Here is a 226,247-nt window from a genome sequence, read left to right on the forward strand (position 1 = left end):
GACCTTGTAGTCGATGATGTTGCCGGGATGCGCCACCCACTGCCCGCCGCACAGGAACTGGTAGTCCACGGAATCGCGGAACGCATCGCACATGCCGCCATGGTGACCGGCAAGCCCGACGCCGCCACGCACCGCCGCACAGAGATTGAGCGCGTCCGCCTTCTCGATCTTCGACATCGTGTAGATCGGGATGATCAGCGACAGATCATGGATCCCGGGATCGCCGAATGCCTCTGTCGTGGTCTCGATCCGGACCTCGAAACCTTCCGCCTTCAGCCAGCCGCGGATCATCGAGGCGCACAAATCGGGATCGTGTCCCGGCCAGCCGCCCCATACAATCAATGCCTTGCGCATGGTCATTCCCTCAGTCGATCTGTCCGGTTTCACGTCCGGCCGGCAGCATCGCCGGCCGCTCGACGCGGCTCTCGATCTTGACACGCCGCCCTTCGTCAGCGGAGGTCTGGAACGCCTCCATCACCTCCAGCACGTGGAAAGCCAGCGCACCGCTGGCGCGATGCGGGCGGTTGTTCAGGATCGCGGCGGCCATGTCGGCGACACCGATAGAGCGGAACTCGCCTTCGACATGGCCGTGCGTCAGCGGCACCGTCTCGAATTCGCCGCCGGTCTTCGCAACCTGCACCTCGCCGCCGAAGCGGTTCGGGTCCGGCACCAGCATGCTGCCCTTGTCGCCATAGATCTCGATCGGCGCGTGCCGGTGCTTCGGCACGTCGAAGCTCATGGTGATCGAGACCACCGCCCCGCTCTCGAATTCGAGCGTGCCCGCGACGTGGGTCGACACCTCGACCGGGATCAAGCTGCCGTTCATCGGCTGGCTCGTGACCAGACGCTCCGATCGCGGGCGCGCGGTCGAGCCCATCACGCTCGCGACCGGCCCCAGGAGCTGCACGAGATCGGTGATGTAATACGGGCCCATGTCGAGCATCGGCCCGCCGCCGCGCAAGTAGTAGAAGCCGGGCGCCGGATGCCAGCGCTCATGGCCGGGACAGCCGAAGAAGGCGCTGCCGGCGACGGGGGTGCCGATCGCGCCGTCGTCGATCAGCTTGCGCGCGGTCTGGTGCCCGCCGCCGAGGAACGTGTCGGGCGCGCAGCCGACGCGAAGGCTTTTCTGCGCGGCGAGATCCATCACCTTGCGGGCCTCCGCGACGTTGATGCCGAGCGGCTTCTCGGAATGAACGTGCTTGCCGGCGTTCAGCACCGCGAGGCTGACATCGGTGTGGGCGAGCGGCACGGTGAGATTGACGACGATCTCGACGTCGTCGCGCTTGAGCAGCTGATCGACCCGCATCGCCGGCAGCCCGAAGGCCGCGCCCTGCCGCTCCGCCACATCGCTGCGCATGTCGGCGAGCGCCCTCACCTCCATGACCGGGAAGCACTGCGCTGCCTTGAGGTAGGCGGTGCTGATCACACCGCAGCCGATGATTCCGACGCCGACTTTTCTCATTGTGCTCTCCGTGAAGTCCCGCTCATCCCTTGACGGCGCCTGCGGTGAGGCCGGCGACGATGTGCTTCTGTGCCAGCAGGAACAGAATGATCGTCGGCAGGATGGTGAGCGTGATGAAGGCCAGGATCAGGTGCCATTCGGACGAATACTCGCCCTGGTAAATCATGATGCCGAGCGGCCAGGGATAGAGCGCGTCGGTGTTGAGCATCACCAGCGGCAGCAGATAGGCGTTCCAGCTGTTGACGAAGGTGATGGTGCCGACGGTCGCCAAGATCGGCCGCGACAACGGCAATGTCACGTAGCGGAAGAATTTGATGTAGCTGCAGCCGTCGACCAGCGCGGCCTCGAGCAGCTCATAGGGAATATCCCTGAAGAAGCGCCGCAGCAGCAGCACGCTCATGGCAAGGCTGAAGGCGACCTGCGGCAGCGCGACGCCGAAATAGGTATCGAGCAATCCGAGATCGCGTACCTTGATGAACAGCGGCAGCACGGCCGTTGCGGCCGGAAACAGCAGGCCGAGCGTCAAATAGCTCAGCAGCATCGAGCTGCCGAAGAATCTGACGTGGGCGAAGGTGAACGCTGCCATCGAGGCGACGATCAAGGTCAAGGTCACCGTGAGGGTCGAGATGATCAGCGAGTTGCGCAGCAGCTGCCAGTAGCGGGCCGAGAACAGGATGTCGGCATAGTTCTGCCATTCCCAGTGCGTGGGCCAGCCGAACGGATTGACGCGCAACTCGCCGAGCGATTTGAAGCCGCCGAGCAGGGTCGCGAGCAGCGGCACCAGCACGAAGACGGCAACAACGGCGAGGAACGCCGCCTTGAACAGCACGGCCGGATCGAACGGCGCGCGGGTGGTCACGGCCCTACTCATCGCGCATGAACCATCGCTTGTAGGTGAAGGCAAAGGTCACGCAAATCACGAACAGGATGACGCCTATGGCGCTGCCGTAGCCGACGCGCATCCGCGAAATGCCGTTGTTGTAGAGGAAGCTGACCATCGTGTTGGAGGAATCCGCCGGTCCTCCGCGCGTCAGCGGCATCACGAGATCGAACAGCTGCAATGAGCCGACGATCGCGAAGAACACGGAGAGCCGGATCGTCGGATAAAGCAGGGGGATGACGACATGGCGCAGCGCCTGCGTTCGCGTTGCGCCGTCGATCCGGGCCGCCTCGACCAGGCTCTTGTCGAGGCCCTGGAGTGCCGCGATGAACAACATCATGTGGAAGCCGAAATATTTCCACACGATCACGATCAGCACCGCCAGCATCGCGGTGTCGGTCGAGGCGAGCAGATGCGGCGGCTCGGCGCCGAAGCTGCGCCAGATCGAGGCGACGAGGCCGTAGTCGCCGTCATAGACGAAGGAGAAGATCAGCCCGGTCGCGATCTCGGCGAGGATATAGGGCATGAAGAACAGCATGCGCAGCGCCACGGCTCCGCGAAAGCGTTCCGCGAGCATCAGGGCCAGCGTCAGCGCGAGCGGCAGCTGGATCGCGAGCGAGACCGCGATGATCAGTCCATTGTTGCGCAGCGCGAGCCAGAAGGCGCGCGTCTCCAGCACAAAACGGTAATTGTCCAGGCCGATCCAGTTGGTGGGTTTGCCGAACCCGTTCCAGTTGAACGCCGAGTACCAGGCGGCCTCGCCGATCGGCAAGACCACGAATAGCGTGAACAGCAGCAGCGCCGGCGGCAGGAACAGGATGAGGACAGTGAAGCGGCCGTCCCAGCTTGGGCCGCGGACCGCAAGCGGCGAGAACGACGGCTTCGCAACGCCCATCGCCGGCACGCTTGCGATGCGTCGTTCCACCGTCAGTTACCCTGCTTCCACGCCGCTTCGATCGCTTTCGCGGCGTCCTGCGGGCTCATGCTGCCACCGGCGATCTCCGCGGTGACGTCGTTGACGACGCGGCCGACCGAGGGGCCGAGACTCTGGTCATAGAAGTTCTGGTGGTAGTTCGACTTCGCGAGATTGGCCGCGATCAGCTTCATGAATGAATTGTTGAGGCCGGCGTCCGCGCCCTGCACGACCGGGATGATGAAGTTGCCCGCCGCAAGCCGCGTCTGCACGTCCTTCGAGACGAAGTATTTCAGGAAATCGACGGCTTCTTTCGGCGAGCCCTTGGTGATCAGCCAGCCGGTGATGCCGCCAAGCGTATCCGTCGGCGCGCCCTTGCCGCCCGATACGACCGGGAAATCGAACCAGCAGATCTTGTCTTCGGACAGACCCGTCTTGTCGGCGGCGAGCGCGCGCTGCAGATGATAGACGGTGGAAATCGCCAAGGTCATCGCCGCCTTGCCGTCGCCGAAATAGCCGACGGCCTGCGGGTTCTTGAAGCCGAGGAAGCCGTTCTGGAACGGCTGGAGATCGACTAGCTGCTTGAACAGCTCGCCTGATTTCTGGAAGGTCTCGCCGGCGAAGCCGCCGTTCTCGCCCTTCAACGCCGCATCGAAGGCCGGCTTGCCGCCGATGCGCACCGCAAGATGGGTCCAGTAGAAATGCAGCGGCCATTTGTCCGCGCCGCCGACCACGATCGGCGTAACGCCGGCCGCCTTGAGTGTCTTCACCGCGGCGAGCAGATCGTTCCAGCTCTTGATTCCGGCGGGATCGACCTTGGCCTTGGCCATCAGTTCCTTGTTGCAGAGGAAGCCGACCTGCGACAACGCGGTGGGCAGGCCATAGACGCGGCCATTGCTCGTGAACGCAGCGAGCGCGGCCGGGGTGAGGCTGTCGCTATAGCCCTTCACCTGGTCGGTGATGTCATCGAGCACGCCGGCCTCGATCTGCGTCTTCAGCACACCGCCGGCCCAGCTGTAGATGATGTTCGGCCGGTCCTTGGATTGCAGGATGGTCGGCAGCTTGGCCTTGTAGGCCTCGTTCTCGAGGAACTGCATCTCGACCTTCACGCCGGGGTGCGACGCCTCATAGGCGCGCGCAACTTCCTCCCAGAGCTTCACCTGGACGGGGTTGGCTTCGATGTGGAGCCATTTGACGGTCGTATCGGCTGCAGCGATTTGGGCGCCAAGCAGGCATGCGGCAGCGGCGAGTCCCAGCTTCCCGAGCAGTCTCATCACATCCTCCCAGCCGATCTTATTCCTTGACTGCAATCCTGCCTTCAATTTTTGAGGTACGCAACTAAAATTCTGACCTATGCACCTCATGGACGGACTGGCTAAGGTCTGGTCAAGAGTCGGGACGGCCCACCGCGCCACCCGCAAATGACTGGGAGGTGCCCATGGCCGCCATCTATTCCGACCTCGCCGGCAAGGTCGTGCTCGTCACCGGAGGTGCGGCGGGCATTGGCGCTGCGATCGTGCGGCGCTTCGCGGAGCAGAAATCCAAGGTCGTGTTCTTCGACATCAAGATCGACGAGGGCCAGCGCTTGGCGCGCGAGCTGTCCGATCAGGGACTGTCGGCGCATTTCCAACACGTAGACCTCACCGACATCCCCGCGCTGCGCGCCGGCGTCGTGGAGGCACGCAAGGCGCACGGCGCGATCAACATCCTGATCAACAACGCCGCGCATGACGAACGGCACAAGACCGAGGAGATGACGCCCGAATATTGGGACGACCGCATCGCGGTGAACCTGAAGCACCAGTTCTTCGCGTCGCAAGCCGTGCTGCCGGACATGAAGGCTGCCAATGCCGGCGCCATCGTCAATTTCGGCTCGGTGTCGTGGATTGCAGGCCAGGGCGGCATGGCCGCCTACACCGCCAGTAAATCAGGCGTGATCGGATTGACGCGCTCGCTGGCCCGCGATTACGGCCCCTACAATATCCGCGTCAACGCGATCGCGCCGGGCTGGATCATGACCGAGCGGCAGCTCGAGAAATGGATGACGCCGGCCGGCGAGATCGAGCTGCAGCAGCGGCAGTGCCTGAAGCGCCGGCTGGTGCCGGACGAGGTCGCGAAGGTCACCGTCTTCCTCGCCTCGGACGAAGCTTCCGCCTGCACTGCCCAGCACTACATCGTCGATGGCGGCTGGGTGTGAGATGCTTTGAGAATGGTGGGCGCACAAAAGCTGTCGACTTTCAGCGAAACCGCCAACTCTCGTGCCGGCGGCGCCGATGCTATTCCTTGTTCTCGTCAAGCAGCCTGGCCACACGACGCAATCCGAGCAGATAACCCTGGGTGCCGAAGCCTGCGATGACCCCATCAGCCCGTTTGGAGACGAACGAATGATGGCGGAATTCCTCGCGCTTGTGCACGTTGAAGCTCGATCAAAGCCAACCGACCATTCGATCGGGCTGGTTGCGTGACGTCTGCGGCGAGCTGTTTCAACAGCAGGAGGTGCGGGGTCTCCATCGTTCCGGCCGGCCCAAGAAACGAAGGCCACGCGATTTGACGTCGTAGTCCCGAATGGAGCGGAAGGAAGAAAGCCTCCCGCCTCGGATCGTGGAATTCCGCGTTTTCCGCCCGGATATTCCGCATGTCATGAGTCCAGCAGAAAATTCGGGCGCATGCCACTTGCGCGATCGCGCCTCTCCATCTCTGGAGCGAGCGTGTGCTGTGGAGTGCGACCCTGGGCGGTCCAATGCATGTCCTTGTAGTTGAAGCCGCGCGCGAGCGTAGGCTTCACCACCATGAAGTAAGGCGAAATATCGAAGTCACGCGGCGCGTAGAGTGATGAGTGACGAGGCTCGGCGATTTCGCGCCGCGCAGTCTGGCTATCGATGTGCGTGATGGTGGGGAGGATTGGATAACGCACGGCATCGAATGCTTGCGCAATCAGCGAAGAACAGATGATGCGGCTCGCATCGCCCGAGCCAAGCGCGATCGTTCGGCGGCGACAACGCTGCGCCATTGGCCATGGGAATAGATGCCGCATCAGATCGATGACGTTCTTGAAATCGTAGCCGAGGCCAATGCGTTCGGAAGCGTAGCGGCAGACCTTCTCGCAGTCCGCTCCGCTGAGGCTCACCGGCCGGCAGATACGGGTTTGGCAATGCAGATATTTCGACAGCGGCGCCGACACGACACCTTCGTCTATATTGGCTTCGATCAGGACATGAGGCTCGCCGTCCGTTGCGGAACCCGCCATCGGCCCGACGTATAGCGCCGAGTGCGACCAGGCCGATTGAGTGAGATACTTGATGCCGCTGGAAATACGACCTTTGCCCTCGACCAGCAAAACGTCACCTGGTCGAAGAGTGTCGCGCAAGGCCGTCGAATCGTTCTGCGGCAACGGCTCACCGCGGTTGGCCTGCTTCTGAAGCCGCGCAATCAATCGTCCGACGCTGTCGATCATCCAGCCCATCGCTCGTCTCCTCTTTTTGGAGTGGGCACTTTGATGGTCTAGCGAATCGAATCCGGAGCTGCGCCAGAGCGATTGTCGTATCCATAGAGCGATTGCTCTTACCGAACGCGCGGGCGCCAATCGGCTGGGGGTCCGTCGGTCAGCTTACCAAGCGCCGCAGCGAAGGCTGTTTGGGAAGCATATGGTCTGCGGCAGGCCGCGAGCGTTTTCGGCCGCCCTTGATCTGGCAAAAGCACGGCTAGGTCGATCGCGGCGCCATGACATTCGCCTGTCCGGCCGCAGGCCATCGCGACACCGCACAACTGCCCGCAATCGCTCTGCAATTGGATCAATCGCTCTGGGGCAGTGCTGCGCCAGCTCCCTACCATCACCGTATCGACGTCAACGGTAGATGGAAGGACTCGCGATGATCTGGAAGAATCTCGTCAACCAATCTGCGACCCTCGCATCGCGGCCGAAAGTCCTCTCCACCACCTTCATGTGCGCCCTTTCAGCGACGGTGCGCTTGGCTTCGACCGGAGATGAAGGAGCGAGGATTGCGGCGCAATCGGTTCACACACGAGATCCCATGGTCTCGATCATGACCAGAGACAGCGTTCCGATCTTCTGCCTGGGCTGGAGGCCAAAGCCCGCCCAGCCGCTTGTGTTTCAAAGCCCGAATGCCTGCCGCGCCTGGCCGCTTTAGCAAGACGCCGGAGGTATCGTCATGATCCGGGTCCCAACCGGCGCTGCCACGCCCGCGTCGATCGTCGACACGCTGAAAGCGTCGGCCGGTGTCTCGCCAAAGACACGCGCCAGCTTCGCCAGAGGCCGCTGTGTCCGCGGCACCTTTATCCCGTCAGACAGAGCGGAAGAAATTACGAAGTCGCAGAGTTTCACGGCCGCATCACGCGTGCTGGCGCGCTTCTCGCTGGACGGCGGCAATCCCCGCTTGCCGAACACTGATAATTTCGTGCTGCGCGGGTTCAGCTTCAGGCTCGGAGATACGGAGCATCGTTCCGACATTCTCACACAGAGCGCGCCCGTTCACTATGCGAGGACCCCGGCGCAGATGTTGGCGTATCTGAAGGCGCGCGTTCCCGGGTCCGGCCAACGACCCGATCCGGAAAAAGTCGAGGCGTTCTCCGCCGGCAATCCTGAGACTTCGCATCAGGCAAGCTATGTGGCTGCCCATCCGCTTCCCGCAAGCGTTGCCGATACCACCTACTGGGCCGTCCACGCCTTTCCCGCGACAAATCGGTATGGCGAGACTCAATTCATCAAATTCAAGGTCGTCCCGGTCGGCAGCCAAGGTGCTGCGCCGACCGAAGGCGCGGCCAGGACCGAGCCTGAAGAGTTCCTGCACGACGATTTGGAACGCCGGATCGCGGCACGCGATATCCGGTTCAGCCTGATGGCGGTGCTCGGCCGCCTCGGAGACCCCATATTGGATGTCACGATCCGATGGCCGGACGAGGACCGCCGGGAGACGGTGCGCCTCGGAACAATCGTGATCACTGCAATCGAAAAGCGCGATGCATACGTCTTCGATCCGGCAGTCCTCGCCGAAGGCATCGGGCATCCGCCCGACGAGATCTTTGCGGCCCGCCGCGCCGCCTACACGATCTCACGGGCCAGGCGCCGCTGATCGAAGGATCAGCTTCCGCTTTCCCTGGTGCCCTGCGTTTCGCGGCGCCATGCCGCGGGGCTGGTGCCGACTTGCGCCGAAAACACCCGCGTAAAGTGGCTTTGATTGGCAAACCCGGCCGAGATCGCAATTTCGGACAGTGACAGGTCTCGCGCGGTCATCAACTGCTTGGCCGCGTTCACACGCTGCCGAAGCAGCCATTGGTGCGGCGGCACGCCGGTCGAGACGCGAAACGCGCGAGAAAAATGGCTGACCGAAAGGCCAAACTCGGCCGCGATCTGTTGCAACGAAAGCGTCCCGCCGAGGTCGGAGTCCAGTCGTTCGCAGGCGCGCTTCACCTGCCAGGGCGCGAGACCGCCGCGAGCCGGCGCGCGGATGGTTCGCAGCCCGCCATAAGTTTGCGCCGCATGCGCGGTAAATGCGAGCATCATGTAGTCGATGAAGAGCTGGTTGGTCTCATCTGGCCGGCGCAAAGCTTGCAATAACCCCCCACCAATATGACGGATGACCGGGTCGTCATGGCCGACGCCGAGTTGAGCGGAAAGTTCCCCCACGCGCGGTGCGTTGGACTGCTCGGCGATAGAGTCCAGCGCGAAGCGCGGAAGATAGAAATGGAGCGAGTGGAACGGCTTGTTGATGACGAAGCGTACGTCGTTCTTCATGTCGTATAGATAGGTTGCACTCGCACGGATATCGGTCTTGATCGCACGCCTGCCGCGCTCCCAGGTCTCGCAATTCGGGTAATCGTTAAGCATCAGGCTGATAACATTGGCATCTTGCAGACCCATCTCGCCGGAGACGCCTTCCACGGGCGCATCATCCCGCGTCTCAGTGACGGCGATCTCGGCGTTACGCAGCGAACGCGTGATCAACGAGGGCGGTTCTTGTTCCAGATGCAAGAACCGCTTGACAGTCTGACCGTAGAAGCCCGTGGACTTCATATGCACCGCTCCCTTGAGTGGAGTCGCGCGAAACCAAGGTCACGACCAGTATGAAGATCACGAAGCAGCCGCCCGGAACGGCCCGTGATCACACATCACTTCGGAGCCGCCAAGCGCCTCGCGGCGCCATGCCGCCGGACTGATGCCGATCTGTGCCGAAAACACCTTTGTAAAGTGGCTTTGATTGGCGAATCCTGCCGATACCGCAACTTCCGACAATGGCAGGTCCCGTACGATAGTCATCAACTGCTTGGCCGCCTCCACGCGCTGGCGCAGCAGCCATTGGTGCGGCGGCAGGCCGGTCGAGATTCGAAACGCGCGCGAAAAATGACCGACCGAGAGGCCAAACTCGGCCGCGATCTGTTGCAGTGAAAGTGTCCCGCCGAGGTCGGAGTCGAGCTTTTCGCAGGCACGCTTCACTTGCCACGGGGCAAGGCCGCCGCGAGCGGGCCCGGTCGTGCTCTGCAACCCGCCATAGGCCTGGGCGATGTGCGCGATGAACGCCAGCATCATGTGATCGATGAAAAGCTGGTTGACCTCGGCCGGTCGGCTGAGCCCTTGCAGCAGCAATGTGCCGATATGACGCATGACCTCGTCGTCATGGCCGAATCCGAACTGGCAGGCGAGGTCGCCAACAGGCGGTGTGCCGGATTCCCTCGCGATGCGGTCGAGCGCTGAACGCGGAAGATAAAAGTGGAGGGAATGAAATGGTTTGTCGATGATGAAACCCGGATCGCGCCTGAGATCGTACAGATATGTCGTACCGGCCCTGACATCCGCCTTCCCGACGGACTTGCCGTTTTCCCAGAGCTCGCAGTCCGGGTAATCGTGAAGCTTCAGACTGACGAAATAGGCTTCATCGGCCACGGAGCCGGAACGACCCGGTACCGGGTTGTCAACCTGGGTTTCGGTGACCGCGAGTTCGATGCCGCGCAGTGAACGCGTGATCAGCGAGGGCGGTGCATCCCTCAGGTGCAACTGCTGCCTGACCCTCTGTCCGAAGGTGCTCGCATGCGTCATGTGTTTGAACCATTCGTGGAGGTCGATCGGGCCGTTCGACGCACCGCCGGCACTCCGTTCCGGCGCGCAGTATCCGGTATCCGGGTGCGGAGGTCTAGGTTCACGGCGGCGGTAAACGCAATTGTGAGGACTGGCCACCATGATGGTCACAAAGCGATTTTTCGAAGTGATTTCAATGCCCACCGCGCCTGGTTGCGATACTCGCCCCCTCGTCAATCCGACCACGGCAGCCGATCAAAAATGGCCGCCAGCGCGCTTTGAGCAGAATCAGACAAGACGCGGTTGCTTTGGGAAAGACCACGTAGTTCTACGCGCCTAGAACGCACCCCGACAACTCGCGGCGCCTAGCGGCACGATACCGCGGAAGGAAGCAGAGGCTTCACGCAGGCAGGCCACTCCGGCGCGGGTGCAATTCCCTCAAGCAAGCGCATCGCCATGAGCAAGCCGATCGATCCCTCTACAAGTCTGTCCGATGCAACCACAGCACATCGGGACAAGTCGCCAAACGCCGACCGGCATGCCGCTGATGTGGAGATGGCGCGCGTCCTCAACACCGAACCGATCCGCATGGCATTGGATCCCTCCGGTGCCGCGATCGCCCATTGGAAACATGACCCATTGCACGACGTCGTCGAGCCCATGAGCGACCACGTCATCATGGCTTACAATGGCACGGTGCAGCACGTGGAGCGCCGATCGGGAAGATCGGTCGCGAAGGGAACGTTCCGTCCCGGGGCTGTGATCGTCATTCCGGAAGGATCGAGCTCCCGGTGGGATATCCCAAAACCCGTGGATGTGGTTCAGCTCTATCTTCCGACCGCGACGCTCGAGCGGGTTGCCCGTGAAACCAACACTGCCGCAGCGGTCGATCTCCTCGAACGAACGGGGCATCCCGATCCTGTTACATCCCGATTGCTGTTGAGCGCGGCCGATGGGCTGGAGGGCAACAGCGCACTCGACACGCTATTCAGACATCAACTCATAGACCTCCTCGCCACGCGTCTGCTGGCTGTGCACACCGCCTCGCCAACCACCTTCGAGCCGGCCACGGGCGGGCTTTCGCCAAAGGTCCTGCTTCGCGCCATCGAACGCCTGCGCTCCGACAGCGATTCCGACGTCTCGCTTGCGGCTCTCGCTTCGGACGCCGGCCTGTCGCGCTCGCACTTCTGCCGCGCGTTCAAGGAAAGTACCGGGCTCTCCCCTCATGCCTGGCTGCGGCAATACCGCCTTGAGCAGGCCATGAACATGCTGCGCGACACCGACACATCGATCGTGTCGGTCGCGGCCGAGCTTGGCTATGCCTCGCAGACCGCATTCGCGGCCGCCTTCAGGCGCTTGACCGGCAGAACCCCGAGCGATTGGCGACGAGGCGTGCAGTAGCGGCGACTGCTTGCGGATGACGAGTAGCATTCTAAACGCGAGAACGGCTCGATGAAGAGACCGGTCGACAACGATCCCCTGGAGGCCCTGCTGGCCGCACCCGGCCGCGAGGCTCCACCGGACACCCAGCAGCGCGCTGCCGAAGCGGAGATGGCGCGCGTCTTGAAGACTGCACCGCTGCAGGTGGCGTCAGACCCCTCCAATGGAGCCATCGCCCATTGGAAGCATGGGGCCCTGCACGACGTGGTCGAGCCTATGCGTGACCACGTCATCATGACCTACCCCACCGGCGTTCAGCGTCTGGAACGGCGCACCGGGAGATCGGCTGTGACCGGGACGGCGCGTTCGGGAGTTGTGACGATCATTCCGGCTGGTTCAAGCGCCAGATGGGATATTCCCGGCGCTGTCGATGTCATCCAGCTCTATCTTCCACACATGACGCTCGAACGCGTGGCTCGCGAAGCCGGCGCTTCCGCTCCCGGCGATCTTCTGGAACGGACGGGACATCCCGATTCCATCACATCCGGATTGCTGATGAGTGCCGCGGATGTGCTGGAGGGCAACGCGACCCTGGATGCCCTGTTCAGACACCAGCTGACAGATCTCCTGACCACACGTCTGTTGGCTGCGCATACTGGCGAGTTGGTCATGTTCGAACCGATTATGGGTGGGCTGTCCCCACATGCTCTGCGTCGCGCGATCGAACGCCTGCGCTCGGGCAGCGATGCCGACGTTTCGCTCGCTGCGCTGGCATCTGACGCCGGCCTGTCGCGCTTCCATTTCTGCCGCGCCTTCAAGGAAAGCACCGGGCTCTCGCCGCACGCCTGGCTGCGCCAGCAGCGGCTCGAGCGAGCCATGAACATGCTGTGCGATACCGATACGTCGATCGAGGTGGTGGCCGCAGAACTCGGTTACGCATCGCAGACCGCATTTACGGCGGCGTTCAAGAAGCTGACCGGCGACACGCCGAGCCAATGGCGCCGTCGCATGCGTTAACAGCAATCTCTCTGCAACCGCGTCAATCGCGCTGGCGCGGCCGCAGCTCCGATCCCGTAGATTTGCGGTATCGAACATCGACAACGGACGGAGACGAGCAATGGCCTGGAAGCACTGTGTCGCCCTCCTTGCAATTGTGCCGCGACGCCGGGTCATCGCGACCGCGCTGGTGTACGGACTGTCACTCAGCGTCCGCTTTACCTCGGCAACGGGGGAGGAAGTCGAAATTCCGATCCCGTCGACAACGTCGATCATGAGCAGAGCCGGGGTCTCCATCTTCCACGATGACTGGCCCTTGAGGCCCAGCGAGGCGATCGCCTTTCAATTTCGCCGGGCGGCGGTTTCCCGTGGCTGTCACGCAGGGTGCGAGCGTCCCTCCATGATGACGCCGGGCTGCACCGCGCCTTAGGCGCTCGACCAATCCATTTCACGCCTTCGCGTCATCGCCGATCGCGACAAGCCATTCCGGATGCGGGAGCGGCAACGGTGACGCGCGAGTCCGAGAAGTCAAACCAGAGGAGTAGACACATGCGATTAGTCATCATCGGCGCCGGCTTCGCCGGCATGTACGCCGCACTTTCCGCCGCCCGCCTGCGCGACATCCAGGGCGTCTCACCCGAAGAGCTCGAGATCGCGCTGGTCGCACCCGAGCCGACACTCGTGGTTCGCCCGCGACTCTATGAACCGAAGCCCGAGACCCTGACGGCGCCCCTCACGGATGTCCTCAAGGCTGTCGACGTTGTCTATGTGCAAGGCAGCGCGGAGACGATCGACACCAGGTCTCGCACCGTGGAAATTGTCGGCGCCAAAGGTGCGAAGAGGAGCCTTTCCTACGATCGGCTTGTCGTGGCCACCGGCAGCCGGCTGTTCCGTCCGGACATTCCGGGCCTCGCCGAACATGGCTTCAGCGTCGACAATCTCAATGATGCTATGACCCTCGACCGGCACCTGCACAGCCTGGCCGATCGGCCGGCGGTAAACGGGCGCGACACCGTCGTCGTTGCCGGCGGCGGATTCACCGGAATCGAGGCGGCGACGGAATTGCCGGCGCGACTTCGCGCGATCTTCGGCAAGGACATCAAGCCGCGCGTCATCATCGTCGACCGCAACAGCGCGATCGCTTCCGCCATGGGCGAAGGTCCCCGCCCCGTTATCGAGGACGCCCTGCACAAGCGCGGCGTGGAGACCAGGCTCGGCGCCGGCGTCGCCTCGCTCGACCAATCGGGCGTCACGTTGACGTCAGGCGAACACATTGAGGCCGAGACCGTGATTTGGGCGGGCGGCATTCGCGCAGCTCCGTTGACTGCACAGGTCCCCGCCGAGCGCGACAATTCCGGCCGGCTGCTCGTCGACCGTGATTTGCGCGTGCCGTCGGTACCCGGCGTGTTCGCCACAGGCGACGCCGCCCGCGCCGCCTGCGATGATGAGGGCAATTACGCATTGATGTCGTGCCAGCATGCCACGCGAATGGGCGCCTTTGCCGGCCATAACGCCGCCGCCGAGCTGCTCGGCGTTCCGACCAAGCGCTACCACCAGGAGAAATACGTCACCTGTCTCGACCTCGGCGAAGCCGACGCGGTGTTCACCCGCGGCTGGGAGCGCGAGGTAACGATGGTCGGCGACACCGCCAAGAAGACCAAGCGGGAGATCAACACCGTCTGGATCTATCCGCCGAAGGCCGAGCGCGCTGCCGCTCTTGCCTCGGCCGATCCGGAGCGTGTCGGCGATGTCAGCGGCTTCTTCTAGACCGTCACGCGAACCGGCCGCGCTCCGCGCTGGCTGCACGGCCTACCCGAACAAGACCAGCCAGCACCAACCATGTAACAGGAGAGAAATATGAACCTGCACGACCCCTCGTACACCGGCAACAAGGTGCCCGATGAATTGGTCCCGTCGCGTTACGCGCTGCGGATCGGCGAGATCGACGTGATGGTGGTCAGCGACGGCGTGCTGACGCTGCCGGGCGCGATGTTGGCTCACAACGCGGCACCCGCCATCCGCGCGGCCTGGCTGAAAGACAATTTCCTGCCACCGGACGCCTTCGATTGGGCGCTCAACGTGGTCGTGGTGCGCAGCGGCGGCCGGACCATCCTGATCGACGCCGGGATGGGTGCGGAGTTTCCCCTTCCTCGGGCCGGACAATTGATCCATCGGCTGGAGGCCGCCGGCATCGATCTCGCCTCCGTGACCGACGTGGTGCTTACCCACATGCACATGGACCACGTTGGCGGACTGCTCGTCGAAGGCGTGAAGGAGCAACTGCGCCCGGACCTGCAGATCCACGTGGCGGCCGCCGAGGTCAAGTTCTGGGAATCGCCCGATTTCTCCCAGGTTTCGATGCCGGACGGTTTCCCGGATGCGCTTCGCGCGACGGCCAAACGGTTCGCGAAGGAGTACCGCAGCCAGCTTCGGCTCTTCGAGGATGAGCACGAAGTGGCGCCGGGCGTGGTCATTCACCGCACCGGCGGTCACACCCCCGGGCACAGCATCGTCCGCCTGGCGTCCGGCGGCGACCGGCTGACGTTCGCCGGCGACCTCGTGTTTGCCGTCGGGTTCGAACACCCCGACTGGCACAACGGCTTCGAACACTACCCCGAGGAAGCGGCCCGCGCCCGCACCAGCCTTTTGCGCGAGCTGGCGGAAACCGGCGGGTTGCTGGTGGCCACGCATATGCCGTTCCCATCCGTCGGCCATGTGGCCGTGGCCGGCGACGCCTTTCGTTGGGTGCCTGCGTTCTGGGACTACTGATCGCTTGTCGGGTTAGTGCCGGCAGGCGCGCCCGGTCAGCGCTTCGTCCGATACGGGCCGCGTTTCCCGCGCCGAAGCGCGGCCCGCGCAACCACACCCCTCCTGGAGCTCGACCTCGATGAAACACGAGACCCTGCGCGCGAGCGCGTTTGCGATGCCGCTGACGAACCCGGCCTTTCCGCCTGGCCCGTATCGCTTCGTCAATCGCGAGTACTTCATCATTCAGTACCGAACCGATCCCGAGGCGTTGCGCCAGATCGTGCCGGAACCGCTCGAACTGACCGAGCCGGTGGTGAATTACGAATTCATCCGCATGCCCGACTCCACCGGCTTCGGCGACTACACCGAAAGCGGCCAGGTGATTCCGGTATCCTTCCGGGGCGAGACCGGCAGCTTCACGCACCAGATGTTTCTCAACGATCATCCGCCGATTGCCGGCGGGCGCGAACTCTGGGGCTTTCCGAAGAAGCTTGCGCAGCCGAAACTCGCCGTCGAGACCGATACGTTGGTCGGGACCTTGAACTACGGTTCGGTCCGGGTTGCCACCGGCACCATGGGCTACAAGCACCGCACGCTCGACACAGCGCTCGAAGCCCGAAAGCTCGCAGGCCCCAACTTCCTGCTCAAGATCATCCCTCACGTCGACGGCACGGCGCGCATCTGCGAACTGGTGCGCTACCACCTCGAAGACATCAACGTGAAGGGCGCGTGGACCGGGCCCGCCGCGCTGGACCTCTATTCGCATGCGCTGGCTCCCGTCGCCGAGCTGCCGGTTCTCCAGGTGTTGTCCGCCAAGCACATCGTTGCCGACCTGACGCTTGGGCTCGGCAACGTGGTCCACGACTACCTCGCCCCTGGCGCTGCCGTGCGTGGACCAAGGGTTCTGATCGAAGCGAATGCCGGCTGATCGGATCGACCATCATGCAAGGAGTTCTGGCAATGCTGAACGTGATACGCGAACGGACCAACCCAACGCCACAACAGCAAGGCAACGCGCTTCCCTACGACGTCGTCGCCCTCGTGCTGCAAGGCGGCGGTGCGCTCGGCGCCTATCAGGCAGGAGTCTATGAGGGCCTGCACGAGGCCGGCATCCGGCCGAACTGGCTGGCCGGCATTTCGATCGGTGCGCTCAACGCTGCGATCATCGCGGGCTCGCCTGAAGGCGAGCGGGTACAGCGGCTGCGTGAATTCTGGGAGACCATCTGCGCCTTTTCGATCGAGTGGCCCGCCGGCGAAGGGCTCGCCAATGCACTGCCGTTTGCGTTCGACATCAGCTCGGTGCGCAACGCGCTGGCGGCGACCCGGGCCCTGGTGCAGGGCCAGCCCGGCTTCTTCAAGCCGCGTTTCCCGCCGCCCCTCTGGTCCCCGTTCACGGGCGATGCAGCGACAAGCTTTTACGACACGGCGCCGTTGCAACAGACGCTGGAGCGACTGGTCGACTTTGACCGCCTGAACTCGGGCGAAATGCGCGTCAGCGTCGGCGCGGTCAATGTCCGCACCGGCAACCTGACCTATTTCGACACCGCTGAGCGCCGGCTCGGAGCCAAGCATTTCATGGCTTCCGGCGCCCTGCCGCCCGGATTCCCCGCCGTCGAAATCGACGGCGAGCACTATTGGGACGGCGGCGTCGTGTCCAACACGCCCCTCTCCCGCGTGCTGTCCGGCGAGCCGCGCGACACGCTGACGTTCCAGATCGATCTCTGGTCGGCCAGGGGCCGTGTTCCCCATGACATGATGGAAGTGTCGAGCCGCCAAAAGGACATTCAATATTCCAGCCGCACGCGCGCCATCACCGACCACATGACGCGGATGCAGACAATGCGTCAGGCGCTGCAGCGGACGATGGAGAAATTGCCGGCAAGCGCAAAGGACGATCCGGAAATCCGCGCCATTGCCGACCTGGCCCGCCATCGCTCCTACAACATCATCCACCTGATCTACCAGTCCAAGCTCTACGAAGGCCACTCCAGGGACTACGAGTTCGGGTTGAGCGCGATGCGCACGCATTGGCAGAGCGGGCTGGATGACATCCGCCGCACGCTGGCAGAGCCACGACGCCTCGACCGACCGCCCCCCGAACTAGGCATGGTCACCCACGACGTCCATCGCCGCGACTGAGCTTCAACGCATCCTGCAGATTTGGGAGAACGCCGTGTCCACACTTGCTTATGCCGATGAGCAAAAAGCCAAAACCAGCCTTCGTCCCTCACGGCAGGCGATTAAGCGTGCGGCCCTGGTGCTGGCGGCGGCGCTTGGCGTCGCTGCGGCCGCCACGTTCGGCCACTACTACTTCACCACCGGCCGCTATCTGGAAACGACCGACGATGCCTATGTCAAAGCCGACTCCACGATCGTCGCGCCGAAGGTTTCGGGCTATATCGGCGAAGTCCTCGTTGCCGACAACGAGCCGGTCAAGGCCGGGCAGTTGCTGGCGCGAATCGACGATCGCGACTTCAGGGCCGCACTCGATCAGGCTCGCGCCGATGTCGCCGCGGCAAGTGCCGCGGTGCGCAACCTCAATGCGCAGATCGAATTGCAGGAGCCGGTCATCCAGCAACAGGCTGCCCTGGTCGAAGCCAGCGAGGCCGCGCTGAAGTTCGCGCGGGAAGAACAGGCCCGCTACGACGGCCTGATGAAGTCCGGTTCCGGCACCATTCAACGCGCGCAGCAGACCGACGCGGCGCTGCGCGAAAAGTCCGCCCAGTTGGCCGGCGAAAGATCGGCATTGATCGCCGCCAACAAGCGGATCGAGGTGCTCGCCACCGAACGCGCCAAGGCGGCGGCCCAGCTCGACCGCGCCCGCGCCGTCGAGCAACAGGCGGCGCTCAACCTGTCCTATACGCAGATCACCGCGCCCGTAGCAGGTACGGTCGGTGCGCGCTCGCTACGCGTGGGCCAGTTCGTGCAGGCCGGCACGCAGTTGATGGCGGTGGTTCCGCTCGATGCCGTGTACGTCATCGCCAATTTCAAGGAGACCCAGCTCACCCATGTGCGAAACGGTCAGCCGGTCGAACTGACCATCGACGGTTTCCACGACATCAGGCTGCGGGGCCGTGTCGACAGCCTCTCGCCGGCCAGCGGCCTCGAATTCGCGTTGCTGCCGCCCGACAACGCCACCGGCAACTTCACCAAGATCGTGCAGCGCGTGCCGGTCAAGATCGTGCTCAACGATCACGATCTGAAAGGCCTGCTGCGTCCGGGCATGTCGGCTGAACCCACGATCAACACCAAGTCGGCGGCCGTTGCCGCGCGTGAAGCGAAAAAGCGCCTCGCCTCGCGCGGCACGAGCGCCACGGCTGAATGAATCCGGGTCCTGGAGAGTGTCATGAGCACGCTGCAAACCGCTGCCGATGCAAACGCCGCCGGTGAAGGCCGGACAACGGCGGCGCCGGCGGATCCCGCCGTAACCGCAAAGACCTGGATCGCGGTGGGCGGCGCGACACTCGGCGCCTTCATGGCGGTGCTCAACATCCAGATCGTCAATGCCTCACTCGCCGACATCCAGGGCGCGATCGGCGCCGGAACCGACGACGGCGGCTGGATTTCGACCTCGTATCTGATCGCCGAGATCGTGGTAATCCCGCTCTCCGGCTGGCTGGCCCAGGTGTTCTCGATCCGGGTGTATCTTCTCACCAATGCGATCCTGTTCCTGCTGTTCTCGGCGGCCTGCGCACTGGCGCAAAACCTGCCGCAGATGATCGTATTGCGCGCGGTGCAGGGCTTTACCGGCGGCGTGCTGATCCCGATGGCATTCACGCTCATCATCACACTGTTGCCGAAGGCGAAGCAGCCGATCGGGCTCGCGCTGTTTGCGATCTCCGCGACGTTCGCTCCCGCAATCGGGCCAACGATCGGCGGCTATCTCACCGAGAACTGGGGCTGGGAGTATATTTTCTACGTCAACCTGGTGCCCGGCACCGTGATGATTGCGATGCTGTGGTTCTCACTCGAGCCCGCCTCGATGAATCTGTCGCTGCTTGGCAAAGGCGACTGGCCGGGCATCGTTACGATGGCAATCGGCCTGTCCGCGCTGCAGACGGTGCTGGAGGAAGGCAACAAGGACGACTGGTTCGGTTCACCCTTCATCGTCAAAATGTCAGTTATCGCCGCGGTCGCGCTGTCCGCCTTCCTGTGGATCGAATTGACGGCGAAGAAGCCGTTGCTAAATCTGCGGCTGCTGGCTCGCCGCAATTTCGGCTTCGGCATCCTTGCCAACTTCCTGCTCGGCATCGCGTTGTACGGCTCGGTGTTCATCCTGCCGGTCTATCTGTCGCGTATCCAGGGCTACAACGCCGAACAGATCGGCATGGTGCTGGCGTGGACCGGACTGCCGCAATTGCTGTTCATCCCGCTGGTGCCGCAACTGATGCGGCGTTTCGATGCCCGGATCATCATCGGCATCGGCTTCGCGCTGTTCGCCGCCTCCAATTTCATGAACGTCCGCATGACCAATGATTACGCTACCGACCAGTTGTTCTGGCCCAATGTCGTTCGTGCGGTCGGTCAGGCGTTCGTGTTTGCACCGCTGTCGGCCGTCGCTACGGCAGGCATCGAGGCCGAGAACGCCGGCTCGGCCTCCGGCCTGTTCAACATGATGCGCAACCTCGGCGGCGCCGTCGGCATCGCACTGTTGCAGACGTTGCTGACCAAGCGCGAACACTACCACTCCAACGTGCTGATGCAGTCTGTCTCGATGTTGGAACAGGCGACGCAGGCGAGGGTCGAGAAGCTGACGCAATATTTCATCAGCCACGGCGTGATCGACCGCAGCGATGCTGCGCACCGGGCCTATGTCGCGATCGGCAGGATCGTGCAGAAGCAGGCGTTCATCCTCGCCTTCAGCGACATGTTCTTCCTGCTCGGCGCCGCGCTGATCGTGGCACTCGCGGCCTCCATGTTGCTGAAAAAGCCCGGCCAGCTCGATGCCGGCGGCGCCCACTGACCATCCGTTCAACCCGCACCCCAGGAGTACGACCATGAACCCGCGCATGAATCTCGACCAGGCGTCGAAAGCAATTCCGATGTTGAAGGGCAAGGTGGCAATCGTCACCGGCTCGACCAGCGGCATTGGACTCGGAATTGCGCGCGAACTCGCGCGGCTCGGCGCCGACCTTGTCTTGAACGGCTTCGGCGAGTCAGGCGAGATCGAGGCGATCCGCAACGGAATCGAGAAAGACCACGGCGTGCGCGCCGTCTACGACGGTGCCGACATGTCGAAAGCGGACGCCGTGCGCAGACTCATTTCCGCGACGATCGAGAAATTCGGTCGTCTCGACATCCTGGTGAGCAATGCCGGCATCCAGTTCACTGCCCCGGTCGATGAGTTCCCGGCTGCCAAGTGGGATGCAATCCTCGACATCAATCTGTCGGCCGCGTTCCACGGCATTGCGGCAGCGGTGCCTCAGATGAAAAAGCAGGGCTGGGGACGGATTATCAACATTGCCTCGACCCACGGACTCGTCGCTTCAACACACAAGGCTGCCTATGTCGCGGCCAAGCACGGACTGGTCGGCCTGACCAAAGTCGTCGGCCTGGAGACGGCAGGAAGCGGCGTCACCTGCAATGCGGTCTGCCCCGGCTGGGTGCGCACGCCTCTGGTCGAGAAGCAGATCAGCGACATGGCCACGCAACGCGGCATCAGTCAGACGCAAGCCGTCGAGGAACTGCTGTCCGAGAAACAACCGTCGCTCGACTTTGCCTCGCCGGAGCAACTTGGAGGCACCGTGGCCTTCCTGTGCTCGCCGGTAGCAGACCAGATTACGGGAACAACGATCGCCGTCGATGGCGGCTGGACCGCGCAATAGCCGGGAGTCGAGCCATCCGGCAGACAGTCGAAATCGGAGCAGCCCAAGATGTATTTGCCCGCGAGAGGCTCCCGCGCATTCCCGAGCGCACCGGATTCGGCGGGTGATGCAGCACAGCTGTCGCGTCTGGAGACGCGGCTGCCGCTGTTGCTCAGCATGATCGCCGGAACGGTCGGCTCCACCGATCTCCCTTGCCGGGACACTTGAACGGCCGCGTTCAATTATCTAGCCGCGGTCGCGCAATGCCAGCCGTGCCGAGCTCAGGGACTGAAGCCCCTCACACGAGTTGTCGCCAGATTTTTTTGATCTCCGGTGCACACGTCGTGCAACGCCACTCCCGCTCCAGTCCATCATTGGAGAAATCCGGGACCAGCCCAACCACCAAACATCCCGGCTGCTTAGCTATGCAAAGAGCAGCCCATCGCGCGCTGGCTGGTCTTTCAAAACAAACATCGTTTGAGAAATCAGTTACTCAAACGGTCTTTCTCGCCAAGACCTTGATATGGTGGGCGCACCAGGGCTCGAACCTGGGACCCGCTGATTAAGAGTCTCATGTTTTATAAGAAGCTACAAAACCTTAGCTGTAAAAGATCGCTTCGACAGGGCTATATGGATCAATAGGTTACAGCCGAATTGTAAATCGTAGCTGGCGTTTGCCGACCTCCGCCCCTTGCGTCCCGAACGTAAGTAGCAAACGAAAAGATCAATCGAATCAACGAAGTTTGCTCGTGATCGACCACCTTTTTGGCTGCTTGTTCACGGGGTTTCGGTGGTCAAATGGTGGTCAGGTTTGCGATCGTCTCAGCGAGGCTGTGGCCCCCTCAGGTAGCAGTGGAATTGATCCAATTTCAGACCTTCCATTTTCTGAGGAAAGTTTTCCAGGCAACGACCTCCCCTCTCTTCCGGCTAACTCATCCTGACCAAGGATGGACGTACATGACGGCGTCACTAGATGAAGCAGCGAGTTGCACGGGCCCGAGACTACTCAGCAAGTCTCAAGCTGCTGGCTACTGTAATATTTCGCTGAGCACCTTCTCAAGTTGGGTTCATCCGGGAAGTTGCCACCACCACTCCCAGGAACAAGGCGTTGGGACGTGAAGGCCATTGACCTCGCATGGACAAGATGAGCGGGCTGCAACCAAAATCCGAAACGTCCGCTTAGACAAATGGAGAGCAAGACGTGGACGTCTCGACGAAGTGGATGGTGATATCCTTTACGTATACGCGCAAAATGAGAGCGCAGCGGCTGAGATGGAAGACGAGTTCGCACTGCACATTTCAATCATTGCCTCGAAGATCCTCGAACGAGAGATCAATGTAGTGCTCGTGCTCCCGCGGCAGCTCATGAAATCTGATCGGTAGTGGCCCACAGACCTTCCGGACCAGGTCAACAAGATCGCCCCTGTATCTACTCTGTGCACGCGAGAACATAAGTTGGGCTAAGGATCGCGTCGACCCTCGCCCATGGGCGGGCGCGGAGTGAAAATCGGGCGCAGACGTTGATGCAAACGGATTGGATCGGCAGAACTTGGGATACGCACGCTGTATCACGACCAGAATGAGCCTGGGTCGGATACGAATCAAAAACGCCTTTAGCGGATGTCGAGGTGACGTCCTCTTCGGGCCACGAGCATAAGTTGCACTCCGGTACGATCGGGTTGAAAGACACGGCCGGTCGAACTTGAGCGTGGCCAATCTCTAAGCGATTCTTTCATTCTGGAAATCCTGCCTTCCGGAGCCCTTCCGCGAACCGTTCGTTGTAGGTCACCCAACCCGCACTGTTTGCCAATGCCAGTTGCTGGGTTTGGAACTGGGCGATGGTTTTGCTCCTGGCCCGGCCATCGGCGAGATAGGCCTTGAGCACCTCGCCTGCCTGGGTTTGCTGCCCATTCAGGGCCGATGCCGAGATCAATATCAAACTTACATAGGGGTCATGGTACGGGGCCAGCGCCAGCGATCGGCGCGCCGATTCGATCGCATTACCGTCCTGACGCAGGATAAAGAAGGCCTCGCTCTTTATCGCATAAAACCCCGACAGGAATGGGTCGCGCGGGCTCAACCGGATTGCCTTTTCAACCGTCTCAATTGATCGGTCCGCCCTGGTCAAAAAGTTGTTCGCGACGCCAATCACAATATAGCCGTCCATCGCACTGGGATTGAGGGCGAGGGATTTTTCTGCTTCGACGATCGCCTCCTCCTGGCGGCCTACGGCCGTCAGGACCCAGGCCTTTGCCGTGTGACCGCTGGCGACGTTGGGATCGGCGGCGAGCGCCCGCGACGCGAGTTCGTCTGCCTGCTTGATGGCCTCTTTCGGGTTGTCGCTCTGCGAACTGACTACCGGGTAAATCGTGGCAAAGGCCAATAGACTAAGCGCAAGCGCATTTCCGCTGTCGAGCTGTAACGCGCGCCGACAAGGGCCGATGGCCTCGAAATCCGGCGATTTAATCAAGTTGGAAACGCATTGCAGGGCGAGATCCTGTGCCTCCAGATTTCCAGGGCGCGTCCGCATCGCGCGCGCAAGTTCAACATCGACGAACTGAAGGGACAGCGCGCGTAAGAGGCGAATGACAATCTCATCCTGCATCTCCAGCAAATCGGAACGATCCGCATCGAACTGGTCTGCCCAGATGTGTGCGCCCGTTCCAGTGTCGATGAGCTGGGCGTTCACCCGCATCTTGCCGCCGCTATACTGCGCGCTCCCTTCCAGCGCATGACGCACACCAAGCTCCTTGCCGACCTGCTTTACGTCCACCGGCTTGCCCTTGTAGGTGAACGCCGTGCTGCGCGCGATCACGAAGGCTCCTTTGACGCGCGACAAAGCCGCCGTCAGCTCCTCCGTAATGGCGTCGGCAAAATAGTCCTGGGCGGGGTTGCCACTCAGGTTCACAAACGGCAGAACCACCATCGAAAAGCGCGACGAGTCGGCAGCGGATTGCGGCGCTCTTGCCGATTTGATGCCAAACCAGAGCCCACCCGCGACCAGTATGATCCCCGAAACGCACGCGGCGAGCAAGGCGCGGTTCATTCGGTATCGGGACGATCGCGGTGCTTCCAACGTAGAAGGAAGCTCCGGCAAGGAGGCCACGGCGTCGACGCCAAGGGCATAGACGCGGATGGGGCGGGAAATATTCTTGACCGTCTGTTCGCCCTTATCGACAAACAGGTACGGAACCTTGTCGCGCACCTGGTCATAAGCGGTGCCGGAAATGCTCAGCCCGCCCGGATCAGCCAGTCCCTCCAGCCGCGCGGCCACGTTGACGCCGTCGCCGTAAATATCATCGGGCTCCACGATCACGTCGCCCAGATTGACGCCGATGCGAAATTCGATCTGCCGATCGTTCGTGACGTCGGCGTTACGCTCGCGCATGCGGCGCTGGATCTGCACGGCGCAGCGGACGGCATCAACGACGCTCGCGAACTCGACGAGTGCGCCGTCACCGGTGTTCTTGATGATCTTGCCGTGGTGTTGGCCGATCTGCGCGCGGATCACCTCGCGCTGCAACACGCTCAACCGCCGGTGGGTCTCCTCCTCATCCAACCCCATCAGGCGTGAATAGCCCGCTACGTCAGCGACCAAAACCGCAGCTAACTTGCGCTCGACACGCTGCCGGACCATGAAGCCGCCCTCTACGCCGTCACAGCTTGAATTGTATCAGGCCGAAGCCCGTTTTCCAGAGCTCGCGACTTCCCAAATGGGTCATTCGCGTCGATCTCGCTGCGTTCTCCGCACGTCCGATGCCGCCTCAATTGCCGCCATGCTGAGCTCGACAGTCCTCCTTCCTGAGGACCAAAAGCAATCACTACAGCTTCTTACATCGTGGCATCGGCTTTGCATTTTGACGGCTTTGCATGCGACGCTCCGCCTCCGGATATTTCTCTTGCAGTCTGGCAGGCCTACTTCCCTAACCACATCATTCGCTACTATTGACACCTGTCACAAATAGGCAAATCCTTCCGACACATAATTTCAGCACGATGAACTTGGGCGCTCGGTTTGCGCCTTCGGAATCCATTCTTTCTGACTAGGAACGGAGGGGCCCATGCGCGCGCTCGCTTTAAAAAGCGTCTCTCTTCTCGTCCTCGCCATCCTTGGTTCGATTTCCACCACGTCTAGCGCACGCTCGCAGGATGCGACCGACGAACAGTTTGGCAAGGTTCACTTCCAAACCTCCTGCAACGAGGTGGCACAGCGCCGCTTCGACCGCGGGATGCGCTATCAGCACTCGTTCTGGTATCGGCCTGCGAAAGAGATTTTCGAGGAGACGTTGCAGGCCGATTCGGAATGCGCCATCGCCTATTGGGGCATTGCACTGAGCCTGCTCTACAATCCTCATTTTCCCGCACCGAAGGAAAACCTCGCCGAGGGCCTCGCCGCGCTGCAGAAGGCTACGGCGCTGGGCGCCAAGAGCGACCGCGAACGCGACTATATCGACGCTCTCCTGGCCTTCTATTCGGCAGACGAGAAGACGACGTTTGCCCAGCGCGCCCAGGCCTATCTTAAGGCAACCGAGACCGTCGCCGGGCGCTACCCTGATGACGACGAGGCGCAGATCGCCTACGCTATTACTCTGAATGTCACAGCCTCACCGAACGACAAGACTTATGCTAACCAGCTCAAGGGCGCCGCCATTCTGGAGCCTATCTTCAAGCGGCAGCCGCGACACCCCGGCGTCGCGCATTACCTGATCCACCTCTACGACTATCCGGCGATCGCAGAGCAAGGCCTGGACGCAGCCAAGCGCTATTCCGAGATCGCGCCGGCGGCGCCGCACGCCCTGCACATGCCGTCGCACATCTTCACGCGCGTCGGCTACTGGAACGAATCCATTGAGGCCAATAGTCGCTCCGCCAAGGCTGCCAAGGAGGGGAAGGATCCCAGCGAGCAGCTGCATGCGGACGACTACATGGTCTACGCCCTGCTCCAGCTTGCACAGGACAGCCGAGCCCGCGACGTCATCGCCGACATGGCCTCAACCACGGGCTATGCGCCGGCCGTCCGAGCCGGCCCCTACGCGATCGCGGCCAGCCAGGCGCGCTACATGGTTGAGCGAGGCGATTGGCAGGGCGCTGCCGCGCTGAAGGTCGAGCCGAGCCGGTTTGCCTATGTCGATGCGATCACCTATTTCGCGCGCGCTCTTGGAGCTGCGCGCTCCGGCAATGCAGACGCAGCAACGGCGGACATCGCCAAGCTGGCGCAGCTGCGGGACAAGCTTCAGCAGGACAAGGACGCCTATTGGTCAGAGATCGTCGACATTCAGCGGCAGGTCGCCACTGCTTGGCAGCTCAATGCCCAAGGAAAACAGCTCGAAGCGTTGGAGGCGATGCGGCTTGCTGCCGAAGCCGAAGACAAAACCGAGAAATCCATCGTGACGCCGGGTCCGCTTGCCCCGGCACGCGAACTCTACGGAACAATGCTGCTCGAACGCGGGATGGCGACGGAGGCATTGGCCGCGTTTGAAAGCACCATGCGTAAAGAACCGAACCGCTTTGGCGCCACGATTGGCGCCGCTCACGCCGCCGAGAAAGCCGGTGACGCCGTGAAGGCACGCCAGTATTACGGGAAAGTCGTCGACATGGCGCGTAATGGCGACTCCTCGCGGGAGAATCTCGCAGCTGCACGAAAGTTCATGGCTCAAAATTAGTGAAAGTTCTGCTGCAGGTACCATGCGTCTGACACGAAACTTCCTCGCGATGGGCGCGGCCGTCGCACTGTTCTGTGCAGTCGCTGCGGTATGGATGCTGCGATCCGGCGATCCGGCACGCGCAACAGCGGCAGCCGGTGAGATCCGCCCGGTTTGGGCGGAAACCGACTGGCCTTTCGGCGCGGATCCCTGGGGCAAAGGAAAGGCGTACCGCTGTAAGGCTGAGGATTGCGGCGGGGAGGTGCAGCTCTACGTCCGGGCCAAGCTTGGCTTCTGCAATTGCGCCACGGGCGTCGCCGACGACAACGACCTTGAGCAAATGGGTGACCTAGCGCTGATTGGCAACGCAACGCCCATCGGCGCCGGCCGAGAGATTATCGTCGGTCCGATGCGCGGTCGCAGTCGAGCCTATCGCTTCGCGGACAATCGCAAGGCCGCGCTATCCCTGGCCTTCAATCAGCGCTGCGATATGGTGACCGCAACGGCTTTGGTCGGACCGGGTGCGCCCGCCTCACTGGAGCCAGAGGTGCTGGCGTTCCTCAACAGCGATCTCATGTTGAAGTGGGCCGAGATCGCGCTAGGTTTATAATTTAGACCGAACCCTGTAATTCGCATCTCGGCACGCCGGCACTGCTCCCTGCACACCCAGCGCACTTTTTCGCTCGACACTACCCCCGCTGCGGTGCGGATGTCGGTAGGCACGAAATCGTCCAAGTCCGCTATCGGACTCAGGTTGAGCAGATCTGGTCCGCTTTGGCTCAACAAGCGGGCTTCCGACCGCCAAGGCGCAACTTCGCAGATGGGCCAAAAGCCGAACGAAGTCGGCCACGGTCGCGCACGTTCGGTCCGTCTTGGGGAGCCAGGATGGCTCAAGGCCTTAAGGTCTCGGACTATCGCCTTTCAGCCTGCAATGCCACCCGGACAATCCAGGAACGGGCACGTGCCTTTCGCCGCAATCGGGCTGGGCTGCGAAAAGGAGAATTTCTGCAACGATCAGTGCAATCAAAGCCAAACCCCACAGAACACGCACATCCAAAATCCCGCTCATTCTTGGATGCGCTCAACCTATACGCGACCCCCCGATCTCGTAAAGGCTACGCGCCCACATTCAAATGTGTCGATCTACTGACGCAGGCATGTCCAAGCGGGTGGCATCGAGTCGGCAGCTCCGAAGGGTCGGCTTCGGGTCAAGAGCGTCGGTCTGTCACTAGGCTGCAAACTTCCGGTCTACCCCTCTGAACCGACATACAGGGGACCGCGTCAACGGAAGCGATGGGCCAATAGGGGAAATCAAGATTGGCTTCGAGGCGGCTCTTGATTGTGGTCATCGGCCGATCGGCGTCGACGACGATAGGCGCGGATGAATTCGAAGCCGATATAGCTGAGCATCGTGAGAACGATGAAGAAAGGCACGAATTTGCCGGGATCACGCACAAGTTCGTGGATGAACACAAGGAAAGTGAAATAGAGCGCAAACCAAGGGTCGTCATGGATCATCATGTCGTATTCGCCCGAGCGACCCTAGCCAATTATCCCTTATGGTTGCGTGATCCCGGAGCGTCAATCAGCCGTTCGCCAGATGCTCAATATTGAATGAACACGGATAGTCTGCAACGGGTCACAAGCGGTCCTCGGGCGGATGGACACGGCAGGTCGGCTGTGAGGCTGACAGCGGATGTCGCAGCGGGCTGCTGCACCCAAGGCTTGACTTGTAACGCCGCTTTAGAAAATGTCGTCTGCTGGCTGAAGCCAGCTTCAAGAAAGGGGCAGAGCATGTCCGCTCTGCCCCATAACTTCAGACGTCCACTCGCTCTGAACGGACCGTGGACGATCACCATTATGGGCAGATGTTAAACCCACCGCAGGCGTGGCAAACGGCCCGCCCATGGGCAGGCCGTTCGCACGATATCGCTCGATCAAAACAGACCGGGGAGCAGCATTGCGACCCGCTCGCGATACTTGCGGTACTCGTCGCCGAAGAAAGCGACCAAATCCCTTTCTTCGAGCCAAATTCCCACAAAGATGTAGCTTGTCGTGACAGACGCGAAGAGCAGATGGCCGACCGTCATCGACGGGGTGGACCAAAAGGCGATGATAAAGCCCAGGTAGATCGGATGCCGAACCAATCGGTAGAGTCCAGGCGTCTTGAATGCGATAGGTTGGGCAATCCGTCCCATGAACTGCGTGATCACCTGGGTCAATCCGAACAGCTCGAAATGGCTGATCAGGAATGTGCTGTACAACACGATGATCCAGCCGATGGCGCCACCTGCGGCGACGGCGCCGGCGAAGACTGGGCCATCGATGCTCCACACGACGGTGGGTAGAGGTTGCCACTGCCAGAACAGCAAGCTCAAGCTAAGGCTCGCGAGCAAGACGAAGGTGCTGCGCTCGACGGCCGGAGAAAAGAAACGCGCAAAGAAAGACTTGAAAGCGCGTCGTGCCATCCCGCTATGCTGCACAGCGAAGATCGACATCAGCGCGAGGTCGATCATCAAGGCCGTGCTCCACGACACGTTCGTGCCGTCGTCGACCGTCTTCGGGACGAGCACCCCCGAAACGAAGCCAATCGCGTAGAGAAATGTACCCAGAAAAACGGCGTACGAGATGAGGCCGTACACGAGGCCGAGCAATCGGATTGCGCGAGATGGCGCAGACTGAAAAGCAGAATTCTGATTGGGATGCAAAGTCATAGTCATTTCAATCTTCATCACTTCTAAATTCAGGGAAGGCGTGCTTCATAGTCATCGGCCGCTGCCTAGCCGTGCCGCGGCCCAAGCGATCAGCTGGTCGAGGGGACTGTAGGGAGCTAATCTCTTGACGAGGCGCGAACTCTCGGCTCGCCACTGCTCCTGCGTCACCGCGTGCTCGGCCTGTTCAGCTAGTGTGGCCGCGATTGCTTCGTTCGTAGCCCTTCTAAGACGAGCAGCTACCGCGAGAACGCGCCGGGAAAACGAAGGTTTTGGCTCGAACGGAAAGGTAAGGAGCGACGATCCGAGCCGGGCGGGTCGCTTCACGTCGCAGATTTTGCGGGAAGCACGAGTGTAGTTTTGAGGTAGGCCTGTCATATGGCTTCTCCTGTTGAACGCCATTTGACCGGTCTGTAGATTGTTGCTGTCCGAACTGCTTGGCGGACTCCTTGAGGAAACTCTCATTTTTCCTTTGCTTGAGGATTGTTCGTCCGCCAGCTGAGGAACGGTGGTAATGAAATACCGGTTTGCGGAATTCGAGATCGATCTCGGGCAGCATGAATTGCGCCGGCGCGGCTCGCCCGTTCACGCGGAACCGCAGGTTTTCGACCTCATCGTCCATCTCGTGCGCAACCATGACCGGGTCGTCAGCAAGGACGAGCTGATCGACAACATCTGGAATGGCCGCATCATCTCTGAAGCCGCGTTCTCGAGCCGCATCAACGGCGCCCGGCGCGTGCTCGGCGACAGCGGCACCGAACAACAGTTCATCAAGACCTTGCATCGACGCGGCTTCCGCTTTGTGGGAGACGTCGAAGAAGTGTCGAGTTCGGACGCGGATGCGGTCAAGCTCGTTCCTGGCGAGGCGGGCGGCCCGGAACGTGGTCCGCCGAGTACTTCCGTTCACCCAGAGATTTCGCAGCTAGACGACGTCGTTTCGGAGGCCATCAAAGCCGAGGCGATCACCAGGCCGTCCATCGCCGTGCTCCCGTTCCAAAACATATCGAATGATCCCGACAACGAATACTTCAGCTATGGGCTCACTGAAGACATCATCCGGCTGCTCGCCCGAAATCGATGGCTTTCAGTGATCTCCCGCCATTCCACGATTGGCTTCCTGGGCGGCGCGGTCGACGCTCGCGAAGTGGGCGCCCAGCTTGGTGCGACCTACGTCATGTCGGGAAGTGTGCGAAAGAGCGACGGCTCGGTGCGAATCGCCGCGGAGCTCGCGAGAGCCGCGGACGGACAGCAGCTCTGGTCCGAAAAGTACGAATTTCAGCTCCTGAACATCTTCGACATTCAAGACGAGATGGCGCGACAGATCGCCGCCACGATCGAGCCTGAACTGTCGAAAGTGGAACAGCAGCTGGCGGCCCGAAAGCCGCCGGAGAGCCTGGATGCTTGGGATTGCTACCAGCGCGGACTCTGGAATCTGTGGCGTTTCACGACGCCTGGTTTCGACAGCGCGGAAGAATACTTTCAGAGGTCAATTGCGGCCGATCCGACTTTCGCGAGAGGACACGGGGCGCTCAGCTATGTGAACATTCAACGATCACTCTACGATACGCCAGAAGCCCGGGAGACTCGGCTAAAAACCGCTTTGCATCAAGCTCGAACCGCCGTGTCTCTCGACGAACTCGACTGCTTCTGCCATTGCGCGCTCGGACGCGCGCTATGCCTCACGCGGCAGAACGAGGAAGCGTCCGCGGCGATCAGCCTGTCCTTGGAACTTAATCCGAGCTTCGCACAAGCCTATTTCGCGCAAGGCTTCAATCTCCTGTGGTGCGGGCGCGAGATCGAAGCAGAAACGCTGCTCGACCGGGCCACAATATTGAGTCCACGCGACAGCCACCTGTGGAGCTTCCACCACACGCGTTCATGGGCACACTTCTCGCTCGGCGAGTACGACATTGCTGCGGAATTCGCCCGCAGAGCGACACGTCAAGCGAACGCTACGTACCGAGCCTATGCGACCTTGGCCGCTTCGCTCGGACGCCTTGGTGACCACGCACAGGCAAGCGCCGCTGCGGCAGAGTTGATGACGCGCAAGAGCGATTACACGACAGGAACCGCCGGACGAGAGCTCTTCTTCTGTAAGGATGCCCGGTTCTTAAGCGAATACACCGAAGGATTGCGTTCGGCCGGCGTTCGCGACGACTAATTGTTTCGCAGCGCGTCGCTGCCAGAGGACGCGCCCCACGCCAAGGCGCGCTCGAGTTTTCCGATTGCACGTTTGCTTCGGGTCAATCGCGACGGCTTGGCCCGGTTCAAGTTAGGTCCGCTCTATCCTTACCAGCCGACTGGGGCAAATCGCCGTCGGCGATGATACCCGGGACTTCGTTAGCTGCACATCTCGCAATCCGGGCCCGACGAGGTTCTGGTCTCGCGGGTCGTGACCGATCTCGTATCAGGCGCGGGACTGCGATTCAACTAACGCGGCTCGTATGAGCTCAAAGGGCTGCCGGGCAAGTGGGATCTGTTCGCTGCCGCCGGCCAGGTCTGGGCTGGTATCGAAGGATTCACCGACCGCTTCCGGCAGCAAAAAATCTCGCCGCGCCCCCTTGAAATTTCCCCTTGTCTCATAGATTTTTTCCCCGTCGCCGGGATGCCTTATGGGGTCCCGCGGCTGAGTCGGGCGCCCGGACGGTGGCCGGAGCCTGCTCGTACCCATCTTGCTCCAAGGAGGATTTGGATATGAGGTATGATTGGACTCCGCTCTGGAGGTCGAGCATCGGCTTCGACCACCTTTTCGACGCCCTCGACGAGGTCCAGCGGACAGCGGAAGAGGCCTATCCCCCCTACAACATCGAGCGTTTGGATGAGAACCGCTTCAGGATATCGGTGGCGCTGGCCGGCTTCACGCCGGACGAGGTTGCACTGACGTCCGAGCAGAACGTGCTCACGCTGGAGGGACGGAAGGCCGAGAAGGACAACAAGAACTTCCTCCATCGCGGAATTTCCGCCCGCAACTTCAAACGCCAGTTCACGCTCGCGGACCACGTCGATGTCAAGGGCGCCTACTTCGAGAACGGCCTTCTCATCATCGACCTGCAGCGGGAGATTCCCGAGGCGATGAAGCCGCGCCGGATCGAGATCAACGGCACTGCCCCGAGCAATGTGACCCAGATCGAATCCAAGGCCGCCTAACCGGACAGGGCAGCTGGGTTTTGATCGAAGCCGCGCGGCCTGCTCGCGCGGCCACCCCTACAGCTCGTCTTAGAAACGGAGGTAGTCATGCGGCCGACGACCGCTCTCGACGACAACGTCATCGATCTGAACGCCATCCTTCATCCCGGTACCGTCTTCAAGTACCCACGGGACGTGGTGTTGGATCCTGGTCTAACTCCTTCCGAGAAGCGCGCCATCCTGGCTTGGTGGGCAGCGGACGCTTCCGCGATCGCCTCGTGCCCGTCGCTGCGGCCGCCCAATGGCGTGAGTGTCACGATCGGTGAGATTTTGGCGGCGCTTTGCGCGCTGGACGAAGACCCCCCACCCGCCGGCAAGCCGATGCGGTTGCGGCCGATTGAGCGGTCCGCAGCCTAGGAGACAGCGAGGAGCGACGAAGATGCTCGATGAGAACCTTGCCCGCATTCGCACCCACCGCAACAATATCCACCGCTATCGCAGTTTGCTAGCGACGCGGCTGTCCGACATCGAGCGCGAGTTCGTCGAGCGGCGCCTGTCGGAGGAGAACTCGACACTGCAGGCGTTGACGTCGCAGACGTTTCCGATCGCGCTCACCCGGCCCCCGACACCGTTCTCACCAGCAACAGCGGGAGCCACGCCATGATCGGCAGGCGAAAACGCTATCTGAGCCCTAAGCGAGGGGCTTGCGAAGAGCTTGAAGAACGATGTGCCGAGGCGGATCGCAGCATGAGCTTCGAGGCCGATGAGGATCGCTTCGAGGGGTACGATATCGTATTGAAGCCGCGCGGACGCGGCCGGTGGAAGTGGGCCGTCTGCGAGACAGGTGGAGAGGCCTTGATGTCAGGGTCGGAATGCAGCCGCCCGGCCGCAAGGTACAAGGCCGAGCGAGCGTTGTTTCTGTTGCTGAGCGCGAGTGCATCGCGCGCGGCGTCAGTTGGCAGAAGGCCGCCAGATTGGCTTTAGGAACTCTCGACGCCTTCAGTCGGTTGTCCGCCTCTCGATCCCGGCGCGGAGAACAACCTTGGAAAACACGATCATCGGAGAATTCGCTACGCGGCGCGAAGCTGAGTTGGCTGTGGAACATGTCGTCCAGGAATATGGTGTCGCGAGAGGAGACGTTTTCGTTCAGCCTGCGGGAGCCGCGAATTCGTCGGGTACGCGGCCAGCCGGTGCCGACGCCAAAACAGCGCCCGCACCTGAAACTCAGCAGAAATTGGAAGGCGGGATTGAGGTGTCTGTTGATTTCCACGGTACCGAGCCGGAGAAGATCGCCAAGGCGTTGAAGACCGCCGGCGCGAAGACAGTTCGCACCAAGTAAATTCGAATGGCAGGTCTCAAGCATCGCGCGCCGAAGTCTGAGGGGCAAGCTACCACCCTGAGGGTCCTGGCCCGATTCCGGTCAGCATGGAAAGCTCGAGCCCGGGCGACTATCGCCTTATCAAGACGCTGCGGCCGCAACGCTTCGGAGGTGAACGCTGGGTTCTGATATTAGGCACGATGGCCGCTCAATAGGTGGATACATTGATGCAATGACGCTCGTCACCAACTCGAATTCTTCTCGCGACGCGCGCCGCAGCCAACGGCACCAAGAGACCGGCAATGCCAAATCCTAGCCCGCAAATATCGTCAAAGCGCTATTGTTTCCTCGACAACATGTTTCATCGGCGTCCCCTCAGCAACAAGGGTCATCCTGAGTTTGAGTTCGCCGCCAGTCACTGCCCCACTACGCACTAGGTTCTCGATTTCGCGTTGCGAGCTAACACCGACATGCTTCAGAAACTTACGGATCGCCATATTCAAGCGATCTTCATCGAACTCGGCGGCCATAAGTGCTCTCCCTGGCTGGACAGCATATTCTAGCACCAGCCGAGCGAAGACCAAACACCTGAGTTTATTTTGGCGCCGGCTTCATCCACTGATTGGCCGGTGAAGATTAAATCTAAAGCTGCAATTGGAGCCGTTTAAGATTGACCGGAGACGAGCGCTCGACGCCAAAAGGCAGCGGGCTATTGGCGCGTGGACAGACAAGGAGGGATGTACCCAGCATCCAGTTTCGACACTCAGCTGAATAAGGCTGGGCAACTCAGATTTACGCCGTCAACGTAGTGTGGCCACACGGTCTGCCTTTTGGTGCGGACAGGTTAAGCTCGCAGCTTGCGACCGTCGCATCAGCGCGCACGCCGAGCGCGGCTACCTGATGCACAGACGCTTGCATCGAGGTACGTGAATCCGCTTCTAGCTTCTCATTGGTCGCGCTTCCCCGCAATCTCTGATCGCTGCCGTCTTGGGAAGACATCACATCAAAGGCATCCTGAAGAAGCGCCACGCTCACACACATCCTGCAGACTCTTCATTTGCGATTTCCTAAGGAGCGGGACAAGAACTCAGCCTATCAACCCGGACGCAGAGGCCATCATGACGGCACGAACTTTTCTAATAACTGGCGCCAGCAAAGGAATAGGGCGAGCCCTTTCGAGCCGGCTAGCTGCCGCCGGTCATAACGTCGTCGGCATCGCGCGCGGCCAAGATAAAGGCTTTCCCGGTACGCTAGTGCCAATCGATCTTAGTGATAGCAGGGCATCCGCCGACGCCTTTGCAAAGCTCGCGCGAACCTATTCGTTCGACGGTGTCGTGAATAATGTCGGGCTGGCCAGGGTGCATCCCGTCGGCGGAATCGAACTCACTGATTTGGACAAGATGGTGCGTGTAAACGTACATCCCACAATTCAGACAGTACAGGCCCTTCTGCCAGAATTGAAGGCGAAACGCTGGGGCCGGATTATGAACATCAGCAGTCTCGTGACGACTGGGACTCCTCTTCGCAGCGCGTATGCGGCAGCGAAGGCCGCCGTTAACAGCCTCACGAGACTTGGGCTGTGGAGCTTGCCGAAACGGGAATCACCGTGAACGCCGTCGCCCCATGCCCCGTCGAAACGGAGTTGTTTCGCCGCAACACACCGGCAGGGAGTGAGGCCGAGGAACGGTTCTTGTCAATGATCCCTATGCGCCGACTGGGCAAGCCCGAAGAGATCGCTGCCGCCATCGCATTCCTGCTTTCGGAGGACGCCGGTTTCATCACTGGACAGATCCTATTCGTGGACGGCGGTCCGGGGCGCTCGATCAGTGCCGTCAGCATGTACGGTGCCAGCGTGTTGATCGCGAGAACCCCGGCGTGCTCCCCTCAAGTGTCGAACCGCGACTTTTCTGCGCGTAGACGCCTGCGTTGTAGATGATCGCATCCATGCGGCCATGGCGTTGACCTAGTCCGCGATGCTCCTCGTTTCAGCCGCGCTGCGGAGGTCGCCGACCGCCACTCCTGCAGCCCGCGAAGTGATCTCGTTGAGGGAAGCTGCGCGCTGCGCAGATCTGGCGTGCAGCACCACGCGATGGCCCTTGCCGAGAAGCGTCTCGGCCGCGGCGCGACCGAGACCATCGGTGCTGCCAGTGATGAAGACCAGCGCCATCAGGCCGACTTCCGCCGCGCCCCGGCCGCGGCCTTTTTGCTGCGGACTCCTTTGCCGGCTTCTTGCCGGCGGTCGGCATCAGCATCTCCTTCTGGCCGGCCGCCGCCTTCTTGGCTTTCTTGGCGGGCCTGTTCGGAGCCCTGCTCTCCGCCGCCGCGCCCCCAATGATGGGGCGGTCGGCAAATTCGAGCAGCCGGCGAGGCGATCGGCTGCGCCGCAGGAGCTTCATCTCTGATCAGCATGCCCGCTTCTTCAAAGGGGCATGGCGGCGCACTAGTCGATAAAGTGCATATCACTTCACGGGAGTGGTTTGACCTTTGCCGCCATATCCGGTGCGCGCGTAATTTGATAGGTCGCATTGCTACACTTAAGCACCCAAACGCCGCGATCTGGACGGGAGCGTTTGACATTGCTCACGGCGGTTAGCGGCCTGTCGCAGGAAAAGCCTTGCATACGGATTTGCGCCGCGAGCATGGATTGCAGAGTTTCCGCTGCAACCGGCGCTGCTGTTACTCGTTGCGCCCAAGCCGAGAGGCTGGAACAAAGAGTGAGAGCCATTACCAACATTGATCCAGCGGCTTTGTACATGGGACTTAATCCTTGGCGCGATCAGATCCACTTGGGGCGAGAGCGGACACTCGTCAGTTGGCTCTGCATGCAAACGCCGGACTGCGAAGGCCGGACAAGGCCATCGCAGTCCGAGCGACGACCAACTTTAGCGCCGAACGACAGTGGCTAACTTCTTCACCGCCGGCGGCTTCCACGTGCCGTTGATAATGGAAGGACTATTCTCGTTCGGCCAGTACAAGCGCATCATAAGCTGAAATTTGCCGGATGGAGCCGGTAGCCAGTTCGATTCCTTGTCCGCGCCAGGCGATTCCTTTTGGATATATAGTTCGACGGAGCCGTCCGGGTTCGATTTCAAGTTCTGTCTGGCGCTGATCGAATAGCGGTTGATCGGGTTAGCGACAAAGAAGTAACTGCTGTCATACATCGTGACTGACCAGAAGCCGCGAGCAGGCGGCATCTGGCCCTTCGCAAAATGTAGAACGTACTTGTTGGCGCCGTCGTACGCTTTGCCCTCACTATCCTTTTGCGAACTCGGATAGACAGCATCCTGCGGCCGATTCGCGCCGAGTCCGATCGCTGTGACAAACGCCCGCATGAAATAGTCCGTTCCGTACAAGCCGGTCTTGGTCGTGTAACCCCAGCCGTTGATGTCCTTGACCTCTTTGTTGACCTTGAACTGAAGCATGATCCGGTCGAACGCCACTTGCGGGACTCGTTTTGCGAAGTCCGCATTGCGCAATTTGTCCGAATCGAAATCCTTTCCGGCGACGAGGCCAATCCGCGCGAATTTGGCGAGTTCGGGAGCATCCGCAGCGGCAGGCGGGTTCGTTTTCATCAGCTGCGCCAGGAGTGTGAAGTACGCGATCGCATCCAGGCCGTTGACCTGCTCGCGCACGGCCGTCTTCATGTCAATGGAGGGGTCGACCTTGCCTGCCGGCGGGGTGTAAGATTTGCCGTAGCTACTCAACGGCACCAGCTTGCACTGATCCTGCGCGGCGTGGACCGCGGCGTAATCTTCCGGCGTTCCCGTGCAGTAGATTCGTCCGAGTAGCCACACAAGACTCGTCGGTGACTTGTATTCCTTGACGCCCGGGGGGAGCGCACCGGTCCAACTCGGCCCGGTGATTGCGTAGGTCTGTGCACCGGTCCCCGTGGTCCGCTTCCCCGGCGTCTGAAACACGTCGGTCCAGCCGTCCAGCATGGGAAACAGGAAATAGCGGTCCTTCATATCGGGAATGCTGAGCACCCACGGCTCTTGTCCGACGTCGATAAATGCCGTCGTATACAGAGTATCAGCATTCGGTGCCGTTACATCGCGGAACGAGTCATCCGGGTACTGGCGCGACTTGATGAATTGTCCCATCGGCGCGCGGTTGCCAACCGGGCTCGCCACATTCGTGATGACCCTTCGCGTGTATTCCATGGTGACCAGGGGATAGCCGTAGATATAGGCGTCCTGAGCCACAGCAAAATCATCAATTCCTTCACCGAAATCCCGCAGGATGTCGCCGAATTCAGCGCGAGCTATTGAGCTTAAAGAGGAGCCTGCAACGAGGCTCAATGCACCGATAGTTGCTTGGCGACGGGACATCCGCATGTTTTGGCTCCCTCTGTGCAATACTTGAGATTGCAAGCTATTTGCCATTGATCGGGTAATGCTTGATCTGGATCAATCCATCGCTGCGGGCTGATCTTGCACGCCTGATCACAGCCGGATCGCGGTCTGCGAGCGCCGGCGAAAAAGGGACGAAAAACACGCTGGGCCCTGGCGGCCGTGGATTTTAGAGCGTGCAACAGGCCGAAGAAAAGCCTCGCATCAACTCCCCTATCGTCGACGAAGATGGTCGGCTGACATTTCTGCTGCACCTCGTCGAGGACGTGACGGATCAGGCCGCGTCCTGAGCACCGATCAACGAGGCGCTCTCTCTTGGTCGCCGAGCCTCCTGCCCGTCGTGCTGTTGACGAAATGGAGCGACGTGCAAGCCGGGCAAGGAATCGAGACGTAGGTATCTTCGGGCTTCAAGGACTCGATCGCCTCCTCGTCCAGGGAAAGCTGGACGTTCATTCCCGTGCGCCGACACTTGAACAGGATCTGGCGCTGCATGGCTCGAGGATGCAGCTCGTCGTGGCTCCGCCGAAATTGCGGATGACTACCTAGGGCCCTCTCCGGACGTTGAGATGGGTCAAAGCGCACCGCAGCGTCGGCCCTAAGATTCGAGCCGCATCGGGCGCTCCGGCGCCGATGACCAACCTTGAACCATGCAACAACCCGAGCGGACTCGGATTTCAGGTGTATCGTCGCGCCCGAAGCGGGCGTCGCCGGCGTGCTGCGGCGCGAACGCACGAAGGTCTACTTCACTGAGAATGTGCTGTGGCACACCCTGTTCGGCCTGCTCTTCTGGGACGAGCTCTTCGAGAGCACCCGGATGCCCAGCGGGTTCGATTGGCTACCTCACTGCCTGAAGGACCGCAGCTTCCGTCGGCTGTTCGCCGCGACGATCGACGAGAAAATAGCGGCCATCGCGTCCCGATCCGCGCTCCCGCTGATCCTCCGCACCGTCGCAGCGAGATGGGGCCGCCCGAACGGGATCTTCAGCTGGGATCACGTGCAAGTGGAGGCGCTGCGCGCGCTGCTCGAGGGATCCGATCCGGCCGGTATCGCCATTATCGTCCGCAGCATGTGCGACGATTTCCCCGGGATGCGAGACGGCTTTCCCGACCTCATGTTGGTTCAGGACGGCAAGGCGTCCTTCATGGAGGTCAAGGCCGAAGGGGACGTGATCCGCCGCAACCAGCTGACTCGCCTCCGCCAACTCGGCGACGCCGGCATTGTGGCCGAGATCGGTCGGGTCGACTACCGCTTCGACCCCGAGCAGGATTACGTGGTGGTCGACATCGAGACCACCGGCTCATGGTCGAACGGCGACCGCATCACCGAGATCGGCGCGGTGAAGGTCCGCAACCACAGGGTCGTGGACGAGTGGCACTCTCTCCTCAACCCGCAGCGTTCCATTCCCGCCAAGATCGTCCAGCTGACCGGCATCACAAACGAGATGGTTCGTGACGCGCCTTTGTTCGCCGAAGTCGCGGATTCCTTCATGCAGTTCATGGCCGACGGCATCTTCGTCGCCCATAACGTCACCTTCGACTACGGTTTCCTCTCCTACGAATTCGAGCGGATCGGGCGTCGCTTCAGATTTCCGAAGCTCTGCACATGTGCCGGGATGCGGCGGCGCTATCCGGGACACAAGTCCTACGGACTTGGGAAGCTCTGCGAGATTTACGGCATATCGCTCGACAACCATCATCGCGCCCTATGCGACGCGCGGGCCTCGGCGCAGCTGTTGAACCTCATCAATCAAAAGCGGAGCGAGGAGCAACACCGCGCTGAAGCTGCCTAGGCACTTCCGCCGCGAATAGTTTGGGCGAGCCCTCTTGCTGAGACGAGGGTATTTAGTCGACCCGGACCGACGTACGTTGATCGGCCGACCTGTAGATCGCTTCCATCAGCCTCATGTCGCGCAAACCTTCTTCGCCCGGCGTCTTGGGTTGCTTGTCGTCGAGCACACACTCCGCCATGTGGTCCAATTCCAGGGCGAAGTGGTCTTTCGCGGACACCTCGATCAATGTCTCAGTCTCTCGGCTATCAATGGCACGGCGCAATGTCAGGCGCTGCCCTTTGTAGGGATAGGCGTTGTCTAGGAGGAGATTGCCGCCATCGAGGTGGACCGCTAAACGCGAGGCCCTGTGGATGCCGTAGCTGGTCGAGAGGTTAGCCAGCGCTCCGGAAGGGAAGCGCATGGTCCAAGCCACGCTCTCTTCCACTTCCCGAAAGCGTGGATCACCCTTTGTCGAGTGGATGCGAGCCTCGACCTCGATCGGCTCTTCGCCGGTTACGGCGCGTGCGGCGTTCAAACAATAGATGCCGACGTCGGACAGGGATCCGCCGCCAGCCAATGCCTTGCGGAGCCGCCACTGCTCCGGATCCCCTTGATTCTGGCCGTTGATCGATTCGATCAGCTTGATTGGTCCGAGGTCTCCGCTCTGCGCACGACGAATGACCTCCAAGTGATGGGGCTGGTAGCGGCAGCGATAGGCGATCATGAGCTTGACGCCTGCCGAGGAGCACGCCTCGATCATCGATCGAGCATCCTCCGAACTCGTCGCCATCGGCTTTTCGCACAGCACGTGCTTCCGGATCGCTGACGATCGCAGGACGTATTCCTTGTGCATCGAGTTCGGCAGAACGATGTAGACGGCCTTGACGTCTTCCATCTCGCGCAAGCGCTCGAGGTCCTCATAGCCGAGCAGAGCTTCTCGGGGAATGCCGTACTGGCGTCCGAGCACAGCCAGCTTGTCTGGCGATCCCGAGACCAGAGCGGCCAATCGGCTCTTCTTCGCTTGCCCGAAGGCGGGCAGTATCTGCTCGACGGAGAGACGGCCTAGAGCGACGACGGCGAAGCCGATGCGGTCGCTCGCCGGGAGTGGTCCCTTCGTATTCTCCTCGCTCGCTTCACTGGATCTGACAATGGACGGGAAGCTTATCTCGTCTGCCTTCGTCGTCCCGGTATCTACCGGGGCTGCCTGAGCCCATCCGGCTCGCGATGCGTTCACGGCCAACAGCGTTCCTGCCGAGAGTCGAAGTGCACCGCGGCGGGTGAGGGAGGAATGCGAAGAGCCTATGCAGAGCTTTGTCATCGCACTCAAACCTGCCAAATCAGCGCCGGTTCCTCCACTCTTGGCGACGACGGTCGATTAAACATTCGAGAGCTAGTGATCCAAGGAGGCTGCGCCATCGTAACGCGCTCCGCAAGACGCTGGCGCCCATGCATTTGGACCAGTCCGCGTCTATTTCTGAATAAAAGAAATAATCGCTTGCCCCGTCGGGCAAAACAGTGGTTCATACGGCGCTGGTCCTAGCGAGACGAAGGAGCCAGCCCGATGGCAAATGACGTCGACACCTCCTCGGAACTGTCCAAGATTGCGAAACTGAACGGTGACTTCCGAAGGAACTACGGCACTCTCATCGGCGCGATTTTGTATCTCCGCACAGTGAGCGCCGCCCGCCGAAGCCCTTGGCTTTGGGCTGGCCTCATTTCGATCGCTTTTTCGGCGGTGCTGAGCTGGTTGGGGCGGCACGGGTGGTTTTTGCCAGCGTTGCTTTGATGGCCGCGAAGAGTGCCCCCCTTTCCCGGTAAAGCGCCCCGCGATGGCGTCGAAGGGAGCCTGATGCGAGCCAGACGTAGCGTCCCGGCCTCAACGAGGCAGGCAGTAGCACGTAATCCTCGATCTCGCGATTTGTCGCATCCAACCGCATCACGGCAAGCAGGCCCGATGAAATCTGCCTTCGATAGGCCTTCCATTGCGCAGCGTGATCCTCTCCCCGTCGCGCCAGCCGTCTCGCGACGAGAAACGAAACTACCCGCCTGCCTTCGACATCGACGCCGATCCCGTCCGGAGCGAGCTCCGACCGAAGACCAAGGTCGTTTCGCAACACCTCCGCGAGCTTGGTTGCGAGCTTCGCCTGTTCTGCAGCCCAAAACTCCCGGGTGTCGATCCAGTCGCAGTCGCGCGGCGACTCGTATCCGATCAGCGCATACGCCTTCCGCAGCGATCCGAAATGCTTCACGTACGCCGAGACGTGATTGAGACCGAGCGTCGTATTGATGATGCGCGAGTTGAGTTTTCCGCGCCGGCGTAACGTAAGTCGCAGGCGCAACAACATCTCATTTTCGGGGATCTCCACGCGCCGTTCGGCCAGCAGCTTCTGTGCGCGTGCGAAGATGCCGGGGTCCACGATAGGCTCAATCTGCGCAGCGCCGCGGACCCAGGCATGATCCGGATTCTTGACCAGCTTCTGTCCCAAGCGTCGCGAGGTGCGATTGTAGATGGTCTTGCCGATGTAGTTCTCGTTCGCGAGGATGGTCGGGATCATGCCGTCGGTCCACGGCCGACCGTTGTGATTGGCGATGCCGGCGTCGTTCAGTTGACGCCGGATGTCGCTGTACGATTTCCGGCCGTTGACGAACTGATCGAAGATGATCCGGATCACGGCCGCCTCCTCGGCGGAGCCGGGCTGCAGTCGAACGCGGTCCGATTGCAAAGCCTTGAACTGGCCCTTTTCGAGGAAGCCCTTCGGATGCTCGCTTTCGTCCACCATCAAGCGTCGAAGGCCGTAACCCACAGGAGCGCCGACCCGGTAACCGAGGCTCGCGACCCGGCAGTGTCCCGCATGCACCTTGACCGAGAGTTCCCTGCTCCACTCTGCGGCCATGCCGCGCTTCAGGCTCTTCGCGATCCCTGAAACGAATGTGCCGTCGTTCGTGAAGAGCTCCGCGCAGTATTCGACCTGAACGCCGCTCCGCTTGCACAAAAACTCGTAGTAGGCGCTCTCGTCGACGTCCTGGAAGCGGCCCCAACGACTGACGTCGTAAACGAGGATATGGTCGAAATCAGCCTGCCCCGACTGTACGTCCTCGATCAGTTCGATGAGACCGGGCCGTCCCCTGATCCGGAGGCCGCTGCGGCCCTCGTCCGAATAGGTGCGGACGATTGTAAGAGCGTTCGCCTCGGCATAGGTGGCGATTGCTGCCATCTGGTTCTTGATGGAGTAGCGTTGGAGCTCCCTCGACATCCGGACGTATTGCGCGGCGCGACGCGCTCGGGTCCGCCTCGCCAGGCCTGTCCCCTTCGGAACGACGAGCCAGTTACCCATTACCCCTCCTGCTACTTCAGAGGTAAAGCCTAGCAAATACACCTTGCGCGTTCGGGCTGGCAACGCCGATCAAACTTGAGACGGCCCGGTCCATCCGGCGAGCGCTTCTGGTTTATGCACAGCGACGCGGAACAGGGGGACAAGCCTCAGCCCTACCGTTTGCGAATCCCTGACCCGTGCTAACCGCCCGGAACGAGGAGGCGGGGGCAGGATTCGTCTTGGCAGGAGCGATGTCGATGCTGATGACGAAGGAAAGACGACCGACGATCCGGACGCTGCGCGGCTGGGCGATCCACGTGCTGCAGGAGGCGGGCGCTATCAGAGAATGCGAGGAGCACGGCTGGGCTAGGGATCGGGTCGACCCTCATGCGCGCGAGCACGCGTTGAACATCGCCAGGCAGGAGCCGCCGGAGGGCTTGTCTCCGGATCAGGCCGTCGAGGAAGTCCGCGAGGTTTTGGGTTCTATCGGCGATGCGTGCCCGGAGTGCCCCCCAGGCAAAGATTAGTTCGGCTGCGCTGTCGCACCGCTCGGATGGCAGCGGATGCGGGCGAGTTCGAGCCAAGCCTGCGCGAGTTGGAGCCAGCGCTGCCGCTCGGAGCCATCGGACAAGAGGGCCTCCTTCACGGCTTCTTCCGCACGGTCCTTGGGCTCGAAGTCGTTATCCATGATCCGGAACGTCGTAGCCTACTAAGGTAAACGGCCGGTGGCCCTAAAAGTCCGTATTAACCCGGTGGGCCCGCCCGCCGTCCATGGCAGGCCCTTCAAGGAAGCAAGTCGAGTGCGTTCTGGAGCGCGGCGCCGGCGGCGGTGTTGTCGAAGATGCACCAGGCCTCGCCTGACGACGGTGCAGCACCGAGCCGTGACTTCAGCGCGCCAAGGTATGCCCCGTCGTAGGCGGAGTAGTAGATGCGCGGCGCTCCATGCAGCCGAAAATAATGCAGTCCCGGCCACCCGCCCGGCAGGTCGGCATCGGGCACACGCGCCGGGTCCGCCGCCACGCGGCTGATCCGACGCTCCCTGAGCCAAGCACCGACCTCGGGCGTGAACCAGCTGACGTGACGTGGTTCGCAAGCGAGAGCGGCTGAGGTTCCTTCCCGCAGTGCGCCGAACAAGAATTCCGCATCTGACTCAACGAACATCTTGCGAGGCGCAAACTGAACGAGCAGAACCCCGAGCTTCGCACCTAGGCCGGCGCTTTCTTCGATGAACCGATCGAGTTCAGCCCGCGCAAGCTGGTTCGAATGAGTGACGGACTTGGGGACTTTGACCGAAAATCGGAAGTCATCCGGCGTCGCGCTCGCCCACTTCTCGTACGTCGAGCGCCGGTGCGGCCTGTGAAAGGATGAGTTGATCTCGGTGGCGTTCAACACCGCAGCGTAACGCTCAAGGTGGCTACCTGCGCCGCCAACCCTTTCCTTGCAGCTTTGAGGAACATTCCACCCCGCTGTTCCGATCCGAAGCACAGCCTTGACATGGGCATCCTCTCCCCGTGTCAGTCCGCAATTGTCATCGGGAGTCACCGGATTCCGGACCTCAAGCCGACTTCCGCCGCGCTCCTGCTGCAGGCTTCTTCGCCGCATCTTTCGCAGGCTTCTTGCCGGCTATCGGCATCAGCATCTCCTTCTGACCCGCGGCCGTTTTTTTCGTCTTCTTGGCAGGTTTCTTTGCAGCCTCGGTCTCGGCCGCTGCGCCCCCGACACTCTTGCGCAGTGCGTCCATGAGATCGACGACGTTCTCGCCCTTCGGCCTATCTTTCGGTACGATCGGCTTGCCTGCGCGTTTCTGGTTGATGAGATCGATCAGCGCGGTCTCATAATGGTCCTCGAACTTGTCCGGTTCGAACCGGACCGCCTTCTGGTTCACGATATGCCTGGCGAGATCCAGCATGTCCTTGGTGACCTTCACGTCCTGGATGTCGTCGAAATATTCCTGCTCGCCGCGCACCTCGTAGGGATAGCGCAGCAGCGTGCCGACGAGGCCCTTGTCCATCGGCTCCAGCGCGATGATGTGCTCGCGATTTGTCAGCACGACGCGCCCGATAGCGACCTTGTCCATCTCGCGGATGGTCTCCCGGATCACGGCGAAGGCGTCGTGCCCGACCTTGCCGTCGGGCCGGATGTAGTAGGGGCGGATCAGGTAGCGCGGATCGATATCGGACTTGTCGACGAACTCGTCGATCTCAATGGTGCGCGTGGATTCCAGCGCGATCTCCTCGAGCTCCTCCTTCGTGACCTCGATGAACTGATTCTTTTCGAGCTGGTAGCCCTTGACGATGTCCTCGTTGAGCACCTCGTCGCCGGTGTCGGCGTCGACCTTCAGGTACTTGATGCGATGGCCGGTCTGTCGGTTCAGCTGGTTGAATGAGATTTTCTCGCTCTCGGACGTCGCCGGATAGAGCGCCACCGGGCAGGTGACCAGGGACAGACGCAGGAAGCCTTTCCAGTTGGCGCGCGGGGCCATGTACGCAGAACTCCGGTTCGATAGACCTTGATTCAAGACGAATGGGCAGGACCGGTTCCGACATGCCGGACCGCCATCCCCGAGATTCATCTCCTGGGCCCCGCCCCGTGATGAGCATCAGACAACCCGCTTGACTCCTGCGAACGAAACGGGAACATAATCGCATGAACACGATCTCCGAGCAGACTGGTCCCGCCAAGGACGATCTCGAGACCGCTGCCGACCAGGCCATCTCGGCCTGCGGGGGCGACGCCCGGAAGGCCGTGAAGGCCCTGATCGTCGCCAACGACTTCCTCGAGACCCAGCTCGATGGGCTCTGGAGGAAGGTCTCGACCGGTTACACCCGGGGACGGCCGCCAGGGGCGCGCGAGCGCAAGGATGAAGCAGATGTCTGAGGTGACCTACTACGTCGCTCTGCCGTTCGTTTTCTCCGACGACGGGGTGGCTGCCGGCGAGCCGGCAGAATGCCTGAGCGCCAACGCCGCGGTGATGCGGGCCGAAGTCCTTGCCCGAAAGCCGGGACACGCCGGCGCCATCGCCTTCTCACGGACGGGCGACCCGTCCAGCGGCGACTTCAGCGACGCCAGGCTGATCCGCAAGTTCGGCGACGTTCCTGACGATTTGAGCGCGCTGTGAAACTGGACTGGATTCGCAGCGAGATCACCCGCATGCGGGGACAGATACGCGCGCAGGAGCGCGAGATCCGGATGCTGCAGCGGGCCGGAGTAGCGACCGCGTCGGCCGAGCTCCTGCTCACGCGCATGCGGGCGAAGGTCGATGACCTCGGTCGCGAGCGGGACGCCTTCCGGACCGAAGCGCCGCAGCCACGGGAAGTTGAGCTGGCTCAATGCGAACCTCCTCCACAGGTGTAGAGTTGAAATCGTACCGAGCGGCATGAGCGCTCGCTCCGGTGCTGTTACGGTTGCGGAGACCCGGACTCCGAGGCACTCCGGGCTCCGCCTTCTATTTGCGACCGCAGATGCGACGTCGGCTCCGAGAGCGACGGGCGGGCAGGTTTGACGGAACGAAGTCCGGGACTGCGGGTTGGACGGCGAAGCATTGAACAGTTTCGAGAACGCGATCGGCCTCGGCAGCAATACGGCTGCCGAGGCCGATCTTCTTTTGCAGGGGCCGTCCAGTGCCGCGGAACCCGCGAAATTCGATCGGCGTTGTCCCCGAAGATGAACTCGGGAGACTTTGCATGTCAGTGAGACTTCAGATCGCGGCGATGGTCTTCATGATGGTCCAGGCCGTGCTCTTTGGAGCGGGAATGGTCGCGATTCTGCTGACCTCCGCGCAATCAGATGCAATGACCGCAATCCCGGCGATGATCGCAGTCAGCTTCCTTGCGTCGGCCGCCATCGCTTGGCTGATCGCGCCGCGGCTTCGCCAGCGCTACTGGCGCGCAAAAGGCAGCGACGGGGACCTGATCTCCCGATGAAAGTTCTCGGACCCGACAACATCATTCCTCGCCAGGAGGAGCGGCATCTTCGGGCTCGAGCAGGCTGAGCGCTGTGTCGATCTGCGCCAGCAGCCGCTCGATTTCGTCGCGCTCATTCGATCCTGGATTGCTTTCCAACTGCTCCAGGAGCACTCGCTTACGCCCAAGCAACTTAGCCACGGTTGACATCGCACCTCTCCTGCGTGGAACACTGCAAACCACTTGGGGTGCGGCGGACAAGTTTGCCAGTCTTGGCTTCGCGGTGGGATACTGATCAGGCGGAGCGCTTGCCGCGCTCGGACTGGCCGACCTTTCCTTCGCCGAGCAGCTTGCCGGTCGTGATGTTCACGAAGTGCAGCGCCATGCAGGCCGGACACCGCGCCGACACGAAGGCGTTTCCCGGCGCCGCCGGCTCACCATCGTCCAGCCGATGCTGGACGTTCATGCCGGTGCGGGGACATCTGAAAATGATCTCGCGCTGCATGTCGAGATCATGCGCCCGGCCAGCACCCAGCGAAATTGCGGTTGATTACTTAAGTGCGCTCCTAGGGGGCCTGAAGTGGACTTGGGTGGGACGAGCGATCGGCCGGAGGCCTGAGGGAGCCTTCGATCCAGCCGCGGATCCTGGCGGAACGCAGCGGATCGCTTTCGCAGGCGGCGCAGACGTAGCGCGGCCGATTCCCGATCGCGTCGTCCGGAACAGCCGCCATCGGCTTGCCGCACGTCGGGCACAGCTTCCGGCTCGAGTAGAGCACAGCCATCGGATTTCCCCTGCCGCCTGCAGCTTAGGTCTGCAAATGCCCCCGACGCAACAGTGACGCGGAAAGTTTGCCGCGATTTACTCGGCTCTTGACCTGTGCGCCGCTCGGTATTGAAATCCCGGCTTTCAGTGATGTTGCGGGGGGGGGCGTCGTCGAAGAGTTCTACAATGGCTTCGCGCAGCGGGCGCGCGATCTGGCAGAGAAGGCGGACCCGATCACCAGACGGAGGCTGCTCGATCTCGCCAAAAGGTACGATCTGAAAGGTAAGGGATCGAGCTACGGGCGGACGCCGGCGACGCGTGCGACGCCGCCGACCATGCTGTTCTCCGGGTCCAGCGAGGCTGGGGACCTCAGTCTTCTCCGTCGGTCGGCCCCGGCCGAGCATCGGCTCGACGCTCGTACTCTTCCGCGAGCGCCGTGAGCCGCTCGACCGTCTCCGGATCACTGATGGAGGCTGCCAACCGTCGGCACCTCTGAGCCTCAGCGAGCAATCGGGTCTTCTCGTCTTCCATGCTGCTTCCAACCCGCTTGCTCCGCGCAGGTTGCGGCGTCGGCAATGGCGACGCCTCAGCCGTCCTTCAGCGCGTCCTTGACCTCCCTCGCGGGCCAGCTCTCGCCGTCCGGCCTCGCGCGCACTTTCACGCCGCCACCGACCAGTTCGTGGGTGGCGACGACATTTCCGGTTTCGACGACGGTCAGCTCGGTCTCGGGCTTCCAGTCGAGCGTCAGATCGAGATCGCCCGGAAAGATCTGCCAGCGCGAGCCGTCCTCGAGTTCGACGATGTGGCTCTCGGAATGGAGCGGATCCTCATCAGACGCTTCCCTGACGCCTCGTCGGATTACTTCCGGCCCGACGGCGCCTGCGCGTTCGAGTCGTTCGGATTCTTCTGCTTGTTGGCCTCATGGTGCCCGATGACGCATCCTGCGGCAGCGCCGAGCTTGCCATGTCCGGCCATATGGCCGGCTACGCCTCCGACGATGGCACCCTTGATGCAGCCCTTCGCATCCGCGGGCGAGACCGAGGCAAGCGCGAACAGGCACGCGGCGGCAAGAATGGGCCTCATGTTCGTCGCCACTTTCGGGTTGACCTGGTGGATCAAATCGCCCGAGCGGAACACGTTCGGGAGAACGACGGCTCACGCAGCGTTTAGCCCGCGCGTGCCGAGATCCGAACGTGCGGTGCGGCGCAAGCGTCGGACTTCCTCGCCGCTGCACCTCGAGCAACGGAACGTAACCTCGGGCTGTGCGACCATGCTGCTCTGCGCACTGACAGCCATCGGCCAGGCACCGCACTTCGGACACTTCACCAGCAGATCGTTCGTTTCCAGCATCGCGTCGGCTCCTCAACATGCGTCCCCATCGTCGGCCAACCGCGCGCCCGCGACGTCGTTCCTCAAGTGCGGCGCAGAACTTAGCCAGCACCAGCGGCGGGGATTCAATGCTGCGGGCCGCAGCTGCTCCCCGCAGCGGGGCTCGAACGGTTGGATGTGAAGCGAAAAGCCCGTGAATCGCCTGTTTTTCAGGTACCTCCTGGCGAGCGATCGTGGCAAACCAGATCGATGCTTCAAGACTCGACGAACTTGGCCGCGATGGCAGAGGCCTTGAGCGCTCGACCGACTACCGAGTGCTGCGGAGGCTCGTCCCCCGCCAGCCCTGCCCGTCGCCGGCCGGCAGCGAGACCCGGACCGCCGTCCTGCTGGACACCGAGACGACGGGCCTCGATCACACCAAGGACGAGATCATCGAGCTCGGGATGGTCAAGTTCGACTATAAGCCGGACGGACGGATCGTCGGGGTGCAAGACATATTCTCCGCTTTCAACGAGCCGAGCGGACCGATTTCGGTCGAGGTGACGGCACTCACGGGAATTACCGACGAGATAATGGCCGGTCACAGGTTCGATGACATGACCATCGCGGCCTTCGTCGAGGACGCGGTCATCGTCATCGCGCATAACAGCGGCTTCGACAGAAAATTCGTCGAACGCTACTGGCCCGTGTTCGAGCACAAGGCCTGGGGCTGCAGCATGAGCGAGATCGACTGGCGCAGACACGGCTTCGCGGGCTCGCAGCTAGGCTATCTCCTGAACGGGGCCGGCTACTTCCACCAAGCGCACCGGGCGGTTGACGATTGCCACGCCTTGCTGGAGATTCTCGCGTTCGAATTGCCGACAATTGGTTCGCCGGCACTGGCGCTTCTACTGGAAACCGCCCGTAAGCCGACGATGCGGGTCTGGGCCGAACAGACCGCTTTCGAGCTCAAGGACTCGCTGAAACGCAGGGGCTATCGTTGGAACGACGGCAGCGATGGCAGGCCGAAGTCCTGGTTCATCGACGTCGACGAAACCGCGCTTGAGGACGAGATCGCGTTCCTGCGGACGCAGATTTACATGCAGGACATCGAGCCTACTATGCAGAGACTGACGGCCTTCACGCGGTTCTCCGGCCGGATTTGAGGCGGCCTAGCGACCGAGACGCTTCTCGACCCGCTTGCGAGAATTCCCGACCTTCTTGACGGCTTTCTTCACGGCGGAAGCGGAGCGGCCGGTCTTCTTCGCTTCGTACCGGACTTCGTAGTCCTGTCCCTTAGCCACCCGGGTGCGGTCCTGTTTGCGTCCACGCGCGGTCTTCGTCTTCTTTGCTAACGCCATCGGCTCCTCCTCTTGCGAGTGATGCCGATGCAACGCGACAAGGATTCGCCCGGTTCCGCGTGAGTCCGCTCAGCGGCAGCAAGAATGGAGGATGGGAGACCATCCGTCGAGCAACAGGCCATCCCAGGTAATGACGCCCTCATCCCATTTCGACGCGTGTTGGCGGTACATCGAAGCCCACTGGGGACTCCATTCGATGATCTGGTCATTGAGACCATCGTGAACGCGGCACGGCATATCGGGATCGAAGGTATCCATCGAGTTCATGCCGGATGTCCCAAATTGACGTCCAATCACCGACCGAACTCTTCGCTCTGGATGTCATCCTGGGATCGTCTCATTCTTGTCTTTCAGATCGCGGATCCTGGTTTCGGCTTCTTCCTTCGAAGTCACGATCTCCGATTCGTCCGGCACACGCGCGATTGCACTGAGCCTCTTGAGCTCGTCGAGTTGTTCTGTGGTGGGCTTTTCCATCTTCGAATCGTTGAGCGCCTGCACGACGGCTTCGTCGTCGAGCACATCCAGCAGCTTGTCTATGGTTTGCTCGCAATTTCTGGGGCCGGGCTCGACATGCCGAGCCAAGATGCCTTGTGCGTGCTCCAAAGCCTTCGCTACTCGCCTTTCCGGATCCATGATGACCGGTACTCCACATACTCCGCAGGAAAACGCGGCTATGATCGGCCCGTTCCTTTGCTCAGCCTTTTGAACGAGCTGGCCCGCAGCAGGCCTTCGGAGGTGATGTCACGGTACTCGATGTCGGCATAGAACTTAGGTTCGACCCACGTGGCCTTCGGCTTCCTGATGGTCTTGGTCAGCTTCTGCTTCGGGCTCACCACGGTGTCGAGCGCCTTGCGGATCTGCGCCGAGGTGGTTCGGCTCCATCCGGTCCCGACCTTTCCCATGTAGACCAGATCCTTGCCTTCCTCTTTGCCCAGATAGAGCGCGGCCACGCCGGACGGGTCCTTGATGAAGCCGACCACGGGAAACTTGCCCTTCTGAACGACCTTGATCTTCTGCCAAGCCTCCACCCGATCCGATCGGTATGGTGCATCCACCCGTTTGGAGACGATGCCTTCGAAATTCAGCTTGCTGGCTGCGGCGAACAGTGCCTGGCCGTCCCCTTCGTGGTGCTCGCTATAGAGGACGGGCTCCTTGAGGTCGTGCTCCTCGATCAGATCCTTGAGAAGCCTCTTCCGCTCGATTTGCGGCTCTATCCGTAGATCTCTGCCGTCCAGCCAGAGCAGATCAAAAGCGAAGTAGACCAGTCGATCCTGATCGCCTCTGCCGAGGTCTGCCTGCAGCTCGGAGAAGTTCGTGCGCCCCTCATGGATGACGACCACCTCACCGTCGACGATGGCCTGTCCTTCGACATCGAAGGCGCCCGCAATCCTTGAGAACTTGTTGACCCAATTGTACCCGTTGCGGGTGTAGGCCCGGCGGTCGTCACCATCGATCCGGAGCTGGATGCGGTAACCATCGTATTTGACTTCGTGAATCCATGGAGACCCCGAAGGAGCCTTCATCTTCAGGGTCGCCAACTGGGGTCTGATGAACCCCGGCATGGTAGGGACCTCCGGCACTTCGGCCCGAGGCGCCTTTGTACGCTTTGCCACGCTACTCAACTCACAAGAAACCCGCCGCCCGGTTGGGACCGACGGCGGGCAGTACCTACCTTCATCAACGAGTCTCGCAACTTCGAAGGCGGCGAGGAGTTCCACGGACCGCACTCTTCGCAAACTAAGGCGAGACCGGGACGGAAGATCGGGGTCTTCACAGAGCCCATCGAACTACCGGCGAGAGCCGGCGTTTACTGACATCATGTCAGACGCATTCGACTACTTCCGCGCCTACGCCATCCGCGCTCTCTGCAAAGCGAGATCCATGCGGCAGGGCAAGATGAAGCATCTGCAACTGGTGGCCGGCCGCATCTACAATCTCCTCAAGAAGGAGGCTGCCTACGGCCCCAATGTCCAGCACCTCGAGGACTTTCGCGCAGCCCAGAAGCTCGAGGCCTCTCTCGATCGCGGGCCAAGTGACCGCTCCGGCGGTCACCTCGCTCCGGCAGGGCCGCAAAGGTCCGACCGGGAGGCTGGCTGAATGCCTTCGCTCGACGCGCGCGGTGTGGCAAGTCTCCTGCAAGAGTACGCGCAGCGCACCGCCTTGCGAGGCGGCAATCCCTACCGGGCGAAAGCCTATTCTCGGGCCGCGGATAGCCTGGCAGCTCTGACCGATCCGCTCGATGTGCTCATCGCTGAGGACCGGCTTATGGAGATTCCAGGCGTCGGTGAGGCGATCGCCGACATCATCACCAAGTTGCGCGAGACCGGCACGCATCCCAGCCTCGAGAAGCTGCGCAAGGAAATCCCTGAGGGCGTGCTCGAGATGCTCGCTGTGCCTGGCCTTCGTCCGGAGAAGGTGCTGCGCCTGTACAAGGATTTAGGCATCGGCTCGCTCTCGGACTTGGAGGCCGCCGCTAAGGATGACCGCATCAAGAAAGCCAAGGGGCTCGGTGCCGCGCTGCAGACCAAGATCTTGCAAAATCTGGCGATCGCCAAAAGCGGGGAAGGGCGCCTCCACCTGCACCGTGCCGCCGCCCTGCTGGCACATGCCAAGGATACGATACGTAAGTCGCGGCCCGAGCTGAAGCGGGTCACGATCGCCGGTGACTTCCGCCGTGGCTGCGAGCTCGTCGGCGATCTCTCGATCGTTGCCGAGACCCGCAAGGCCGGCAAGGCGGCGAAGCCGTCGCCGGCGGACGGACTGCAGATCCACCTGTCCGACCGCAAGCACTTCGGCGCCGCGCTCCTGTTCGCGACCGGCTCCGCTGCCCACATCGAGCAGCTCCGGACCCTGGCCGCCGAAAAGGAGATGCGGTTGGAAGCCGATGGGTTGCACAAGGGTCGCACCCTAATCGCCGGCGAGGAGGCCGAGATCTACCGCGCCCTTGGTCTGCCCTTCATCGACCCTGAGCTCCGGGAGGGGCGCGGGGAGATCGAGGCGGCTCTGAAAGGCAAGCTCCCGAAGCTCGTCACCGACGAGGACCTCTGCGGCATCCTTCACTGCCACACCGACGCTTCCGACGGCACCGAGACCCTGGAGGCCATGGCCAAGGCGACGCGCCAACGCGGCTACGAGTATTTTGGGGTGGCCGACCATTCCAAGTCCGCCCACTACGCCGGCGGTCTCACCGTCGAGGAGATCACGCAGCAGCAGCGGGAAGCCGACCGCCTGAACAAGCGGTTCGGCAAGGATTTCCGGATCCTCAAAGGCATCGAGTCGGACATCCTGGCCGACGGCTCGCTCGACTATCCGGATGACGTGCTGGAGCGTTTCGATTTCGTTGTCGCCAGCATCCACGGCCGCTTCAAACTGGACCGCAAAGCGCAAACGCAGCGACTGCTTCGGGCCATCTCCGATCCTCATACCACCATCATCGGCCACATGACCGGGCGGCAGCTTCAGCGGAGGCCCGGCTATGAGATCGACGTGGAGAAGGTGCTGCGGGCCTGCGCCAAGCACGACGTCGTCGTCGAGATCAACGCCCATCCATGGCGCCTCGACCTCGATTGGCGATGGCATCAGGCGGCCCTCGAGTTCGGCTGCATGCTCAGCATCAATCCGGACGCGCATTCGATCCCCGAACTCGATCACATGCACTGGGGCGTCCTGATGGCCCGAAAGGGCGGCCTCCCTGCCGATCGGGTCCTGAACGCGATGAAGCTTCCCGAGATCACGCGCTACTTCCGTCAGAAGCGGCGCTCGCTCGCCCGGGCGGCATGATCGGTCAGGTGCCCAGCGTCGGGAGCAACGAAAGTTTCACTAACCGACCGAACATGCGATTGCTGAATGGGAGATAGCCATGACAGACATTTTGAAAATCAAGGAACACATGGACGTGATTTCGTCCGATAGAAAGATGGTCGGAAAAGTCGATCATCTGGACGGTGCGGACAAGATCAAGCTGACGAAGCAGAGTTCGCCGGACGGTCAGCATCATCACCTCATTCCGCTCTCCTGGGTCGACCACGTCGATCAGCACGTGCATCTCAATAAGACTGGCGCCGACATCACCTCCCACTGGCAGCACGCTCAACGCTGATGAAAACCCACCGGCTAACTCCTGCATCACTGATGGCAAAGGGCGTCAAACCAGGTACTGCCGGACTTGAGGAACGGGCCCGCCAACATGGACCGCGACTTGACCGAGAGCCTCATAGAACTGGGAACAATATCGAGGGTGTTCTGATTGAACGTTGGTAGGTCCAAGGCCGCACAGACAAAAAGTATCGTGGAAAGCGCCCTTTATCCGGAGGAGCTACAAATGGATAACGAACTAAAATCATCAAAAGCGGGGAAATCGGCCTCTGAAGGCTTGCTCAAAGCGGCGTCCAAGGACGAAGCGAAAACCGAGAGCAAGATGGGGCACGATCTAGCCAAGGGCGCTGATCGGTTCGAAGAACGCTCCAAAAGCTCGGATGGCAAAACTGCAGAAGCGAAGCAAAGGAAGTAATTAAAGAGCATGCTTGTCGCGGCCCTCCAAGCCGCATCACGGCGGACAAGACGCAGGAAATTTTCCTTCGCTTGGGGTGCCATTGCGGCGCATAGTGCTCGCACGTCTCGCGACGATGACGATGAGCCGGGCGATCGCCTCTGAACCAAAGCGTATGCTTTCCGAGGTCAATGGCTTCGCAGCGCGAGGCAGGTGGCGTGCCTGACCACACTGGTGCACGGCACATCCAGGCTCTCATCCTTCTCGCGATCAATTTGCTCGGAATTTAGCGCTGGCTGCCCGGCGCCAAAGAAACGGCAGGCAAAGCAAAATCGCAAACCTTCATTCAATGGGCCCTCAACGCTGCTGGCAAAAGGAACCTCTTACGCCTGCTCGCTCATTGTCATTGCTGGAAGAGACCATGCCGCCCGCACCAGCCACTGCATTGAAAGAACTCACGCCTGAGGAACGCCGTGAGCGGCGCGAGATCCGACGCCAGAAGCAGCGTGAGAACAACATCCTCCGCGCCGCGAAGATGCACAAGGCCAGGCTAAAATTGGAGGCTGAAGGTTGCACGGCGTCGTCCGGGAGCCTGAACGACGTTCTTTATGTAGGTTGCTCCGGCTGGCGCTACTGGAAGTGGCGGGACTCCTTTTATCAGGGCGTCCCGCAACCCGAATGGTTCAATCACTACGCCGGCGTGTTTCGTACTGTTGAGATCAACGCCTCATTTTACTCTTGGCCGACCGTCGCGAGCGTTCAGGCCTGGCGCCGCCAGGCTGGCGAGAGGAATTTCATCTACACGGTGAAGGTTTGCGAGATCGTAACGCATATCAAGAAGTTCAAGGGCACTAAAACACTGATACGCGACTTCGGAATCATTGCCGACATCCTCGGTGAGCGGATGGGGTGCTTTCTCTTTCAGCTCCCGCCGAGCTACCGATATACCAAGGCCCGGCTTGCCTCGATCGTGGACCAACTCGATCCGACACGGCGGAACGTGGTGGAATTCCGGCACAAGAGCTGGTGGAACGAGGATGTCTATAGCACCTTTCGCAACGCCGGGATCATCTTCTGCTCTTGCAGCGGCCCCCGCTTGCCTGACGAACTCATCAAGACAACCGACGAGATATACGTGCGCCTCCATGGTCCGTTGCGTTGGTACAGGCATAATTATTCTGTCGAGGAGCTAGGAAAGTGGGCGGAGCGGATCAGGGCAAGCCGCGCCAAACGAGCCTGGATCTATTTCAACAATGACTACGAGGCCTATGCCCCAGAGAACGCGAAAATGCTGCACGGCCTGCTGACAGGCGGGCTCAGATAGCGCGGCGGCTTCTGCCGGCCACAAGACCGTAGACGAACAATACTATGATTGCGCCGATCACAGCGCCCACTAGCCCCGCCCCTTCGCCGGGACGATACCATCCCAGCGCCTGACCGAGATACGTCGCTACGAAGGCTCCTCCGATTCCGAGGATCGTCGTCAGGATAAATCCCGACGGCTCATTTTCGCCAGGCATAATGAATTTTGCGATGATACCTGCGATGAAACCGATGATGATGGTCCAAATAATGCCCATGCCGTTTCCTCCAACGATTCGCTGCTGCTTCCTGCCGATCAGGCCGGGAGACGTCCATCCGGTGTATATTTGTCTACGGCTGTCGGAAGCTCTCGGGATAATCGAACTAGAATTTCCTGTCGCGACAGGCCCGTTTGTTGCTCCAATTTCTGCAGGACGTCCGGGCCGATAGCTTGCTCGAGTTCGGGCGGAGTGACCTCGCGGTTCGGCCCCTGATTGACCCACGACTGAGCCGCGTCTCCCTGCCCGTTCTGTTTGAACCGCTCCAGCAACTCGCCGATTCCACCATTGAGTAGCGAACCCACGCCGCCGCCACCTAGCAGGCCCCCGAGATTGCCGAGCACACCGCTGAGAGCATCCTTACCGCCGCCCCCCTGCTGTTGACCGGAGGTCGCGTTGCCAAACATTTCCGCCAACTTGTCTCGATTTTGATAACCCGCAATCGCGAGCATTCCCAAAAGGGCGGTCATCGATGGCATTCCGCGGCTCATGTTGGCCTCCGAGTTTTGAGGGGATTATAGTGCGCGAGGAGTAGCCCCCACAGGAGCGGCCCGTCCTCACAATTGCCTGGCCTTTTCCCTGGCGGCCTGGGCGGCATCCGTCCCCGCCTGCTTCAAGCGATCGACCGCCTCGGTGCCCAAGTCGCTCGCTTCGGCCATCAGCGTATCGGCAGCTTCGCGCAGAGCCCTGGAAGCAGCGGATCCGCGCCTACTCAGGTCATCCTTGACCTGGTCGCTTACGCCGCCGATGTACTCGTCTTCGATCTGGGAGGTGCGAAACGCGCCTGCGATGGCTGCACCGATGGCCAAGCCGACGGCACCGATGACCAGGGGCTGTCTCTGCATGATATCGCCGAGGGAAGACTGAGCCTTCGCCAAGGTGTCTTCTGTTGGCAAGGGATTGCCCATTTTGGCGAACTGTTCGCGGGCGTAAGCTACGCCTTCGTCGAACCGGTCACGGACGCTGTCCGTCGCAGCAGAGACGGAGCCGGCTGCGGCTCCGGCCGCAGCGTGCGCCATCCCGGCCGCGTCGCTCACTTCGTGATCAAACTCAGGGGCGGTCGGCGGCGCTGCGGTCCGCTGCAAACTCGAGGCCGCAGCCCGAAGATTGTTCGCACTGCTGTCGACGACGTCTGACGCGACGGTAGCGGCGGATCGTGCAGCACCCTTCAACTTCTCGTCGCCAACCAGCAACCAGAGTGCGCCGCCCCCGATGAGGGCTGCGGACAAGGGATTGTCTCGGGCCGCAGCAAGAAGACTGTCAAAAAAGCCGTTTTGCGGGCCACTCATCGCACCATTCCTTTCACAGTGTCTTTGTCCTTCCCGAGCTGGCGGATAGTCTCCTTCGGCGCCAGGTTGCTCATGTCCAGCCGGTTGATGCCTACCGCAATCAGAGCGCCAGATATGGCAGCTCCGACAATCGCGGAGACCAGGTAGGCCAATGTTGGCGACCAGCCGGCACTGATCAACGCTGAAGACAGCGCGAACAACGCCATTACGATGGCGGGAATGACAAGGACTGCGCCGCCGGCCAGAAGGCCCAATGCTCCACCGAGCTTTTGAGCCTTTTCTCCCAGTTCGGCCTTCGCCAGGTCGACCTCATTCTGCACGAGCTTCGCAACCTGAGCCATTGCGTCACCGACAAGGGCCGAGACATTATGAAGATCGTTCTTGCCGGTTTCGATATCGTGCTCGATGCTCATGATGCGCTGCCGTCAACCGATGTTGGTTTCTGTCCCGTCGTCGACCCCGCAGAGCCCTGCGAACCGAAGCCCTCGCTTGCATACGCCGTGCGGGTCCCGGAACCGCCAGCCGGCCCGCTCCCCAAACCCGACTGCGGTGAGGTTGAGGACCCGCCTGACGCCTTCAGGAAGCGCACAGCGGCGAACCCGGCCAAGACGGACAGGCCGAGAAATGCTGCCGGTTGTCGCTTCGCAAAATCGGTCGCACCATCGACGAGATCACGGAAGCTGCCGTCGCGAACCTTTGCGGCCGCTTCTTCCACATAGTCGGCGGCCGAGTTGATACCGCGTGCGGCAAACGGGACGTCAGTTTCGAATGCGCCTGCGGCCTGACGGAAGTTGCCCGCCAGGCGCTCGATGAAATCGGCGCCGGTCTGCTGTTGTTGCCGCGCCCGCTCCTGGATCTGGTCGACCGTGCCACTGGCGACATTCTTGGCCGCATCGGTGGCTTCGCTGAACTTGTCCCGTGCCATGTCCGCCGACGCCTTGAGGGCCTCTCCGGCGCGCTGCTTCATCTCGGCCCCAGCGTCACCAATCTGATCCTTCAGACCGGTGGAGGAATCGCTGCTGCCTTTGTTGAAGTTGGCCGGCTTGATCACATCTGAATCGCTCATCGTGTGTCTCTCAGGTGCTCGAATTGGGGGAGGGGTTGAATGCCGCGTCGACAACGTCTGCGGCTGCTTCCTTGAGGTTGTCGGCAAGATTCCGGGTCATACGGCTCGCGTGCTGCCCGAGATCGGCTTCATTGAACGTCCTGGTCGCGGCATCGGCGGCAGACGATGTCGCACCCTTGACCGCCTCGAAACCGGTTTGGGCTGCTTCGGCTGCGGCGCGCTTCACGCTGTCGCTTGCCGGACCTGCCGTCCGATCTTCGAACTTCGTTTCGGGGAGTGCGGCTGCAATGATTGCGCCGATGGCGAGGCCGAGTCCTCCGATCACCGCGGCGTTGTCACCAATGATCTGACGTGCCTGCTCTGGAGCGGTGGTTGCCGACTCCTGGATGGCGTCCATTCCGCCGGTGATGGTGTCGCCGATCTTTCCTGCCGCGGCCGTTGCGCGCGCCTTGATGTCGTCGGCCGCCGTCTTGGCGGCATCCATCGCATCGTTGATTGCACCGCTGGCTCGTCCTTGGGATGCGGAGAGTTGTGCCTGCGCCTCACTCGTCGCGTCTTGAACTCTCTCGGCAGTCTGGTCGATGACCCGACTGGCACCATCCATCATGGGCGAAATGGCACCGGCAGCCCGGTCGCGCACACTTTTCGAGGTGAGCGCCAGGCCTGCAGCTATCATGAGAAGCGGCAGGGGCACTCCGCGCGCCAATCGCAGCAGCGGTACAGCTACCGCGGTGCCGGCAGCGACCGCGCGCATCGGGTTTTCCATCGCCTGTTGTTTGAGTCCTTGGACCCAGCCTTGAGCTTTGTCGCTCACATAACCGGACACTTCCGATTTGACATGCTGAGGCGAGACTATGTGACGCAGATCCCGCGTGGTATCCGATAAGCCCTGCTTCAGACGGTCGACCGTGGCCGCCAATTCCGCCCGGTTGCGCTCGGACTCGCGTCGTAGCTCCTCCACCGATCGCGTCATCTCCATCCTCTTGTCTATTATTGATTTGCTTCTCTTGATTGTGCTTCGAGGACGAACGGCGCTTTTAATGGATGGTTCCTAATCTCTCTTTGGAGCTGAGGCTCTGCCGCATCTCTGCCCCGTCTGCGAGCTTACGCGAGCCAGTCTCAGCCCTCGGCGCAGGCTCGCCAACGTCGCGGCAACGGGGGCCGACGCGGCAGGCATGTTCATCTGCGGGTAACGTGAGACTTTCGAGCCAGGCCTTCCCCTACTCCGCGCCGAAGCCTTCACCTGCCAGATGGAACTGACGATGCATGCGGCTCGTTGCCACCCTTTGTGGTCCCGTCGTCTCGCCATGGCTCGAAAATCGACTCTGCCTCATCGCCTGCAACCCATGCTGGCCACGCTGACCGATTCACCGTTCGACAATCCTAATTGGGTCTTCGAGGACAAATTCGACGGTTTCCGCATGGTCGCGGAAATCCGGGGTGGTCGGGTTGCGCTCTACAGCCGCAACGGGAAAATCATCAGCCACTCCTATGTGGAAATCGCGAAAGCACTTGAGGGCGTGAAGGCCGACTCCGTCATCGACGGCGAGCTCGTCGCGATCGGCAAAGACGGCGTCTCCCATTTCCAATTGCTTCAGAACGCCCTGCGCCATGAGGCGAAGCTCTTGTACTGCGCGTTCGACCTCATGTTCGCCGACGGCGAAGACCTGCGTGCGCTGCCTCTCCTCGAGCGCAAGAAGCGGCTCAAGGCCATCATGCCGCGCCACAAGCTGATCGCATTCAGCAACCACCGCAAAGGCAGCGGAACGAAGTTCTTCGCAGAAGCCGAGCGGAGACATCTCGAGGGCATCATGGCCAAGCGCGCCGACAGCCCGTACGCGTCCGGACGCCGGACCGCCGACTGGCTGAAGGTGAAAACCGCGCAGCGGCAGGAGGTCGTGATCGCCGGCTTCACGGCGCCGAGGCGGACCCGGCCTTTCTTCGGCGCCCTAGTGCTGGCAGTGTGTGAAGGCGATGGGTGGCGGTACATCGGCCACGTCGGCACCGGCTTCAGCCACCAGGTTCTCGAAGAGCTTCACAGCAAGTTCATAAGGCTCAAGACAGCCAAGTCGCCCTTTCCTGCCAAGGTGAAGGACGAGGGGGTCACCACCTGGGTGCGGCCTTCGTTGGTTGCGGAAGTGAAATTCGCCGAGTGGACCAGTAAGGGCGAGCTGCGCCAGCCGGTCTATCTCGGCCTGCGGTCCGACAAGAAGGCCAAGGACGTCGTTCGCGAGAAGAGTTGGTCGCGAAAATAATGCCCCCGTGAAGAGACGTCCGCCCCGATCAGCCGGCTTCGCGCTCGGCTGCTGAAGGCCACGGTGGCAGGGGCGGCAACCCAAGAGCCTTGCGTACAGGTCCAAACGATCGTCTGTGAGCTGCGCATGCACCGAGCCTGGCGAGAGCTTCGTAATGAGCTGGTACCGGGTAGCCCTTGTGGTCCGCGAAGCCGTAGCCGGGGTGACGCGCGTCGAGGGTCCGCATGACGGTGTCGCGCTCTACTTTCGCAAGGATGGAGGCGGCGGCGATGCTGGCGGACTTGGCGTCGCCCTTAATGATGGCTTGCTGGGGGAGGTCGATTTCCTTCAATCGCTTCGCGTCGATCAGAAGGTGTTGCGGCATCAACCCCAGCCCACGAATTGCACGCTGCATGGCCTGGATGCCCGCCCAGTAGATATTGATCGTGTCGATCTCCTCTACCTCCACGAACGCCACACACCAACTCTCAGCCTTTTCCTTGATCTCCTTTGCGAGTTCCTCGCGTGCCGCGGCGTCGAGCTTCTTCGAGTCATCGATCCCGACGATCCGCGTGCCGGGTTTCAGGATCACGGCGCCGGCGGAGACTGGACCGGCGAGAGGGCTCATTCCGGCCTCGTCCACGCCCGCTACGGCATGAACGCCGCTCTCCCAGAGAGAGGTTTCGAAACTGAGGATCTTGCGCAGGCGCTGCCCTTCGGACCTGTTTTCGAATCGCCGTTTGTCGATCGAAGCCAGGATGGCGCGGGCTCCCGCGCGGGTGTCGGCCCGCAAGATCTGCTCGACACTGACCTCGAGCGGTCTTTTCTCGACGACATAGCGCTGACGCAGCACATCGAGGGAATATCGGGGCATGGAAGCCTTCGTGGAGACTGACTGTGGAGCAGCGTGTCGGTGAACTTTGTGGCGATTGTCTGAAAGCCAAGCTACGCCGCCGAACGGCTCGCAGCGCCATGTCCAAAAGGAACCGGCCCGGCCTTCACCTGAAATGGATGCATCCAACGATCTCAGAACGGAACCAACCGGTGTTTTCATCCCTTTAGGAGGGGTGGAGCCTCGATTCCTGGGTGCTTCCGAGGGACAGGCCCATGCTCCGAGAGACCGGCAACGAAGATCAGGTTCTGGACCGCACTGCCGAAGTGGCGGCCACCATCGCGGAAGAAGGGCTCCGGTACGTCAGTGATTCCGCGCCCGGCTACACGCGCAAGCGGACCGGTACGACCTTCAGCTACTACGATAAGGATGGAAAGCGCATCACCGATGCCGCCGTCATCCGGCGCATCAAGTCGATCGGCATTCCGCCGGCCTACGAATCCGTGTGGATCTGTCCCTCGGCGAACGGCCACATTCAGGCGACCGGGATCGATGCTCGAGGCCGAAAGCAGTACCGCTACCACGCGAAATGGCGCGAGCTGCGCGACCAGAACAAGTACGAACACATCGTCCAGTTCGCTGCCGCGCTGCCCGCGCTGCGGGATCGTGTCGCGGCCGACATGAAGCTGGAAGGGCTACCTCGCGAGAAGGTTCTGGCAACGATCGTCAGCCTTCTGGAAAAGACTTTGATCCGGGTCGGCAACGCCGAGTATGCCGAGAAGAACAAATCCTACGGGCTCACCACGATGCGACGAAAGCACGTTGCGGTGGGCCGCGGCATCCTTCGATTCGACTTCACGGGCAAGTCGGGCAAACAGTGGAAACTTCGCGTCGAGGACAAACGGATAACCGCCATCGTGAAGCGCTGCGCGGAGATCCCGGGACATGAGCTCTTCAAGTACCTCGACGACGACGGACAGCCGCGCACCGTCGATTCCGGCGACGTCAACGCCTACATCAAAGACATTACAGGCGAGGACTTCAGCGCAAAGGATTTCCGCACCTGGGCGGGGACGGTTCTGGCGGCGTTGGCGCTGACCGAGTTCAAGAAGTACGACAGCCACGCCGAGGCGAAGCGCAACATCGTCGCCGCGATCGAGAGCGTCTCAAAGCAGCTCGGCAACACGCCCGCCATCTGCCGCAAGTGCTACGTGCACCCGGAAGTCCTGAACGCTTACATGTCGGGTGAGCTCGTCAAGATGATCGAAGTCAAAATCGCGCAGAAGTTCAAGCGACAGTACACCAAGCTCACGCCGGACGAGATCATGGTTCTGGCGTTTCTGCGCAAGCGTCTCGATTCTTTGAAGGCCCCCGACTAGTCCCGCGATCAGTTTTTGGACGACCTGCGCCCCTCAGCGATGGTGCTGAGCTGGCCTTAAACGGCACGTGCTCTCGTCGGCGGAAACGAGAGGCCCTCCGTTCAAATCGGGGTGCTTGGCTTGATTAGGCCCGGGGGACAGGTGGTGGCTGGTGACGGTGCGCCCAGGATGGCCATGCTAAGGTGCCAACTCAGGGGCTTGGCCGCATGGTCGTCTGAAGGGTTCGCTCGCTGATTTGGAGCCGCCGACCTGCATGCGCTGCAGTATTTCGATGAGATGGTTCATGTCCAAGCTGGTGCGCCAGGATCCGGTGGATATCATAGTGCACCGGTTCGCGTGTCCGGACTGCGAAGGCATCCACGAAGTCGAGTCCGAGTTTGAACCGGTCCGCCTTCTCCCCGACCGGCCGGCGCAGGCGCGCCCAGCGGCGGGAGCCGCTGGAGGATGACCGAGCAAGAGGTCTAGCGAAGCGAGAGTTCCGGAACATCGAGCGATCAGGGCACGTTGCTGTCGAATGGAAGCCTTTCTGGACCGCCTCCTGACGACCAAGTCCGACTTTCCGATCTGGGTACGCTACACCTTGACGCTCGGTCTGGTGGGCATCGCCTTCTTCGCCCGAGTGATGCTGGACGATCACCTTCGCTCCTATCCCGTTCTGCTGTTCATTCCGGCCATCTTCCTGTCATCCGTCCTGTTCGACCGGGGATCGGGTATCCTGGCGACTGCGGCCGGAGCCATTCTCGCCGCTATCTACCTCATCCCGGGGCCGCCATCGTCCGCGGCGATCCCGCTCGTCCTTCTGGTCCTGACGGGCATCTGCATCGCCGCCGTCACCGAAATCCTCCGACACACCCTGCAGAAGCTCTCCGAAGCGAAGGATACGCGGAAGTTTTGCTGCAGGAACTCGCGCACAGAACGCGGAACGACCTCGCGACCATCATCTCGATCCTCAGGCTGCAGGCCCGTTCCGAAAGCGATCCCGCCGTGCAGATGGCCATCGCCTCCGCGGTGAGCCGGGTCGACGTGGTCGCGAAGGTACACGACCGCTTGCGCGATACGGCCGACAGCAGCCTCATCGCACTGGCGCCGTACATCCAATCTCTATGCGGGAGCCTGGCCGACTTCCATCGTGGCGTCCGCACGATCTCTATCAGTGTCCGCTGCGAGAATATCGAGGTGCGGAGCTCGCAGGCAGCGCCGATCGGGCTGATCGTGAACGAACTGGTGACGAACTGCTTCAAGTACGCATTCCCCGAGGGGCGCCTCGGCGCCGTGGAAGTGGACGTGCGCCCGTCCGGCTCCCCGGACGGGCCGTTTTCTGTTTGGCCGGCGTGATCTAAAGCGCAAAGAAAAGGGGCCTCCGATGGAGGCCCCTCAATCCGAGAACGCTTGGTCCCGTCAGTTGTAGTCTGAATACTTGAACTGCGGGAGCGCTTTCAGCTGCTCCTTGTTGCCGCTCATGACGGCGTGGTCCGGCACCCAATCGTTCGTGCTGCGGTTCGTCGTGGTCGTCGAAGCAGCGCCGGTGGTAGTCTCGCGCGTAGTGGTCGTGTTGCTCGTCGAGCTCGTCCGGACCGGCTCTTCGACGAACTTGAGCTTGTCCATCGAGACCGCGATGTCATGCTCGCCCATTCCGAGGAAGCCGCCGATACCAATGACCACAGCATTGATCTTGCCGCTCTTGTCGACCAGCAGTTCGTTGATGTCGCCGAGCTTTTCGTTGGCCTCGTTGTAGACGTTCAGGCCCATGAGCTTCGAAGCGCGCCAATTGTCCTTCACCATCATCTTGTCGGCGGGGTGTGCGGTAGCCGCCGGCGCGGCGCGGTCGGCCGGCTGAGCGGATTGCGCGAACGCGGCGCCCCCAACCACGGCGGTGCTCAGCAAAGCGACAGCAAGAAAGCTTTTCATGGAATTTCTCCTCCAGCGTGAGTGCAGCACCCGTTCGGATGCCCGCCCCAACGCCCATCACTGCCGGTTGTTCCCGGATCGGAACGGAGGTCACGCCCCCGCGCTTTCGACCCTTCGCGCGATGAGACGCTTCTCAGGCGTGGCGCGCTCCCCGAGCGACCAGTCCCTGATAGCTCTCTTCGTACTGCCTGGCCATACGACTGGCGACGAAACGCTCCTCGAAGCGGGCGCGGATCCTGCTGCGGTCCAGCCGGCCCGCTTCCTTGACCGCTGTGATCGCCTGCTCCCGATGAAGCCGGTGACGCCGTCTTCGATGACTTCCGGCACGGATCCTGAACGGTAGGCGATCACGGGCGTGCCGCATGCCATCGCCTCGATCATGACGAGACCGAACGGCTCAGGCCAATCGATAGGAAACAGGAGAGCTGCGGCGCCGGCGAGGAACGGCTGCTTGCGGACGTCGTCCACTTCGCCGACGAGTTTGATCGCCTGGCCGTCGATCTCCGGCTCCAGCTTCTTCTTGAAGTAGGCCGTCTCCGCTCGAGGTATCTTGGCTGCGATCCGGAGCGGCATCCGGACGGCGCGAGCGATGCGTATCGCAGCTTCCGGCCCCTTCTCCGCCGTCAGCCGCCCGAGGAAAGCCAGGTACGCACCGCCTTCGTAGGAGGGACGAAACAGGTCCTTGGGCAACCCGTGCGGAATGGTCGCGATCCAATTCGCGTCGGGAAGGGGACGCCGCTGGTTGTCCGAGATCGAGACGAAGGGAGCCTTTGGGAAAGTCCCGATCACGTCGGGCAAGCCGGGAAGGTCGAGCCGACCGTGCATGGTCGTCAGAAATGGCACTCCCGTGCGGCTTAGGACCGGCAGAGGCAACCAATCCACATGAGAATGAATGACGTCGAAGTCGCGCGCGCTCTCGCCGATGCCCTCGATCAAGAGCGCGCAGGCGGCGTTCGGATCGACGCCTTTCCGCCCCAGGCGCAGCGCGCGCGGCCATACGGGGTGGAGCTTGGCTTTTGTGCTGGAATCTCCGCTCGCGAACAGGGTGACGTCGTGACCGAGATCGATCAGTTCGTCCACCAGCCAGGCGATCACCCGTTCGGTGCCGCCGTGCAGCTTCGGAGGAACGCTCTCGGCCAAAGGGGCAAGCTGGGCGATCCGCATCGAGCTAGGCCCCGAATGCGCTGCGCAAGCCAACCACAAGGACTGCGGAAATGAGAAAGGAAATCGCGAGCAGCGTCCAACTGGGCCGTGTGCTTCCGTTGGCAACGCGCGCGACAAGTATTTTCATGCACGTCAACATTCGTCTTTGGGGAGCCGGTGTAGGTAGGCTATTCCGAAGGTCGCGAGGTCTTCGGTGTCGCTCTGTCGCTCTTCCCATCTCCGATGCAGGTAGCGCTCCATAAGGCAGCGTCGGCCATCATGAGCGTCGACGTCGGGGTGCCGTGCCCGATACGCCGTCCAGGCGGTCTCCGTGGCATTTTTCAAGACGACTTCGTCGACCATCTGCATGCTCCCGGCGACCGATCCGATCGCTGGCAACTCGTCAGGGTCAGCAAAAGTTTCTAGTTTTTCCCGGTTACCCTCGCGAACCGGACAAGCGCGCATTCAGCAAGCTTTTGCGCGGGCCCGCTCACGTGCCGCACGACGGCGCTGCAGCCGCTGGCTTCGGCCAGAGCGCCTGGCGGCGAGAGGTGGGGACGCCGCTGGACTTGAAGCCGGCGGATCAACGGCGGGCGCCGGGCTCTCTGTCCTCGGCTCGGCAGGCTTGGCTTCCATGAGCTCGAGCACGGATCGGCCCTTCTCCGTTATTCGCCATCCGCCATTCAGACGCTCGACCAGTCCTTGCGAGAAGATGTCGAGCTCCGGCACGCGAGCGGCCAAGCGCTTGGTGCGGTCCGCCCAGTCACGCCCGCTCGTCGCCAGGATCGCCATGTCGCGTTTGAGGTCCGCCATGACGGCGAATCCATCGGGATAGCTCACCAGGATCTTGAGCACGGTGACCTGGAAGTTCACCCCGCCTTCTCCTATCGTCCCGTCGTCGGCGCGTCGTGGAGTGCCTCGCGTCCGACCTGCTTCAGCCTCTCGGGCGAGGTGTCGCCGTCGGTGGCCGCTTCCAGCATTCTCGAGGCAACATGGGTGCGTGCCGCGGTTTCGTGGCGCGAGACGTCCTCGCAGACCTCGTCGAAGACGGCGCGCAAGAGCGCGGTCGTGGCCGGATCGAACATGGGAACCCCCAACGCGAGAAGAGTTAGTCTACTCGGAAACGCTGTACGGTGAACTCAACAAAGTTAACGCGGTCACATCAAGCGAAAGGCCGTCGAGAGCTTCCGCGACGCAACATGAAGAGAACCCAACCGGGACTTGCTGTTGTGGTCCAAGCTCGATCCTCTCGAGCGAAGCTGCCCAGGCGCCGATGTCGGCTCGCCGCCGGGCGAGCGAAACCATTGCCAATTTTTCCCGTTGTCGGTGGGGCGGACGAACAACTTGAAAGGATGCTCAATGAAGAAGATTGCAATGTCGGCGCTGATGGTCGGCGCCCTTGGTCTCGCCTCGGTAGCCACCACGGCCCCTGCCGAAGCTCACTGGCGAGGCGGCTGGGGCCCGGGCATCGCTGGCGGCCTCGTCGCGGGTGCCGTGATCGGCGGCCTCGCCTCTTCGGCATATGGGTGGGGACCTGGTTATGGCTACTACGGGAGCCCTGGCTACTATGGGGCCGGCTACTATGGCGGTCCCTACGCCTACGACTACGGATACGACGAGCCCTATCGCTGGGGCGGCGGCTACACCACGACCTACTACACTGCGCCGGTGTCCTACGGTCATCGCTATCGCCGCGTCGTTCGCCCTGCCTACGCCTACTATCGTGGGTCCTATCCGGTCGTTCGTCATCACTGGCATCGGCACCACCGCCACTGGTGAGTGCGGGCGCACGTGAAAGCGACGAAGGCCGCACCCCGAGGGAGCGGCCTTTTTCCTTAACCCCAGTCACGCTTCCGCTCACCACCATCTGCCGGCAAACGGATCGGTCCGCTCGAAGGCGAGACGCTTGTCTGATGTTCGCTTCTGCAGCTTTGCCGATCGCTTCGGATGTGTGAGGACCGCCGCAGCGCGGGCCGGCGCTTCCTTTCGGGTCTCGCCGGAGGGTGCTGCGGGCACGGCGGCCATGGCTTCTCGCAGCGGCTCTTCCGGGACCGGGTCGGCCTGCGCGAGAATCGGCGCTTCGGCCCGCTGGCTGGTGTCGAAGACAATCTTCTCCGGGATGCTCCTCGCCGATTTTATGCGGATGATAGTCCTGTCGGGGTCGGCCAGGGCGGCGGCTTCGACCGATGCGGGCAGGTACCGATCCGCAGCGAAAAGCAGCGCCAGCAAGAACCCGCCGACGAAGACGAAATAGCGCAGAATCGGCATGTACGGCCGCTCGCAAATGAAATCAGGGGATCGGCCGGGCCGGATGGGTGGCGGGCCGCTGCGATCAGCGACCCGCCGGGAAACTCAGTCGATCTCCTGGACGACCGTGCGGGTCGACGGATCGACCAGCATGACGCGCTCGCCCGAGTAGACATAGCGGTACTTGGTAAGCGAAGGACCCCAGTCGGCAGGCACCGCCTCGAGTTCGACTTCACGCGGCACAGGCTGGCCGACCACGATCTTCTGCTGCACCGGACGAACCTTATGCTCGGTAACGTAGGTGCGGATCTTGGTGCGGTATTCCGGCTCGATCTGCACGGCGGCCGCATGACCAGTGCCGGTGGTGGTGACGACGGTCGACTGCGCCATCGCGCTCGTCGAGATCAGCGCCGCCAGCGCGGTCGTCAATAGAAGCTTGTTCATGTTGTTCTCCTCGCCGCCATATGCGGCATCCGAGAACCCGGGAATGATGGCAAGGTTCCGGGAAAACGGCAGGATGATTGCTTATTTTTCCCGAAATGATGGCGCGAGCCGTGCGGATAGAGCCATGGTGAAATCAGAACTTGATGACCGACCGCAATCCGACAACGGTCGCATTCTTGAGATGCCTCCCGGCCGATGTCCCGAGGGGATCCGTGGCGCCTCCACCGGGACGGCGGATGAACTGGACATTCGGCTGAATCGTCAGACCGGCTTGAACTTCGTACTGGTAGACGGCCGTCAGGAGCTCTTCTGAAGTCCGCAGCGGCCATCGCAGCCCGGAGGTCGACTGGAAGTCCCGATCAAGTGCCTGCGCGCGACGCGACACATGGGCGTAAGCAGCCGCGATGCCGAACTTGTCGTGGGGACGCGCGTCGGACAGCCCGATGAACTCGAGGCCACCGTCGGCGTAGATATCGATCAGATTGCGATCGGACGGTCCATAGGACCCGCGAGCGAATACGCCGATGCCGCGATCGTCGTCGCGGCCGACGCGAAAGAGCTTCTGTTCGAACACGGCGTAGAGGCCGTAGTCGCCTGCGATGCCGGCAGGCGTTCCCGAACTCGCTGGATCCGCCAGCGAAAGGCCTGTCGTATCGAAGCGCAGATCCGTGAAGCTGCCGAAATGGCGCCAGCCGCCAAGCTTGAGCTTGCCGTCGAGGCCGGGATCACCCTTCTTCGCGTTCCATTGCAATTGCGCTTCGTAGAGAACGAGAGGCGGATCATTCACGCGGAAATTGACGCCGTAGCGATTGCGTAGCTGCGGGTCGTTGAAGCCCGGGCCAGCCGCATTGCCGTCGAATACGGCGCCCAGCACCGAGAGATTGTCGCTCAAGTCGGCACGCAGGCGTGCTCCCATGGCGGCAAGCGGCGGCGAAGGACCGCCGCTCGGGAGATTGAGCGACAGACCGGCCGGCCAACCGAGAGAGGCGTTCGTGAAGACGTCGGTGTACTTCGACGTCATGAATTCCGTATCGGCGGCAAGCTGTCCCGCCCTGAGCGCGATCTTCTCGCCCCATTTCTTTTCGAACCAGGCCTCATAGAGACGGGTCGTCGGCAGCGCTTCGATTCCGCTGACATCCATGAAATTGAACAACGAACCTCGGGACAGTCCGCCGCCGTCGATCTGAAAGACGTTCGCGTGGAAGGTGACCTGCTTAAGCCCGACCAGCTTCTCGAGGTCGGCATCAAAAGCGAAGTTAATGCGATCCTCGTACACGGCACTCTGTTTTGCGCCTCCGGACGGGTTGCCCAGAACTTCGCCGATGTAAGTGACCGCAAACTTGACGCCCTGTCTCTCGAAGGGATTGGGCAGCAATCCCAGCGTCGTCTCCTGCACGGTACTTTCGCCGGTATCAGGATCGGCGGGCTTGAGGTCGTCGGTCTTCTTGTCCTCTTGAGCGAGTGCGACGCCACAAAGCAGTGATGCCCCAAGCAAAATCAACAGACGACGCATGTGACCCATCCAACCATGACAGCATGATGCAGGTTTTGGACGTGGTTACAACTTTGCAGTCCATGCCGACTTGGTCTGGTGGTCAAAAATGCACACGCCGAACCAATAGGCCTGCACGGACGTTATGAGTTCCGGAATCGGATCCAATGCAGCGAGGAGCGACTAAGTGGCGAGGAGGAAAACGCGCAAGAAGCCGGTCGAGAATAAAGATCAGGACAGCTTCTTGCAGCGCCTGGGGCCCGGCCTCATCACGGGCGCTTCCGACGACGATCCATCCGGTATCGGCACCTACAGCCAGGCTGGCGCTCAGCTAGGATTCGGCATTGGCTGGACCATGCTGATCACCTATCCGCTGATGGCCGCGATCCAGGAGATCTCGGGTCGTATCGGACGCGTCACCGGGCACGGCATCGCCGGAAATGTCTGCCGAAATTTCCCCGCGCCCGTTATCTGGTCCATGATCGTGCTGCTCTTCGTCGCCAACACGATCAACGTCGCCGCCGACCTTGGGGCGATGGGCGATGCGCTCAAGCTTCTGATCGGCGGACCTGGCACCCTTTACGTCGTAGTCTTCGGCGCGGTGTCCGTCATAGCGCAGATTTTCTTCAAGTATGAGCGTTATGTGGCGATCCTGAAATGGCTGACGCTCGTTTTGCTCGCTTATGTCATCGCCCTATTCCTCGCAAAGGTGCCTTGGGGCGAGGCGCTGAAAGGACTCCTAATTCCGAAAATCGAATTTAATGGGCCCTTTCTGACGACTTTAGTCGCGATCCTCGGCACGACGATTTCGCCCTATCTGTTCATCTGGCAGTCCTCCCAGGAAGCCGAGGAGCAGCGGATCGATCCCGACAAGAAGCCGCTCAAGCGCGAGCCCGAGAAGGAGGACGAGGAGGTCAAAAGAATTCGGATCGATACGCTCGTCGGCATGGCAGTGTCGAACGTCATTGCGATCGCGATCATCATGACGACGGCGGCAACGTTGCACGCGTCCGGAAAGACCGACATCGAATCGTCGGCCCAAGCGGCAGAAGCCCTGAGGCCCGTCGCGGGGGCAATGGCCGAGTTGATCTTTGCGCTCGGCATCATCGGAACGGGCCTGCTTGCGATTCCGGTGCTCGCCGGCTCGACAGCATACGCTATCGGAGAAGGTCGCAAGTGGCCGGTCGGCCTGTCGCGAAAGCCGAAGGAGGCGGTTGCGTTCTATGGTGTACTCGCACTATCGGTCGCGCTTGGCGTCGGGCTCAACTTCACGGCGCTTGACCCGATCAAGGCGCTCTATTGGAGTGCCGTCATTAACGGCATACTGGCTGCGCCGATCATGACCGTCATGATGCTGCTGGTCCGGCGGAAATCAGTGATGGGCGATCTCATGGTTTCGGGACCAGTCTATTGGCTGGGCTGGGTCGCGACCGCGGCTATGTTCATGTGCATCATGGGCATGGCTTGCTCGATGGTGTGGTCGTAATCCCGCACGGAGACGACCGCATCGTGCTTCCGGCGTCAGAAAGGGCTGCCAGGCCGTCTTGCGCCCCGGTCAAAGGTCCTGCCGACCTCAGCGAAGGCTGCTGCTGGACTTGTCCCTTCGGGGCTGCATTGGACTGCCTTTTCTACATCCTGTAACCCGAGAACCTTGGGATCGCCGTCGGTCCTTCAGGCGTGAAGAGCATCAGGTCAGGCGATGACCGAAGCCTTCGACGCAGCGCTTTGCCATACCAGCCGGCGCGCAGACGCTCGCCGTCATTGCTTCTGCAAAATGGTGGAGAGCGCCGTGCCGTCGTTCAAGATCGAGAAAATCTCTCGCGAGGACAGATGCGCGGCGGCCTCCTGAAAAGTATCGCTGGCATCGACCTTGGCGCGCCCGACCACCAGGTTCGCGTCGACCGTGTCAGGCCGGACGGCGCGAGGAGGCGCCAGCTGAGCGACGTGAAAGGCCAGCAACTCGGAGTCTTCGCGCAGCGCCACAAGAGCGGGTTTAATGCTGACATCCGCCGCCGCGCTCAATTCGTTGGCCCGGCGCAAGACCGACGGCGGCTCCCGGTCTTCAGGGGTGGCAAACAGTTCGCCGGAAGCGGGATTGGCCGTCAGCGCACCGATGGGCACGGCGAACAGCAGCCCGACGATCACCGGCGACATCCAGAGCAGAAGCGGCAGCGAAACGGCGTAAGCGCTCGCCGCCATCGCAACGCCGCACAGGGTCGGGACGCCGTATTTCCGATACAGCTCCCGGCGCTCCACCGTACCGTCGTCGCGCCTTTGCGTCTGCCAGCCGGCATCGCGGCCAGCCAGAATCTCGATGACCGCGATAGACTGAAAGATCATCATCACAGGCGCCATCAACGCGGAGACCACTATCTCCGCCAAAACTCCGGCCAAGGTCCGCAAAGCCCCGCCGAATTGGCGTCGCTCCGCGCGCCGTAGCCAGACAAGGACAAGGCTGAGCAGCTTCGGCAGCAGCAGCAGTCCCATCGTGGCGACGAACACCCAGATGGCCAGCACGGGATCCTGGGCCGGCCAGGTCGGAAACAGCGAGAAGCCCTTCGGAAAATACTCCGGACGCACAAAGCGAGCCTGCAGTGAGATTAGCATCCCCAGCAAGAGGAACAGCAGCCAAAGGGGCGCCGTCAGATAGGCTCCGATCCCCACCATGAAATGCAGGCGCGATACCCAGTGGAGACCGCGAGCGGGCACCACTGCGAGATGCTGAAGGTTGCCCTGGCACCACCGCCGATCGCGCGCCGCGAAATCGAGCAGTGAAGGCGGCACCTCTTCGTAGCTTCCCCCGAGCATCGGCAGCATGTAGATGCCCCACCCGGCCCGCCGCATCAGCGCGGCCTCGACGAAGTCGTGGCTGAGGATGTGCCCGCCGAACGGCTTGGGCCCCCGAAGCTGCGGCAGCGCCGCAGCTTCCGCGAACGCCTTCACGCGGATGATCGCGTTGTGGCCCCAGTAGTTGCCTTCCGAGCCGTGCCACCAGGCGGCGCCGGCCGCGATCATCGGTCCGTACAGGCGGCCCGCGAATTGCTGGACGCGGCTGAACAGACTTCGCGCATTGACGACCATTGGGAGCGTTTGGACGAGCCCGGCGGTTGGATTGGTTTCGATGGAATGGACTAATTGGACGATGGTCTGCCCGCTCATGAGACTGTCGGCGTCGAGCACGATCATGAAGTCGTACACGGCGCCGAATCGCGTGATCCATTCGGAGATGTTGCCGGCTTTCCGGGCCGTGTTCTCGGCCCGATGACGATAGTACAGGCGTGGCACGCCGACAGCCTGTCGCAGCGCGAGAAGCGCCTTTTCCTCGGCGACCCAGATGTCCGGATCGGTGCTGTCGCTCAGGACGTACCAGTCGAACAACTCCCCGTGCGAGGTCGCCTCCAAGGATTCGATGATCGCACGAAGTCGTGCCGTCAGTCGGTGCGGGTCTTCGTTGTAAGTGGGAAGCAGCATGGCGGTGCGGCTTGCGATCGCAGGCAGTTCCGCGTCCGGCGGGAAGGCGCCCGGGCGATGGGCGAGCAACAGGAAGAAGCCCGCCAGCGCGGAGGCGAATGAAAAGGCGACCCAGGCGAGCAGGATCAGAAAGAGCGCCAGCACCATGGCTTCGAGGACGGTGACGCCGCCGACCTCCAGCACGCGATACATCTCATAACCGCCCGCCCCCGTGAGCGCCGCTGTCGCGAGCAGAATGACGCCGCGTCGCCAGGCCATCGCGGGGCCTACCGCCGCAGGAACGCGGTCGAGGACCCGGCCTTTCCCGAGGTCGCCAGGAGCCATCGAAAGCGGGGACTCGCCAGGCAACAGCCGCTGCGTCGTGATGTCGCCGGCGACCGGGCGGGGCGCCGTGTTCAGGGTGCCCATCGGTAGACCCAGACTTCCGACAAGGGCTTGTCGCCCTCGGTCAGAAACGCCCGCAGCTCGATCGGCTCTCCCTTCACCTGGCACTGGAAGCTCAGCCGCCAGCCGCCGGTGTAGGGATTGGGCTGCGTGACGATGTTCTTCACCTCGGACTTCTCCGCCGTGACCACGCCTTTGACACCCGCCGGATCGATGCCCTTGAGGTTATCGCCGAGCAGATCGAGCACGAACAGGCGTGCGTTCTCGCCCCGCGCCCCTATCCCGCTTCGCGTAAAGCGGGCCAGCGAATGCGGCTTCGGACTATCCGGCCCCCAATGCAGCCGATAGGTGTAGTTGTGTTCGCCCTTGGCCTGCAGCGGGTTCTTCGGCCGCCAGAACGCAGCGATGTTGTCGTGGACCTCCTCTTTGGTCGGGATCTCGAACAGCGTGACGCCGCCCTCGCCCCAATCCCCGATCGGCTCCATCCAGAGACTGGGGCGCTTTTCGAAGCTGGACTCGATGTCCTGGTAGGCGAAGAAGTTCCTCTCCCGCTGCATCAGGCCGAAGCCGCGCGGATTGAGATCCTGAAAGGTGCTGATCTGGAGGTCACGGGGATTGCTGAGCGGCCGCCACAGGCTTTCGCCCTTGCCGTTGAAGATCGCGAGCCCGTCGGAATCGTGAACGGAGGGACGGAAATCATCGATGTCGTTGCGGTCGTTCGGACCGTAGAAAAACATGCTGGTCATGGGCGCGAGCCCGGCGCGCGGCATCTCGACGCGCGGGTAGACCGACATTTCGACGTCGAAGACCGTCGTGTCCCCCGGACGCACGGTAAATCGATAGCTCGCGGCGCAGCTTTTGCTGTCGAGCAGGGCATGGATCACCAACGAGGTCGCGCCCGGCGCCGGCCGCTCCAGCCAGAACGTCTTGAAGAGCGGAAATTCCTCGCCCTTGGCTTCGCCGGTATCGATCGAAAGGCCGCGGGCGGAAAGCCCGTAAGTCTGCCCTTTGGCGACGGCGCGGAAGTAGCTCGCGCCCAGGAAGACGCAGACCTCGTCGTAGTAGTCAGGGCGGTTCATCGGCGCGTGGATGCGGAAGCCGGCGAAGCCGAGATCTGTCTCCTCAAACGCCGGCACCTTCTCGCCGAAGGAAAAGTCTTCCTTGCGGTATTTGATCTCGCTGGCCTTTCCGTCCGCGACTTCGAAGATGTTCACGCGGTTCTTGTAGAAGAAGCCGCGATGGAAGAAGTGCGCTTGGAAAGGAAGATTCTTGCCGCGCCAGAGCGCGCGATCGGGCAGGAAGCGGATTGAACGGTACTGATCGTAGTCTAGGTCCTTCAAGCCGCCCGGCAGCTTTTCGTCGGGCGCTTCGTACGGCTTGCTCGCCAACGCACGGGCGAGGTCTCTCACAGAGGAAGGGCTGAACGCGCCCTCCGGCGGTCCAGCTGCGGCGAAGCCGCTCCGCGCAGCGAGCAGCACCGCCGGCAGCAACGCCGACCCTCGAACAAGCTGGCGTCGGTTCACGGGCTCTCCTACTCGCTACTGCTGTCGCGGCAGGCAACGGCCGCCGAGCCTGCGAGTTCCACCGCCCCGCCATCACTGGCAAAGTGTCTGCCACGACAAGATGGAGTTTTGGCATTGCGGGCGGCGCTGCCTCCAACCTGCAGTCCCGCAAAAAGTGAGAAAGTAAAGAGCCGCGCTGCGGCGGCTAGTTTCAGATCTTGCTTCTTGTGTCTATTTCTTGAGTGCGTCAGCTGCGTCTCTTGCGGCGTCCTTGACGTCTCCCGCAGCGTTGTGGGCGGCTCCTTTGGCCTTATCCATCTTGCCTTCGGCTTGCAGGTCCTTGTCTCCTGTGAGCTTGCCAGCCCCCTCCTTGATCGCGCCTTTCGCCTTGTCAGCGGCGCCCTTCACATGTTCACGGTCCATGATCTTTCCCTTCTCGTCCATGGAGCGAGCACAACGAAACCGACGCGTGGTCGTTCCTGCGCGACGCGAAGCGATTGGCAGCATGACTTGGCTGTAGCGGTGGACAAAGGACGGAGATTGCTTCTTTCCTGCCAGATCCTGCACGGAAAGTGTCAGCCATGCAGTCGCAAGTTTTGATCAATTTTGGCGGAAATCTTCTGGAATGCGCACGTTGACGAAGCGGCGGGGCCTAGATGGAGAATAGCCATGCGATACTTGTCTGCGGCATTGCTTCTCGCACTTCCAATCATGCCGATAGCTACTAAAGCCCAGCAAACAGGGCCGACGTTGCAATCCGGAGCAGCTCAAAACGTGCAGACCGAAGCTGATAAGGGTATCAAAACCCGTAATTCCGGCGAATCGGGCTATGTCGGCAACCAGGACCGGCCCGGCGCGGCTTCTCATGCGCCGGGGGAGACAACCAACACAGTCGGGACGACAACAGGTAGCAGTGCGTCTGGCAATCAATCACACATCAATAGCTCGCAGGCGGACTACGACGCCTCTTTGAAGGACGGCTCTGCGGCGAAGAAATAGCGTCGAGGTCGCCTAAGAAAGGACCGGCTGCGATCAGACTGAAGCCCGCCAGAACACTAGGGGGCTTCTTTTTTGCGCGAGGCCTTTGGCTGTTTAGGAGATGCGGGCGTTTGCATGAACATGAAGGCCCGCTTGGCGCGGATATGCCCGCTGCGGAGCTCAGAGTGGGCATGTGAGAAGATCGCTGCAGCAAATCTGCGGCTTCCTAAGTTACCTCCATCAATGGGCGATCGTGCCACGTTGAACGATCCTAATCGTTCCTAGAAGTTCGGCCGCATTCAGATCAGCTGCCACTGAGAGCGCGTCGATCGGTAATCGACCCTGCCGTGAACTGGGTGAGGGCTGCAGCCGCACTTACATCAGCGTCCAGATCCGTCCATAGTGCGACGGGATATCAAGATCTACTCGCCGGAATGAAAGTACGTTCCTCAGGTCGAGAGCGCCGCCATGCAGCTCTTCGACGTAGTCACCCCCCATCGGAAACCAGAACGGGACAGTCCGGCCGGTGTCGCTGAAATTGATTGCGACCAACGTGTACTGGGTGGCTGCATAGCGCGCGAACAGCAGGACTCCGAACTGCTGATAGCGATCCCAATCGTTGAAGAAGAAGTACGTGCCCTGACGAATGTGGTCGCGTCGCCGCCTGATCCGCAGCAGCCTGCGGATCAGGCTCACGATGGGTCGGCCGGACTCATCGTAGAAGAAATCCCATCGCATCGGCCGCAGCAGGGAGACGCGGCCCATTCCAAAGTCGGGCAGAAAGTAGTTCTCGGCAAATTCCTCGCCTTGCCAGAGCATCGGAATGCCTTTGCTCATCAGCAGGCCGATCAAATAGGGCTGCAGCATGTACCAGAGTGTCCGGTCGCCCTCGGCGAACAGCGGATTGACGGCTTCGTCGGGATTGGAGGTCCCGAAATTGCAAAGGAAGCGTTCGTGATCGTGGTTCTCGACGTATTGAAGTGCAGTTTTGGGGATCTCGTCACCGTTGAGCGTCTCCCGGTCGGGGTAGCCGAAGAGGCCCAGCTGCAGACCCAGGTCGGCCAGCCGGCCGCGATCCCCATGGGCAACCGCGCGCGCAGCGCCGTAGGTGCCGTTCTGCCACGTGCAGTTGGAATAGGTCGAGCGCAGCACTTCCTCGGGGGCTTCGAGCTGTTCGGCCATTTGCACCAGCGTCAGCGGCTTGCCTGCTCCTGCGTCGAAGCGGCTCCAGTAAGGTCGACCCGACGCGATGTTCGCCTTGGTCAGTTGGTGCGTTTCATAGACGAGGCTCGCATAACCCACGCCCATGGGCCCGTCCCAGTAGTTCGGGACGCAGTCGTAGCGGAAGCCGTCGACGTGATAGACCTCGAGCCAATGGTGATTGGCCGTGAAAAAGAAGTCGCGCGTGATCTCCCGATTGAAGTCCGTGCTCTTCCCGAAATTGCTGAAGTAGTCTTTGGCAAACGGCCCCATGAACGGATTGTCGCGGTACCGCAGCCGCGTGTAGGCGTCGTAGTACGGGAAATCCACGCCCGTATGGCCATAGACGACGTCCACGATCACTGCGATCCCGTGCTGATGGCAAATGTCGACCAATTGCTGGAAATCCAACCGATTGCCGAAGCGCTCGTCGACGCCGAAATAGCCGATCGGCAGATAGCCCCAGTCGACCGAGTTGCCGACGTTGGACAGCGGCATGATCTCGATGGCGTTGATACCGAGGTCAGCTAGGTAGGCCGCGAAGCCGCGGGCCCGATTGAGGTCGCTGCCGAACTCGGCGATGTTCACCTCATAGAGGATCAGATCTGCCAGCGCCGGCGTCCGCCATTGCGCCTCGCCCGCACTCCAGACGTAGGGCTCATAGCCCAGGGTGAAGGCGGATTGCTTGCCGACACCGAACTCGCGTGCGAAGGGATCGATGATCCAGTCGAGCGTGCCTACGCTCGGATTCGTGATCGTGTAGCGATAGACGTAGCGGCCCGGATTGCCCCAAGCTGAGCCCGGCACTGCGGGCAGCGTGCCGGCGATGGGTACGGTGGCCGACCAGAAGTCCCCATACGGCGGACGAACACTGTGCGTAAGCTGGAACTCTCGAGCCGGAAAGGCCTGGAGAAACTGATCTGCCTCATGGATGATCTTCACGGTGACGACGTCGCTGTCGGCCGCCGACACCCAGGGGAGCCACAGTCCGAACGTCACCGTTCCGTGTGTTTCGACGGCGCCCAATGATCCGAGTGGCATCAAGTTCATGCCACAGCGCCTTCCAGCGGCTTCCACTGGATGTTGCGAAAGAGCACTCGGCCCGTATGTGTCTGCAGGCCGATGAACCGCGGGTCCTGCGCGGTCGACGGCAGACCGCGGCGCGGAGACTGCGGATCGCCGGCGAAATGGAAGATGTTTACCGTCTGCCCGTTCAGCACGACGGTGATGTCCGCACCATCGACGGTGATTTCATAGCTGTTCCATTCTCCGACAGGATGGATAGTCAGCGGACCGTCGGTCGGCCCCTTGAAGGAGTAGACTGCACCTGTCCTGTGGATCGGTGCCCTGTCCGGTCGGGCCAATTCGTCGATCTGAATTTCGAAGCCGAAGTTGACGCCGACATAGGCCGTGTTGTCGTAACCTTCGTTTCGAGGGTCGGGGAAGCCGATGAAGACACCCGAATTGTCGTCGGGCGCGGTCAACATCCATTGCAGCCGCAGAACGTAGCGAGGAGGCGTGGGGCGCTTCAGCCAGAGGAGCCCAAGGTCCGTTCCCGTTCGCGTCTCGAGCACACCGCGCCGAACCCGGAACGAGCCAGGGTCGTTCCGACCGGGCTGGTTGCTGATCGTCGACATTGTCCAGTCACCAAGAGTGTTACCGTCGAATAGCGTTTCGAAGCCCGGATCGGCCAAGACAGGTGGCGGCGCCATGATCAAGTCGCCCGTGCGGCGCGACAGTGCGATCCCGGTCAGCATGGGGTTGGGAGAGCCGATGCTCGGGAACAGCGCGGGGCCTGCCGCATAGAGGTTTTCAGTGTGATGGAAGCGTCCGTTGCCATCGGTGACGCTCGCGGCCGGGTCGGTGCCCATCCAAAGCGTCCCGGCTTCATGATGCGTCGTCCCAAGCCCGTCCTGGTTGCTTTGGAGCACCTGCATCGGCTGCCCGTTGGCGAAGGTGGCGGCGACCTTCTGCATTGCCGCATCCATAGCGGCCCAAAGATCGCGATCTCGCTGTGTCGGTGTTAGCGCAATCGATGCGCGACGAACCCCGTATTCGTCGGTGCGCGCGCTCAAATCGACCCGGCTTGGATGAGCGGCGGGATCGGCCGGGTCGGCCGGCTCCATCTCTCCGAGGCCCCTGATTGCAATTGCGATATGCGTATCGGTCGAAGTCCGCAGTTGGTCGTAGAAGTCGACGTCCGGCACCTTGCGATAGAGTTCGTCCTCGCCGCCTACGGTATTGCCGCCGCCGCTCGCAGCAATCTGAAGGTGAAAGTGACCGATCAGGTCACCATTTGGGCGCGTCGCCCGGCCCTTCACGAACATGGCCGCGGTCTGCAGTTCGTTCACCGCCGACGAAAGCCCGGGAATCGCCGAGCGCGGCACGCGGATAACGAGGTTCGAGCGAAGGTGAGCGATCAGGTTCTTGCCGATGAGCGGCAGGGTTGGAAGTCCGGTGGCATCGAACGACGCCAGAGCGAGCCGCGCGTTCTCGATCGTGCCGAGCGCCATGATGACGGCGCCGCCCGGAGCCAGGTCAATCGGGCCGCGGCTCGTCTCGACGCCGGAGATGCGCCATGTCCCTGCCGCGGTCGGCACCGTGCGCAGTGTCAGCACATGCGTATCGGGCAGCACCATGAATTCCTTGACGGAATCATTGCCGTTGGAATCGCTCGCCGCGGTTCGCGCCGCCTTCATGAGCAGCGGAACGACGCTGAACTTGTTGAGCGGGAAGAACCCCGCATGTGGGGGGCGCGCCTGTACGGCAAGCGGCGCTTCGAGCTTTAGCATGTTCAGCAGGTCGTTTTGCGAAAGCCCGCCACTCGACGACAGACCGAGCAACTGTGCGGGGTCCGCGCCGGGCTTCAGCAGCGGCGAGGGCGGGAGCGCGTCGAGCGTAATCGCCCCAGGCACGCTGGACAAATTATCGAAGAGCTGACGACGAAGCGCGTTCTGCAGTTCGCCGAAAATGAAGTCGTTCGCCTCGTCGACACCGATCTGCCGCGAACTCTCGTCGAAATAGCGGCTGTTCAGATCGGCTACGGTATTTGCCGGCCAACCCGACATCTCCTCGTCCAGAAGACGAGGCGACCAACCGCCCCAATAGAGTGATCGGCCTCCGAGTGTATACGCCAGTCCCTTGAAGGGAATGGTCGATTTCCAAGGAATGCCCCAAACCTCGTTGCGTGGCGGCTCCGGCTGCGGCAAATTTTCGTCCAGAAAGAATGGATTGGCCGGATCGCCGAACCCCTGGATCCCCGTGTTCTGGACGTGCTCAGGAACGGTGAACAGCCCGGCGTCTACCACCAGTGTCCGCAATCCGCCGCCACTCTGCTTCTGTCGGAACCACAGATGCTCGGCGATAGCCGAGCCGAACGTACCGCCTCCCACGATGATGAAATCGAATGGTCGCCCGCCTGTGGATTTCCACGCATCAACCTCGGCCAGGTTGTTGCAGAGGTAGCGGCCCTGGATGTCTTTGGTGAACGAGGTCCTTTCGGTGGTGATCGCCATTGCCCGCTCCTGGTGCAATCCTCGAACTCGCCTTCCTGTTAGGGCACGATCTCCTTCAATCTAAAATGAGCTAGTTCACAGATTGCTCTCACTTCTAGCGTCGCAGCGGGAGAGGCCTCGCTGGCGATTGGGTCAGGTCCCAATCTAGGATACTGGAGCAGCTCCATATCTAGGTCAGAATTCCAGCCTGTCGCGGATGGCGTCGATGCCGTCCCTCGCGCACGCTTCGTCAGCGTCGCCCCCGGAGCTCCGGAGACACCTACCGCTGCGACCAGCGAGCCGGTGGCTTCGACCACCAGTCCCCCTCCTATGATGACTACTCCAGGAAGATGGCGAATGCCCGCCTGCAACATGCCGGGTTGACTGATCGCATTGAGCTCAGTCGTACTGGTCCTGAACGACGCGGCCGTCCAAGCCTTGCCTGCCGCCGTTGGTGGCATGTGAGGACCTGCAAAGCGATCAGGCAGCATCACTTGCGTCACGCCGAAACGATCGACCACGGCGACTGCGACTTGGAATCCCCGGGAGCGGCAGCTATTCAACGCGGCGCGTGCAAGATCGAATGCCAACTCTGGAGCTAGTGATTTGTAGGCGACCAAGTTTTCTTCTGCCCGCAGCGGGCAGACGGAAGCGATCACCAAGGCAGTCGCGACCATCAGGGGTCGAGTGTTCCATGGTTATCTCCGGCAACGGGACAGGGACCTATTTGACCTCACCATACGTCAGATCATCAAACAGGGTCACGCTATCCGCCTTGGTCCACAGGCCGATCATGCCCGATTGGGAGATCGTGGCGTCCTCCACATCGAACAACTGCCGTCCGTCGTATGTCACCCTGAACCGCGTTCCTGTGAAATCGCAGCGCAACACGTGCCACTGGCCGGAGGCCACGGGCGCTTTCATGCCATATCCGCCCTTGCGACCTGCGATATCCAGAGACGTTCGAACGCCGTTGAGCGTCTTGTAGAGCACGACATTGTCCTCCAAAGCGTTTGCCCGGACGACGTAGTAGTTGTCGGCATCCTTCGCGCGCCAGATGAGTCCCGCAGCGCGATCCTCGGAGCCGGCGACCGCCTTGAATTTCACCTCGACGAAGCCGTCGCGGATGTCGGTACCCATTTTGAGCGCCACTGGGAAAGTCGCCCTGCCGGATTGCTTGAGGACGTTCGGCTTGCTCGGCGCCGTGTGGTCTGGCTCAACGGTCCAGTTCGCCTCTCCTCGGCCAGTCATCGTAAGGATCCAACCTTCAGGCGACGTTCCCGCGGGAGCGTCATCGAAATTCACGGTCTGAGCCATGGCGGACGCTCCCATCAACGAGATCGACATGAACGCTAGGGCGAGCAGCGGCTTGGCCCGGTAGGACATCGGATCGCCTCCTTTGCGATCTTCGCCTCAGTTCTTCGTGCTCGCCGTCTTGTCCAGGGCAGCGCGCAAGCCTTCGGCAAGCCGGATCGCGTCGTCATTCGCCCAAAAGTGCATGAAGAATAGCCTCGGCTGCTCATCGAGCATGTGACTGTGTAGCGCCGTCACCTCGATGCTGTGTGTCCGCAGCGCCACGATGACGGGGTTGACCTCGTCGGCCGTCAGCACGAAGTCGCCCGTGATGGCGGCCTTTCCGCCCCCGGTCGGCTGGAAATTGATGCCGATCGCCACGCCCATCGGGCCGACGGGCGTCAACGGCGTTCCGTCTTGCGTGATCGGGTCGCGCCGCTTCACGTTGAACTGGTAGACCCCGCCGTTTGCTTGGCCTTTAACGCCGATGATCTGGTCGAGCTTCGCCGTATCGAGGTCCACGGCAGGCGGCGGGCTCGCGGGGGCCGCGATAGTCAGCGGCGTCGTGCTCTCAGCCAGCGCATCGTGGATCGCCGAGGCCAGCTTGAGGGGGTCGCCGTGGCCGGCCAGGTGCATGTAGAACGTCGCCGGGCTCGCGCGCAGCAGATGATTGTGCACGGCTGTGATTTCGAGACCGCTCGCGATCATCTTCGCCATCACAGGGTTAATTTCGGTCTCAAGCAGCACAAGGTCGCCCATGACCATGGCGCCACCGTGCCCAGGTTTGAAGGCGACCCATCCCCCAAGCGCCAGTGAAGGCTTGATCGTCACGCCGTCCAGGGTCACCGAAAGGTCGCTACGTGGAAAGCCGTAGCGGTGGATGTCATCGGAGACCGCGGCCTTCCGGCCGAGGGTCTCGTCGACCTTTCGCCAATCGATCGATTGCGCGCGCGCCATGTAGACAAAGGACAAGTAGGCGAGAGCGAGGCCAGCCACTGCCAGGGACAGGATTTTGCGTTTCATCGTGCGCGTCCTCCATCTCAGTTCCGCTCTTTGATCTGGCCGCTGCTATCGACGACGAGAGTCACCGGCTTGCCGTCCTTCACAGCCTTGGCGGTGATGCCCTCGGCGGTTGATTTGACGTCGGTCACCTGCGAGTACCCGGCCGCCTGGATCTTGGCGACAAACTCGTCTTGGGTCAGGGCGCGGGCAGGCGAGAGTCCCGCTGCAAGCGCCACGAATATCGCTACCTGATAGATCGTCGAAGTTCGCATGTCTGATCTCCTGGTGGTCCCAGCCCCAGAAGTAGTCCCGCATCCGGCCTCACCTGACCTTGTTGGCCGGCCCATCGTGCGATCCCCTGATCGTGTCGCGGCAACATCGGTCGTGTAGGAGAAGACCTGGGTTCACCCGCTCGATGCGCGAAACGCCGCGCGAAGCCGCGAGCCGGCCCAGCGCGGCGCGACCGCCGAGCCTACCGATCGAGAAAGTTTGTCGGGTGAAAGGTAGGTGTACAATGCTGACATGCTGCGCCCTTGGTGATCAGGACGCGATTCTTGAGCATGACGCCTCGCGGGGAGATCGCATATCCCCGTCACGCGACTAAAAACTCACTCGGCGAGGCTGTCAACCCGCGATCGCTCGGGCGCGTGAAACCGACCGTCACGAAAATTTCACCGCCGTCCGGAACGGAGAAGACCTGACCGCCGGGTCAACGCGCCGGCCACGGAAAACCGCCGCTTGAAGGATCCACGCGATCTCACGTAGAGTGCCGGGGCGGGATCAAGCAGACTCCCGGCGAGACTTCGGTCCAAGCTCTGCGCAGCACGCAACACGTGGAGCTCGCGCATGGACACCGAAAAACACTCCTCCGCCCGACGCACGGTAGCCATCCTCTCGCGAGGAGACGCCGCCGCGCGTCGAGATCCCACCCCGAAAAGCGGCCGCTTCGTCGACGTATTCGATGCGCTTGCCGCCGTCGGCATCGAGGGGCGCCCCGTGATCTACGACGAGAGTTTTGCGGAGGCCGCCCGCGAAGAACTGCTCGCGGTTGACGGCGTACTCGTCTGGGTCAACCCCATCCAAGACGGCCGCAACCGCGCCGGTCTCGACGCCCTGCTGCGCGACGTCGCCGCGCAAGGAGTTTGGGTGAGCGCCCACCCGGACGTCATCCTCAAGATGGGCACCAAGGAGGTCCTCTATCGCACCCGCTCCATGGGCTGGGGAGGCGAAATGGCGCTGTACCAAACCGCCGCTGCGATGCGCGCCGAGCTGCCGTCGCGGCTCGCCTCCGGCCCGCGCGTGATTAAGCGCAACCGGGGCAATGGTGGCCAGGGCGTCTGGAAGGTCGAGAAGCTGGCGACCTTATCCATGATCAGGGTGCTGGAAGCGACCAAAGACACGCCGGAGGAACTGACGCTGGACGATTTTCTCCGCCGCTGTGCGGAGTATTTCGAGAACGGCAGCGTGGTCGACCAGGCGTTCCAGCCCCGGTTAGATGAGGGCGTCGTGCGTTGCTACATGGCCGGCGACCGCTGCGCCGGCTTCGGTCACCACAAGGTCAAAGCTTTGGTGGAGTCGCCGGCCGCGCGCGCCGCGGCCGGGCCGCGGCTCTACACGTCCAACGCCGACCCGCGCTTCCAGCGGCTGCGTCGGCTGATGGAAGACGAGTGGACGCTGCAGCTAACCTCGCTGCTGGATATCGCGCCAAGCGACCTGCCGGCGATCTGGGACGCCGACTTCATGCTCGGCCCCGTCCAGCCTGATGGGAGCGACAGCTACGTGCTCGGCGAGATCAATGTCAGCTCGGTGCATCCGTACCCGGCAGAGGCGCCGTCGGAGATCGCCCGACGGGTCGCCGACCGGCTAAAGCTCAAGCTTTGACGCATGCTGACGGTCAGCGGGCTCAAGCGCCTGCACATCGCCGTGTCATTCGATCTGCAGGACGGCGAATGCGTCGCCCTGCAGGGACCATCCGGCGTCGGGAAGACCTTGCTGCTTCGCTCGATCGCGGACCTCGACCCCAACGAAGGGGCGGTCAAGCTTGACGGAACGCCGCGGGAGGCGGTGTTCGCGCCCGCCTGGCGAAAGCAAGTGACTTATCTCGCCGCCGAGCCCGGCTGGTGGTCCGACATCGTGCAGGAGCACTTCACGGCCTGGGATGATGCACTACCGCTGGTCATGCGTCTTGGCCTTCCGGGCGACTGCGGACCTTGGCCGGTTCAGAGACTTTCGACGGGCGAGAGACAGCGATTGGGGCTTGTGCGGGGGCTGATGCTGCGGTCGCGCGTCCTGCTGCTGGATGAGCCGACTTCGGCGCTCGACTCTGCATCCGCCGCCACCGTCGAGGCATTGATTGCCGAACGTGTCGCGGATGGAACGAGCGTCATCTGGAGCACCCACGATGACGCTCAAGCGCGACGTGTCGGATCAAGGATTTTCGCGATGGGCCCTGACGGCGACATCAAGGAAAGCCGGCCGTGACGTACATTCAGCTTTCGTACGGCGATCTGGTGCTACCCGCGCTCCTTGTTGTCATGGATGGCGTCCTCTCTCTTGTTCTCCGCCTCAAGCTCGAGAAGCAACTGGCCATCGCGACCGTCCGGATGGCGGTTCAGCTCGTCCTCGTCGGATACGTGCTGACGTTCCTGTTTGCCGCGGTCTCGCCGCTCTGGACCGCACTCGCCGCCTTCGTCATGGTTCTCTTCGCCTCGCGGGAGATCGTCGCGCGGCAGAAGCGACGCCTGAGGGGGGTCTGGAAGTACGGTCTGGGAGCGACATGCACGCTAGTCGCCGCCGGCACCGTCACGATATTCGCGCTCCTCACGGAGCTACGCCCCGATCCTTGGTATCACTCGCGCTATGCGCTGCCTCTGCTGGGCATGATGCTGGGCAACACCATGACCGGAATAAGCCTTGGCCTGGACGTGCTGACGAACAGCTTGGTGCGCGAACGGGCCGCCGTAGAAGCTTGTCTGGCGCTAGGCGGCGGCCGACACCAAGCAATGCTGCCGATCATACGGGACGCCTTGAGAAGTGGGTTCATGCCGATCGTGAACAGCATGGCGGCGATCGGCCTCGTTTCTTTGCCCGGGATGATGACCGGCCAGATCCTTGCCGGCGTCGAGCCGGTCGATGCGGTCAAATATCAATTGCTGATCATGTTCCTGATCGCCGGCGGCACCGGCCTGGGAACGCTGGCGGCCGTCCTGGGAGGCGCTCGCCTGCTTACCGACCATAGACACCGGCTACGTCTCGATCGCATAGAGGCCGGGAAGTCCGGATAGAGCAACGGTCAGGGCGTCCGGCGACCTCAAGCGTCTCGAAATCGTCCGAGATTGACGGCCGAAATGGCCGTCGCGGTGGTACACAGCGGTGGTCACAAAATTCGGCCGGGCTTTTCGGGAATCCTTGTTTTTCGGCTGTTTTTGCGCAATCGCGGCATGGGGGATGGGAGTCCCACTCTCTCCGCCATCGGCCCCGCTAAGCGCCCGAAACTCCGCATTTACCTAAGGCTTTTCGAAAAGTCCCGGTGGTACACAGGAGTGGTCACCGTGAGACTCGTCGTGTGTGTTTCGGCTTGCACCTAATTGGACGCCGACGAGGGGCGCATTGCCTCACCCAGAATGTTACTGGACAACTTCTCGCCGATGATTGGGTCGATGCCATCGAATTGGTTCGGTGGCGTCTATGGCGGGAAAGATCAGCATGGGCGCGCGGCGCGAGGTGGTGTCGGCGGTAACGGAGCGTTACCGGTCGGCCAAACGAGCGGAGAAGGGACGGATCCTCGACGAGCTGTGCGCGACGACGGGCTGGCATCGCAAGCATGCGGTGCGCGCGCTCCGGCGACTCGAGACGGTTGGACCGGGCGAGGTCGAGGCAACAAGAAAGCGAAGACGCAGATATGGCGCGACGATCAAGGACGCGCTGACGGCGCTGTGGGAGGCGTCAGATCGGGTGTGCGGCAAGCGGCTCAAGGTGATGATCCCGACCTTGCTGCCTGCCCTTGAGCAACATGGCCGATTGCAGCTTGGCCAGTCGGACCGTGATCGTGTTCTGGCTATCAGCGCCGCCACCATCGATCGCCTGCTCGTCGATGTGAAGATCGCGGCGAGCGGCGGCAGGCGGCGCCGTGCCGGATTCTATTCGGCAATCAGGCGCGAGGTCCCGATCCGCACGTTCAATGACTGGAACAGCCCGGTGCCGGGCTTCTGCGAGGTCGACATGGTCGCCCATGGCGGCACGTCGGTGGCCGGCTCGTTCATCCAAACCCTGACGATGGTCGATGTCGCCACCGGCTGGACGGAGTGCCTGCCGTTGCTGACGCGGGAAGGTTCGCTGGTCGTCGAGGCGATCAACCGCGCACAGAGTCTGTTCCCCTGGCTGTTGCGCGGCGTGGACTTCGACAACGACAGCGCCTTCATGAACGATGTCGTCGTGCCATGGTGTCGTGAACAGAAGCTCGAAGTCACACGCTCGCGCGCCTATAAGAAGAACGACCAGGCGTTCGTCGAGCAGAAGAATGGTGCGGTTGTCCGCCGCTTCATGGGCTATGGCCGCTTCGATGGCATCGAGACAGCGCGCATGATGGGCCGCCTCTATGCGGCGGCACGGCTCTACGTCAACTTCTTCCAGCCATCGTTCAAGCTGAAGGAGAAGCGTCGCGAAGGGGCTAAAGTGATCAAGCGCTATCATCTCCCATCGACGCCCTGTGAGCGTGCCTTGGCGCATCCCAAGGTAACCGCGGCCGTGAAGAAACGGCTGCGCGATCAGTATCGCTCGCTCGATCCGGTCGCGCTGTTGGCGGAGATTCGCGCAACCCAAGAGGAACTAGGCAAAACGCGTCGATCGTCGTGCCGGACAGGCGCGCGGCCTGCAACCCGCTCACACTAGCATCCTGCAAGCGACCGCGGCGACGTTCGCGAAGACGCTCGGCAAGACCGCGACGGTCGGCGAGCCGCGTGCCACGCACCGGCGAACTCGTCGGCCCTATAAGACCAGAGTTCGCATGCCGTCCAAGCTCGACCCGCATATTGCCGTGATCGAAGCGTGGCTCGCAGAGCAGCCGCAGCTGACGGCGCTCGCAATTGTCGGCCGGCTGCACGAGAAATACCCCGAGGAGTTCGGAAAGAGACAGCATTCGATTGTGCAACGTCTGCTGAGGACGCTCAGACGGAGGGCTGCCGAACGGTTGGTCGCCCAGTGCCCGCTCGACGACGCCACGACCGCTGCCCCATTGCCCGGGGTTGTGGACGGCTCGGGCTATGTAGGGCCCGACCCGCCCACAGCCCCTCTCGTCGAGCAAGCCGGGAAAGCCATCTGGCGCGACCGATTAATCGACATCGGATCGTCATCGGTAATGGCGCCATCAGGGTAACATTCGCAGATGCGGCAATACGAGGGGGCAAAATTTGGACGCCGGTTGAGAGCCGAGCTTTGCCGAGAGCATGACCCCGGGCTACCCGTAATCTATGCGACGGGCTTCTCTCCCGTCGTACCCCGCCCAGTGTCCGGAAGTCTGACGCTGCAGAAACCCTACCATCCAGAGAACATCGTGAGGGCCGTGAGGCAGGTCGCTGCGGATCGAGCTTAAGCAAACCGTGAGAGCTCTAACCGTGGGTCGCGATCAATTCCTTGATGCGCGCCGCCAAGCTGTCCATCGCAAAGGGCTTCGTCAGGATACCCATTCCCTCTTCCGGCCGGTCCTTTGCAAAAACGCTTTTTTCCGCGTAGCCGGTGATGAACAATACCTTTAGTTTCGGCCGATCCAGTCGGCCAACATCGGCCAGTTGACGTCCATTCATCCCGCCAGGCAATCCAACGTCAGTCACCAGCAGGTCAATACGCACGTCGGATTGAAGAACACGTAGCGCACTTGAACCATCGGCGGCTTCGATCGCCCTGTATCCGAGCTCGGCAAGTACCTCTGTGACCAACATGCGCACTGAAGGCTCGTCATCGACGATGAGGACCGTTTCACCAGCACCAGCTCTCGGAGCGCCGGCAAAATCTCCAACGTCGTCCGCAGCAGATTCCCGCTCGTCATGCCGCGGCAGAAGAATGTGGACTGTTGTACCCGCTTCCAATTTCGATGAGATGCGAACCTGGCCGCCGGACTGTTTGGCGAATCCGTATATCATCGATAGACCCAAGCCGGTGCCCTGTCCCAACGGTTTCGTCGTATAGAAGGGGTCGAACGCGCGCTGAATTACTTCATCCGTCATGCCTGTGCCGGTGTCGGAAACTGAAAGAACAACATACTCGCCGGCCTTCATCTCGCGCTCGGCAGCCGCGGGCTGGTCCAACGTGCAATTGTCCGTCTCGATCGTAATCTTTCCTCCGTCGGGCATTGCATCGCGGGCATTGATGCAAAGATTGAGCAGCGCGTTTTCAAGTTGGTTGGGATCCACCAGCGTGGCCCACAATGAACTTCCCTCGACGGTCTTGACCTCGATCGCGGGCCCAACCGTGTTGTTTATTAGATCTTGCATCCCAGCAACGAGGCGGTTTATGTCCGTTGCCTTTGGGTCGAGAGTCTGCCGTCGTGAAAATGCCAGCAATCGATGCGTCAGTGCGGCTGCGCGGTTTGCGGCGCCTCGCGCCATCGAGATGTATCGATCGACATCCTTGTAGCGTGCCTGTGCGATGCGAATTTGCAAGAGCTCTAGGCTGCCAGAGATGCCCGTGAGCAGGTTGTTGAAGTCGTGCGCCAGACCGCCCGTCAACTGGCCGACCGCCTCCATCTTCTGGGACTGGCGCAGGGCGTCTTCGGTCTTGGCGAGTGCGTCCTCCTGCCGGCGTTGCTCCGTAATGTCTCGCGCAACGCAGTACAGTAGCCCACGGGCATTGACGGCCGTCCAAGCGAGCACGCGATAGTCGCCGCTTCGCGTCCGCATGGTGTTTTCGAAGTTGAAGGTCTTCTCGGCAGCCGCAAGGCGATCGAACTCCGCACGAAACGCCCGCACGTCGTCCGGGTGCTCGAGCCATTCCGAGGTCTTGCCCAGAATGTCGGCGGAAGACCATCCAAGGATGCGCTCCCAGGCCGGATTCACGCTGATCCAAACGCCGTTGATACTTGCCACACCCAGCATATCTTGACTGACCTGCCAGATCTGATCGCGTTCCTGCGTGCGCTCCGCTACTCGAAGTTCGAGTGTCGAATTTAAGGTCCGTAATGCTTCCTCGGCTTTGTGCCGTTCGTTGACGTCGTGAAGAATTGCCGTGACGAACACATGGCCGGAGCTGAGCCAGCGGGAGGCCGATACCTCCAGATAGCTGCTCGAACCGTTCTGCCGGCGAGCCACAAGCTCAATCGGTCGCGGCGGACTTGGACTGTTCAGAACGTCTTGCCAGAATTCATCCCACCGTGCGGGCTCGTCGAACAGAGGCGAAAGCGGTCGACCAATCAGCTGCTGTTTTTCGTAGCCCAACTCCCGAAGGGCGGATGGATTGGCGAATTGAATCAAACCCAACGTATCGAGCGTGAGAATGACATCCGGCGCACTTTCGACTACTGCGTCATAACGCGCATTCTGGCGCTCACGAAGAACGCGCTCCCGATATGCGGAGGCCGTGACGTCGACGATCTGCAAGACACATCTTAGCTCGGGCATCTTCCCGAGCGGCCGGACTGAGATATTGTGAAGCATCTCCAGCCCGGCCCGCGTCCTGAGCGGCAACAGGTTACGGTTGAGCGTATGCGTCAGAAAGCTTGATGAATTCAACTCCAACGCCTCGGAGATCGCACCAGTAAGGCGCGTGGAAAGTTTCCCCGGGAAGATCTCGGCGAGTGTCTTCTTATCGGCTTGCGGCGCCGTAACGCCACTAGCCGACGCAAGCCAATCGTTCCAGCCGATCACTCGCTGGTCGCGGTCAAGGACCGCGACGCCAGCGTCGAGCGCGTCGATCGCGGCAAGCAGCAGGTTCCGTTCAAGGTCGATCATTGTGAGATCCGCTCTAGCCGGTCGTCCGTTCGATGAACTCGTCCAGCAAATGCGTTAGCGCGGTGAGGGAGGGAAGATCCATGATCATGGCGATGTAGCCACTAATATCGCGCTCACGAACGGCGAAGTCGATGTAGAGAAACATCACCACATCACCAGCTTCGGGTGGCGGAGCGAGACTGAAGAACGTGGTCGCATTGCCTCGAAGGACCTCAGGCAAAGACATCTTCAGACTTCGGTGCAGCATATTTGCGATGGTCGCAAGACAGCTGTTGAGCAGTACGTTGCCGGTCTCCGCCAACGCTTCCTGTTCCAGCTCGATGATATCTTCCAGAGGAAGGTCGCCGCCGGTGATGGCCCTGACTAGCTCTAGACTCTTGGTTTCTGGAAATATCAGGAGAGCGCGGCCGGTAATATCGCCCTCGAACACTTGGTGGACAGCAACGAGATTCTTGATCTCTCGCTCCGACAGAATTCCGATCGCTTCACCCCGACTGACCAGGGCGACGGTTGGTACGGACAAGTGCACCTGCGCACCCACCATCGCTCGCAAGCTATTCGCGGCTTTGCTGACCCCGATGTTGACCAGCTCGGTCAAGGCATCAAGTTGCAATTCCGAAAGCATCACGGTCGGCTTGGTTGTCATTTACTCTCCGCCTGAAGCTGGGCAACTGCAGCTTCAAGAAACTTTCCCAAAGCATGCTGCGTTAGGGGCTTCTGCAAGAAGGTCGCTCCAATGGCGTGCGCACGCGCTACAATCTCTTCCTGATGATTGGCAGAGACGATGGCAATTGGCATGGATGGATTGGCGGCCTTGAGCTCGGCAGCCAATTGCAGGCCATCACGTCCCGGCATGTTGAAATCCAGTAGCGCCATGTCGAACGAGTTGCTGCTTCCCATTGACACCGCTTCGTCGGCGGTCGCCGCCTCGAGGCGGGTCCAGTCGGGGTAGAGTGCGTTAAGAGCCTTGGCCGCGGACATCCGGGCCAGCTTGCTGTCGTCGACGATGAGAAGCTTGTAGGTCATTCTTGTCCCGCAGGGCGTTTAGTTTCAGCGATGGTGTTACTTGGCTGTTTCGCATCTCCTGGGCGTTCCGGGAAGGCCAAGTTTGCCTCCCGGCCGCGTCGAAGTGCCGGACCAACCATTGCCTCTAGGAAACCGTCCCTCGGCACCCCTTCTGGAAGCTGTCTGGCTGCTATGAGAACCTGGATAATGGCAGTGTGTGCCTTAGTGCACTTAGTCCAGTCTACTGTAACACTGGGGTCCTCCAGCAATCTCTGAAGCAGCATATCAGCGTCCTCGACCGAACAGTCGCCGATCAACAGAATTTCGCCGATGCCGCCCAGCTTTATCGTCACTCGAACAACTCCTGAACGTCCAGCACGATCAGAACGCGACCATCGCCAAGCAGGGTCGTTCCTGCCACTCCGGGCATGTTTTTCAGTAATCCGTCCATTGGCTTGAGCATTATATCCATGCGCTCACCGAGCCTATCGACCTCGATTCCGCCGAGGTAGCCGGATGACGATGTTACTACAATCTTGGCCTCCTCGGTTGCCTCTTGCGACTCGGGCAGACCAAGGCTTTCGGCCAGGTTTATCAATGGTATCGTCCTATCACGCAGGACGAACGCGCGACTGCGGCCGACGGCGGCGAGATCCTTGCGAGGTACGCTTGCCGTCTCGACGACCGTATCCAGCGCAAACCCGAAGACCTGGCCGGCCGCTTCGGCGGTCATGACTTTGGTCACCATCACCGTAAAGGGCAAGGTCAGCCGTACTTTACTGCCTTGGCCGGAGTAGCTCTCGACGCCGACGGTCCCTCCGATCCGCTCGACGGCCGCCTTGACGGAATCCAAGCCGACACCGCGGCCGGACAATCCCGTCACCTCAGTTGAGGTGGAGAACCCCGGCGCAAAGATGAGCTGCATGATTTCGTTGTCACTCATTTCACTTAACGACGCCTGCGGCAGCAAGTCGCGGTCTGCAGCAACCTCCCGGATGCGCCGGACATCGATGCCGCGCCCATCATCTTCGACCTCGACGATTACGTTCTCGAGTTGCCGCCGGGCTCGCAAGACGATGTTCGCGGACGGAGCTTTCCCGACCGCCTTCCGTGTTGCTGGGTCTTCGCTGCCATGGTCGATTGCGTTGCGAATAATGTGAAGGAGCGGTTCGAACAGACTCTCGACGACGGTGGCGTCTGCTTCGGTGGATTCGCCTTCGGCGACAAACGTGACGGACTTTCCGATGCTCGCCGAGATTTCGCGGACCAGGCGTGGAAAGCGCTGAAAAACCTGCCGAAGCGGTAGTACTCGGATCTTGAGGATGGAGCGCTGCAACTCGCCGACGAGCCTGTCCAGGCGCGCTTGCTGTTCCCGCAGATCGGCCAATAGCTCCTTGGGATCGACACCGTTCTGAACCAGTGCCGCGATGTGGCCAAATGCATTCTTGGTCACGGTCAGCTCGCCCGCCAGATTGACCAAAGCGTCGATACGGGACGATTCGATCCGCATGACGCGGTTTGTCGGTGCTCGTGCACGGACTGCCGTGTTCTGATGTGGCGCACTCTCGACCCCGGTTGGACTATCGAGTATGCTCTGAATGGCCGCGATCAGGGTGGTCGCATCCCCCTCGACCAGACAAGTTTCCAGCAATGTGGCGATCCTGGCGGCCGCATCTAGCAACCCCTCGTGCTGCAGGATGTTGATGGTGGCCCTGCCGGCAGCGGCCATCCGTCCCAACCGACCTTCCGTCCCCTTCTCATTTAACAGAAGGACTTGAGCTTGCAGCAGGGATTGCAGGTCCTGCCGCAGTTCGACCGCGTTGGCGTGCAATTCGACGATGTCGAGGACGCCGGGCGCGCCTTCGAAGGCCACCCAAACTAGATCTTTCGAAGCCCGCGAAACCGCGACGATTTCCAGCACACAGGAAAACGGATCGATTTCATCGAGAAGCATTCCGTCAGGCAACGCAAGATCGACCACGACGAGCTCAGGAACTCGCGCCAACCGCGCCAAAGGATCCTCGCCGCGGAAGAACGCGTCGGCGTCGGGTCGAAAATGCAAGGCGACGCCGGCCGCCGGTAATTTGTTGCCGTGAAGATTGCGCAAGGACTCGTACCAAGCCCCATCGGCGCTGGCGCGCGGGCGACCGTCGTCGGCATCGTGATTCTTGCTGACGAATTTATCGACAATGACATCGGCGACAGCATCCGCGTTGCTCGGCGGTTCGCCGGTAGTTTCCATCTCGTCGAGCCATCGGGTGATCTGATCGAGGCAACCGAGACAATCGTCCACCAGCGTCGGCGTTACTTCTCTCGTTTCATTCCGCACTTCCGACAGCGTTTCCTCGGCGGCGTGGAGCGCACGTCCCATCGCTGCGAACTCCACGATCCCGGCGGCTCCCTTCAAGGTGTGAAATGCCCGAAACAGTGCGTCTATCGTCTCCTTGCCACCTTTCCCTTTCTCCAGTGCAAGCAGATCATTCGTGCCTTGCTCGACGAGTTCACGCGCCTCTAGTAGGAATTGCTCGACGAATTCGTTCATCGGGCAACTCCGGCGAGCAGATCGATGTAGTTGGCCAAGGCCTCTTGCGAAATCGGCTTCACGACATAGTAGTTGGCCCCCGCACGCCGCGCGGCGACGACATCTTGCTCACCTGCTTCAGTGCTCGTCACCAATGCCGGGATCCCAGCGAGGGGAAGGTCTTTGGATCGCAGCGTGCTGAGAAAAGTCATACCGTCCATTTGCGGCATGTTGACATCGACGATGACGACGTCGAAGGGGTGCATCAGCAGCTTCTCCAGGCCTTCAAGACCGTTCATGGCTTCATCGACCCGATAGCCGGCTTTCTCAAGCGCCTGGCGATAGTAGGCTCGCACCAGAGACGCGTCATCGATCACCAGGACGCTCTTCTTGCCGTCTGGTGTCATGGTTTCATCTCCCGGGGCCTGCGATAGACGATAGCGTCGGAGTACCGGCAGACCTCGAACAGCGGCGAAATCCGGCTCATGGATTCCGTATGTCCAAGGCAAATAAATCCACCCGGAAGGAGGTTATCATAGAGGTTTTCGGCAGCAACACGCCGCGATTCGTCGTCGAAATAGATCAGGACGTTCCGGCAGAAGATCACGTCGAATTGGCCCTGTGGGCGCGTCTGGCGGGTTTCAACGAGATTGACTCGGGAAAATTGCACGGATTGTCGGAGATCGTCGAGAATGAGCCAGCGCTCATCGTCGAGCTGCTCGAAATATCGGGCAACGAGATCAGGTGGCAGGCGCATCAGCGCGCGCTTCCCAAAGATGCCGGCGCTGGCCGCCCCGAGCACGCGTGTATCGATGTCGGAGCCCACGATCTCGATGTTGAAATTGTCGACCTCGGACCAGTTCTCAAGCAGCCAAATCGCAATCGAATATGGCTCCTCGCCGGTCGAGCATGGCGCCGACCATATCCGTATCGCGTCCCCGCGCCGCTTTTCCTGGATGCGCTCGCGCAGCAGGTCCTTGGTCAAGCATTCGAGTTGATGATCCTCGCGGTAAAAATACGTCTCGTTGACCGTGAAGGCGTTGATGATGTGCTCGACCTCGTCCCGGATTTCGCTGCGCAGAAAGGCAAAATACGCGGGAAAGCTGTCGATCGACGTCGCGGTCATGCGCTCGGCGATGCGTCGTTCGACGTAGTATCGTTTCGCTTCGGTAAACGCCATTCCCGTCCGCCGATATAGAAACTCGGCGAGCCTGCGGAAATCGTCTTCTGTGACGATCGGGGTTTCAGCCACGGTTCGATGCTTGTAAACCGATACGATCGCTGGCGACCTGGATCGCAAAACCGAGAAAAGGGTCGTCGGGAAAGCGTCCGGCGCATTCCGCCAGAAGCGGCAGCAGGTCGGGCCCACCGACTTCAACCAGCACCTCGACGGCAGCGCCGCAAACGTTGGCCTGACTTTCGGTCGCGAGAATGGGCCGCAGCAGCCGGTTCGCCTCGCCGACCGGTTGATTGCGGACCAGTTCGCAGGCCAGTATGCGGACATCTGCGTCCTTGTCGGTCAGGAGTCCGGGAAGATGCGGTGCGGTTGCCTCGGGCATAGCGCGAAGCGCATCTAGCGCGCCGGCACGCAAGCTCGCATCGTCCGAACGCAGATAGGGCAACAACGCCGCAGCGCTTTCAGGTATCCGCGTGCGGGCGATACTCGTAAAGATCGCCTCTCTGACGCGCGGATCGGCCTCGCGGGAAAGAGCGTCGCTCAGAAGCGCAAGTCCGTTCGGCAGTTCGGCCGCCGCCCGTGCCGCGGTCCAGCGTTCATCGGTGGGGCCGCCGGCCAGTGCTGCCGTCAATGTCGACGCATCGAGCAAGGGGGCTGCTGTCTCGCTGGCGCTTCGTTTGACCAGGGGCATCAGGGTACCAGCCTTTCGAGTTGGGCCGCGATATTCGGCAGCGGAACGACAAAATCCGCTCCGCCCAATTTGACGAGTTCGCCGGGCATGCCCCAGACAACGGCCGTTTCCTCGGCTTCCGCGATTGTCTTTCCGCCCCCGCTCTGAAGAAGTTTCATCGCCTCCGCCCCATCGTTGCCCATGCCCGTCATGAGGACCCCGATCAACTGGTCTGCGGCCATATGGTTCATCGCGCTACGGACTAGCCGGTCGGCGCTGGGGTGCCACGGATAGTCCAGCGCAGGCGCGGCCGTGACAACGAGGCCAGTGCCACGTTTCGAGACGACTATGTCCGCATCGCCTCGCCCAATATAGACAAAGCCAGGCTGCAGCGGCATCGGCTTGCGGACCTCGGTGACGGTCAATTCGCAGAGCCCGTCCAAACGTCTGGCCAGCGACCCGGTGAATTTGTCCGGCATGTGCTGGGCCACCAATATGGGCCATGGAAACGAAGCCGGAAGGGCCGTCAAAAGCGCTTCCAGCGCCGGCGGCCCGCCGGTCGAGACGCCGACCAGGACTAGCCCATTTCCGGACGCGGCCGGCGTGCTCTTCTTCCGCGACGGGGAGGCGACGGTAGCCTTATGCCCGCCGATCTGGTGCCGAACGCGCTCCCTCAGCCGGAGGGATCGCTTAAGACGCGCTCCTGCGGCCTCGCGAACCTTGGCCACCAGTGCGGGCGCCATTTCGTCAATATGGAGCGAAACTGCGCCGGTGGGTTTCGCAACGAAATCTACAGCCCCGAGCCTGAGAGCTTCCAGGGTCGCATCGGCCCCGTCCGCCGTCATGGACGAAACCATAATGACCGGGCAGGGGTGCTCGATCATGATGCGATCGAGGCAGGTCAATCCGTCCATCTCGGGCATGTGCACGTCGAGAGTCACGACATCGGGAATGGACTCGGCAATCGAAGCCAATGCTTCCTTTCCGTGGCGCGCAAAGGTCACACGGAAGTCCGGCTGCTCGGCAAAAACCTTTCCGAACAATTTTCGCACCAATGCAGAATCGTCCACGACGAGGACGTTGATCACCGGTGTGGTCGCCCGGTCTCTTTCAGAGACGCGTTCTTGTTGAAGGAATCCAACAACCCCCGCTCCGCTCGGCTCAGAAGCTCCGACGGATCCAGCAGCAGCAACATTCTGCCGAACTCTTCAAGGTTGATGACGGAACGGACCAACCCGGCTGCCTCGCCCGTCAGGTCGGGCGCTGCCTTGATCGCTTCAGCCGAGCACCGCAAGACCTCCGTCACGCTATCGACGATGAGCCCCGCGCGATGCTGTTCGGTCCGCACGACGACGAGCCGGCGGCCGGCGGTGTTCTCGGCAGCCGGCATGTCGAACCGACGTCGCTGGTCGACCACGGGAAGCACCACGCCGCGCAGATTGACGACGCCTTCCAGGAATTTGGGCGTCCTTGGCAACCGGGTGATCTGCTCCGGAACGCGGGCGACTTCATCGACGGCTTCGATTGGAAGCGCAAACTCATCCTCGTTCAATTTGAATGCCAAGAAACGGAGTTCTCGCGTACCCCTTTCGCCGGCACGGACGGTCGGCGAATCCGTCGCGCGGTCGGTACGGGTCAATTTCTGCATGACGTCTTCCCGAAAAAGGCGCTCCGGAACCAGGATAGAAATCAATCGCGCTTTGCTGGCTCGATAGATTTCCGCGATTTGCGTTTCCCCACCGGCGCGTGCGCTCAGGATCGGGGGAGCCTTCTCGACGAGCGAAGGATCGATGGCGATGAGCGATCTCGTCCCATCGGCGACCAATCCAACCGAAGTGTCGCCGACCCGTGCGACGACGACCTTGTTGCGTGTCAGCGATGCGGGCGGTAATCCCAATAGGATCCTGAGGGATAGAAGCGGAAGCAACGTATCGCGGTATGGCATCACGCCCAGGACGACCTCGTCGGTGCCCGGCAGATGAGTCAGGTGATCAGGTAGGGGAACGATCTCTCGGACCGCTTGCAAATCCAGTCCATATTCCTGATTTGCAACGTCGAGCGTGAGCAACCACCGACGTTCGTCAATAGCGGCATGCGCATCATCGACTTTCGCCGCCAAAGCGCGCGAGGTTCGTTTCGCTTTGGTTTGCGGAAATGCACGCGTGAGAAGCGCGTCTAGATCCAATATCTTCGCGATCTCGCCGCCGCGCTGAAATACGCCCCGCAATTCCTCTCCGGCCAAGGTCGCCAGCTCTGCGTCCTCTCGCCGGATCTCGGACTCCGGCACCGTCACCAATGCGGCGACCTCGTCGACCGCTACCGCGACCGGCGCAGCTCCATCGAGCACGATCAACCTTGCTGTTGACGTCGAGGCGGTCTCGCCGCGACCAAGCAGTGCGCGCACGCTGGCGACCGGCATCACCACGCCGCGCAGATTGGCGAGGCCGAGCAGGCTTTTCGGCGCTTGGGGAACCCGTGCAAGCGGCGTGATGCGAATGACCTCCGCGACCTGCCCCGCAGGCAGCGCATATAGCCGTTCTTCCGACCTGAAGGTCAGATAACGTTGGTCGCTGCTGCCCTCGCCCGGATTAGCCATGCTGCTTTTTTAGTTCGTCCGACAGGGAGGCTATCTCTTCGATCGCGGCCGCGAGGTCGTCGGCGCCCTGGGCCTGCTCCGCAGACGCAGTCGCAGCCTGACGCGAGGCCGAATTGGCTTCTTCTGCTGCTGTAGCTATCTGCCGGGCGGCGGCGGCGGTTTGCCCCGCCGCAGTCAGAATAGCCTCCGCCCCCTGTCCAATCGTCTGATAGGCGGCGCTCAGCGATGCGACATCCGTATTCATGTTGTCCAGGGCCTTGATGACCGCGCGGTTGTTCTGGACTTCGAGTTCGGCCGCACTGACGAGATGCTCAAGGTCTCGCCGCAAAACAGATATCTGATCGAGAATGCTGCGCACGCTGTCCTTGACGCGCTCGAGGCTCTCCGAAGCCTCGCGGGCCAAACCGCGGATATCGTTCGATACTAAAGCGAAACCGCGACCGGCATCGCCGGCGCGGGCCGCCTCGACCGCACCGCTGACCGCCAACATGCTGGTCTGGATCGTGACTAAGGCGATCGAATCGACGATCTTCTCGATCTTGCGTCCGACGGATTCAAGGTGAATAATCGTGGTCAGAGTGCTCCGCGTCTTGTCAAGAGCGTCACCCACGCCGGCGATCAAGTCGCGGACTGCGGTTCGGCTCCTCACAAGAACGCTCTCCATTGCTGCAACGCGCTCGCTCGCCAACCGACTCCGGTCCTGCGCAATCCGTGCGCTCTTTTCGATTTGGGCCAAAGCCGCCGAGGTCTGTTGCGCGGCTGCTGCTTGTTGCGTCGATCCCTTGTTGATCTGTTCGACTGCGGCCGAGATTTGGCTTGCCGCGCTGGAAAGCTCTTGGATCGTGGCGGAAAGCTGCTCTGCAGCGCTGGCGATCTGCTCAGGCGCCGATCCCTCGGCCGAACCTGAACGCAGCTGTTCCGAAAGCACAGCGAGACTTTGCGCGGCCTTTTGCCCTTGATCCAGCGACGCCGACTGCTGCCTAATAGCCAATCGTGCTTCGTTAGCCGCTGAGGACTGTTCTTCGGCCGCGCCGGCGACGAGTTCGGCTCCCTTCTGCGCCTCGATAATAGCGCGCTCAGCTTCGAGAGACGCGGTCAGCGTGTCCTGAGACCCGTCGGCCAGCGCCGCCATGTCCTTGCGAACAGCCGCAAGCTCCTGCGCCATAAGCGAACCGGCCTTGGACTGGGCCGTCGCCATGGTGGCCGCGGCGTTGATGGCCTCCACCGCGCCGCGGACATTCGATGTGATCTCTTCGGACAGGCCTTGTACTTCCATGGCGCTCTTGTCGGAAACCTCCGCGAGCGCCCGGACCTCCTCGGCGACGACAGCGAAGCCTCGACCATGATCACCCGCGCGTGCAGCCTCGATCGCCGCATTCAAGGCAAGGAGGTTGGTCTGATCGGAGATCTTGCTTACCGTGCCGGTGATCGAACTGACGTCTTGTGCGCGACGTTCCAGTTCGTTGATGATCTTTCCGGTCGCGACTTGCCGTTCCGCGTTCTTTTCGATGGCTTGGACGGAGGTGGAAATCTGGGTGCTGGCCTCCGCGAACAGCACTTGCGTCGCGTCGGTCAGCCGCCGGGAGCTTTCCGCCTCGCGGCGAGAAACGGCAAGATTTTCCGAAACGTTCTTGATCGCCCCAAGCTGTTCCTGGGTCGCGCCCGCGGCCTCTTCTGCACCCGCGGAAATCTGCTCCATTGACTGGCCGAGCTCTTCGGCTGCGGCCGCGGCCTCGGCTAGGCCACTCGCCAACTCCTCCGTGGCCGCCGCTATCCGCTCAGAGACCTTATCTTTTTTCGAGCCTTTGGAGACCGCGGACGATGTCGTGGGCTTCGCCAGCGCGCGGTCCGTTTTCGCGCCGTTTCCCGGCAACGCCCGCTTCGCTGCGGCGGGCGCAATTTTGGTTGTCTTTACAAGGGGCATAGCTCTCTCAGGCTGCCGGGCGGTGGGAACCAACAGTACCATTCTTCGGGCGTCTAATCGCCGTTGTCCACGATCTTGTTCGAAGCAGCAAGACGACAGCCTCGGCTGTTACACGAGCTTTAGTTAGGGACCCGCCCCAATTCTGAAGAGCTTCCGCGCGATTTCGCGGAACGAAAGCAGATCGCTCGTCATCGGTAACAATGTTCTTGAACGTGTTCTTGCCGAGATGATTGTTTGGGGCGATGAGCCGTCGCGCTTGCTTGAACGACCGACCGCCTCTCAGCATGCGCATGCCGATCAGGCAGATGGAGCGGATGGCCGCCGCTGTCGGCAGGAAGGCCCCTCCGGCACGCGGCCTTGGCTCCGGATGAAGACTTCCCGCCCGAATACTGGATATCTCCTGGAAGACGCCGGCGCCGACGGCGGCAAACCGGCCCCCTGCGGATGGCTGCTGCGGCTCGGCCAGATTCGTGGCATTTACTGGGGGTGGGCTGCCGACGCTGCGACCGGACCGTCGAGATTCAGAAGGTCGACGCAGTCCGCCTATACGGTCCGGACGCGGCCTGGCGGGACGTCGGCCAGCGTCCGGTGGACAACACATGTACGCAGCGCACCGGCCGCCACGAGGAGGACGGCTGCTGGCCGTCGTACGACGTTTAGCCGGCGGCAACCATGGCGCCGAAGCACCACCCGACCCCGCTCTCCGGGCCGTCATAAGCCGACACCCTGGCATCACGACGATGTTGAGCCAGGGTCATCCGGGGCGACCGAGCGGCCGTTGCCGACCGCGCGCACCACGCCGCCGGCTTCCAGCTTCTCCGGACCTGGCGAGGCCTGACGCCCGGCGACGACAGCCCTAATTTGGAACGCATGACGTCTGCAGTCGCCGGACTCCGAATGGTCTTCTCGAAGGCCGAGCGCCGACGGGAAGTTCATTAGCCGCTCAACGAATGCTCCATGAAGAAGCGCAACATCTCCTTCGTCGCATCCGGCCCGCGCGGATCGGTGTAGGAGCCCGCAGGGCTGCCGCCCGACCAGGCATGCCCGGCACCGTGGACACTCCAGTGCTCTGAGATGTCTCGTCCCTGCGTAGCGGTCAGGATCGTTCGCGTATACGAATGCCCGTCCGGCACTCGCCCGCGAACCACCCTGGCCTCCCGGCTCTTAGCGTCGCCAAGGTCATCCAGAACCCGGTCGCCGTTGTCGGGATGCACGGTGGTGTCGCGGTCGCCATGAAACACGATGGTCGGCACCGGAGAGCAAGCCTTCATGGTAGCTCCGGGCGCACCGCCCTGCCGCATCGCGGTCAGCGCAGAAGGAAGATCGCTGGCTGCTCCGCACGCCAGGCCCGAATGGACGCCGACCGCAGCGTATAGGTCGGGATAGGTTGCTCCCATGATGGCGGCCGCGGCCCCGCCGGCCGAAAGGCCCGCAACGTAAACTCGATTGGGATCGATGCCGTGATCGCGCATGATCTGTCGGGTGATGCCCGCGATCAGCGAAGGTTCGCCGCCGTCCCGCTTCTGGTCTTCGGCGCGAAACCAGTTCCAGCATTTGGCCTGGTTGGCTCCGTGCGGCTGCTCGGGATAGACCACGAAGCAGTTCTGCTCTTCGGCCAAAAAGTTCATCCGGGTGCCGGCGGCGAAGTCGTCGGGCGACTGAGTGCAGCCGTGAAGCATGACGATCAGCGGACGCGGTCGCCCGGGCGTGCGGCTCGGGATGAACAGCTTGTAGGCGCGGCTTCCCGCCGCGTTGCCGAATGTGCCTGCGATGAAACTTGCGCCATCGGGCACGATGTCCGACGTGGAGGGCGGAGCGCGCCTGCCAAGACCCCGCAATCCGAGCCCCGCGAAGTCTTTCACGCCTTTGAGCGGCGCGGGACGTTTGTGTCCTAGGACGGACGCATGCTTCGCGGGCCGTCCGCTTTCCCTCTCCTCGACGACGTGGGCTTTCATGTCGAGGATCGGCGGCTCGAGCCTCGCGGGCCCGACTCGAACTGCGCGGCCCATCGCTGCTGAAGGCGCAGCGTCTCCGCGGAGCATGCGTTGCAAGAGCGCAGTGGCCTCGTTCAATCGACCTGCCCGCGTGAGGCGAGTGGCCTCGCGAACTATGTTCTGATCCAACATCGCATCACCTCGTTCTGTCGGCGAGAGCGGCCTTGACCGCGGGAGTGGCATGGAGGGCTCCGAGCACCGATACCGAAGCAATGGTGGCGCGGGCCAGATCAGGCGTGACGTCATGGTCGATGGTCGCCAGGCCGAGAACGTTGATGTGCAGCATTTCGCCGGCGCGTTGCGCCGCTTCGAGATCCTGGCGGGTGTAGTTTCGCAGCCCGAGGTCCAGACTCTTCCGGGCCGTCGACTGCTTGACGACGTCCCCATGCCGTTCGAGCTGATTGCGGATGGCGGTCCGAATGAAGTCGGTCCTGTTCGAATAGAACCCCTCCTGCACCATCAGATCGACCTGACCGAGATCGACGTAGCCGAGGTTGATCGTGATCTTTTCGGTGTCCGGGGGCTTCGGCCGGAATTCGCGGACATTGTCAGCCATGAATGTAAGTTCCAATCCAAGGAGCCATCCATGTGGATGGTCAATGGATGGCATATGGAGGTTAGAAGGAGTTGTTCAAGAGGCAAAGCCGTTTCAGCCGGCCGGCGCATCATCCTCGGTCAGCCTCATCTCAAGCCGCAGGCTGTTCAGCTTCGCGCTACGGTGTCGAAACCTGGTCCCGCGCATCAGGACGAACTTGAACCGTTCGGCGATCAGCACTTGCAGGATCGGCGTCAGGGCGTCCCAAGGGATTCCGATGTTTCCCAAGATGAGATATCGCGGGCGCCCGAATGAGAGCGATTGACGATCGGTCGCGCGACACCCTCGAATGCCACCGAGCAAAGCCGACATCCGCGAAAACACCGTGAATTGCGCGGCTTTGCGATACTCCGTGCACTTCGCAAACGGTCTTGTACGACGTTACCGAACCTATCGGATCGCATTCCCCTCGAAATACATGCTTCAGGAAGCATCGCATCTGGCTGCGATGGCCGAGGCACTCGCGCGGTGGCGGGACTACCGCGTGCTGCGCCGCCTCGCCCCCGGCGGATGTACGCCCCGGCAGCCGTCGGGCAAGAGGTCCGGACGGCCATCCTACTCGATACGGAAACGACCGGCCTCGACCACCGCAAGGACGAGATCATCGAGCTCGGCATCGTCAAGTTCGACTACACGGCCGACGGCCGCATCGTCGGCGTCCGGGACACGTTCGTCGCCTTCAACGAACCGTCCGCTCCGATCCCGCCCGAGGTGACGGCCCTAACCGGGATCACCGACGAGATCGTGGCCGGTCATAGATTCGACGATGCAGCGGTCGCGGCCTTCGTCGAGGACAGCCTCATCACGATCGCGCACAACAGCAATTTCGATCGCAAGTTCGCCGAGCGCTACCGGCCGATCTTCGAGCGGATGGCCTGGGCCTGCAGCGCGACCGAGGTCAACTGGCGCTCGCACGGATTCGCCGGCGCGCAGCTGGGCTGCCTGCTGAACGGCGCCGGCTACTTCCACCAGGCTCACCGCGCCGTCGACGACTGTCATGCGCTGCTGGAGATCTTGGACTTCGTCCTGCCGACAACCGGCGCGCCGGCGCTCGCCGCCTTGCGCTGGCGGCGGCGAAATCCGCCTTCGCCGGCGAGCCCGCGGCAGGAGTTTCGGCTGCAACAAGGATGACGACGATGGACATCAAGCGAAGCGGCACGCAACTTTCCGAAAAGGGACCGAGTGAGTATTTCACCGGCGTCGTGCGCATCGACGCCAAATTCGCCGGGAGCGCCCCCGCGCGAGTGGCCGGTGCCACGGTCACCTTCGAGCCGGGAGCCCGCACGGCCTGGCACACTCATCCGCTCGGTCAGACACCGATCGTCACGTTCGGTTGCGGTCTGGTGCAGCGGGAAGGTGGCCCGATCGAGGAGATCCGGCCAGGGGATATCGTGTGGTTCGCGCCGGGCGGAAAGCACTGGCACGGCGCGACGCCGACCAGCGCGATGACTCACATCGCCATCGCCGAATCCCTCGACGGCAAGGCGGTCGAATGGATGGAGAAGGTCAGCGACGAGCAGTATCCGCGCTGAACGGCACCGGACGCGCGGAACCCCCGGTGCCGCTGGTCCCCGCCAGCGCGCGCCGATCGCGAGACGCCTCGAAATCACCTGAAAATCGAGTCCTTGTCCGCCCCCAAGGTGGTACACAGTAGTGGTCACAAAATCCGGCTCGGCCTTTATCGGAATCCTTATTTTCCGGCGGTTTTCGCGGGTCCGCGGCATCGGGGGAGGAAGTCCCACTTTCTCCGCCGTCCCCGCAAGTCAGCGCGCCGCCAGAGACAAGGTTGCTGAACGCAATGAGTTTACCGGAGAAAAAGCGATACATCGCGAAAGTGGCCGCGGCTCGTCAGAACCACTGAGCCGCCACCTCACGTCGGCTTTATAAAGGGGAGTAGCTGGGCGCTGGCGAGCTCATCAACTCACACGAGGAACGATCCCTGGTTGAATATCTTGCCGCCGGGTAAAGGCCCATGCCGGCGCGTTCGCGGCGGCACTCGTTGGTGTTGTCGCAGTTGGTGGCATAGGCGAGTTGAGTGTTGGGCTCCAGCCAATACATTCCTGTCGGCGGATGCCATTCGGTCCATCTATTTGCGCGTTGGCCAGCTGGCTAGGAGATCGGGGGTCCGACGAACATATGCAGAACACCACTGGTCCTTTTGGCGGTTTGTGCCAGCGAGCTCCGCTACGACACCCTTGTCCTGCCATCTACGATGACTTTGGCGTCCTTATCTTTCCACTGCCGCGGGGCTAAAATCTCGAGAGAGAACGCAGTCGACCCCGGCCGTCATTCTCGCGGCAGAACTTGCCGCAATAAGCCTCGTTATCGATTTTTGAGGCGGCAACCGATAAAATCCGGCACTGCAGCACGCCTGCGATGATCGGCAATAATAAATAGTAGTCTGGCAGCCGTCGCTGGGTGCCGGCCGGAAAGATTGATCATGACAATAGCCGCTTTTTGGCGGAACCTGAGGTGGCGAGCAATCCTCAAATTTGCAATTGCAATTGTGTTGGCTGGTACGTCGGCGTTGGTGGCCGGCAGGGTAACGCTGTGGATAGGCTCGGATGCCTCGGTGCTGCTGCATCTGTGCGGAGTGACAATCCTGGCTTTGGCCGTCGGCCCCGGGCCCGCGACGCTTGCATCCGTCATAATCCTCCTCGTACTCCTGCCCCCCTTGCTCTCACCAGCCGCTCACGCCGACCAGTTTAACGCAGTAGTTCGTGTTGGACTGTTTAGCGTGTCATCCACGCTTATCCTGCTGCTGTCGGTTCGACGCAAAACAGCTTCCAGGTCTCTGCAGCTTCTGCTCGATCACCTGCAGGCGACCATCGCGGAATTGGAGCGGCATAACGCAATCCTGCGTGACGAAAACAATCAGCACAGAGAAACTGCGACCAGAGCACAACAGGCCGAGCAAGAAATTCGACTGACAGTCGACACGGTCCCGGCATTGATCGCTCGATATCGGCCGGACGGTTTCATGGATTTCCGCAATAAGAACTGGAGCGAATATACCGGGCTTTCACAGGATAATCGCGAGCGGCGCCGCTGGGGAAGTGCGCTGCATCCCGATGATGAGAAGATGGTCGAGCGCGCATGGCGAGAGCACATCCCTACTGGAGAGCCCTTCGAACTGGAACAACGGCTACGCAAAGCCAATGGAGAATACAGATGGCATCGGGTTCGTCGCGTACCCCTACGCAACGAATCGGGTGAGGTCATCAAATGGTATGCGATCGCGCTTGACATAGATGACAAGAAGCGAGCCGACGATGCGCTCCGGAAGAGTGAAGCCGACCTGGCCACGATCAAACACGAGCTTCAGCTCATGATCGACACCATACCGGTGCTGGTCCTACGCCACAGAGCCGACGGCATCATCGACTTTGTTAATGAGGTTGGACGCACCTACAGCGGCCTTACAACAACCAAATGGACCAGCCGAACCAGTCGCATAACCCATCCCGACGACGTTTCCCGCCTCGAAGAGGCCTGGGACGTGGCACTTCGCACGGGCGAACCATTCGAGTCCGAAGTGCGCTTGCGACGAGCGGACGGCGAATACCGCTGGTTCGCCACACGGCGTGTACCACTTCGCAGAAATAGAGAGGTGATCGCCTGGTATGCAGCGACCTACGATATAGAAGACCGCAAGAGAGCCGAAAACGCGCTGCTCGAGAGCGAGCGTCGATTGCAGGAGGCTCAAATGGAGCTAACGCATGCGAGCCGCGTCGTCACCATGGGACAGTTCACGGCATCGATCGCCCATGAGGTCAACCAGCCTATCTCCGCGCTTCTGACGAATGCCGACACCGCGCTGCGCTGGCTCGGCCGTCAACCACCCAATCTGGAGCGAGCAAAGCCGTTAATCGAGCGTATAATCGACGATGGTAAGCGGGCTGCTGATATCGTGGGCCGAATTCGGGATATGTCCAGGAAGACGCCTACGCGCAAGGAAACCCTGGACATCAATAAGGCCATTTCGGAGATTGTCAGTCTTGCCCGAGGTGTGATTTCGGACAACGACATCTTGGTGAAGATGCAATTGTCAGAGGGACTGCCGTGCGTCTTAGGGGACAAGATTCAATTGCAACAGGTCATTTTGAACCTGGTCATGAATGCCGTTGAAGCTATGAGCGAGGTCAGGGAAGGATCGCGCGAGCTTAAAGTCGAGAGCCGCGAAGACGAGCCCGGAAACGTGCTCGTCGTTTTCCGAGATTCTGGGCCGGGCTTGCCTGCGGCAGATACCGGCCGCATCTTCGAGCCCTTTTACACGACAAAGCCGAATGGCTTAGGCATAGGACTGTCCATTTGTCGTTCGATAATCGAGTCGCATGGCGGCCAGCTAAGGGCGATGCCAAACGACGCTCAAGGCGCTGTATTTTCCATAATGCTGCCGACGGGAGAGGATCCCCTTGCGGCTACCAAACTGTCCGCGAGCTAATGTTTATGGGTCGAAGGAGTTTGGGCGGCTGAAAAGGAACTCGCCGGCAATTCGAAGACAAACCGCGCGCCGCCAAGCGAAGATTCATTGTCGGCCAGTATCCGACCGTAATGCGCTTCTATGATCGACTGGGCTATCGGCAAGCCGAGCCCCATTCCAGTCTCTTTCGTTGTGAAGAAGCTGTCGAACAGTTTGGGCAGATGCTCTGGCTCGATGCCAGGACCGCTATCTTCTACAATGCAGCAGACCTTATCCGGATCGACCTTCCGCGTTCGGACCACGACGTTTCGTTGCGCAATCCCCGCATTTGACACGGCATGTGCCGCATTGACGACCAGATTTACGACAACCTGCTGCAACTGCGTGCGATCGACCATCACCTTCGGCAAATTTGGATCCAGATCGAGCGAAATTGACAGCTGCCTTGATTGGAGTTCGTGATGCAACAACGCCATGCACTCCGAAATGATTTCGGCAAGTGTGATTTCCGACCGCTTCGTTACCCCTTTGCCTGCCATCGTGCGAATGCGATCGATGATGTCAGCCGCGCGCCGCGCGTCGCTCACCACACGCTTGAGGACTGGCTCGACCTTGCCGAAATCAGGTTCTGGCCGACTCAGCCAACGCAACGCAGTCTCACTGCTCGTCACGATGGATGCCAGAGGTTGGTTCACCTCATGCGCGATTGATGCCGTCAGAGCACCCAGGCTGACGACTCTGCTTACATGCGCCAGCTCGGACCGAATGCTGTCGCGCGCATTTTCCGCGAGGCGACGCCGTGTAATGTCCTGGATAGCCCCAAGGCATTCCACCTGACCATCTTCGTGCCTTACCATGCGCGCGCAAACCGAGAGGTACTTGATCCGGTCATCCGGCATTCTCAAGCGCAATTCGTAGTCCGCGCTGTCGAGTCCGGCCTGAACCTCCTGCAGGTAGACGCCCGACGATCGGAGATCATCCGGATGGATCCGCTCTCGGAGTAGCGGAATGGTTACAACAGTATCCAACTCAAATTCGAATATGCGCTTGAGCTGATCGGAAAACATGACCTCATCCGTTGTCACGTCCCATGCAAAGGTGCCCGTAAGGCCGATCCTTTGACCCTCCGTGAGATAAAATTCATCGCGTCGTAGCACCGCCTCCGCCTGAGATCGCTCGATCGCTATGCTGGCGAGGTGCACGACATGCGCAATGACTTCCTGGTGATGCGCAGATGGACTGGCCGCCTCTTCCTGGTAGACGCAAACCGTACCGATGACCGTTCCCTCCCTCGAGCAGATCGGTGTGCTCCAGACAGCTCTCAGACCGTGCTCGAGAACATGAGCTCGACAAGGGGCGTCGATCCAACGAGGATCCGATCCGATGTCTGGGGTGATCACCTGCGCTTTCTCGGCAATCGATCGCCCCCGCGGAGAATCATCTGCAGCGACTGAAGCCCCCTCAATGGGACTGGTGTAGCTGGCAGGAAGAGACGGCGCGACGCCGAATTCGAATGTCTTGCTGCGACCGTCGATCGGATAGATGCCGCAGCAGCAATCAGGCGCGGACTCCTCAAAAAATCGGCATAACGCCGCAAGCACATCTCGAAGAGGGCAGCTCGTGGCCATCATCTCCAGGACGTGTTTCTCTCCCGTCAGATAGACGTCTGCCTGCTTCCTGCGTTCGACCGCCTGCGCGAGGTCACCATAGAGCCGCGTGTTCTCCAGCGAAATCGCAGCCTGTGCCGCCAGCAGTTCCAGGACCGTGATTTGATTCGTTACGAATACGTGTGAAGTCAGCGTGTTCTCCAACAGGAGGACGCCAGCCAATTCCCTTTGTTTCATCAGCGGCAGACAGAGGACCGACCTCGGTGGTCGATCGCGCAGATAGTCGTCTGCAGAGAACAGGCTCGGCTTTGAGGCATCATCGAGAATCACGCTTTCCCGCGTACGGATCACGTAACGAACCAGAGATTCAGGACATGCGACCGGTGTGATCGGATCGTGGCGCAGGGCAACTTCGATCTGATCGCCGCTCGCTCGCGCCTCGGCTCGGATCAGATACCCATTGGCCGACGGCAGCATCAGGAGGCCGCGGTCCGCACCGGCGTTCTCGATCGCGATTGTCATGAGCCGCTCGATCAGCTTCGGCAACTCGATCTCGCTGGAGAGAGCCTGAGACGCCTTCACAACACTCGTGACATCCAGGTGATGTACCGAGGAGCCCCCCGGTGAGACGGAATGCTGACCGTTCGAAGTTGCAAGATAGGGAAGAAGCCGATCCAGCTGCCGCACCTTGCCGTCCGCGCCCCAGCGCCGGTACCCCTCACGCGCTCGCTGAAGATGCATCTCCGAGATGTCGTCGAGCTCGCGCGCCGCGTAGAAGCGCGCCGCCACTTCGCAGGCAAGCGCTTCGTTGTGCACGAAGAGACTGGCGTGCGCTGAACGGATGGCCTGTTGATACAGGCGTTCGGCATCGCCGTCGCGTCCCTCGATCCGGGCCAATTCGGCTCCCACAAGCGCCGCGCGGTTTGCAAAATTCTCGGGACAATGGCGTGCCCAGGTTTTGAGCCTCGCCAAGTGATCCGTCACGCTCGCGAAATGATGCTCGCGTTCCTCGGAACTAGAGGCGGCGTGGAGTGCGGCGTGGCAAAGCGCAGCGTAGAAGTGATATTCGATGAACTCGGGAAGAGGAAGGGCAGCAGTTTCCACCATTGGCTGCGCCCTCGTAGCCGCTTGCAGGGCGTCCCGGTATTCGCCCGCTAGGAAACGCGCCTGCAGCTTGCGGATGTAGTACCAGCATTCAGAGAGGGCCAACGCCGGGTTGCCGGCCAGTTCACGCTCGAGGTCTCTCTCTTGAAATAGAGCGTCGTCGAAGGTGCCCAAACGAGCCGTCAGTCCGCGCAGGCTGCGAACGAGACCGAGCTGGCCGAGAAGGGAGGCTTCAACGGTTCGGGAGCCGACTTTGCGGACGAAGGCGATCGCGCGTTCAACCTGCTCCTGAGTCTCGATCAAAGGGTCGCCCGCCACCAGATAGTTGGTGTTGAGCTGGTTGCATGCGTAGGCCGCGTAACTGATCTCACCGAAGCGGCTGGCAAGATCGAAGCCGCGCACGAGGAAATCGCGCGCGCTACGCACAGGCTGAGTCCATGGCACGACGATCCCAAATGTCTGGAAGGTCCTGGCTTGAAAGCTCTGCCATCCTGGTTGCTCGACCAGTTCACATGCCAGCCGTGCGAAGCGATAGCCCGCGTCGAACTGACCGAGGTAGGTTGCCCAGGCGCCTAATTGCACGTAGGCGAAACAGGATGCACCGCCGTGACCCCGCTCGAGCCCGAGGCGAATGGCCGCGCAAAGGATCACCGCAAACAGATGAGGCGAACCAAAGAACTTTGAAGGGACTACAATACTGTTCAGAAGCTCCAGAACCGCAAGTGACTCCGGGTCGCTCATGCGCGGCAGGTTAACGAGATCTTCGATCGCGCGGTCGCCCAGACGGATCAAGATATCATCATAGGCCCGTCGGGCATCCTCTTCCGTTGGATGCTCGGGAAATTCGAAGCCGAGCTGACGCAGTGAGCGCAAACCTATGGCGACAGCCTCATCGCTGCGACCTACTCCCTGATATAGATCGACCTGAAGGCAAGCTACCGCGGCTGATTCTGCAGCGGTGGCTGCTCGAAGGGAAAGGCGATGCAACCGCATTTCGGCATCCGCGGTCGCTCCGGAGGCGAATTCGCAATGTGCCCTGACCAGTTCGAGGGCAAACCTCAGCTCGTGATGCCGTCCCCACTCGTCTTCGGTGAATAATGCGGCTCCCGTCGTCAGATAGTGCAATGCGGAGACGTAGGCCGACGAGGCCCGGGCGCGCTTGCCGGCGATGAGGTTGAATGTTGCCAGTTGCTCGCGCTCTTCAGGCGCTGCGATCAGGGACGATGCGCGGTTTAGCTGGCTTACGATTCCGAAAATGGCCTCCTCCAGCTTGCCGGGAGACGTATGCGCGACGAGGAGCCTGCCGATCCGCAGATGCACGGTGGCGCGCTGCTTGATCGGGATCAGCGCATACGCAGCTTCCTGGACACGGTCATGAACGAAGCGATAAGAGCCCTCGAGTAAATCGACCAGCTCCTGGCGCCGCGCTTCGATGAGCGTGGCGTGCAATTCCTGCTCTGGGGTGTCGTGAACGATGGCCAGCATCTCGGCGGTTGCAATATTTCCGAGACCGGCCAGATGCTGCAGGGCTTGCTGGGTCGCGGCGGGAAGCCGGGCTAGTTTACCGATCATGAGGTCCGCGACGTTGTCGGTGTAACCCTTCGCATGGATACGCTTGAGATCCCACGACCAGCGGGAGCTCGCCGAATCGAACGCGATCAGGCCCTCATTTCTCAACGCCGACAGGAACTGATTGATGAAGAAGGGATTGCCGTCGGTCTTTTGCAGAATCAACTGCGCGAGATCCCTGACCTGATCGGTTTCGGCATGTAGTGCGTCGGCGATCAAACGCGAGACGTCCTGAGCATTGAGCGGACCCAGCTTGATCTCCCGCACCGGGGACCGGCCTGCCGCATTGATCGATGCGAGCTTGCGCATCAGCGGATGAGACGCATCGACCTCGTTGTCGCGATAAGCGCCGATGAGAAGCAGGTGCGAAACGCCGCCCTGGGTAAGGAGATCTTCGAGAAGGTCCAACGTCGCCGCATCGAGCCATTGCAGGTCGTCGAGGAAAAGAGCGAGCGGATGTTCGGGACGCGCAAAGACACCGATGAGACGCCGGAGCAGCAACTGGAAGCGTCGCGGGGCATCGGCTGCGGGCAACTCGGGAGCCGGCTCCTGCTCGCCGATGATGAACCTCAACTCCGGAACAAGGTCCACGACAAGGCCGCCATGAGGCTCGATCGCCTGAAGCAAGGTCGCCCGCCAACGGCTGAGCTCGCCTTCGCTCCTCGCCAGGATGAGACGGACAAGACGTTGAAAGGCCGGCGCCAGGGTTGCATAGGGAATGTCACGCTTATACTGGTCGAACTTGCCGCCGGCAAACAGACCGCGCGGCGGCACGAGGACCTTGTGCAGCTCATTCACCACCGACGATTTGCCCACGCCGGAATAGCCAGATATTAGGACGAGCTCTGGCTTGCCTTGGGCCACGACCCGGTCAAAGGCAGCGAGCAGGGCTTCGATCTCCCGCTCCCGACCGTAGAGCTGCTCCGGAATCAGCAAACGGTCCGATGTGTCGTGCGCAGCGAGCGGGAACGGCTCTATCGATCGCTCTAACTGCCACTCGCCGAGACAATGCCGCAAGTCGGCCTCGACGCCCTGCGCGGTCTGGTATCGTTCTTCCGCAGTCTTCGCGAGAAGCTTCATCACGATCGACGAAAGCACCTGCGGAATTCCACTGACACGCTCATCGGGCGGGTCAGCGCGCCTTGCAACGTGGCAATGGATCCATTCCATTGCGTCGACGGCGTTGAAGGGCAGGCTTCCCGTCAGCATCTGATAGAAGGTCACGCCGAGCGCATAGAGATCGCTGCGCGAGTCAATGGATCGGTTCATCCTGCCCGTTTGCTCCGGGGCCATGTAGGGCAGCGTGCCGGCGATGAACTGCGGCGGATCTGGCGGCTGTCGTTCGCGCGGGATGCGCGATGCTACCCCAAAGCCCGTGAGCCGGACTGCGCCATCGTTGCTCACCAGGATGTTGCCGGGTTTGATATCCTTGTGGACGAGACCCCGCTGATGCATTTTGCCGACGGCAGCCACGATACCGATCGCCAGTTGAAGGAACGCCTCGATTTCCATAGGCATGCCCAGCAACTGGCTGAGCAGTTCACCGCCGGGATCCTCGAATGTCAGAAATGTCCGGCCGGGCTCCTGGACCAGTTCCAACGGGACGAGCGCCCATTCCCGATCAAGGCAGTCGGTCAGGCCGTATTCATGAGCAAGTCCGTTCGAACTGTTGGAGGCAGGAGGCTCAAAGGCCGCGAGCACGGTGACCGGCCTTGTGTCGTCAGCGCTCGCGTTGCGCTGAATCCTGCGCAACGTGACGACACCTTCCGCAGACGATTCCTGACCTGGATCGCTGGCTTCCGCCGCGTTGAACCGCACCTTATCACTCGCTCGTCGTGAGTATTTTTGGCTTTTTTTGACAGCGTCTACGGCAATTCAGGATGCTTCCGTTAAGCGCGCCGCCGCATCCGCGCAAGTAAATGGTATCATATAGCTTACTTGCGTATCCTCAAAGTTTGAGCGGCAGCGCTCAGGCGCTCACAGCGCCTTCGATGCAGCCGATCAGGTCATTTATATCGAATGGCTTTCTAAGCAGGCACACTGCGCCCGCTGCCGCCGCTTTCGCCTCAAGATTGGTATCGGAACGTGCCGTGATCAACACGACGGGGGTCTTCGACCCCTCTGAGGAAAGGCGCTGCATCAGATCCAGTCCGCTCATTCCGGGCATATGAATGTCCGTGACGACGCAACCGAACAACCTGGCGCCTACCCTCTGGATATAGTCTTCGGCGGAAGAATACCCGTCGGCCTGGTACCCCAGCGAAGACAGCGATTCCACGAGCGCCACTCGGAACGAATCGTCATCGTCGATGACCGCGATTTCGAGATCCATAGGCGCTCAATATCCTTGCCCCGAATTGAACCCATTGAGACGGGACACGCACTCTTGCACCCGCCCTTCCTGCCCAGGAATTATACATGAGTGTTATAGTTCGCCCTCAGGGAGCAGGCAGGCTGGGTCAGAAATTGGCCGCCGTCTTCAGGCCGAACACCAGCGCATTCCTGTTCTGGCTCGTCCCGCCGGGATCGATAACATATTGGATGTTCGGACGAACCTCCAACCCGTTGCGCGGCCGGTAGGTTGTAGTAGGCCTCAACGGCGACCTCGCGACCTTGCACTGCAACAGAGCCCTGATCTGCCAGATTCTGCAGCATTTCCGACCAAGCGACCCGCCTGTTCACGTGTGTCGTCCCAACGCCGAGCCCGACATCGTCATTCGGCCGGGACCGGAATGGAGCGGTATAGATGAGGCCAGCGGCGACCTGAGCGTCGATGAAGGAGGTGCGGCGATCGGCAATCGTGGCATTGAAGAACAGGCTCAGGCCACCCCGAACGTTGATCGCCGAATTGCGCGTGACTTGCTGGAGAAAATTGACATACGCGCCATAGCGACCCCTGCCCTGTGCAAAGGGCAAGCCGGTAACCGCGGCCGGTGCCCCGTTGACATCGCTGACCACATCTGCGGCCCACGAGGTGTCATACCAGCCGCCGAACTTGTAGCTCCCTTGCAACTCGCCGAACTTCGGTAGCCAGGCAAACTCGGCGGGCACGAGCAGTCCGGTCGAGCCTGCAAAAGCCACCGGCAGCAGCGCCTGCCCCGTTCCGAGGTATCTCGGATTCTGGTCGAACGCGGCGAACTGAAAGTAGCCGAAACGGGCCAAATTGATCTTCCAGCGCGAGGCCCATTGGCTGATCGGCCAATTGTAAATGCTGTTGGTCACGATGTTGCCTGCTGCCGCTCCGCAGAAAGTGAGGTTCTGAAAATCGCAGGAGAACGCCGAAAAGTCTTCGCTGAACGGCATGCGGCCGATTTTCCATTCCAGCAGGCCATCCGCGAATGCCTGGTTGTACCAGAAGCGCGTCAGGCGTGCGGTCCGGCCACGTCCGAAAATCTCCTGAACCTCCTGCAGTGTGCCCAGATCGGCATCGTCGCTCAGATTGCGGCCGTTGCGATCGGTGACCGTGACCTGCACGGTGCCGCCTTCCAAAAGATTGAGGCGGCCAAGATCCAACCTCGCACCAGCAGCCCATTGATCCGAGTAAGCCACGTCGCGGCGGAGACCACCGGTCCCGTTGCTGGCAACCTCGCCGACATATCCCAACTGAAAATCAACACCGGCATCTCTCAGTCGCGTTCGCGTGCCATCCCAATCACCAAGTAGCCATGGAACGGCCGCCTCATTGACGCTACCGACACCGCCCGCATCCGCGGTGCGCGTTGCATCAGCAAGAAGCAGCAGCACTGCTGCGTAGATAGCTCTTATGGCGTATCGCCTGAACCCCTGCATGTCCACCGCATGTCTCCCGGCCTACCTCCGCTAAGCCAGACTGCGCCGAGGATCGGATCAGATGAATCAAACACAGGCGTTGGGTGCATCATACGGAAGCGTCATACGCACGCGCTGGCAGGCCGATGTCGTGATCATACGATCGGTTGATCTCGATACCGGAACGTACGATGGCGATTCCGGCGCCGCAGGCGCTTGTTGGGGACGTGGCAACCAGCAACAAACGGGGCACCCATGAGAACGATCGAAAGCTTCTCCGCCGCGCCTGCCAGACAAGGTCAAAACCCGCAAACGCTTGCGGCGGTCGAGCTACAGACGACCCTAGTCGGGATGATGGGACACGACCTGCGCTCATCACTACACGTCATTCAGGGGACGTACGCACTGCTGCGTTCGCGGTTCAATGACGACCCGCAGCGGGCGTGGATCGATCGGGGCGAACGCGCCGTCACGAAACTGACCGAGCAGCTCAATTGCCTGGTCGACGCCTTCTATCTCGCCGAGCGCACCAACGCGCTCGAGATCTCCACGCTCAACCTTGGGCCGCTGTTCTGGCGGTTGCGGCACGAAAACGAGGATGTCGCGCTTCATAGGGGTATCGACGTTCGAGCAATCTCTACGAATGCCTGCATCACCAGCAACCCGATTCTGCTGGGCTGCATCCTCCGCAATCTCCTGACCAATGCGATCAAATACACGGAGCCAGGAGGCCGCATCCTGATTGGTTGCCGTCGGAAAGGGGCTGAGATCAGAATCGACGTCTACGATACGGGCATCGGCATTCCGGCGAGCCAGTTGCCTCGGATTTTCGAGTCCTTCACGCGGCTCGCACCCGAGCGCGGCCATGGTCTTGGCATCGGTCTCTCGATCGTCCGCCGCGCGCTCGAAGCCCTTGGCCATCGCATTGAGGTTCGATCCGTCGTCGGGGAAGGATCGCTGTTCTCGATCTACGCACCCGCCGCCTGACCTAAGGTGCGGCTGCCATTGGATTTTCGAGCCCGACCGGCCGGAGGCCGGCGGTACCTATACATAGGTGTGATCCCCGGCCGGTGGTCGTTTATGTTAGAGATACCCGCGAAAATACGGTGTGTCCGAAGGCATGCGGCCCGCAGCGAACGAAAAACCAGAAAAGCCCCTCGTGCACGTCGTCGACGATGACGCTTCCATGCGCGATGCGCTGGCAGGCCTCTTTGACTCCGTCGGGCTACAGAGCCAGACCTATGCCACCGCGGAAGATTTCCTTTCGGCTAAACTCTCCGACAGGCCGGGCTGCATCGTCCTCGATGTCAGGTTGCCCGACATGAACGGCCTGGAGTTTCAGGGCCGGTTGGTCCAGAATGGCGTCGGGATTCCCGTCGTTATGATGACCGGGTTCGGAGACATTCCGATGTCGGTGCACGCCATGAAGCACGGCGCAGTCGACTTCCTGCCAAAACCTTTTCGCGATCAGGACATGCTAGACGCCGTCATGGCGGCGATCGAGCGTGACCGGCAACGGCGAACGGTCGAGAACGACGCATCGCAATTAAGACAACGCTTTGAGACTTTGTCGCCACGTGAACAGGAAGTGATGCTGCACGTCACGGCCGGCAAGATGAACAAGCAGGTAGCCGGCGATCTCGGCATCAGCGAAATCACCGTCAAGATCCATCGCGGCGCAGCCATGCACAAGATGGGCGCGCGCACCTATGCCGAGTTGGTCCGGATGGCCGATGCGCTCAAGCCGGACCGGAGCAAACCCGGTCGATAGACCTCAGACCGGTCGGGCCATCCGCTTCGGCAGCTTCCAGTCCGGACGCGGAAAGTGACAGGTGTAGCCGTCCGGATAGCGCTCGAGATAATCCTGGTGCTCGGGCACCGCCTCCCAAAAATCACCCACCGGCCTGACTTCCGTGACGACCTTGCCGGGCCACAGACCGGACGCATCGACGTCCGCGATCGCGTCCTCGGCGACCTTTTTCTGCTCGTCGTTCGTGTAGAAGATTGCCGAACGATAGCTCGTGCCGAGATCGTTGCCCTGCCGATTGAGCGTGGGGACGGATCCTGAATCTGAAAGAAGAATTCCAGCAGGCTCCTGAAATCTGCGTTTGACGGGTCGAAGATGATCTCAGTCGCTTCAGCATGGCCTTCGTGATTGCGATAGGTCGCATTCTTGACCTTGCCGCCCGTGTAGCCGACGCGGGTCGAGACCGCGCCCGGTAGCTTACGGATCAGGTCCTGCATGCCCCAGAAGCAGCCTCCGGCGAGTACGGCACGCTCTGTCCTCATTTGACGCCTACATCCATTCAATAGATCCGCTGATTGGGCGGGATCGTCGCAACTTCATTGGTCAAAGGCTGCAGATGCACCGGCCGGTAGTCAAGTCGCACCTGCCCTTCCCGGTCCAACCAGGACAGCGTGTGCTTCAGCCAATTCTCGTCATCCCGTTTGGGAAAATCCTCGCGGGCCTGGGCGCCACGGCTTTCGGTCCGGCCGATCGCCGACCTCAGGCTGACATTGGCTTGAGCCAGCATGTTGTCAAGCTCAAGCGCCTCGGTGAGATCGGAATTGAACATCATGGAACGATCGGCCAGTGCAAGATCGTCGCGCATCGTCGCCATGACATTGCTGAGCTCGCGGGCGCCTTCATCCAGAAGTGAACCTGTCCGGAACACCGCGCAATGCTTCTGCATGGTCCGTTGCATCGCAAGCCGGATCTCGCCCGTGCCCGTCTTGCCCTTCGCCCACCGGATGCGGTCAAGCCGCGCCATCGCCTCGTCGGTGGATGCCCGCGGCGCCGGCGGATGGCCTTCGCCCGGACGCAGCATCTCGGTCGCACGGAGCGCCGCGGCACGGCCGAACACGACGATATCGAGCAGCGAGTTGGAACCGAGCCGGTTGGCGCCGTGCACGGAGACGCAGGCGGCCTCGCCGATCGCCATTAGGCCCGACACCACGGTTTCGGCATTGCCCTTGTGCTTGGTCGTGACCTCGCCATGAAGATTGGTCGGCACCCCGCCCATGTTGTAGTGGACCGTCGGCAGCACGGGGATCGGCTGGCGCGTCACGTCGACGCCGGCAAAGACCCGCGCGGTCTCGCTGATGCCGGGCAGGCGCTCATGCAGGATGTCGGCGCCGAGATGCTCCAGATGCAGTTCGATGTAGTCCTTGCGCGAACCACAGCCGCGGCCCTCGTTGATCTCGATGGTCATGGCGCGGCAGACGACGTCGCGTCCGGCGAGATCCTTCGCACTCGGCGCATAGCGCTCCATGAAACGCTCGCCTTCCGAATTGGTGAAGTAGCCGCCCTCGCCGCGCGCGCCTTCGGTAATCAGGCAGCCTGAACCGTAGATGCCGCTCGGATGAAATTGAGTGAACTCCATGTCCGCCAAGGGCAGGCCGGCGCGCAACACCATCGCGTTGCCGTCGCCCGTGCAGGTATGGGCGGCCGTGCAGGAGAAATAGACCCGGCCGTAGCCGCCGGTCGCCAGGACGGTGCGATGGGCGCGGAAGCGATGAAGCGTGCCATCCTCCAGGTTCCAGGCGAGCAGGCCGCGGCAGGCGCCGTCGTCATCCATCAAGAGGTCGAGCGCGAAAAATTCGACGAAGAACTCGGTGTTGTGCTTCAGGCATTGCTGGTAGAGCGTGTGCAGGATGGCATGTCCTGTACGATCGGCGGCCGCACACGTCCGTTTCGCCATTTGCTTGCCGAAACCGATAGTCTGTCCGCCGAACGGACGCTGGTAGATCGTACCGTCCTTGGTGCGGGAGAACGGCACGCCGTAGTGCTCGAGCTCGAGCACGGCGGGCCCCGCCTCGCGGCACATGTATTCGATCGCGTCCTGGTCGCCGAGCCAGTCCGAGCCTTTCACTGTGTCGTACATGTGGAAGCGCCAATTGTCGCCGTCGCCCATGTTGCCGAGCGAGGCGGCCATGCCGCCTTGTGCTGCCACCGTATGGCTTCGGGTCGGAAACACCTTGGTGACGCAGGCCGTCCGCAATCCCGATGCAGCCATGCCGAGCGCCGCCCGCATCCCCGCGCCACCGGCCCCCACGATCACCACGTCATAGCTGTGCTCGATGAGCACGTAGGCTTCGGTCATGACTATTTCCAGCGATAGGCCTTGATGACATCGGGATCAGGATCAAGTCCAAGGCCCGGGCCCTGCGGCACCGCAATCCTGCCGCCCTTCGTCCTCAGCGCGTCCCCGTAAATCGTCGCTTCGAGATCGAACCAGCGCCATTCGATCATCGAAACGGCGGTCCCTAGCGCCGCTGTCGCATGAATGGCCGCCAATAAACCCGGCCCGTCATAGAAGGAGTGCAGCATCACCGGAATGTTGTGGATTGCGGCGAGCGGAAAGATTTTGCGAAGCTCGCTGAGGCCTCCCATCTTGGCCGGGCTCGGCTGGATGAAGTCCACGGCCTTTGCTGCCAACAGACGCTCGAAGTCCATCAAGGTATAGACATTCTCCCCAGCCGCGGTCGGCATGCCGGAAGCTCTCACTGCGGCGAGGCCATCAAAATTCTCCGGGGGCCAGATCGGCTCTTCCAGCCACTTCAAGTGGATTGCCTTGAGCTCTTGCGCTTTTTGGCGAGCCTCGTAGAGCGTCCACGGACAATTGACATCGAGCATCAGCTCGATATCGGCACCGGCTTCCTCGCGGGCGGTGCGAATGGCGGGAAGCTCGATCTCATGAAGCTTGAGGGCGCGAAATCCGGCATCGATCGCCTGCCGGACGGCTGTGCGAACCCACGCAGGCTCGGAGTAACGAACCAGGCTTGCGTAACAATCGAGTTCTTTCTCTCCGCCGCCGAGCAACCCGCACAGCGGCATATTAGCGGCTTTACCCGCGAGGTCCCAGAGCGCGATGTCGACCGCGGAGATGGCAAAAGACAACGCGCCGCCTCGTCCGAAGACGTGCAGCTTCTTCTGAACATTCACCATCAGCGGCTCGATCTGCGCCGCGTCCTGGCCGATGCAAATTGGCGCAATCAGTTGCTCAATGGCGAGTCTTGCGGATGCAACCGCGCGAAACCCGAAGGCCTCGCCCCACCCCACCAGCCCCTGATCCGTCACCACCCTGACGAGCAAGGAGTCGGCGGCAGGCAGATTGCCATCACCCCAGGCGGAAGAGGCAGACTTGGTTCCGGCCTTGAATGGAATGCGTAGCGGGATAGCTTCGATTGCGGTGATGATCATGGTGAAAGCCTGCCGTCGCGTGGTGCCTGGCTCGCCCTACGCATGCTGATGACGCGGATCGTCGCAGAGATCGTGGTACTCGAGGCCGAGCGGACCGATCGCCGTCACCTGCGTGACGTACTCACCGGACTTCGCCCAATGGAAGTGCCAGGTCTCGCCGGGCAGAACGATGACGCTTCCAGGAGGATAGGCATTGACCTCGTCCCCGTCAAAGGTCTCACCGAGACCGATGTAGAACACGCCCGACATCACCGTGTAGATGCGGTCTTCTGGATGCTTGTGTGGCATCAGCTTCGTGCCGTCGGGCACCTTGACCCTAACCACATAGGGGCCGGGCTCCGTGGGATGCCCCACAACGACCGCCAGACGCGCTCCGGTCGGAAATGCTGGGAACGGCTTCCAGTCGATATCTTCGGGCAAGATTGCCCTGAACCGAGACTGATCGGGCTGATGATTGCGCGCCATGGTTCTAGCCTTTCCTTCTGGCAAGGACGTCTGCCATCATACGATCAATTTCGCGTCGAGCGTGATCGTCGCGTTGAGGACCTTGGAGACTGGACAGTTCTTCTCGGCTTCGCCCGCGATGCGGACGAAAGCAGCTTCTTCGATGTTTGGAATCTTCGCGCGCAGTGTCAGCGCCGAGCGACCGATGCGGAACGCCTCTCCTTCCTGCTCCAGCGTGACAGCCGCCTCGGTCGAGAGTTCCGTAGGCGTGAAACCCGCAGCCTGCAGAGCGAAGGCTAACGCCATCGTGAAACAGCCGGCATGCGCAGCGGCAACCAGTTCCTCGGGATTGGTGCCCTTTTCGTTCTCGAAGCGAGTCTTGAATGAATAAGGCGTATCGGCGAGCACGCCGGAATCGCTCGACAGGTGGCCGCTGCCCGCGCGACCTGTCCCGTGCCACACTGCTTTTGCCTTACGGTTCATGTCATAGCTCCTCGTTGATGGACCGTCTTGTCTAGCTTCACGCTGGTTGCTTCAGCGCGTTGATGTCGATCGGCATCTTGCGCAGTCGTTTGCCCGTCGCTGCATAGATGGCATTGGCGATGGCAGGAACGATCGCCGACGTGCCCGTCTCCCCGATGCCGCCCGGCGGCTCCGTGCTCTTGACGAGGTGCACCTCGACGGAAGGCGCCTCGTTCATCCGAAGGATCTGATAGGTGTCGAAATTAGTCTGTTCGACGCGACCGCTCTTGAGGGTGATTTCGCCATATAGCGCTGCCGTCACGCCGTACATGATCCCGCTCTGGAGCTGTGCCTCGATCGTGTTCGGATTGACCACGGTGCCGCAATCCATGGCACAAGTGACACGATGGACGCGAACCGAGCCATCCTTCGCGACCGCAACTTCGGCGACCTGCGCGAGTAGACTGCCGAAGGCGTTTTGCATCGAGACCCCGCGGCCGTGTCCTTTTGGCAAAGCTTGACCCCAACCGGCCTTCTCAGCGGCAAGCTCAAGCACCGCTCTTGCGCGCGGATTGTGCTCCAGCAGTGCGCGGCGAAAGGCAATCGCGTCCCGCTTGGCGGCGGCCGCCAATTCGTCGACGAAGCTTTCGGTGACGAAAACGTTGTGTGATGGACCGACACTGCGCCAAAATCCGGTCGGAATGCCGGGCGGCTCAACGCGGACATATTCCACGTGGAAGTTTGGGATACGATAGACGAGGTTGATGGCCCCTTCGATCGAATCCGGGTCGAGACAGTTGGCGTATGCCGGCGGAAGCCAGCGAGAAATGACCGAGGAGCCCGCAAATCGGTGATTCCACGCGATCGGTGTGCCATCCTTGTCGAGGCCTGCCGTGAGGCGATCAAACCAATAGGGACGGTAGAGGTCGTGCTGAATGTCCTCCTCACGCGTCCACACAACTTTGACCGGGCCGTCGACCTGCTTGGCAATTTCGACCGCACGTACGGCGCCGTCCGCTTCCAGCCGCCGGCCGAAGCCCCCGCCGAGCAGATGATTGTGGACGATAACTTTCTCGGGCGGCAGGCCGGCAGCTTTCGCCGCCATCGACTGCACGCGCGCGATGGCCTGGGTGCCAATCCAGATCTCGCACTCTCCGCCACGGAAGTGGACCGTGCAGTTCATTGGCTCCATGGTGGCGTGCGCCAGGAACGGGACCTCGTACCTTGCCTCGACAGTCGTCGCGGCACCGGCCAAGGTGCCGTCGGCATCGCCGATGTTCTGCGCAACCGCGCCCGGCCTGAGTGTCGCCTGCCCCAGTTCGCGGGCGATATCCTGAGTGGATAGCCCGGCATTAGGGCCGCCATCCCATTCGACCCTGAGCGCCTCCAACCCCTTTTTTGCGGCCCACATATGATCGGCCACGACAGCGACTGCATCGTCGAGACGAACGATCTTGCGCACACCATTGACGGCCTTCGCCGCGCTGTCATCCACGCTCTTCAGTCGCCCACCGAAAACGGGCGACTGTGCGAGCGTGGCGACCTTTACCCCGGGCGGGCGGACATCGATGCCATAGACGGCTGTTCCATTCACCTTATCAGCCGCGTCCAGCCGTTTGGCCGGCGTGCCGATCAGCTTGAAGTCTTCCCGCCGCTTCAATTCGACACTCTTCGGTACCGGCATCTGTGCGGCATCGGCCGCAAGCTCCCCATATTTGAGGCTCTTTCCGCTGGTCTCGTGAATCACCTCACCGCCCTGCGCACGGCACGACTTGACATCGACTCCCCAGCGCTTGGCCGCGGCGGCGACCAGCATCGCCTTCGCAGTCGTACCTGCTTCGCGTAGCGGCTTCCAGCCACCGCGCAATGCGTTGGAGTTGCCGGTCGCCTGCACGCCCAGCATCGGATTGGCATAGAGCTTCTCATTAGGCGGAGCATGTTCGAGACGAATCTGGCTCAAGCCGACTTCGAGCTCCTCGGCAATCAACATAGGGATCGATGTGTAGGTCCCCTGGCCCATCTCGACATAGGGCATGGTCAACACGATCTCGCCGTCGCTCCCGATACGGATGAACGTGTTTGGTGCGAACTCCTCCGCGGCTGCGGCTTTTCCGCCGTCGATTGGCAGACTGAGGCTCAGCACGAGGCCACCGCCGACAACGGCACCGCTGATGAGAAAGCTCCGGCGGGAGAGACTAGTCTCGGAAGTACGTGAAACGGTCCGATCGAGGCTCATGACTAGCCTGCCTTTCCGTGCATCTGCGCAGCCAGTTTGATTGCCTCGCGGATGCGGACGTACGTACCGCATCGGCAGATGTTGCCGCTCATGGCGTCGTCGATGTCTTTGTCTGTAGGCTGCGGATTGTCGGCGAGCAGCGCGGAGGCGGACATTATCTGCCCGGACTGGCAGTAGCCGCATTGCACCACCTCGTGATCGAGCCAGGCCTTCTGGATCTTCTCGCCTGCCCGGGTCGTGCCGATCGCCTCGATCGTGGTGATCTTTGAGGTGCCGACGCTTTCGATCGTCGTGATACAGGACCGTGTTGCAGCGCCATTGATATGGACTGTGCACGCTCCGCATAGCGCCATGCCGCAGCCGAATTTGGTACCGGTCATCCCGAGCACGTCGCGCAGCACCCAAAGTAGCGGCGTGTCGCCTTCGACTTCCACGCTATGCATGATTCCGTTGATGGTGATGGCAAAGGCCATATGTCTCTCTCTTTCCCGGCTATCGAAGCGCGTGCCGACGACGTGCGGAATTGCCGTGCTGCCAATGATTGATGCCCGTCAACCTGAAACCAAATTGAAGATGGAACCGGCGGCTTGCCGAACCGGCCGCGATCTTTCTCAGCTACCGAGTTGCCCGACGTAAAAGCCAAGCCGGTTTTCGACATCGCCGGCGCGGTGGAAGCCGCGCTCCATCAGGGCCTTGATCCGCTTCTGGCTGGCAGGCCGTCCGAGTGCCGCGATGAAGGCGTCCCACTCCGGCTTGATTTCTGCATCGGGCGGCAGGCTCGCGACATCGACCAATCGCTTGGTATCCGCGATCGCCTGCTTGTCGAACGAGGCGATCCGCATCGCCAGTGAATCGACGAAACCGTCCAGCTCGGCGTCTGGAAGCGAGCGATTGACGTAGCCGTAGCGTTCGGCGAGATCGCCGTTGACATCGTCGGCACTGAGCAGCACCTCCAGCGCACGTCCCCGGCCCATCAGCCGAGGCAATCGCGCCATTGGACCGCCGCCGGGCACCAGGCCCGCACCGACCTCCCATTGCGACAGGATCGCCTTCTCGCGGCTTGCGAAACGCATGTCGCTTGCGAGCGCGAGCTCGCTGCCGACGCCGGTCGCGCGCCCTCGGATTGAGGCAATCGACACCACTGGCGCCTTGCTGAGACGCACCAGCATATCCGGCAAGGCCTGCAAACCGGTGGGCCCCGCCGGAATCTTCGCCGATTCCTCGAGCGGCGCGAGGAAGTCGTAATGCGTGATGAAGAAGCCATCGACGGCGCTGTCGAAGACGACGACCTTCACTTGCTCATCCTGCTCAATCGCCGTGATGATCTCGGCGAGGCGGATCGTCTCCCGCGGTCCGAAGATGTTGACCGGAGGGAGATCGAAGGTGACCCGCCAATATGACGCTAGGCGGCGCTCCAGGCGGATTTCCTGGCGCGGAAAGGTTGTTTCTGGACGGTTCATGACTGTTCCCTGGATCGGGTATGATGTTGCGTTGTCCGCCGGACCGCAGTCCGCTTCAAATCGATTGGCGTAACGAGCGGAAAGCCGCGCGCATCTCCATGCTGAACAATTTCGGCTGCTCCCAGGCGGCAAAATGACCTCCCTTTTCGAGCTTGTTGAAGTGGATCAGCTTCGGATATGCGCGTTCCGTCCAGGACCGCGGCGCCGCATAGATCTCGTCCGGGAAGACGCTCACGGCCGCCGGGATCGCGATGTGCTTCGGCTCGAAGAAGTTCAGCTTGTTTTCCCAGTACAGTCGCGCCGACGAGATCGCCGTATTCGTCAGCCAGTACAGCGTGACGTTGTCGAGAACGTCGTCCCGCGTCAGCCCCTCCTCTTTACCGTCGAAGACACGCGCGATGAGTTCGTAACTGCGGATGTCGTGATCCAGTATGAAGGCCGCCAGGCCGGACGGCGAATCCACGATGCCTTGCAGGGTCTGCGGCCGGTTCGCCATCTCGATGGCATAGCCCAATCCGTGCTTGTAGAACTGGTCGAGCTGCTCGTAGGCATGCTGTTCGTCGGCCGACAAACCGGACGGCATTGTTCCACCGGGCTGCAACGCCTTGGCAATGTCGTCGGGAACGGTTGCCGGCATGTTGGTGTGAATCCCCAGCAATTCCGGCGGTGCCAGCAGCGCCATCTGCTCAGTGACGGCATTGCCCCAGTCGCCCCCCTGGGCGACGTAGCGGGTATAACGGAGACGCTTCATCAGCACGGTCCAGGCTCGCGCAATGCGCTGGGGATCCCACCCCGTCGCCGTCGGTCGGCCCGAGAAGCCGTAACCCGGCATCGAAGGGATCACGAGGTGGAAGGCATCAGACACACTCGCACCGTGAGCCGTCGGATTGGTCAGGGGATCGATGATCTTGAGCTGCTCGATGATCGATCCGGGCCAGCCATGCGTGACGATCATCGGCAGCGCGTTGTCGTGCCTCGAGCGCACGTGGATGAAGTGGATGTCGACGCCGTCGATTTCAGTCACAAACTGCGGCAACGCGTTGAGCCGCGCTTCCACCTTGCGCCAGTCGTAACCAGTCCGCCAATACTGCACGAGCTGCTGGATAGTTTTCAGCCGCACGCCCTGGGAATCATCAGTGACAGTCTCGCGATCCGGCCAGCGCGTGGCCATCAGGCGCTGGTGAAGGTCATCCAGCGCATCCTTAGGAATATTGACATGAAACGGGCGAATCTCCTCGCTACTGGCGGCGGCGGGACGCACCGAGAACAGGTTCGCCGCGCCAACGGAAGCGATGCTCGCTGCCGCGATTTCAAGAAACTGGCGGCGGTCCTGGCAAATTTCGAGGGTTGACGTCTTATTGTTCTGGAGATCAATGATACTCTTCATGGCGTTGCTCCTGATGCCGATGCGGCGTGTTAGCTCTTGCTGATATCGATGACGGCTTGGGCAAAGGCTGCCGGAGCCTCTTGCGGCAAATTGTGGCCGATGCCGCCCCGCACGAGGCGGTGCAGATATTTACCGGAGAATTTCTTGGCGTAAGCCGACGGATCGGGATGCGGCGCGCCATTCTCATCACCCTCGAGCGTGATGGCCGGCACACTAACCAGCGGCGCCGCCGCCAGCTTTGTCTCCAGTTCGTCGAAGGCGGGATCTCCCTTCGCAAGACCGAGCCGCCAGCGGTAATTGTTGATGACGATGTCGACGTGATCCGGATTGTCGAAGGCAGCAGCGCTACGCGCGAACGTCGCGTCACTGAACTGCCACTTCGGCGAGGCGAGCTTCCAGATCAACTCGGCGAAATCCCGCCGGTACTTCTCGTATCCCTCGCGGCCGCGCTCCGTCGCAAAGTAGTACTGATACCACCACTGCAGTTCGGCCTTCGGAGGCAACGGCACCTTGCCCGCGGCCTGGCTGCCGATCAGGTAGCCACTAACCGAGACAATGCCCTTGACGCGATCCGGCCAAAGCGCGGCCACGATGTCGGCAGTGCGCGCACCCCAATCGAACCCGGCGAGGATCGCCTGCTTGATGTTGAGCGCGTCCATCAAAGCGATCGTGTCGACCGCAAGCGCGGACGGTTGCCCCGTCCTCGGGGTCTCGCTCGCCCTGAAAGTCGTGGAACCGTACCCACGCGCATAGGGAACGATGACGCGAAAGCCCGCCGACGCGAGATGCGGTGTCACCTCACTAAAACTGTGAATGTCATACGGCCAGCCGTGCAACAGGATTGCGACCGGACCGTCGAGGGGCCCCGCTTCGAGATATCCCACATTGAGTACACCGGCATCGGTCTGCTTGAGCGATGAAAAGGACGAAGCCGGACCGTGACTCTCGGCCTCCACCAGTTCGATCGGCCTCTCAACAACAAGCGTCGCCTTCGCCGCGCGACCCGGCATGAGTTGCGCTGCCGTCATTGCTCCGCCGGCCATCTCCAGAAAGCGCCGGCGTGCGATCTTCTGCAGGGATTGTTGCATGGTCATGAGTCACACCCGTCCTCTGCTCCGCTCGCGTGGTAACAACTGCGTTGCGTAGCGATCAGTGTCGAGGCCATACTGTCTGCGCACCCGCCTGCGAACCATCCAACGTTGGGAAGGTCTCGCTCATATCAACGTATGAGTGGGGCCGGTCTTGCTGTTCGATATGAATGAGCAGTGGGGCAGCGATTGCGGAGAAGCGTCATGGGCCGGTTATTGTCGGTGAATGTCGGACTTCCGCGCGACATCGCATGGAGGGGCCGCACCGTTCACACCGGGATCTGGAAAAGCCCGGTTCAGGGCCGCTGCCAGGCCAGGCGGCTCAATCTCGACGGAGACGGTCAAGGCGATCTGGCCGGTCACGGCGGCGAGCACCGCGCCGTCTTCGTCTACCAGATCGAGTCCTATCGCTACTGGCAGGAACGACTGAACAGGACCGATTTCGTCCACGGTCAGTTCGGCGATAATTTCACGATCGAAGGACTGACGGACGATGTCGTGTGCATCGGCGATCGCTATCGGGTCGGCAGCGCACTGTTCGAGGTCACACAGCCGCGCGTGACCTGCTATCGCGTCGGCATCCGGATGAACGAGCCGCGGATGCCGGCCTTGCTGACGTCCAGCGGGCGCCCCGGGTTCTACTTCCGCGTCTTGCAGGAAGGCGACGTGGGCGCCGGCGATGAGATCGTGAAAGTCGGCGAGGCGAGCGAGCGGATGACGATCACGGAGACCAATGCGCTACTCTATTCGTCCAATCATGCGCGCGAGGGCTTGGAACGCGCGCTGCGGATCGAGGCCCTCTCGCGCGGCTGGCGCTCGTCGTTCGAGGCGCTCTTGCAGGACGAGGCGACTACCCCGGGAAGTGGCAACCCTGGTCTAGCGCCCGCCTCAGCCACGCATCCCGCTTCACCCGGATTTCAACCGCTCTCGGTGATGGCGATCCAGCAGGAGTCGGCCGACGTTCTTTCGCTGTCGATGCAGCATGCCGATGGCCAGCCGTTGACCCCGCATCTGCCCGGCCAATATGTCGTCCTGCGTCTTAAGCCTGCCGATGCCGGACTGCTACTCCTTCGCAGCTACTCGCTCTCTGGCCCTCCCTCGGCGGATCGCTACCGCATCAGCGTGAAGATCGAGCCGAATGGAGTTGCTGGAGCCTGGTTGCAGCAGAATATCCGGGTGGGCAACGTGCTCGACGTCAGTTCGCCCCGTGGCAGCTTCATTTTGCAGTCTGGCGACGGGCCCGTGGTACTGCTCAGCGCCGGCATCGGAGCGACGCCCGTGCTCTCGATGTTACATGCGCTCGCGGCGACCGGTTCGACACGCCCGGTCTTGTGGCTGCATGCGGCACGCGATGGGCAGCATCATCCCTTTGCCGCTGAAGTCCGCCGCCTCATGTCCGCGCTTGTCCAAGGCCGCAGCCATGTCTGGTACAGCAGGCCGGGCCCACGGGACAGGCAGGGCGAGGATTTCGACGCTATTGGCCACCTGTCGCGGTCTGCACTGGAGGCGGCCGGTGTCCGAAGCGATGCGGACGTCTATCTCTCCGGTCCCGCCCGCTTCATGTCCGACATGAAGCAGTCTCTTGCCGCCATCGGCCTCGCGCCAAGGCGCATTCACACCGAGCTCTTCAACGGCGGCGAAACGATGACCCCGGGAGTCGTCGGCGCGACGAAGCGAGCCGCGCATGTCCCGGAAAACGACAGCAAGACAGGCCCGCTGGTGTCGTTCTCGCGCAGCGGCATCGCCGCACATTGGGATCCGCGCTATCAAAGTATCCTGGAACTCGCGGAAGCCTGCGATGTCCCGGTCCGGTGGGCCTGCCGTGCCGGCGTTTGCCACAATTGCGAAAGCGGACTGGTATCCGGAGACATCGTTTACGGCCCGGAGCCGCTCGACATGCCGGCCGACGGTAATCTTCTCATCTGCTGCTCGCGACCGCGCGGCGACGTTGTCATCGATTTGTGACATCGGGACCACGTCGGCACATCATCGCGAAGGCGATTCGTAGTCCGCGATTTTCGCATCCTCCACCATTGGGAAGACGTCGCTCATATCAACGTATTAGTGATCGTCGCTCAATGTATGAGTGAACGCTCCAACCTCAGCCGGTAAGACTATATCACTCGTTTCGCAATTCCCCGTCAGCTCGACGAAGAATTGGAGAGCGAGGAGATCGCGCCAAAGCATCCCCCTCTCGTGGTGCCAGGTGGCGCTTCATTCAATGACAACAATCCAAGGATACAGTCATGAAGGTGCTGATGGTTCTCACGTCCCACGACCAATTGGGCAACACTGGGCGAAAGACGGGTTTTTGGCTCGAGGAGCTCGCCGCTCCCTACTACGTCTTCAAGGACGCTGGCGTCGAGATCACGCTCGCTTCGCCGAAGGGCGGACGGCCGCCGCTGGATCCAAAAAGCAACGAGCCCGAATTCCGCACCGACCTGACACTCCGCTTCGAGAAGGATGCCGCCGCGGAGGCGCAGCTCGACAAGACCCTACGCCTCGATAGCGTCAGGCAGGAAGATTTCGACACCCTTTTTTATCCGGGCGGCCATGGCCCGATGTGGGATCTCGCGGAAGACGAACATTCCATCAAACTCATCGAGTCCTTCATCCGTGCCGGCAAGACGATCGCTCTCGTCTGTCACGCACCGGGCGCGCTGCGACACGTCAAGGCACCCGACGGCAAGCCCCTGGTTCAAGGCAAGGAAGTCACCGGGTTCACCAACGGAGAGGAAGAAGCGGTCGGGCTCACCCACGTGGTGCCCTTCCTCGTCGAAGACGAGATGATGAAGCTGGGCGCGGTCTTTTCGAAAGTTGCGGACTGGGGCGTCCATGTCGTCAGCGATGGTCAATTGATCACAGGGCAGAACCCGCACTCGTCGGGCCCGGCCGCGAAGGTTCTGATGGCGGCGCTGAACGAGAAGACCGGGCCCTCGATCACCGCCCGAGCTTCGTAGGTCGATCGTCGACGAGAGGCGGTTTTCTGTAAACGCAAGCTGCGGTCGGAGAAGCATCCTTCGACGGTGCTTTCCCCGGCCGCCCGTTGTCTCAAATCAGAAAGGACACACGATGGATATGCTTGCCCTCGCAAAAGACATCGCGGACCGCGTCGAAGCCCAGTCAACACGGATCAAGGTGCCCGTCGCGGTTTGCGTCATCGATATTCACGGCAATATCGTCCTTAAGCATCGCATGAATGGTGCGCCGGCCTTCTCGACGGAACTATCGGAACGGAAAGCTTACACGTCCGCGCTCGTCGGCCTTCGGACGGCTGAACTCTCACCCCTCGTGCAACCCGGGCAGGACCTTTTCGCACTAATGGGCCTCTCCGGCGGACGGTTTTGTTCGATGGGGGGAGGAGCGCCGCTTCTCAGCGAGGACCGATTGGTCGCCGGAGTCGGAGTCAGTGGCGGCACCGTGGAACAAGATATCAACATCCTTGAATCAGCGCTCCGTGACGCGATTGCGCCGGCTGTCGCCTCGGCGTCGTGAAGGCACGAAGCTGCCTCTTTCTTGAATTCAACGATTGTCATCATTTCCCGAGGAGCTAAACATGAGCGTCACTGAGCTAAAAAATGAGACCGCGGCCCAAGCTGTTGGAGCAAGCGAAATCGAGATGAAGCTCGAGGTCGTCGTGATCCCGGTTTCCGACGTAGATCACGCAAAACGCTTCTACAGCGATCTCGGCTGGAGGCTCGATATCGACTTCATTGACGGGGACGACTACCGCGTCATCCAGTTCACACCACCCGGCTCTGGTTGCTCCGTGATTTTCGGCAGGAACGTCACGGCAGCTATTCCCGGCTCCGTGCAAGGCCTGCATCTGATCGTCTCCGATATCGAAGCGGCCCGCGCCGACCTGATCCGCCGCGGCGTGGCGGTCAGCGAGCCCTTCCATGACACGGGCGGCATCTTCCACCACGCCAACGGCAAGCGGGTGGCCTCTGGCCCCAATCCGCGGCGCAAGAGCTACGCGTCGTTCGCTTCATTCAGCGATCCCGACGGAAATGGCTGGGTGTTTCAGGAAGTCACGGCCCGACTGACCGGGTATCTCGAAACCGGTGAGACCCGGTTCACGCCCGAGATCACAGAACTGGTCCGGCACGCGCAAGCCAGCAAGCACCGTTGAGGGGTCCGCGATCGCATTGATGATCCGATGGTCCCCCGAGGAATGGAGGCTCTCATGATCCACTTTTCATGCTCACCCGCGCCGCCAATGGTCGCCGCGAATCGAGGCTCATCGGGCGCCTCGCGACGCGCCGTGCTGGCCGGCGGCGTGACGGCCGTGGGCCTGGGCACGGCCTTGCCGCCACGGGCCTCGGTGCCGCAGGCCGCGAGCGGGACACGTCACAAATGGGTCCGCGCCGACGGCCTGGACGTCTTCTATCGTGAAGCCGGTCCTGCCGACGCGCCGACCCTGCTGTTGCTGCACGGCTTTGCGAATTCCTCCTTCTACTTTCGCCACCTGATGCCAAGGCTGGCAGATCGATTCCGGCTGATCGCGCCCGATCTACCGTCGTTCGGCTTCACGCAAATCCCCGCCGAACGCAATTATGTTTACGACTTCGAGTCCCTGTCCCGCACGATAGCGGCGTTCGTCGATGCAATTGAGCTTAAACGATATGTGCTCTACGTCTTCGATTACGGCGCGCCGGTCGGCTGGGATCTTGCGTTGACCTATCCCGATCGCGTGGCGGGGATCGTCAGCCAAAACGGCAATGCCTATGTCGAGGGCCTACGACCGGAGGCGTGGGATCCTCTGCTGACTTACTGGGCGAGCCCCAGCGTCGACAAGCGCGAAGCGATCCGCGCGCGGATGAGCCTCGACGGCGTTAAGGCAGCCTATTTCCACGGGGTGGCGGATCCATCCACTATCGAGCCAGAGTCTTTTACACTCGATGCAGCGATTCTCGCTCGACCGGGAAACGCAGACCTGCAGATCGACCTCAAACTGGACTACAAGCGCAATATCGAACGTTATCCCCTCTACCAGGCCTTCTTTCGTCAGTTACAGCCGAAATTGCTCGCTGTCTGGGGGAAAAATGATCCGTTCTTCGCCCCTGCGGGGGCGGAGGCCTTCCGCCGCGATATTCCAGATGCACATATCGCCCTGTTAGATACGGGCCATTTTGCGCTCGAGACGCAGATAGACGCTGTAGCCCTTGAGATGAGACGTTTCCTATTAGACTAACAAAGCTCCTTGGGCGTCGCTAAGTTGCCTCCGACAATTGCATGACGCTCAGCATTCGTTCGCGCCGCGAAAGAATGTCTGCCGGTCAGCGCATATTCGCAGCCGGGGCAGCGCAGCGTACCTCAATGCCCAAGCCAGCCAGCGCTGGCGCAGGTTCTGAAAGACAAACAACAGGAGCCCGTCATGGGTATCGAGCAGAAGGTCGCCATCGTCACCGGTGCATCCCAGGGTATCGGTGCCGCCCTGGTTCAGGGTTTTCGCGATCGCAACTACCGCGTCGTCGCGACGGCGCGCTCCGTCCAACCGTCAAGCGACGAGGACGTCCTCGCGATTCCCGGCGACATCGCCGACCGGGCCACCGCCGAGCGCGTAGTCTCCCAGGCGGTCACCCGCTTCGGCCGTGTCGACACCTTGGTCAACAATGCCGGCATCTTCGTCGCCAAGCCATTCACCCAGTACACGGCCGAAGATTATGCGGCCGTGATGGGCACCAACGTCGCCGGCTTCTTCCACGTCACTCAGCTCGCCATCGCGGAGATGGAGAAGCAGGGTTTCGGCCACGTCGTCCAGATCACGACCACGCTGGTCGACCAGGCCAACTCGAACGTACCATCAGTGCTGGCCTCGCTGAGCAAGGGCGGGCTGAACGCCGCAACCAGGTCGCTTGCGATCGAATACGCCAAGCGCGGCATCCGCGTGAACGCGGTGTCGCCCGGCATCATCAAGTCGCCGATGCATCCGGTCGCCACTCATGCCCAGCTCAGCGCCCTGCACCCGGTCGGCCACATGGGGGAGATGTCCGACATCGTCGATGCCGTGCTCTATCTCGAGGGAGCCTCCTTCGTCACCGGCGAGATCCTACATGTCGACGGTGGCCAGAGCGCCGGCCATTGAGCGCGGAGCAGCATCATGCCCATCGTCACCATTCAAGTGACCCGAGAGGGAACGACGCCGGGAGCGGCGTCGCTGTCGGCGGAGGAGAAGGCGGCACTGATCAAAGGATCGAGCGAGCTGCTGCGCGACGTTCTCGGCAAGCCACTCGAGGCCACCTTCGTCGTAATCGAGGAAGTGGACACAGACAATTGGGGCTGGGGCGGCCTGCCTGTGCAGGATTCCGGCGCCGTCGCACCAGCCGGACAGGATGATCCGAGCGCTGCTTGCGCGTTGGAGGATGCCATGACCAATGCAAAGATCAAGCAACACCTGGAGACCCGGCTGCATCCGCGGCCGAGATCAACATCGCGGGCAACCTGGCGATATGCGGTGGCGGGCCTGTCCGCATCGTTGATCGGACTCGGCCTGGCCCGCTTTTCCTACACGCCGCTGATCCCCGCCCTGATCGCGGCAAAATGGTTCAGCGCATCCGACGTCGTCTATCTCGGTGCGGCGAACTTGCCGGCTATCTCGCCGGCGCGCTCGCGGCCCGCACTGCAGCCGCCCGGATCGGCGCGGTCCGGGCACTAAGGGCCATGATGCTGCTCGCCACCCTATCCTTCTTCGCAAGCTCGGTACCGATGTCGTTCGCCTGGTTCTTCGCCTGGCGCTTTCTGTCTGGCCTGACCGGCGGCATCATCATGGTGCTGGCGGCCTCCGTCATCCTGCCGCACACATCTGTCGCGCGGCGCGGCATTGTCGGCGGGGTGATCTTTGCCGGAGTCGGTCTCGGCGTCGCCGCGTCGGGCACCCTGGTGCCGTTGCTGCTGCAACAGGGCTTGCAACAGGCCTGGTATGGCTTGGGCACGCTTTCCGCTCTGCTCACGTTTGCAAGCTGGTGGAATTGGCCGACCGAAGCGGAGGGTGATGCTGCGCCGTCTCCGCGTCCTGGGAAGCACCATCGCGCCTTGGCGGCGGCCCGGGGGTTGCTGCTCCAGTATGGCCTCAACGCGGTGGCGCTGGTGCCGCACATGGTCTTCATCGTCGATTTCGTTGCGCGTGGCCTTGGCCAGGGCATTGCTGCGGGATCGCGCTATTGGGTGCTGTACGGTCTCGGCGCCATCGTCGGTCCGCTCGTCACCGGTCATCTCGGAGACCGCTCGGGGTTCGGGCCCGCGTTGCGCGCCGCGTTCCTGATCGAGGCGGCGGCCGTGCTGCTGCCGACCGTCAGCGCCGCTCCGCTCTCGCTGATCGTATCGAGCGTCGTGGTCGGCGGCTTCACGCCGGGCATCGTGCCGCTGGTGCTCGGGCGCATCCACGAGCTCGTGCCGCATTCGGCGGAGCAGCAGCGCGCGACATGGAGCCACGCCACCACCAGCTTTGCGGTCTCCCAGGCAGCGGCCGCTTACGGCTTCTCCTGGATCTACGCCCAGACCGGTGGTGACTATCTGGTCCTGTTCGGACTCGGCGGCGGCGCCGTGGTGCTGGCGCTCGGGATCGACCTTGGTCTCGCGCTCACAAGCGCAAACCGCAGTGCCAATCAGCTCTGAACCGGCTTCATAGACTAAGATTCGCTTCGGGTTCGCCATACCCGGATCGAGGTTGTCGTGGCGCGGGCTGACGCGCAGCTTCCCGCTGGAATTTCAGCGGGGCAGCGGGAAGGGCCATGGACCTGCTTGATGCAATGTTCGACCGGGCGGTGGACGAGGGCGGCCTTGCGGCTGGCTCATTTCTGCTCAACGGCTACTATCCAGAGGGCGGCTGGGACGACCTGGCCGTATTGTTCGATACGATCGAGGAGGCGTCCACCTTCGCGCAAGGCGAAAGACCACGACGACCGCGATTGATCGTACCAACCGCGAGTGGTCGTACCAACGGGTCGTCGACATCGAGACCGGCGAAGTGACGATGATCGCCAAGCCGCCGAAGTTTCGGTACCAGCGTCGCGACCTAGTGCGCGGCACCTAGCGCTCCCAGCCTCGCGCAGCACCGCAGCCCACTGGGCCTCATCGCCGTCTGCAGGCGCGCGCGGGCGCTGGTTCTCGGCCAGGCGGCGCGCCGTCTCCCCACGCGGGCCTGCTTGGGGGTGGAAGCGCCACTCTGCAAATCGACTTCGCCATGTTCGGTCCCCACTCCAACCCCGGCGACAAGTCACTGCTCTGAAAGCGTGATCGTGCGAATTCACAGGCCGCCAACCCCAGCCTCAGTCCCAGCATTTGACTTGAGAACATATAGAGAACAAAATCGATCCCTCACCGCAAGAGGAATCCTTCTCCATGGCCGTGCCTGCTGAGCGCAATCACCCGTCGACGAAGCCGCCGAGCTCGATGTCGCCGTCCGCCAGCGGGAATCCCCTCGACGCGGTGCGGGCTCTGATCGTCGCGAACGGGCTGCGGGAGCAGGAGCTTGCCGACGTCTACGCGAAGCGCGGGATTCCTGCGCGGGCGACGGGTACCGAAGCGCAAGGATTCGAAGTGAGCGTCGAAAATCCGTTACTCGCATCGAAAAGTCGTTACGGCGGAGGCCCGATGTCGAAAATTCTATACGCGCGAAACTGACTCCTCAGGTCACCAAGGTTTTCGATGCGCATCTCCGTGCGACCGTGACCCAGTTGTGACCCAGCCTTGCCGGCGCGCGCCATGCGGCCTCGCGTTGCGAAGGATACACCAGCGATCTGAAGGGGATGCTTGGTGGGCGCACCAGGGCTCGAACCTGGGACCCGCTGATTAAGAGTCAGCTGCTCTACCAACTGAGCTATGCGCCCGAAAGGCCGGTCAAAGCCTTGCGAGGCCGGTCGTTTAGCAAAGCGATCCGGGTCTGGCAAGCGATCGGACGCAAGTTTTCCAAGGTTCTTCCACAGCGCCGGAAAAGCGAAAAGCCGCTGGATTCCAGCGGCTTCGCCAAGGTTAATTTCGGGGCTGATCCCCGCAAAAGCCCGCTTTGTTCAGAGCCGGCCCTCGCGGTCGCGGCCCTCGCCGCCGTCGCGGTCGAAACGCTCGTGATGGAAGTGCTCCATGCCGCGATCCATCATGCGGCCCATGCCGCGTTCCATGAAGTGGCGCGGGCCGTCCTCGCCGCCGCCGAACGGGCCGCGGTGGCGGGTCAGCACGGCGAGGCGCCGTTTCTGGCCGTCGTCCAGGGTCTTGTAGAGCGGGTCGGCGGCATCGGCGATCTTCTTCAGGGCCGCGGAGCTGGCGCCCATGTCCTCGGCGCGCTGACGCAGGCGGGCGATCGGATCTTCCGGCCTGTCGGCGTCCTTTGCAGCGTCCTTGCCGGCGTCGCCGGGACCGTTCATCCGCGCATTGGCGCGATCGATGCGCAGCTTGGCGAAGTCGCGCACGGCGGCCTCGACCGGCGGCCACAGCTTCTCCTGATCGGCGTTGAGCTTCAGCCCGGCATGGACGGCGGCGATCCGCGCGTCGACGAAGGCGGCGCGGTCCTCCGGGTTCATGCGCATGTGGCGGACATGCTCCATCCACGGGCGATGATATTGGGCATAGACCGCGCCCGAGCCGGCAATGCTGAGCACGGCGATGGCGGCGATGGTGAACTTCCTCATGACGTACCTCCTCTGGAAGGATGTCCATGAAGATGGGCGCGGTGCGGCTGACACGCAACTTACAACTTGGACAGGGAGCGCGTCCTTACCAAGATGTAACGACCGATTTTACCTCCGGCCGCAAGCTGGAAATCATTCGCAACAAAAAGGCTTCCGTGCAGGCCGCACGGAAGCCTTCGTTCATCGTTCGGACGGATCAGTTCGCCGTGCCCTCAGTTGATCGCGCTCTTAATTTGTGGCGCTCTCAATTTGTGGCGCTCTTGGCCTCTTTCAGGAATTCGTCGATCAGCGGCTGGCCGATGCGGCCCGCGGCGTCCTTGTAGACCGGCTCCATCGCCTTGCGCATCGCCTCGCTCTGCTCCGCCGTGAGCTTGATGATCTCGCTCTTGCCGCTCTTCTTGATCTCGGCGAGCGCGTCGTCGTTCTCCTTCTGCGACTGCGCATTGCCGAAGTCGGTGGCTTCCTTCATCGCCTTGGTGAGGGGATCGCGGATGTCGGCCGGCAGATCGTCCCAGAACTTTTTGTTCACGATAACGACGTAGCCGATGTAGCCGTGATTGGTCTCGGTGATGTACTTCTGCACCTCGTGCATCTTCTGGGTATAGATGTTCGACCAGGTGTTCTCCTGGCCGTCGACCACGCCGGTCTGCAGCGCCTGGTAGACTTCAGAGAACGCCATCACCTGCGGCAGCGAGCCGAGCGCCTTGAACTGGGCCTGCAGCACGCGCGAGGACTGGATGCGGAACTTGACGCCCTGGTAGTCGGCGGGCGTCACCAGCTTCTTGTTGGCGCTCATCTGCTTGAAGCCGTTGTCCCAATAGGCAAGGCCGGTGATGCCCTTGGCGTCCAGCAGCTTGAGCAGCCGCGTGCCGAGCGGCCCTTCCGTCACCTTCCGCAGCGTCTTCAGGTCGGGCAGGATGTAGGGCAGATCGAACACCTCGAACTCGCGGATGCCGAGCGGTCCGAACTTGGAGTTGGACGGTGCCAGCATCTGCACGCTGCCGAGCTGCAGCGCCTCGAGCTCTTCCTTGTCCTTGTACAGCGTCGAGTTCGGGTAGACCTCGACCTTGACCTTGCCGGCGGTGTACTTCTCGGCGAGCTCCTTGAACTTCTCCGCTGCCTTGCCCTTCGGCGTGTCGGTGGCGACGACGTGGCTGAATTTGATGATGATCGGCGATTGAGCCGACGCCGGACCGGCCAGCCCGAGTGCCAATGCCGCGATGGACGCGGCGATCGCGAAGGTGCGCATGTTCTCTCCCTGTTATTATCTGGACCGCCCGGCGCGCGGGCGGCCAATCCTCATGCCGACAGAATCAATACAGGCCGTCGGGCTACGCTGCTATTGGCCGTTAGCAGGGCAGGTATCTCTCAGACCGTCATTCCGGGATGGTCCGAAGGACCAGACCCGGAATCTCGAGATTCCGGGTTCGATGCTTCGCATCGCCCCGGAATGACCAACTTCGTCCGTCAGCCCGCTGCTGCCGTTGTAACCGTGTCGCGCTGGCGCTTCATGACGATCTTGTTGAGCGCGCCGAGATAGGCTTTTGCGGATGCCACCAGGGTATCCGGATCCGCCGCGCGGGCGGTCATCGAGCGGCCGTCCTGCGACAGCCGCACCGACACTTCCGCCTGCGCGTCGGTGCCCTCGGTGACGGCGTGGACCTGGTACAGCTCCAGCTTGGCCTCGTGCGGCACCAGGCGCTTGATGCAGTTGAACACTGCGTCCACCGGACCGTTGCCCTCGGCTTCCTCGATCTTGATCTGGCCGTCGACGTCCAGCTTCATGGTCGCGCGCTGCGGGCCATGGGTGCCGGCGATCACGGTCAGCGAGGTCAACTTGATGCGGTCGTGCGAGGCCGCCATCTCCTCGTCGACCAGCGCCTCGATGTCCTCGTCGTAGATGTCCTTCTTGCGGTCGGCCAGCGCCTTCATCCGCGTGAACGCGTCTTCCAGCTGGTTCGGGCCGAGCTTGTAGCCCATCTCCTCCAGCTTGTGCACGAAGGCATGGCGGCCGGAATGCTTGCCGAGCACCAGCGAGGATTGCTTCAAGCCGACCATCTCGGGCCGCATGATCTCGTAGGTCGAGGCGTCCTTCAGCACACCGTCCTGATGGATGCCGCTCTCATGCGCGAACGCGTTCCGGCCGACGATGGCTTTGTTGTACTGGACCGGGAACGAGGTTGCTGCCGACACCACCTTCGAGGCGCGGGTCAGCTGGGTGGTGTCGATCTTGTTCCAGTAGGGGAATTTGTCGTTGCGCACGTTGATCGCCATCACGATCTCCTCGAGCGCAGCGTTGCCGGCGCGCTCGCCGATGCCGTTGATGGTGCACTCGACCTGGCGCGCGCCGCCGACGATGCCGGCCAGCGAGTTCGCGACCGCCATGCCGAGATCGTTATGGCAGTGCACGGAGAACACCGCCTTGTCCGAGTTCGGCACGCGTTCGATCAGCGTCTTCATGAAGTGGGTGTATTCCTCCGGCACGGTGTAGCCGACGGTGTCGGGTATGTTCACCGTGGTAGCGCCGGCCTTGATCACGGCCTCGACGATGCGGCACAGGAAGTCCATCTCGCTGCGGGTGCCGTCCTCCGCCGACCATTCGACGTCGTCGATCTGGTTGCGGGCGCGCGCGACCATCGCGACCGAGGTCTCGAGCACTTCTTCCGGCGTCTTGTTCAACTTCACCCGCATGTGCAGCGGCGAGGTCGCGATCACGGTGTGGACGCGGCCGCGCTTGGCGAACTTCACCGCCTCGGCGCAGCGGTCGATGTCGGCCGGATGGGCGCGGGACAGGCCGGCGATGACGGAGTTCTTGGAGCGGCGGGCGATCTCGCTCACCGCTTCGAAGTCACCCTGCGAGGTGATCGGGAAGCCGGCCTCGATGACGTCCACGCCCATATCGTCCAGCAACTCGGCGACCTCGATCTTTTCCTCGAAGGTCATGGTGGCGCCGGGGCACTGCTCGCCGTCGCGCAGCGTGGTGTCGAAAATGATGACGCGGTCCTTCTCGGACTTGTTCACGGTGGCCATTTCAAATTTCCTTTTGAGCTTTTGCGCCGTTCAGGCCGTCTTGGTCCCTGGCGCTTGAGGTGTCCGGTGATCTCGACCAACCCCTGAGCGCCCAGGCGCATGGCGCCCAGCCGGCCCTCAGGGGCAGCTAAGAAGAAGCCCGCCAATCAGGAGGGTGGGCAGCAGCGCGGCCGGGATCGTGGCGGCGGCCAGAGCCACCTCCCCCGAAATCCCCTCGATTTGGCCGCGAATCAGCATTGCCAGACCCTTTTGAGCCCACAAATTCTCGGTCAAAACCGTTGACGGTTGGTTGCCGGGAGGCTCAGTGGCCTGTTTCTAGACGAGAAATGGCCGCAACTGCAACGCCAAAAGATGGTCAAGGGGGCTGACCTGATTGCCACCCCTCCCCCCGCTTCGTGCCTGGACCCGCTGCAGGCGCGTAAGCGATGCGGCGCAGAGCCAGGACCCAAAAGGCGGCAGGCAATCCGAAATCCCTCCGCGGAGGCAGTCCGGATTGCTTCGCTGCGCACGGGGACTACCCGCCCTGCCCGTCCCTTCTCGTGCCGACGCTGCCGCGTCCACCGCAAGCCCGGTTCGCGATCAAGACGAGCTCGAGATCGCCCTCTGGATGAGCCGGGATGGGCGACATATGCGCCATTTCCGTATTTCGGTAAAGTGGAATATTTCTGCGCGAGTGGACTCGCCCCTATCCCGCGCGGCGGGCGCGGGCTCTCGTCTCCCAGCGGCTCAGCATCTGGCCGAGCTCGCCGTTGACCACGGGCACTGCCGTGATGGCGCTGGCGATGTCATTGGTGTTGGCGGGTGGGTTGGCGGGAAGCCAATCCGGTTCGCTATATTCCCGCCAGCGGCGAGCTTCCGCGCGCCGCTTGTTGGAGATGGTGTCACGCGTGAAATAGCCGGCCGCGAACGCGACTCCCAGCAACACGATCAATACGACGACGCCAGCCACTCTCAACTCCGTTCATCGCCCCCGCACGGTGTCTGCGTGGCAATCCGCGCGAAATCATGGCTTGAAGCGGGCCGAATGCGTGACATGACGCGCTTTGCCGCAGGGAGATTTTTGCTCAAGCCGTCGGAACATTTTCGAGCCTCGCAAACGGCGTAAAGCGGACGCGAAGCGCGTCTGCTCCAAACGCATTGAATATGACGGGATTGCGGCTGCGAGCCATCGTGCGCATCCAATTCCACCCTCGCAACCGGCGCTGGACCGCATTAACCTCCAGTTGCTCGGCCGGATCAACCGGCCAGCCGAACATGACTTGGGAGGACGCGATGACACGCCAGGAACAGCGTGAGCAGGAGCTTGCGCTTTCACGACGAACACTTGTCCGGGGGCTTGCGCTTGGCGCCGCCGCCACCGTCGCCGGCCCTGCGCTGGCTCAGACCGGCCCCGCCGCACCGCCGACCACCATCACGACCCCGCCGCGCGATTTCGGCCCGCACGGCGCGCCGACGACTTATTTCTGGGACCCTGACATCATCGCGGTCGATCCGTCCTTCAACGATCTCGCGCAGCCCAACACCGCGATCAAGCGTCTCTACACCGGCGTGCTGTGGGCCGAAGGCCCGGCCTGGAGCGCGCAAGGACGATATCTGCTCTGGAGCGACATTCCCAACAACCGGCAGATGCGCTGGAGCGAGGACGACGGCCGCGTCAGCGTGTTCCGCACCCCGTCCAACAATTCCAACGGCAACTCCTTCGACTTCCAGGGCCGCCAGCTCTCCTGCGAACATTTGACCCGCCGGGTGACGCGCTACGAGCACGACGGCACCGCCACGGTTCTCTGCGACAATTACAACGGCAAGAAACTGAATTCGCCGAACGACGTCGTCGCGCATCCCGACGGCAGCTACTGGTTCACCGATCCGCCCTATGGCGGCCAGCTCTACGAGGGCGAGCCGGATGCGGCGGGGGGCGCGAGCAATGCCGGCGGCAAGCTCAATCCGCGGATCGGACAGCCAGCCGGCTTCACACCGGGCAAGCGCGAGCTGCCGACCAATTGCTATCGCATCGACCCTTCCGGCCGCATTGACCTCGTCGTCACCGAGGAGCAGGTGCCCGATCCGAACGGCCTCTGCTTCTCGCCGGACTACAAGAAGCTCTACGTCGCCTCGACCGGCAAGGGACCGGGCGATACCGGACCCGGCGGCAAGGGCGAGATCTTCGTGTTCGACGTCGGCAGCGACAACAAGCTGTCGAACCTCAAGAAGTTCAGCGAATGCGTGGTCGACGGCGTGAAGTGCGGGCCGGACGGCGTGCGCTGCGACGTCAACGGCAATGTCTGGGCCTCCAGCAATGCCGGCCGCGCCGTCGGCTATAGCGGCGTGACAGTTTGGTCACCGGAGGGCAAGCTGCTCGGCCGCATCCGCCTGCCGGAGGTGTGCGGCAACATCACCTTCGGCGGCCCCAAGCGCAACCGGCTGTTCATGGCCGCGAGCCAGTCGCTCTACGCGGTGTTCACGGCAACGCAGGGCGCGGGGCCCGGCTGAGGGCGAGCCAGCTATCGTCGGGTGGGCAACGGCGCAAAGCGCCGTGCCCACCATCTCCCTTCGTCTCAAAGGGATCGTGGGCACGCTTCCGCCTACGCTTTTCGAGCTACAGCGGACAAGTCGTTTTGCCCACTCCGCGCGACTCCGCGTTTCATGACAGCCTGACGATGCGCGCGCGCCGATGACGTTCCCCGGCCGCAATCAAGCTGCACCGCGGGCCAATCTCCGCCATCAAAGCAAAGATGATGTGTGACGCGGCAGGGCCGCAGCGCGGCGCGCGGGCATGATGCTCGCCGCGCTCCGCGCCGGATATGAACTGGGGAGCCTTCGCGATGCGCCATATGCCAAACGACACGATCATCACCAACGTCGGAAGCCAGGAGCTCGTGCTCGTATTCGGCGATCCCGGTCTGCCGATCGACGGCCGCGGCGGCAACGACACCATGATCGCAACAGTCGATGGCGGGCCCAGCACCCTGCTGCTGGTCGGCGACGATGAGGATCTGCAGGGACGGTCGCACGGCGGCAACGACCATTTCGCCGCTGATGTCGCAGGCTTCGGCGTCTATGTCACCGTCGACGGCGACGCGCGGACGATGTCCGGCCATGCCCATGGCGGCAATGACGTTCTCAACGTCGACGCCACGGATACGATCTATACGACCACCTCTCTGTTCGGCGACGCCGAGATGGCGATGAGCGGAGAAGCGCGCGGAGGCAATGATTTCATCACGGGCACGATGGGAAACAGGGCGTACGGGACGTTCGCCGGCGATGCGGGCACGACCATGAACGACGAGACCCGAGGCGGCAACGACATCATCAACGTCACCCAGGCCGGCGTCTATGGCGCCGCATCGATCTTCGGCGATGCGCCCGACATGCTGGGCGAGGCACGTGGCGGCAACGATATTCTCGTCTACACGGTTGGCACCGAAGCGCGATCCGGGGGTGCGTTCATGGCCGGGGACGCGGACTACATGAGCGGCAACGCCCGCGGCGGCGACGACGTGCTGATCGCAGCCGTCGACGGCAATCCCGATTCGACGTCGATCACCATGTTCGGTGATGCCTCGAACATGTCAGGCAACGCGCATGGCGGCAACGACATCCTCGTGGGCAGCGCGCGCGGCGACTGGCTGTTTGGCGATGCCAACATCTACGCCCCGGCCGTGGGCAGCTCGATCACGGGCGGCCGCGACCTCCTGAACGGCGGGGGCGGCGATGATCAGCTCTGGGGCGGGCCGAACAACGATCTGTTCGTGTTCAACGCAGGCTCGGGCCAGGACGTGATCAACGATTTCGATCAGGGCAACAAGGCCGCCGGCAGCACCGCGCGGGAGCATGACGTGATCGACGTCCACGCTTACGGCTTTGCAGGCTGGGCCGATCTGAAGAACCTGATCAGCGACGACAGCGCCGGCAATGCGGTGATTCACCTGACGGCCAGCGACACGATCACGCTGGACGGCGTCCATGCGGCCGATCTCAACGCCAGGGACTTCATCGTCTGAGGCGCGGCTTGCTGGCCGCCGAACGCCTCTTGCAAGGTCCCGCCCTGCCACCGCAGGGCGATCGCCTTTGGCGGCGAGCTCGGCCGCGACCATCCTTCGAGACGCCCGCCGTTGGAGGGCCCTCAGGCTGAGGATCGCCTGTGCGGCACCCGTTTCAACAAGCACCGATGCTGTTTAGCCTCACCGGCGCGCTGGCATCAAAGGACCCATCCTGCGATCCTGCCGTTGTTCCCCCACGGGGGCCGAAGGAGGCGAGATGGACGATCGACCGAGACAATCCGACAGCCTGCTGCAGGACGACGGCTTCGTCCGGGTCCGGGGCGCGCGCGAGCACAACCTGAAGAACCTCGACGTCCGCATTCCCCGCAACGCCCTCGTCGTGTTCACGGGCGTATCGGGCTCTGGCAAATCCTCGCTGGCCTTTGGAACGATCTACGCCGAGGCGCAGCGGCGCTATCTGGAATCGGTGTCGCCCTACGCGCGACGCCTGTTCCACCAGATGCAGATCCCTGAAGTCGACGACATCGAAGGCCTGCCGCCCGCGGTGGCGCTGCAGCAGCAGCGCGGCGCGCCGACGACGCGATCATCCGTCGGCAGCGTCACCACCATCTCGAACCTGCTGAGGATGCTCTATTCCCGAGCGGGCGACTACCCGCGCGGACAAGCGATGCTCTATGCGGAGGCGTTTTCGCCGAACACGCCGGAGGGCGCCTGCCCGACCTGCCACGGCATCGGCCGGATGCTCGACGTCACCGAGAAGTCGATGGTGCCCGACGACACCAAGACCATCCGCGAGCGTGCCGTCGCGGCCTGGCCGAGCGCCTGGCAGGGCCAGAACCTGCGCGACATCCTGACGACGCTCGGCTACGACGTCGACAAGCCCTGGCGCGAGCTGTCGAAGAAGGACCGGGACTGGATCCTGTTCACCGAGGAGCAGCCGACCGTTCCTGTTTATGCCGGCTACGATGCCGCCGAGGTCAGGCGCGCCCTGCGCCGCAAGGAAGAGCCGAGCTATCAGGGCACCTTCACCGGCGCGAAGCGCTACGTGATGCAGACCTATGCCAAATCCGAGAGCGCGATGATGAAGCGCCGCGTCGCGCAATTCATGATCACCCAGGACTGCCCGACCTGCCATGGCACGCGGCTGAAGCCCGAGGCCCTCAAGGTGAAATTCGCCGGGCTCGACATCGCCGAGATGTCGCATTTGCCGCTCAAGCAGCTGCACGAGTTGATCAGGCCGTTCGCAAAGGCTTCGGCGGACAAGTCGGAGAAGATCGTCGTCGCAAGGCGCATCTGCGAGGATCTGACGGCGCGCCTCGCCGTGCTGCTCGACCTCGGCCTCGGCTATCTCGCCTGCGAACGCAGCACGCCGACGCTGTCGCCGGGCGAATTGCAGCGCCTGCGCTTGGCGACGCAGGTCCGCTCCAATTTGTTCGGCGTCGTCTATGTGCTCGACGAGCCGTCCGCCGGCCTGCATCCCGCCGACACCGAGGCGCTGCTGCGGGCGCTGGACCGGCTGAAGCGCGCGGGCAATTCGATCTTCGTGGTCGAGCACGAGATCGAGGTGATCAGGCATGCCGACTGGCTGGTGGATGTCGGTCCCGACGCCGGCGACGGCGGCGGGCTCATCCTCTACAGCGGGCCGCCGGCTGGGCTCGGTGACGTCGCACAATCGCGAACGGCCCATTATCTCTCGCGACCAAGAAAGCCGCTGCCGGCTGGTCGCCGCGAGCCGAAGGGGCATCTGAATATCAGGGGCGTCGTCCGCAACAATCTTCGCGGCCTCGACGTCGACATTCCGCTCGGCGTCATCACTGGCGTCACCGGCGTATCGGGCTCCGGCAAGTCGAGCCTGATCAGCCAGTTCCTTGTCGACACCGTGGCCGCGCATCTCGGCCATACGCTCGCCACTGACGACGACGACAGCCTGGCTCCGACGGTCGAGACCCTCGGGGGCAAGATCGTTGGCGGCCTCGACCAGGTGAGCCGCCTCGTCGTCGTGGATCAGAAGCCGATCGGGCGCACGCCGCGCTCCAACCTTGCGACCTATACCGGCCTGTTCGACCATGTGCGAAAACTGTTCGCGGCGACGCCGCAGGCGAAGTCGCGCCGCTACGATGCCGGGCGCTTCTCGTTCAATGTCGCGAAAGGCCGGTGTGCGACCTGCGAGGGTGAGGGGTTCGTCTGCGTCGAGCTGCTGTTCCTGCCGAGCGTCTATGCGCCCTGCCCGACCTGCAAGGGCGCGCGCTACAACGACAAGACGCTGGAGGTGAAGATCCGCGGCAAGTCCATCGCGGATGTGCTGGCGATGCGCGTCGACGAGGCCTTCGCCTTCTTCGAGGGCGATGCCACGCTGAACCGTTCGCTGTCGGTCGTCCGCGAGGTCGGTCTCGGCTATATCCGCCTCGGCCAGTCCGCCACCGAATTGTCCGGCGGCGAAGCCCAGCGCATCAAGCTCGCGACCGAGCTGATGCGGCCGCAGCGTGGGCACACGCTCTATGTGCTGGATGAGCCCACCACCGGCCTGCACCCGCGCGATGTCGAACGGCTGATTGCCCAGCTCGAGCGGATCGTCGACGCCGGCAGCAGCGTGATCGTGGTCGAGCATGACATGGACGTCGTCGCGCACAGCGACTGGATCATCGATCTCGGCCCCGGCGCCGGCGACGAGGGCGGCCGCATCGTCGCGGCGGGAACGCCCGAACAGGTCGCCAAGGCCGGCGGCAAGACGGCGCGTTATCTGGCCAGCCGTCTCAGGCAGTGACCACGCGGCGATGGCCGCCGGGCCATCTCGCCGTCATTTCGCAAGTGCGTTCCATGACGCCTCGGACAGACCTCGACTTTCGCCATGTTGACTTTCTTCGATCCGGTTCCCCATACTTCGCGGAACAATAACAACCAAACACAGGACGGTTTTGAGGGAGGATAGGATGCCGACTTCACGCAGGCAGCTGCTGAAGGGTACGGCGGCTGCCGCCGCCACACTCAGCCTCGATTGGACCAGGGCCCAGGCGCAGGCGGAGAATTTGCGCATCGGCCTGATCTACGACCTCACCGGGCCGTTCGCGGCCGGCGGCTCGGTCGCCTCCTCGGTCGGCGCGCAGATCGCCATCGACCTCGTCAACGAAAAGGGCGGCATCGGCGGCAAGACCAAGATCGTGCCCGTTGCGGCGGACTCGCAGAGCAAGGCCGACGTCGCCATCAACGAGGCCGAGCGGCTGATCAGCCAGGAAAAGATCGACATCATCAACGGCGTCTATTCCAGCGCGCACGCGGTGCCGATGGCGGCCAAGGTCGAGCAGCAGAAGAAGATCCTCTGGATCACGACCGCGGTCTCGACCGCCGTGTTCAAGGACAAGAACCTGCAATACGTGTTCCGCGCGCAGATCCATTCCGACCAGTACGGCCAGGCCTTTGCCGGCTTCCTCGCCGAGCACGCGCAAGCCAAGCTCGGCATGGATCCCAAGGAGGTCAAGGTCGCGCTGATCCACGAGGATGGGCCCTACGGCGTCGGCGTCGCCGCCGCCGACGAGGCCTATGCCAAGCAGGCCGGCATCCAGGTCGTGCTGCGCGAGGGCTATTCGGCCTCGGCGCCCGACCTGTCGGTGCTGGTGACGAAGATCAAGCGCGCCAAGGCCGACGTGATCTCGCATGCCGGCTACAACCCCGACATCACCCTGTTCCTGCGCCAGGCGCGCGAGAGCGGATTGCGCTTCAAGATGCTGTTCGGCGCCGGCGCGGGCTACAGCCAGCTCGACAAGCTGCGCGCCACGTTTGGCGCCGACATCGACAATTTCTGCAACATCGACCCGGTGCCGGCGCAATTGCTCGATCCGTCCAAACTCGCGCCGGGCATGGGCGATCTGATCAAGACCATGGTCTCGCGCTACCAGGCCAAGACCGGCGCCACCGACGTGCCGCCGCATTGCTCGATGGGCTTCAACCAGACCTGGGTGCTGCTCAACAACGTGCTGCCGGTCGCCAAGGAGAAGTACGGCAGCTTCGAGCCCGAGGCCATCCGCAAAGCCGCGCTCGACGTCGACATTCCCGCCGGCGGCACCATCCAGGGCTACGGCGTAAAATTCTTCCCGCCGGGCACCCCGCTCTCCGGCCAGAACGAGCGCTCGACGCCTGTCGTGATGCAGAACGCCGGCGAGCACATCTCGGTGGTGTGGCCGACCAACATCCGCACACAAGACCCGGTGTTTCCGCTGCCGAAGGGATCGACCTACGGGACGTAGTATTGAACGCGCTGAAATGGATAGCGAGCATCGGCGCCGTCTTCCCCTCTCCCCTTGTGGGAGAGGGTGGCTCGCCGCGAAGCGGCGAGACGGGTGGGCGGTCTCTCTCCACGCGTGAACCTCTCGCCGTCTGAATTCTCGGATAGATGCCCCTCATCCGGCGCTTCGCGCCACCTTCTCCCACAAGGGGAGAAGGGATAGCAGCGTGCCTGTGGTCTCTTCAGCGGCCCTACAGCACCACTCGCCTCCCCTCCTCCGCGGCCCAATAGCCAGCGTAATTTACCTTGATCGTCTCGTAGGCCAGCGCGAGGTCCGACAACGGCTGCCGGCCAGTCGCCACGCATTCGATGAAATCCTGGATCTCCTGCAAATAGCCGCGCGTCCATTCCTCCTCGAGGCAGACATATTGCCAGCCGGTTTTGCGGTCGACCTTTTCGGTGATGTAGACACTGGCGAGCTTCTCCTCGCTGGTCTGGTAGCTCATCAGATGATTGTTGGGGGTGATGTTGGCGAACAGCGAGCCGCCGCTGGTGTAGGTCTCGATCAGGTTGCGCACGCCGCCCATGATCATGTCGCCGGAGAACACGGTCGCCTTGGTGCCGTCGGAGAAGGTGGCGGTGAGCGTGCCCCAGTCTTCGACATCGACGGGATTGGCCTTGATGTAGCCGCGCTCCTCGGGCTTGAGAGACGCCGTGACATTGCCGACGTCGCCGGTGACGCTGGCGACACGGATGCTCTCGCCGCGCGCCTTGGCCTCGACCTGCTTGAGATAGAGCACGGCCGAGAGCGGATGGCAGCCCATGCGGATCAGCGAGCCGCCGCCGGTCATCGCCCATTGCGCGGCATGGGCCGCGTGCGAGCCGGAATGGCTTTCCTCGCCCTTCATGAACAGGATCTTGTCTTTCGTCGCCCTGATGATCTCCGCGGTCTTGGTCACCGCGGGCGCGTAGACCCAGTCCTCGGCGTACATGAAGAGTTTTCCGGTGCGCTCGATCGCGGCGCGGGTCTTGTCCATTTCCTCGATCACGCGCTGATACATCAGCGCCTTCGGCACGTGCTTGCCGATCGGCTGCGCGTCGCCGTCGCGGCCGAAATAGCCGGCGAACGGCTTTTCGCAGATCACATGCTTGCCGGCCTGCATGGCACCGACGATCATTTCGGCATGAAGATTGGGCGGGGTGCAGATGTCGACGACGTCGATCTCGCCGTCCGCGATCAGCTCTGCAAAGCTGCGATAGACGCGCGGGATATTGTGGTGCTGCGCGAACGCGATGACTTTCTCGCCACGCGCGGCGACCGCCGCGACCTCGACGTCCACGCCATAGACGCGCCGGAACGCATACATATGCAACTCCGACACGAAGCCGCAACCGACGAGTCCCACCCTGATTCCTGCCATCGTGCTCCCCAATGCTTTGGGCAGCACTATAGCGTGCGGGCCGGCCTATTCCACGGAGACTCGCACCACACCCGCGCTCATCATGCCGAGTGCGCGGGCGGCGGGCACCGAGAGATCGACGATACGGCCGCGGATGAACGGGCCGCGATCGTTGACACGGCATTGGATCGAGCGGCTGCCATAGGACACCCTGAGCACGCTGCCGAACGGGCGCGTGCGGTGGGCGCAGGTGAGTTCGCCGCCTTTACCGGCTTTTCCATAGCCGTAGTAAGAGGCAAGCCCGCTTTCGGCGCGGGCAACGGAAACGACTGAAAACGAAAACATGGCTAGGCAAAACAATAGCGTCGGCTGCGCTCGCACGGCACCGCTCCCGGTTGGCCCGCCCGGCACTGCAAACGACGATTTGTTCCCTGGAGTTCCAAACCTGCGGCGCGCAACGTACGGCCGTGCCATCACACATTGTTACTTCCGCGAAAGAGCAGTCCACGCCGGCCGGCTCCATCGCAACGCGATTGTGCGCGCAAACACAGAACGCGTTTGCGCGCAGATCATGCTCAAAGCCAGAGCCCGAGGGCTCACCAATAGCGGCGATAATAGTGACGGTGATAAACCCGGTACGGGCGGTAGCCGTAGCCATAGCCGTAATACGGACGATACGGCCGGTAATATCGCGGATAAACCGGGGCGTAACCGTAGCCGCCGTAATAGGCCGGCGCATAACCATAGCCGTAGCCCGGATAGCCATAGCCGCCGTAATACGGACCGCCGCCGTAATAGCCATAGCCGCCGCTGGCGATGGCGCCGCCGATGATCGCGCCGGCGGCGAGACCGCCAAGGCCCCAGCCGCCGCCGCGCCAATGCACCTGCGTGACGTCATTGCTGGCTGCGGCCTTCATGGTCGCGACGTTGGTCGGCAGCGGGGCTGCCGCCGCCTGCTGAATTTCGCTGGCGACGACCGCGCCGGCCAGCGCACAGGCAATTGCCGTTCTCCAGATCCTCATCGTCTTACTCCCTGTCTGACTTTGCTTGGAAAAGGATCGCAACACCATGATCGGGCATCCTTGCGCCAAGTCAAAGTCCGGATTCAAAACCCGGATTTGCGTGCGGCGCACAAGTCCCGCGCATGGCGCGCTGCTGGATAGCCAAGTCGAAAGCATTAAGCTTCCCGCGTTCGCAACCAACAACCTACTTCCCGATTTACTATGCGTACCGTTACTATCGGTTCCAGTGGGCGCGGGACCGCGGGGCTTCTGGCGACAAAAAGCCTCGAAATGCCAGAGTTGGGAGGATGACATGAGTGCCGTCGGTAGTGAACCGCTCGCCCGTCAGGCGTTGGCGTTCGTCTTGGCGGGCGGACGCGGCAGCCGGCTCCTGGAGCTGACTGACCGGCGCGCCAAGCCCGCCGTCTATTTCGGCGGCAAGTCCCGCATCATCGACTTTGCGCTGTCGAACGCCGTCAATTCGGGCATCCGCCGGATCGCGGTCGCGACCCAGTACAAGGCGCATAGCCTGATCCGGCACCTTCAGATGGGCTGGAACTTCTTCCGCCCCGAGCGCAACGAGAGCTTCGACATCCTCCCCGCCAGCCAGCGCGTCTCCGAGAACATGTGGTATGTCGGCACGGCGGATGCGGTCTACCAGAACATCGACATCATCGAATCCCACGCCTGCCGCTTCATCGTGGTCCTGGCCGGCGACCATATCTACAAGATGGATTACGAAGTGATGCTGCGCCAGCACGTCGAGAGCGGCGCCGACGTCACGGTCGGCTGCCTGGAGATGCCGCGCGCGGAATCCAGTGGCTTCGGCATCATGCATATCGACGAGAACGGCTGGATCCAGGAGTTCTTGGAGAAGCCGAAAGATCCGCCGCCGATGCCCGGCAAGCCGGACGTCTCGCTCGCCAGCATGGGCATCTACGTCTTCAACGCCAGATTCCTGTTCGACCAGCTCAGGCGCGACGCCGAGGATCCGAACTCCAACCACGATTTCGGCAAGGACATCATTCCCTATCTCGTCAAGAACGGCCGGGCCATCGCGCACCAGTTCTCGACCTCCTGCGTCCGCTCCAGCCGCAACAACACCGCCTACTGGCGCGACGTCGGCACCGTCGACGCCTACTGGTCCGCCAACATCGATCTCACCGACGTGGTGCCGGAGCTCGATCTGTTCGACCGCGCCTGGCCGATCTGGTCCTATTCGGAAATCACACCGCCGGCCAAATTCGTCCATGACGAGGAAAGCCGGCGCGGCCAGGCTGTGAGCTCGCTGGTCTCAGGTGGCTGCATCATCTCGGGCGCCTCGCTGCGGCGCTCGCTGCTGTTCACCGGCGTGCGCATCAACTCCTACGCCAATGTCGAGAACGCGGTGATCATGCCCTATGTGAATGTCGGCCGCGGTGCGCGGCTGAAGAACGTCGTGATCGACCGCGGCGTCGAGATTCCCGAAGGGCTCGTCGTCGGCGAAGACCCCGAATTCGACGCGAAGCGATTCCGCACCACCGAACAGGGCATCTCGCTGATCACCCAGCCGATGATCGACGGGCTCAATAAATGACGCCTGTTCGCGTCCTCGCGGTCGCTTCTGAAGTCTATCCCATCGTCAAGACCGGCGGCCTTGCAGATGTCGCCGGCGCGCTGCCGATCGCGCTGAAGGCGCACGGCGTCGAGATGCGCACCTTGATGCCGGGCTATCCCGACGTGATGCGGCTGGTTTCCGGCGCGGCGGAGCTCCGGACCTGGCCCGATTATTTCGGCGGTCCCGGGCGGCTGCTCGCCGGCTCCCACGAAGGGCTCGATTTGTTCGTGCTCGACGTGCCGCATCTCTATGCGCGGCCGGGCAATCCCTACGTCACCTCCGAGGGCGTCGACTGGCCGGACAACGGCGTGCGCTTTGCGGCGCTGTCACGTGTCGCCGCCGATATCGGTCACGGCCTCGTTCCGACGTTCGTTCCCGATGTCGTGCACGCCCATGACTGGCAGGCCGGGCTCGCACCCGCCTATCTGCATTATGACAATCGGCCGCGGCCCGCGACCGTGATGACCATCCACAACATGGCCTATCAGGGCAAGTTCGCACCGGAGCTGATCGGGGCGATCGGCCTGCCCTGGGGCTCGTTCAACGTCAACGAGCTCGAATATTTCGGCGGCATCAGCTTCCTGAAGGCCGGCCTGCAATTCGCCGACCGCATCACCACGGTATCTCCGACCTATGCGCGGGAGATCCAGAGCGACGAAGGCGGCATGGGGTTCGGCGGCCTGTTGCGCGCACGCGCAAGCGTGCTCAGCGGCATCCTCAACGGCATCGACATCTCCGTGTGGAATCCGCAGGACGATCCGCACATCGCCTACCGTTACGGCGCGGAGGACCTCACGTTCCGGGCCGCGAACAAGGCGGTGCTGCAGCAGCAGTTCAACCTCGATTCCTCGGACGAGGCGCCGCTGCTCGGCGTCATCAGCCGGCTGTCGTGGCAGAAGGGTCTCGATCTCCTGCTCCAGGCGATTCCGACCATTTTGCGTGAAGGCATGCAGCTGGCGCTGCTCGGCAGCGGCGACCGCGATCTCCAGGACCGCTATCAGGCAGCCGCCCGCGCCAATCCCGGCCGGATCGGCGTCGTGATCGGCTATGATGAGATTTTGGCGCACCTGCTCCAGGCCGGATCGGACGCGCTGATCGTGCCTTCGCGCTTCGAGCCCTGCGGCCTGACCCAGCTCTGCGCGCTGCGCTATGGCGCCGTCCCGATCGTCTCACGCGTCGGCGGGCTCGAGGACACCATCGTCGATGTCGGCGAGGCCGACGCCTCCGGCCGCGACGCCACCGGCTTCAAGTTCGCACCCGTGACGGCGGAGGCCCTCGCCGGCAGCTTGCGCAAGGCCAACACCACCTTCCACGACAAGCCGACCTGGCGCCGGCTGCAGCGAAACGGCCTTGCGACCGACGTCTCCTGGCGTGGCCGCGCCGGCGAATATGCAGCGCTTTATCGTGATCTCATGACTTCCCGCGCCTGAAGCATGACCGTCCTCGAATCCATGTTATAGAGCCGGCATGGACCCCTTCGTCATCAAGCTGATCGGCTTTGCCGCCGCTACCTGCACCACCGTGGCCTACGCGCCGCAAGCCATCAAGGTGTGGAAGACCCGCTCCACCGGAGACATCTCGCTCGGCATGTTCCTGGTCATGGTGCTGGGCCTGCTGCTCTGGCTGATCTACGGCCTGCTCTCCGGCGACGCCCCGCTCGTCGCCGCCAACGCCATCACCATCGTGCTCGCCGGATGCATTCTGGTGATGAAGCTGCGATACGGGTGAATGTCCCTCTCCCCTTGCGGGAGAGGGTGGCTCGCCGCGTAGCGGCGAGACGGGTGAGGGGTCTCTCTCCGCACATGAACCTCTCGCATTTGAGTTCGCTGAAGCAACCCCTCATCCGGCGCTTCGCGCCACCTTCTCCCACAAGGGGAGAAGGAGGAATCAATCATCCAAACACATAGGACGCCATCGCGACGCTCGCGACTTCGTCGACGAAGACGCGCCGGCCGATGTCGCGGCCGGCGGCGCCGGCGGCCACCATCAGCGGCAGCAGATGGTCTTCGCGCGGATGCGCCAGTCGCGCGCTGGGTGCATTCTCCCAATCCACCAGCATCGCGTTGCGGCGTGCCGGATCCGGATTGCTGATCGCCTCGTTCAGATAGGCCTCGAAATCGTAGGAGACGGGCTTGGACTCCGGCCGGTTGAAGCCGCGCATGTTGTGATAGGTCAGCCCGCTGCCGACGATCAGGATGCCTTCGTCGCGCAGCGATGCGATCGCCTCGCCGACCTTGACGTGCTCGGCCGGATCGTAAGCCGACTTCAGCGAGAGCAGCACGATCGGCATGTCGGCATCGGGATACATCAGCCCGAGCGGCACGAAGGTGCCGTGATCGAAACCCTGATTGGGATCTTCCCGGCAATCGAGACCGGCACGCGTCAGCAGCGCCTTCACTTGCGCGGCAAGCTCCGGCCTGCCCGGCGCCGGATATTTGATGTGGTAGGTATGCTCGGGGAAACCGTAATAATCGTACACCATCGGCGGATGCGCCGAGGTCGATACGGTGAAGGCGTCGGCCTCCCAATGGCCGGTGATGACGAGCACGGCCTTTGGCCGCGCGGGAAGCAGTTGCGGCAGCCGGCCGAACTCCTGGGCGGTCTTGGCATATTGCACCCGCCTGTCCTCCATGAACGGCCAGGGGCCGCCGCCATGCGACAGAAACAGGGTCGGAATTCGCGTCATGGGGCTCGTCTCAATGGCAACAGGCGCGTGCCAGTGCCCGCGCGACCGGCGGCGAGCATAGGCAAACCGGCATGGTTAGCAAGCCGTTAACGATTTGCCGCCCAAAATCCTGAGGTGGCCGAAGCAGTCGGCCTGAAGACAAGTGAGACGTGAGATGAAGAAGTTTGCGCTGGGGGACGTCGTCAACAGTGACAAGGGCCGCCGCGGCATCGTGCGCGCCGCCTTCAAGTCGCGGGACGGCCAGCAGTTCTACGCCGTCGAGAAGGACGGCGCGATGGACTATCTCGAGGAAGACCGGCTGACGCCGGCTCCCCGCGTCGAGCTCGCCGCTTAAAGCCCACTCCATTCTATCGCGCTAGCGCGCGAGCCGGTCGAGACGCTCCGCGAATGGATCGTCGCCGCTCGCGATGCGATCGTTCGTGATCAGCAGCAGGCGATCGCGGCCCGCCGCAGCGTCCCAATGCGGCAGATCGGGGCCGTTGGGATCGCCGCTCCTGGCGAAGTTGATCCAATAGGATCGCATGCGCCTCGCAACCTCGCGATCACCGCGCGAGAAGATGCCCGCCCCGGGTACGCCTTCCGCACCGAAGATGAATTGCAGCTCCCGCCCGTGCCCGCCCTCGGGACTGGCGCGCCGGGCCTCCGGCATATAGGCGAAGCGATAGCGAAAGGTTGCCGCGCCGCTTGCGGCATGCAGGCGGGCCAGCAGTCTTGCGGGCTCGGAAAAGACCTTGTCGGTAAAGAACCTTGCCGCGAGGTCTGAGGACCTGACGATCTCTGGATAGAGCTTGCGCAGCTCGTCGCTAGGGATGCCTGACGCTGCGACCTCCTCCTTGGTATCGAACTCGCTGTCGAAGCCGGTCTCGTCGTCGTTCGAGCCGATGATCAGGGGAATGCGGCTTTGATGTCCGGCCGCAAAGCCGGCGGCAATGTCCTCGGTCACCAGGCTTCCATCCATCATCGGCGCGAAGCTGCGCCGCGACGTCTCCAAGAGACGATTTTGAGAGGCCAGCAGGCGACGCGGCTCTGCGGCGCGCACATCCGCCTGCGGTCCCAGCGCCGCCACGAACTTCCGGCCGATCGCCTCCGCCTCCTGCACCGAGCGCAGCCGCGCGCGCGCGGGGAGTGATTGCAGGATGGCTTTCTGGAACAGACCACGCGCTTGCGCGGACAGCATCAGAAGCGCGATCGACGTCGCGCCTGCGTCGCTGCCAAACAAGGTGACATTGTTTGGATCACCGCCGAAGGCCGCGATGTTGTCGTGAACCCAGTGCAGCACCGCGATCTGGTCCATCAGGCCGTAATTGCCGGAGCCGCCTTCCGACAGCGCGGGATGAGCAAGCCAGCCGAGCGCGCCGAGGCGATAATTGGCGGTCACGACGATGAGGCCGGCCTGCGCCAGCCTCGCACCATCGAACAGATGCTCATTGGCCGTGCCGCCGACAAAGCCGCCGCCATGAATGAACATCATCACCGGCAGCGGACCGTCGACCCCGAAGGGACGGAAAACGTTCAGCGTGAGACAATCCTCGCTCGCATCACGCAGCGCCGGTTGAAGGCACGGCGCGCCATACGCGTAGGCAGTCTGCATCTCCGAGCTTTCGGGCGTCGGCTGCGGCGGACGCCAGCGCAGCGCGCCGATCGGAGGGGCCGCATAGGCCAGTCCTTTGAACGACGCCACTTCGCCTTCGACGGCGCCGAGCATCTGTCCTTCACGCGTCAGTGCGAACGGAAACTGTCCGACCGGCTGAGCCACGGCCGAGCCGGCGAGCAAGAAAAATGCGGAAGCCGCAATGAGCGCAAGCAGGGATCGCATCTCGGGATCTCGATGCGCGGACAGGTTCCCGAGAGGTTATGTCCGCGGCGCGCCAGGAGGCAAGCCTCGCGGCGGCTCACTCATCGCGCTTTGCGAGAATCTCCGCCAGCGCGTGCCGCGCGACGATGCCGAGCTCACCGAGCGTGGCGTGGCCGGCCTGTGCGGCCTCGATCAGGCGCTCGGCGATGAACCTGCGACTGTCGTGATCGCCGCCATGCGGCAATTGCCGGCATGTCTCCTCCAGGACGACGTCCATGTTCGCTTTGGTCCGCTCACTCAACTCTGGCATGACGCTCGGTCGCTACGCGTGGCTTGTAACCGCAAGCATACACAGGCGGATCGGGCATGATTATCCGGGTAATCACGGCCATTGTGCATCGCGATGCGTGTAGCGCCGCGACATTCACGTGGCCACGATGCCGCCGCAAACGACCACCGAAGATTGCACTTGCTCTGATGACAAGCTGAACCTGCAGCGATAGCCTGCCGGCAAAACGAAACATACGGGAGGAATGCGATGTCTGACGCAATGGTTGCTACTCGTGCCACCGAGAAACGCGGAACCGCTCAGCAGGTCGATGTCGCCGTGGTCGGCGCCGGATTTGCCGGCCTCTATCTGCTGCATCGCCTGCGCAAGGCCGGTTTCTCGACCGTCGGGCTCGAAGAGGCCGGTGACGTCGGCGGCACCTGGTATTGGAACCGCTACCCCGGCGCGCGCTGCGACATCCAGACCATCGATTACAGTTACACCTTCGATCCTGAGCTCGAGACCGCCTGGACCTGGTCGGAGAAATACGCGACCCAGCCCGAAATCCTGCGCTATCTCGGCTTCATCGCCGACCGCTACGATCTCAGGCGCGACATCCGCTTCAAGACCAAGGTCACCGAAGCCAAATGGGACGAGCAGGCCGAGCGCTGGCTCATCACCACCGACAATGGCGAACCGGTTTCCTGCCGCCATTACATCATGGCCACCGGCTGCCTCTCGGCGCCGAAGCCGCCGGAGATCGACGGCGTCAAGGATTTCAAGGGCGAGGTCTATTTCACCGGACGCTGGCCGCATGACGGCGTCAATCTCGCGGGCAAGCGCGTCGCGGTGATCGGCACCGGCTCGTCGGCGATCCAGTCGATCCCGCTGATCGCCGAGCAGGCGGCGCATCTGACCGTGTTCCAGCGCACGCCGAACTTCGCACTGCCGGCGCATAACGGCCCGGCACCGTCGGACCGCAAGACCTTCTTTGAAAGCGATCGCGCGGCCTATCGCGAGCAGGCGCGCCAGTCGATGGCCGGCGTGCCCTATCCGCAGCAGACGGTTGTGAGCTGGCAGCTCAGTGACGCCGAGCGTCGCGAGCGGTTCGAACGGGCCTGGGCGGCGGGCGACCTCGTCCACATCCTGACCCAGCTCTGGGCCGATCAAGCCGTCGACGTCGACGGCAACAGGATCGTCCAGGACCTGATCCGCGAGAAGATCCGCGCGGCCGTGAAGGATCCCGAAACGGCGGCTGCGCTGATGCCGGACGACCATCCCTTCGGCGCCAAGCGCCCCTGCCTGGAGACCAATTACTACACCACCTACAACCGGCCGAACGTCACCCTGGTCAATCTGCGCCAGGAGCCGATCAAGGCGATCACCGCCGGCGGCATCACGACGGCCAAGCGCAATTTCGACGTCGATGTCATCGTGTTCGCGACCGGGTTCGACGCCATGACCGGCGCGATCCGCGCCGTGCATCCGATCACCGGGCGCGGCGGCAAGTCGCTCACCGACGTCTGGGCGCAGGGACCGCAGAGCTATCTCGGGCTCACGGTGGAAGGCTTCCCGAACTTCTTCATGATCACCGGCCCCGGCAGCCCCTCGGTGCTATCGAACATGGCGGTGTCGATCGAGCAGCATGTCGACTGGGTGGTCGACCGCCTGGCTGCGCTGCGCGATGCCGGCTTCACCACGATGGAGCCGACCGAGACGGCGCAGGCCGGCTGGAACAGGCACATGGCCGACTGCTCGATGCTGACGCTGCACCGGCTCGCCAACACCTGGTACACGGGCGCCAATGTGCCCGGGAAGGTGCAGGGCCTGATGCCCTATACCGGCGGCGTTGGCCCCTATCGCAGCATCTGCGACGAGGTGGTCAGCCGCGGCATGCTCGGTTTCAAGCTCACCGGTCCCGGGGGCGCGGAGCAATGCAATGACGGCGAGGTGGTGCGCCTGCAGCCGGATGTGCGGCTGGTGCTGGGCCTGCTCGCGACACTGAACCTGCCGCCGATCGAGTCGATGGGCGCGGAAGGCGCGCGCGCCTTCGTCAACGAGTTCAACAAGGGCCGGCCCGCGGGGCGGCCGATCGGCGACATCGTCGATGGCACCCTGCCCGTCACGGGCGGCGCGTTGCCTTACCGCGTCTACAAGCCGGCCTCGCCGGGACCGCATAAGGTCGTGGTCTACTTCCACGGCGGCGGCTGGGTGCTCGGCGACGAGCAATCGGACGAGCCGTTCTGCCGCGACATGGTGCGGCGGACCGGCATGATGTTCGTCAGCGTCGGCTATCGGCACGCGCCGGAGCATCGCTTCCCGACCGCGGCCGAAGACGGCTATGCCGCAACGCGCTGGATCGCCGAGCACGCCGAACAGCTTGGCGGCAGCCCGGGCCCGGTGCTGGTCGCGGGGTGGAGCGCCGGCGGCAACGTCGCCGCCGTCACCTGCCAGCTCGCCCGCGACCGCGGCGGGCCCGAGATCGCCGGCCAGCTCCTGATCTGCCCGGTCACCGATTGCACCTTCGATCGTCCCTCCTACAACGACAATGCGGTCGGCTACTTCCTGACGCGCTCGTTGATGTACTGGTTCTGGGACCTCTATTGCTCGCCCGCCGACCGCACCGATCCGCGGGTCTCGCCGCTGCGCGGCAAGGTCGCCGGACTGCCGCCGGCCTTCGTGGCGACCTGCGAGTTCGATCCGCTGCGCGACGAAGGCATCGCCTATGCCGAGGCGATGTCGGCCGCAGGCGTCCCGGTCGAGCAGTTGAAGGCGCACGGCCATTTCCACTCGTCCTTCACCATGGTCGACGTGGTGATCACCGGCGTGCCGGGCCGGGTGCAGATGGCGGAAGCCTTGCGGCGCTACGCCGGTCTGCCGCCGGAGGTTAGTCGCGACGAGCCGGGCCCTGGCTTCAAGATCGCGGCGGCGGCGAGCTGATTGCGACAAGGCGGCCGGGAACCTTTTTCCGGCTGCTGCGTTGAGGCGCCGTGGCATTGAGATGCAGCGACAGGTGTAGGCCCCGGCCCGCGAACCCGCGTGCTGGGGCATTTTTTGCGTGAGGCGAGACGATGGGGGACGTTGTCGGAGAGTCCAAGGTCGATTTCGGTGCGCCTGCGGTCTTGTACAAATGGCCGTCCCTGGCAAATCAGCGCCGGGAAGATAGCGCGCCCTATCAGGTGATCGAGGGCACGCTGGACGAATGCATTTCTGCTTTCACGGCAAAGCCGGCGACGACCCGGCATCTCTATGAGATCCGCACGGCAGCGCAACCGCCGCTGGTGACGGAGGTCCTCTCGCCCGAGCACGTCATCGAGCTGTCGCGCTGGAGAGAGTTTCTCTGACACTTCACGGGATCGCGCAGGAACCTTCTGCTGGTTTTTCCCGTTAACGCGGATCGGAAGCCAAGTCCGGAAGCCAAGTCCGGAAGCCAAGTCGCGAGTGCCCTGAGGATGCTTGAAGCTGGCGTATCGTCCCCCGTCGTGCCCTATGGCGCAGACCAGACCTTGTTCGTGGTGATCGATCGCCGCGACGAGGCGACCGAAATTCGCATCGAACGCAACGATCTCGAAGCGACCATCGGCGAGCTGGTCGCCGGCTGCTTCAACGATCCCATCAAGGTGATCTCGTTCAACACGCTCGAGCATTGGATGAAGGACATCTCGACCGACGTCGCCGGCGAGATCCGCGCGCGCTGCGACATCGACGGAATAGAGCTGCCGGACTATCTCAGCGACTTCGTCGAAAGCCATTCATAAAAGGCCATTCTTCGTGGTGCCGCGCCGTTTTGCGCCGGCAACAAAAAAGCGCCGCTTCCGCGGCGCTTTTCGTGTGACACCCACTTAGTGGTGCCAGAACAATGCCAGCAGCAGAACGATCGGCAGCGGCACGCCAAGCAACCAAAGCAAAGCACCTCGTCCAAAACCCATGATGTCCTCCTCTTCTCTCCTGCCCAGATGACGCAGGAGGCACGAAGAAGTTCCCAGGTTCGCGGGGAGGACGAATGCGTTCAGAGCATGGTTTGCTGGAGCTAAGCGCGCCGGTACTTGCCGGCGATGACGTCGATCTCGCGGCGGCGTTCGTCGGCAAAGGCCAGGAGCTTTTCGATCGTCAGCGTATCCGTGATCCGTTTGGCGAGCCGCTCGGCGCGTGCGGCCTGATCTTCGAGATACTGGATCGTGTTCAAGCGTCCGTCTCCCCAACAGCCCCAAATTGTCCGGACACTCATGGTGCTTGAGAAGCCGCTAACAGCCGGTTAAGCGCGCCGCGTTGTCTTGACGAGCGCGCTATTGCACGACCTCGAGGCGGACGTTGGTGATGCCCTTGTCGACCATGCCGAGCGCCTCGGCCGCGGACGGCGAGATGTCGACCACGCGGCCGCGAACATAGGGCCCGCGATCGTTGACCCTGACCGTGACGAAACGGCCGGAGTTGGTATCGGTGACGCGGAGCCTGGTGCCGAACGGCAGGCTGGGATGCGCCGCGGTCAACTCGTTCTTGTCGAACCGCTCGCCGCTCGCGGTCTCCGTATCGGAATAGAAGCTGGCGAGGCCATGCGACGCGGTCTGCTTGGCGTTACCGTCGGGGACGCGCGCCCGGCTGATCGGGCGCGGATGCAGCGCCGCCACGCGGTGCGGCCGCTCGACCGCGGCCTGCCTGTTGGCGCCGGCGAGATCGGCCTTCTGGCGGCCGACCGGCGATTGCGCGCAGGCCGCAAGCGAGGCGGCGCCGGCGATGGCCAGCAGCAGCCGGCACGAGGTTGCGAAGGAAATCCGGGCAGTTTCGGCACGTGCAATGCAAGACATGGTACGCCCCTCCGAACTGGAGCGATTTTCGGTGGGCAATGAGGGCAGAACCTTGTCGGAACAAAAGCAGGCGTGGGGCCGCCGCCGTTTCGCGCCAGCTGTGACGATTCCACCACAGTGAGGCGTCCTGAAGACTCGCCGGAAATCAGCGCGATACGATGCGCCAGATGATGATGGGCCGCGTGTCCGGCCGGCTCTCGGCCGGCTCCGCATCACTCTTCAGGAGCTGCGCGAACTCACGCCAATAGAGTCGTCGCCAGGTTGTCTTCAAGCTGGCGAGAAAATCGAGCTCTCCCGGGCATGACGATGCGGAAACGTGGCGCCGTTATCGCGCCGTTTGGGCGCGGGACGACTGCTCAGTAATGCGGCTCGTACATCTGCGACTGCACCAGGGCCTTGACGTCGTTTGGCGCCGGCCCGTCCGCGAGCCCGCGCTGATAGGCAACGTCGGCAACGGCCGCGGCGATGCGGACCGAGACTTCGCGGATGCGCGGCAGCGCCGGATAGAGACTGCCCTGCGCGAGATCATCCTTGCCGACGCAATCGGCGAGCGTATGGGCCGCCGCCATGAACATCTCGTCGGTGACGAGGCGCGAGCCGCTGGCGATGACGCCGAGGCCGACGCCCGGGAAGATGTAGGAATTGTTGCCCTGGCGCGGCACGAAGCTGCGGCCGTTCAGCTTGACCGGATCATACGGGCTGCCGCAGGCGAACAGCGCACGGCCCCCGGTGTAGCGATAGGCATCCTCCGCCGAGCATTCGGCCTTCGAGGTCGGGTTGGAGAGCGCGAACACGATCGGCTGTTCGTTGAGCTCCGCCATGGTCTTGAGCACCTCGGGCGTGAAGGCGCCGCCGACCGCCGCGACGCCGATGATCGCCGTCGGCTTCAGCGTCTTGATCGCGGTGAGGAAGTCGGCGATCGGCGCCTGATCGGTGTGGGCATAGCGGAGCTTGTGACCGGAGAGACCTTCGCGTCCGCCGACGACGAGACCGCGGGAATCCACCAGCCAGTTGCGGCGAAGCGCGTCCGCCTCGGAGGCGCCTTCCGCCATCATCGCGGACACCACGAGATCGGCGATGCCGGTTGCTGCCTCGCCGGCGCCCAGGAACAGGATCTTCTGATCCTTCAGCTTGCCGCCATTCACACGCAGCGCCGAGAACAGGCCGGCCAGCGCCACCGCCGCGGTGCCCTGGATGTCGTCGTTGAAGACGCAGGCTTCATCGCGATATTTGTGCAGCAGCTTGAATGCCGAATGATTGGCGAAGTCCTCGAACTGGATCAGCACGCCCGGAAAGGTCTTTCGCGCCGCCTGCATGAATTCGTCGACGAAGCTGTCATAGGCTTCGCCGGTGAGCCGCCGCTCGCGCAGACCGAGATAATAGGGATCGCTCAAAAGCTCTTCGTTGTTGGTGCCGACGTCGAGCACGATCGGCAGGCACGCTTCCGGATGCACGCCGGCGCAGGCCGAATAGAGCGAGAGCTTGCCGACCGGGATGCCCATGCCGTTGGCGCCGAGATCGCCAAGTCCCAGAATGCGTTCGCCGTCGGTGACGACGATCAGCTTGGCCTGATAGGGCCAGTTCTTCAGGAGCTCGGCGATCTGGCCGCGATCGCGCGAGGAGATGAACATGCCGCGCGGCCGCTGGAAGATCAGGCCGTATTTCTGGCAGGCGAGCCCGACCGTCGGCGTGTAGATGATCGGCTGGATCTCGTCGATATTGTCGACGACGACGCGGAAGAACAGCGCCTCGTTGCGGTCATGCAGCGCGTTCAGCGCGACGTATTTTTCGAGGTCCGTCGGCAGCGTGCGCAGATTGGTGAGGACGCGCTGCGCCTGCGTCTCCATCGTCAGCACGCAAGGCGGCAGCAGGCCGCGCAGGCCGAGTGCTTCGCGCTCGGATTCCGTGAAAGCGGTGCCCTTGTTGAGCAGGGGATCGCGCAGCAGCGCCATGCCTTGCGGCGGATTTGACGACGTCGATTGGGCAACGACCCGGGCAGGTCTATTCACGAATTCCCCCAAGAAGCACATTGAACCGCGCACATTGTCGGCCAGCGCTCCATTGAGATCAAGGACGCAGACACTGAGGCACCGATTGTGATCTCGCACCGCAGCGAGATTTGCGCCAACGATTGGCAGTTGCGCGCGTAAAAGTTAACGCGGCAAGGCTCTCTACCCCTCGTCATTCCGGCTTGATGTTAGCCGCCTTCACGATCGGCCACCATTTCTCGGTCTCGGCCTTCTGGAACGCAGCGAGCGCTGCGGACGTCTGCTGGTCGGTTGGCGGTATCTCCTGCCCGAGTTCGGTAAAGCGCTGCTTGACCGCGGCATCGGCGAGCGCGGCGACGATCGCCGCGTTGATCCGGGCGACGATGTCCTTTGGCGTGTTCTTCGGTGCCCAGATGCCGTGCCAATAGGAAATATAAAGCCCTGGCAGGCCCGCCTCGTCGACGGTCGGAATGTCGGGAGCGGAGGCAAGCCGCGTCGGCGATGTCACCGCGAACGCCTTGACCGCGCCGCTCTTGACGTGTGCCAGCGAGTTCGCCGCCTGGTCGAACATGATGTCGATCTGGCCTGCGACGAGATCGATCATGGCGGGCCCCGCGCCGCGATAGGGCACGAACTGGAAATCGGTGCCTGTTTTATCCTTGAAGAAGACGGCTGCGACGTGGGCTCCCGTGCCCGCCCCTGAAGTTCCCGCGGTGGCCTTACCGGAATTGGCCTTCAGCCATGCGATCAGCTCCTTGAGATTGTTCGCCTCGAGCGACTTCCGGCCGACGATGAGTTGCGTGCCCATCGCGATCATTGCGACCGGCTCGAAATCGCTCACGACGTCATAAGGCAGCTTGAGGATCGCGCCGTTCAGCACATGGGTGCCCCAATGACCGATCGTGATCGTCGTGCCGTCAGGCGTCGCGCGGGCGGCGCGGGCACCTGCAATGCTGCCGGAGGCACCGGCGACGTTCTCGACCACGACCGTGGTGTGCAGCTCGGCAGCGATCCGCTCCGACAGAATCCGCGCCAGCGTGTCGGTCGGACCGCCCGCGGCGAACGGTACGATAAGGGTGATGGGACGCGATGACTGAGCGCCTGCCGGCGCGCACCACATCGCGCATGCGATCAACGCGCCAATGACGATCGCATGACCGCGCAACACAGCCCACAGCCCCCGCATCAGCCTCTCCCACCCTTTTTGCCGCCCGCATTTTGGCAGCGGGCCGGAGGGCGAGTGAACGCTGCCGGGCGACCCGAGGCAAGCGGTAAGTTGATAACGCTCCTATCCGGCCGCGCGCCGCGGCGTCAGATTGGCGGCGCTGTCGGCCGGCGGCGCGATATGCATCAGGATGGTCTGGGTGGCGGATGCGATGTTGATCCCGTTCTGCTGGAAGCGGAGCTTCATGCGGCGGTTGAATTCGCGCTGGACCGGCCAGCGCCCGGCTTCGGTGCAGCGGATCTGGCCGACGATCGACACCATCGCGCCGTCCACCTTGTCGATGCCCCAGAGATCGAGGTCGCCGCGGATCAATGCGCGGAAGTCCGGCTCGCGGCGCATCTCGTCGACGATGTCCTTGAGGATCTGGCCGGCGCGGTCGGTGTCTTCCTTATAGGCGACATTGACGCTGACGGAGGCGTTGCCCGCGCCGCGGCTCGCATTGGTGATGGTCGTGACCGCGCTGAACGGCACGATGTGAACGGCGCCGTCGCCCGCGCGCAGACGTATCGTTCGAATGGAAACGTTCTCGACCACCCCTGACAGGCCCGACACGCTGACATTGTCGCCGACCTGCACCGTGTTCTCCAGCAGCAGGAACAGCCCGGTGATGAGGTCCTGCACCAGCTTCTGCGAGCCGAAGCCGATGGCGATGCCGACGATGCCGGCACCCGCCAGCAGCGGCGCGACATTGACGCCGATCTCGCTCAGCGCGGTGAGGCCGACGATCGTGGCGATCAGGCAGAGCAGCGCGGTGCGCAGCATCGGCTGGAAGGTGCGCAAGCGCGCGGCGCGGGCGTAGTGCCCGTCCCGCGACAGCGTGTTGATCTGGCGGTCCAGAAGCGCGTTGCTGGCTTCCCAGATCGCGGCTGCGATGAATACGGCGAGGCTGATCGTCACCACGGCGGAGATCAGCCGGCTGCCGATCTGGCCGCCATAGAACCAGACGATGGCGTCCACACCCCAGACTTCGAGCATCGCCACGAAGCCGATGAAGACGATCACGCCGGAGACGATCCTGCGCAGCAGCGGCAGATAGCGGTTGGCGCGGATCTCGAGACCCGGAAAGCGCTGCAGGATCTCCGGCTGGATGCGGAAGCCACGGTCGATCAGGCTCAGCGTCAGCATGATGGCAACGCGCGTGATCACGGCAACGACGACAGTGCCGACGAAATATTGCAGCAGCAGCGAATAACCGTTGCGGATGTTGAGCGCCCACACCGCCCAGAGCGCGAGATCGAGCGCGATGGCGAGATAATGCCATCCGCCGGCGATGCGGTTGCGCAGGCGGGCCGCGATGCCCTGCCGGTCGGCCGGCGCCCGGATGGCCTCGGCCACTTGCCGGCGGCATTGCAGGATGATGACGACGACGAAGAGATGCACGATCAGCATCACCATGCGGAGCAACGCCGCGTATCCGGCGCGGTGCAGGCCGAGCAGCAGCGCGACATTGGCAAAGGCGATGCCGGAGACGCCGACGCCGACGATGCGGCGCGCCCAGATCTCGACATAGGCGGCCGTCTCGGCGCGCACCGGAAACAGACCGAACGGCCCGGCCAGCGCCCGGACGACGCAGATGAGTCCGCGCGAAAACGCATAGGCGTTGACGACCGCGAGGATCACGAGGCGAACGGTGGTGGGCTGGCCGATCTCGGTGCCGAGCAGCGCCGTCGCGACACCGACGAAGAGGAGCACGGGAAGCAATTCGAGGACGAGGCGCCCGAACACGAAAGGCAGGCGCTGCATGATCTGCCAGACGCGCGCCAGGCTGTGACGGCGCTTGTGCAGTTCGGGCGCGGGGGTGACATCGGCGACCGACGACGGCGGATCCGCAATCGGCAACACCTGCGCCGGCAGATGCGCGGCTTGCGGCACACGCCCCTCGAGGAAGGCAACCGGGCGCCGGATCAGGCGAAACAGCACCCATTCGGCCGCGAGTGCGCAACCGACCACCAAGGCGAGCTTCCAGGCGATCTCGATCAGAAGATTGTAGGCCGCGGGATCGTTCGCGGTTCGCACGATCCAGTAATAGAACGCCGGGAAATGCGTGATCGTCCGCGCCACGCTGGCGATCTCGCTCGAGATCTCGCCGATCTCCTCCGACACCGTGAGCAGGAGCTGCGCACCGAGTCCGTCGGCCGAGAGCGGGATCGGCGACTTCTGCTCGGGCGCGGGCGTAGCAGGTTGCTGCGGACCGGACGCATTGGCGATCAGGCGTAGCGTATCGATCATCTGCGCGCGCTTCTTGTCGTCCTGAAGCGTCTCGAGCGCACGCTTCGCCTCGTCCGGCGACAACGCGGCGGCATTGTTCGCGGCCGGCTGAGGCGGCTGGGCGCGGACGCTGGGGAAGGAGAAGAACGCGAGGAAGAGAACGGCGAGAACCGCCGGGGCAAGCTTATGCGACACGAGGAGTCCTTAAAAAAATGCATGCGCCGGCGGCGTCGGGACCACCGAAACACATGCGTCATGTCGGATTGAAGCTATTCGCCTCGCGCCTGTGTCGGAAGTTGGCCTTCGAGGCGACATTCTCTTGGCATTTGCCGCAATGCGGGGGCGGGGAACCTCGTCTCAGCAGAGTTCAGACGCCGAAGCGTGGTCCGTGCAACGCGATCCGTCCATTGCGGGATTCCCGCAGTTCGACTTTACAAGTCGTCACGCCCGGGCTTGTCCCGGCCATGGCGATGTGGTGACCAGTGCACCCCAAGTGCACAAATCATCCGCGGATCGCTCCGTCATTCCGGGAAGCGGCCCGGAATGACGGCGAGGAGGAAGGAGGGAGAAACGCAGGATGTCAAAGGCAGCTGTCGCGGTCGGCCTCGTCAAGACCATCCACACGATCGGGGACCAAAATACAGCGCCGGGAAGGTAGGGGCTCTGCCTTACTGATGCAGCCCGCTAAACCTTGACCCGGCGTGCCGTTCGCGGTTTCTGCCGCTATGCGATAGTCCGAACGAGCTCCATCGCACTTAACGCGGCTGGATTTGCGGAGGTGGTGTCATAGACCTCCCCTTGCTCATGAGGTGGACGTTGCGTGTCGCTTGTTTGCGACCGACGGCATGGTCCTCCTGTGCCACAAAACTGTCAAGCGGGATCAATCGGCGAAGAGATCACAATTGAGCATGCCGGTTCCGGGAGTGATCGGAACAGCGCCTGTTTGCCCGATGCAACAACTCTATTTCGTGTAAATCGAAATGCCTTTTCAACGATCGGCAAGCCATTGATTTTGCTCACGCCGTCTACTTTGCATGGGGTTGTTTTCGCGATTTCTTCGCCTGGCTCCTCTTGTCTTCCTTCTCCAGCGCCGTGCGCACCGCGTCGAACTCCTTCAGCGAGGCCTTGTCGGCGCGGGGAAAGCGCAGGTCGAGTTTTTCGAGCGTCGCATTGATCACCGAGCCGATCACGACGCGCGCGAACCATTTGTGATCGGCCGGCACGACATACCACGGCGCATGGGCCGTCGCGGTGTGCCGGACGATGTCCTGATAGACCGCCTGGTAACGCGGCCACAGCGCGCGCTCCTTGATGTCGTCCATCGAGAATTTCCACTGCTTGGCCGGGTCCTCCAGCCGATCGAGAAAGCGCTCGCGCTGCTCGTCCTTGGACACGTTGAGGAAGAACTTCAGCACCACGGTGCCGTTGCGGCAGAGATAGCGTTCCCATGCCGAGATGTCCTCGAACCGCTCCTTCCAGATGTTCTTGGTCAGCAGCTTCTGCGGCAGCTTCTCCTTGGCGAGAAGCTCCGGGTGCACGCGCGTCACCAGGCATTCCTCGTAATGGGAGCGGTTGAAGATGCCGATATGCCCGCGTTCGGGCAGCGCGATCACATAGCGCCAGAGGAAGTCGTGGTCGAGCTCCTTGCTGCTCGGCGCCTTGAAGGCGTGGACCTCGCAGCCCTGCGGATTGATGCCCTCGAAGATCGCCTTGATGGCGCTGTCCTTGCCGCCGGCGTCCATGGCCTGGAACACGATCAGGAGCGACCAGCGGTCCTGGGCGTAGAGCTTCTCCTGAAACTCGACCAGCCGCTTCTTGTTGACGTCGAGGAGCGCCTGCGCAGTCTCCTTGTCGAGATCGCCCTTCTCGCTGGTCTTGTGATCCTTGAGATGAAACTTGCCCGAACCGTCATAGCGGAATGGCGTGATGTAGCGGTCAAGTTCCTGGGCGGGCGATTTGGACGGCTTCTTGCTCATGAGCGCGGGGCACCTTGCGTTGCGGCTTCAGTCGGTCGAGCAAGCTACCAAGGATGCCCTTGGGAAGGAATATGATGAAGAGCACGAGCAGCACGCCGTAGACGAGATTGTCCCAGCCGACGGCCTTGGTGCCGAAGCCGATGCGCAGGGTCTCGGCCAGCAGAATGGTGATGATGGCGCCGAAGGTCGGGCCGAGCGAGACGAACAGGCCGCCGACGATGGCCGCGAACACCATCTGCAGCGACACCGCGATGCCGCTGACGGTGTCGGGGGTGATGAACATCTGGTACTGGCAGTAGATCGCGCCCGCGAGCGCCGTCATTAGCGCGCTGAGCAGCGTGATCTTCAGCTTCTCCGCGGTGACGTCGACGCCGGCGGCCGCCGCGGCGTCCTCGTCCTCCGAGATCGCCTCCAGCGCATAGCGGGCCATGCTGCGGTCGACCCAGTGCCAGACCACGATGCCGAACAGCCAGACCCCGAGCGCGATCAGATACCAGGTCGTCTTGTCGTCGAACTGCAGCGCCCACAGCTTGTTGCCGGATGCGCGGTTCGGCGTGTAGCCGAGCGAGCCGCCGGTATAATCGCGTGTCGCGGTGATGACCTGGAGCACGATGCCCGACAGCGCCAGCGTCACCAGCACGAAATAGTGGCCGGTGATGCGGAAGCGGAAGCAGGGATAACCGACGATCAGCGCCAGCGCGCCGGCCGCGACCATGCCGATGGGAATGCCGATCCAGGGCGACAGCCCGAGATGATTCCAGAGCAGCGCGGTGACATAGGCGCCGATCCCCATGAAGCCGCCATGGCCGAGCGAGACGAGGCCGAACCGCCCCATCATCGACCAGGAGGTGTAGGCGAACGACCAGATCAGGATCAGCACCAGGATGTGCAGATGATAGGGGTCGCGATAGACGAAGGGCAGCGCGACCAGTGCCGCGAGCCCAATGCCCCAGGCTGCAAGCCTCCCCTGCCCCATCATCGGCGCCTCGCCAGGAGGCCCGCGGGCCGGATGAACATCATGACGATGAAAAAGGCGAAGGCGAGCACGTAGCCCCATTCGAGATCGGAGAACAGGCCGCCGAGCGAGATGATCTCGGCGAACACGAAGGCCGCGATGAATCCGCCGATGAAATTGCCGAGCCCGCCGAGAACGCAGATCAGGAAGGTGATCGGCCCGAACGACAGCCCGACGAAGGGATGCACGTCGTATTGCAGCACCAGCAGGCAAGCGGCGAGCCCCGCGAGCGCGCCGCCGAGCGCGGAGGTGATGAGATAGATTCTCTTGGTGTCGACGCCCATCAGCGCCATGATCTGGCGGTCCTGCGAGATGGCGCGGATCGCGGTGCCGGTGAAAGTGCGCGTCATGAACAGATAGACCGCGACCATGCCGACCAGCGCCGCCAGGAACGACAGCAGCCGGGCATAGCTGAAATTCATGTCGCCGAAGGCAAGCACCGGCAGGCGGATGCCGAGGTTGCGGAAGTCGATGCCGAACGCGACGGTGGCAAAGCTCTGCAGCACGAACAGAACCCCGCCGGTGGCCAGTAACTGGTTGATCGGCGGCGCGGTCAAGAGCGGCGCGATCACGAGGTAATGCAGCGCTGCGCCAAGCAGCGCGACCAGGACAACGGTGAGAGGCGCTGCGACGAAATAGCTGAGGCCGTAGACCTGCACCATGAAATACATGGCATACATGCCGATCATCACGAGCTCGGCGTAGCAGATCCAGGTCACGTCGATGACGCCGAAGATCAAATTGAGCCCGAGCGCGAGCAGCGCTAGCACGCCGCCGAGCAGGATGCCGTTGATCACGGCCTCCAGCAAATAGATGTCGAAAATGTCCAGGAACGCCTGCATCAGCCTCACACCCCCAGATAAGCTTCCTTGACCGTGTCGCTCGCCAGCATCTCGGCCGAGGTGCCGGACGCCCTGATCGTGCCGGCCTCGATCAGATAGGCGCGGTCGACCACTTTCAGCACCTGCTGCACGTTCTGCTCGACGATCAGCACGGTCAGCCCGCGGCTGCGGATCCGCTTCACCAGTTCGAACACCTGCTGCACCACGACGGGCGCAAGGCCCGCCGAGGGCTCGTCGAGCAACAGCAGCTTCGGATTGGACATCAGCGCGCGGCCGATCGCACACATCTGCTGCTCGCCGCCGGACATGGTGCCGGCCATCTGGTGGCGCCGCTCCTTCAGGCGCGGGAACAGGTCGAACACCACCTCGAGCCGCTCGGCATAATGGCCGCGCGCCTCCTTCATGAAGGCCCCCATCTTGAGATTGTCGTCGACCGAGAGCTGCGGAAACAACCGCCGGTTCTCCGGCACATGCGCAATGCCGAGGCTGACGATCTTGTGCGGCGGCGTCGCCACGACGTCCGTGCCCTCCATCCGGATCGAGCCGCGCGCGGGGCGGATCAGGCCGGAGATGACGCGCATCAAGGTGGTCTTGCCGGCGCCGTTGGGGCCGATGACGCCGACGGCTTCGCCGGCCTTGACGTCGAGATTGACGTCGAACAGCGCCTGGAAGGTGCCATAGCCGGCATTGACGCCGCGGAGCTCCAGCATCACGCGCCTCCCGCGCGGCGGCGCGCTTCGGCGGCCGCGGCCTGCGTGGTCTCGGCATCGGTGCCGAGATAGACCTCGATGACGCGCGGATCGCCCGCTACCGCACTCGGCAGGCCTTCCGAGATCTTCTCGCCGTGGTCGAGCACCATGACGCGATCGACGACGCGCATCAGCACCCCCATGATGTGCTCGACCCAGATGATGGTGATGCCGAGCTCGTCGCGGATGTTGCGCAGCATGTCGGCGGCCTGGTCCATCTCGGCCTCGTCGAGGCCGCCGAGACTCTCGTCGGCGAGCAGCAGCTTTGGCGCGGTGGCGAGCGCCTTGGCCAGCTCGAGCTTCTTCAGGCCGGCGGCGCCGAGACCATCGACGCTGGCGTGGCGATCGGTCGGCAGACCGACCATCGCGAGGGATCGCTCGGCAGCCTCTTCCGCCTTGACGCGGCTATGTCGGCCCTGGCCGTAGAAGCCGGCGAGCGCGACGTTCTCGAAAATGGTCAGGCGGCGAAAGGGGCGCGGAATCTGGAAGGTGCGGCCGACGCCGCTGTTGATGATCCGGTGCGGCGCAAGGCCCGCGATCTCGTGCCCGGCAAACATGATCGAGCCCGAGGTCGGTGCCAGCGTGCCGGAGAGCATGTTGAAGATCGTGCTCTTGCCCGAGCCGTTGGGGCCGATCAGACCGAGAATCTCGCCCTGATCGACCCGAAACGACACGTTGTTGACGGCGGTGAAGCCGCCGAACCGCTTCACCAATCCGCTGACTTCCAACACCAAAGCCCTCCGCTGCTACTGGTTGCTGTAGGTGGTGCCCTTCGGCAGCGGCAGCACGGCGTCGCGCTGCGCCTGGCTCTTCGGCCACACCCCGTGAGACTTGTCGTCGAGATACTGGATCACGACAGGGAACGAGCGCTCGTTCTGCCCGGCCATCGGCGTGCCCTCGCCGTAGAACTTCACGCCGAAGCCGAGCATGGTGCCGCCTTCGGGGATGTCGGTGTCGAGCGCCGCCTTGCGCAGCGCCTCGGGATCGACGCCGCCATATTTTTTGATCGCCCGCGGCAGCACATCCGCCATGAACACATAAGTGTTGGAGGCACCGATGCCGACATGGGCGGAGCGGATGGCGACGCCGGGCTTGATCTTGTCGAACTCCTCGCCGACCATCTTGATGACGGGCGGGAGCTTCGGATCCATGGTCTTCTGGTTGGCCAGCCAGATCGAGATCGGGTCGGTGTTGAAGATATAGGCTGCGTCGGCCCCCATGCCTTCCTTCAGCTTCTCATAGACGCCATAGCCGGCGCCATGGCCCATCAGCGCACCGAACTTCAGGCCCTGCTCGCGGGCCTGGCGCAGCAGCAGCGTGATGTCCGGATTGTAGCCGGTGTGGAAGATGACGTCGGGCTTGGCACGCTTCAGCTTGGTCACCAGCGGGGACAGATCGGGCGCGGTCGCCGAATAGCCCTCCTTGAGCACGACGTTGAAGCCGGCCTTCTTCGCGCCGGCCTCGTTGCCCTTGGAGACGTCGACGCCATAGGCGCCATCCTCGTGGATGATGGCGACGCGCAAATCCTTCGGTTCCTTGCCGAGCTTCTCCTTGGCGTTCTGCGCGATGAAATCCATCGTCATCATGCCGAACTGGTCGCCGCTCGCCTGCGGGCGGAACACGTATTTGTAGCCTTTCTCGTTGAACACGGCCGACGAGATGCAGGTCGTCATCCACATGAACTTCTTGAGCTGCTCGACGCGCGCGGCCACCGGTACGCACTGGGCCGAGGAGAAGAAGCCGAGCACCATGTCGACCTTCTCCTGCTCGAGCAGGCGGACGGATTCGTTGATGGCGATGTCGGGCTTGCTCTGCGCATCGGCATAGACCGCCTCGATCTTGTAGCCCTCCACGCCGGTCTTGGCGAAATGGTCGAGGATGATCTTCGCGCCGACATAATTGAGCTCGGAGCCGCCGCCGGCCAGAGGCCCGGTCAAATCAAAGACAACGCCGATCTTGATCTTCTTGTCCTGGGCCTGGGCGGACGCCGCCAAGCCCGTCGCTGCTATCGCGACCACCAGCCCATGTAGCAACCGGGCAGCCATGCGCAGGCGCATCAAAACCTCCCTGGACGATTGTGCGTTGCATTCGTCTTGATCTTGCTTGCCCCCATCACATGGGCAGAGCGCAGGGATGTCAAGTCTTGCGCATCAGCGCGAGGCGAACTGCTGCTCGACAAAGGCCGTGACAAATCGCGGCATGGTCGGCCTGAGATCACTCATCCCGCGCACGAGATGAATGGCCGACAATTCGGGCTCGTCCTCGCTGGCGAGGTTGGCTTCGATGCGGGCGCGCGCCTCCTCGCCGGACATATCCAGGTTGAGCACCTGCATCATCGCAATCGCAGGGCCGTTGACGATGCAATGCCAGTCCGGCTCGGCCCGAAAGTCCACCGCGGTGAGGCCGGTCTCCTCCTCGAGCTCGCGGACGACGCTGCCGGGAATGTCCAGCGTGTCACCCCTGACGTCGTCCAGATCGGGCGTGCCCGAGGGGAAATAGATACGGCCCGCATTGGCGGTGTGCGGCGCCATCTCACCCATGACGAAGGCGCCGTCGGCGCTGCGCAGCGCGCCCATGCCAAAGCCGTTGAACACGGCAGGCCCAGGAAAGCCCCAGTCACGCCAGGCGAGGAAGCTGGCGAAATCGGTCTCGAAATAGGTCGCAGCGAAACAGCCGTCCGCGAACACGGGATCGCGCCCGAGCAGGACGCGGCCGTTCCAGATCTTCGGCCGCTCGCGCTGCTTTTCGGCGAAATGCGCCGCGATCTCGTCGCGCCGTTCCTCCGCGAACGGCCAGACGATCGGCCGCACGGCAAGATCGAACGTGGTGACGCGATGAATGATCGGCGACGTCATGAGCGACGGCTACCCCATCTTCGCGTCAGCTATTTGGCATTCCCCGTGGTCTTCTTGGCCTGCTCGACGAACTTGTTGGTGAAGGTCTTGCCGACATCGATCTTGGCATTGGCGACCTCGGGCGAGCCGACGCTGAACACCGAGAGCACGGCGTCCGCGCCCTTCGGGTCCATCTTGCCGGTCTCCGAGTACATCGGGATCGTGTTCTTCAGCGCGGCGAGATAGAGGTCCTTGTTCTTGCCGACCGTCTCCTCCGGCATCTTCGCCATGATCTCCTCGGGGGAGTGCGAATGGATCCAGGCGAGCGTGGCGAGGATCGCGTCGGTGAGCGCCTGCGTCTCCTTCTCGTGCTTGGCAACCCAGGCCGCCGTCGAGTACAGCGCGCCGCCCGGATATTCGCCGCCGAAAGTCTCGAGCGTGTCCTTCTGCGTGCGGGTGTCGGAGAGGATGCGCAGATCCTTGTGGCTGCCCTGGAGGACGGTGACGGAGGGGTCGAGCATCACGGCCGCGTCGATCTGGCCCTGCTCCATCGCGGCGACCGCGGTGGCGCCGAGACCGACGCCGATCACGGCGGCGCTGGTGGGATCGACGCCGTTCTTCTTGAGCATGTATTTCAGGAAGAAGTCGGTTGACGAGCCGGGCGCGCTGACGCCGACCTTCTTGCCGGCGAGATCCTTGACCGACTTGATGTCGTTGGTGCGCGAGGGCGCGACCACCAGCACGAGACCGGGATAGCGGTCATAGACCACGAAGGACTGCAGCTCCTGCTTCTTGGCGGCCAGATTGACGCAATGGTCGAAATAGCCGGAGACCACGTCGGCGCTGCCGCCGAGCACGGCCTTGAGCGCGTCCGAGCCGCCCTTGAGGTCCACGAGCTCGACGCTGAGGCCGGCCTTCTCGTATTCGCCGAGCTGCTTGGCCAGCACCGTCGGCAGATAGCACAGGCAGGAGCCGCCGCCGACCGCGATGGTGACCTTGCTTTGCGCCGCGGCAAATCCGGTGGTGAGCGTCAGCGCGAGCAGCGCGCCGGCGAGCCTGGCAATCGTGTTCTTCATTGGTTTCCTCCGTTCGGCCACCGGCACCATAGAGCAGCAGGACCGGCTTGAGAAGCGCGCCTTAAGGCACTGGCTATCGGCCTTTCGGCGCAATAGCATGGGCGCACAAGAACAATTCCTGATGGGGAGGATCATCCATGAATCGCTTCACTGCCGGGCTCGCGCTGGCCGCCGCCTTTGCCGCCGGATGCGGCGCGAACCAACTGCTCCGGCCGGCGCTGGCCGCGGAAAACATCACCGCGCAGATCATCCACACCGGCGAGACGGAAGGCGACGCGCTCGGCCCCGCTAACGCCGGCGGCTACCGCTCGAAAATGTTCGCGAGCGCCGACGGCGCTACGATCTCGATCCAGGTCGGCAACGTGCCCAAGCACATGCACCCCAACACCAACGAGATCCAGTACATCCTGGACGGGACCGGGACGATCTGGCTCGGCGACAAGGAAGTGACGGTAAAGCCGGGCGACCTCGTCATCATCCCGAAGGGCACGCCGCACGGCGGCACCAAGCCGATCTCGGGACAGGTCAAGGCGATCGCGATCAAGACGCCGCCGCAGGCGCCTGATGATACCAAGCTGCTGGATTGAGACCCCTCAACCGGCGCGGGGCGAATGCTCGGGCTCGCGCCGCTGCGCGGACCCGCTTGGTCGATTCCGGCGCTAGATCGGGCGCGCTTGCTTCCGAATCTCGTTCGCGATCGGCTTGAGAGTCTCCCCCGGAAGCTGGCCAACGAGCGTGTAACCCATGCCGCCATCCGCCCACACGAAGCCCGCGACATCGCCGGTCGATTGCGGCATCATCGGCGTGTCCAGGTTGCGGTTGCTCATCGGGCGCGTCAGCACAACGAGGCGATCCCCGCGATCGTCATCGTACATGAACATCGCGGCCGGGCCATGGGACGTCGCAACCAGGCGCCCCCCCATCAGCCTGTAGCCCGATACAGAGAGGTCCGGCACCTTCACCGCCTGCTTCAGCCGAGTCGAGACCCATCGCGTGAGCTCCGCACTCTCGGAGGCGCGAATCTCGACCGGACGCACGCGGTCCGGTGCGTAGACGCCATAAGAATAGGCTGCCTCCCGTGCCAGCGCAGACAGTCCGTTGGAACCCTCCTGCAACACGCTGCGCATGGTCCACCCGCCGAGACCGCCGAGACCGAGGAGCAACATCGCAGCGATCGCTCCCCACGTTCGCAGGGGACGCCGTCTTCGGCTCTCGATGATGCGCGACAAGCTCAATTCTGCCGGCAACGGCTCGTTGGCGATCGGTGCAAGCGCGCCGCGCAGTTGCTCGCGCTGGGTAGCGAAGGCCGCAACGCGCGCGGCAACATCCGGATGATCGTTCAGGTAGGATGCGACCTCCGCGCGACGCTCGGGCTCGAGCGCCTGGTCCACATAGGCGTGGAGATCATCCTCGGTGATCGGCCGCTGGTTCATTTCACGCTCCGCAAGGCCACGACATTTCCCGCCGCAGTGCCATCCATCTCCTGCTGCAGCCTCTCCCGCGCACGCGACAGGCGCGACATCACGGTCCCGATCGGGATGTTCAGCACCACTGCCGCATCCGCGTAGGAGAGGTCCTCGACCGCGACCAGCAACAACACGGCCCGCTGCTCCTCCGGGAGTTTCGCAAGCTTGGCAAGGACGTCCTGATAGATCAGCCTGTGCTCTTGCTCCGCCGCGCTGACAAGTTCCCGCTCGCCTGCATCGTCGATCGGCATATGCCTGCCCCGCGCTGTCGCCTGGCGAAACTGAGTGACAGCCAGGTTGTGAAGGATGGTGAACAGCCAGGCGCGCACGCTGCCGTCGCGCCGCTGGTGCCAGCGGCTGACGGCGCGCTCCAGGCAATCCTGAACCAAATCGTCGGCCGCGGCGCGTTCGCGCGTGAGCGCGCGGGCATAGCGGCGGAGCGCGGGGATTAGCGGCTCGACTTGAACCAGCATGTCCTTCATCAAGCGCTCCGCCATCTCTCGATTGGCGTTCGAACCGGAATCATTGAGCCTCGATCTGGACCGCCTCGCCCGGCATCGCCGCGTCGCCGGACGCGATCACCAAATAGCGCTTTGCGGCCGCGGCAGACTGGTCGACGATCTGCCGGATCGGACCGGCCGCGTTGACGATAGCGGATCCGGCCGGATTGGTCATGAAGGCCGCCAGCGGCTGCAATGGGCCGCCCCCGTCACTTCGCTCCGCAAGCGCCAACACATATTTCCCCTTGGGCTGAAGTCCCGTTACTGAAGCCTGCAGGATCTGGATCAGGCCCTGATCGAAGAGCGAGACCGTGGTCGGCGCCTTACCGTGCTTTGTGCCGCCTTTCGACGCGAGCGCCAGATGAGCCACCTGGCCAGCCACGCCGAGCGCCTGCAGGTTCTGGCGGTCATCCGGGTCAGGCGCAGCATTCGGAACATAGGCGATCGCTTGCGGCGCCTGGCCGATCGGAACGTTCCCAACCACTTTGTTGGTCGCGGTGTCGATGGCCGCGAGCGCGTCGGCGTTCTCCAGCCCCACATAGATGCGGGTGCCGTCGCCGGACGGCCACACGCCGTGCGGCAGATTGCCGACCGGGATCGTGGCGACTTGCGAGAAGTCGTCGGTGCGGAACACCTTCAATTCGTTCAAGCCGCCGACGGTGACATAGGCGAACGTGCCTTTGGCGGTGTGCGCGAAGTTGACGTGATTGGTGATTGGCCCGGTGTCGATCGTCCTGATTGCATTGAACGGTGGCCTTGCGTTGAACACTTGTGTCCGGCCGACGTCCTTCAGCGTGAACCACACCTGATCTCCATCGGGCGTCGCCGCAATGTTCGGACAGAACGGACTTTCTTGCTTCACCGTAGCGATGATCTTGTGCTCGACGACCGAGACGACATCGGTCTCGGGATTGAAGGACGAGCAGATGTAGCCGTATTTGCCGTCAGGTGAGAATATCTGCATCCCCGGCCCGTTCGGCGTCGTGATCCGGGTCTTCTCCCTGAAGCTCGTTGGATCGATGACGGAGATGTAATTCTCGCCGCGGACGGTAACCCAGACCTCCTTGCCGTCGGGTGTAAAGAACGCCTCGTGTGGCGACCGCCCGACATAGGTCACGTGCTTGACCGCGTTGGTCGCAGTGTCGATGAAGCTCACTGAGTTCGAGCCGATCGACACTACGGCCAGCGTCTTGTGATCGGGCGAGAAACCCATGCCGTGCACGAGCACCTGCCCCTTGTAGAGCGGGCTGAAATTGCCGGGCTGCGGGTCACCAAGCCGGATTACGCCAAGCAGTTTGTTGTCGACAGGGTCGGTGACCGAAACCGTGTTCGAGAACTGCTCAGCCGCGTAGACCCGATCGTGATGACTGATCGGAATGTCGGGGGAGGACAGCGCGCCAGGCGCCTGCCCCGCCCATGCGACGGAGCCGGTGGCGAGCATGGTGGCCGCCAGGAAAATGGTCCTCATCATATGGCTTCGAGACCTGGTCATCTGCCGCTCCTACTTCTTCATTCCAGTGGACATGTCCATCTGCATCACAGGATGATGATGAACGGTTGCGATGGGAACGGATTGCGGCTGGGTCGGAGCAGGCGTGGTGTCGGCCGCCGGCTCGCCGATGGCGAGCTTCATGGCAGCGATCTCCTGCATCTGGTCGACGATGATTTCCTGAGCGATGCGCCGAAGCTGCTCGTTCTTACCGTACCGCAGCTCGATCACGGCCATGTCGATGGCGCCCTGATGATGCGGGCTCATCATCGCGACAAAGTCGCGATCGATGTCACCGGTCGGTTTGACCGCCATGTCGTTCATCATCCTGGTCATGGCGGCATCATTCTCCTGCAGGAAGGCGCTCTCTTCCGTGCTTGGCGCAGCAGGTGGGTTCGGATTGGACTCGTGCGCGAAGACGATTGGAGGAAGCGCGAAAGCGATGAGAATGTGGGCGGCAAGGAACGCTGTGCCGAGCCCGAGCCTCGGCCATCGACATCTGCCTGCACGCGCCGCTACCGCGGGGCGAAACTGTGAGGGGGGCATCCTGAACTCCCATGCAGGTGGTTGCATGGAGGTTTGACGCGTGGGCGCGCGTTCTATTCCGGCCGGTCGATCACATAAATGTCAGCTGTCGGGGGCGCGGCGGCCTAGCCGCGCCCGTCCACGGTCGGCCGCCAGACCAGCAGACGCCGCTCGACCAGCGTCACGCCGAAGTCGATCAGGATGACGAAGGCCGACAGCACGAACATGCCGGCGAACACGCCGGCGACGTCGAACACGCCTTCGGCCTGCTGGATGAGATAGCCGAGGCCCGCCGCCGATCCCAGATATTCGCCGACGACCGCGCCGACCACGGCGAAGCCGACCGAGGTGTGCAGCGAGGAGAACATCCAGGACAGCGCCGAGGGCCAATAGACGTGCTGCATCAACTGCCGCTCGCTCATGCCGAGCATGCGGCCGTTGTCGAGCACGGTGCGGCTGACCTCCTTGACGCCCTGATAGACGTTGAAGAACACGATGAAGAACACCAAGGTGACGCCGAGCGCGACCTTGGACCAGATGCCGAGGCCGAGCCACAGCGCGAAGATCGGCGCCAGCACCACGCGGGGCAGCGCGTTGACCATCTTGACGTAGGGGTCGAACACCGCGGCCACCAGCGGCTGGCGCGCGAACCAGAAGCCGATCAATACGCCACCAGCCGATCCGATCACGAAGGCCAGGATCGATTCCGTCAGCGTGATACCGAGATGCTTCCAGATCACGCCGGATGAGAACCACTTTACGATCTGACTGAAGACGTCGAGCGGGTTGGAGAAGAAGAACGGCGGCAGCAGGATCTTGCCGAACACGGGGACGGTCGACAGCACCTGCCACAGCACGATGCAGACGACCGCGACCAGGACCTGCAGCGCGAACAGCGTCGGACGCGACATCAGACCGCCTCCGCCGCTTGCGTGGATTGCGCGTAGCCCTTCATCACCTCGTCCTTGAGCACGCTCCATATCTCGCGATGCAGCTCGTGGAACTCCTTGTCCAGCCGCACCTCGAAGATGTCGCGCGGGCGGGCCAAGCCGACGCGCCAGTCGCCGATGATGCGCGAGGACGGACCAGCCGACATGATCACGACGCGGTCGGCGAGCGCGATGGCCTCTTCCAGATCGTGGGTGACGAACAGCACCGCCTTGCGGTCGGCGTTCCACAGATCGAGCAGCAGATTTCCCATCACTTGGCGGGTCTGTGCATCGAGCGGCCCGAACGGCTCGTCCATCAAGAGGATCTTGGGATCGCGGATCAGCACCTGTGCGAGCGCTACGCGCTTGCGCTGGCCGCCGGAGAGCATGTGCGGATAGCGGCCCGCGAAGGCGCCAAGGCCGACGGAGGTCAGCCATTGCTGCGCGCGCGGCAGCGCCTCGGCCCGCGGCGTGCCCTTGATCTCGAGCCCGATCGCGACATTGTCGAGCGCGGTCTTCCAGGGGAACAGCGCATCGGCCTGGAACAGGTAACCGGCATCCCGGTTCAGCCCCGCGAGCGGCTGGTCGAAAATCCTGACACTGCCGGCGGCCGGCTTCAGCAGCCCGGCCGCGACGTTGAGCAGCGTGGATTTGCCGCAGCCCGTGGGGCCGACAATGGCCACGAACTCGCCCTGCGCCACCGTGAGATGGGCCTTTTCCACCGCCGTATAGACCCGCCCGTCCCCGAGCCGGAACGCGACCTTGGCATCTTCCAGCGCCACCGCCGTGGGCGTCGACATATGCTTCCTCCGAATTTCGCTTGATGCCTTAGCCGCTCGCGCGCGCAAGTTCAATCAAGCCGCCAAGCGTGCTAGGCATGCCGTGCCCTCCAAGGGAGGGGAAGGAAGAATGAGCTGCGTCGAATGACTTCCAAGCCGACCATCAGCTACGCCCACGTGACCAAGCGGTTCGGCCCGCTGAGGGCTGTCGACGACGTCTCGCTCGACGTCGCCGAGGGCGAATTTCTGGCCATCGTCGGCGCCTCGGGCTCCGGCAAGACGACGCTGCTGCGGCTCGCCAACCGGCTGATCGAGGCCGACGGCGGCACCATCACGGTCGGCGGCGAGGACGTGCAAAACGTCGACCCGGTCGCGCTGCGGCGGCGGATCGGCTACGTCTTCCAGAGCGGCGGGCTGTTTCCGCATTTGAGCGTCGCCGACAATATCGGGATCACGCCAAAGCTGCTGGGCGAGCCGGCTTCGGCGGTCGACGCGCGGGTCGACGAGCTGCTGGAGCTGGTGCAGCTCGAGCGCGATGCGCATCGCGACCGCCTGCCGGAGGCGCTCTCCGGCGGCCAGCGCCAGCGCGTCGGGGTCGCGCGGGCGCTTGCGGCGAGGCCCCGCATCATGCTGATGGACGAGCCGTTCGGCGCGCTCGATCCCCTCACCCGCGACGCGCTCGGCGACGATTATCGCTCGCTGCATCGCAAGCTCGGCCTGACCACGGTGATGATCACGCACGACATGACGGAGGCGATCCTGCTCGCCGACCGCATCGCGGTGATGCGAGAGGGGAAGCTGCTCGCCCAGGGCACTCCCGCCGAACTGTCGCGGAGCAGCGACGCTTACGTGCTGGAGCTGTTACGCACGCCGCGCCGCCAGGTCGAGCGGCTGAACGCGCTGCTGCCGCAGGGCGGTGCGGCATGAGCTTGCTTGCCGATCCACGCTGGGGCGAGGCGCTGGGGCATCTGCCCGATTATCTCGGCAGCCATGTGCGGGTCAGTCTCGCCGCGCTCGCTCTTGGACTCGCCGTCAGCCTGCCGCTGGCCATCCTGACGCGCAACCGCCCGGCGCCGCGCGCCATCCTGCTCGCAATCGCCAGCATCGTGCAGACCGTGCCGGGCCTGGCGCTGCTCGCGCTGTTCTATCCGCTGCTGCTGCTGGCGGCATCCGTGACGCTGGCCTGGTTCGGCGTGTCCTTCTCGGCGTTCGGCTTCCTGCCCGCGATGCTCGCTCTGGCGCTCTATTCGATGCTGCCGGTGCTGCGCAACGGCATCACCGGGCTCAACGGCATCGATCCCGCGCTGATCGAGGCCGCCAAGGGCGTCGGCATGACCGCGCGGCAGTCGCTGATCATGGTCGAGCTGCCGCTGGCCCTGCCGGTGATGATGGCGGGCATCCGCACCGCCGCGGTGTGGGTGATCGGCACGGCGACGCTGTCGACGCCGATCGGGCAGACCAGTCTCGGCAATTACATCTTTGCGGGATTGCAGACCCAGAACTGGGTGCTCGTGCTGTTCGGCTGCTTTGCCTCCGCCCTGCTCGCGCTCGCCGTCGATCAGTTGCTCGGCCTGATCGAGGTCGGCCTGCGCCAGCGAAGCCGCGCTCGCACCGTGCTCGGTGCCTCCGGTATCGCGGCGCTAGTTGCGGCAACGCTGGTGCCGACCATGGGACGCTCGCCGCAAGGCTACGTCGTCGGTGCAAAAACCTTCGCCGAGCAATATGTGCTGTCGGCGTTGATGCGGGATCGGCTGCAGGCGGCGGGCCTCTCGGCCACGGCGCGCTCGGGCCTCGGCTCCAGCGTGATCTTTGGGGCATTGAAGGCCGGCGACATCGATCTCTGTGTCGATTATTCCGGCACGCTGTGGGCCAACCAGCTGCATCGCACCGACATCAAGCCGCGCGCCGAGCTGATCGCGGAGCTGAAGACGGCGCTGGCGAAGGACAACATCACGCTGCTCGGCGAGCTCGGCTTCGAGAATGCCTATGCGCTGGTGATGCCGAAGAAGCGCGCCGAGGCGCTCGGCGTCCGCACCGTCGCCGATCTCGCGGCCCATGCGCCGACGCTGTCGATCGCCGGCGATTACGAATTCTTCTCGCGCCCCGAATGGGCGGCACTGCAGAAAGCCTATGGCCTTTCGTTCCGCGCCCAGCGCCAGATGCAGCCGGACTTCATGTATGCGGCGGTGGCCAGCGGCGAGGTCGACGTCATCGCCGGCTACACCAGCGACGGCCTGATCGCGAAATACGACCTCGTCGCGCTCGACGACCCCAAGCGCGCGATCCCGCCCTACGATGCGATCCTGCTGCTCGCGCCGAAGCGCGCGGGGGACGAGCGGCTCAAGGCGGCGCTGCAACCGTTGCTCGGCAAGATCGATATCGCCACCATGCGCGAAGCAAACCTGCGCGCCAGCGGCAACGACGCGAACTCGTCGCCGGATGCGGTGGCGAAGTGGCTGTGGGAGAAGGTGAGCGGGCGATAGGGTGGGGTTGCGTAGGGCGGGCAAAGGCGCGTAAGCGCCGTGCCCACGTCCTTGGATAACGCGCGACAGGTAGTGGGCACGCTTCCGCTTTGCCCACCCTACGCACGTAGCTATCGGCGCTACAGCCCCCGGATCATTCCCGCGTCGATCAAGAGGCGGTTCAGCCGCCGCGCTTCGGCGCCGTCCCTGCAGGCGTAGAAGACGCCCTTGCAGCGGAGCATGATCTCCTTCTGCTCGGCAAAAGACGGGTCGAGCGGGATGCCCGCGGCCTCCTGGATGACCAGCGGCAGATAGGGGCCGTCGATCGTGTCCATCACGGCATCACTTTTCACCGGCTCGAAATTGACGGCATCGATCGCGTAATAGGTCGCGTAGAGGCGCGGATCGTAGGCGTCGAGCCTCTTGCCGATGGCGCCCTCGTCGAGCCCGGGCTCGAGGATCCCAGGCGCGAACTCCGGCTGATGATCGCCGTATCGCACGATCAGGAAGGGCTCGCCGGGGAATGTCTTCTTCAGCCCCGCGACGAACGCCTTGTACTGCTCGGCGCTCATCGCCTGCCGGCGCAGATATTCGTCGATGGACGCCACGTTGCCCGGCGCGCGCCAGTTCGGCAGCAGGTCGGGACGGAAGCGCGTCTCCCAGGGGAAATGATTGGCACCGAGATAGATGAAGGTGAACAGCGGCTTGTTCGGCGGCTGCTGGCCCATCAGCTGGAGCGCCTTGCCGTAGAAGAAGCTGTCGGGCTCGACATCCTTTGCGCCGAGATCCTTGGAGTCGAGGAAGCGTTCGACGCCGGTCGTCATCTGGAAGCTGCGCGCCGCCATGAAGCCGCCATAGGCAGGATAGAGCGACATCGTGTCGTAGCCGCAGCGGCGCAGCGCCAGCGGCAGGCCGCGCTCGACGCGGTTTGAAGCGATGCGTGTCACGAAATAGGCGAAGCGGCCGAACGAACGCGAGGAGAGTCCCGCGAGCACGTTGTATTCGGTGAACCAGCTCGGCCCGCCATTGCTTTCGGCGAGGAACGTGCGCTGCTTGCCGTCCCAGGATTTGAAGTGGCTGCCATAGCCCTGCGGCACCTTGATGCCGGCGGCGGCGCGGATGTCGAAGCTCGATTCATCATGGATCATGATGATGTTCGGCCGTCGGCCCGCGGGATGGCAGGAATCGACCAGCGGCATGTTGAGCCGCTCATTGCTGGCGGCGGCCGATTCCATGAAGCCGTATTGCACGAAATCGGAGACCGAACTGACGCCGGAGCGGAAGAACTTCGACAGATAGCCGTCGTCGTAATAGCCGCGCCAGGCCTCGTCGGGATGATAGAGCGAATAACCGACCAGTGCGGCGAGACAGGCCAGCTTGCAGGCGAGCGCGGGCAGGCGTCGGATGCGGAACGGATCGAGCCACCACAGCGCATACATCAGCGGCAGCGTGACGAAGCCGGCCAGGATCACCGACCAGCGCAAATTCGGGAAGATCGTGAACAGGAAGGCGACGGTGTCGCGGTCGATCATCATCAGGTCGATGAAGTTGACCGTCATCTGCACGACGTCGTGCTTCAGCCGCGACAGCAACACCAGCACGACCACCATGGTCAGCGACAGCGCGCCCGAGAGCGCCGGCCGGCGCAGCAATGCGATCCAGAAGAAGTTGAGGATGCCCCAGGCCAGCGCGAAGGAGAGGCGCGAGCCGAAATCGGTCTCGGTCTGGTACATCAGCGCGAGCGCGGCCAGATGCGGCGCGGCAACGGCGAGCAGCCGCCAGATGCCGAGCGCGGCGACGCTCGCCAGCACGGCGGTGGTGGCAGAAGGACCTGGATTGGGCGCGGACGCCATCGAGGACACGCAACTCTGGTCCGGTGCGGTGATGCCAAGCCGTCTGGCCGGCCCGAAACGACCAGGGCCTCCGGCGCAGCCGGAAGCCTGCACCATGTCATAAAACTGTAACGGAACGGTCAAGGACAGGCAACGCGTGTCGTGATCCGACCGGCGCTTAATCCTGGTGGGCGTCGAGGCGTCAGCGCTGCCCGACCCTCATGGTGAGGCGAGAGACCGGCGGCGGTTGCCCGCGGCGTCAGGATTTCGCGATGCCGGCGATGAACAGATCCAGCACGCCCTCCGCCATCCGCTCGATCTCGCTGGCCTCGACGCCCCAGCGCGGAAAGTGGCCGTCGAGATTCATCCTGGCAAAACCGTAAACCAGGGCGCGGCCGGCGACCTGAATGCGCTTGAGGTCCGCCGAGCGCAGCAGGCCCTGCTCCGCCGCGTCAGCCAGGATCCCCTCGGTCAGCGCGATCAGCTCGGCATTGTCGCGCGTCAGTTCCGCGGAGCTGCCATGGACGAAGTAACGTCCGGTGGAAATGATCTCGAAATGGGCGGGATTGCGCATGGCCCAGCGCAGGTAGGCAAGGCCGAAGGCACGGAAACGGGCGAGCGGCGCGGCGGCCGGGGCCGCGCTCAGGGCCGTGTCGATCTCGGCACGAAAACGCCGCTGCGCCTCCTCGGCCACTGCCGCCATCAGGGCGTCGCGGTTCGGAAAGTGCCGGAACGGCGCACCCGGCGACACCGCGGCCCGGCGCGCGGCCTCGCGGACCGAGACCTCCGCCCCTTCGGCCGCAAGCTGCAGCGCAGCATCGATCAGGACGCGGCGGAGGTCGCCATGGTGATAGGGCCGGGCCTGGCCTCTGGGGCGGCGGGCACGCGGCTTGGACGGTTGACGGGCGGGCATAGGCGCTTCCTAGCATCACCCGAACGTGAATGTAAGCAGCGATTACACCGTCGACCAATGCGCAGCATCGAAATGTAATCAGTGATTACATAACGGAGGGATGTCACATGTCGCAACGTCAAGGTTGGCACGAAGGCTGGCGGCTGCTGGCCGCCCTCGCCCTCAGTCTGGTGGTCCTCAGCCTGTGGATCGCTTCGATGCGGCAGTTCGAGGTCGAGGGCGTGCGGATGGTGATCCGTTTCACGGCGCGCAGCTCGCTGCTGCTGTTCTGCCTCGCCTTCAGCGCCGCAGCGCTGGCGCAACTGTGGCCCAATGGCTGGACGCGCTGGCAGCGCCGCAACCGCCGCTATCTCGGCCTCAGCTTTGCCGCGTCCCACGCCATCCACGCGGCCGCGATCATCCTCTTCGCCAACATGGACCCGGTCGACTTCGCGGCGGCCACCTCGCCCGTCTCCTACATCTTTGGCGGCATCGGCTATGCCGTCATCATCGCCATGGGCGCGACCTCATTCGACCGCACCGCCGCGCTGATCGGGCCGCGCGCCTGGCGGACACTGCATCTTGCCGGCGGTTATTATCTCTGGCTCCAGTTCATGGTCTCGTTCGGCAAGCGCGTGCCGGCGATGCCGCTCTATGCCGCGTTCCTCATTCCGCTCCTGATCGTGATGGCGGTGCGCATGATCGCGATGGCCCGCCATCCGCGCGGGCAGACCGTCGCGGCGGGCTGAAGCGCCCATCTTACTGCGGCAGGAATCCGAGCCGCTTGGCGATGATGCGATCGAGCGTCCGCTTCGGCAACACGCTCGCAATCAGATGCCGCATCGGGTCCGGGGTGATCTGATAGCGCACCTTCGGGCTCGCCGCGGTGAGCGCCTCGAACACGATCTCGGCGATCCGCTCCGCCGGCAGGCCCTTGGCGCCGAGGTCCATCATGAAGGCCATGACCTTGTTCAGCGCCGGCAGGTAGGGCGAGTTCTGGTAGACGGAGAGATCGATCTCCTCGGCCTTGCTCCAGATCGGCGTCTTCACCGCGCCAGGGGCGACGATGATGACGTCGATGCCGAACAGCATCAATTCACGGCGCAGACTTTCGGAAAGGCCTTCGATGGCATGCTTGGAGGTGCAATAAGGCGCCGACAGCGGATTGCCGTTCTTGCCCGCGACCGAGCTGATCATCACGATCCGCCCTTTCGGCCCCTTCAGCGAGGGGTCGGCGCCGAGCAGCGGCCCGAACGCCTGCGTCGCGATGACGGGGCCGATCACGTTGATGTCCATCTGGCGGCGAAAATCGTCCGCCGACAATTCGAGCACGGGGCCGGCGACCGCGACACCGGCATTGTTGACGAGGCCGGCCAACGTCTCGCCGCCCAGCGCCTCGCGGACCGTCCGCGCGGCCGCCAGCACGGCGGCTTCGTCGGTGACGTTGAACAGCAGAGGAGAGAAATTGCTGCCGAACTCGGCCGTCAGCCGATCGGCATCGGCCTGCTGGCGGACGCTGCCGAAGACGCGATAGCCGCGCCCGATCAGGAATTTTGCAGTAGCCCAGCCGATGCCGGTGGACGCACCGGTGACGACGACAGATCGCATGGTCCTCTCCCTCAGGTTCCCGCGATCATGCCTTGGATTGTGACCGGTGTCCCAGACAAGTGCAGCGAAGCGAGCGCAGAGCCGGGACCCAGGAGCCGCAACCCCGGACCAGCAGCGCACCACTTGCGTGTTGCGCTGCATCCGGGGGACGCAAAGCTTAGTTCTTGCTCTTGTCGACCAGCGCGCCCTTCTTGATCCAGGGCATCATGTCGCGGAGTTTCGCGCCGACTTCCTCGATCGGGTGCTGAGCGAGCTTGGCGCGGGTCGCCTTGAACGAGGTCTGGTTGACCTTGTTCTCGAGCATCCAGTCGCGGGCGAACTTGCCGCCCTGGATGTCGGCGAGAACGCGCTTCATCTCGGCCTTGGTCTCGGCGGTGACGATGCGCGGACCCGTGACGTACTCGCCGTATTCGGCGGTGTTGGAGATCGAGTAGTTCATGTTGGCGATGCCGCCTTCATAGATCAGGTCGACGATCAGCTTCACTTCGTGCAGGCACTCGAAATAGGCCATCTCCGGCGCGTAGCCGGCTTCGACCAGGGTCTCGTAGCCGCCCTTGATCAGCTCGACCAGGCCGCCGCAAAGCACGACCTGCTCGCCGAACAGGTCGGTCTCGCACTCTTCCTTGAAGGTGGTCTCGATGATGCCGGCGCGGCCACCGCCGACGGCCGACGCGTAGGACAGGCCGAGGTCATGGGCGTTGCCCGAGACGTCCTTGGCGATCGCGATCAGGCAGGGCACGCCGCCGCCGCGCTGATATTCCGAGCGCACGGTGTGGCCGGGACCCTTCGGCGCGATCATGAGCACGTCGAGGTCGGCGCGCGGGTCGAGCAGGTTGAAATGGACGTTGAGGCCGTGCGCGAACACCAGCGCCGCGCCCTTCTTCATGTTGTCGTGCAGGTGATCGCGATAGATGTCGCCCTGGAGCTCGTCCGGGGTCAGCATCATGACGAGGTCGGCCCATTTGGCGGCTTCGGCGACTTCCATCACCTTGAAGCCGGCGGCTTCCGCCTTCTTCACCGAGCCCGAATCCTTGCGCAGCGCGATGGCGACTTCCTTGACGCCGGAATCCTTCAGATTGAGCGCATGGGCATGGCCCTGGCTGCCATAGCCGACGATGGCGACCTTCTTGCCCTTGATCAGGTTCAGGTCGGCGTCGCGATCGTAATAAACACGCATAGGTCGTTTCCTCGTTCAGGGCCGAAAATCGGCCAATGGTCAGTGTCCGAAGGGTGAAATTTGCGGATTTCGGGGGCTGTCTAGAGCATTTCGGCCCCAGAGGGAAACCCGTTTCTGCATGGAAATCCGCGACATCATGCATCCATGAAAACGGGGTAGAGGGAGGCCAGCAGCAGGATCGCCATCAGAATATTGAAGGCGCGGACCAGCCGCTCCGAGGTCAGGACCGGCCGTAATGCGGAGCCGAACAGGGCCCAGACCACGGTCGAGACGGTGCCGACGATCAGGCTGATCAGGGTCTGGATCGCGATATTGAGCGGGAATTGGGCGATCGCCGCATAGGCGGTAATGGTGCCGATCACGATCACCCAGCCCTTGGCATTGATCCATTGGAACATCGCCGCGCCCCAGAAGGTCATCGGGCCTCGGCTATCTCCCTCCCCCGGCCTGGTCGGACCGGACATGGCGATCGCGGCGGCAAGATAGATCAGGTAGGCGGCGCCGGCATATTTCAGGATGGTCTGCAGGATCGGATAGGCCAGGAACACCGAGCCGAGCCCAAGGCCGACCGCGGCGACCATGAAGGCAAAGCCGAGGACGATGCCGACGATGTGCGGGATGGTGCGCCGGAAGCCGTAGGTGAGGCCCGACGACAACAGCATGATGTTGTTCGGCCCCGGCGTGAAATACATCACGACCATGAAGATGAGAAAGGCATAGAACAGCGACTGGGACATGCTCACCTCACGCCGTCTTCGGCGACGGTTCTTCGGGTAACGCGTTGGGCCGCTTCGCCAGCACCATGACGGCGATGCCGGCGATCACGGTCAGCATGCCGGCCAGCCGCAGGGGCCCGAACCGCTCGCCGAACACGATGCTCGAGGCCGCCGAGCCGACGAACGGCACCAGCAGTGCGAACGGCACCACCTGCGCGGCGGGATAGTCGCGCAGCAATCGGCCCCACAGCCAATAGGCGATGCTGGTGGAGATCGCCCCGATCGCCAGCAGGCAGATGAAGCCGGTGAGCGACATGTGGATCAGCGACTGGAGGGTCGGCGCCGGCCCGTTGACGACCAGCGCAAGCGCGAAGAGCGGCACCGCGGCCGTGAGGCACAGCCAGGCAAACAGATCGAACATCGGCGCGCCGCGCGCCCCGCGCAGCAGAAGATTGCCGATCGCAAAGCAGACCGGAGCGATCATCAACACCACAAAGGCCGCGACGCTGAAATCGTAGCCGACCGTGCCGCAGATCATCAGGAGGCCGATTGCGGCGATGCCGATGCCGAGCGTCTGCACCGGCGTCGGCCGCTCGCCGAATGCGATCGCGGCGAAGCCGATCGTGAACAGTGCCTGGCTCTGCACCACGACGCTGGTCAGCCCGACCGGCACGCCATGGGCGATGCCGTAGGCCTGGGACAGGAACTGGCCGAGGAACAGCGTGAAGCTGATCGCGATCAGGAGCGACCAAGCGACCTTGGGCTTCGGAATGAACAGGCACGGCGCCGCCGCAATGGCGAAGCGCATCGCCGTCATCAGCTCCGGCGAGAATTCGTCGAGCGCGATCCGGCTCGCCACGAAGGCAAGCCCCCAGATGATCGCCACCAGGAGGGCGATGAGGATATCGGCCGGCTTCATTGTTGTTCTCGGCTCTGCCCTGTCGTGCAGTCCTGTTGTTGTTCGTTTTAGCCTTGCTCGCCGGCTCTTGGTTTGCGCAGCAGATAGGTGCCGTGCATCGGTGCGTGGTAGTCGGCCGAGACCAGCGTGAAGCCGACGTCGGTCAGCATCCGCTCCATCACCCAGCCGAAGGTGGAATATTCGTCCCGCATATGCGTGACGACGCCCTCGCGTGAAAAGTCGTGGTTCTTGATCTGGAAATCGGCCCATTGCTCGACGTCGCGCTCGACCGCGTCCGGCATCGATGCGTAGACGATGTCGCGCAGATAGAACGTCGCGCCCGGCTTGAGCGCGCGAAAGATCCGCGACATCGCCACCGCCTTCCAGAAATCCGGCAAATGATGCAGCGTGAATTCGCTGACGATCAAATCGTAGGATTCCGGCCGATAGGCGAAGCTGAGCAGGCCTGCGGACTGGGTGCGCACGGGCGCCTTGCGATCGCGCGCATAGATCTCGGCAAGCGCCAGCATCGCCGGCGAGATGTCGATGGCGTCGACCTCGGCGCCCATCAGCGCCGCTTCGGTCGCCAGCACGCCGTTGCCGCAGCCGATATCGGCGATGCGCCAGCCGCGCTGGACTCCCAGCATTTTCAGCGCGGCGCGCGCCCGCAGATCGGCATCGTCGTGGGCGTCGTAGATCGAGGCCACAGCGGGCTCGATCCCCATCCGGTTCCGCTCGTTATAGTACCAGTCGCGCGCCAGCATGATTCACATCCCTTCAGGCCCGCGGCCGATCGCGGCAACGCCGGTGCGCGACACCTCGACGAGGCCGAGCGGGCGCATCAGGTCGATATATTGATTGATCTTGTCGGTATTGCCTGTGATCTCGAACACAAAGCTCTCGGTGGTGGCGTCGATCACCCGCGCGCGGAACGCATCCGCCAGCCTCAGTGCCTCGACGCGATGCTCGCCCTGCCCGCGCACCTTGACCATGGCGAGCTCGCGCTCGATCGAGCGCCGGGTCTGGGTCATGTCGACGACCTGGTAGACCGGGATCATGCGGTCAAGCTGGTTCTTGATCTGCGCGATCACCATCGGCGTGCCCGTCGTGACGATGGTGATGCGCGACAGATGCTTCTGGGCCTCGGTCTCGGAGACCGTGAGGCTTTCGATGTTGTAGCCACGGCCCGAGAACAGGCCGATGACGCGCGCGAGCACGCCGGGCTCGTTCTGCACGAGCACGGCGAGCGTGTGCGTCTCGTTCGGATCATGGCGCTCTTCGATGAAGTAGGCGGATGCGGGCTGGTTCATTGTCGTCCTCTCAAATCTCTCTCGTCACACCAGCGCCTTGCCGCCGGCGAACGCCTTCGCGGTCGCCTCGTCATTCGCCTGCTCCGGCAACAGCATCTCGTTGTGCGCCTTGCCGGAGGGAATCATCGGGAAGCAGTTTTCGAGCGCCGCGACGCGGCAGTCGAACAGCACCGGGCGTTTGACCGAGATCATTTCCTGGATGGCGCCGTCGAGATCGCCGGGCTTGTGCACCTGGATGCCGACGCCGCCATAGGCCTCAGCGAGCTTGACGAAGTCCGGCAGCGCCTCCGAATAGGAATGCGAGAGACGGTTGCCGTGCAGCAGCTGCTGCCACTGCCGCACCATGCCCATGTACTGGTTGTTCAGGATGAAGATCTTGATCGGCAACTCGTACTGCACCGCCGTCGACATCTCCTGCATCGTCATCTGCACCGAGGCATCGCCCGCGATGTCGATGACGAGGCTGTCCGGGTGTGCCACCTGCACGCCGACCGCGGCCGGCAGGCCGTAGCCCATCGTGCCGAGACCGCCCGACGTCATCCAGCGATGCGGCTCCTCGAAGCCGTAGAACTGCGCCGCCCACATCTGGTGCTGGCCGACTTCGGTCGTGATGTAGGTGTCCCTGCCGCGCGTCGCCTCGAACAGGCTCTGGATCGCGTGCTGCGGCAGGATGACGTCGTTGCTCTTCTTGTAATAGAGCGAGTTGCGGGCGCGCCATTGCGCGATCTGCTGCCACCACGACTTGATGTCGGGCCTCTTCGCCTCCGCCTTGAACACCTGCAGGATGTCGCCGAGGATGTTGCCGCAATCGCCGATGATCGGCACGTCGACGCGGATGTTCTTGTTGATCGAGGACGGATCGATGTCGATGTGGATCTTCTTCGAGCCCGGGGAGAACGCATCGACGCGACCGGTGATGCGGTCGTCGAAGCGCGCGCCGACGCATAGCATGACGTCGCAATCATGCATCGTCATGTTGGCCTCGTAGGTGCCGTGCATGCCGAGCATGCCCAGCCAGTTCTTGCCCGACGCGGGGTATGCGCCGAGGCCCATCAGCGTGGAGGTGATCGGGAAGCCGGTGACCTCGACCAGCTCGCGCAACAGCCTGGTCGCCTCGGGGCCGGAATTGATGACGCCGCCGCCGCTGTAGATCACGGGGCGCTTGGCGTTCGCGAGCAGCGAGACGGCCTTGCGGATCTGCGTCGCATCCCCCTTCACGCGCGGCGCGTAAGAGCGGTGCACGTCGGACTTGCGCGGCGGATGATAGGTGCCGGTCGCGAACTGCACGTCCTTGGGCACGTCGACCAGCACCGGGCCGGGACGGCCGGAGGTCGCGACGTAGAAGGCTTCGTGCAGCACTTTTGCGAGATCGTTGACGTCCCGCACCAGCCAATTGTGCTTGGTGCAGGGCCGCGTGATGCCGACCGTGTCGCATTCCTGGAACGCGTCGTTGCCGATCAGATGCGTCGGCACCTGGCCGGAGATGCAGACCAGCGGGATCGAGTCCATCAGCGCGTCGGTCAGCGGCGTCACCATGTTGGTGGCGCCGGGACCGCTCGTCACCAGCGCGACGCCCGGCTTGCCGGTCGAGCGCGCATAGCCTTCGGCGGCGTGGCCCGCGCCCTGCTCGTGACGCACCAGGATGTGCTGGACCTCGCTCTGCTGGAAGATCTCGTCATAGATCGGAAGCACCGCGCCGCCGGGATAGCCGAAAATGTCGGTCACGCCGTGATCGATGAGCGCGCGAACGATCATCGCGGCGCCGGTCATCTGGTTCGGATCGTGGCTCTTGTCGCTCATTGGCTTGCTCCGGATGCGCTGTTGTCAGCGGCTTCGTTCGTGTCGGGTTTGGGAAATAAAAAAGGCCCCGAAGAGGGCCCATGCACACCGCCTGTCATGTGGATGGCAGCTAGCCATCCCCGGCGGTGTGCCTGGGTACGACGGCGATAAGGAGTTTGGTAATAAAGTTACGCATGACAGGTGCCCGGCTTCCCAAAGGTTGCGCGAAACATAGCGGCCAAAGCCCGGATGTCAAGGCAATGCGGCCGTTCCCGCGCGATTTTGGCAGTGTAGCGGTGTTCCCCGGGTTCGGCGAGAGGTAAATTGGGGAACCCGGAGGGAAAGTGTGTCAGCCGCCGTCCCGCGCCGCCCTCACGACGGCCGCAAGCCACCCCCTCGCCTCCTCCGGCCTGACCCATGCAAAGTCCGGCAATTGGTGCCGGAACCAGGTGAATTGCCGCTTGGCGTAGTGGCGGGTGTCGGCGCGCCCGATGGTGGCGGCCTGCTCAAGGCTGAGTTCGCCGCGCAGATGCCGGATCAGGGCCGGCACGCCATGGGCCTTCAGCGCCGGCAGCAGCGGATCGAGCTGCCTCGCGGCGAGCCGCTCGACCTCCTCCAGCGCGCCGGCCTCCAGCATGGCATCGAAGCGGGCATCTATCCGGGCATAAAGCGCGTCGCGCTCGGGCGCGAGGAAGATGGCGCTAAAACTGTCCTTGGGCAGCAGCGGCGGCTGGCCCTCCCGGTGCCAGTCGAGCAGCGACCGGCCGGTCGCTTCAATCACTTCGAGTGCGCGCGCGATGCGGGTGCGGTCTCGCAGGTTCAATCGCTCCGCGGCGCGCGGATCGCGAGCGGCGAGTTCCGCATGCAGCGCCTCCGCCCCGTTCCGCTCCAGCCGCGCGCGGACGTCCTCGCGCACCTCGGCAGGAATGGGCGGCACCACCGAGAGTCCCGCCGTTAGCGCCTTGAAATAGAGCCCGGTGCCGCCGATGAAGATCGGCAGGCAGCCTTCGGCGCGCGCCTCGTCGAGCGTCTTTGCCGCATCAGTCACCCAGGCCCCGGCCGAAAAATTCACGGCGGCATCGACATGGCCGTAGAGACGGTGCGGAGCGCGCGCTTCCTCATCCTGTGTCGGCCGTGCCGTGATGATGCGCAGGTCGCGGTAGACCTGCATGGAATCGGCATTGATGACGATACCGCCGGTGGCGAGCGCGAGCTCCAGCGCCAGCGCCGACTTGCCGCTGGCGGTCGGTCCTGCGATAAGCACGGCCTCGCCAACGGGCCTTCTGCCGACTTGCTCCTCGCTCACGAAAACCTCAAATGTCCCTCGTCGCCACGCTGATCTGCAACCCCGACAATCCCGCGCTCGATTCCACCATCGTCGACGGGGCCCGCGCCGTGCTGCCGCAGGCATCGCCCGCACACTGGCTGTTCGACGGCGTCGCGGTTGATATCCCCTTCGGTGCCGACAGTAACCTCGAAGCCGACCGCCACGCCATCGAGCAGCGGCTGCGCGAGCTGCGCGGCGACCTGCCCATCGACATCGTGGTGCAGCCTGTCGGCTTCAGGCGCAAGAAGCTTTTTCTCGCCGACATGGATTCCACCATGATCGGCCAGGAATGCATCGACGAGCTCGCCGATTTCGTCGGGGTGAAGGCGCATGTCGCCGCCATTACCGAACGCGCCATGCGCGGCGAGATCGAGTTCGAGCCGGCGCTGCGCGAGCGCGTCGCGCTGCTGAAGGACCTACCCTCCAGCGCGGTCGACGAAGTGCTGGAAAAGCGCATCACGCTGACCCCGGGCGGCCGCGCGCTGGTCGCGACCATGCGGGCCAACGGCGCCTATACCTGCCTCGTCTCCGGCGGCTTCACGCTGTTCACGACCGCGGTCGCGGCCAAGATCGGCTTCCAGGAGAACCGCGCCAACGAGCTCGTCGTGCGCGACGGCAAGTTCACCGGCGAGGTGAAGGAGCCGATTCTGGGCCGCGCGGCGAAGCTCGCGACGCTGGTCGACCTGATGGAATCGTTCGATCTCGACGACATCGACTCGGTCGTGGTCGGCGACGGCGCCAACGATCTCGCGATGATCCAGGCGGCCGGGCTCGGCGTTGCCTATCACGCCAAGCCGGCGGTTGCGGCGGCGGCGGCCGCGCGGATCGATCATGGCGATCTCACCGCGCTGCTCTATGCGCAGGGGTACAAGCGTGAGGAGTTCGTGGAGGGGTAGCCACCTCCCCTCCGCCGTCAAAACCCGCGAAGGCGGGTGATCCAGTGTTCCAGAGACAGAGCGGGGATACGGGGAGACCGCGGCGTACTGGATGCCCCGCTTTCGCGGGGCATGATAGCGAGTGTGGAGCGAAAAGCCTGCCTTACTGCACGCTCAACGCGACGAAGCGCAGCTCGCCGTCGGCATTGGAGACCAGCAGCAGCACCGATTTCTTGCCGTCCTTCTTGAGCTGATCGACCCGCTTCTGGATGTCGGCACCGCTCGAGACCGCTTCCTGCGCAACCTCGACGATGACGTCTCCGGCCGAGAGGCGCTTCTCCGCGGCGTCGGAATTGGCGTCGACATTGGTGACGACCACGCCCTTGACGCTGTCCTTGATCTTGTAGCGCGTACGCAGATCCTTGTTCAGCGCGGCGAGATCGAGGCCGAGGGCCTTCTGCGTCACCGGCTTTTCCGGCGCCGGCTCGTCGGTCTTCACCGTGGCCTGCACCTTCTCGGGATCCTGGAGGCGGCCGAGGGTGACTTTCTTGGTCTGCTCCTGGCCCTTGCGGATGATGACCACGTCGACCTCCTTGCCGACCGCCGTGTCGGCGACGACGCGAGAGAGGTCCTTCGGATCCTTGACGTCCTTGCCGTCGAACTTGACGACGACGTCGCCCGGCTCGATGCCGGCCGGCTTGGCCGGGCCCTTGTCGTCGACGCCCGCAACCAGCGCGCCGCGCGCAGGCTTGATGTTGAGGCTCTCGGCGATCTCGTCGGTGACGCTCTGGATGCGCACCCCGAGCCAGCCGCGGCGCAGCTCGCCGAACTGGCGCAGCTGATCGACGACGCCCACGACCGTCTTCGACGGCACGGCGAAGCCGATGCCGATCGAGCCGCCCGATGGCGAGATGATCAGCGTGTTGACGCCGATGACGTCGCCATCGAGGTTGAACAGCGGACCGCCGGAATTGCCGCGGTTGATCGAGGCGTCGGTCTGGATGTAGCTGTCGTAGGGTCCCGAGGAGATGTCGCGGTTCTTGGCGGAGACGATGCCGGCGGTCACCGTGCCTCCCAGGCTGAAGGGATTGCCGATCGCGACCACCCAGTCCCCGAGGCGCAGCTTGTCGCTGTCGCCGAACTTCACCGCGACCAGCGGCTTCGGCGGCTTGATCTTGAGCACGGCGAGATCGGTCTTCTTGTCGACGCCGACCAGCTCGGCCTTGATCTTGGTGCCGTCGTTGAGGATGACGTGGATCTCGTCGGCATCCGCGATGACGTGATTGTTGGTGACGACGACACCCGCGGTGTCGATGATGAAGCCGGACCCGAGCGAGTTGGTCTTCTTCGGGGCGCTGCCGTTGTCGCCGCCCTTGCTGCCGCCGGGGCCCCTGCGGTTCTTGAAGAAGTCGTCGAAGAACTCTTCGAAGGGCGAGCCGGGCGGCAGTTGCGGCATGGTGTTGCTGCCACCGCCCTTGGCTTCGACGGTCTGCGAGGTCGAGATGTTGACGACCGCGTCGATCACCTTCTCGGCGACGTCGGCAATGCCATCCGGTCCGCGCGCCTCTGCCGGCGTGCCGAACACGCTGAAAGCACTGACGACGAGCGCGGCCAGCCCTAAACGCAAGCGGGTCGGGGCAATGGTGGCAGCGGGCATTGGGATCTCCAGAGAAAAGGATTCGGGTCCAGACTGCGCTCGAACGGGGGGACGGCGCAAGCACGGAGCTTAACGGCCTCAAGACCCCGATAATACGGCGAAAACCCGTCTTTCGGCTTCACTTTGGCGTTGGTCCGAGGGTCTAGACCGGACGCCGCATCACCCAGATCAGGATCAGGCCGGCGACCGCCGAACCGATCCCGACCACCCGCAGGATATTGTCCGGCGTGGCGATGGCGCTCTTCATGGCCTTGCGCATCCAGTTCGGACTGGCCGCAAACATCAGGCCTTCCAGCACGAACAGGATGCCCAAGCCGATGAGGAAATCGGAGAACGCAATGGACCTCATCGGATTGGAACCTCCCGTGACGCTGTTTTCGTTTGGACGAAGGGCGGCGAGATTCGCCGCCCTCTATCTAGCTTACGGCTTCGCCGGCGTCTCGGTGGCCATCTTGCCGGACGGGTTGCTGAAGTACCGGAAGAAATCCGAGTCCGGCCGCAGCAGGAAGCGGGTATCGTTCGACTTCAGGCCGTTCTCATAGGCGGTCATCGACCGGTAGAAGGCGAAGAAGTCGGCGTCCTTGCTGTAGGCTTCCGCAAACAGGCGGTTGCGCTCGGCATCGCCTGCACCGCGGGTCTGCTCGGCCTGCGAGTTGGCTTCCGCGATGATCACGGTCGCCTCACGGTCGGCCTTGGAGCGGATCTCCTGGGCCTTCTGGCCGCCCTGCGCGCGGAACTCGGCCGCTTCGCGCTCGCGCTCGGTCTTCATGCGTTGATAGACCGCCTGGCTGTTCTGCTCCGGCAGGTCGGCACGGCGGATCCGGACGTCGACGACCTCGATGCCGTAGCCGTCGGCCTCGTGATCGAGCTGATCGCGGATGCGCTGCATCAGCTTCTCGCGGTCGTCGCGCACCACGTTGATGAAGGTGACTTCGCCGAGCACGCGGCGCAGCGCCGCGTTGAGGAGCGTGGTGAGCTGGATGTTCGCAGCCTGGATCGAGCCGACGCTCTGATAGAAGCGCAGCGCGTCCTTGATGCGGTAGCGCGCGAAGGCATCGACCACGAGCCGCTTCTGGTCGGACGCGATCGCTTCCTGCGACGGGTTCTCCAGGTCGAGAATCCGCTTGTCGATGTTGATCACCGAATTCCACGGCGCCTTGAAGTGCAGGCCGGGGGCGGTGACGACGTCGACGGGCCGGCCGAACTGCAGCACGATGGTCTGCTCGGTCTGCTGCACCGTGAACAGCGACATGTAGCCGACGACCACGACGAACAGGAGCGCGATCAGCGTGACAAAACCTGTGACCGGAGACCTCATCGGTTGCCTCCGCTCGACTGCGGACCGGTGGTAGGCGGCCGCTTGGTGGTCAATTCGCCCAGCGGCAGATAGGGCACGATGCCCTGGCCCGAAGAGCCGCCGTCATAGACGAGCTTGTCCGCGCCGCCGAGCACGCGCTCCATCGTCTCCAGATAGATTCGTTCACGCGTCACGTCGGGCGCCTTCTTGTATTCGTCGTACACCTTCAGGAAGCGCGCGCTCTGGCCCTTGGCCTCGGCGACCGCCTGCTCCTTGTAGCCTTCGGCGGCCTGCTGAATCTGCGCCGCCCGTCCGCGCGCCTGCGGCACGACTTGGTTGGCGTAGGTCTGCGCTTCGTTCTGCAGCTGCTCGAGATTGGCGCGCGCCGCCTGGACGTCGCGGAAGGCGTCGATGACCTGCGCGGGCGGGTCGACCTTCTGCATCTGTACCTGGCTGATCTGGATGCCGGCCCCGTAACTGTCCAGCGTCTTCTGGATCAGCTCCTGGACGCCCTGCTCGGTAACGTTGCGCGCACCGGTCAGGATCGGCTGGATCTGCGATCGGCCGATCACCTCACGCATCGCGCTTTCGGCGACCGCCTTCACGGTGCCTTCGGGGTTCTGAATGTTGAACAGGAAATTGCCGACACCGTTGGGCTTGATGCGCCACAGCACGGTGAAATCGACGTCGACGATGTTCTCGTCGCCCGTCAGCATCAGGCTCTCTTCCGGCACGTCACGGATGGAGCGGCCGCGACGTGCGGGATCGTCGATCAGCGTCATGCCGATCGAGATGGTGTTGACGCGCAGCGCCTTGGGCAGCAGCACGGTCTCGATCGGATAGGGCAGATGATAGTTCAGGCCCGGGTCCACGGTGCGGACGTGCTTGCCGAAGCGCAGCACGACGCCCTGTTCTTCGGACTGCACGCGGAAGAAGCCCGACAGCAGCCAGAACGCGATGATGAGCAGGATGATCAGCGTGATGCCGATGCCGGAGAAATAGCCGCCCGGCATGATCTGCTGGAGGCGATCCTGGCCGCGGCGCAGAAGGTCTTCCAGATCCGGCGGCCTCGGCCCGACCGGTTGCGGGCCTGAGCCCCATGGTCCCTTTGGACCCGAGCCCCATGGGCCACCGCCCTGATTCTTCCACGGCATTCGACGCTCTCCTCGGCAGGGTGGAATTGCCCCCGCCCGCTTTGTCCGGTCCGGCTTTATAGGGGACAGGCAGGTCCCTTACAACGCAGCCCTGACCGTCTTCCGAGCTATGCTCGGGCACGAAAAAGTCAATGTAAACATTGACGAAAGCGGTTAATGGCCGCGCCGCCGACGATATGTCACATAGGAGTAGTCGGCGCTGTCGAGGGGGCCGGCGGGATGGCGGACGCGTCCAACCTCGTCCCATTCCGCCTTGTCGATGTCGAAATGCGTGTCGCCTTCGGGCCGGGCATGCACTTCGGTGATCTCGAGGCGATCGGCGCGGTCGAGCCATTGCCGGAAGATCTCGGCGCCGCCGATCACCGCGATCTCGGTGACCGAACGCCGCAGGGCATCGCCAAGCGCAACCGCGCCGGCATCCGCGGCGGATGTCGTGATGACGGCCCCATTGGCGCGATAAGCCGCATCGCGCGTGATCACGATATTGGTCCGGCCCGGCAGGGGACGGCGGGGCAGCGATTCGAAAGTCTTGCGGCCCATGATCACGGGCTTGCCGATGGTCAGCGCCTTGAAGCGCGCCATGTCGGACTTCAATCGCCACGGCATCGCATTGCCCGCGCCGATGACGCCATTCTCCGCGATCGCGACGACGAAGACGATCTCCATCAGGCAGAGCTCCCGGCAAGCCGTGTCAGCGCCGGCCCGGTGACGCGGCAAAGCGTCCAGTCGTCCATCATGACGGCGCCGAGCGATTTGTAGAACGCGATCGACGGCGCGTTCCAGTCGAGCACCGCCCATTGCAGTCGCGACCAGCCGTTGTCGACGCATTCCTTCGCGAGATAGACCAGCAGCGCCTTGCCGAGGCCTTTGCCCCGATGCGATGGCCGGACGTAGAGATCCTCGAGATAGATGCCGTGGCGGCCGCTGAAGGTGGAGAAGTTCGAAAACCAGACGGCAAAGCCGACGGCTTCACCGTTCCACTCGGCAATCGCACAATAGAGCTGCGGCCTGTCCCCGAACAATGCCTCGGCGATGTCGGCCTCGGTTGCCTCGACCTCATGCGAGAGCTTCTCGTACTCGGCGAGCTCGCGGATGAAATCGAGGACGAGACCGGCTTCACCCGGGCGCACGCGGCGGATGTTGAGCGACATCCGAGTCAGACCGCGACTTCCGCCTTGATGTGCGGATGCGGGTCGTAGCCAACGAGCTCGAAATCCTCAAAGCGGAAGGACGACATGTCCTTCACGTCAGGGTTGATCCGCATCACCGGCAACGGACGCGGCGTCCGCGTCAGTTGCAGCCGCGCCTGCTCCAGGTGATTGGAATAAAGATGGGCGTCGCCGAGCGAGTGCACGAAGTCGCCGGGCTTCAAGCCCGTGACCTGCGCGACCATCATGGTGAGCAGCGCGTAGGAGGCGATATTGAAGGGCACGCCGAGGAAAACGTCGGCCGAGCGCTGATAGAGCTGGCACGACAGCTTGCCGTTCGCGACATAGAACTGGAACAGCAGGTGGCAGGGCGGCAGCGCCATCTTCTCGACGTCGGCGGGATTCCAGGCGGTGACGATCAGCCGGCGGGAGTCCGGGGTGCGCTTGATCATGTCAACGACGTTGGCGATCTGGTCGATGCTGCGGCCGTCGGCCGTGGGCCAGGAGCGCCATTGGTGGCCGTAGACCGGGCCGAGATCGCCATTGGCATCCGCCCACTCGTCCCAGATGGTGACGCCGTTGTCGCGCAGATATTTGATGTTGGTGTCGCCCTTCAGGAACCACAGCAACTCGTGCACGATCGCCTTCAGCGGCAGCCGCTTGGTGGTCAGCATCGGGAAGCCCGCGGACAGATTGAAGCGCATCTGATGGCCGAACACCGAGAGCGTGCCGGTACCGGTGCGATCAGTCTTCTCCGCGCCGTCTGAAAGAATCCGCTCGAGCAGGTCCTGATACTGGTGCATGTGCGACTATGCCTTTGGGAAGGCGGCGAACTTAGCGACCGCCCCCGCGCTGCAACAGCGGCGATTCGCTGTCCGTACCGATTATACCCGGAAAAATGAGTGGTCTCGGCGCAAACGACAAGGGGCGGAACTCGGCGTCCCGCCCCTCGCCTATCAGCTTGAAAGTACAGCTTAAGTGGCCGGCTTCAGCACCGGGGTCCACTTCGCGATCTCGTTCTTGACGAGGGTGGCCAGCGCTTCCGGCGTGCGCTCCGCAGGGGTCGGGATGACGCTGCCGAGCTCGAGCAGGCGCTTCTTCACGGTCTCGTCGTCGAGCGCCTTGCTGGCCGCGGCGGTCAGGGTGGCCACGATCGCGGCCGAAGTTCCCTTGGGCGCGAACATCGCATTCCAGGCCTGGGCCTGGAATTTCGGCAGGCCGGCTTCCGCCGTCGTCGGCACGTTCGGCAGCGACGGATTGCGCTCCGGCGTTGCGATCGCGTAGGCCTTGATGGTGCCGGCGTTGATCTGCGGCACGGCGTTGACGATCTGGTCGCACATGTAGTCGACCTGGCCTGCCACCAGCGCGTTCATCGCAGGTCCCGTGCCGTTGAAGGGCACGCCGACCGGCTTGATGTCGAGGATCGAGTGCAGGAGCTCGCACGAGACGTGCGAGACCGAGCCCACGCCGGCATGCGCGGCGTTGACCTTCTCGGCATTGGCCTTCACGTAGGTCACGAACTCCTTCAGGTCCTTCGCCGGAAAGTCCTTGCGCGCCAGGATCAGGATCGGCGTGCCCGCGAGCAGCGCGATCGGCTCGAAGTCCTTCTCGGGATGATAAGCGAGTTTGGGATAGAGCGGCACGGAGGCGGCATGCGTGCCCATGTGCCCGGTGATCAGCGTGTAGCCGTCATTGGCCGCACGCGCGGCGCGCGTGGTCGCGGTGGTGCCGCCGGCGCCGACCACGTTCTCGATGATGATGCTCTGTCCGAGCGTCTGCGCCATGTGCGCGGTGACGATGCGCGCGACGACGTCGGTCGGGCCGCCGGCCGCGAACGGCACGACCATGGTGATGCTGCGGGTCGGGTAGGTCTGCGCCTCGGCTGGCGCAACGAACGTGCAAAGCGAGGCGAGCGCCGCGGCACATGCGCCCGTGAGCGCGCGAATGAAGGTCATGTCGATCCCCTTTGGACACAAAAATGCCGGCCCAAGGGCCGGCATTTCCATTTCACAAAGCCGTAACACAAGTCGATTGGACTTCCGAATGCGGCGTGCCGACGCAGGAGCGCGACCTCAGTTCTCGGATTCGGTGAACACCTCGTCGCGCTTCGATCGGAGCGCTGGCAGCACGGTGAGGACGAGAAGGGCCGCAGCGACCGCCAGCAGCACCGCCGACAACGGACGCGTCAGGAACACGCTCCAGTCGCCGCGCGAGATCAGCAGCGCACGGCGCAGGTTCTCCTCCATCAACGGTCCCAGCACCATGCCGAGCAGCAGAGGCGCCGGCTCGAAATCGTGCTTGATCAGCCAGTAGCCGACGAGACCGAACACGCCGGCAAGGATGACGTCGACTGGCGCGTTGTTCACCGAATAGATGCCGATCGCGCAGAAGATAACGATCGAGGGGAACATCAACCGGTACGGCACGCGCAGCAGTCTCACCCAGATTCCGACCAGCGGCAGGTTGATGATGATCAGCATCAGATTGCCGATCCACATCGAGGCGATCATGCCCCAGACGAGGTCCGGCTGCTTCTGCATCACTTGCGGGCCCGGCACGATGCCGTGAATGGTCATCGCGCCCACCATCAGCGCCATCACCGCGTTCGGCGGGATGCCGAGCGTGAGCAGCGGGATGAAGGAGGTCTGCGCCGCGGCGTTGTTGGCGCTCTCCGGCCCCGCCACGCCCTCGATCGCGCCGCGGCCGAACCGCGACGGGTTCTTGGCGAGCTTCTTCTCGAGCGTATAGGCGCCGAACGACGCAATCGTCGCGCCGCCGCCGGGAAGGATGCCGAGGATCGAGCCGAGCACGGTGCCGCGCAGGATCGCGGGCGCCGAATCGATCAGATCCTTTCTGGTCGGCATCAGGCCGGTGATCTTCTGCTGCACGAGATCGCGGCTCATCTCGGCGCCGGCGTCGAGATTGCGGATGATCTCGGCAAAGCCGAAGACGCCCATCGCCACCGTCGCAAAGCCGAGACCGTCGGCGAGCTCCGGAATGTTGAAGGCCATGCGGGAGGCGCCGGTCTCGATGTCCGAGCCGACCATCGACAGCAACAGGCCGAACACGATCATCGCGATCGCCTTCAGCACCGAGCCCTTGGCCAGCACGACCGCAAAGATCAGGCCGAGCACCATCAGCGAGAAATACTCCGCCGGACCGAACGCCAGCGCGAGCTTGGTCAGGGGCGCGCCGAGCACGGCGATGAGCACGGTCGCGACGCAGCCGGCGAAGAACGAGCCGATCGCGGCGATCGCCAGCGCCGGGCCGGCGCGGCCTTGCCTCGCCATCTGGTGGCCGTCGATGGCCGTGACGACCGACGTCGCCTCACCGGGTATGTTGACCAGGATCGACGTGGTCGAGCCGCCATACTGGGCGCCGTAATAGATGCCGGCGAGCATGATCAAGGCGCCGACCGGCGGCAGTCCGAAGGTGATCGGCAGCAGCATCGCGACGGTCGCGATGGTGCCGATGCCCGGGAGAACGCCGACCAGCGTGCCGACGAGAGCGCCGATCAGGCACATCAGCAGGTTGATCGGCGAGAGCGCGACGACGAAGCCGTGAGCGAGGTTGGCAAAAAGGTCCATCACGCCCTCACTGATTCAGGAAACGCGGAAACATCGGCATCGGCAGCCCGAGCACGTATGGAAAAAGGATCGCACAACCTACCGTCAGGCAGGCGCCGACGATCGCCGCTTCACGCCAGCGCGTCTCCTCCGAGCCCATCGCGGCGATCATGAAGCTGACAAAGGCCGTGACCACGACGCCGAGCGGCCGGATCGCCAAAGCGAAGAACAGGATCGCGGCCACCACGAACAATGGTCCTCGCCAGGCATAATGGGCCATCGCCGGCCCATCGGTCAGAAGACCGGTCAGGGCGATGCCGGCGGACAAGGCAACCAGCAATCCGCCGAACATGCGCGGCGCGGTGCCTGCGCCGAAGGAGAAGCCCCGCATGCCCTGCAAATCGCTCCCGGCCCACAGCGCGAACAGGGCAACCGCCATGAGGACGACGCCTCCGACATAATCCTGCGCCGACCGGACCGTCATGAACAGCGTGAGAATAGCCACCACGAACAGCGGGTAGGAATAGATCAGCGCGAGCAGCACATCCGATGACGCCTTCTTGGTGTCACCGCTGGCCGCACCGATCAACGCTCCTGGCGCGCCGGCGAGCAACGCCGTGGCGTGGCCGATCACCACGGCGGCCGGGCCGCGGCCGGTACCCCATCCGAAGATCGTCCCGATCGACCAGATCAATTCGAAGATCTGCGGCGCAATCGCCAGCAGACAAAAGCCGACCGCCAACCGGGTGTTTCGGGTGGCCGTCGTTGAGTGGCCCATCGTGTCGGCCATGCATGTCTCCTCCGCGACCCGTAAGTCACGAGCACTGTTGTTCTAAATCGGCTGGAACTGGATCCCCCGCCCGGATCACTGCCTAGCGATTTTCATTACACAATGCCAGCAAAACCCAACAGGCCCCCGACAAGCAGAAGCCAGAGTGGATTGAGGCGCGAGACCGATACAATGACCGCAACTATTGCGGTCAGAAGCAGTGCAGCAATTGTGCGATCGGTCGACTGGGCCAGGATCAGGGCACTCGCCGCCATCAATCCGATCGAGAGAGGAACCAGTGCAGCCTGAATCAGGCCGGGCCAGCGCGATCGGCTCGGCCTGTTGAGGAGCCGGCTGACATAATAGGCAAGCAGCGCCGTCGGCAGACACATCGCCAGCGTCGCCGCCAGAGCGCCGGGAATGCCGGCGACGGCATAGCCGATTAACGTCACGATAAGCACGTTAGGACCTGGCGAAAGTTGCGCGATCGCATAGGCATCGCTGAACTGCTTCTCGGTCATCCAGTGATGGACCTCGACCGCGATGCGGTGCATCTCGGGCACCGCCGCCGCGGCGCCGCCGACCGCGAACAGCGACATCAGTCCAAAGGTGGCGATCAGCGCCCAGATCGGATTCTCGGCGTTCATGCTGCTACTTTCCGTCGCAGGAAATAAGTGGCGCCGACACTCACAGGGATCGCGGCCAGCAGCACCGTCGGAAGCGGCAGGCGGAGCACGCCGATGGCGAGGAACACACCGAGCATCAGGATCAGCGCGAGGGGGTCCGTCCGCTTCAGCAGGGGCTTCATCATGCGGAAGACCACCGCGATCAAAAGGCCGACCGCCGCACAGGAGACGCCTGCGAGGATCCGCCGCAGCACCTCCACATCGCCGAACCGGGCATAGATGATCGCAAGCACCGTCATGATCAGGGTCGGCGGCAGCAGCAGCCGGCGAAGGCGGCAACGCCACCGGCAATCCCGCGCAGCCGCGCGCCGAACACCATCGACAGATTGACGATGTTGGGCCCTGGCAGGAAATGGCAGAGCGCAAAAGTCTCGTTGAACTCGTCCGCATTCATCCAGCGGTGCTGTTCGACGATGGCCCGCCGGGCAAACACCAAGACCCCGCCGAAGCCCGCCAGCGACATCCGGGCGAAAGCAAGGAACAGGTCGAGCAGCCCGGGCGGCACGGCGGCAGCGGCTGGATGGTCCGGCTCTTGTGGGGCCGGTGCAGAATCCTCGGACATGTCAGAAGCTTAGAACGGCGGCCGTGACGCGGCCAAGCCTGGCGGGAACCTATCTCAAGGGAACCTCGGGATGGCCGCTCGAAACACCTGTCATTTGAAACCTTTGCCCCCTATATTGGGGGTGCCGGTTCGCCGGCTATGGAAATAAACGGTCGTCGTAATAAACCATTCGGACCCGGGGGCGGTACCCGGCGCCTCCACCAAAGCCCACCAACGGACACTCCGGAAGCGGGCTTTGGCGGGGGCGAAATAGGATCGACGAGGGCGTAAAGGGCGTGCTTTTTCCCGGTATTGTTCCGCCGTTATCGGGCTACTGCAATAGTTGCCAACGACAACTTTGCTCCGGTTGCTCAGGCTGCGTAACGCAGTTTGAAAGACCATCTTAAAGTCCTAACGGGTTAAGCTCCGTTAGGCGGGGTTCGGAGGCACCTGGCAACAGAAGCCTCCACTTACCTTATTCCTACCCCGGCGATTTCCTGCCCGACGGGACTCCTGCTGACCCGTCAGGCGCGGTACTATCGCGGCTTGGCGAGTCGGGCCGGCAGGGCCCCACTCCTGCAATGCAACAGGACGACCATGGCGACCGATCATATCCGATACGATGTGCTGGCCCGCGACGCGCTGCGCGGCGTGCTGCGGAAGGTGCTGACCGATGCCGCGTCCCATGGACTGCCCGGTGAGCACCATTTCTTCATCACCTTCGTGTCGAAGGCCGAGGGCGTGAAGCTGTCGTCGCGGCTGCTGGCGCAATATCCGGAAGAGATGACGATCATCCTGCAGCACCAGTTCTGGGATCTGACCGTGCTCGAGGACCGCTTCGAGGTCGGCCTGTCCTTCGGCGGCATTCCGGAGCGCCTGATCGTGCCGTTCAGCGCCATCAAGAGCTTCCTCGATCCGTCCGTGAAATTCGGCCTTCAGTTCGACACCTCCGACGTCGCCGAGGTCGCGCCCGAGACGCTGCCCGCCGCTCCTGCCCCGTCCGCGGTCGCGGTGCCGGCGCCTGCCGCTCAAGCGGCGGAAAGCACGGAAGAGCCGGCGGCCCCGAACCAGGGTGGCGCCGAAGTCGTGCGGCTCGATCGTTTCCGCAAGAAATGATCTAGATTGGGCCGGAGCCCGTCGCGCCCGGCCAAACTCCCTATATAGAGGCACATGAAGAGGCCGTGCGGCGTTTCGCGCGGCGGAATGGATGCGCTCATGGCCAAATCTGCTCGCCCCAAAACTGCTCGCCCCGCGACCCGCACCGAGACCGACAGTTTCGGCCCCATCGAGGTCCCCGCCGATCGCTATTGGGGCGCACAGACCGAACGTTCGCGCCAGAACTTTCGCATCGGAACGGATCGCATGCCGATCGCGCTCGTGCACGCACTCGGCATCGTCAAGCTCGCCGCCGCGCAATCCAATCTTGAACTCGGCCTGCTCGACCAGCGCCGCGCGGGTGCCATCATCCGCGCCGCGCGCGAGGTGATCGAGGGCAAGCTCGACGATCATTTTCCGCTTGTCGTGTGGCAGACCGGCTCCGGCACGCAGACCAACATGAACCTCAACGAGGTGATCGCCAACCGCGCCAATGAACTGCTCGGCGGCGAGCTCGGCGCCAAGAAGCCGGTGCATCCCAACGACCACGTCAACATGAGCCAGTCGTCGAACGATTCGTTTCCGACCGCGATGCACATCGCGGCCGCAAGCCGCATCAACGCCGACCTCGTCCCTGCGCTCAACGAGTTGCTCCGCGCGCTACGCAAGAAGGAGAAGGCGTTCGCGAAAATCGTCAAGATCGGCCGCACCCACACCCAGGATGCGACGCCTCTGACGCTCGGCCAGGAGTTTTCCGGCTATGCCGCTCAGGTCGAAAGCGGCATCGCGCGGCTCAAGGTCGCGGTGAAGGACCTCCATCCGTTGGCGCAGGGCGGCACCGCCGTCGGCACCGGCCTCAACTCGAAGCCGCGCTTTGCAAAACTGTTCGCAAAGCATGTCGCCGGCATCACGAAACTCCCCTTCACCAGCGCCGCCAACAAATTCGAGGCGCTGGCCTCGAACGATGCCTATGTACTGGTGCACGGCGCCATCAATTCGGTGGCGACGGGCCTGTTCAAGATCGCCAACGACATCCGCCTGCTCGGATCCGGCCCACGTTCGGGGTTGGGCGAGCTGATCCTGCCGGAGAACGAGCCGGGCTCGTCGATCATGCCGGGCAAGGTCAACCCGACGCAATGCGAGGCGATGACCATGGTGTGCTGCCAGGTGTTCGGCAATCACACCGCGATCACGGTGGCCGGCAGCCAGGGCCATTTCGAGCTCAACGTCTACAAGCCCGTGCTCGCCTACAACATGCTGCACTCGATCCGCCTGATGGCCGATGCCGCGCGATCCTTCACCGAACATTGCGTCAGCGGCATCCGTGCCGACGAGAAGCGCATCGACGAGCTCATGCAGCGCTCGCTGATGCTGGTGACGGCGCTCGCCCCGAAGATCGGCTACGACAACGCCGCCAAGGTGGCCAAGACGGCTCATGCCAACGGCACCACGTTGAAGGAGGAGGCGCTGCGCCTCGGCCTGGTCTCGGCCGACGAGTTCGATCGCCTGGTGCGCCCCGAGAAGATGACCAGCCCGGGATAAAATTCCGAATTCCGATTGCCATCCGTAATGATACGGACCCCCACGCCTTAGAAATGTGCGGCTTTGGGGGCGGGATTTGATTACCGTCAATGTTCTGGCGGGACGGCGTGCTACGCAGCCCTTCTGCCCCCTCGACGGGGCCAATTTCATCCTTTGATGGCCCAAGGGGCCGATTGACGAGGACGAGCGAATGGCGATCAAGTCATGTGGGGCGCAACGCGGCACCCTGTTACGGAATGTTTCATCCAGCCTGAAGAGGATCGGATGATGGAGACGCGACATGGGGAACGTCATCAACCTGAATCGTTTCAGGAAGCGCGCCGAGCGGCAAGCCTCGGCGAAGCAGGCGGAGGCCAACCGGACGAAGTTCGGGCGCACGAAGGCGGACCGGTCGGCGGAGCAGACGCGCGCGGACAAGGCGAAGGCGCACCTGGATCAGCATCAGATCGATCGCGAGGAGCAGCCATGAAGTCGCCCGTCGTGAAACGGTCGATCGTCGTCGCCGGGCACAAGACAAGCGTTAGCCTGGAAGAGGCGTTCTGGAACGGCATGAAGGAGATCTCCGGCCTGCGCAACATGACGTTGTCCGAGCTGGTCGGCGAGATCGACAACAACCGCCAGCAGGGCAATCTGTCGTCGGCGATCCGTCTGTTCGTCCTGGACTACTTCAAGAGCCGCGCCATGGCCGCCCAGCCGGACAAGGTCCCGGCCCAATAGCCAGCCGTCGGGGGCGCCTTCGAGGGCGCCCCGCCGCCCGCACTTTAAAATCACTCTAAGGTGCGGTTTCAACGAGCGCATTCGCTTGACCTCAATGCCTTGCGTTGAAAATACAGGGCATGACCGACACCAATAATGACACGCGCCCGCATATGCCGCTGGGTCTGGCCCAGCGCGGCTATACCGGCGTCATCCAGCACCTGTCCGCGCGCGAGGCGGGCTCGGCGCTCTCCGACATCGAACTCGAGAGCCGCCTGATCGAGCTCGGCTTCGTCGAGGGCGCCCGGGTCGAGGTCCTGCACGAGGGGCTGGTCGGGCGCGATCCGATCGCCGTGCGGGTCGACAGCATCACGATCGCGGTCCGACGACGCGAGGCCATGGCCGTCATCGTCGCCTAGATGGCGACCGGACGCCTCATCCCAGGCTTTTCGACAAGCCTTTCGCCAAGCCGTTTGCCAGGCCTTTGATCACATGGAATTACCCCTGCTGCATCTCGCCCTGGTCGGCACGCCCAACAGCGGCAAGACGTCGCTGTTCAACGCCCTGACCGGCAGCCGGCAGAAGGTCGCGAACTATCCCGGCGTCACGGTCGAGCGCAAGGAAGGCTTCTTCGTCACCCCCCTGGGACGCCAGGTGTCGGTGGTCGACCTGCCCGGCACCTACTCGCTGCGCGGCCGCAGCCCGGACGAGGAGATCACCCGCGACTTCGTGCTCGGCAAGGCCTCCGGCGAGACCGTGCCCGATCTCGTGCTGTGCGTGGCCGATTCCACCAATCTGCGGCTGACCATCCGCCTGCTGCTCGAGCTCAAGCGCACCGGACGGCCGATGGTGCTCGTGCTCAACATGTTCGACATCGCCGCCCGCCGCGGCATCACCGTCGACGTCGAGCGGCTCGCCAAGGAGCTCGGCCTGCCCGTGGTCACCTCGATCGCGGTGCGCAAGGGCGGCACGGCCGACCTCCTGAAGCTGACCGACGAGATCTCGGCCAAGCTCGCCGCCGAAGCGGAGGCCAACAGCTGGCGCGCGCTCAGCGTCTCCGAACTCCGCGCGACCCAACGCGAGGCCGACCGCATCATCGCCGACTGCGTCAGCCTGCCTACGAGGCCCGACACCTGGACCGCGCGGATCGACGCGGTCGTACTGCATCCCGTCGGCGGTCTCATCGTGCTGATGCTGATCCTGTTCGTGATGTTCCAGGCGGTGTTCGCCTGGGCGCAGCCGGCCATGGACCTGCTCAAGTCCGGCTTCGACTCGCTCGGGGAGCTGGTGCAGGCCACCCTGCCCGACGGCCTGTTGCAGAGCTTCCTGCAGAACGGCGTGATCTCCGGCGTCGGCAGCGTCATCGTGTTCCTGCCGCAGATCATCCTGATCTTCCTGTTCATCCTGCTGCTGGAAGATTTCGGCTACATGGCGCGCGCCGCGTTCCTGATGGACCGCATCATGGGCGGCGCCGGGCTGCATGGCCGCGCCTTCATTCCGCTGTTGTCGAGCTTTGCCTGCGCCATTCCCGGCATCATGGCGACGCGCGTGATCGACAACAAGCGCGACCGGCTGACCACGATCCTGATCGCGCCGCTGATGACCTGCTCGGCGCGCATTCCGGTCTACACGCTGATCATCTCCGCCTTCATTCCGGCAAAGGACATCTGGGGCTTCATCAACCTCCAGGGTCTCGTGATGTTCGGGCTTTATGCCTGCGGCATCATCAGCGCGCTGGCCGTTTCGTTCCTGATCAAGTTCTTCATGCTGCGCGACTATGCGCCGGCGCCCTTCATGCTGGAGCTGCCGGACTACAAGATGCCGCGGCTGAAATCGATCGTGATCGGCATCTACACCCGCGCCAAGATGTTCCTGGTGCGCGCGGGCACCACGATCTTCTCGATGATGGTGCTGATCTGGTTCCTGGCCTCGTTCCCACAGCCGCCGGCGGGCGCGACCGATCCAGCGATCGACTTCAGCCTTGCGGCGATGATCGGCAAGGCGCTCGAGCCGCTGCTCGCCCCGGTCGGCTTCAACTGGCAGATCGCGGTCGCGCTGATCCCGGGCATGGCGGCGCGCGAGGTCGCGGTCGCAGCCCTCGGCACCGTCTACGCGATCGAAGGCGGCAAGGAAGCGGCCGAGCAGATCGGCCAGGTGCTGGCGACGAAATGGTCGCTCGCCACCGCTCTGTCGATGCTGGCCTGGTACATCTTCGCCCCGCAATGCGCCTCAACGCTGGCCGTGATCCGGCGCGAGACCGGCAGCTGGACCTGGATGGCCGTGACCTTCACCTACATGCTGGTGCTGGCCTACGCCGCGAGCCTTTTGACCTACAACGTCGCGGTCGCGCTCGGGGCTGGATAGCCCCTCCAAAACTAAAACCGCGAAAACAACCCCATGCACAGTAGGCGGGGGTTGTGAAATCAACGACTTAAGTTTGACACGAAAGTCATCCGACCGAAGCTCCGTGCGGTTGCCTCGTCGGGCAAAACGGCGTCGTGGCATTGGGCAGTGAACGTCTCAGTGAGTGGATCGGCCGCACCGACTGAACCTGCCCGCGTTCAATTTTGAACCCAGGCCGAGAGCAGTCCGGCGCGACTCTTGGAAACGGCTCGCCGGGAACCCGGCCGCTGCTAAAGAGTTCCTTCTACGGGCCTACTTTGGTCCCGGTCCCGGCCCATCGATGCTGTGGGCCAGCGCTCTTCCAAGACATGCTGAGGGGGTTCAATGACTGATCCATCAGGGGCTGCTTCGGCCAGTGCCCTCAAGGATTTGCCGAGAATTTCGACAGGCAGCGAGGGTCTGGACGACATCCTCGGCGGCGGCCTGGATCCCAACAGGATGTACCTCTACGAGGGACGGCCGGGGACCGGCAAGACCACGATCGCGCTGCAATTCCTTCTCCGGGGTGTGCGCGACGGTGAGCGTGTGCTCTACATCTCGCTGTCAGAGACACGGCGGGAGCTCGAGCTCGTCGCGCATCGGCACGGCTGGTCGCTCGACGGCGTCGACATTTTCGAGCTGGTCCCGCCGGAAACGACACTCGATCCCGATCGCGAGCTCACGGTCTTCCATCCGGCCGAGATGGAGCTCAGCGAAACGACCGGCCTGATCTTCAGGGAGGTCGAGCGGATCAATCCCACCCGCGTCGTGCTCGACAGCCTCTCCGAGCTGCGCCTGCTCGCCCAGAACCCGCTGCGCTATCGGCGCCAAGTGCTGGCCTTGAAGCACTTCTTCACCAACCGCAATTGCACTGTCGTGCTGCTCGACGATCTGTCTTCCTCCCAGGACGATCTGCAGCTGCATTCGATCGCACACGGCGTCGTCATGCTCGAGCAAATGGCTATCGATTACGGCGCGGAGCGGCGCCGGCTTCGCGTGATCAAGATGCGCGGCATTCGATTTCGCGGCGGGTACCACGATTTTACGATCTCGCAAGGCGGCTTGCGGATCTTCCCGAGGCTCGTCGCAGCCGAGCATCACAAGGCGTTCCACGGCGAGTTCGTGTCCAGCGGTAACGCCGAGCTCGATCAACTGCTGGGCGGCGGGCTCGAGCGCGGCACCAACGCGCTTCTCCTCGGCTCTGCCGGTGTCGGCAAGTCCTCCCTCGCGCTGGCCTATGCCATCGCGGCGGCGGAACGCGGCGAGCACGCCGTGTTCTTTGCCTTCGATGAAGGCCGTGGGACGATCGAAGCACGTGCTCGGACACTGGGCCTGCCCCTGCAGGAACATCTGGATTCCGGGAAAATCCGCTTCCAACAAGTCGATCCCGCCGAATTGTCGCCCGGAGAGTTCGCGGCGACGCTGCGCCGGAGCGTCGAGATCGATAACGCAAGGGTTGTCATCATCGACAGCCTGAACGGCTATTTGAACGCGATGCCGGACGAGCGCTTCCTCATCCTGCAAATGCACGAACTCCTCAGCTATTTGGCCCAGCAAGGCGTGCTGACGATTCTGATCCTCGCCCAGCATGGGCTCGTCGGCCCGATGGATACGCCGCTCGATATCAGCTATCTGAGCGATGCAGTGGTGATGCTGCGCTATTTCGAGTTCGGCGGAACGGTGCGGCGCGCGCTCTCCGTCGTCAAGAAGCGCAGCGGCAACCACGAGCACAGCATCCGCGAGTTCCGGCTTGGCGGCACGGGGATCAGGCTCGGTCCGCCTTTGCAGGAGTTCAGCGGCATTTTTTCCGGCAATCCCCGCTATACCGGCACGGTGCTGCCGGAAGGACCGGCTGAATGAGCGCCGACCGGGACAACCGTGTTCTGATATTCGCCCCGATCGGCCGCGACGGACCGGCATCGGCGGAGCTTTTTCGCGGCGCGAGCCTGGAAGCGGTCAATTGCCGAAGTCTGCCCGAACTCGTTGCCGAGATGAAGGATGGCGTTGGAGCGGTTTTCTTGGCCGAAGAGGGATTGTTCGGCAATGACACGGCGTCGCTCGCACAATGGATCGCGAACCAGCCGCCATGGTCCGACCTGCCTTTTGTCGTCCTCACCAGCCACCGGGAGCAACCGGCTGTCGTTGCGTGGCGACGCAGCATCGTCGACCTCCTGCGAAACGTTTCGCTGCTCGAACGTCCGGTGCAGCCGATCACCCTGACCAGCGCAGTTCAATCCGCGATGAGGGCGCGGCGGCGCCAATATGAAATCCGGGCCCTGCTCCAGGCCCGTGAGCAGACCGCTCAGGAGCTCGAGAAGCTGGTGGTCGAGCGGACGCGAGAGCTGGAAGAGGCCAACGAACAGCTTCGCCTCGAAATGAACGAACGCACGCGCGTCGAGGAGACCCTTCGTCAGGCTCAGAAGATCGAAGCCATCGGCCAGCTCACCGGCGGCGTCGCGCACGACTTCAACAACCTGCTGATGGTGATCTCGGGCGGCCTCGACATGCTCGACCGGCAGACCGATCCGAACCGGCGCCGGCGCCTGATGGACGGCATGACCCAGGCCGCTCAGCGTGGCGCCAGCCTGACGAGGCAGCTCCTCGCATTCTCGCGCCGACAGAAGCTTCGGCCGGAGCCCGTCGACGTTGCCGCGCAGATCGGCGGCATGCGGGAACTGCTCGATCGCAGCCTGAGGGGGGACGTCCACGTCGAGTTCGATTTCCCGGACTCGCTATGGCCGGTCGAGGTCGATCCCGGGGAGCTCGAGCTGGTCGTCCTCAACCTCGCCGTCAACGCCCGCGACGCCATGCCCAACGGCGGGACGATCGTCGTGCGCGGGGAAAATTTGCCCGGCCTGAAAGACGATCCGATTTCGGGTGATTATGTCCGCCTCTCCGTCGTCGACACTGGCATCGGCATGGCTCCGGATATCCTGTCGCGCGTATTCGAGCCGTTCTTCACGACCAAGGACGTCGGCAAGGGATCGGGGCTCGGGCTCGCGCAGGTCCATGGATTTGCCACGCAGTCACGGGGCACTGTCCGAATCCAGTCGGAGGTCGGCCGCGGCACCAGCATCGAGCTGTACCTGCCGCGATCGTTCGACGTTCCTTCGAAAGAGCGACATCTCATCGACCTCACACGCATACGGCCGAAGAAGAGCAATCATGGCCGAATCCTCCTGGTCGAAGACGACGACGAGGTTGCCGCCCTCGTGGGCGAGATGCTCGGTCAGCTCGGTTACGAAGTCACGCGTGCCGCCAGCGCCGCCGCTGCGCTCGGCGCCTTGGCTGATGGCCGCTCCGTCGATCTGATCTTTTCGGATATCATGATGCCGGGCGGCATGAACGGGGTCGAGCTCGCGCGGGAGATCAAGAAAAGGCGAAGCGACATCCCGGTGCTGCTGACCAGCGGATACGCCGAAGCTTCGGTCCATGAGGCGCAGCGGGCCGGCATCCAGATCCTGGCGAAACCTTACCACATCGACGAGCTGGCCGCCGCGTTGAGCACAGCAAAGTCGAACCTTCAGCTCGATTCAGAATCGCAGCGCTCCGGTTCCTGTTGATCTCGGCCCTGACGGGACGGCCTTTCCGAAGGGCTGGGAGCCTTACCGGAAATATCCCAACACGAGATCGACATCCGCGCTGCGGGCCGCCGTGCCGGTCAGCTCGGCGTCGATGACGCGGCGACAGGCGTCGATCGCGGCATGGTCGCCGAGGTCATTGGCGGCTTCCAGCACGAGCCAGGCCGCGTCCACCGACGCCTTGTCCGGCGCTCCGCCGCCGATCTCGGCGGGGGCGACGCTGGTGAGGTTCTTCTTGCGAACGGCAGTGCCGAATTGAGGCAACATTGCAGATACTCCCCTGTCCTTAGTGTACCTGTCAGTGAACTTGGAGCTCGGGCTGACGGCCCGCGTCGTTACCCGTGCCGGTCTTGCGCGACTGGTAGAACTTCAAGATGCTGCGCGAAGTCTCGATCTTGAGGCGACCGTATTCGCGCTCGTTGTCCTGCAGCTCGCGCGCCGTGATCAGGTGATCCTTGGCGCCGAGGAACAGCAGCGACATCGTGGTATCCCAGGAGAAGTCGAGCGCCTTGCACAACACCAGGATCATCTCGCGGTTACGGTCCATCAGCGCGCGCTCGATCACGTCGACCGGGAGCGAGGAGAGCAGCGACAGGCCGATCTGCACCTCGTCGAAGCGGTGCTGGCGTGCATAATTCGAGATCGAGTCCTGATTGAGATTGCCCTGGCGGTACTGCGTGGTCACCACGCGCTTGGCGACGAAATAGCTGCGCGAGGACGGACCGAACTTGGACTGGAGATCGCCGGTGACTTCGGTCACCGAGCTCTGGATCTGCGCCATCATCTCGGGCCGCTCGGTCTCGAGGCGGCGGCGGACGTCTTCCGAGGCCTTCGAGATCAGCTGCTGGAAGACGTGGCGCGGCACGTCCTTGCGCAGGCCGAGCTGCTCGGCAAGGATCGAATCGCCCTCGGCGCGACGGACCATGTGCAAGAGGCCCGAGCCGGAGAAGCGCGCGCCCTCGTTCTTCGCAACCGACGTCACGACCTCCTGGTTGCCGCGCTTGACCAGCACGTCGGTCACAGCCTCGCCGATCGACTTGCGCTGGGCGATCGCCAGCAGATGCGACTGGCTCTTGGTCAGGGCGCTCTCGATCAGCATCTTCTCGTCGATGCGGTTGGAGTCGCGCAGCACGGGACCGGCAACCTCGATCTCGTCGTCGAGCGCGAGCTTTTCGATGACGTTGAAGGGAGCGTGGTCGCAAGCCGACATCAGCTCCGACAGCTGCGCCCGCGCGGCGACCTCGATCTCCTCGGCGAGCCGGCCGATCACCTCGCCGAACGTGCTGATCTCGTCGTCGCTGTAGCGGCCGGTGATCAGAATGTCCGTCGCATGCCACAACGCCTTCGCCCGGCTCTCATCGGTGCCGCGCGCGATCGCGTCGTCCAGGTCCTGCAGAAGCGATTTCGCCCCGTTCATCTCGATCACCCCAGTTCTTGGCCGTTCTTTTGCGAACCGTTGCGTCTCAACGACGCGACGCCGAATTCCTCTGAAGCGACGTTAGAGTTGAAACGCGAGAATTCGGTAAAATCGGCAAATCAGTTTTGCCGGGCAAAATTCATTCAAATGTGAGGGAATGGGTTTACCGCTTCGACAGGCTTGCCGGGTGCCGAGAAGCTAGAAGCACCAAAGCCTCCCCAGCGTCTTGGCCGGTCTTGTCCCGGCCATTCACGCCTTGCGGCGCGACGCGAAGAACGTGGATGACGAGGGCAAGCCCGGGGATGACGGGAAACCTCACGGATTCTGCGGCGTCAGCACCAGCGGCGGCTTTGGCCTCGGCTTTGCGGGCGGCGGACCCGGGGCAGGCCTAACGTCGATGGCCGGCGGCAGCGGCGCGAGCTGCTGGCTGGCAAGCGGCGGGCTCGGCGCGGCGGGGGCGGCCTGTGGGGCCTTCGGCGTCGGCGCCGCCTTTGGCTTCAACGGCGCGCGGCGCGGATCCTGGCCCGGCAGCGGCACATTGGCGGGCGCCTGCTCGGGGGCCGGATCAGGAGACACCAGCGTCGGCAGCGCCGCCGTCGCCGGCGGCGGCTCGCCGCGCTCAATGGCATCCAGCCGGCGCGTCTCGCGGTCGATCGTGCGCACCGCAAGCCAGGAGGACAGCGGCGCAAGATCGATCGTGCGATTGAGCTTGTCGGGAGGGCCCGCCGCGAACAGCTGAATCTCCGGCGGGGCTCCGGAGAGGCCGGTCATGATCGGCGTCAGGCTGGCGCGGATGTCGGCCTGGTCGGCGGGAATGTCGTAGCCGCCGGAAACGATGGCGCGGGCGTTCTTGGCTTCCAGCGGAGTCGCGCCGACGCGCAAGCGTCCATCGCGGATCGTGAACGGGATTTGCGCGGAAGCCACCGCGATCGGCGCGGCGGCAAGCGCGGGCTCGACCAGCTGCCGCAAGCGGTTGTCGTCTGAGACCTGGCCGCCATCGCTGGCGCGGATCGCGATCTCGAAGGCGCGCGGATTGAGGCCGCTGATTTCCGCGGAGTCCAGCGTCACCGTGCCGTTGCCGGCGAGCGAACCGGTGAGCGCCGCGACGCTGCGGCCCTGGCTGGTCAACGCCATCTGCACCGAGGCGCGCCCCTTCGGCAGCGCCAGATCGCGGTAGCGCAGCGCCGCTGCATCGACATTGCCGAGCTCGATGCGCGCGTTCAGAGCAAGGCCATTGGCACCGTTGCGCGCGTCAAAGCTCGCCGACATCTCGCCGCCGCCAACGCCGCCCTTCAGCGCATCGAGCGCGAGCGACTGGCCGTCGCTGCGGATCGTGCCGCCGAACGGGCGCAGCTCGATGCCGCCGGGCAACGTGCCGCGCAACGCCTGGAAGGCGATCCGGCCGCGCCAGCCGGTGATGAGCCCTGCGCCCAGGGGGTCGCTCGCATCGTGCCCGGCTGCGCCGATCGCCATCGCGAGCGTCGGCGCCAGATCGAGCGTATCGAGACCGACTTCGCCGTCGACACTCTTGTCGGAATCCAGCATCACCGCCAGATGGCCGCGCAGATGCGAGCCGGCCGCATTGCCGTCGAGATCGTCGAAGGTCAGGCGATTGCCTGAAAGCCCGACGCGCGAGGACAGGCTGACGTTCTGCGCCGATTTGTCGGTCCGGCTGACGCCGAGCAGCGGCGCCAGATTGACGTTGCGCACACGTAAGTTCACGCTGCCTTTCGGCTCCGACAATTCGACACTGCCTTGCGCGTCGGCATCCAGCCCGCCGCCGCTGAGCTTTGCACTCACTTGCAACGGCCGCCGCCAGGCACCGGTCAGCTTGCCCTCGAACTGCGAGGAGCCTTCGCCTGCGGCCACCACGCGATCGAGCCCGAGCAGCGCGAGCAGCGCGCCGGCCTGCGGCGTCGACACCTTCGAGTCCAGCGTGAAGTCGCTGCTCTGCAGGCGGTTGAGATCGATGCCGCCGATGGCGGCTGCCGGCATCTGCGCGGCCAGCGTCGCGGTCGCCTTGAGCTGCGGCGCGTCGAGATCGAGCACGGCGCGGGCATTGCTGCGATCCGCATGTTCGGCGTTCTTGTCGAGGCTGAGATCGAGCTTGAGGCGCGTCGCGCCGGCCAGCGGCGGAAGAGCATCGAGCCGCGCGCGGACCGAAGGCGCGAACGGCTCGATCAGCGCGGTGAGCTCGCGCAGCGAATTGGCCGAGGATTTCAGCGCGAGCTTGCCGGTGGCCTTGGCGCGGTCGAAGCTGCCGCTCGCCTCGGTGGTGACGCCGCCGGCCTGACCGAAGCGCAGCTGCTCCAGCGACAGCGATGCGGGGCCGTAGGCAAGCTTGGCCGCGAACGGCCGCAGCTCCTGGCCGGCGGAGATCGCGCGGCCGATGTCGAGCGAGAGTTTTACTTCTTCCGGCCACTCGCCTTGCGGTCCCGCGAGCGCGCGCACGAAGCTTGCGGCGGCGTCGAGGTCGAGACGGTCGGCCTTGAGGTCGGCGTCGATCCGCGAGCCCTTGCTCGCGCCTGACTGCACGAAGGCAATGCGCCCTTCGACGGTGCCGCCTTCGATGTCGGCCTTGAGCTTGTCGACGGCGAGATGATTGGCGGCGACGGTGACGTCGCCGGCAAGGCGCAGCGGCCGCGTGCTGCGGCGGTTGATCTCGCTGCGGCCCTGGAGCCAGGCCACCAGCGTATCGGGATCGGAGGATTCGACGCTGAGGCGGCCGCTGAAACTGTCGGCGCCCGGTGTTGCGCCGTTGAGCGAGAGCTGCGTCATGCCGGGCGCGCGCAGCTCGAGCCGCTGGAAGGTCCAGGACCGTCCGTCGGTCTGGAGTTCGGCCGTGATGTTCTGGAGCGGACGGCCGCCGAGCATGATCTGGTCGGAGTTGAACTCGATCTGGGCCGGGATCGGCGCCTGCGGAATCGCGGCGAGGCCTGCGCGCAGCGCCGGCAGGATGCGCAGCGGCTCGGCATCGTCCTTGTCCGTATTCTTGGCTGCGAGCTTGTCGGCATCGACCTGCCGCGCCGACAGCACCGCGCGCAGCAGCGGCGAGGCGCCGAATTTGAGGTCGCCGACGCCGCCGAGCTTCAGCGCGCTGTCTTCGGCGCCGAAGCTCGCGTCGATCTGCTCGAACTTGGCACCGGCCGGCTCCGCCTTCAGCTTGGTCGTGAGCTTCCACGGCGTCGGCCCCGCCTCGCCGGCCTTCTTCGCAGCGGGCACGGCCAGCGTCAGCGCGCCCTCGAATTTCGGCAGGCGATTGTCGAAGGCGAGCACGCCTTCGAGATCGGCGAGGATGGCGCGCTCGCCGGGATCGATGTTGAGGTGGAGACGGGTGGCAGTGCCGTCGGGGCTCGGACCGGACGAGACGCGGAACGGATAGCGCACCCCGTTGGCGGTGAAGCGGCCGTCGCCGCGCACCGAGCCCGCCAGCGAGCGGACATCGCCGGAGAAGGCGATGTCGTTCAGCTCCAGCGTCGAGCGGCTGGCGGCATCGTGCAGGGCAATGCGGCCGGTGAGATTGAGCCGCTCGATGGCTAGCGAGGCCAGATTGAAGGTGCCGCTCGCGGTGGAGGGCAGATCGACCCGCCCCCGCGCATCGAGGCCGAGATCGACCGCCATGCCGCCCACCGAAAGCTCGGTGGCGCGCCATTCCCCCCGCATCAGGGAGCTGAGGCTGAACTCGACGTCGAGCTTGTCGGCGCGCAGGCGGCCGAGATCGTTGTTGCCGCCGAAGGTGACCTGGCGCAGCCGCAGCGTCGGCGCCGGCAACAGCCGCGCGTCGAGCTCCCCCGCGACCCGCACCGGCACGCCGATGATCTTGCCAGCCTCCGCCTCGAACTGGGGCCTGAACTGGTTCCAGTCGACGTAGTAAGGCCCGATCAGCGCGGCCAGCAGCGCAATGATGAAGGCAATCGCCAATCCGAGCAGCGTCGTCTGCACGGGTCTCCCCTCGGCCAAACCGGCAACCGGACCAAACCCTGGCCTTAGCGGACTTCAGGCGTGCCGGAACAGCCCCTTATATAGGGGGAAGTGTGGCGAAGTCACAGCGACTGTTGCGCGCGGAGGTTAATGCCCGGGGGCGCCTCACCAGCTCGCCGGCAGCCGCTTGAGGCCGCGCAGCACGAAGGTCGGCCGCCATTCCGGGTTTTCGACGTCGTCGATACGCAAGTCCGGCAGCCGCCGCAGCAGCGTCGCGATGGCGATCTCGGCCTCGATGCGCGCCAATTGGGCTCCCAGGCAGAAATGGATGCCGCCGCCGAACGACAGCGGCTTCACGTTCGCCCGGGTGACATCGAGCCGGTCCGGCCTGTCAGGGTAGACCGCCGGATCGCGGTTGGCCGAGCCGAGCAGGCACAGCACGGTCTCCCCCCTGGGGATCCGCTTGCCGCCGAGATCCTCGATATCCTCCAGCGCGACGCGGCCGGTCATCTGCACCGAGGAATCGTAGCGCAGAAACTCCTCGATCGCGCCCTCCATCAGCTCGGGCCGCGCCTTGAGCAGCGCGAGCTGGTCCGGATTGCGGTGAAGCGCGAGCAGGCCGTTGCCGATCAAATTGACCGTGGTCTCGTGGCCGGCGCCGAACAACAGGATGATGTTGGCGGTCAGCTCCTCATTGGTGAGCTTGTTGCCGTCCTCCTCGGCCTGCACCAGCTGGGTGGTGAGGTCGTCTCCGGGATTCTTGCGGCGCAGCTCGAACAGCTGCTGGAAATACATCTGCGCCATCAGGTTGCCCGCGTTGCCCTTCTGGATCTCCTCGGGCGTGAGGGGCACGGGGTCGAGCAGCCGCCCGCCGTCGCCCGAGTTCTTGTAGAAGACCTCGCGATGGTCCTCGGGGATGCCGAGCATGTCGCAAATGATGGTGACGGGCAGGCGGAAGGCGAAATCCTCGATCAGGTCCATGTGGCCGCGGTCGATCACGGCATCGATCGCCTGGTCGACGACCTGCTGGATGCGGGGCCGCATGTCCTCGACGCGGCGCGCGGTGAAGGCCTTTACGACGAGGCCGCGCAGGCGGGTGTGATCGGGCGGATCGGCCTGCAGCATCCAGTGGCTCATGCTGCGGAACACCGGCTCGTCCATGATCTTGTCGCTGTAGCGGCGCTTGGAGCGCTCGACGAAGTCCTTGCCGAAGCGCTTGTCGCGCATCACCAGGCTGACGTCGGCATGGCGGCTGGTAACGAACTGGCCGAACGGCGTCACATGGACCGGATCGATCCTGCGCAGCCGGTCGTAATGCGGATAGGGATCGCGGATGAAATCCGGCGAGAGCGGGTTGAACAGCGGCGCGCCGCCGGCGCCTTGCACGTGCTCGTTCATGGTGACCTCAAAACGGTTGCCGCATGACACGAATACGCCGAGCGCAGCCGCACTGCCCGGCGTAACCATCCCTCGAAATTATAAACTCGATACATTGTTGTATCGAGTTGCATTCTGCCCTACCCTCGTCCGATGTCAAGGGTGAGAACCAGGCCGACCAGGGACGATACGCGCGACAAATTGTTCGAAGCGGCCGCGCGCGTGTTCGAGGAGGACGGCATCGGCGGCGCCAGCATCGAGGCGATCGCGGCGGCGGCAGGCTTCACCCGCGGCGCGTTCTATTCGAACTTCAAGAGCAAGGACGAGCTGATCATTGCCATGCTCGAGAACCATGTCGAGCAGTCGATCCGGCGCAACATGGACATCCTCGCCGAGCACGACAATCTCGACGATTTCATCGCCGCACTGAAGACGATGGACCGCAGCAAGCAGGATCCGCTCGGCCGCTCGCCGCTGCTGCACATCGAGATGATCCTGTTCGTCGCGCGCGCCGAGAAGCGCCGGCCCGAACTCGCCAAACGTCTGCGCGCGCGGCGCAAGCTGATCGCCGACATCGTCGAGGCCACGTTGAGAAGCAACGGACGCAACACCAATCTGAACCCGCCCTGGATGGCGTCGGTGGTGCTGGCGCTGGAAGACGGCTTTCGCCTGCACCGGCTGATCGATCCCGAGACGACGCCGGCCGACAGTTTTCTGCGTGCGATCACCGATCTCAGGCGCAGGACGGGATTGGCGTCGAGTCAGGGCGAAGCGTCGTAAGGCGCGAGCCGGCGTTGTCTCGCATGCGGCGGACCGGGCGGTGAGTGCGGCCTTCCAGTCGCTGCCGAGCACGAGCTTTATTGTAAAAGCCGCGCGGCCGGATCCCGATTCCGCGCCAGCTCGTTCCTACTTCTTCTTTGCAGGTCCGAAATCCGGCTGCCAGGCGGCTTCCTTGCGGCTCGGAGCCGCGGCGATGACCTTGGACTTTTCCTTCTTCGGCTTCTTGGCTTCGCGATTGTTGCGTTGCTGACCCTTTGCCATGCCGCTCTCCTCTGTAGGTTCAAGTTCGTCGAATTCATCCGGCTGGAGCACCCGTCCGCGCGGGGTGCAGACCCTGACGTCCATGTAGCCTTCG

Annotated in this window: 207 protein-coding genes, 1 tRNA gene, 1 other RNA gene and 12 pseudogenes (2 of these 221 only partly in view); 86 read left to right on the plus strand and 135 right to left on the minus strand. The window is 62.9% G+C overall.

Annotation, left to right across the window (positions count from 1 at the left end; all coding sequences use genetic code 11):
• The 5 genes in view from ML401_RS26635 to ML401_RS26655 are tightly spaced (at most 22 nt apart) and all read right to left on the minus strand, a layout consistent with a single transcriptional unit that may run on beyond the window.
• On the minus strand, window positions 1-354 hold the 5' portion of the coding sequence (locus ML401_RS26635; RefSeq protein ID WP_285807491.1) for a ThuA domain-containing protein. It extends 291 nt beyond the left edge of the window; the window shows 354 of its 645 coding nt (coding positions 1-354); it begins with the start codon at window positions 352-354; its stop codon lies off the left edge, out of view.
• A 10-nt stretch (window positions 355-364) separates the two neighbouring features.
• A complete protein-coding gene (locus tag ML401_RS26640) occupies window positions 365-1,462 on the minus strand; it encodes a Gfo/Idh/MocA family protein (RefSeq protein ID WP_285807492.1) in 1,098 nt (365 codons plus the stop codon).
• Window positions 1,463-1,484: 22 nt separating this feature from the next.
• Window positions 1,485-2,333, minus strand: a complete 849-nt coding sequence (locus ML401_RS26645) for a carbohydrate ABC transporter permease (RefSeq protein WP_285807493.1) — start codon at window positions 2,331-2,333, stop codon at window positions 1,485-1,487.
• Entirely contained in the window at window positions 2,326-3,267 is a 942-nt protein-coding gene (locus tag ML401_RS26650; RefSeq protein ID WP_194403663.1) for a carbohydrate ABC transporter permease, read from the minus strand. Before ML401_RS26650 ends, ML401_RS26645 begins: the two co-directional genes overlap by 8 nt.
• A gap of 2 nt (window positions 3,268-3,269) precedes the next feature.
• Window positions 3,270-4,529 (minus strand): extracellular solute-binding protein, encoded by a 1,260-nt coding sequence (locus tag ML401_RS26655; protein WP_285807494.1) that lies wholly within the window; start codon window positions 4,527-4,529, stop codon window positions 3,270-3,272.
• Between the two features lie 164 nt (window positions 4,530-4,693).
• Between ML401_RS26655 and ML401_RS26660 the strand changes: the two genes are divergently transcribed.
• Window positions 4,694-5,452 (plus strand): SDR family NAD(P)-dependent oxidoreductase, encoded by a 759-nt coding sequence (locus ML401_RS26660; protein ID WP_211416450.1) that lies wholly within the window; start codon window positions 4,694-4,696, stop codon window positions 5,450-5,452.
• Window positions 5,453-5,531: 79 nt separating this feature from the next.
• Here ML401_RS26660 and ML401_RS26665 read toward each other — a convergent pair.
• A pseudogene (locus ML401_RS26665) lies at window positions 5,532-5,672 on the minus strand (type II 3-dehydroquinate dehydratase); the annotation flags it as partial.
• Between the two features lie 31 nt (window positions 5,673-5,703).
• On the opposite strand from ML401_RS26665, the pseudogene ML401_RS26670 reads away from it, so the two are divergent.
• Window positions 5,704-5,814: pseudogene (locus ML401_RS26670) on the plus strand (LysR family transcriptional regulator); the annotation flags it as partial.
• Window positions 5,815-5,893: 79 nt separating this feature from the next.
• Here the strand turns inward: ML401_RS26670 and ML401_RS26675 are convergent.
• Complete coding sequence (locus ML401_RS26675; protein ID WP_285807495.1) at window positions 5,894-6,718, minus strand: YiiX/YebB-like N1pC/P60 family cysteine hydrolase; 825 nt, start codon at window positions 6,716-6,718, stop codon at window positions 5,894-5,896.
• A gap of 706 nt (window positions 6,719-7,424) precedes the next feature.
• Between ML401_RS26675 and ML401_RS26680 the strand changes: the two genes are divergently transcribed.
• Window positions 7,425-8,345 carry a catalase gene (locus ML401_RS26680; protein ID WP_285807496.1) on the plus strand — a complete coding sequence of 307 codons (921 nt, stop codon included), beginning with the start codon at window positions 7,425-7,427 and terminating at the stop codon, window positions 8,343-8,345.
• An 8-nt stretch (window positions 8,346-8,353) separates the two neighbouring features.
• On the opposite strand, the gene ML401_RS26685 is transcribed toward ML401_RS26680, so the two are convergent.
• Window positions 8,354-9,286: a helix-turn-helix domain-containing protein gene (locus tag ML401_RS26685; RefSeq protein ID WP_285807497.1), complete on the minus strand. Its 933-nt coding sequence runs from the start codon at window positions 9,284-9,286 to the stop codon at window positions 8,354-8,356.
• A 57-nt stretch (window positions 9,287-9,343) separates the two neighbouring features.
• Window positions 9,344-10,306, minus strand: a complete 963-nt coding sequence (locus ML401_RS26690; protein WP_285812749.1) for an AraC family transcriptional regulator — start codon at window positions 10,304-10,306, stop codon at window positions 9,344-9,346.
• 435 nt (window positions 10,307-10,741) lie between these two features.
• On the opposite strand from ML401_RS26690, the gene ML401_RS26695 reads away from it, so the two are divergent.
• From ML401_RS26695 to ML401_RS26740, 10 genes are all read left to right on the plus strand, one after another.
• On the plus strand, window positions 10,742-11,686 hold the full coding sequence (locus tag ML401_RS26695; RefSeq protein ID WP_285807498.1) for an AraC family transcriptional regulator: 945 nt from the start codon (window positions 10,742-10,744) through the stop codon (window positions 11,684-11,686).
• Between the two features lie 51 nt (window positions 11,687-11,737).
• Entirely contained in the window at window positions 11,738-12,682 is a 945-nt protein-coding gene (locus tag ML401_RS26700) for an AraC family transcriptional regulator (RefSeq protein WP_285807499.1), read from the plus strand.
• 100 nt (window positions 12,683-12,782) lie between these two features.
• Window positions 12,783-13,091: a hypothetical protein gene (locus tag ML401_RS26705; protein ID WP_285807500.1), complete on the plus strand. Its 309-nt coding sequence runs from the start codon at window positions 12,783-12,785 to the stop codon at window positions 13,089-13,091.
• Window positions 13,092-13,210: 119 nt separating this feature from the next.
• Window positions 13,211-14,428: an NAD(P)/FAD-dependent oxidoreductase gene (locus ML401_RS26710; RefSeq protein WP_285807501.1), complete on the plus strand. Its 1,218-nt coding sequence runs from the start codon at window positions 13,211-13,213 to the stop codon at window positions 14,426-14,428.
• A gap of 90 nt (window positions 14,429-14,518) precedes the next feature.
• Window positions 14,519-15,430 (plus strand): MBL fold metallo-hydrolase, encoded by a 912-nt coding sequence (locus tag ML401_RS26715; protein ID WP_212067518.1) that lies wholly within the window; start codon window positions 14,519-14,521, stop codon window positions 15,428-15,430.
• 118 nt (window positions 15,431-15,548) lie between these two features.
• A complete protein-coding gene (locus ML401_RS26720) occupies window positions 15,549-16,337 on the plus strand; it encodes an acetoacetate decarboxylase (RefSeq protein ID WP_285807502.1) in 789 nt (262 codons plus the stop codon).
• A 32-nt stretch (window positions 16,338-16,369) separates the two neighbouring features.
• Window positions 16,370-17,548 carry a patatin-like phospholipase family protein gene (locus ML401_RS26725; protein ID WP_212067520.1) on the plus strand — a complete coding sequence of 393 codons (1,179 nt, stop codon included), beginning with the start codon at window positions 16,370-16,372 and terminating at the stop codon, window positions 17,546-17,548.
• A 34-nt stretch (window positions 17,549-17,582) separates the two neighbouring features.
• Window positions 17,583-18,734, plus strand: a complete 1,152-nt coding sequence (locus ML401_RS26730; protein WP_285807503.1) for an HlyD family secretion protein — start codon at window positions 17,583-17,585, stop codon at window positions 18,732-18,734.
• Between the two features lie 21 nt (window positions 18,735-18,755).
• Window positions 18,756-20,372, plus strand: a complete 1,617-nt coding sequence (locus tag ML401_RS26735; protein WP_285807504.1) for an MDR family MFS transporter — start codon at window positions 18,756-18,758, stop codon at window positions 20,370-20,372.
• Between the two features lie 79 nt (window positions 20,373-20,451).
• Window positions 20,452-21,234: a 3-hydroxybutyrate dehydrogenase gene (locus ML401_RS26740; protein ID WP_285812750.1), complete on the plus strand. Its 783-nt coding sequence runs from the start codon at window positions 20,452-20,454 to the stop codon at window positions 21,232-21,234.
• Window positions 21,235-22,945: 1,711 nt separating this feature from the next.
• On the opposite strand, the gene ML401_RS26745 is transcribed toward ML401_RS26740, so the two are convergent.
• Window positions 22,946-24,850 (minus strand): adenylate/guanylate cyclase domain-containing protein, encoded by a 1,905-nt coding sequence (locus ML401_RS26745; RefSeq protein ID WP_285807505.1) that lies wholly within the window; start codon window positions 24,848-24,850, stop codon window positions 22,946-22,948.
• Between the two features lie 424 nt (window positions 24,851-25,274).
• On the opposite strand from ML401_RS26745, the gene ML401_RS26750 reads away from it, so the two are divergent.
• Both ML401_RS26750 and ML401_RS26755 read left to right on the plus strand, forming a co-directional pair.
• Entirely contained in the window at window positions 25,275-26,876 is a 1,602-nt protein-coding gene (locus ML401_RS26750; RefSeq protein WP_285807506.1) for a hypothetical protein, read from the plus strand.
• Between the two features lie 22 nt (window positions 26,877-26,898).
• Entirely contained in the window at window positions 26,899-27,465 is a 567-nt protein-coding gene (locus tag ML401_RS26755; RefSeq protein ID WP_285807507.1) for a hypothetical protein, read from the plus strand.
• A gap of 701 nt (window positions 27,466-28,166) precedes the next feature.
• Here the strand turns inward: ML401_RS26755 and ML401_RS26760 are convergent.
• Both ML401_RS26760 and mddA read right to left on the minus strand, forming a co-directional pair.
• Window positions 28,167-28,376 carry a hypothetical protein gene (locus ML401_RS26760; RefSeq protein ID WP_285807508.1) on the minus strand — a complete coding sequence of 70 codons (210 nt, stop codon included), beginning with the start codon at window positions 28,374-28,376 and terminating at the stop codon, window positions 28,167-28,169.
• A 416-nt stretch (window positions 28,377-28,792) separates the two neighbouring features.
• Window positions 28,793-29,575 (minus strand): methanethiol S-methyltransferase, encoded by a 783-nt coding sequence (gene mddA / locus ML401_RS26765; RefSeq protein WP_285807509.1) that lies wholly within the window; start codon window positions 29,573-29,575, stop codon window positions 28,793-28,795.
• Between the two features lie 505 nt (window positions 29,576-30,080).
• Between mddA and ML401_RS26770 the strand changes: the two genes are divergently transcribed.
• The 5 genes from ML401_RS26770 to ML401_RS26790 all read left to right on the plus strand — a co-directional run bounded on the left by ML401_RS26770 (window position 30,081) and on the right by ML401_RS26790 (window position 34,031).
• Window positions 30,081-31,727 carry a winged helix-turn-helix domain-containing tetratricopeptide repeat protein gene (locus tag ML401_RS26770; protein WP_285807510.1) on the plus strand — a complete coding sequence of 549 codons (1,647 nt, stop codon included), beginning with the start codon at window positions 30,081-30,083 and terminating at the stop codon, window positions 31,725-31,727.
• Between the two features lie 533 nt (window positions 31,728-32,260).
• Window positions 32,261-32,713, plus strand: coding sequence for an Hsp20 family protein (locus ML401_RS26775; protein WP_285807511.1), 453 nt, complete (start codon window positions 32,261-32,263; stop codon window positions 32,711-32,713).
• Window positions 32,714-32,800: 87 nt separating this feature from the next.
• Window positions 32,801-33,109, plus strand: coding sequence for a hypothetical protein (locus tag ML401_RS26780; protein ID WP_285807512.1), 309 nt, complete (start codon window positions 32,801-32,803; stop codon window positions 33,107-33,109).
• 22 nt (window positions 33,110-33,131) lie between these two features.
• Window positions 33,132-33,356 (plus strand): DUF4349 domain-containing protein, encoded by a 225-nt coding sequence (locus ML401_RS26785; protein WP_259217233.1) that lies wholly within the window; start codon window positions 33,132-33,134, stop codon window positions 33,354-33,356.
• A 378-nt stretch (window positions 33,357-33,734) separates the two neighbouring features.
• Window positions 33,735-34,031: a hypothetical protein gene (locus ML401_RS26790; protein ID WP_285807513.1), complete on the plus strand. Its 297-nt coding sequence runs from the start codon at window positions 33,735-33,737 to the stop codon at window positions 34,029-34,031.
• Window positions 34,032-34,339: 308 nt separating this feature from the next.
• On the opposite strand, the gene ML401_RS26795 is transcribed toward ML401_RS26790, so the two are convergent.
• Window positions 34,340-34,540 carry a DUF6494 family protein gene (locus tag ML401_RS26795; RefSeq protein ID WP_285807514.1) on the minus strand — a complete coding sequence of 67 codons (201 nt, stop codon included), beginning with the start codon at window positions 34,538-34,540 and terminating at the stop codon, window positions 34,340-34,342.
• A 588-nt stretch (window positions 34,541-35,128) separates the two neighbouring features.
• Between ML401_RS26795 and ML401_RS26800 the strand changes: the two are divergent.
• Window positions 35,129-35,760: pseudogene (locus tag ML401_RS26800) on the plus strand (SDR family NAD(P)-dependent oxidoreductase); the annotation flags it as partial.
• Between the two features lie 62 nt (window positions 35,761-35,822).
• On the opposite strand, the pseudogene ML401_RS26805 reads toward ML401_RS26800, so the two are convergent.
• Both ML401_RS26805 and ML401_RS26810 read right to left on the minus strand, forming a co-directional pair.
• Window positions 35,823-36,177, minus strand: a pseudogene (locus ML401_RS26805) (SDR family NAD(P)-dependent oxidoreductase); the annotation flags it as partial.
• A gap of 715 nt (window positions 36,178-36,892) precedes the next feature.
• Complete coding sequence (locus ML401_RS26810) at window positions 36,893-38,344, minus strand: DUF1254 domain-containing protein (RefSeq protein WP_285807515.1); 1,452 nt, start codon at window positions 38,342-38,344, stop codon at window positions 36,893-36,895.
• A gap of 655 nt (window positions 38,345-38,999) precedes the next feature.
• Between ML401_RS26810 and ML401_RS26815 the strand changes: the two genes are divergently transcribed.
• On the plus strand, window positions 39,000-40,148 hold the full coding sequence (locus ML401_RS26815) for an exonuclease domain-containing protein (RefSeq protein ID WP_285807516.1): 1,149 nt from the start codon (window positions 39,000-39,002) through the stop codon (window positions 40,146-40,148).
• 52 nt (window positions 40,149-40,200) lie between these two features.
• On the opposite strand, the gene ML401_RS26820 is transcribed toward ML401_RS26815, so the two are convergent.
• Window positions 40,201-41,361, minus strand: coding sequence for a Gfo/Idh/MocA family protein (locus ML401_RS26820; RefSeq protein WP_285812751.1), 1,161 nt, complete (start codon window positions 41,359-41,361; stop codon window positions 40,201-40,203).
• Between the two features lie 478 nt (window positions 41,362-41,839).
• Window positions 41,840-43,462: a recombinase family protein gene (locus ML401_RS26825; protein ID WP_285807517.1), complete on the minus strand. Its 1,623-nt coding sequence runs from the start codon at window positions 43,460-43,462 to the stop codon at window positions 41,840-41,842.
• 236 nt (window positions 43,463-43,698) lie between these two features.
• On the opposite strand from ML401_RS26825, the gene ML401_RS26830 reads away from it, so the two are divergent.
• A complete protein-coding gene (locus ML401_RS26830; protein WP_285807518.1) occupies window positions 43,699-43,968 on the plus strand; it encodes a hypothetical protein in 270 nt (89 codons plus the stop codon).
• On the opposite strand, the gene ML401_RS26835 is transcribed toward ML401_RS26830, so the two are convergent.
• From ML401_RS26835 to ML401_RS26845, 3 genes are all read right to left on the minus strand, one after another.
• Window positions 43,965-44,129, minus strand: coding sequence for a hypothetical protein (locus ML401_RS26835; RefSeq protein WP_207888927.1), 165 nt, complete (start codon window positions 44,127-44,129; stop codon window positions 43,965-43,967). The two genes, ML401_RS26830 and ML401_RS26835, sit on opposite strands and share 4 nt — an antisense overlap.
• A gap of 95 nt (window positions 44,130-44,224) precedes the next feature.
• Window positions 44,225-44,833 carry a DUF72 domain-containing protein gene (locus ML401_RS26840; RefSeq protein ID WP_376717311.1) on the minus strand — a complete coding sequence of 203 codons (609 nt, stop codon included), beginning with the start codon at window positions 44,831-44,833 and terminating at the stop codon, window positions 44,225-44,227.
• 163 nt (window positions 44,834-44,996) lie between these two features.
• On the minus strand, window positions 44,997-45,923 hold the full coding sequence (locus tag ML401_RS26845) for a Ku protein (protein ID WP_285807519.1): 927 nt from the start codon (window positions 45,921-45,923) through the stop codon (window positions 44,997-44,999).
• 164 nt (window positions 45,924-46,087) lie between these two features.
• Between ML401_RS26845 and ML401_RS26850 the strand changes: the two genes are divergently transcribed.
• The 4 genes from ML401_RS26850 to ML401_RS26865 all read left to right on the plus strand — a co-directional run bounded on the left by ML401_RS26850 (window position 46,088) and on the right by ML401_RS26865 (window position 47,364).
• A complete protein-coding gene (locus ML401_RS26850; protein WP_259217129.1) occupies window positions 46,088-46,318 on the plus strand; it encodes a hypothetical protein in 231 nt (76 codons plus the stop codon).
• A complete protein-coding gene (locus ML401_RS26855; RefSeq protein ID WP_285807520.1) occupies window positions 46,311-46,559 on the plus strand; it encodes a hypothetical protein in 249 nt (82 codons plus the stop codon). Before ML401_RS26850 ends, ML401_RS26855 begins: the two co-directional genes overlap by 8 nt.
• The gene (locus ML401_RS26860; RefSeq protein WP_285807521.1) at window positions 46,556-46,795 is read left to right on the plus strand and encodes a hypothetical protein; all 240 of its coding nucleotides are present in this window, start codon (window positions 46,556-46,558) and stop codon (window positions 46,793-46,795) included. Before ML401_RS26855 ends, ML401_RS26860 begins: the two co-directional genes overlap by 4 nt.
• A 329-nt stretch (window positions 46,796-47,124) precedes the next feature.
• Window positions 47,125-47,364: a hypothetical protein gene (locus tag ML401_RS26865; protein ID WP_285807522.1), complete on the plus strand. Its 240-nt coding sequence runs from the start codon at window positions 47,125-47,127 to the stop codon at window positions 47,362-47,364.
• Between the two features lie 21 nt (window positions 47,365-47,385).
• Here ML401_RS26865 and ML401_RS26870 read toward each other — a convergent pair whose 3' ends face one another.
• Both ML401_RS26870 and ML401_RS26875 read right to left on the minus strand, forming a co-directional pair.
• A complete protein-coding gene (locus ML401_RS26870; protein ID WP_285807523.1) occupies window positions 47,386-47,553 on the minus strand; it encodes a hypothetical protein in 168 nt (55 codons plus the stop codon).
• 85 nt (window positions 47,554-47,638) lie between these two features.
• Window positions 47,639-47,848, minus strand: a complete 210-nt coding sequence (locus tag ML401_RS26875; RefSeq protein WP_285807524.1) for a hypothetical protein — start codon at window positions 47,846-47,848, stop codon at window positions 47,639-47,641.
• A 392-nt stretch (window positions 47,849-48,240) separates the two neighbouring features.
• On the opposite strand from ML401_RS26875, the pseudogene ML401_RS26880 reads away from it, so the two are divergent.
• Window positions 48,241-48,468: pseudogene (locus ML401_RS26880) on the plus strand (hypothetical protein); the annotation flags it as partial.
• A 496-nt stretch (window positions 48,469-48,964) separates the two neighbouring features.
• On the opposite strand, the gene ML401_RS26885 reads toward ML401_RS26880, so the two are convergent.
• Window positions 48,965-49,189 (minus strand): hypothetical protein, encoded by a 225-nt coding sequence (locus ML401_RS26885; RefSeq protein ID WP_285807525.1) that lies wholly within the window; start codon window positions 49,187-49,189, stop codon window positions 48,965-48,967.
• A gap of 479 nt (window positions 49,190-49,668) precedes the next feature.
• On the opposite strand from ML401_RS26885, the gene ML401_RS26890 reads away from it, so the two are divergent.
• The gene (locus tag ML401_RS26890) at window positions 49,669-50,580 is read left to right on the plus strand and encodes a 3'-5' exonuclease (protein ID WP_285807526.1); all 912 of its coding nucleotides are present in this window, start codon (window positions 49,669-49,671) and stop codon (window positions 50,578-50,580) included.
• Window positions 50,581-50,586: 6 nt separating this feature from the next.
• Here ML401_RS26890 and ML401_RS26895 read toward each other — a convergent pair whose 3' ends face one another.
• The 4 genes from ML401_RS26895 to ligD (ML401_RS26910) all read right to left on the minus strand — a co-directional run bounded on the left by ML401_RS26895 (window position 50,587) and on the right by ligD (ML401_RS26910) (window position 52,337).
• The gene (locus ML401_RS26895; protein WP_259217138.1) at window positions 50,587-50,775 is read right to left on the minus strand and encodes a DUF3606 domain-containing protein; all 189 of its coding nucleotides are present in this window, start codon (window positions 50,773-50,775) and stop codon (window positions 50,587-50,589) included.
• Window positions 50,776-50,844: 69 nt separating this feature from the next.
• On the minus strand, window positions 50,845-51,042 hold the full coding sequence (locus ML401_RS26900) for a hypothetical protein (protein WP_285807527.1): 198 nt from the start codon (window positions 51,040-51,042) through the stop codon (window positions 50,845-50,847).
• Between the two features lie 54 nt (window positions 51,043-51,096).
• Window positions 51,097-51,408 (minus strand): hypothetical protein, encoded by a 312-nt coding sequence (locus ML401_RS26905; RefSeq protein ID WP_259217140.1) that lies wholly within the window; start codon window positions 51,406-51,408, stop codon window positions 51,097-51,099.
• A gap of 38 nt (window positions 51,409-51,446) precedes the next feature.
• On the minus strand, window positions 51,447-52,337 hold the full coding sequence (ligD, locus tag ML401_RS26910; RefSeq protein WP_285807528.1) for a non-homologous end-joining DNA ligase: 891 nt from the start codon (window positions 52,335-52,337) through the stop codon (window positions 51,447-51,449).
• A gap of 256 nt (window positions 52,338-52,593) precedes the next feature.
• Here ligD (ML401_RS26910) and ML401_RS26915 point away from each other — a divergent pair, with 256 nt between their 5' ends.
• The 5 genes from ML401_RS26915 (at window position 52,594) to ML401_RS26935 (ending at window position 56,588) form a co-directional block, all read left to right on the plus strand.
• A complete protein-coding gene (locus ML401_RS26915) occupies window positions 52,594-52,872 on the plus strand; it encodes a hypothetical protein (RefSeq protein WP_285807530.1) in 279 nt (92 codons plus the stop codon).
• Window positions 52,873-54,555, plus strand: coding sequence for a DNA polymerase/3'-5' exonuclease PolX (locus tag ML401_RS26920; protein ID WP_285807531.1), 1,683 nt, complete (start codon window positions 52,873-52,875; stop codon window positions 54,553-54,555).
• Window positions 54,556-54,634: 79 nt separating this feature from the next.
• Window positions 54,635-54,874 (plus strand): DUF2171 domain-containing protein, encoded by a 240-nt coding sequence (locus ML401_RS26925; RefSeq protein WP_259217144.1) that lies wholly within the window; start codon window positions 54,635-54,637, stop codon window positions 54,872-54,874.
• 222 nt (window positions 54,875-55,096) lie between these two features.
• Window positions 55,097-55,285 (plus strand): hypothetical protein, encoded by a 189-nt coding sequence (locus ML401_RS26930; protein WP_259217145.1) that lies wholly within the window; start codon window positions 55,097-55,099, stop codon window positions 55,283-55,285.
• Between the two features lie 400 nt (window positions 55,286-55,685).
• The gene (locus tag ML401_RS26935; RefSeq protein WP_285807532.1) at window positions 55,686-56,588 is read left to right on the plus strand and encodes a DUF72 domain-containing protein; all 903 of its coding nucleotides are present in this window, start codon (window positions 55,686-55,688) and stop codon (window positions 56,586-56,588) included.
• Here the strand turns inward: ML401_RS26935 and ML401_RS26940 are convergent.
• The 6 genes from ML401_RS26940 to ML401_RS26965 all read right to left on the minus strand — a co-directional run bounded on the left by ML401_RS26940 (window position 56,581) and on the right by ML401_RS26965 (window position 60,172).
• The gene (locus ML401_RS26940; protein ID WP_285807533.1) at window positions 56,581-56,844 is read right to left on the minus strand and encodes a GlsB/YeaQ/YmgE family stress response membrane protein; all 264 of its coding nucleotides are present in this window, start codon (window positions 56,842-56,844) and stop codon (window positions 56,581-56,583) included. The two genes, ML401_RS26935 and ML401_RS26940, sit on opposite strands and share 8 nt — an antisense overlap.
• Before the next feature lie 38 nt (window positions 56,845-56,882).
• On the minus strand, window positions 56,883-57,335 hold the full coding sequence (locus ML401_RS26945; RefSeq protein WP_285807534.1) for a YidB family protein: 453 nt from the start codon (window positions 57,333-57,335) through the stop codon (window positions 56,883-56,885).
• A gap of 66 nt (window positions 57,336-57,401) precedes the next feature.
• A complete protein-coding gene (locus ML401_RS26950) occupies window positions 57,402-58,133 on the minus strand; it encodes a hypothetical protein (protein WP_285807535.1) in 732 nt (243 codons plus the stop codon).
• Window positions 58,130-58,546, minus strand: coding sequence for a phage holin family protein (locus ML401_RS26955; protein ID WP_285807536.1), 417 nt, complete (start codon window positions 58,544-58,546; stop codon window positions 58,130-58,132). The genes ML401_RS26950 and ML401_RS26955 overlap by 4 nt, the downstream gene beginning before the upstream one ends.
• On the minus strand, window positions 58,543-59,199 hold the full coding sequence (locus tag ML401_RS26960) for a hypothetical protein (RefSeq protein ID WP_285807537.1): 657 nt from the start codon (window positions 59,197-59,199) through the stop codon (window positions 58,543-58,545). The genes ML401_RS26955 and ML401_RS26960 overlap by 4 nt, the downstream gene beginning before the upstream one ends.
• Before the next feature lie 10 nt (window positions 59,200-59,209).
• Window positions 59,210-60,172 carry a DUF3618 domain-containing protein gene (locus ML401_RS26965; protein ID WP_259217153.1) on the minus strand — a complete coding sequence of 321 codons (963 nt, stop codon included), beginning with the start codon at window positions 60,170-60,172 and terminating at the stop codon, window positions 59,210-59,212.
• A 334-nt stretch (window positions 60,173-60,506) separates the two neighbouring features.
• Here ML401_RS26965 and ligD (ML401_RS26970) point away from each other — a divergent pair, with 334 nt between their 5' ends.
• The gene (ligD, locus tag ML401_RS26970) at window positions 60,507-61,454 is read left to right on the plus strand and encodes a non-homologous end-joining DNA ligase (RefSeq protein ID WP_285812753.1); all 948 of its coding nucleotides are present in this window, start codon (window positions 60,507-60,509) and stop codon (window positions 61,452-61,454) included.
• 28 nt (window positions 61,455-61,482) lie between these two features.
• Here the strand turns inward: ligD (ML401_RS26970) and ML401_RS26975 are convergent, their stop codons facing one another.
• Window positions 61,483-62,307: a ribonuclease HII gene (locus ML401_RS26975; protein ID WP_285807538.1), complete on the minus strand. Its 825-nt coding sequence runs from the start codon at window positions 62,305-62,307 to the stop codon at window positions 61,483-61,485.
• A 233-nt stretch (window positions 62,308-62,540) separates the two neighbouring features.
• On the opposite strand from ML401_RS26975, the gene ML401_RS26980 reads away from it, so the two are divergent.
• Both ML401_RS26980 and ML401_RS26985 read left to right on the plus strand, forming a co-directional pair.
• Complete coding sequence (locus ML401_RS26980) at window positions 62,541-63,644, plus strand: DNA topoisomerase IB (protein ID WP_285807539.1); 1,104 nt, start codon at window positions 62,541-62,543, stop codon at window positions 63,642-63,644.
• A gap of 891 nt (window positions 63,645-64,535) precedes the next feature.
• On the plus strand, window positions 64,536-64,979 hold the full coding sequence (locus tag ML401_RS26985; RefSeq protein ID WP_259217156.1) for a sensor histidine kinase: 444 nt from the start codon (window positions 64,536-64,538) through the stop codon (window positions 64,977-64,979).
• 63 nt (window positions 64,980-65,042) lie between these two features.
• On the opposite strand, the gene ML401_RS26990 is transcribed toward ML401_RS26985, so the two are convergent.
• The 5 genes and pseudogenes from ML401_RS26990 to ML401_RS27010 form a co-directional block, all read right to left on the minus strand.
• Entirely contained in the window at window positions 65,043-65,552 is a 510-nt protein-coding gene (locus ML401_RS26990; RefSeq protein ID WP_285807540.1) for a PRC-barrel domain-containing protein, read from the minus strand.
• Between the two features lie 133 nt (window positions 65,553-65,685).
• A pseudogene (locus tag ML401_RS26995) lies at window positions 65,686-66,716 on the minus strand (glycosyltransferase family 4 protein).
• Between the two features lie 132 nt (window positions 66,717-66,848).
• Window positions 66,849-67,058, minus strand: a complete 210-nt coding sequence (locus ML401_RS27000) for a hypothetical protein (protein ID WP_285807541.1) — start codon at window positions 67,056-67,058, stop codon at window positions 66,849-66,851.
• Between the two features lie 102 nt (window positions 67,059-67,160).
• On the minus strand, window positions 67,161-67,568 hold the full coding sequence (locus tag ML401_RS27005) for a hypothetical protein (protein ID WP_038949327.1): 408 nt from the start codon (window positions 67,566-67,568) through the stop codon (window positions 67,161-67,163).
• Between the two features lie 11 nt (window positions 67,569-67,579).
• The gene (locus ML401_RS27010) at window positions 67,580-67,780 is read right to left on the minus strand and encodes a hypothetical protein (RefSeq protein ID WP_038949328.1); all 201 of its coding nucleotides are present in this window, start codon (window positions 67,778-67,780) and stop codon (window positions 67,580-67,582) included.
• Between the two features lie 274 nt (window positions 67,781-68,054).
• Here ML401_RS27010 and ML401_RS27015 point away from each other — a divergent pair, with 274 nt between their 5' ends.
• A complete protein-coding gene (locus tag ML401_RS27015; RefSeq protein WP_285807543.1) occupies window positions 68,055-68,474 on the plus strand; it encodes a hypothetical protein in 420 nt (139 codons plus the stop codon).
• Between the two features lie 78 nt (window positions 68,475-68,552).
• Here the strand turns inward: ML401_RS27015 and ML401_RS27020 are convergent, their stop codons facing one another.
• From ML401_RS27020 to ML401_RS27030, 3 genes are all read right to left on the minus strand, one after another.
• Window positions 68,553-68,963 carry a hypothetical protein gene (locus tag ML401_RS27020; protein ID WP_285807544.1) on the minus strand — a complete coding sequence of 137 codons (411 nt, stop codon included), beginning with the start codon at window positions 68,961-68,963 and terminating at the stop codon, window positions 68,553-68,555.
• A gap of 84 nt (window positions 68,964-69,047) precedes the next feature.
• On the minus strand, window positions 69,048-69,386 hold the full coding sequence (locus ML401_RS27025) for a DUF1236 domain-containing protein (protein WP_038949331.1): 339 nt from the start codon (window positions 69,384-69,386) through the stop codon (window positions 69,048-69,050).
• Window positions 69,387-69,519: 133 nt separating this feature from the next.
• A complete protein-coding gene (locus ML401_RS27030; protein WP_249131347.1) occupies window positions 69,520-70,899 on the minus strand; it encodes a carbohydrate porin in 1,380 nt (459 codons plus the stop codon).
• 166 nt (window positions 70,900-71,065) lie between these two features.
• Here ML401_RS27030 and ML401_RS27035 point away from each other — a divergent pair, with 166 nt between their 5' ends.
• The gene (locus ML401_RS27035; protein WP_038949333.1) at window positions 71,066-72,364 is read left to right on the plus strand and encodes an Nramp family divalent metal transporter; all 1,299 of its coding nucleotides are present in this window, start codon (window positions 71,066-71,068) and stop codon (window positions 72,362-72,364) included.
• Window positions 72,365-72,636: 272 nt separating this feature from the next.
• Here the strand turns inward: ML401_RS27035 and mdoH are convergent, their stop codons facing one another.
• The 3 genes from mdoH to ML401_RS27050 form a co-directional block, all read right to left on the minus strand.
• Complete coding sequence (mdoH, locus tag ML401_RS27040) at window positions 72,637-74,757, minus strand: glucans biosynthesis glucosyltransferase MdoH (protein ID WP_285807545.1); 2,121 nt, start codon at window positions 74,755-74,757, stop codon at window positions 72,637-72,639.
• Entirely contained in the window at window positions 74,745-76,256 is a 1,512-nt protein-coding gene (locus ML401_RS27045; protein WP_285807546.1) for a glucan biosynthesis protein G, read from the minus strand. Before ML401_RS27045 ends, mdoH begins: the two co-directional genes overlap by 13 nt.
• A 210-nt stretch (window positions 76,257-76,466) precedes the next feature.
• The gene (locus ML401_RS27050; protein ID WP_370155529.1) at window positions 76,467-76,802 is read right to left on the minus strand and encodes a CsbD family protein; all 336 of its coding nucleotides are present in this window, start codon (window positions 76,800-76,802) and stop codon (window positions 76,467-76,469) included.
• A gap of 102 nt (window positions 76,803-76,904) precedes the next feature.
• On the opposite strand from ML401_RS27050, the gene ML401_RS27055 reads away from it, so the two are divergent.
• Window positions 76,905-77,234 (plus strand): hypothetical protein, encoded by a 330-nt coding sequence (locus ML401_RS27055; RefSeq protein WP_285807547.1) that lies wholly within the window; start codon window positions 76,905-76,907, stop codon window positions 77,232-77,234.
• A 354-nt stretch (window positions 77,235-77,588) separates the two neighbouring features.
• Here ML401_RS27055 and ML401_RS27060 read toward each other — a convergent pair whose 3' ends face one another.
• From ML401_RS27060 to ML401_RS27085, 6 genes and pseudogenes are all read right to left on the minus strand, one after another.
• A complete protein-coding gene (locus ML401_RS27060; protein ID WP_259217168.1) occupies window positions 77,589-79,463 on the minus strand; it encodes an alpha-amylase family glycosyl hydrolase in 1,875 nt (624 codons plus the stop codon).
• Window positions 79,460-81,928, minus strand: a complete 2,469-nt coding sequence (locus ML401_RS27065) for a family 16 glycoside hydrolase (RefSeq protein ID WP_285807548.1) — start codon at window positions 81,926-81,928, stop codon at window positions 79,460-79,462. Before ML401_RS27065 ends, ML401_RS27060 begins: the two co-directional genes overlap by 4 nt.
• Before the next feature lie 174 nt (window positions 81,929-82,102).
• Window positions 82,103-82,584: pseudogene (locus tag ML401_RS27070) on the minus strand (heme-binding protein).
• Window positions 82,585-82,630: 46 nt separating this feature from the next.
• Window positions 82,631-83,293: a hypothetical protein gene (locus tag ML401_RS27075; RefSeq protein WP_038949339.1), complete on the minus strand. Its 663-nt coding sequence runs from the start codon at window positions 83,291-83,293 to the stop codon at window positions 82,631-82,633.
• A gap of 27 nt (window positions 83,294-83,320) precedes the next feature.
• Complete coding sequence (locus tag ML401_RS27080; protein ID WP_285807549.1) at window positions 83,321-84,223, minus strand: DUF1259 domain-containing protein; 903 nt, start codon at window positions 84,221-84,223, stop codon at window positions 83,321-83,323.
• Window positions 84,224-84,240: 17 nt separating this feature from the next.
• A complete protein-coding gene (locus ML401_RS27085; RefSeq protein ID WP_038949341.1) occupies window positions 84,241-84,474 on the minus strand; it encodes a PepSY domain-containing protein in 234 nt (77 codons plus the stop codon).
• A gap of 574 nt (window positions 84,475-85,048) precedes the next feature.
• On the opposite strand from ML401_RS27085, the gene ML401_RS27090 reads away from it, so the two are divergent.
• The 5 genes from ML401_RS27090 to ML401_RS27110 all read left to right on the plus strand — a co-directional run bounded on the left by ML401_RS27090 (window position 85,049) and on the right by ML401_RS27110 (window position 89,576).
• Window positions 85,049-86,083 carry a Cj0069 family protein gene (locus tag ML401_RS27090; RefSeq protein WP_285807550.1) on the plus strand — a complete coding sequence of 345 codons (1,035 nt, stop codon included), beginning with the start codon at window positions 85,049-85,051 and terminating at the stop codon, window positions 86,081-86,083.
• A 3-nt stretch (window positions 86,084-86,086) separates the two neighbouring features.
• Window positions 86,087-86,683, plus strand: coding sequence for an ATP-binding cassette domain-containing protein (locus ML401_RS27095; protein ID WP_285807551.1), 597 nt, complete (start codon window positions 86,087-86,089; stop codon window positions 86,681-86,683).
• On the plus strand, window positions 86,680-87,486 hold the full coding sequence (locus tag ML401_RS27100) for an ABC transporter permease (protein ID WP_285807552.1): 807 nt from the start codon (window positions 86,680-86,682) through the stop codon (window positions 87,484-87,486). Before ML401_RS27095 ends, ML401_RS27100 begins: the two co-directional genes overlap by 4 nt.
• Before the next feature lie 403 nt (window positions 87,487-87,889).
• A complete protein-coding gene (locus ML401_RS27105) occupies window positions 87,890-89,092 on the plus strand; it encodes a transposase family protein (RefSeq protein ID WP_285807553.1) in 1,203 nt (400 codons plus the stop codon).
• A gap of 115 nt (window positions 89,093-89,207) precedes the next feature.
• Window positions 89,208-89,576 carry a hypothetical protein gene (locus ML401_RS27110; RefSeq protein ID WP_285807554.1) on the plus strand — a complete coding sequence of 123 codons (369 nt, stop codon included), beginning with the start codon at window positions 89,208-89,210 and terminating at the stop codon, window positions 89,574-89,576.
• Between the two features lie 232 nt (window positions 89,577-89,808).
• Here ML401_RS27110 and ML401_RS27115 read toward each other — a convergent pair whose 3' ends face one another.
• The 13 genes from ML401_RS27115 to ML401_RS27175 all read right to left on the minus strand — a co-directional run bounded on the left by ML401_RS27115 (window position 89,809) and on the right by ML401_RS27175 (window position 104,852).
• Window positions 89,809-92,142 carry a PAS domain S-box protein gene (locus tag ML401_RS27115; protein ID WP_376717312.1) on the minus strand — a complete coding sequence of 778 codons (2,334 nt, stop codon included), beginning with the start codon at window positions 92,140-92,142 and terminating at the stop codon, window positions 89,809-89,811.
• A 13-nt stretch (window positions 92,143-92,155) separates the two neighbouring features.
• A complete protein-coding gene (locus tag ML401_RS27120) occupies window positions 92,156-92,788 on the minus strand; it encodes a chemotaxis protein CheC (protein ID WP_212029305.1) in 633 nt (210 codons plus the stop codon).
• The gene (locus tag ML401_RS27125) at window positions 92,785-93,168 is read right to left on the minus strand and encodes a response regulator transcription factor (RefSeq protein ID WP_285807555.1); all 384 of its coding nucleotides are present in this window, start codon (window positions 93,166-93,168) and stop codon (window positions 92,785-92,787) included. Before ML401_RS27125 ends, ML401_RS27120 begins: the two co-directional genes overlap by 4 nt.
• Before the next feature lie 328 nt (window positions 93,169-93,496).
• Window positions 93,497-95,689: a chemotaxis protein CheA gene (locus ML401_RS27130; protein ID WP_285807556.1), complete on the minus strand. Its 2,193-nt coding sequence runs from the start codon at window positions 95,687-95,689 to the stop codon at window positions 93,497-93,499.
• Window positions 95,686-96,075 (minus strand): PleD family two-component system response regulator, encoded by a 390-nt coding sequence (locus tag ML401_RS27135; RefSeq protein ID WP_285807557.1) that lies wholly within the window; start codon window positions 96,073-96,075, stop codon window positions 95,686-95,688. Before ML401_RS27135 ends, ML401_RS27130 begins: the two co-directional genes overlap by 4 nt.
• Window positions 96,072-96,848 (minus strand): protein-glutamate O-methyltransferase CheR, encoded by a 777-nt coding sequence (locus ML401_RS27140; RefSeq protein WP_376717390.1) that lies wholly within the window; start codon window positions 96,846-96,848, stop codon window positions 96,072-96,074. The genes ML401_RS27135 and ML401_RS27140 overlap by 4 nt, the downstream gene beginning before the upstream one ends.
• Before the next feature lie 64 nt (window positions 96,849-96,912).
• The gene (locus ML401_RS27145; protein ID WP_285807559.1) at window positions 96,913-97,536 is read right to left on the minus strand and encodes a HEAT repeat domain-containing protein; all 624 of its coding nucleotides are present in this window, start codon (window positions 97,534-97,536) and stop codon (window positions 96,913-96,915) included.
• The gene (cheB, locus tag ML401_RS27150) at window positions 97,536-98,603 is read right to left on the minus strand and encodes a chemotaxis-specific protein-glutamate methyltransferase CheB (protein WP_285807560.1); all 1,068 of its coding nucleotides are present in this window, start codon (window positions 98,601-98,603) and stop codon (window positions 97,536-97,538) included. The genes ML401_RS27145 and cheB overlap by 1 nt, the downstream gene beginning before the upstream one ends.
• Window positions 98,600-100,111 (minus strand): chemotaxis protein CheW, encoded by a 1,512-nt coding sequence (locus ML401_RS27155; protein ID WP_285807561.1) that lies wholly within the window; start codon window positions 100,109-100,111, stop codon window positions 98,600-98,602. The genes cheB and ML401_RS27155 overlap by 4 nt, the downstream gene beginning before the upstream one ends.
• Window positions 100,104-102,035 (minus strand): methyl-accepting chemotaxis protein, encoded by a 1,932-nt coding sequence (locus ML401_RS27160; RefSeq protein WP_285807562.1) that lies wholly within the window; start codon window positions 102,033-102,035, stop codon window positions 100,104-100,106. The genes ML401_RS27155 and ML401_RS27160 overlap by 8 nt, the downstream gene beginning before the upstream one ends.
• A 935-nt stretch (window positions 102,036-102,970) precedes the next feature.
• Window positions 102,971-104,161 carry a PHB depolymerase family esterase gene (locus tag ML401_RS27165; protein ID WP_285807563.1) on the minus strand — a complete coding sequence of 397 codons (1,191 nt, stop codon included), beginning with the start codon at window positions 104,159-104,161 and terminating at the stop codon, window positions 102,971-102,973.
• Between the two features lie 4 nt (window positions 104,162-104,165).
• Entirely contained in the window at window positions 104,166-104,585 is a 420-nt protein-coding gene (locus ML401_RS27170; protein WP_285807564.1) for a CopG family transcriptional regulator, read from the minus strand.
• Between the two features lie 93 nt (window positions 104,586-104,678).
• On the minus strand, window positions 104,679-104,852 hold the full coding sequence (locus ML401_RS27175) for a hypothetical protein (RefSeq protein ID WP_285807565.1): 174 nt from the start codon (window positions 104,850-104,852) through the stop codon (window positions 104,679-104,681).
• 33 nt (window positions 104,853-104,885) lie between these two features.
• Here ML401_RS27175 and ML401_RS27180 point away from each other — a divergent pair, with 33 nt between their 5' ends.
• The 3 genes from ML401_RS27180 to ML401_RS27190 all read left to right on the plus strand — a co-directional run bounded on the left by ML401_RS27180 (window position 104,886) and on the right by ML401_RS27190 (window position 109,068).
• Entirely contained in the window at window positions 104,886-105,755 is an 870-nt protein-coding gene (locus tag ML401_RS27180) for a 3'-5' exonuclease (protein WP_376717313.1), read from the plus strand.
• A gap of 5 nt (window positions 105,756-105,760) precedes the next feature.
• A complete protein-coding gene (locus ML401_RS27185) occupies window positions 105,761-106,156 on the plus strand; it encodes a cupin domain-containing protein (RefSeq protein WP_285807566.1) in 396 nt (131 codons plus the stop codon).
• Between the two features lie 908 nt (window positions 106,157-107,064).
• Window positions 107,065-109,068 carry a PAS domain-containing sensor histidine kinase gene (locus tag ML401_RS27190; protein WP_285807567.1) on the plus strand — a complete coding sequence of 668 codons (2,004 nt, stop codon included), beginning with the start codon at window positions 107,065-107,067 and terminating at the stop codon, window positions 109,066-109,068.
• On the opposite strand, the gene ML401_RS27195 is transcribed toward ML401_RS27190, so the two are convergent.
• The 4 genes and pseudogenes from ML401_RS27195 to ML401_RS27210 form a co-directional block, all read right to left on the minus strand.
• Window positions 109,065-115,145 carry an AAA family ATPase gene (locus ML401_RS27195; protein WP_285807568.1) on the minus strand — a complete coding sequence of 2,027 codons (6,081 nt, stop codon included), beginning with the start codon at window positions 115,143-115,145 and terminating at the stop codon, window positions 109,065-109,067. The two genes, ML401_RS27190 and ML401_RS27195, sit on opposite strands and share 4 nt — an antisense overlap.
• Window positions 115,146-115,296: 151 nt before the next feature.
• The gene (locus ML401_RS27200) at window positions 115,297-115,659 is read right to left on the minus strand and encodes a response regulator transcription factor (protein WP_285807569.1); all 363 of its coding nucleotides are present in this window, start codon (window positions 115,657-115,659) and stop codon (window positions 115,297-115,299) included.
• A 127-nt stretch (window positions 115,660-115,786) separates the two neighbouring features.
• A complete protein-coding gene (locus ML401_RS27205) occupies window positions 115,787-115,951 on the minus strand; it encodes a carbohydrate porin (RefSeq protein ID WP_376717391.1) in 165 nt (54 codons plus the stop codon).
• 4 nt (window positions 115,952-115,955) lie between these two features.
• Window positions 115,956-117,116 (minus strand): annotated as a pseudogene (locus ML401_RS27210) (carbohydrate porin); the annotation flags it as partial.
• Window positions 117,117-117,350: 234 nt separating this feature from the next.
• Between ML401_RS27210 and ML401_RS27215 the strand changes: the two are divergent.
• Window positions 117,351-118,082 (plus strand): sensor histidine kinase KdpD, encoded by a 732-nt coding sequence (locus ML401_RS27215; protein ID WP_285807570.1) that lies wholly within the window; start codon window positions 117,351-117,353, stop codon window positions 118,080-118,082.
• A 133-nt stretch (window positions 118,083-118,215) separates the two neighbouring features.
• Complete coding sequence (locus tag ML401_RS27220; RefSeq protein ID WP_285812756.1) at window positions 118,216-118,866, plus strand: response regulator transcription factor; 651 nt, start codon at window positions 118,216-118,218, stop codon at window positions 118,864-118,866.
• 3 nt (window positions 118,867-118,869) lie between these two features.
• Here the strand turns inward: ML401_RS27220 and msrA are convergent.
• The 10 genes and pseudogenes from msrA to ML401_RS27270 form a co-directional block, all read right to left on the minus strand.
• Window positions 118,870-119,384 (minus strand): annotated as a pseudogene (gene msrA, locus ML401_RS27225) (peptide-methionine (S)-S-oxide reductase MsrA).
• A 17-nt stretch (window positions 119,385-119,401) separates the two neighbouring features.
• The gene (gene sdhA, locus ML401_RS27230; RefSeq protein ID WP_285807571.1) at window positions 119,402-121,198 is read right to left on the minus strand and encodes a succinate dehydrogenase flavoprotein subunit; all 1,797 of its coding nucleotides are present in this window, start codon (window positions 121,196-121,198) and stop codon (window positions 119,402-119,404) included.
• A gap of 2 nt (window positions 121,199-121,200) precedes the next feature.
• Window positions 121,201-122,298, minus strand: a complete 1,098-nt coding sequence (locus tag ML401_RS27235; protein WP_285807572.1) for a mandelate racemase/muconate lactonizing enzyme family protein — start codon at window positions 122,296-122,298, stop codon at window positions 121,201-121,203.
• A gap of 36 nt (window positions 122,299-122,334) precedes the next feature.
• On the minus strand, window positions 122,335-122,763 hold the full coding sequence (locus tag ML401_RS27240) for a cupin domain-containing protein (protein ID WP_376717314.1): 429 nt from the start codon (window positions 122,761-122,763) through the stop codon (window positions 122,335-122,337).
• 36 nt (window positions 122,764-122,799) lie between these two features.
• Window positions 122,800-123,225, minus strand: coding sequence for an OsmC family protein (locus tag ML401_RS27245; RefSeq protein ID WP_285807574.1), 426 nt, complete (start codon window positions 123,223-123,225; stop codon window positions 122,800-122,802).
• A gap of 37 nt (window positions 123,226-123,262) precedes the next feature.
• Complete coding sequence (locus tag ML401_RS27250) at window positions 123,263-125,440, minus strand: xanthine dehydrogenase family protein molybdopterin-binding subunit (RefSeq protein WP_285807575.1); 2,178 nt, start codon at window positions 125,438-125,440, stop codon at window positions 123,263-123,265.
• A 2-nt stretch (window positions 125,441-125,442) separates the two neighbouring features.
• Window positions 125,443-125,913, minus strand: a complete 471-nt coding sequence (locus tag ML401_RS27255; RefSeq protein ID WP_285807576.1) for a (2Fe-2S)-binding protein — start codon at window positions 125,911-125,913, stop codon at window positions 125,443-125,445.
• A 138-nt stretch (window positions 125,914-126,051) separates the two neighbouring features.
• The gene (locus tag ML401_RS27260; RefSeq protein WP_285807577.1) at window positions 126,052-126,900 is read right to left on the minus strand and encodes an enoyl-CoA hydratase/isomerase family protein; all 849 of its coding nucleotides are present in this window, start codon (window positions 126,898-126,900) and stop codon (window positions 126,052-126,054) included.
• 55 nt (window positions 126,901-126,955) lie between these two features.
• The gene (locus tag ML401_RS27265; RefSeq protein ID WP_285807578.1) at window positions 126,956-128,287 is read right to left on the minus strand and encodes an epoxide hydrolase family protein; all 1,332 of its coding nucleotides are present in this window, start codon (window positions 128,285-128,287) and stop codon (window positions 126,956-126,958) included.
• Between the two features lie 29 nt (window positions 128,288-128,316).
• Window positions 128,317-129,330: an alpha/beta fold hydrolase gene (locus ML401_RS27270; protein ID WP_376717315.1), complete on the minus strand. Its 1,014-nt coding sequence runs from the start codon at window positions 129,328-129,330 to the stop codon at window positions 128,317-128,319.
• Between the two features lie 249 nt (window positions 129,331-129,579).
• On the opposite strand from ML401_RS27270, the gene ML401_RS27275 reads away from it, so the two are divergent.
• From ML401_RS27275 to ML401_RS27320, 10 genes and pseudogenes are all read left to right on the plus strand, one after another.
• Window positions 129,580-131,340, plus strand: a complete 1,761-nt coding sequence (locus ML401_RS27275) for an MOSC and FAD-binding oxidoreductase domain-containing protein (RefSeq protein ID WP_285807580.1) — start codon at window positions 129,580-129,582, stop codon at window positions 131,338-131,340.
• Between the two features lie 281 nt (window positions 131,341-131,621).
• Window positions 131,622-132,335, plus strand: a complete 714-nt coding sequence (locus ML401_RS27280) for a type 1 glutamine amidotransferase domain-containing protein (RefSeq protein WP_285807581.1) — start codon at window positions 131,622-131,624, stop codon at window positions 132,333-132,335.
• 112 nt (window positions 132,336-132,447) lie between these two features.
• Window positions 132,448-132,870 carry a heme-binding protein gene (locus tag ML401_RS27285; protein WP_285807582.1) on the plus strand — a complete coding sequence of 141 codons (423 nt, stop codon included), beginning with the start codon at window positions 132,448-132,450 and terminating at the stop codon, window positions 132,868-132,870.
• A gap of 61 nt (window positions 132,871-132,931) precedes the next feature.
• A complete protein-coding gene (locus ML401_RS27290; RefSeq protein WP_285807583.1) occupies window positions 132,932-133,507 on the plus strand; it encodes a VOC family protein in 576 nt (191 codons plus the stop codon).
• Between the two features lie 54 nt (window positions 133,508-133,561).
• On the plus strand, window positions 133,562-134,569 hold the full coding sequence (locus ML401_RS27295) for an alpha/beta fold hydrolase (protein WP_285807584.1): 1,008 nt from the start codon (window positions 133,562-133,564) through the stop codon (window positions 134,567-134,569).
• 183 nt (window positions 134,570-134,752) lie between these two features.
• The gene (locus tag ML401_RS27300) at window positions 134,753-135,463 is read left to right on the plus strand and encodes an SDR family NAD(P)-dependent oxidoreductase (protein WP_285807585.1); all 711 of its coding nucleotides are present in this window, start codon (window positions 134,753-134,755) and stop codon (window positions 135,461-135,463) included.
• A 15-nt stretch (window positions 135,464-135,478) separates the two neighbouring features.
• A pseudogene (locus tag ML401_RS27305) lies at window positions 135,479-135,714 on the plus strand (4-oxalocrotonate tautomerase family protein).
• 31 nt (window positions 135,715-135,745) lie between these two features.
• Window positions 135,746-136,992 (plus strand): annotated as a pseudogene (locus ML401_RS27310) (YbfB/YjiJ family MFS transporter).
• A gap of 116 nt (window positions 136,993-137,108) precedes the next feature.
• Window positions 137,109-137,348, plus strand: a complete 240-nt coding sequence (locus ML401_RS27315; RefSeq protein WP_285807586.1) for a hypothetical protein — start codon at window positions 137,109-137,111, stop codon at window positions 137,346-137,348.
• A 370-nt stretch (window positions 137,349-137,718) separates the two neighbouring features.
• Window positions 137,719-138,000 carry a hypothetical protein gene (locus ML401_RS27320; protein WP_285807587.1) on the plus strand — a complete coding sequence of 94 codons (282 nt, stop codon included), beginning with the start codon at window positions 137,719-137,721 and terminating at the stop codon, window positions 137,998-138,000.
• Window positions 138,001-138,130: 130 nt separating this feature from the next.
• Here the strand turns inward: ML401_RS27320 and ML401_RS27325 are convergent.
• The 5 genes from ML401_RS27325 to ML401_RS27345 all read right to left on the minus strand — a co-directional run bounded on the left by ML401_RS27325 (window position 138,131) and on the right by ML401_RS27345 (window position 142,980).
• Window positions 138,131-138,206: transfer RNA gene (locus tag ML401_RS27325), tRNA-Lys, on the minus strand.
• Between the two features lie 180 nt (window positions 138,207-138,386).
• On the minus strand, window positions 138,387-139,001 hold the full coding sequence (locus ML401_RS27330; RefSeq protein ID WP_194403790.1) for a Spy/CpxP family protein refolding chaperone: 615 nt from the start codon (window positions 138,999-139,001) through the stop codon (window positions 138,387-138,389).
• 244 nt (window positions 139,002-139,245) lie between these two features.
• Complete coding sequence (locus ML401_RS27335; RefSeq protein WP_211416388.1) at window positions 139,246-140,250, minus strand: TRAP transporter substrate-binding protein; 1,005 nt, start codon at window positions 140,248-140,250, stop codon at window positions 139,246-139,248.
• Between the two features lie 218 nt (window positions 140,251-140,468).
• Window positions 140,469-142,031: a 2-isopropylmalate synthase gene (locus ML401_RS27340; protein ID WP_211416387.1), complete on the minus strand. Its 1,563-nt coding sequence runs from the start codon at window positions 142,029-142,031 to the stop codon at window positions 140,469-140,471.
• Between the two features lie 685 nt (window positions 142,032-142,716).
• Complete coding sequence (locus tag ML401_RS27345; protein WP_194403793.1) at window positions 142,717-142,980, minus strand: hypothetical protein; 264 nt, start codon at window positions 142,978-142,980, stop codon at window positions 142,717-142,719.
• Between the two features lie 323 nt (window positions 142,981-143,303).
• Between ML401_RS27345 and ML401_RS27350 the strand changes: the two genes are divergently transcribed.
• From ML401_RS27350 to ML401_RS27365, 4 genes are all read left to right on the plus strand, one after another.
• On the plus strand, window positions 143,304-144,521 hold the full coding sequence (locus ML401_RS27350) for an SMP-30/gluconolactonase/LRE family protein (RefSeq protein WP_211416386.1): 1,218 nt from the start codon (window positions 143,304-143,306) through the stop codon (window positions 144,519-144,521).
• Window positions 144,522-144,853: 332 nt separating this feature from the next.
• Window positions 144,854-146,035 carry a calcium-binding protein gene (locus ML401_RS27355; RefSeq protein WP_285807588.1) on the plus strand — a complete coding sequence of 394 codons (1,182 nt, stop codon included), beginning with the start codon at window positions 144,854-144,856 and terminating at the stop codon, window positions 146,033-146,035.
• Window positions 146,036-146,291: 256 nt separating this feature from the next.
• Entirely contained in the window at window positions 146,292-148,799 is a 2,508-nt protein-coding gene (uvrA, locus tag ML401_RS27360; protein ID WP_285807589.1) for an excinuclease ABC subunit UvrA, read from the plus strand.
• Window positions 148,800-148,965: 166 nt separating this feature from the next.
• Window positions 148,966-150,276 (plus strand): ABC transporter substrate-binding protein, encoded by a 1,311-nt coding sequence (locus ML401_RS27365; RefSeq protein ID WP_194403797.1) that lies wholly within the window; start codon window positions 148,966-148,968, stop codon window positions 150,274-150,276.
• Window positions 150,277-150,505: 229 nt separating this feature from the next.
• Here ML401_RS27365 and ML401_RS27370 read toward each other — a convergent pair whose 3' ends face one another.
• The 3 genes from ML401_RS27370 to ML401_RS27380 form a co-directional block, all read right to left on the minus strand.
• Entirely contained in the window at window positions 150,506-151,675 is a 1,170-nt protein-coding gene (locus ML401_RS27370; protein WP_212067547.1) for a Gfo/Idh/MocA family protein, read from the minus strand.
• Between the two features lie 45 nt (window positions 151,676-151,720).
• Complete coding sequence (locus ML401_RS27375) at window positions 151,721-152,035, minus strand: septal ring lytic transglycosylase RlpA family protein (RefSeq protein ID WP_194403799.1); 315 nt, start codon at window positions 152,033-152,035, stop codon at window positions 151,721-151,723.
• A gap of 215 nt (window positions 152,036-152,250) precedes the next feature.
• Window positions 152,251-152,676, minus strand: a complete 426-nt coding sequence (locus ML401_RS27380; protein WP_285807590.1) for a hypothetical protein — start codon at window positions 152,674-152,676, stop codon at window positions 152,251-152,253.
• A 292-nt stretch (window positions 152,677-152,968) separates the two neighbouring features.
• Here ML401_RS27380 and glgC point away from each other — a divergent pair, with 292 nt between their 5' ends.
• The 3 genes from glgC to ML401_RS27395 are packed head-to-tail and all read left to right on the plus strand — an operon-like array spanning window position 152,969 to window position 155,980.
• On the plus strand, window positions 152,969-154,231 hold the full coding sequence (glgC, locus tag ML401_RS27385; RefSeq protein ID WP_194403801.1) for a glucose-1-phosphate adenylyltransferase: 1,263 nt from the start codon (window positions 152,969-152,971) through the stop codon (window positions 154,229-154,231).
• Entirely contained in the window at window positions 154,228-155,682 is a 1,455-nt protein-coding gene (gene glgA, locus ML401_RS27390) for a glycogen synthase GlgA (RefSeq protein WP_285807591.1), read from the plus strand. The genes glgC and glgA overlap by 4 nt, the downstream gene beginning before the upstream one ends.
• Before the next feature lie 37 nt (window positions 155,683-155,719).
• On the plus strand, window positions 155,720-155,980 hold the full coding sequence (locus tag ML401_RS27395) for a SemiSWEET transporter (RefSeq protein ID WP_211416380.1): 261 nt from the start codon (window positions 155,720-155,722) through the stop codon (window positions 155,978-155,980).
• Window positions 155,981-156,143: 163 nt separating this feature from the next.
• Here ML401_RS27395 and ML401_RS27400 read toward each other — a convergent pair whose 3' ends face one another.
• Entirely contained in the window at window positions 156,144-156,938 is a 795-nt protein-coding gene (locus ML401_RS27400) for a class III extradiol ring-cleavage dioxygenase (protein ID WP_285807592.1), read from the minus strand.
• A 154-nt stretch (window positions 156,939-157,092) separates the two neighbouring features.
• Here ML401_RS27400 and ML401_RS27405 point away from each other — a divergent pair, with 154 nt between their 5' ends.
• Window positions 157,093-157,272 (plus strand): hypothetical protein, encoded by a 180-nt coding sequence (locus tag ML401_RS27405; protein ID WP_194403805.1) that lies wholly within the window; start codon window positions 157,093-157,095, stop codon window positions 157,270-157,272.
• A 21-nt stretch (window positions 157,273-157,293) separates the two neighbouring features.
• Here ML401_RS27405 and ML401_RS27410 read toward each other — a convergent pair whose 3' ends face one another.
• Entirely contained in the window at window positions 157,294-158,754 is a 1,461-nt protein-coding gene (locus tag ML401_RS27410; RefSeq protein WP_285807593.1) for a carboxylesterase/lipase family protein, read from the minus strand.
• Between the two features lie 76 nt (window positions 158,755-158,830).
• On the minus strand, window positions 158,831-159,043 hold the full coding sequence (locus ML401_RS27415) for a hypothetical protein (protein WP_211416377.1): 213 nt from the start codon (window positions 159,041-159,043) through the stop codon (window positions 158,831-158,833).
• 228 nt (window positions 159,044-159,271) lie between these two features.
• Between ML401_RS27415 and ML401_RS27420 the strand changes: the two genes are divergently transcribed.
• The 3 genes from ML401_RS27420 (at window position 159,272) to ML401_RS27430 (ending at window position 162,759) form a co-directional block, all read left to right on the plus strand.
• On the plus strand, window positions 159,272-161,941 hold the full coding sequence (locus ML401_RS27420) for an alpha/beta hydrolase fold domain-containing protein (protein WP_285807594.1): 2,670 nt from the start codon (window positions 159,272-159,274) through the stop codon (window positions 161,939-161,941).
• A gap of 131 nt (window positions 161,942-162,072) precedes the next feature.
• A complete protein-coding gene (locus ML401_RS27425; protein WP_212067561.1) occupies window positions 162,073-162,345 on the plus strand; it encodes a hypothetical protein in 273 nt (90 codons plus the stop codon).
• Between the two features lie 108 nt (window positions 162,346-162,453).
• Complete coding sequence (locus ML401_RS27430; RefSeq protein ID WP_194403810.1) at window positions 162,454-162,759, plus strand: hypothetical protein; 306 nt, start codon at window positions 162,454-162,456, stop codon at window positions 162,757-162,759.
• Window positions 162,760-163,031: 272 nt separating this feature from the next.
• Here the strand turns inward: ML401_RS27430 and ML401_RS27435 are convergent, their stop codons facing one another.
• From ML401_RS27435 to ML401_RS27495, 13 genes are all read right to left on the minus strand, one after another.
• Window positions 163,032-163,187, minus strand: coding sequence for a hypothetical protein (locus ML401_RS27435; RefSeq protein WP_167771231.1), 156 nt, complete (start codon window positions 163,185-163,187; stop codon window positions 163,032-163,034).
• A 100-nt stretch (window positions 163,188-163,287) separates the two neighbouring features.
• Window positions 163,288-163,806, minus strand: coding sequence for a septal ring lytic transglycosylase RlpA family protein (locus ML401_RS27440; RefSeq protein ID WP_285807595.1), 519 nt, complete (start codon window positions 163,804-163,806; stop codon window positions 163,288-163,290).
• Between the two features lie 356 nt (window positions 163,807-164,162).
• Window positions 164,163-165,758 (minus strand): NAD-dependent malic enzyme, encoded by a 1,596-nt coding sequence (locus ML401_RS27445; protein ID WP_376717392.1) that lies wholly within the window; start codon window positions 165,756-165,758, stop codon window positions 164,163-164,165.
• A 229-nt stretch (window positions 165,759-165,987) separates the two neighbouring features.
• On the minus strand, window positions 165,988-166,980 hold the full coding sequence (locus tag ML401_RS27450; RefSeq protein ID WP_285807597.1) for a tripartite tricarboxylate transporter substrate binding protein: 993 nt from the start codon (window positions 166,978-166,980) through the stop codon (window positions 165,988-165,990).
• Window positions 166,981-167,082: 102 nt separating this feature from the next.
• Complete coding sequence (locus ML401_RS27455) at window positions 167,083-169,422, minus strand: mechanosensitive ion channel domain-containing protein (protein ID WP_285807598.1); 2,340 nt, start codon at window positions 169,420-169,422, stop codon at window positions 167,083-167,085.
• Between the two features lie 830 nt (window positions 169,423-170,252).
• Complete coding sequence (locus ML401_RS27460) at window positions 170,253-171,203, minus strand: polyphosphate kinase 2 family protein (RefSeq protein WP_285807599.1); 951 nt, start codon at window positions 171,201-171,203, stop codon at window positions 170,253-170,255.
• The gene (locus ML401_RS27465) at window positions 171,163-172,182 is read right to left on the minus strand and encodes a branched-chain amino acid ABC transporter permease (protein ID WP_194403822.1); all 1,020 of its coding nucleotides are present in this window, start codon (window positions 172,180-172,182) and stop codon (window positions 171,163-171,165) included. Before ML401_RS27465 ends, ML401_RS27460 begins: the two co-directional genes overlap by 41 nt.
• Entirely contained in the window at window positions 172,179-173,060 is an 882-nt protein-coding gene (locus ML401_RS27470; RefSeq protein ID WP_194403823.1) for a branched-chain amino acid ABC transporter permease, read from the minus strand. Before ML401_RS27470 ends, ML401_RS27465 begins: the two co-directional genes overlap by 4 nt.
• Window positions 173,061-173,065: 5 nt before the next feature.
• Window positions 173,066-173,770 (minus strand): ABC transporter ATP-binding protein, encoded by a 705-nt coding sequence (locus ML401_RS27475; protein ID WP_194403824.1) that lies wholly within the window; start codon window positions 173,768-173,770, stop codon window positions 173,066-173,068.
• A complete protein-coding gene (locus tag ML401_RS27480) occupies window positions 173,770-174,540 on the minus strand; it encodes an ABC transporter ATP-binding protein (protein ID WP_194403825.1) in 771 nt (256 codons plus the stop codon). Before ML401_RS27480 ends, ML401_RS27475 begins: the two co-directional genes overlap by 1 nt.
• Window positions 174,541-174,555: 15 nt before the next feature.
• On the minus strand, window positions 174,556-175,866 hold the full coding sequence (locus tag ML401_RS27485) for an ABC transporter substrate-binding protein (protein WP_285807600.1): 1,311 nt from the start codon (window positions 175,864-175,866) through the stop codon (window positions 174,556-174,558).
• 93 nt (window positions 175,867-175,959) lie between these two features.
• Window positions 175,960-176,664: an NUDIX hydrolase gene (locus ML401_RS27490; RefSeq protein ID WP_285807601.1), complete on the minus strand. Its 705-nt coding sequence runs from the start codon at window positions 176,662-176,664 to the stop codon at window positions 175,960-175,962.
• 29 nt (window positions 176,665-176,693) lie between these two features.
• Window positions 176,694-177,719, minus strand: a complete 1,026-nt coding sequence (locus ML401_RS27495) for an ABC transporter substrate-binding protein (protein ID WP_211416367.1) — start codon at window positions 177,717-177,719, stop codon at window positions 176,694-176,696.
• Between the two features lie 137 nt (window positions 177,720-177,856).
• On the opposite strand from ML401_RS27495, the gene ML401_RS27500 reads away from it, so the two are divergent.
• Complete coding sequence (locus tag ML401_RS27500; protein ID WP_285807602.1) at window positions 177,857-178,306, plus strand: cupin domain-containing protein; 450 nt, start codon at window positions 177,857-177,859, stop codon at window positions 178,304-178,306.
• 72 nt (window positions 178,307-178,378) lie between these two features.
• Here the strand turns inward: ML401_RS27500 and ML401_RS27505 are convergent, their stop codons facing one another.
• From ML401_RS27505 to ML401_RS27530, 6 genes are all read right to left on the minus strand, one after another.
• Window positions 178,379-179,152, minus strand: a complete 774-nt coding sequence (locus ML401_RS27505; RefSeq protein ID WP_285807603.1) for an anti-sigma factor — start codon at window positions 179,150-179,152, stop codon at window positions 178,379-178,381.
• Window positions 179,149-179,667 carry a sigma-70 family RNA polymerase sigma factor gene (locus tag ML401_RS27510; RefSeq protein WP_211416365.1) on the minus strand — a complete coding sequence of 173 codons (519 nt, stop codon included), beginning with the start codon at window positions 179,665-179,667 and terminating at the stop codon, window positions 179,149-179,151. Before ML401_RS27510 ends, ML401_RS27505 begins: the two co-directional genes overlap by 4 nt.
• Before the next feature lie 40 nt (window positions 179,668-179,707).
• Entirely contained in the window at window positions 179,708-181,177 is a 1,470-nt protein-coding gene (locus ML401_RS27515; protein WP_285807604.1) for a YncE family protein, read from the minus strand.
• A gap of 9 nt (window positions 181,178-181,186) precedes the next feature.
• On the minus strand, window positions 181,187-181,720 hold the full coding sequence (locus ML401_RS27520; protein ID WP_285807605.1) for a DUF305 domain-containing protein: 534 nt from the start codon (window positions 181,718-181,720) through the stop codon (window positions 181,187-181,189).
• Window positions 181,721-181,824: 104 nt separating this feature from the next.
• Entirely contained in the window at window positions 181,825-182,610 is a 786-nt protein-coding gene (locus tag ML401_RS27525) for an ABC transporter permease (RefSeq protein ID WP_285807606.1), read from the minus strand.
• The gene (locus ML401_RS27530; RefSeq protein WP_194403834.1) at window positions 182,610-183,428 is read right to left on the minus strand and encodes an ABC transporter ATP-binding protein; all 819 of its coding nucleotides are present in this window, start codon (window positions 183,426-183,428) and stop codon (window positions 182,610-182,612) included. Before ML401_RS27530 ends, ML401_RS27525 begins: the two co-directional genes overlap by 1 nt.
• Before the next feature lie 123 nt (window positions 183,429-183,551).
• Between ML401_RS27530 and ML401_RS27535 the strand changes: the two genes are divergently transcribed.
• Entirely contained in the window at window positions 183,552-184,334 is a 783-nt protein-coding gene (locus tag ML401_RS27535) for an ABC transporter ATP-binding protein (protein ID WP_285807607.1), read from the plus strand.
• The gene (locus ML401_RS27540; protein WP_285807608.1) at window positions 184,331-185,890 is read left to right on the plus strand and encodes a glycine betaine ABC transporter substrate-binding protein; all 1,560 of its coding nucleotides are present in this window, start codon (window positions 184,331-184,333) and stop codon (window positions 185,888-185,890) included. Before ML401_RS27535 ends, ML401_RS27540 begins: the two co-directional genes overlap by 4 nt.
• Window positions 185,891-186,009: 119 nt before the next feature.
• On the opposite strand, the gene ML401_RS27545 is transcribed toward ML401_RS27540, so the two are convergent.
• Window positions 186,010-187,722, minus strand: coding sequence for a sulfatase-like hydrolase/transferase (locus tag ML401_RS27545; protein WP_211416359.1), 1,713 nt, complete (start codon window positions 187,720-187,722; stop codon window positions 186,010-186,012).
• A 238-nt stretch (window positions 187,723-187,960) separates the two neighbouring features.
• Window positions 187,961-188,614 carry a TetR/AcrR family transcriptional regulator gene (locus tag ML401_RS27550; protein WP_285807609.1) on the minus strand — a complete coding sequence of 218 codons (654 nt, stop codon included), beginning with the start codon at window positions 188,612-188,614 and terminating at the stop codon, window positions 187,961-187,963.
• Window positions 188,615-188,721: 107 nt separating this feature from the next.
• On the opposite strand from ML401_RS27550, the gene ML401_RS27555 reads away from it, so the two are divergent.
• A complete protein-coding gene (locus tag ML401_RS27555) occupies window positions 188,722-189,342 on the plus strand; it encodes a ferric reductase-like transmembrane domain-containing protein (protein WP_285807610.1) in 621 nt (206 codons plus the stop codon).
• A gap of 10 nt (window positions 189,343-189,352) precedes the next feature.
• Here ML401_RS27555 and ML401_RS27560 read toward each other — a convergent pair whose 3' ends face one another.
• The 8 genes from ML401_RS27560 to miaA form a co-directional block, all read right to left on the minus strand.
• Complete coding sequence (locus tag ML401_RS27560; RefSeq protein ID WP_285807611.1) at window positions 189,353-190,201, minus strand: SDR family oxidoreductase; 849 nt, start codon at window positions 190,199-190,201, stop codon at window positions 189,353-189,355.
• A gap of 157 nt (window positions 190,202-190,358) precedes the next feature.
• On the minus strand, window positions 190,359-191,378 hold the full coding sequence (gene ilvC / locus ML401_RS27565) for a ketol-acid reductoisomerase (protein ID WP_194403842.1): 1,020 nt from the start codon (window positions 191,376-191,378) through the stop codon (window positions 190,359-190,361).
• A 134-nt stretch (window positions 191,379-191,512) separates the two neighbouring features.
• Window positions 191,513-192,115, minus strand: coding sequence for a LysE family translocator (locus ML401_RS27570; RefSeq protein ID WP_285807612.1), 603 nt, complete (start codon window positions 192,113-192,115; stop codon window positions 191,513-191,515).
• A gap of 7 nt (window positions 192,116-192,122) precedes the next feature.
• On the minus strand, window positions 192,123-193,013 hold the full coding sequence (locus ML401_RS27575) for an EamA family transporter (protein WP_285807613.1): 891 nt from the start codon (window positions 193,011-193,013) through the stop codon (window positions 192,123-192,125).
• 47 nt (window positions 193,014-193,060) lie between these two features.
• On the minus strand, window positions 193,061-193,756 hold the full coding sequence (locus tag ML401_RS27580) for a class I SAM-dependent methyltransferase (protein WP_285807614.1): 696 nt from the start codon (window positions 193,754-193,756) through the stop codon (window positions 193,061-193,063).
• A 3-nt stretch (window positions 193,757-193,759) separates the two neighbouring features.
• The gene (gene ilvN, locus ML401_RS27585; protein ID WP_028145447.1) at window positions 193,760-194,302 is read right to left on the minus strand and encodes an acetolactate synthase small subunit; all 543 of its coding nucleotides are present in this window, start codon (window positions 194,300-194,302) and stop codon (window positions 193,760-193,762) included.
• Between the two features lie 24 nt (window positions 194,303-194,326).
• A complete protein-coding gene (locus ML401_RS27590; RefSeq protein ID WP_194403846.1) occupies window positions 194,327-196,102 on the minus strand; it encodes an acetolactate synthase 3 large subunit in 1,776 nt (591 codons plus the stop codon).
• Window positions 196,103-196,430: 328 nt separating this feature from the next.
• Complete coding sequence (gene miaA / locus ML401_RS27595; RefSeq protein ID WP_285807615.1) at window positions 196,431-197,387, minus strand: tRNA (adenosine(37)-N6)-dimethylallyltransferase MiaA; 957 nt, start codon at window positions 197,385-197,387, stop codon at window positions 196,431-196,433.
• Window positions 197,388-197,398: 11 nt separating this feature from the next.
• Here miaA and serB point away from each other — a divergent pair, with 11 nt between their 5' ends.
• The gene (gene serB / locus ML401_RS27600; RefSeq protein ID WP_285807616.1) at window positions 197,399-198,304 is read left to right on the plus strand and encodes a phosphoserine phosphatase SerB; all 906 of its coding nucleotides are present in this window, start codon (window positions 197,399-197,401) and stop codon (window positions 198,302-198,304) included.
• 142 nt (window positions 198,305-198,446) lie between these two features.
• On the opposite strand, the gene ML401_RS27605 is transcribed toward serB, so the two are convergent.
• From ML401_RS27605 to ML401_RS27660, 12 genes and pseudogenes are all read right to left on the minus strand, one after another.
• On the minus strand, window positions 198,447-199,940 hold the full coding sequence (locus ML401_RS27605) for a Do family serine endopeptidase (protein WP_212067626.1): 1,494 nt from the start codon (window positions 199,938-199,940) through the stop codon (window positions 198,447-198,449).
• Window positions 199,941-200,082: 142 nt separating this feature from the next.
• The gene (locus ML401_RS27610; RefSeq protein ID WP_194403850.1) at window positions 200,083-200,289 is read right to left on the minus strand and encodes a DUF2065 domain-containing protein; all 207 of its coding nucleotides are present in this window, start codon (window positions 200,287-200,289) and stop codon (window positions 200,083-200,085) included.
• 72 nt (window positions 200,290-200,361) lie between these two features.
• Window positions 200,362-201,258, minus strand: a complete 897-nt coding sequence (hflC, locus tag ML401_RS27615) for a protease modulator HflC (protein WP_194403851.1) — start codon at window positions 201,256-201,258, stop codon at window positions 200,362-200,364.
• Window positions 201,255-202,391 (minus strand): FtsH protease activity modulator HflK, encoded by a 1,137-nt coding sequence (gene hflK / locus ML401_RS27620; RefSeq protein ID WP_211416352.1) that lies wholly within the window; start codon window positions 202,389-202,391, stop codon window positions 201,255-201,257. The genes hflC and hflK overlap by 4 nt, the downstream gene beginning before the upstream one ends.
• A gap of 153 nt (window positions 202,392-202,544) precedes the next feature.
• Complete coding sequence (locus ML401_RS27625) at window positions 202,545-203,057, minus strand: dihydrofolate reductase (RefSeq protein ID WP_285807617.1); 513 nt, start codon at window positions 203,055-203,057, stop codon at window positions 202,545-202,547.
• Window positions 203,057-203,542 (minus strand): GNAT family N-acetyltransferase, encoded by a 486-nt coding sequence (locus tag ML401_RS27630; protein ID WP_194403854.1) that lies wholly within the window; start codon window positions 203,540-203,542, stop codon window positions 203,057-203,059. The genes ML401_RS27625 and ML401_RS27630 overlap by 1 nt, the downstream gene beginning before the upstream one ends.
• 5 nt (window positions 203,543-203,547) lie before the next feature.
• A complete protein-coding gene (locus ML401_RS27635; RefSeq protein ID WP_212067633.1) occupies window positions 203,548-204,342 on the minus strand; it encodes a thymidylate synthase in 795 nt (264 codons plus the stop codon).
• A 171-nt stretch (window positions 204,343-204,513) separates the two neighbouring features.
• A complete protein-coding gene (locus ML401_RS27640) occupies window positions 204,514-205,494 on the minus strand; it encodes a tripartite tricarboxylate transporter substrate binding protein BugD (RefSeq protein WP_212067634.1) in 981 nt (326 codons plus the stop codon).
• A gap of 117 nt (window positions 205,495-205,611) precedes the next feature.
• The gene (locus ML401_RS27645) at window positions 205,612-207,126 is read right to left on the minus strand and encodes a tripartite tricarboxylate transporter permease (RefSeq protein ID WP_246776340.1); all 1,515 of its coding nucleotides are present in this window, start codon (window positions 207,124-207,126) and stop codon (window positions 205,612-205,614) included.
• A 7-nt stretch (window positions 207,127-207,133) separates the two neighbouring features.
• Window positions 207,134-207,895 carry a tripartite tricarboxylate transporter TctB family protein gene (locus tag ML401_RS27650; RefSeq protein ID WP_212067635.1) on the minus strand — a complete coding sequence of 254 codons (762 nt, stop codon included), beginning with the start codon at window positions 207,893-207,895 and terminating at the stop codon, window positions 207,134-207,136.
• A gap of 95 nt (window positions 207,896-207,990) precedes the next feature.
• Complete coding sequence (locus ML401_RS27655) at window positions 207,991-208,521, minus strand: chromate transporter (protein WP_212067636.1); 531 nt, start codon at window positions 208,519-208,521, stop codon at window positions 207,991-207,993.
• Window positions 208,518-209,122, minus strand: a pseudogene (locus tag ML401_RS27660) (chromate transporter). Before ML401_RS27660 ends, ML401_RS27655 begins: the two are co-directional and overlap by 4 nt.
• A gap of 84 nt (window positions 209,123-209,206) precedes the next feature.
• Between ML401_RS27660 and ssrA the strand changes: the two are divergent.
• The 9 genes from ssrA to ML401_RS27705 all read left to right on the plus strand — a co-directional run bounded on the left by ssrA (window position 209,207) and on the right by ML401_RS27705 (window position 218,379).
• Window positions 209,207-209,572: a transfer-messenger RNA gene (ssrA, locus tag ML401_RS27665) on the plus strand.
• Between the two features lie 126 nt (window positions 209,573-209,698).
• Window positions 209,699-210,217, plus strand: a complete 519-nt coding sequence (locus ML401_RS27670) for an SspB family protein (RefSeq protein ID WP_212067637.1) — start codon at window positions 209,699-209,701, stop codon at window positions 210,215-210,217.
• An 87-nt stretch (window positions 210,218-210,304) separates the two neighbouring features.
• Window positions 210,305-211,738, plus strand: a complete 1,434-nt coding sequence (gene fumC, locus ML401_RS27675; RefSeq protein WP_211416346.1) for a class II fumarate hydratase — start codon at window positions 210,305-210,307, stop codon at window positions 211,736-211,738.
• A gap of 280 nt (window positions 211,739-212,018) precedes the next feature.
• Window positions 212,019-212,207 carry a DUF4169 family protein gene (locus ML401_RS27680; protein ID WP_194403863.1) on the plus strand — a complete coding sequence of 63 codons (189 nt, stop codon included), beginning with the start codon at window positions 212,019-212,021 and terminating at the stop codon, window positions 212,205-212,207.
• A complete protein-coding gene (locus ML401_RS27685) occupies window positions 212,204-212,455 on the plus strand; it encodes a ribbon-helix-helix domain-containing protein (protein ID WP_025038043.1) in 252 nt (83 codons plus the stop codon). Before ML401_RS27680 ends, ML401_RS27685 begins: the two co-directional genes overlap by 4 nt.
• Before the next feature lie 119 nt (window positions 212,456-212,574).
• A complete protein-coding gene (locus tag ML401_RS27690; protein WP_194403864.1) occupies window positions 212,575-212,853 on the plus strand; it encodes a FeoA family protein in 279 nt (92 codons plus the stop codon).
• Window positions 212,854-212,926: 73 nt separating this feature from the next.
• Window positions 212,927-214,798 carry a ferrous iron transporter B gene (locus ML401_RS27695; RefSeq protein WP_194403865.1) on the plus strand — a complete coding sequence of 624 codons (1,872 nt, stop codon included), beginning with the start codon at window positions 212,927-212,929 and terminating at the stop codon, window positions 214,796-214,798.
• Window positions 214,799-215,161: 363 nt separating this feature from the next.
• Entirely contained in the window at window positions 215,162-216,676 is a 1,515-nt protein-coding gene (locus ML401_RS27700) for an ATPase domain-containing protein (RefSeq protein ID WP_259217077.1), read from the plus strand.
• Window positions 216,673-218,379, plus strand: coding sequence for an ATP-binding protein (locus ML401_RS27705; RefSeq protein WP_285807618.1), 1,707 nt, complete (start codon window positions 216,673-216,675; stop codon window positions 218,377-218,379). Before ML401_RS27700 ends, ML401_RS27705 begins: the two co-directional genes overlap by 4 nt.
• A gap of 42 nt (window positions 218,380-218,421) precedes the next feature.
• Here ML401_RS27705 and ML401_RS27710 read toward each other — a convergent pair whose 3' ends face one another.
• The 4 genes from ML401_RS27710 to ML401_RS27725 form a co-directional block, all read right to left on the minus strand.
• Window positions 218,422-218,664 (minus strand): hypothetical protein, encoded by a 243-nt coding sequence (locus ML401_RS27710; protein WP_211416343.1) that lies wholly within the window; start codon window positions 218,662-218,664, stop codon window positions 218,422-218,424.
• A gap of 31 nt (window positions 218,665-218,695) precedes the next feature.
• Window positions 218,696-219,814 carry a DUF2336 domain-containing protein gene (locus ML401_RS27715; protein ID WP_211416342.1) on the minus strand — a complete coding sequence of 373 codons (1,119 nt, stop codon included), beginning with the start codon at window positions 219,812-219,814 and terminating at the stop codon, window positions 218,696-218,698.
• A gap of 315 nt (window positions 219,815-220,129) precedes the next feature.
• Window positions 220,130-223,756, minus strand: coding sequence for an AsmA-like C-terminal region-containing protein (locus ML401_RS27720; RefSeq protein ID WP_285807619.1), 3,627 nt, complete (start codon window positions 223,754-223,756; stop codon window positions 220,130-220,132).
• A 144-nt stretch (window positions 223,757-223,900) separates the two neighbouring features.
• Window positions 223,901-225,133, minus strand: a complete 1,233-nt coding sequence (locus ML401_RS27725; protein WP_194403872.1) for a cytochrome P450 — start codon at window positions 225,131-225,133, stop codon at window positions 223,901-223,903.
• Window positions 225,134-225,265: 132 nt separating this feature from the next.
• On the opposite strand from ML401_RS27725, the gene ML401_RS27730 reads away from it, so the two are divergent.
• Window positions 225,266-225,892: a TetR/AcrR family transcriptional regulator gene (locus ML401_RS27730; protein WP_212067642.1), complete on the plus strand. Its 627-nt coding sequence runs from the start codon at window positions 225,266-225,268 to the stop codon at window positions 225,890-225,892.
• Between the two features lie 126 nt (window positions 225,893-226,018).
• Here ML401_RS27730 and ML401_RS27735 read toward each other — a convergent pair whose 3' ends face one another.
• On the minus strand, window positions 226,019-226,247 hold the 3' portion of the coding sequence (locus ML401_RS27735) for a hypothetical protein (RefSeq protein WP_246776341.1). The gene runs 116 nt beyond the window's last position; 229 of the gene's 345 nt are visible here — the last part of the coding sequence; its start codon lies beyond the right edge, outside the window; it ends in the stop codon at window positions 226,019-226,021.

This window comes from Bradyrhizobium sp. 62B, assembly GCF_030272265.2.
GTDB lineage: Bacteria > Pseudomonadota > Alphaproteobacteria > Rhizobiales > Xanthobacteraceae > Bradyrhizobium.

What these genes read in the sequence shown, in the direction of transcription:
- ML401_RS26640 (WP_285807492.1), bottom strand. Translation starts at nt 1,462, where the DNA reads ATGAGAAAAGTCGGCGTCGGAATCATCGGCTGCGGTGTGATCAGCACC.
- ML401_RS26645 (WP_285807493.1), bottom strand. Translation starts at nt 2,333, where the DNA reads ATGAGTAGGGCCGTGACCACCCGCGCGCCGTTCGATCCGGCCGTGCTG.
- ML401_RS26655 (WP_285807494.1), bottom strand. Translation starts at nt 4,529, where the DNA reads ATGAGACTGCTCGGGAAGCTGGGACTCGCCGCTGCCGCATGCCTGCTT.
- ML401_RS26660 (WP_211416450.1), top strand. Translation starts at nt 4,694, where the DNA reads ATGGCCGCCATCTATTCCGACCTCGCCGGCAAGGTCGTGCTCGTCACC.
- ML401_RS26675 (WP_285807495.1), bottom strand. Translation starts at nt 6,718, where the DNA reads ATGGGCTGGATGATCGACAGCGTCGGACGATTGATTGCGCGGCTTCAG.
- ML401_RS26680 (WP_285807496.1), top strand. Translation starts at nt 7,425, where the DNA reads ATGATCCGGGTCCCAACCGGCGCTGCCACGCCCGCGTCGATCGTCGAC.
- ML401_RS26685 (WP_285807497.1), bottom strand. Translation starts at nt 9,286, where the DNA reads ATGAAGTCCACGGGCTTCTACGGTCAGACTGTCAAGCGGTTCTTGCAT.
- ML401_RS26690 (WP_285812749.1), bottom strand. Translation starts at nt 10,306, where the DNA reads ATGACGCATGCGAGCACCTTCGGACAGAGGGTCAGGCAGCAGTTGCAC.
- ML401_RS26695 (WP_285807498.1), top strand. Translation starts at nt 10,742, where the DNA reads ATGAGCAAGCCGATCGATCCCTCTACAAGTCTGTCCGATGCAACCACA.
- ML401_RS26700 (WP_285807499.1), top strand. Translation starts at nt 11,738, where the DNA reads ATGAAGAGACCGGTCGACAACGATCCCCTGGAGGCCCTGCTGGCCGCA.
- ML401_RS26705 (WP_285807500.1), top strand. Translation starts at nt 12,783, where the DNA reads ATGGCCTGGAAGCACTGTGTCGCCCTCCTTGCAATTGTGCCGCGACGC.
- ML401_RS26710 (WP_285807501.1), top strand. Translation starts at nt 13,211, where the DNA reads ATGCGATTAGTCATCATCGGCGCCGGCTTCGCCGGCATGTACGCCGCA.
- ML401_RS26715 (WP_212067518.1), top strand. Translation starts at nt 14,519, where the DNA reads ATGAACCTGCACGACCCCTCGTACACCGGCAACAAGGTGCCCGATGAA.
- ML401_RS26720 (WP_285807502.1), top strand. Translation starts at nt 15,549, where the DNA reads ATGAAACACGAGACCCTGCGCGCGAGCGCGTTTGCGATGCCGCTGACG.
- ML401_RS26725 (WP_212067520.1), top strand. Translation starts at nt 16,370, where the DNA reads ATGCTGAACGTGATACGCGAACGGACCAACCCAACGCCACAACAGCAA.
- ML401_RS26735 (WP_285807504.1), top strand. Translation starts at nt 18,756, where the DNA reads ATGAGCACGCTGCAAACCGCTGCCGATGCAAACGCCGCCGGTGAAGGC.
- ML401_RS26740 (WP_285812750.1), top strand. Translation starts at nt 20,452, where the DNA reads ATGTTGAAGGGCAAGGTGGCAATCGTCACCGGCTCGACCAGCGGCATT.
- ML401_RS26745 (WP_285807505.1), bottom strand. Translation starts at nt 24,850, where the DNA reads ATGGTCCGGCAGCGTGTCGAGCGCAAGTTAGCTGCGGTTTTGGTCGCT.
- ML401_RS26750 (WP_285807506.1), top strand. Translation starts at nt 25,275, where the DNA reads ATGCGCGCGCTCGCTTTAAAAAGCGTCTCTCTTCTCGTCCTCGCCATC.
- ML401_RS26755 (WP_285807507.1), top strand. Translation starts at nt 26,899, where the DNA reads ATGCGTCTGACACGAAACTTCCTCGCGATGGGCGCGGCCGTCGCACTG.
- ML401_RS26760 (WP_285807508.1), bottom strand. Translation starts at nt 28,376, where the DNA reads ATGATGATCCATGACGACCCTTGGTTTGCGCTCTATTTCACTTTCCTT.
- mddA (WP_285807509.1), bottom strand. Translation starts at nt 29,575, where the DNA reads ATGACTATGACTTTGCATCCCAATCAGAATTCTGCTTTTCAGTCTGCG.
- ML401_RS26770 (WP_285807510.1), top strand. Translation starts at nt 30,081, where the DNA reads ATGAAATACCGGTTTGCGGAATTCGAGATCGATCTCGGGCAGCATGAA.
- ML401_RS26775 (WP_285807511.1), top strand. Translation starts at nt 32,261, where the DNA reads ATGAGGTATGATTGGACTCCGCTCTGGAGGTCGAGCATCGGCTTCGAC.
- ML401_RS26780 (WP_285807512.1), top strand. Translation starts at nt 32,801, where the DNA reads ATGCGGCCGACGACCGCTCTCGACGACAACGTCATCGATCTGAACGCC.
- ML401_RS26785 (WP_259217233.1), top strand. Translation starts at nt 33,132, where the DNA reads ATGCTCGATGAGAACCTTGCCCGCATTCGCACCCACCGCAACAATATC.
- ML401_RS26795 (WP_285807514.1), bottom strand. Translation starts at nt 34,540, where the DNA reads ATGGCCGCCGAGTTCGATGAAGATCGCTTGAATATGGCGATCCGTAAG.
- ML401_RS26810 (WP_285807515.1), bottom strand. Translation starts at nt 38,344, where the DNA reads ATGCGGATGTCCCGTCGCCAAGCAACTATCGGTGCATTGAGCCTCGTT.
- ML401_RS26825 (WP_285807517.1), bottom strand. Translation starts at nt 43,462, where the DNA reads ATGGGTAACTGGCTCGTCGTTCCGAAGGGGACAGGCCTGGCGAGGCGG.
- ML401_RS26830 (WP_285807518.1), top strand. Translation starts at nt 43,699, where the DNA reads ATGCTGATGACGAAGGAAAGACGACCGACGATCCGGACGCTGCGCGGC.
- ML401_RS26835 (WP_207888927.1), bottom strand. Translation starts at nt 44,129, where the DNA reads ATGGATAACGACTTCGAGCCCAAGGACCGTGCGGAAGAAGCCGTGAAG.
- ML401_RS26845 (WP_285807519.1), bottom strand. Translation starts at nt 45,923, where the DNA reads ATGGCCCCGCGCGCCAACTGGAAAGGCTTCCTGCGTCTGTCCCTGGTC.
- ML401_RS26850 (WP_259217129.1), top strand. Translation starts at nt 46,088, where the DNA reads ATGAACACGATCTCCGAGCAGACTGGTCCCGCCAAGGACGATCTCGAG.
- ML401_RS26855 (WP_285807520.1), top strand. Translation starts at nt 46,311, where the DNA reads ATGTCTGAGGTGACCTACTACGTCGCTCTGCCGTTCGTTTTCTCCGAC.
- ML401_RS26865 (WP_285807522.1), top strand. Translation starts at nt 47,125, where the DNA reads ATGTCAGTGAGACTTCAGATCGCGGCGATGGTCTTCATGATGGTCCAG.
- ML401_RS26870 (WP_285807523.1), bottom strand. Translation starts at nt 47,553, where the DNA reads ATGTCAACCGTGGCTAAGTTGCTTGGGCGTAAGCGAGTGCTCCTGGAG.
- ML401_RS26875 (WP_285807524.1), bottom strand. Translation starts at nt 47,848, where the DNA reads ATGCAGCGCGAGATCATTTTCAGATGTCCCCGCACCGGCATGAACGTC.
- ML401_RS26885 (WP_285807525.1), bottom strand. Translation starts at nt 49,189, where the DNA reads ATGAGGCCCATTCTTGCCGCCGCGTGCCTGTTCGCGCTTGCCTCGGTC.
- ML401_RS26895 (WP_259217138.1), bottom strand. Translation starts at nt 50,775, where the DNA reads ATGGCGTTAGCAAAGAAGACGAAGACCGCGCGTGGACGCAAACAGGAC.
- ML401_RS26900 (WP_285807527.1), bottom strand. Translation starts at nt 51,042, where the DNA reads ATGAACTCGATGGATACCTTCGATCCCGATATGCCGTGCCGCGTTCAC.
- ML401_RS26905 (WP_259217140.1), bottom strand. Translation starts at nt 51,408, where the DNA reads ATGGATCCGGAAAGGCGAGTAGCGAAGGCTTTGGAGCACGCACAAGGC.
- ligD (WP_285807528.1), bottom strand. Translation starts at nt 52,337, where the DNA reads ATGCCGGGGTTCATCAGACCCCAGTTGGCGACCCTGAAGATGAAGGCT.
- ML401_RS26915 (WP_285807530.1), top strand. Translation starts at nt 52,594, where the DNA reads ATGTCAGACGCATTCGACTACTTCCGCGCCTACGCCATCCGCGCTCTC.
- ML401_RS26920 (WP_285807531.1), top strand. Translation starts at nt 52,873, where the DNA reads ATGCCTTCGCTCGACGCGCGCGGTGTGGCAAGTCTCCTGCAAGAGTAC.
- ML401_RS26925 (WP_259217144.1), top strand. Translation starts at nt 54,635, where the DNA reads ATGACAGACATTTTGAAAATCAAGGAACACATGGACGTGATTTCGTCC.
- ML401_RS26930 (WP_259217145.1), top strand. Translation starts at nt 55,097, where the DNA reads ATGGATAACGAACTAAAATCATCAAAAGCGGGGAAATCGGCCTCTGAA.
- ML401_RS26935 (WP_285807532.1), top strand. Translation starts at nt 55,686, where the DNA reads ATGCCGCCCGCACCAGCCACTGCATTGAAAGAACTCACGCCTGAGGAA.
- ML401_RS26940 (WP_285807533.1), bottom strand. Translation starts at nt 56,844, where the DNA reads ATGGGCATTATTTGGACCATCATCATCGGTTTCATCGCAGGTATCATC.
- ML401_RS26945 (WP_285807534.1), bottom strand. Translation starts at nt 57,335, where the DNA reads ATGAGCCGCGGAATGCCATCGATGACCGCCCTTTTGGGAATGCTCGCG.
- ML401_RS26950 (WP_285807535.1), bottom strand. Translation starts at nt 58,133, where the DNA reads ATGAGTGGCCCGCAAAACGGCTTTTTTGACAGTCTTCTTGCTGCGGCC.
- ML401_RS26955 (WP_285807536.1), bottom strand. Translation starts at nt 58,546, where the DNA reads ATGAGCATCGAGCACGATATCGAAACCGGCAAGAACGATCTTCATAAT.
- ML401_RS26960 (WP_285807537.1), bottom strand. Translation starts at nt 59,199, where the DNA reads ATGAGCGATTCAGATGTGATCAAGCCGGCCAACTTCAACAAAGGCAGC.
- ML401_RS26965 (WP_259217153.1), bottom strand. Translation starts at nt 60,172, where the DNA reads ATGACGCGATCGGTGGAGGAGCTACGACGCGAGTCCGAGCGCAACCGG.
- ligD (WP_285812753.1), top strand. Translation starts at nt 60,507, where the DNA reads ATGGCTCGAAAATCGACTCTGCCTCATCGCCTGCAACCCATGCTGGCC.
- ML401_RS26975 (WP_285807538.1), bottom strand. Translation starts at nt 62,307, where the DNA reads ATGCCCCGATATTCCCTCGATGTGCTGCGTCAGCGCTATGTCGTCGAG.
- ML401_RS26980 (WP_285807539.1), top strand. Translation starts at nt 62,541, where the DNA reads ATGCTCCGAGAGACCGGCAACGAAGATCAGGTTCTGGACCGCACTGCC.
- ML401_RS26990 (WP_285807540.1), bottom strand. Translation starts at nt 65,552, where the DNA reads ATGAAAAGCTTTCTTGCTGTCGCTTTGCTGAGCACCGCCGTGGTTGGG.
- ML401_RS27000 (WP_285807541.1), bottom strand. Translation starts at nt 67,058, where the DNA reads ATGGTCGACGAAGTCGTCTTGAAAAATGCCACGGAGACCGCCTGGACG.
- ML401_RS27010 (WP_038949328.1), bottom strand. Translation starts at nt 67,780, where the DNA reads ATGTTCGATCCGGCCACGACCGCGCTCTTGCGCGCCGTCTTCGACGAG.
- ML401_RS27015 (WP_285807543.1), top strand. Translation starts at nt 68,055, where the DNA reads ATGAAGAAGATTGCAATGTCGGCGCTGATGGTCGGCGCCCTTGGTCTC.
- ML401_RS27020 (WP_285807544.1), bottom strand. Translation starts at nt 68,963, where the DNA reads ATGCCGATTCTGCGCTATTTCGTCTTCGTCGGCGGGTTCTTGCTGGCG.
- ML401_RS27025 (WP_038949331.1), bottom strand. Translation starts at nt 69,386, where the DNA reads ATGAACAAGCTTCTATTGACGACCGCGCTGGCGGCGCTGATCTCGACG.
- ML401_RS27030 (WP_249131347.1), bottom strand. Translation starts at nt 70,899, where the DNA reads ATGCGTCGTCTGTTGATTTTGCTTGGGGCATCACTGCTTTGTGGCGTC.
- mdoH (WP_285807545.1), bottom strand. Translation starts at nt 74,757, where the DNA reads ATGGGCACCCTGAACACGGCGCCCCGCCCGGTCGCCGGCGACATCACG.
- ML401_RS27055 (WP_285807547.1), top strand. Translation starts at nt 76,905, where the DNA reads ATGCGATACTTGTCTGCGGCATTGCTTCTCGCACTTCCAATCATGCCG.
- ML401_RS27060 (WP_259217168.1), bottom strand. Translation starts at nt 79,463, where the DNA reads ATGAACTTGATGCCACTCGGATCATTGGGCGCCGTCGAAACACACGGA.
- ML401_RS27065 (WP_285807548.1), bottom strand. Translation starts at nt 81,928, where the DNA reads ATGGCGATCACCACCGAAAGGACCTCGTTCACCAAAGACATCCAGGGC.
- ML401_RS27075 (WP_038949339.1), bottom strand. Translation starts at nt 83,293, where the DNA reads ATGTCCTACCGGGCCAAGCCGCTGCTCGCCCTAGCGTTCATGTCGATC.
- ML401_RS27080 (WP_285807549.1), bottom strand. Translation starts at nt 84,223, where the DNA reads ATGAAACGCAAAATCCTGTCCCTGGCAGTGGCTGGCCTCGCTCTCGCC.
- ML401_RS27085 (WP_038949341.1), bottom strand. Translation starts at nt 84,474, where the DNA reads ATGCGAACTTCGACGATCTATCAGGTAGCGATATTCGTGGCGCTTGCA.
- ML401_RS27090 (WP_285807550.1), top strand. Translation starts at nt 85,049, where the DNA reads ATGGACACCGAAAAACACTCCTCCGCCCGACGCACGGTAGCCATCCTC.
- ML401_RS27095 (WP_285807551.1), top strand. Translation starts at nt 86,087, where the DNA reads ATGCTGACGGTCAGCGGGCTCAAGCGCCTGCACATCGCCGTGTCATTC.
- ML401_RS27105 (WP_285807553.1), top strand. Translation starts at nt 87,890, where the DNA reads ATGGCGGGAAAGATCAGCATGGGCGCGCGGCGCGAGGTGGTGTCGGCG.
- ML401_RS27110 (WP_285807554.1), top strand. Translation starts at nt 89,208, where the DNA reads ATGCCGTCCAAGCTCGACCCGCATATTGCCGTGATCGAAGCGTGGCTC.
- ML401_RS27115 (WP_376717312.1), bottom strand. Translation starts at nt 92,142, where the DNA reads ATGATCGACCTTGAACGGAACCTGCTGCTTGCCGCGATCGACGCGCTC.
- ML401_RS27120 (WP_212029305.1), bottom strand. Translation starts at nt 92,788, where the DNA reads ATGACAACCAAGCCGACCGTGATGCTTTCGGAATTGCAACTTGATGCC.
- ML401_RS27125 (WP_285807555.1), bottom strand. Translation starts at nt 93,168, where the DNA reads ATGACCTACAAGCTTCTCATCGTCGACGACAGCAAGCTGGCCCGGATG.
- ML401_RS27130 (WP_285807556.1), bottom strand. Translation starts at nt 95,689, where the DNA reads ATGAACGAATTCGTCGAGCAATTCCTACTAGAGGCGCGTGAACTCGTC.
- ML401_RS27135 (WP_285807557.1), bottom strand. Translation starts at nt 96,075, where the DNA reads ATGACACCAGACGGCAAGAAGAGCGTCCTGGTGATCGATGACGCGTCT.
- ML401_RS27140 (WP_376717390.1), bottom strand. Translation starts at nt 96,848, where the DNA reads ATGGCGTTTACCGAAGCGAAACGATACTACGTCGAACGACGCATCGCC.
- ML401_RS27145 (WP_285807559.1), bottom strand. Translation starts at nt 97,536, where the DNA reads ATGCCCCTGGTCAAACGAAGCGCCAGCGAGACAGCAGCCCCCTTGCTC.
- ML401_RS27155 (WP_285807561.1), bottom strand. Translation starts at nt 100,111, where the DNA reads ATGGCTAATCCGGGCGAGGGCAGCAGCGACCAACGTTATCTGACCTTC.
- ML401_RS27160 (WP_285807562.1), bottom strand. Translation starts at nt 102,035, where the DNA reads ATGCCCCTTGTAAAGACAACCAAAATTGCGCCCGCCGCAGCGAAGCGG.
- ML401_RS27165 (WP_285807563.1), bottom strand. Translation starts at nt 104,161, where the DNA reads ATGTTGGATCAGAACATAGTTCGCGAGGCCACTCGCCTCACGCGGGCA.
- ML401_RS27170 (WP_285807564.1), bottom strand. Translation starts at nt 104,585, where the DNA reads ATGGCTGACAATGTCCGCGAATTCCGGCCGAAGCCCCCGGACACCGAA.
- ML401_RS27185 (WP_285807566.1), top strand. Translation starts at nt 105,761, where the DNA reads ATGGACATCAAGCGAAGCGGCACGCAACTTTCCGAAAAGGGACCGAGT.
- ML401_RS27190 (WP_285807567.1), top strand. Translation starts at nt 107,065, where the DNA reads ATGACAATAGCCGCTTTTTGGCGGAACCTGAGGTGGCGAGCAATCCTC.
- ML401_RS27200 (WP_285807569.1), bottom strand. Translation starts at nt 115,659, where the DNA reads ATGGATCTCGAAATCGCGGTCATCGACGATGACGATTCGTTCCGAGTG.
- ML401_RS27215 (WP_285807570.1), top strand. Translation starts at nt 117,351, where the DNA reads ATGAGAACGATCGAAAGCTTCTCCGCCGCGCCTGCCAGACAAGGTCAA.
- ML401_RS27220 (WP_285812756.1), top strand. Translation starts at nt 118,216, where the DNA reads ATGCGGCCCGCAGCGAACGAAAAACCAGAAAAGCCCCTCGTGCACGTC.
- sdhA (WP_285807571.1), bottom strand. Translation starts at nt 121,198, where the DNA reads ATGACCGAAGCCTACGTGCTCATCGAGCACAGCTATGACGTGGTGATC.
- ML401_RS27235 (WP_285807572.1), bottom strand. Translation starts at nt 122,298, where the DNA reads ATGATCATCACCGCAATCGAAGCTATCCCGCTACGCATTCCATTCAAG.
- ML401_RS27240 (WP_376717314.1), bottom strand. Translation starts at nt 122,763, where the DNA reads ATGGCGCGCAATCATCAGCCCGATCAGTCTCGGTTCAGGGCAATCTTG.
- ML401_RS27245 (WP_285807574.1), bottom strand. Translation starts at nt 123,225, where the DNA reads ATGAACCGTAAGGCAAAAGCAGTGTGGCACGGGACAGGTCGCGCGGGC.
- ML401_RS27250 (WP_285807575.1), bottom strand. Translation starts at nt 125,440, where the DNA reads ATGAGCCTCGATCGGACCGTTTCACGTACTTCCGAGACTAGTCTCTCC.
- ML401_RS27255 (WP_285807576.1), bottom strand. Translation starts at nt 125,913, where the DNA reads ATGGCCTTTGCCATCACCATCAACGGAATCATGCATAGCGTGGAAGTC.
- ML401_RS27260 (WP_285807577.1), bottom strand. Translation starts at nt 126,900, where the DNA reads ATGAACCGTCCAGAAACAACCTTTCCGCGCCAGGAAATCCGCCTGGAG.
- ML401_RS27265 (WP_285807578.1), bottom strand. Translation starts at nt 128,287, where the DNA reads ATGAAGAGTATCATTGATCTCCAGAACAATAAGACGTCAACCCTCGAA.
- ML401_RS27270 (WP_376717315.1), bottom strand. Translation starts at nt 129,330, where the DNA reads ATGGCCGGCGGAGCAATGACGGCAGCGCAACTCATGCCGGGTCGCGCG.
- ML401_RS27275 (WP_285807580.1), top strand. Translation starts at nt 129,580, where the DNA reads ATGGGCCGGTTATTGTCGGTGAATGTCGGACTTCCGCGCGACATCGCA.
- ML401_RS27280 (WP_285807581.1), top strand. Translation starts at nt 131,622, where the DNA reads ATGAAGGTGCTGATGGTTCTCACGTCCCACGACCAATTGGGCAACACT.
- ML401_RS27285 (WP_285807582.1), top strand. Translation starts at nt 132,448, where the DNA reads ATGGATATGCTTGCCCTCGCAAAAGACATCGCGGACCGCGTCGAAGCC.
- ML401_RS27290 (WP_285807583.1), top strand. Translation starts at nt 132,932, where the DNA reads ATGAGCGTCACTGAGCTAAAAAATGAGACCGCGGCCCAAGCTGTTGGA.
- ML401_RS27295 (WP_285807584.1), top strand. Translation starts at nt 133,562, where the DNA reads ATGATCCACTTTTCATGCTCACCCGCGCCGCCAATGGTCGCCGCGAAT.
- ML401_RS27300 (WP_285807585.1), top strand. Translation starts at nt 134,753, where the DNA reads ATGGGTATCGAGCAGAAGGTCGCCATCGTCACCGGTGCATCCCAGGGT.
- ML401_RS27315 (WP_285807586.1), top strand. Translation starts at nt 137,109, where the DNA reads ATGGACCTGCTTGATGCAATGTTCGACCGGGCGGTGGACGAGGGCGGC.
- ML401_RS27320 (WP_285807587.1), top strand. Translation starts at nt 137,719, where the DNA reads ATGGCCGTGCCTGCTGAGCGCAATCACCCGTCGACGAAGCCGCCGAGC.
- ML401_RS27330 (WP_194403790.1), bottom strand. Translation starts at nt 139,001, where the DNA reads ATGAGGAAGTTCACCATCGCCGCCATCGCCGTGCTCAGCATTGCCGGC.
- ML401_RS27335 (WP_211416388.1), bottom strand. Translation starts at nt 140,250, where the DNA reads ATGCGCACCTTCGCGATCGCCGCGTCCATCGCGGCATTGGCACTCGGG.
- ML401_RS27340 (WP_211416387.1), bottom strand. Translation starts at nt 142,031, where the DNA reads ATGGCCACCGTGAACAAGTCCGAGAAGGACCGCGTCATCATTTTCGAC.
- ML401_RS27350 (WP_211416386.1), top strand. Translation starts at nt 143,304, where the DNA reads ATGACACGCCAGGAACAGCGTGAGCAGGAGCTTGCGCTTTCACGACGA.
- ML401_RS27355 (WP_285807588.1), top strand. Translation starts at nt 144,854, where the DNA reads ATGCGCCATATGCCAAACGACACGATCATCACCAACGTCGGAAGCCAG.
- uvrA (WP_285807589.1), top strand. Translation starts at nt 146,292, where the DNA reads ATGGACGATCGACCGAGACAATCCGACAGCCTGCTGCAGGACGACGGC.
- ML401_RS27365 (WP_194403797.1), top strand. Translation starts at nt 148,966, where the DNA reads ATGCCGACTTCACGCAGGCAGCTGCTGAAGGGTACGGCGGCTGCCGCC.
- ML401_RS27370 (WP_212067547.1), bottom strand. Translation starts at nt 151,675, where the DNA reads ATGGCAGGAATCAGGGTGGGACTCGTCGGTTGCGGCTTCGTGTCGGAG.
- ML401_RS27380 (WP_285807590.1), bottom strand. Translation starts at nt 152,676, where the DNA reads ATGAGGATCTGGAGAACGGCAATTGCCTGTGCGCTGGCCGGCGCGGTC.
- glgC (WP_194403801.1), top strand. Translation starts at nt 152,969, where the DNA reads ATGAGTGCCGTCGGTAGTGAACCGCTCGCCCGTCAGGCGTTGGCGTTC.
- glgA (WP_285807591.1), top strand. Translation starts at nt 154,228, where the DNA reads ATGACGCCTGTTCGCGTCCTCGCGGTCGCTTCTGAAGTCTATCCCATC.
- ML401_RS27395 (WP_211416380.1), top strand. Translation starts at nt 155,720, where the DNA reads ATGGACCCCTTCGTCATCAAGCTGATCGGCTTTGCCGCCGCTACCTGC.
- ML401_RS27400 (WP_285807592.1), bottom strand. Translation starts at nt 156,938, where the DNA reads ATGACGCGAATTCCGACCCTGTTTCTGTCGCATGGCGGCGGCCCCTGG.
- ML401_RS27405 (WP_194403805.1), top strand. Translation starts at nt 157,093, where the DNA reads ATGAAGAAGTTTGCGCTGGGGGACGTCGTCAACAGTGACAAGGGCCGC.
- ML401_RS27410 (WP_285807593.1), bottom strand. Translation starts at nt 158,754, where the DNA reads ATGCGATCCCTGCTTGCGCTCATTGCGGCTTCCGCATTTTTCTTGCTC.
- ML401_RS27415 (WP_211416377.1), bottom strand. Translation starts at nt 159,043, where the DNA reads ATGCCAGAGTTGAGTGAGCGGACCAAAGCGAACATGGACGTCGTCCTG.
- ML401_RS27420 (WP_285807594.1), top strand. Translation starts at nt 159,272, where the DNA reads ATGTCTGACGCAATGGTTGCTACTCGTGCCACCGAGAAACGCGGAACC.
- ML401_RS27425 (WP_212067561.1), top strand. Translation starts at nt 162,073, where the DNA reads ATGGGGGACGTTGTCGGAGAGTCCAAGGTCGATTTCGGTGCGCCTGCG.
- ML401_RS27430 (WP_194403810.1), top strand. Translation starts at nt 162,454, where the DNA reads ATGCTTGAAGCTGGCGTATCGTCCCCCGTCGTGCCCTATGGCGCAGAC.
- ML401_RS27440 (WP_285807595.1), bottom strand. Translation starts at nt 163,806, where the DNA reads ATGTCTTGCATTGCACGTGCCGAAACTGCCCGGATTTCCTTCGCAACC.
- ML401_RS27445 (WP_376717392.1), bottom strand. Translation starts at nt 165,758, where the DNA reads ATGGCGCTGCTGCGCGATCCCCTGCTCAACAAGGGCACCGCTTTCACG.
- ML401_RS27450 (WP_285807597.1), bottom strand. Translation starts at nt 166,980, where the DNA reads ATGCGGGGGCTGTGGGCTGTGTTGCGCGGTCATGCGATCGTCATTGGC.
- ML401_RS27460 (WP_285807599.1), bottom strand. Translation starts at nt 171,203, where the DNA reads ATGAGCAAGAAGCCGTCCAAATCGCCCGCCCAGGAACTTGACCGCTAC.
- ML401_RS27465 (WP_194403822.1), bottom strand. Translation starts at nt 172,182, where the DNA reads ATGATGGGGCAGGGGAGGCTTGCAGCCTGGGGCATTGGGCTCGCGGCA.
- ML401_RS27470 (WP_194403823.1), bottom strand. Translation starts at nt 173,060, where the DNA reads ATGCAGGCGTTCCTGGACATTTTCGACATCTATTTGCTGGAGGCCGTG.
- ML401_RS27475 (WP_194403824.1), bottom strand. Translation starts at nt 173,770, where the DNA reads ATGCTGGAGCTCCGCGGCGTCAATGCCGGCTATGGCACCTTCCAGGCG.
- ML401_RS27485 (WP_285807600.1), bottom strand. Translation starts at nt 175,866, where the DNA reads ATGCGCCTGCGCATGGCTGCCCGGTTGCTACATGGGCTGGTGGTCGCG.
- ML401_RS27490 (WP_285807601.1), bottom strand. Translation starts at nt 176,664, where the DNA reads ATGACGTCGCCGATCATTCATCGCGTCACCACGTTCGATCTTGCCGTG.
- ML401_RS27495 (WP_211416367.1), bottom strand. Translation starts at nt 177,719, where the DNA reads ATGAAGAACACGATTGCCAGGCTCGCCGGCGCGCTGCTCGCGCTGACG.
- ML401_RS27500 (WP_285807602.1), top strand. Translation starts at nt 177,857, where the DNA reads ATGAATCGCTTCACTGCCGGGCTCGCGCTGGCCGCCGCCTTTGCCGCC.
- ML401_RS27505 (WP_285807603.1), bottom strand. Translation starts at nt 179,152, where the DNA reads ATGAACCAGCGGCCGATCACCGAGGATGATCTCCACGCCTATGTGGAC.
- ML401_RS27510 (WP_211416365.1), bottom strand. Translation starts at nt 179,667, where the DNA reads ATGAAGGACATGCTGGTTCAAGTCGAGCCGCTAATCCCCGCGCTCCGC.
- ML401_RS27515 (WP_285807604.1), bottom strand. Translation starts at nt 181,177, where the DNA reads ATGACCAGGTCTCGAAGCCATATGATGAGGACCATTTTCCTGGCGGCC.
- ML401_RS27520 (WP_285807605.1), bottom strand. Translation starts at nt 181,720, where the DNA reads ATGCCCCCCTCACAGTTTCGCCCCGCGGTAGCGGCGCGTGCAGGCAGA.
- ML401_RS27525 (WP_285807606.1), bottom strand. Translation starts at nt 182,610, where the DNA reads ATGTCGCGTCCGACGCTGTTCGCGCTGCAGGTCCTGGTCGCGGTCGTC.
- ML401_RS27530 (WP_194403834.1), bottom strand. Translation starts at nt 183,428, where the DNA reads ATGTCGACGCCCACGGCGGTGGCGCTGGAAGATGCCAAGGTCGCGTTC.
- ML401_RS27535 (WP_285807607.1), top strand. Translation starts at nt 183,552, where the DNA reads ATGACTTCCAAGCCGACCATCAGCTACGCCCACGTGACCAAGCGGTTC.
- ML401_RS27540 (WP_285807608.1), top strand. Translation starts at nt 184,331, where the DNA reads ATGAGCTTGCTTGCCGATCCACGCTGGGGCGAGGCGCTGGGGCATCTG.
- ML401_RS27545 (WP_211416359.1), bottom strand. Translation starts at nt 187,722, where the DNA reads ATGGCGTCCGCGCCCAATCCAGGTCCTTCTGCCACCACCGCCGTGCTG.
- ML401_RS27550 (WP_285807609.1), bottom strand. Translation starts at nt 188,614, where the DNA reads ATGCCCGCCCGTCAACCGTCCAAGCCGCGTGCCCGCCGCCCCAGAGGC.
- ML401_RS27555 (WP_285807610.1), top strand. Translation starts at nt 188,722, where the DNA reads ATGTCGCAACGTCAAGGTTGGCACGAAGGCTGGCGGCTGCTGGCCGCC.
- ML401_RS27560 (WP_285807611.1), bottom strand. Translation starts at nt 190,201, where the DNA reads ATGCGATCTGTCGTCGTCACCGGTGCGTCCACCGGCATCGGCTGGGCT.
- ilvC (WP_194403842.1), bottom strand. Translation starts at nt 191,378, where the DNA reads ATGCGTGTTTATTACGATCGCGACGCCGACCTGAACCTGATCAAGGGC.
- ML401_RS27570 (WP_285807612.1), bottom strand. Translation starts at nt 192,115, where the DNA reads ATGTCCCAGTCGCTGTTCTATGCCTTTCTCATCTTCATGGTCGTGATG.
- ML401_RS27575 (WP_285807613.1), bottom strand. Translation starts at nt 193,013, where the DNA reads ATGAAGCCGGCCGATATCCTCATCGCCCTCCTGGTGGCGATCATCTGG.
- ML401_RS27580 (WP_285807614.1), bottom strand. Translation starts at nt 193,756, where the DNA reads ATGCTGGCGCGCGACTGGTACTATAACGAGCGGAACCGGATGGGGATC.
- ilvN (WP_028145447.1), bottom strand. Translation starts at nt 194,302, where the DNA reads ATGAACCAGCCCGCATCCGCCTACTTCATCGAAGAGCGCCATGATCCG.
- ML401_RS27590 (WP_194403846.1), bottom strand. Translation starts at nt 196,102, where the DNA reads ATGAGCGACAAGAGCCACGATCCGAACCAGATGACCGGCGCCGCGATG.
- serB (WP_285807616.1), top strand. Translation starts at nt 197,399, where the DNA reads ATGTCCCTCGTCGCCACGCTGATCTGCAACCCCGACAATCCCGCGCTC.
- ML401_RS27605 (WP_212067626.1), bottom strand. Translation starts at nt 199,940, where the DNA reads ATGCCCGCTGCCACCATTGCCCCGACCCGCTTGCGTTTAGGGCTGGCC.
- ML401_RS27610 (WP_194403850.1), bottom strand. Translation starts at nt 200,289, where the DNA reads ATGAGGTCCATTGCGTTCTCCGATTTCCTCATCGGCTTGGGCATCCTG.
- hflC (WP_194403851.1), bottom strand. Translation starts at nt 201,258, where the DNA reads ATGAGGTCTCCGGTCACAGGTTTTGTCACGCTGATCGCGCTCCTGTTC.
- hflK (WP_211416352.1), bottom strand. Translation starts at nt 202,391, where the DNA reads ATGCCGTGGAAGAATCAGGGCGGTGGCCCATGGGGCTCGGGTCCAAAG.
- ML401_RS27625 (WP_285807617.1), bottom strand. Translation starts at nt 203,057, where the DNA reads ATGGAGATCGTCTTCGTCGTCGCGATCGCGGAGAATGGCGTCATCGGC.
- ML401_RS27630 (WP_194403854.1), bottom strand. Translation starts at nt 203,542, where the DNA reads ATGTCGCTCAACATCCGCCGCGTGCGCCCGGGTGAAGCCGGTCTCGTC.
- ML401_RS27635 (WP_212067633.1), bottom strand. Translation starts at nt 204,342, where the DNA reads ATGCACCAGTATCAGGACCTGCTCGAGCGGATTCTTTCAGACGGCGCG.
- ML401_RS27640 (WP_212067634.1), bottom strand. Translation starts at nt 205,494, where the DNA reads ATGACCTTCATTCGCGCGCTCACGGGCGCATGTGCCGCGGCGCTCGCC.
- ML401_RS27645 (WP_246776340.1), bottom strand. Translation starts at nt 207,126, where the DNA reads ATGGACCTTTTTGCCAACCTCGCTCACGGCTTCGTCGTCGCGCTCTCG.
- ML401_RS27650 (WP_212067635.1), bottom strand. Translation starts at nt 207,895, where the DNA reads ATGGCCGACACGATGGGCCACTCAACGACGGCCACCCGAAACACCCGG.
- ML401_RS27655 (WP_212067636.1), bottom strand. Translation starts at nt 208,521, where the DNA reads ATGAACGCCGAGAATCCGATCTGGGCGCTGATCGCCACCTTTGGACTG.
- ML401_RS27670 (WP_212067637.1), top strand. Translation starts at nt 209,699, where the DNA reads ATGGCGACCGATCATATCCGATACGATGTGCTGGCCCGCGACGCGCTG.
- fumC (WP_211416346.1), top strand. Translation starts at nt 210,305, where the DNA reads ATGGATGCGCTCATGGCCAAATCTGCTCGCCCCAAAACTGCTCGCCCC.
- ML401_RS27680 (WP_194403863.1), top strand. Translation starts at nt 212,019, where the DNA reads ATGGGGAACGTCATCAACCTGAATCGTTTCAGGAAGCGCGCCGAGCGG.
- ML401_RS27685 (WP_025038043.1), top strand. Translation starts at nt 212,204, where the DNA reads ATGAAGTCGCCCGTCGTGAAACGGTCGATCGTCGTCGCCGGGCACAAG.
- ML401_RS27690 (WP_194403864.1), top strand. Translation starts at nt 212,575, where the DNA reads ATGACCGACACCAATAATGACACGCGCCCGCATATGCCGCTGGGTCTG.
- ML401_RS27695 (WP_194403865.1), top strand. Translation starts at nt 212,927, where the DNA reads ATGGAATTACCCCTGCTGCATCTCGCCCTGGTCGGCACGCCCAACAGC.
- ML401_RS27700 (WP_259217077.1), top strand. Translation starts at nt 215,162, where the DNA reads ATGACTGATCCATCAGGGGCTGCTTCGGCCAGTGCCCTCAAGGATTTG.
- ML401_RS27705 (WP_285807618.1), top strand. Translation starts at nt 216,673, where the DNA reads ATGAGCGCCGACCGGGACAACCGTGTTCTGATATTCGCCCCGATCGGC.
- ML401_RS27710 (WP_211416343.1), bottom strand. Translation starts at nt 218,664, where the DNA reads ATGTTGCCTCAATTCGGCACTGCCGTTCGCAAGAAGAACCTCACCAGC.
- ML401_RS27715 (WP_211416342.1), bottom strand. Translation starts at nt 219,814, where the DNA reads ATGAACGGGGCGAAATCGCTTCTGCAGGACCTGGACGACGCGATCGCG.
- ML401_RS27725 (WP_194403872.1), bottom strand. Translation starts at nt 225,133, where the DNA reads ATGAACGAGCACGTGCAAGGCGCCGGCGGCGCGCCGCTGTTCAACCCG.
- ML401_RS27730 (WP_212067642.1), top strand. Translation starts at nt 225,266, where the DNA reads ATGTCAAGGGTGAGAACCAGGCCGACCAGGGACGATACGCGCGACAAA.